Genomic DNA, 230,686 nt, shown 5'->3' on the forward strand with positions numbered 1-230,686 from the left:
TAGGCGCGCCCCCGGACATTCCGCGCCGCTCCGCCCGGGACGTCCCCGATCCGGGCCGATCCGGCCCACCGGCCGGGCCCGCCCGGTGATCGATTGCCGAGGCGGGACGCGCCCGCCGGTGATCGGTCCCCCAGGCCGCGCGGGCCGTCCGGTGATCGATCCCTGGGCCGGGACGGGCCGTCCGTTCACCGGCCGGTGAGGAAGGAGGTGACGGTGGCGCGGGACGCGGGTCGGGGGCGGCGCGGATCACGGCGGTTGCTCGCCGAGTTCGCGCACGACCACGGCCTCGGGTAGCCCGGCCGAGCGGACGCGGCGGGCTCAGCCGAGGACGCGGCGGAGGCGGGTGAGGGCTTCGGGGATGTCCTCGGTGGAGATGGCGCCGTAGCCGAAGACCAGGCCGTTCGGCGGGGGCTCGGTGACGGCGAAGTCGGAGAGGGGGAAGAGGGCGACGCCCTCGGCCTCGGCGGCCCGGACGGTCTGGAGGTCGGAGGGGCCGGACAGCGTCGCGCTCAGGTGAAGGCCCGCGGCGGACGGGACGAGACTGAGGCGATCGGTGAAGCCGGTGCCGAGGGATTCGGCGATGAGTTCGTGGCGCTCCTGGTAGACGCGGCGGGAGCGGCGGACGTGACGGGCGAGCAGGCCCTCGTCGATGAAGCGCGCCAGGGCGGCCTGGACGGGCGGGTCGCCGTGCCAGGACGTGACGTAGCGGGCCATCCGGAACGCCTCGTGCAGAGCGGGCGGCGCGACCAGGAAGCCGAGGCGCAGCACCGGCCGCATGAGCTTGGAGAACGTGCCGAGGTAGAGGACGCGGCCGTCCTCGTCCAGGGACTGCAGCGGCTCGATCGGCCGGCCGCCGTAGCGGTACTCGGTGTCGTAGTCGTCCTCGATGACGACGACGTCGCGGCGGCGGGCCCAGTCGAGCAGCGCCCGGCGGCGGGGCAGCGACATCGGCATGCCCAGCGGGAACTGGTGGGACGGGGTGAGGTAGACGGCGCGGGCGTCGTCCGGGAGAGCGTCGACGCGCAGGCCCTCGGCGTCCACCGGGACGCCGGTCACGCGCAGGCCCTGGGAGCGGAACAGCAGGTGCGCGGGCGGGTAGCCGGGGTCCTCGACGGCGACGCGCGCGCCGGGTTCGAGCAGGACGCGTCCGACCAGGTCAAGCGCCTGCTGGATGCCGGAGGTGACGATCACGTCGGACGCGCTCGCCCGGACCGACCGCGACACCCCGGCGTGCCGGGCGATGGCCTCGCGCAGGACGGGCAGCCCGGCGGGGTCGCCGACGTCGTGGGTCCCGGGGCGCAGCTCGGCCGCCATCAGCCGCCGCCACGCCTCGTACGGGAACAGGCGCGTGTCCGGGAGGCCCGCGCGCAGGTCGTACGGGACGTCCCGATACCCGTCGGGCCAGGCGCGCAGGCCCGTCCAGGCGGGACGCGGGCGGAGCGGCGACGCGGCGGGAGCGTGCCGCCGGGACGGCGAGGGGGCGGCCGACTCGCGGACGAACGTGCCCGCGCCGACGCGCGCGGTCAGGTACCCCTCGGCGGCGAGGCGGTCGTAGACGACCGAGACCGTGCCGCGCGACACCGAGAGGCGGCGGGCCAGCTCGCGGGTGGCCGGGAGGGCCTCGCCCGCGCGGAGGCGGCCGTCCAGGACGGCGTCCCTGAGCTGCCGGTACAGGCTCCCGGTGAGGTCGCGGCGGTCGTCCAGGGTGATGTGCGGGTCCACCCCGCGCAGTGTAGATCGGCCTAGTGGGACGGGTCGATATTGGCTCTGTACGTGGTCCATTCCGGGTTCCTAGGGTGGCCCCATGGACGTGCTGAACGAACTGCTCACCTCGGACTTCCGCGACCTGGACCGCCGGGCGCTCGACCTCTTCGCCTCCCTGACCGCCAAGATCGACGCGTCCGACCTGGACCGTCCGACGCCGTGCCCGGACTGGACGCTGCACGGCCTCCTCCGGCACCAGGTCAGCCAGGACGAGGGGTTCGCGGCGGCGGCCCGGGGCGGCGGCGGGGACCTCGCGGTGTGGCGCGGCGGCTCGCTCGGCGACGACCCGCACGCGGCGGTCGTGGCGTCCGGGCGGCTGGTCACCGAGGCGTTCGCCGGGGACGGTGTCCTGGCCGCCGGGTTCGTCCTTCCGGAGGTGCGCGACGGCGGCTCCTTCCCCGGCGCGCTGGCGATCTCCTTCCACGTGGTCGACCTGGTCGTCCACGCCTGGGACGTCGCCGCCACGCTGGGCCTGCCCTGGGAGCCGGACGACGAGCTCGTCGACGCGTCCCTGAAGGTCGCGCGGATCGTGCCGGACGATCCCAAGTCGCGGCTTCCGGGGGCGTCGTTCGCGGCGCCCGTGGCCGCGGGCGGCGACGCCCCCCGCGAGCGGCTCCTCACCCTGCTGGGCCGCGACCCCGCCTGGCGTCCCGCGCGCTGACCTGCAAATCCCGGCTGACCGGACGGATCAGTCGTCGCCGCCGCTGTAGAAGGAGATCTTCCACTGGATCTTCTTCTGCTGGGAGCGCAGCAGGCCGATCTGCTCCTCGACGCGGCGGTCGTGCTCCTGGAGGAGCTCCAGCCGCTCGGCGAAGGTCTCCGCGCCGCCACGGGCGAGTTCGGAGTAGCGGAGCATCTCGGCGATGGGCATGCCGGTCTCGCGCAGGCAGCGCAGCATCCCGAGCCAGTTGAGGTCGTCGTCGGAGAACACGCGCCGCCCCGAGGCGTTGCGCGCGATCCCGTCCAGCAGGCCGATCTTCTCGTAGTACCGGAGGGTGTCGATGCTGAAGCCGCTCTTCTCGGCGGTCTCGGACGGGGAGTAGGAACTCACACGGTCAGGATTCCACCTGGAGTCCGCTCCAGGTCAACCATCACGCTTGACCTGGAGCGCACTCCAGGTCGGAGACTCGGTTCCATGCGCATCGGACTGCAGGTACCCAGCTTCACCTTCCCCGGCGGCCCCGAGCGGATCGCCGGGGAGTTCGGCCGGATGGCCCGCGAGGCCGACCAGGCGGAACTCTCCTCGCTCTGGGTCATGGACCACTTCTTCCAGATCCAGGGGGTCGGCTCCGCCGAGGAACCCATGCTCGAGGGCTACTCGGCGCTCGCGTACGCGGCGGCGCTCACCGAGAACATCACGCTCGGCACGATGGTGACCGGCGTCAGCTACCGGTCCCCTGGCCTGCTGGTCAAGACCGTCACGACGCTGGACGTCCTGTCCGGCGGACGCGCCTGGTTCGGCGTCGGCGCGGCCTGGAACGACGAGGAGTCGCGCGGCCTCGGCCTGCACTTCCCGCCGACCGCCGAGCGGTTCGAGCTGCTGGAGGACACGCTCCGGCTCGCCCACCAGATGTGGAAGGGGGACGAGTCGGCGTTCGAGGGCGCGCGGATCTCGGCGGAGCGTCCGCTGAACTCGCCGCAGTCGGTGCGCCGTCCGCACCCGCCGATCCTGGTCGGCGGCATGGGTGAGAAGAAGACGCTGCGGTTCGTCGCCGAGTACGCGGACGCCTGCAACATCTTCGACGGCGACCAGCTGCCGCACAAGCTCGAGGTGCTGCGCGAGCACTGCGAGCGCGAGGGCCGCGACTACGCCGACATCGAGAAGACGTCCCTGACGTTCCTGCCCGCCGGGGGCTCGGCCGCCCAGGCCGTCGAGACGGCCGGACGGCTCGCCGAGGCCGGGATCGACCAGGTGATCTTCTCCCAGGGCACCGGCCAGGACCTCGCCGGCGTCCTCGGCGAGGCCCGCGCCGAGGTCGAGAAGATCGTCCCGGCGGGCCGCTGACCGGCGGGAAGCCGCCCGGGGCGACGGCTCGGGCGGCTTCCCCCACGCCCTAGGGCGTGTCTCGAAGTCGGCGCCCGTGGCGAGCGGCGTCCGGGTGCGTGCATCGTGGGGGGCGGAGGAGGGAGTCGGCCCGGGTTTGGCCGTCGACCGACGACAACCCCGCGAGGTGCGTGCCTGGACGCCGCGCAGTTGGGCAGGTGACTTCGAGACACGCCATAGGGTCGGGGCATGGGTTCGTTCCTGCGTGAGCCGTTCAGCCGGCCGTACCGCCCGACGTTCCGCCAGACCGGGACCGTCGTCACCGACCACCGTTTCCCCGTCCCGCTCGACCACGACGATCCGGACGGGCCGCGGATCGAGGTGTTCGCCCGGGAGGTCGTCGCGACCGCGCACGCGGGCCGCGACGACCTCCCGTGGCTGCTGTTCCTCCAGGGCGGGCCGGGGTTCGGGTCGCCGCGTCCCTCGGGACGGGAGGGCTGGGTGAACCGGGCGCTGTCGGACTACCGCGTCCTGCTGCTGGACCAGCGCGGCACCGGGCTGTCCACGCCGGTGAGCGCGCGCCGGGTGGCGGAGCTGGGCGGCCCCGCCGAGCAGGCGCGCTACCTGTCCCGGTTCCGCGCCGACTCGATCGTGCTGGACGCCGAGCTGATCCGCCGCGAGCTGCTCGGCGGCACGCCGTGGACGATCCTCGGGCAGAGCTACGGCGGGTTCTGCGTGAACACCTACCTGTCGTTCGCGCCGGAGGGCGTGCAGGAGGCGCTGGTCACGGGCGGCATGCCCGGCCTGACCGCCACCGCCGAGGACGTGTACCGCCGGACGTACCCGCGCGTCGCCGCCAAGAACGCCGCGTTCTACGACCGCTACCCCGACGACATCAAGCTCGTCCGCGACATCGCGCGCCGCCTCGCGGACCACGGCGAGCGGCTGCCGAACGGACGCCCGCTGACCGTCGAGGGCTTCCAGTCGCTCGGCCTGATGCTCGGCACGGGCGACGGCCACGACCGCCTGCACTACCTGCTGGAGCTGGCGTTCGCCGACGGCGGCCCGGAGCTGTCGGAGGTCTTCCTGGAGCAGGTCGGGACGCACCTCAGCCACACCGGGTCGCCGATCCACCTCGTCCTGCACGAGGCGTGCTACGGGCAGGGCGCGAACCCGACCCGCTGGGCGGCGCAGCGCCTGCGCGCCGAGTTCCCCGAGTTCGCCCCGGACCCGGACGGCCGCGACCCGCTGCTGTTCACCGGCGAGATGATCTACCCGTGGATGGTCGCGGACGACCCGTCGGTGGCGCCGCTGCGCGAGGCCGCCGACCTGCTCGCCGAGCACGACGACTGGCCCGCGCTGTACGACCCGGCGCGGCTGCGCGGCAACGACGTCCCGCTCAGCGCCGCCGTCTACCACGACGACATGTACGTGGACTTCGAGCTCTCGATGGAGACCGTCCGGTCCGTGGGCGGCGCACGCGCGTGGGTCACCAACGAGTGGGAGCACGACGGGCTGCGCGTGAGCGACGGCCAGGTCCTCGACCGCCTCATCCGCATGTCCCACGGCGAGGCCTGACCCACCGCGCCCGGGCCCACCGCGCGGCCCCGACCCGCCGCGCGGCCTGGCCCTCTGCGAGGCCTGACAGGGTCAGGGGACGGGGTCCAGGGCGGCCAGCCTGGGGACGGCGGCCAGGAGTTCGCGGGTGTAGGCGTCCTCGGGGTGGTCGTAGACGGTGTCGACGTCGCCGAGTTCGACGACGCGTCCGGCGCGCATGACAGCGACGCGGTCGCAGACGCTCCGGACGACGGCGAGGTCGTGCGAGACGAACAGCAGCGCGAGGCCGCGTTCGGCGCGGAGCTCGGCGAGCAGGGCGAGGATCTGCGCCTGCGTCGAGACGTCCAGGGACGTCACGGGCTCGTCGCAGACCAGCAGGCGCGGGCCGGGCGCGAGCGCGCGGGCGATGCCGACGCGCTGGCGCTGCCCGCCGGAGAACTCGTGCGGGTAGGCGTCGTAGCGGCCGGGGTCGAGGCCGACACGGTCCATCAGGTCGCGCGCGGTGCGCTCGGCGTCCGGCTCGCCGAGGACGCGCAGCGGGTCGGCGATGCTGTCGCCGACCGTGCGGCGCGGGTTGAGCGAGGCCAGCGGGTCCTGGAACACCATCTGGAGGTCGCGGCGCGACGGCCGCAGGTCGCGGGCGGACAGGCGGGTGACGTCGCGTCCGGCGAACTCGATCCGCCCGGAGGACGGCGCGAGCAGCCGCACGACCAGCCGCGCGAGGGTCGTCTTCCCGCTGCCGCTCTCCCCCACGACGCCGAGCGCCTCGCCGGGCGCGATCTCCAGCGACACGCCGTCCACCGCCGGGACGGCCCGCCTCCGCAGCGGCGGTCCCGAGACGAAGTCGCGCCGCAGGTCGGTGACGCGCAGCAAGGGCTCCCGGCCTGGTGTGGCGTCCGCCGGTTCACCGGGCTCAGGGGCGGTCACGCGGAGGCGCGGCGCGTCCAGGCGGGGGACGGCCTGGAGGAGTTCGCGGGTGTAGTCGGCGGACGGGGCCCGCAGGACGCCGTCGACCGGCCCGTGCTCGACCGCGACGCCGTCGCGCATGACCAGGACGTCGTCGGCGGTCTCGGCGATGACGCCGAAGTCGTGGCTGACCAGCAACAACGCCATTCCGGTGTCGGCGCGGAGCTCGTCCAGGAGGGCGAGCAGGCGGGCCTGGACGGTGACGTCGAGGGCGGTGGTCGGCTCGTCCGCGACCAGGACGCGGGGCTCCAGGGCCAGGGCCATCGCGATGAGGGCGCGCTGGATCATGCCGCCGGAGAACTCGTGCGGGTGGGCACGGGCGCGGCGCGGCGCGTCCGGGATGCCGACGCGATCCAGGACCTCGACGGCCTTCGCCGCGGCGGCGCGGCGGGACGCGCCCGTGTGGACGCGGTACACCTCCGCGATCTGGTCGCCGACGCGCAGGTACGGGTCGAGGGACGACAGCGGGTCCTGGAACACCATCGCGATCCGGCCGCCGCGCAGCCGCCGGAGCTCGGCGTCGGACGCGGCGAGCACGTCCGTGCCGTCCACGAGGATCGAGCCGGTGACGTCCGCGCCGACGTGCAGGCGGGCCAGGGCGAGGGCGATGCTGCTCTTGCCCGAGCCGGACTCGCCGACCACGCCGAGCGCGCGGCCGGGCTCCAGGTCGAACGAGACGCCGCCGACGGCCTCGCGGTCGCCGAAGCGGACCCGCAGGTCGCGGACGGAGAGGACGGGGGTCATGCGAGCTTCACTCTCGGGTCGATGGCGGCGTGCAGGAGGTCCGCGACGGCGTTGGCGAGCACGACGGCCGTCCCGGCGAGCAGCGTCACGCCGACGATGACCGGCAGGTCGACGCTGGTGGTGGCCTCGACGGCCAGCTTGCCGATGCCGGGCAGGCCGAACATGCTCTCGGTGAGCATCGCCGACACGATGATCGTGGCCAGCTCGACGGCGGTGATGGTGGCGACGGGGGCGAGCGCGCCGCGCAGCGCGTGCCGCCGGACGACCTGCCGCTCGGACAGCCCGTACGCGCGGAACGTCCGGATGTGGTCCTCGGCGAGCGTCTCCAGGATCCCCGCCCGGGCGACCCGCGCGAACAGGGCCGCCTCGATGAGCGCGAGCGCGCACCACGGCAGCACGAGGTTCCGCGCCCACTCGACGGGGTTCTGCGTGACCGGGACGTAGCTCGGGAACGGCAGTACCTTCAGCCAGGCGCAGAACACCAGCAGCAGGATCAGCCCGATCAGGAACACCGGGGTCGAGAACCCGAGCAGGGTCACGCCGGTGAGCAGGCGTTCCACGACCGTCCCGCGGCGCAGCGCGGACAGCAGGCCCGCGCCGACGCCGAGCACCAGCGCCAGGAGGAGCGCGCCGAGCGTCAGCGACGCCGACACCGGAAGCCGGTCCAGGAGCAGGCTCGTCACGGGCTGGTCGGACTGGAACGAGTAGCCGAGGCAGGGCGCGGCGCAGTGGTTCACGTCCGGCCCGGACGAGTAGTCGCGGCCGATGACCAGGCCCTCCAGGAAGTGCCAGTACTGGAGGTAGACGGCCTGGTCGAGGCCGAGCTTGTGCCGGGTGACCACGAGCTGCTCGGGCCCGCACCGCTTGCCGCACGCCAGGACGGCCGGGTCGCCGGGCATCAGGTAGAACAGCCCGTAGACGATCGCCGACATCGCCAGCAGCACCGCGACCGTCGCGAGGACGCGTCGCGTCAGAAACCAGATCACGCGCCCGTCCTTCCAGGGCCGGAGACGACGGCCCGCCCGTGACCGCGCTCGGACTTCCCGAGCCTGTGAACCCGCACGGACCTCATACGCGGACGCTCCGGGGGTCCAGGGCGCGGCGGACGCCGTCGGCGAACAGGGAGAAGGCCAGCAGGGTGACCAGCAGCAGGCCGCCAGGAATGATCACGTAGGCGGGGTCCGTCTGGAACCAGGTGGTGGAGGTGGAGAGCATCTGGCCCCAGGACGGCGTCGGGGGCCGGACGCCCGCGCCGAGGAACGACAGGCCCGCCTCGTTGACGATGTTGTTGGGCACCTTCAGCGCGGCGAGCACCATGAGCGGGGTGGTCAGGCCGGGCAGGATCTCGCGCAGCGCGATCGGCAGCGGCCCGAGGCCCGCGAGGCGCGCCGCGTCCACGTACTCGCGCGAGCGCAGCGACATGGCCTGGGCGCGCGTGACGCGGGCGACGTTCCCCCAGTTCACGGCCGTGATCGCGAGGGCGACCAGGACGGGCCGGGGCACCGAGTCCGGGACGATCGCCATCAGCGCGAGCGCCAGCAGCAGCGACGGGAACGCGATCGCGATCTCGATGACGCGGCTGAGCACCGCGTCCAGGCGGGGGCCGCCGAGCCCGGCGGCCAGCCCGATCGCGATCCCGATGACCAGCTCCAGGACGGTCGCGGCGAGCGCGACGCCCAGCGAGACCCGCGCGCCGTAGACGACGCGGGCGAACACGTCCCGGCCGGTGCCCGGCTCGACGCCGAGCCAGTGGTCGCCGCTGAGGCCGCCGAACGCGCCGTGCGGGACGCCGCCGCGCGCCGAGTCGAGCAGCTGGCTGTGGAAGGTGGTGGGGTCCTGCCCCTCCAGGGCGGTGAGCAGCGGCGCGGCGAGCGCGGCCAGGGCCAGCAGGCCGACCAGGACGAGCGCGGCGAGGGCGGAGCGGTCGGCGCGCAGCCGCCGCCAGGCCCCGCCACGCCGGGACGGAGCGGTGTCCGTCCCGGCGACGGGCTCGGTGTCGAGCAGGGTCATGGCCGCGCGGTCACTTCACCGAGACGGACGAGACGTCGTACCAGCCGCGCCACTCGTCCACGTAGGCGTTCTTCACGTCCTTGCCGAACAGCGCGACGGTCTTCGGGTGGTACAGCGGGACGACCAGCGCCTGCTTGCCGATCTCGGCGTCGAGCGCGCCCCAGCGCGGCGCGGCCCGCCCGGCGTCGGTGATCGTGTTGATCTGGTCGATCTCCTTGTTCACCGCCGGGTCGTTCAGCTGGGCGAGGTTGAAGTTGCCGCCGCCGGTGAGGATCTGCCGTCCGTCGAACACCGGGACGAGGAACGGGCCTCCGGCGGGCCAGTCCGCGCCCCAGGTCTGGATGCTGAGCGCGGGCTGCGTGGCGGGCTTGCCTGCGACGTTGCGGTAGTCGTCGTCACTGAAGGACTTCGGCTTCGCGGTGATCCCGGCCTGCTTGAGGGCGTCCTGGACGGCGGGCGCGACCTTCGGTCCGATGCCGTCGGTGTCGACGTTCGGGTACGCGAGGTCGACGGTGAGGCCGTTGCCGTATCCGGCCTGGGCGAGCAGTTCCTTGGCCTTGGCCGGGTTCCCGGTCTGACCGGCCGGGAAGTAGTCGTACGGCTGCTGCCCGAACGCTTGGCCGTCCGGCAGGAACGTGGTGGCCGGGGACGCCAGCTCGCTGCCGCCGATCGCGTTGATCACCGACTGCCGGTTGACCGCGTACGCGATGGCCTGCCGCACCCGGATGTCGTTGAACGGCTTCTTGGTGGTGTCGAACGCGAGGTACTTGGTCTCTCCGAACACGCCCCGCGCGACGCGCTTGGCGAGGTTCGGGTCGCCGCCGATGCGGGCGAGCTGCTCCGGGCCGACGGAGGTGTCGGTGGTGATCGCCTTCGCGTCCGCGCCGGACCCGCTGGACAGCCGCTGGTTGATGATCGTGGCGTCCAGGCCGGCGGTGACCTCGATCCGGTCCGGGCAGGCGAGCCGCTGGCCGTCGACGGCCCGGGACCAGGACGGGTTCCGGACGAGCACGAGCCTCTTCCCGATCTCGTACTTCTCGACCTTGTACGGGCCGCTGGAGACGGGCGCGTTCTGGTAGTTGACGCCGGTGTCCTTGGCCTTCGGGACGGGCGCGAACTGGGTCGCCGTCGCGAGGTAGGGGAAGTCGCCGTGCGGCGCGCGGAGCCTGAAGACGATCGTCCTGTCGTCCGGCGTCTCGATCGACTTCAGGTCGGCGCCCTTGTACGGGCCCTTGTAGCCGGTGCCGTCGATGAGCCAGTCGTGCAGGTAGGGCGCGCCGCCGGGCAGGTCCGGCGAGAACGAGCGCTCGATGCCGTACTTGACGTCCTTGGACGTGATGGGGGTGCCGTCCTCGAACTTCAGGCCGTCCCGCAGCGTGTACTTCCAGGTCTTGGCGTTGTCGCTCGGGGTGCCGAGGTCGGTGGCCAGGTCCGGGACGGGCTTGGTGCCGTCCTGTCCGGGGACGCGCTTGCGGGTGGTGAGCGTCCGGTACACCAGCGACGGCAGCGCGCCGCCGCCCGAGGTGTAGAGCGTGGCCGGATCGAACTTGGCGAGCCCGCCCTGGTTCAGCACGGTCAGCGTGCCGCCCTGGCAGGTCTTCGCGTCGAACGCCGCGCCGCCGCCGGAGCCGGAGCCCTCGCCGCAGCCGGCCACGGCGGACGTGGCCGCCAGCAGCGCGGATCCGAGGAGGACGAACGGTCGCAGCCTCATTGGGGGTGCCTCATTTCAACCTGCGCCCTCGGGGGTTCGGGGCGCGCGGCATGACCGTAAACCGCCGGTCAGGAGTTTTGCAACCTTCCCTACCTTTTAAGTGGGATAGCTCTCACGAGAGAACCCCTCCCGGCGTTCCGGAAGGGGTCTGAAGAGGCTGAGAAGGTCTGAAGGGCGTCAGGCGGCGGTGGGGGTGAACACCCACTTGCGGTACGACCAGTACCGGAACCACGAGCCGAGGCCGAGCCCCGCGAGCAGGCTCAGGTTGTAGGCGATGCCGCCGTGCAGGTGCAGCGTGTAGTAGACGAAACCCGTGCACATCACCTGGATCAGCATGCCGATGCCGTTGAGGGTGAGGAAGATGGCGAACTCGCGGCCGGAGCCGTCGCTGTCGCGGTGCCGGAACGTCCAGTAGCGGTTCGCCAGGTAGGACGTCCCCGTGGACACCAGCGTCGGGATGACCACGCTGGTCACCGGGGAGCCGCCGAGCCAGGCCCGCAGCAGGTTCGCGCCGCCGATCGTGATCACCGTGCCGACGAACCCCACGAAGCCGAAACTGAGCAGTTCGCTCAGGAACGGCCGGTAGGGACGAACGGCCAGGGCCACTTTGGTGGGCCTTGACCGCTGCAAGGTGCTCACTTGCCGGAACATTACCCGACAGGCCTGGATAATCGCCGCGAGGCGGATCACAGAAAGGTCAACGATCAGCGGCCCGCGTCGCCCCCGCGAGCAGGACGATCATGCCCGACAGCGCCGCCGGGACGGCCAGCGCCCACGGCAGCCCGACCGCCTGCGCGACGAACCCGATCACCGGAGGCCCGCCCAGCAGGCCGAGATAGCCGACCGCGGTCACCCGGGCGATCCCGTGCGCCGCCGGGATCCCGGGCAGGTTCCCGGACGCGCTGAACGTGACCGGCGCCACCACCGCGACGCCGAGCCCGAACAGGGTGAATCCGGCGACAGCCGCCCACGGCTCGCCGATCGCGAGCCCGCCGCCGAGGCCCGCGCACGCCACCAGCGACCCCGCCCGCAGCACCCGGACGGCCCCGAACCGTCCGACGACGCGGTCGCCCGCCAGCCGTCCGAGGGTCATCGCCACCGCGCATCCCGCGTACCCGAGGCCCGCGAACCCGGCTCCGGCCCCCAGGCTCTCCTTCAGGTAGACCGCGCTCCAGTCGGCCATCGCGCCCTCGCCGACGAACGAGCAGAGCCCGATCACCCCCAGCAGGGCCAGCAGGAACCCGGTCCCTGTCGCCTTTCCGGTGCTCTCACGGCCGCCCCCGTCCGGCACGGCGGCGTTGGCCGGGGCGTCGGCCAGAGGGTCGGAGAGCGCGGTGGCGGGTTCCTCGTCCAGGTGGGGGTCGGAGCGGTCCAGCAGGCCCCGGGCCCCGGTCAGCAGCAGGACGGCGAAGAGGACGCCGAGAACGGTCAGGTGGACGCGGACGGGCACGTGCGCGTGCGCCGCGCCGGAGCCGACGACGGCCGCGACCAGCGTCCCAATGCTGTAGACGCCGTGCAGCCCCGACATGATCGGACGGCCGTAGCCGCGCTCGATCGCGACGCCCTGGGCGTTCATCGCCACGTCCATCAGCCCGAGGGACGCGCCGAGCAGCACCAGGGCGCAGACGAGCGTCGGCAGGTTCACCGAGAGCCCGAGCGCGACCGGGGCGAGCGCCGCCGCCGTCCCGGAGACCAGGACGGTCGCCCGGCTGCCCCGGCGCGCGACCGTCCGGCCCGCGACACGCGTGGCGAGGACGACGCCGATCGGCGATCCGAGCAGCGCCAGCCCGAGCGTCCCGGCGCTCAGCCCGAGGTGCTCCTTGATCTGCGGGATCCGCGCGACCCAGGCCGCCGCGGAGAGCCCGTGCACGAGGAAGGCCACGGTGACCGCCCGCCGGGCGGTGCGCAGATCCGGGAGCACCTGGGGAGCGAGAGCGGTCACCCCCACACCCTATGACCGGAATCACCCGATTTCGATCTTCCGGCGTCCTCAGATCAGCTCGGCCAGGGGCACCTTCGGGTCGGCCAGGCGGGCCCGGCCGGGCGTGCCCCCGCCGCGGATGAGGCGGCGGAGGTCGTCGGTGACGTCCCAGACGTTGACGTTCATCGCCGCGACCACCCGCCCGGCCGACAGCCAGAACGCGATGAACTCCAGGGAGCCGGGCTCGCCCCGGTAGACGACCTCGTCGTAGTCGCCGGGGGACGCCAGGCCCGACATCTCCATGCCCAGCTCGTACTGGTCGGTGAAGAAGTACGGGAGCGCGTCGTGGACGACGTCCCGGCCGAGCATCGCGCGGGCCGCGACCGGGCCGCCGTCCAGGGCGTTCGCCCAGTGCTCCACCCGGACGCGCCGTCCCAGCACCGGGTGGTCGTGGTTGGCCACGTCGCCCGCGGCGAAGATGTCGGGGTCGGACGTGCGGAGACCCGCGTCCACGAGAACGCCGTCGGACACCTCCAGGCCCGCGTCCTCGGCCAGCGCGGTGTTCGGGCGGGCGCCGATGCCCACGACGACGACGTCCGCCGGGATCTCCGCGCCGCCGTCCGAGACGACCGCCGACACCTGGCCCGCGCCCCAGAACCCGGCCATGCCCTGGTCGAAGCGGAGGTTCACGCCGTGCTTGCGGTGCAGGTCGGCGAACACCTCACCGAGCTCGGGACCCAGATGCCGGTACAAGGGGCCGGGGTCGGGTTCGATGATCGTGACGTCGTTGCCATGGGAACGGGCCGCGGCGGCGGTCTCCAGCCCGATCCAGCCCGCGCCCGCCACCACGACGCGCCGTCCGCCCGGAGACAGCGCCTCGCGCAGGACCGCCGCGTCCGCCAAGGTGCGCAGGTAGTGGATGCCCTGGAGCTTCGCGCCCGGGACGTCCAGCCTCCTCGGCGACGATCCCGTGGCCAGAAGCAGGCGGTCGTAGTCGAGCCGCTCCCCCGTCGACAACACGACCCTGTGGGCCTCGCGGTCCAGCGACGTCGCGGACGTCCCGACGCGCAACTCGACCCGGTTCTCCTCGTACCACTCCGCCGGATGGACGTGCGTCGACTCCCGCGAGTCCGAACCCAGCAGGAAGCCCTTCGACAGGGGCGGACGCTCGTACGGCCGCTCGATCTCCTCCCCCACGAGGACGACCCGGCCCTCGAACCCCTCCTGCCGCAACGTCTCCGCCGCCTTGGCGCCGGCCAAGCTCGCTCCGACGATGACGAACGTCTCGGTGGGCTTCTCGGTGGGCATGGCGCCTCCTCAGCGTGGGCTCCCGGACACGGGCTGTCCCTACCTCACTACGCCGACTCCCCGCGGGAGACAAGGGCGCGGTGGCGGGCGACGGCGGAGGTGTCGGTGAGGGACGCGATCTGGTCGACGACCGCGCGCAGCCGCCCGGCGTCGTCGGACGCCGCCTCGAACGCCTCGCGGAAGACCGGGTCCAGGGTGCCCGGGGCCCCGGCGATCATCCGTTCGGCCAGCTCCATGATCAGCTCGCGCTGGCGGGCGCGCTCGGTCTCGTGGCTGATCCAGACGTGGTGCGCGGTGATGCCCTTGAGCACGGCGCACTCCAGCCGCTGCGCGCGCGGGACGAGCAGGTCGGCCGCGTACCGGGTGAGCGGACGGTCCCCGTAGGCCGCGCGCGTCTCCTCCTCCGCCGCGACGCAGAACCGTCCGATCAGGGAGCTGGTCAGGTTCTTCAGCGCGGCGAGCGCGCGAGTGGATCCGTCGTAGCGGTCCGGCCAGTACGGCTCGGCGAGCAGGTCGGTGAAGCGCGCTTCCAGTTCCGCGACGTCCGCGACGACCGGCTGGGCCCTGCGCGCGGGCAGGCCGTCACGGTCGGGCGCGCCCGCGCCGGACGGCTCGGGGCTCGCCGAGCAGTACAGCTTCGCGGCCGTCTCGCACACCAGCCGCCGCTCGGCCGGATCGGCGAGCAGGGCGAAGTCGATGTGCCCCGCGACCAGCGCGTCCTCCAGGTCGTGGACGGAGTAGGCGACGTCGTCGCTCCAGTCCATGACCTGCGCTTCGAAACACGCGCGGCCCTCCGGCGCGTCCTGCCGGACCCACCGCGCGTACGGGACGTCGTCCTCGTAGATGCCGAACTTGCCGTTCACGGCGTCCGCCCTCGTCCACGGGTACTTCGTCGCGGCGTCGAGGGCGGCGCGTGTCAGGTTGAGGCCGACGCTGGTCCCGTCCGGGGCGAAGGACTTCGGCTCGAGCCGGGTCAGGACGCGCAGGCTCTGCGCGTTGCCCTCGAACCCGCCGCAGTCGCGGGCCACGACGTCCAGGGCGACCTCGCCGTTGTGGCCGAACGGCGGGTGGCCGATGTCGTGCGACAGGCACGCGGTCTCGACGAGGTCCGGATCGCAGCCCAGCGACCTGCCGAGCTCCCGTCCGACCTGGGCGCACTCCAGGGAGTGGGTGAGCCGGGTGCGCAGGATCTGCAGGTTCCCGAGCGGCTCGGGTTCGCCCGGCGAGGCGACCTGGGTCTTGGCGGCCAGCCGGCGCAGCGCCGCGCTGTGCAGCACCCGCGCCCGGTCGCGTTCGAAGGCGGTGCGGTCACGGCGCTTGGGCGGCTCGGGGGCCCGGCGCTCGCGGTCAGGATCGGTGTATACGCTCATCTCCTCCCAGCGTACGCACCCGCCCCCCGATGCGGCGGAAGCGACCGCCCACCCCTGACACCCACCCCCCACTTCACCGAGGCACGAACACATGACCACAAGCCTGCCGGGGTCCGGCTCATGACCACCACGCTGCGCGCCGTCCTCGCGCTCACCCTCCTCGCCGGTTTCTACGTGCTGGTCGGGCTCGTCATCGCGGTCGCCGTGGCCGCCGACGTGCTCTTCCTGACGCACCCGTCGCACCTCGCCGCGCTCAAGGGCGTGATCGTGCTGACCGTCGCGGCGCTCGCGCTGCTGCGCGCCCTGTTCGTCGTCGGCCGCAAGAAGGGCGTCGACGACTCCTACGGCCGGATCGTCGGCCCGCAGGACGAACCGGAGCTGTGGCAGGAGGTCACCGCGCTCGCCGGGGCCGTCGGCACCGCCCCGCCGGACGAGATCCGCCTCGTCCCTGACGTGAACGCCGCCGTCATGGAGGAGACGTCCTGGCTCGGCCTGCGCGCCACCAGGCGCCGCATGTTCGTCGGGCTGCCGCTGCTCGGGCTGCTCACCCGGTCGGAGATCCGGTCCGTCCTCGGACACGAGCTCGGCCACTACAGCGGCTCGCACACCCGGCTCGGCCAGCCCACCTACCGCGGACGCGTCGCGCTCATCCGGACGATCGGCGGGCTCGGCAACCACCCCTTCGTCCAGCGGCTGTTCGTCTGGTACGCCAAGCTCTACTTCCGCATCTCCGAGGCGGTGTCGCGCCGCCAGGAGCTCGAGGCGGACGAGTTCGCCGTCCGGATCGCCGGACGGCACGCCGCGTCCGAGGCGCTCACGAAGGTGCACATCGCGGGCGCCGCGTGGCAGGCGTACGGGTCGGAGTACCTGCCGCTGATCGGCGCGGCCAAGGCCCGTCCGACCGAGCTGTACGGGGGCCTGCGCCACCTGGTGAGCGGCCAGCGCGAACGGTTCCTGAACGAGGCGAACAGCGCCGAGACCTCCCCGTACGACTCGCACCCGAGCCTGCCGGACCGGCTCGCCGCGATCGCCCGGCTTCCCGAGAGCCCCGTCCACGTGGACGACCGTCCCGCCGCGACCGTCCTGCGCGACCCGGCCGCCGCCGAGCGCGCCGTCGAGGCCGACATCTGGTCCGACGAGGCCCGCGCCCTGCCCGCCCTCCCCTGGGACGAGCTGGTCGCCCGCGCCATGTACAACGGGGCCAACGCCGAGGCGGTCAGCGACCTGCTGGTGGCGGCGCAGCGGATCGGCGGCGCGCCCGAGCCGACGCTCGGCGGGGCCTTCGCCGCCGTCACCGCCGGGCGGATCCCCGAGCTGGCCGCGGGGCTGCGCGAGCTCGGGTGGCAGGGCAACGGCGACGACCGCGGCCTGGTCGAGAACGTGCTGACCCGCGCCGTGCAGGGAGTCCTGATCGAGACCGGCCGTGCCCGCTGGACGCTGTCCTGGGCGGGCCCGGCCACGCTGCGGGACGCGTCCGGCGCGGAGGTCGTCGTCAAGGACGCCGTCGCGCGCGTCATCGCGGACCCCGCCGCGTCCGGCGAGCTGCGCGCCCTGCTGGAGCACCACGGCGTCCCCGCCGAGCACCGCCCCGCCCTCCTCGCCACGCAGCAGTGAGAAGGGCCGCCGGTCAGCGGTGGCCGGGCGGGGTGGACGGCGTTCCGGTGTTGTCCGGGACGACGCCCTTGATCGTCTCGTCCGGCGTGTGGACGCTCCGTCCGAGCAGCACGTAGGACAGGTACCCGCCGGTCTCGCGGACGATGTAGTGGTACTGGGTGTCGCGGGTCTGGACGCTCGGGCCGCTGCGCGTCGGCGAGCCGGCGGGGCTGATGCCGTTGTCGGACGCCATCCGCTTGGCCCGCAGCACGTGCCACGGGTCGGTGACGATCACGCCGGAGTGCAGGCCGAGGCGGCGGTACTCGGCGCCGACGGCCTTGAAGCTCTGCAGGGTGTCGCGGCCGACCGGGACGGCGATCACCCGGTCGGCGGGCAGGCCGCCCACCCGGACCAGCCACCGGCGGCCGGAGTCGGCCTCGGTGAAGTTGTCCCCGGGGGCCTTGCCGCCGACCGTGACGATGCGCGGCGCGACGCCCTGCTTGTACAGCTCCAGCGCGTGCTGGAGCCGCCACTTCAGGGTCGGCGACGGGACGCCGTTGTACTGCGCCGCGCCCAGCACGATGATCGCGTCCGAGCGGGGCCGCTCGTCCTGCCGGGCCTGGTACCAGACGCGGAGGCCGACGGTGAGCGGGGTCACCACGACGACGCCGACCAGGGTCACGATCACGCCGACCGTGATCACGAACCAGCGAGGGCGGGGCGGGCGGCGTTTCCTCCGGCCGCGTCCGCCGTCGTCCTCACGCTCGCGCGCGGCCCGCTCGTCGGGGGCCGCGGCCTCGGGGTCCGGCTCGTTCTCCGGCACGTGCAGTTCCATCGTCATCGCACCTGACACGCTAGTTAGACGACGCCGGGGACGCGAACGGTTCGCCCGGCCCGCCAGGTAACGAAACCGGACGGACCGGGCGCGATTTCGCCCCGGCGCGACCGCCCCCGAGGCAAGTCCTCACCCGGGCGGCGTCCCGCCCGGGCAAAGGACGCCCGGGGCGGGATCCGCCTGGGCTGGATCCGCCGGGGACGGGGTCAGCGGCTGTCGCTGCCCGCCGACTCGATCGCGGCGCGGCCCGCCTCGAGCCGCGCGACGGGCACGCGGAACGGCGAGCAGGACACGTAGTCCAGCCCCACCTCGTGGCAGAAGTGCACCGAGTCCGGGTCGCCTCCGTGCTCGCCGCAGATGCCGAGCTTCAGGTCCGGACGCGTCGCCCGGCCCTCCTCGACGGCGATCCGGACGAGCCGTCCGACGCCCTCGCGGTCCAGCGTCTCGAAGGGCGACACGCCGAAGATGCCCAGTTCCAGGTACCGCGAGAAGAACGCGGCCTCCACGTCGTCCCGGGAGAAACCCCAGGTCATCTGGGTGAGGTCGTTGGTCCCGAAGGAGAAGAACTCGGCCGCCTCGGCGATCTGCCCGGCGGTGAGCGCGGCCCGCGGGACCTCGATCATGGTGCCGATCAGGGTGTGGACGGCCACGCCGGTCGCCTCCGCGACGCCCCGCAGGACGCCCTCGGCCTCCTGCCGGACGGTCTCCAGCTCCTGCACCGCGCCCACGAGCGGGATCATGATCTCCGGGCGTGGGTCGCCTCCGGCGGCCTTGCGCGCGACGGCGGCCTCGGCGATCGCCTTCACCTGCATGAAGAAAAGTCCCGGAATGACCAAACCCAGGCGCACGCCGCGCAGTCCGAGCATAGGGTTCTGCTCGTGCAGCCGGGTGACGGCCTCCAGCAGGCGCCGGTCCTGCGGATCGGCGTCCGCCCCGGCGAGCGCCACCTTCACCGACAGCTCGGTGAGATCGGGAAGGAACTCGTGCAGCGGGGGGTCGATGAGCCGGATCGTGACCGGCAGCCCGTCCATGGCCTCGAAGATCTCCTCGAAGTCCGCGCGCTGCAGCGGCTCCAGGGCGTCCAGGGCGGCGGCCCGCTCCTCGTCGTCCTCGGCGAGGATCAGCTTCTCGACCAGCTGCCGCCGGTCGCCGAGGAACATGTGCTCGGTGCGGCACAGGCCGATGCCCTGCGCGCCGAACCGGCGGGCGCGGGCGGCGTCCTCGGGGTTGTCGGCGTTCGCGCGGACGCTCATCCGGGCCTTGGCGTCGGCGTGAGCCATGATCCTGTCGACGGCGCCGACCAGCTCGTTGCCGCCGGTCGCCGGCAGCCGCCCCTCGAAGTACTGGACGACCTCGGAGTCCTCGACCGGGACCTCGCCCAGGTAGACCAGGCCGCTCGTGCCGTCGATGGAGATGACGTCGCCCTCGGTGACCACGACGCCGCCGGGCGCGGTGAACTTCCGCGCCTTGACGTCGACGTCGAGTTCCTCGGCGCCGCAGACGCAGGTCTTGCCCATGCCGCGGGCGACGACGGCGGCGTGCGAGGTCTTGCCCCCGCGGGAGGTGAGGACGCCGCGCGCGGCGACCATGCCCGCCAGGTCGTCGGGGTTGGTCTCGCGCCGGACCAGGATGACGTCCTCGCCCCTCTCGGCGGCGGCGACGGCGGCGTCGCTGCTGAACACGGCCTTGCCGACGGCCGCGCCCGGGGAGGCGTTCATGCCCTTGGTGAGCCTCTCGGCGTCCTTGGCCGCGGACGTGTCGAACCGGGGGAACATCAGCTGGGCGAGCTGGTCGCCGGTGATGCGGGACGCGGCCTCGTCGGCGTCGATGAGGCCCTGGTCGAGCAGCTGGCAGGCGATGCGGAACGCCGCGGCGGCGGTCCGCTTGCCTACTCGGGTCTGGAGCATCCACAGCTTGCCGCGCTCGATCGTGAACTCGATGTCGCACATGTCGCGGTAGTGGTTCTCCAGCGTCTCCATGATGTCGAGCAGCTGGTCGTAGGAGCTCTTGTCGATCCGCTCCAGCTCGGTGAGCGGGACCGTGTTGCGGATGCCCGCCACCACGTCCTCGCCCTGCGCGTTCTGCAGGTAGTCGCCGTAGACGCCCTGGTGGCCGGACGCGGGGTCGCGGGTGAAGGCGACGCCGGTGCCGGAGTCCATGCCGAGGTTGCCGAACACCATCGAGCAGATGTTGACGGCCGTGCCGAGGTCGACCGGGATGCGCTCCTGCCGCCGGTACAGGATGGCGCGCGGGGCGTTCCAGGAGTGGAACACCGCGAGCATGGCCTGGCTCATCTGCTCACGCGGGTCGGTCGGGAAGTCGTCCCCGGTCTCGTGCTTGACGATCTCCTTGAACGTGCCGACCAGGGCGCGGAAGTCGTCGGCCGTCAGGTCGGTGTCGTTGCCGACGCCCTTGGCGCGCTTGGCGTCCTCCAGCGCGTCCTCGAACAGCTCGCCGTCGATGTCGAGGACGGTCTTGCCGAACATCTGGATGAGCCGCCGGTAGGAGTCCCAGGCGAACCGCTCGTCGCCCGCCTGCGCGGCCAGGCCCGCGACCGAGTCGTCGTTCAGCCCGATGTTGAGGACGGTCTCCATCATGCCCGGCATGGAGAACTTCGCCCCGGACCGGACGCTGACCAGCAGCGGGTCGTCCGGCTGGCCGAGCTTCTTGCCCATCGCCCGTTCCAGCGCGGCGAGGTGCTCGTCGATCTCGTTCTCGAGCCCCTCGGGGAGGGTGCCGTGCTCGAGGTAGTGCCTGCAGGACTCGGTCGTGATCGTGAAGCCGGGCGGCACGGGCAGCCCGAGATTGGTCATCTCGGCCAGGTTGGCGCCCTTGCCTCCCAGCAGATCCTTGAGGTCCTTGTTGCCCTCAGTGAAGTCGTACACGAACTTCGGCACGGGGAGCTCCTTCTCGCTCCGGTGACACCCAACGCCAGGGTTCGGTCTCCCGCGCCCGTCCCGCCCGCGATGTCAGTAAATGATCGCGTTTGTCCCGGCGCTAGAAGCTTCGCCCTGTTTGCGGGGACTGTACCCGCGGAATCGGCCGCCGCTCGCCGCCCCTCGCCACGACGCGTGTATTCCCAGGTCAGGAGCATTGTAATGGCCTATACCAATAGCGACACGGCAGACCTCCCCGGTGGTAAACGCCACACTCGACCCGCCTTTTCCGGTGGGTACGGCCCCATGGCCGGGCCGATTGGACCATGGCCGGGTCGGCGTGACCCCAAGGCCCGGTCGGCTCGCCCCATGGCGGAGTCGGCCCGGCCCATGGCCGGGTCATTGCCGAGGGGAGGGAATGATGGATCACAGAGGAGGTGAGGCCGTGAGGCCGAAGGTCGCCGGAGGGCGGGCGGGAGAGCCGTTCGCCCCGATCGCCGACTACGGGTTCCTGTCGGACTGCGAGACGACCGCGCTGGTCGCGCCCAGCGGGAACATCGAGTGGATGTGCCTGCCGAAAATGGACTCGCCCAGCGTGTTCGGCTCGATCCTGGACAGGGACGCGGGATATTTCCGGGTCGGCCCGGCGGGCGTCGAGGTGCCCGCCGCCCAGCGCTACATCCCCGGCACGATGGTCATGGAGACCACGTGGTGGGTGCACGGGGGCTGGCTGGTGGTGACCGACGCCCTGCTCATGGGGCCGTGGCACCACGAGGACGAACGGTCCCACACCCACCGCCGGGCCCCCACCGACTACGACGCCGACCACGTCCTGCTCCGCATGGTGCGCTGCGTCAACGGGCAGGCGCAGGTCCGGCTCGACTGCATGCCGGTGTTCGACTACGGCCAGTCCCCCGCCCGCTGGGAGCACTCCGGCGTCGGCTACCACCAGGCCGTCGCGCGCGGGAACGGCGTCGCGCTGCACCTGACCACCGACATGAACGTCGGGTTCGAGGGCTCGCTCGCCACCTCCCGGACGCTGCTCAAGGAGGGCGACGCCCGGTTCGTCGCGCTGTCCTGGAGCGAGCACGGGCCGCCCGCCACCTACGAGGAGGCGCAGGAGCGGCTGGTCTGGACCGTCCACCACTGGCAGCACTGGCTCGACCGGGGCCGCTTCCCCGACCACCCCTGGCGCAGCCACCTTCAGCGCAGCGCGCTGACGCTGAAGGGCCTGACGTTCGCGCCGTCCGGCGCGGTCGCGGCGGCGGCCACCACCTCGCTGCCCGAGACCCCCGGCGGCGAGCGGAACTGGGACTACCGCTACACCTGGATCCGCGACTCCACGATGGCCCTGTGGGCGTTCTACACGCTGGGCTACGACTGGGAGGCCAACGACTTCTTCTACTTCATCACCGACGTCGCCGAGGCCGCCGAGGGCAAGCTCCAAATCATGTACGGCCTGGACGGCCGGGAGGAGCTGCCCGAGGCCACGCTCGACCACCTCAGCGGGTATGACGGCGCGCGTCCCGTGCGCATCGGCAACGAGGCGTACGTCCAGAACCAGCACGACGTGTGGGGCGCGATCATCGGGTCGGTCTACATGTTCGTGCGCAAGCGCGACCGGCTGGACGACCGGCTCTGGAAGATCGTCGTCAAGCAGGTCGAGGACGCCCTGGACAACTGGCGCCAGCCGGACGCCGGGATGTGGGAGGTGCGCGGCGAGCCGCAGCACTTCACCTCGTCCAAGCTGTTCTGCTGGGTCGCGGCCGACCGGGGCGCCCGGCTCGCCCGGATCCGCGGCGACCACGAGCGGGCCCGCCGCTGGCAGGAGGCGGCCGACGAGATGCACGCCGACGTCCTCGCGCACGCGCTGGACGACCGGGGCGTGTTCGTCGCGCACTACGGTGCCACCTCGCTGGACGCCTCGGCGCTGCTGATCCCGCTGCTGGGCTTCCTCCCGCCGGACGACAAGCGGGTGCGCGAGACGGTGCTCGCCATCGCCGACGAGCTGTCCGAGGACGACCTGGTGCTGCGGTACCGGGCGGCCGAGACCGACGACGGCTTCGACTCGGAGGAGGGCACCTTCACGATCTGCTCGTTCTGGCTGGTCAGCGCACTGGTGATGATCGGCGAGGTGGAGCGGGCGAAGGCCCTGTGCGAGAAGCTGCTGAGCTACGCCAGCCCGCTGCAGCTCTACGCCGAGGAGATCGACCCGCACACCGGACGCCACCTGGGCAACTTCCCTCAGGCGTTCACCCACCTGGCCCTGATCAACGCCGTGATGCAGGTGATCCAGGCCGAGCAGCGCGAGAGCGAACCCGGCCTCGCCTGACCGAGGAGTGAGGGCCGGGGCGGACGACCACGTCCGCCCCGGCCCTTCGTTCGTTCTCCCCCGGCCGGGTCAGCCGGTCACGCGGTCGCGCGGGGCGGGCGTGAGGGTCGGGTGGGCCCGCAGGTAGGCGACGAACGCCTCGTGGTCGGGCTTGGCGTTGCGGTAGGGGTCGGTGAAGCCGGTCAGCGCCGGGAAGCCGTCCGCGCCGATCAGCGTGTAGGCGAGCGCCGCCACCCGGTACGTCCGGGCGGGGTCGAGGGGCTTGCCGTCGACGAGGACGTCCTTCACGTCCACCCGCTGCCCCTCGGGACGGCTCGCGTCGTACCGGTACCGGACGTTCCCGGAGACCGCCAGCGGCGCGAACCTCCCCTTCTGCCACTGCTGTTCGAGCGCCTGGTGGATCTTCTCGCCGGTCAGGCCGACCGTGAGGATCGGGTTCCCGTAGCCGTAGGCGCGCCACGCCTCGCCGAAGGTGATCCGGCCGTCGGCGTCCCCGGCGGACGTGCCCTTGGCGAAGGGCAGGTCGGCGGCGAGCGGCGTGCTGCCCTTGGCGGGCTTGGTCGAGACGAGCGCGAGGTCGGCGCGGCCGGGCGCGGTCTTCCCGGCCTCCCAGTACTGGACGTCGGCGGCGAGGTCGCCGAGCGTGCTCTCACCGCTCACGTTCGCGGCGCGGGTGAAGTCGCCGGTCTGGGCGGCGAGCGGCTCGGCGGCACGGCGGTCGCCCCGGGCCGTCCAGTAGTCGGCGATGCGCTGGACCTCGGGGTCGGGCGCGATGTCGCGCGTCACCGGGTGGTTCACCGACGTGGTCGCGGACCGGTCGACCTCGCCGGTGCGCGCGTCCAGCTTCAGGTCGATCTCGCTGATCAGACGCCCGTGGTTCAGGCCCTCGATGACCGGGCGCGGCCGGCCCTCCGGGTCGGGCAGCGAGCAGTTGAAGCCCGCGTGCCAGTGCCCGGTGACGATCGCGTCGATGTCCGGCGACGCCTGCTTCGCGAAGTCGATAACCGGACCGGACGGCTTGTCGCAGGCGTTGAACCCGCCCGCGGCCGTCCCGCCGTCGTGCACGTTCGCCACGATCGCGCGAACACCGCGCTTCCGCAGCTCGGCGGCGTACCGGTTCGCGGTCTCCAGCAGCGGGAGCGAGCGCAGGCCGGGCTGGTAGGACGTGCTGCCGACCGGCGCGTCCGGGACGGTCAGGTTGATGAACCCGACGGGCAGCTTCCTGCCGCCCGCGCCGCGCACCCACTCGATGGTGTACGGCTTCAGGATCGGCTTGCCGGAGCGGGAGTCGACGATGTTGCCGGTGGAGAACGGGAAGTCCGCGCCGTGGAAGCGGCGGCCGGTGGAGTCGGTGAAGCAGGTGTCCACGTCCCGCTGCCCGAACCCGGCGCAGCGGCCCTTCATCATGTGGTCCCTGAGGTAGGACGCCGAGACGTCCAGCTCGTGGTTCCCGGTGGTGGAGAACCGGACGCCCAGCTTGTTCAGCACCTCGACGGTCGGCTCGTCGCCGAACGCGTCCACCTCGAACGGCCAGCCGCTGAAGTTGTCCCCGGCGGAGAACAGGATCGAGTTGCGCTGCCCCGCGCTCAGCCGCTTCAGGTGGGCCGCGTTGTAGGCGGCGCCGCCGACGCTCAGCTTGGTGCCGTCCGGCAGCTGGACCTGCCCGTTCGCGGCGTCGTTGTACGGCTGGAGGTAGCCGTGGAAGTCGGTGATCGACAGCAGCTGCACGTCCACCGGGGCCGTGGCGGGGGCCGCGAGGGCGGGGGCGGTTTGGAACGTTCCCAACGCCGCGGCGGCGGCCAGCGGGACCGCGAGGACGGCCCGAGGCGTCAGGTTCCGCCGCGCGGCGTTCCGTCGTGGGGTGGTCCGCTCTGAGCTGGCCCACTCTGAGGTGGTTTGTTGTGAGGTGGTCCGTCGTGCCGGTCGCATATGCCGTGTCCGTTTCGCCGGGTGCGGGGTGCGGGGGTACGGCACGCAGATGATCATCCGCAGATGACGCGCGCCCCACGCCGGAACCGACGGCGCGTGAACACCGGGCGGGTCACGGAGCGACACACGGCGCACATACCGACAAAAACCATCAGATGCCTACAGGTCCTGACAGGCGCTGACAGATGCCAACAAACACCGCGTAAAGCCCAACCCTTCACCGTAACCCGGTTCGGAACGCGAAAGGCTGTCAGGTTTCGGCCATAACAACCTCGGTCATTCGGCTAGGCGCGCGCCAGAGATGAAGTTACCTTCGCGTTGCCCACCCCGTAACCGGACAAAGGAGCATCCGGTGGCGCATATCAGGACAACCTTCGCCATGGGCGCGGCCGCGGCCGCGCTCGTCGTCGGCTCCGCGACGGCCGCCACGGCGGCCGGAACCGGCATCCACGCGGGCTCGCTCACCGGGCCCCTCTTCTCGGGCAACGTCAAGGCGTCGCTGCTCGGGACCGCGTCCGTCACCACCTCGCTCGGCGGCGGATCCTGCAACCAGTCCACGATGTCCGGCTCGGTGAACTCCGGCGGCAGCGGCTCGATCACCGCCGCGTCGTTCACCAACAACCCCGGTCCCGCCTGCCCGGGCGGCGGCGGCACCGTCGCCGTGACCGCCCAGAACCTCCCGTGGGGCGCGACCGTCGCCTACGACAGCACCCACTCCGGTGGCCGCGACGGCACCCTGACCCTCGCCAGCTTCAAGGTCAAGGCCGTCGCCAGCATCCTCGGCGGGATCACCTGCTACTACGGCGGCACCGTGACCGCCAACGGCTACAACCCCAACAACGCCTCCCGGCCCGACACCACCGTCAACCAGGCCCAGGTCAAGCTGAACAACGTCTCGATCGGCGTCCAGTCCGGCGGCAGCTTCCTCTGCCCGTCCACGGCCACCGTCACCGCCGCGTACCAGCTCCTGGGCGAGAGCTCGCCCGGATCCGGCTCGTACACCACCCAGCTGTGGATCGCGGCCTCCTGACCGTCCGCCTCCCGTCCCGCCACGTCCCGCGGCAGGCGCGCCCACCCCGCCTTGACCCCAGGCGCGCCGGATGAAACGAAGGGGCCGTCTCCCCCAAAGGGAGACGGCCCCTGTCACGTTCGCCCGCGTCGCGCGCGGGGTGCCGGTCGCGGCGTCAGCAGCCGACGAGCTGGGCGGCGAGGAACGACTCGACCTGGCTCAGCGAGATGCGCTCCTGGCTCATCGTGTCCCGCTCCCGGACGGTCACCGCGTCGTCCTCGAGGGTGTCGAAGTCGACGGTGACGCAGAACGGGGTGCCGATCTCGTCCTGGCGGCGGTAGCGGCGGCCGATCGCGCCCGCGTCGTCGAAGTCGACGTTCCAGTTCTTGCGGAGCTGCGCGGCCAGGTCACGGGCCTTCGGCGACAGGTCGGCGTTCCGGGACAGCGGCAGGACGGCCACCTTGACCGGGGCGAGCCGCCGGTCGAGCCGCATGACCGTGCGCTTCTCCAGCTTGCCCTTGGCGTTCGGGGCCTCGTCCTCGGCGTAGGCGTCCATCATGAACGTCAGCGTGCAGCGGTCGACGCCCGCCGCGGGCTCGATCACGTACGGGACGAACCGCTCGCCGGCCTCCTGGTCGAAGAATGACAGGTCCTGGCCGGACGCCTTGGCGTGCGTGGACAGGTCGAAGTCGGTGCGGTTCGCGACGCCCTCGAGCTCGCCCCACTCCTTGCCGGAGAAGCCGAAGCGGTACTCGATGTCGACGGTCCGCTTGGAGTAGTGGGACAGCTTGTCCTGCGGGTGCTCGAAGAGCCGCAGGTTCTCCTTCTTGATGCCGAGGTCGGAGTACCACTGGAACCGCTGGTCGATCCAGTACTGGTGCCACTCCTCGTCGCTGCCCGGCTTGACGAAGAACTCCATCTCCATCTGCTCGAACTCGCGGGTCCGGAAGATGAAGTTGCCCGGGGTGATCTCGTTGCGGAACGACTTGCCGATCTGGCCGATGCCGAACGGGATCTTGCGGCGGGACGACTGCTGGACGTTCAGGTAGTTGATGAAGATGCCCTGCGCGGTCTCGGGGCGCAGGTAGGCCAGGCCCGACTCGTCCTCGATCGCGCCGAGGTAGGTGCGCAGCATGCCGTTGAACATCTTCGGCTCGGTGAACGCGCCCTTGACGCCGCAGTTCGGGCAGGTCACGTCGGCCAGGCCGTTCGGCGGCTCCTGGCCGTGCTTCTCCTCGTACGCCTCGGTCAGGTGGTCGGCGCGGAACCGCTTGTGGCAGGACTGGCACTCGGTCAGCGGGTCGACGAACTCGCGGACGTGGCCGCTGGCCTCCCAGACCTCGCGGGCCAGGATCACCGAGGAGTCGAGGCCGACGACGTCGTCGCGGCCCTGCACGACCGACTTCCACCACTGGCGCTTGACGTTGTTCTTCAGCTCGACGCCGAGAGGGCCGTAGTCCCAGGAGGCGCGCAGTCCGCCGTAGATCTCGCTGGACGGGAACACCAGGCCCCGACGCTTGCTGAGATTGATGATCGTGTCCATCACGTCGGAACGGCGTGCCATGGCTGTTCTCCATCCGGCTGGCGGTCGGCGGGTGAGTTCGTCACGCGCCCTGCCGGTCGGACGGAGGGCGACGCGTATCCCCGTTGATCGTGCTCACATTCGTCATGCCCGGGCAGCCGCGATGTTTCGCGAAGCGGCGCTCCGGGCAGCCCTCCCCAGCTTAGGGCACCCGGAAGGGCCGCTGAACTCGATATCCGGCCACCGGACACCGTGCCTTGGCCGGGCCGAAACCGGGCCACCAGGAGTTGGGCGGATGTCGGTTCGCGTGGACGTCCGCTTTACCGGCGGGGCACGCCGGGGGTTCTTCGATCCCGGTCCCCGCGGGCTGGGAGGATGGCCGGATGATCGCGATCACCCGGTTCCGCGTCCCCGCCGAGCGCGCGGAGGGCTTCGCCGCCGAGATGACGGCCGTCCTGTCCGAGCTGGCCGCCGGGCCGGGGCACCGCGCGGGACGGCTCGCCCGCACCGTGGACGACCCGGAGCTGTGGGCGCTGATCACCGAGTGGGACGGCGCGGGTTTCTACCGCCGCGCCCTCGGCGCCCCCACGATCCGGATGCGTCTCATCCCCCTCGCCGCCATGGCGATCGACGAGCCCGGCGCCTACGAGGAGGTCCTCTAGGACGGGCCTGCGGGACGGGCCTGCACGACGGGCCCGTAGGACGACCCGGGCGCCTGTTGCGTCCGCCACATCCGCGATGACGGTTTTGACAACCGTTTTCATTTTGTCCAGACTTGTGGCGTGCTCACGTTCTCTTCCTCCCGGCGTGCCCGGCGGCGCGCGCTCCCCCTGACCGCCATCGCCCTCGCGGGCGCCCTCGGCCTGTCCGCCTGCGGTTCCGGAGACGGCGGGAGCGGCGGCCGGACGAAGGTCGTCGCGAGCTTCTACCCGATGGCGTGGCTCGCCGAGCGGATCGGCGGCGACACGGTCAAGGTCGAGACGCTGACCAAGCCGGGCGCCGAGCCGCACGACCTGGAGCTCACCCCCCGGCAGATCGCCGACGTGCAGAGTGCCGACCTCACGCTGTACATCAAGGGCGTCCAGCCCGCCGTGGACGACGCGGTCGACAAGCGCGCCAAGCACAAGTCGTTCGACGCCGTGACCGCGGTCAAGACCCTCCCCGCCCACGACCTGGGCGAGGAGGAGGGGCACGACCACGCCGACTACGACCCGCACGTCTGGGTCGACCCCGGACGCATGGCCGCCATCGCCAAGGGCGTCGGCGACCACCTGGCCACCGCCGACCCCGACCACGCGGCCGACTACCGGACCCGCACGGACGCGCTGGTCAAGCAGATCAGCGCCCTGGACACCGCGTTCCAGGACGGCCTGAAGACCTGCAAGCGCAGGACGATCGTGACCTCGCACGCCGCGTTCGGCTACCTGGCCGACCACTACGGCCTCACGCAGGTCCCGATCGCGGGCGTCGACCCGAACGCCGAGCCGTCGCCGAAGCGGCTCGCGCAGCTCACCGACCAGGTCCGGTCCAGCGGGGCTACCACGGTGTTCACCGAGACGCTGGTCAGCCCGAAGGTCGCCGACGCCCTCGCCCGTGAGGCGGGCGGCGTGAAGACGGCCGTCCTCGACCCGGTCGAGGGCGTGAAGCCGGGCTCGTCCGACGACTACCTGTCGATCCTGCGCCACGACCTCGACATCCTCCGTCCCGCCCTGGAGTGCTCGTGACCCCGCCCCCCTTCGCGATGACCGCCGGACGCGTCCGCCTGGACGGCCGGGAGGTGCTCGCGGGCATCGACCTCGTGGTCGCCCCCGGCGACGTCGTGGCCCTCACAGGCCCGAACGGCTCGGGTAAGTCCACGCTGGTCAGGGCCCTGCTCGGGCTGCTGCCACTGAGCGGCGGACGCACCGAGATCTACGGACGCGTCCCGTCCCGGTTCCGTGACTGGGGCCGGATCGGGTACGTCCCACAGCGGCTCCCGATGGGCGGCGGCGTCCCGGCGACCGTCCGGGAGGTCGTCGCGTCCGGACGCACCGCCCGGCAGTCCCGCTGGCGTCCGGCGTCGTCCGCCGACCGGGCCGCGGTCGACCGCGCGCTCGCCGCCGTGGGCCTGACCGACCGCGCCCGCGACTCCGCGCACCTGCTGTCGGGCGGCCAGCAGCAGCGGGTGCTCATCGCCCGCGCGCTGGCGGGCGAACCGGACGTGATCGTCATGGACGAGCCGAACGCCGGGGTGGACGCGGACAACCAGGAGGCGCTGGCCCGCACCCTCGGCATGCTGACCGGCGAGGGCCGCACGGTCGTCCTCGTCCTGCACGAGCTCGGCCCGCTCGAGCCGCTGATCACCCGGACCGTCCGGCTGGAGAACGGCCGGATCGCCGCCGAGACCCGCCTCCGCGCCGCGACGACCGCCCTCGCCACGGGCGGCGCGCGGGCGTCGGAGCAGCTCGCGGAAGGGAGCGCGGCATGACCGACGTCCTGTCCTACGACTTCATGCGGATCGCGCTGGCCATGGCGGTCCTGATCGGGCTGACCGCGCCCGCGATCGGCACCTTCATCGTCCAGCGCAAGCTGTCGCTGCTCGGCGACGGCATCGGGCACATCGCGCTCACCGGCATCGGGCTCGGCCTGCTCACCGGCACGTCCCCGATCCTCGGCGCGCTGGTGGTGACCGTGCTCGGCGCGCTCGCGATCGAGCTGCTCCGGGCGCGCAGCCGCAGCGGCGGGGACGTCGCGCTCGCGCTGCTGTTCTACGGCGGGCTCGCGGGCGGCGCGCTGCTCACCCAGGCGCAGAGCGGCGGCAGCAGCCTGCAGTCCTACCTGTTCGGCTCGATCAGCAGCGTGACGGCGGACGACCTGTACGTGGTCGCCGGGCTCGCGGTCGCGGTGCTCGCCATCGTGGCCGTGTTCGGCCGCGACCTGTTCCTGCTCTGCCAGGACGAGGAGCTCGCGCGCGCGGCCGGGCTGCGGGTCCGGTTCCTGTCGGTGCTGATCGCGGTGACCGCCGCGGTGACCGTGGTGATCGCGATGCGCGCGGTCGGGCTGCTGCTCGTCGGCGCCCTGATGATCATCCCGGTGGCGGCGGCGCAGCAGCTGGCCCGGGGCTTCCGGGCGACGATGCTGGGCGCCATGGTGATCGGTGTACTGTCGGCGGTGTCGGGGCTGTTGGGCTCGTTCCAGTACGATCTTCAGCCGGGCCCGTCGATCGTTCTGTTCGCCCTCGCGGTGTTCCTGGTCGCGGTCGTCGCCGGAGCGGCGCTGCGCCGCCGCAGGGCGGTCGCGACCCGTCCGGTCCCCGGTGGGACGGCCGGGAACGGCCCGGGCACGGCGGCGGGAAGCGCGTCGCACGAGACGGCGGCGCACGAGACGGTGCTGGGCGCGGCTGCCCGCGCCCACGTGGAGCCCGAGGCGGAGGTGCTCGGAGGATGACCAGGAACGGCACGACCTCCCGGCGGAACGCGGTGCGCGAGGCGCTCTCGGGCTGCGAGGGGTTCCGCAGCGCGCAGGACATCTACGCCGACCTGCGCGCGGACGGCTCCAAGATCGGCCTCACCACGGTCTACCGGGCGCTGCAGGCGCTGTGCGACGCCGGTGAGGTGGACGTGCTGCGCACCGACGACGGCGAGGCCGTCTACCGGGCCTGCCGCACCGAGGAGCACCACCACCACCTGGTCTGCCGCGACTGCGGCCGGACGGTCGAGGTGGCCGGCCCCGCCGTCGAGCGCTGGGCCGACGCCGTCGCCGACGAGCACGGCTTCAGCGAGATCACGCACACCGTCGAGATCTTCGGCCGCTGCGCCGATTGCTCCGCAAAGTAGTCCGAAACGGTCGCGACTGACCGAAACGCTCCGGGTAGCGCACAGCGCGTCCGCGGTAACGGGTGACGTGTTGAGAACATTCGTGACAGTTTTTGACACATTTCACCAAGGAAACTGAATACCTCTCATGTCATAAATGTCCCCATAGCCAGGGCGGGCCCGACGGTCGGGCCCTCGGGGGGAGCCAGGGCTCTGCCATGAGAGGCGTTCATGAGAACCTCCCCCCGCCTGGTGGCCGGGGCCGCGCTGCTCGTCGCGCCGGTCGTCGTCGCACTCCCGTCCGCCGCCTCGGCCGCCCCCGCTCCCACCGCTCCCGCCCCCTCGGTCGCCGCGACCCGCGCGCTCGGCGCGGCGGACTCCCACGCGGGCGACCTCAAGGCGTCGGCGGACCAGACGTTCAAGGTCGTCGGCGTGAGCGTGGACCGGGACGGCACGTCCCACACGCGCATGGTCCGCACGGTCCGGAACCTGCCCGTGCTCGGCGGCGACGTGATCGTCCACCAGAGCCCGTCCGGCGCCTACGAGGGGACGAGCCTGACCCTGCGCTCCGCGCCGAACCCGACCGCGCCGAAGGTGTCGGCCGCGAAGGCGAAGAAGGCCGCCGCGGCCAAGCACTACACGCTGCGCGACAACGGGACGCTGGTCGTCGAGGCCCGCACCGCCGACCACCAGCCGCGCCTCGCCTGGCGCTTCAAGACCGAGGGCAGGAAGGCCGACGGCACGCCCAGCCGCGTCTTCACCTCCGTGGACGCGCTGACCGGCGCGGTGCTGTTCCGCGAGGAGACGATCAAGACCGACGCGGGCGACGGCCAGGGCCTGTACTCCGGGACGGTCCCGCTGCAGCTCACCAAGTCCGGGACCTCCTACCAGATGAAGGACCCGACGCGCGGCAACACCCTCACGGGCGACGCGGAGAACAAGACGGACTTCTGCATCCTGACGTTCTGCCTCTTCCGCGCGCCCACGACCCTCTTCACCTCGACCACGACGCACTTCGGCAACGGGACGAACGCCAACCGAGCCTCGGCGGGCGTGGACGCGCAGTACGGCACGGACGAGACCTGGGACTTCTACAAGGACGTCTTCAACCGCACCGGCATCAAGGGCGACGGCAAGGGCTCGTCTAACCGCGTCCACTACGGCAGCAGCTACGCCAACGCGTTCTGGGACGACTCGTGCTTCTGCATGACCTACGGCGACGGTGACGGCGTCCAGCTCGCGCCGCTGACCGCGCTGGACGTCGCGGCGCACGAGATGACCCACGGCGTGACCAGCGCGACCGCGAACCTCACCTACAGCGGGGAGTCCGGCGGGCTGAACGAGGCGACCTCCGACATCATGGCGGCGGCCGTCGAGTTCTACGCCAACAACCCGTCCGAGCAGGCCGACTACCTGGTCGGCGAGAGGGTCGTGCTGCCCGGCTTCGGCAAGCCCGCCCTCCGGTTCATGGACAAGCCCAGCAAGGACGGCAAGTCCCCCGACAACTGGTCGACCACCCTGAAGAACCTGGACGTGCACTACTCGTCCGGCGTCGCCAACCACTTCTACTACCTGCTGTCCGAGGGCAGCGGCCCGAAGACGATCAACGGCGTCTCCTACGACAGCCCGACCGCCAACGGCCAGCCGGTCAGCGGCATCGGCCGGGACGCGGCGACGCGCATCTGGTACCGCGCGCTGACCACGTACATGACGTCCAGCACGGACTACGCGGCCGCGCGGACGGCCACGCTGAACGCCGCCAAGGACCTGTTCGGCGCGGGCAGCGCGCAGTACAACGCGGTCGCCGCCACCTGGACGGCCGTGAACGTCAGCTGATCCCGACCCCGCCCCCGGAGCCCGTCACGCGGCCCCAAGGCGCCGAGGCCCCGTGTCCGCCCCACCGGGACACGGGGCCTCACCCTTTCGCCCGACAAATAACTCCATCCCCCGGGACCCTGACCCGCCCGAACGGCATAGTGGTCAACTGCGTCAAAACAGAACATCAAGACTCCGCTCCCGAAAGGGGGACCTCCAGATGATCCTGATCCGACGCGCCACTCCGCTGTTCGTGACGGCCTGCGCGGCCGTCCTCGCCGCCGCCACCGCCTGCGGCGGCACCGGCTCCGACGCCGGGAGGACCGGCTCCGACTCGTCCCACAAGCCCGGAAAGTCCGCCTCCGGCGGCCCCACAGACGCTCCCACGCACGCGCCCGGCTCGTGCCACGCGACAAGCCTGGACCCCGCCACGACGCGTCCGGACCCGAAGTGCACGCCGGGCGCGACCAACCCGGACGTCACGCAGGCCAACATCCACGAGACGGTCTGCGTCGCGGGCTACACCAGGAAGATCCGCCCGCCGGTCTCCTACACCAACGCGCTCAAGCGGCAGCAGATCATCGAGTACGGCTACAAGGACACCAGCCCGTCCTCCTACGAGGAGGACCACTTCATCCCGCTCTCGATCGGCGGCGCCCCTCGCGACCCGCGCAACCTCTGGCCGGAGCCGGGCGGCAGCCCCAACCCCAAGGACCAGGTCGAGTTCAAGCTCTACAAGGCCCTCTGCGCCGGGCAGATCACCCTCGCCGCCGCGCAGAAGGCGATCGCCACGGACTGGACCACCGCCGGGAACCTCGCCCACTGACCCGCGGATCACCCGATCTGCCGATGAGCGCCGCGCGCGCGGTTGGCAGAATCGGTCCCATGGCTACCACTCGCATCGCCAACGCACACTGGGAAGGGCCGCTGATGGGCGGCCAGGGGACGGTCTCGCTGGACTCGTCCAAGATCGGCACCTACGAGGTCTCCTGGCCGTCCCGGGCCGAGGAGCCGAACGGGCGCACCAGCCCCGAGGAGCTCATCGCGGCCGCGCACTCCACCTGCTACTCGATGGCGCTCTCGCACGGCCTCGCCGGCGCCGGGAACCCGCCGGAGACGGTGGACACCAAGGCCGAGGTCACCTTCCAGCCCGGTGAGGGCATCACCGGGATCCACCTGACCGTCCGGGCGAGCGTGCCCGGCCTGTCGGCCGCCGACTTCGACAAGGCCGCGCAGGACGCCAAGGCCAACTGCCCGGTGAGCAAGGCGCTCACCGGCACGAAGATCACCCTGGACGCGGCGCTCCTCTAGACCGGGCGCGCCCGCTCCCGTTCCCTCCGCGGATGGAGCGGGAGCGGGGCGCTTCCGGCGCAGGTCACGAGCCTGAGCCTGCGCCGTCCCGCGGCCTGCTCGCCGACGTCGAGGACGTCGCGGTGCTGGGTCGCGCGGTTGTCCCAGACCACCACGTCGCCCGGCCGCCACCGCCAGCGGACGGTGTTCTCCAGCGCCGTCACATGGCCCTGGAACAGCCGGATCAGCGCGTCCGCGTCGGCCTCGTCGCTGAGACCCGCCACGCGCCGCGCATACGCGCCGAGCAGCAGCACCCGCTCCCCCGTCTCCGGGTGGACGGTCACCAGCGGGTGCTCCCGCACGCCGTCGGGGCCCGCGTGCTCGATCCACAACCGGTCCGCGACCTCGCGCAACTCGACCGGCAAGCTGTCATAGGCGGTCGCGGTGTTCGCCCACACGGTGTCGCCGCCGAACGGCGGGACGCTCAGCGCGTGCAGCACCGACACGCCCGGCGGACGCATCGTGTCGCTCCCGTCGGTGTGCCAGGCCGTCGCGCAGGCCGCGCCGTCGAGGTGGCCGGAACGCTCCAGGCGGCCGGGACGCTCGACCGGCGGCGCGGGCTCGCCGAAGAGCGCGGCGAGCGCCGTCTGCTCCGCGACGCCGAAACCCTGCTGCCCCCGGACGAACAGCACCTTGTGCCGCAGCAGCGCCCGGCGCAGCAGGGTCGCCGTCCCGTCGTCGAGCCCGTCGCCGAGCCCGCCGTCCAGCCGGACGCCCGTGACCGCCGCGCCGATCCGTCCCGCGACGGGCTCCACGCGGACCGCGAGCCCCTCGGGCGCGCACGGCGGGTCCAGCAGGTACGCCATGCGGACGAAGGTAGGCGGCCCCCGCGCAAAAGTCAATCAATCAGGTAGGGATTATCGACTATAGGAGGCGACCAAGCCGCGACACCGAGGTGACGCGGCCTGGAGCGAGGACGAGCGGTCAGGCGGACGGCGCGACCGGCACCGGGTTCGGCTCGGCGCCGCCGTAGCGGCGGTCGCGGCTGGCGTAGACCTCGCAGGCGTGCCAGAAGTGGCGGCGGTCGAAGTCCGGCCAGAGGGTGTCGAGGAACACCATCTCCGCGTACGCCGACTGCCAGATCAGGAAGTTGGACGTGCGCTGCTCGCCGGACGAGCGCAGGAACAGGTCCACGTCCGGGATGCCGGGCTCGTCGAGGTACTTCGCGAACGTCTTCTCACTGATCTTGTCCGGGTTGACCCTGCCGTCCCGGACGTCGCGGGCGAGCTGCGCGGCGGCGTCCACGATCTCGGCGCGGCCCCCGTAGTTCACGCAGAACTGCAGGGTGAGGACGTCGTTGTCCCGGGTCATGGCCTCGGCGTCCTCCAGCTCCTTGATCACGCTGCGCCAGAGCCTCGGCCTCCGGCCGGCCCAGCGCACCCGGACGCCCATCGAGTTCAGCTGGTCGCGGCGGCGCCGGATCACGTCCCGGTTGAAGCCCATCAGGAAGCGGACCTCGTCCGGCGAGCGGCGCCAGTTCTCGGTGGAGAACGCGTAGGCCGACACGTACGGGACGCCCAGCTCGATCGCGCCCATGATCACGTCGAACAGCGCGTCCTCGCCGCGCTTGTGCCCCTCCGTGCGGGGCAGCCCGCGCTGCTTGGCCCAGCGCCCGTTGCCGTCCATCACGATGGCCACGTGCCGCGGCACCAGCTCGCTCGGGATCGCGGGCGGGCGCGCCCCGGTCGGGTGCGGGTACGGCGGCTCAACGGCGGCCCTGCTCAAACTGTCTCCCTGTCGGTCGTCCCGCCGGGACCGGCGGGGTCGTCGGGCCCGTACCCGTCGACGTCGAAGTCCCCGTCCCCGTAGCCGCCTCCCGCCCCGCCGCCGGACGCGTCCGGCGCGCCGGGCCGGGCCCTCGCGGTCTCCGCCGCGACCTCGCGGTGCTCCCGCGTGCCGGTGTCGCGCTCGACATGGCGGAGCGAGCGGATGCCGTGCTCCAGGTGCCACTGCAGATAGGCGGCCACCAGGCCGCTGCACTCCACCCGGTGCCGCTGCTCGGAGTCGTCGGCATAGTCCCACTCGCCGCGCAGCAACGCCAGCATCAGCGCGAACGTCGGCGGCGCGGGCGTCGCCGTGCCCGGCTGGCGGCAGCGGGCGCACATCGCGCCGCCGCCCGCGATGGAGAAGCCGCGCAGCTGCCCCCGGTCGCCGCAGCGGCTGCACTCGTCCAGCGCCGGGGCCCAGCCCGCGACCGAGAGCGACCGCAGCAGGAACGCGTCCAGCACCAGCCGGGGGTCGTGCGACCCGTCCGCCAGCGTGCGCAGCCCGCCGACCAGCAGCAGGAACTGCCGCAACGCGGGCTCGCGCTCGGCGGCGGTCAGCTTCTCGGCGGTCTCCAGCATGGCCGTCCCGGCGGTGTAGCGCGGGTAGTCGACCACCAGGCGCTCGCCGTACGGGCGCAGCGTCTCGGCCTGGGTGATCAGGTCGAGCGAGCGCCGCTCGTAGAGCTGCAGGTCCACGTGGGTGAACGGCTCCAGCCGCGCGCCGAACCGGGACTTGGTCTTGCGGACCCCCTTGGCCGCCGCGCGGATCCGGCCGGAGCGCCGGGTCAGCACGGTCACGATGCGGTCGGCCTCGCCCAGCTTCTGGGTGCGCAGGACGACGCCCTCGTCGCGGTACAGGGTCACCCGCCCATTGTCGCCCACGTCCGGGCGTGCGCCCGCACGGGAACACCCGATCCGCACACACTCCATACGAACCCGGCACGATCCGGCGCTCCGAGACGAGATCATCACGCTCCGCGACCGCATTCGGCCGCGCGACTGTGGCCGAAGACGTGGCCCAGGTCACCCTCACGGTGGCAGCGTTGTCCCATGAGATGCACCATCGTGCCGCCGCACATCCTCGACCACATGGCCCGCGAGGCCGACGACCCGTCGCTGCGCGAGTCCGCCCGCCGCAGCCTGGTGATCAGCACCGCCCAGCGCACCGAGCGCCGGATCCTGCCCGTCACCGCACCCGCCGCCACCCAGGACTTCACCCCCAACCGGACGATCAAGGACGCCGGGCACACCGAGACGCTGCCCGGCGAGACCGTGCGCGCCGAGGGCGCGCCCCCCACCTCCGACGCCGTCGAGAACCAGGCCTACGACTGGCTCGGCGTCGTGTTCGACTTCTTCGAGGCCGCCTACCAGCGGGACTCCATCGACGGCGCGGGCCTGCCCCTGATCTCGACCGTGCACTACGGGCAGGGCTACGACAACGCCTTCTGGAACGGCGAGCAGATGGTCTACGGGGACGGCGACGGAACGCTGTTCACCGAGTTCACCGGCCCGCTCGACGTCACCGGGCACGAGCTCACCCACGGGATCACCCAGTACACCGCCGCGCTGGAGTACTACGGCCAGTCCGGCGCGCTCAACGAGTCGCTCTCGGACGTGTTCGGCTCGCTGATCAAGCAGTGGCACCTCGGCCAGACCGCCGACCAGGCGGACTGGCTGATCGGCCAGGGCCTGCTCGCGCCCGGCGTCAACGGCGTGGCGCTGCGGTCCATGAAGGCCCCGGGCACCGCCTACGACGACCCCCAGATGGGCAAGGACCCCCAGCCCGCCGACATGGCCCACTATGTCAACACGTACCGTGACAACGGAGGGGTACATATCAACTCGGGAATCCCGAACCGGGCGTTCTACCTGGCCGCCGACGCGATCGGCGGCCACGCCTGGGAGCGGGCCGGGCGGATCTGGTACGGGACGCTGACCGGCGGCAAGGTGCCGTCCACGGCGGACTTCGCCACGTTCGCGGCGGCGACCGTGGACACGGCGAAGGCGCTGTACGGAGCGTCCGCCGCCGAGGTGACCGCGGTGCGGCAGGCGTGGACGGGGGTGGGCGTCCGCGTGTGATCCGCACGGCCCGGGACGAGCGGAGGAGAACGGTGATGAAGGTGACGGTGATCCGGAGCGGGGGGTTCGCCGGGATCGAGCGGCGCGGTCAGGCCGACAGCGCCGACGACCCCCTGCTGGACGGCCTGGTCGGCCGCGTCGACCTGTCCCTGCTCCCCCCGCCCGGACGCATCCCGGACCAGTTCGTCTACGACATCGACATCGACGGGACGACCACGTCCGTCGGCGAGGCGCAGCTCACGGGACCGCTGCGCGAACTCGTCCACCACGTGCTCGACTCCGGCGGCTGACCGCGGGCCGCGCCCGACAACGACGACCACAGCGACGAGGTGGCAGACGACCGGGGCCGGGCCACTCGTGGCGGCCCGGCCCCGGTCACCCTCGTGACCGGGCCACGAAAGGGTTTCCGGGTGCCTCCCCCGCGCGGGAGGCACCCGGAAAGTCTCGTCCGGCCCGGACGGGCCCCCTCGCGGACCACGGCCCGCGAGGGCCCGGAGATCAGGCGCCGCGGGCGACGCGGTTGACGGCCGACAGCATCGCCTTCAGGGACGCGGTGACGATGTTCCCGTCGATCCCGACACCCCACACGGTCTGTCCGTCCACGTCGCACTCCACGTAGGCCGCGGCGCGCGCGTCGCCGCCCGCGCTCATCGCGTGCTCGGCGTAGTCCAGGACGCGGACGTTCACGCCGACGGTCGCCAGGGCGTCCTCGAACGCCGAGACCGGGCCGTTGCCGATGCCCTCGATCTCGCGGATCTCGCCGTGCACCCGGACGTCGCAGGACAGCCGGTCCTTCTCGTCCACGCGGGAGACGGCGCGGTGCGCCAGCAGCCCGACGCGCGGCCCGTTCGCCAGGAACTCGCCCTCGAAGATCTCCCACATGCGCTCGGGCGTGACCTCGCCGCCCTGGTCGTCGGTGTGCTGCTGGACGACCCGGGAGAACTCGATCTGCAGCCGCCGCGGCAGCTCCAGGGAGTGCTCGGTCTTCATCACGTAGGCCACGCCGCCCTTGCCGGACTGGCTGTTGACCCGGATGACCGCCTCGTACGTCCGGCCCACGTCGTGCGGGTCGATCGGCAGGTACGGGACCTCCCAGGTGAACGCCTCCACCGGGGTCCCGGCCGCCGCCGCGTCCCGGCGCAGGTGGTCGAAGCCCTTGTTGATCGCGTCCTGGTGGGAGCCGGAGAACGCGGTGTACACCAGGTCGCCGCCGTACGGGTGCCGCTCGTGGACGGGCAGCTGGTTGCAGTACTCGACGGTGCGCCGGATCTCGTCGATGTCGGAGAAGTCGATCATCGGGTCGACGCCCTGGGTGAACATGTTCAGGCCCAGCGTGACCAGGCAGACGTTGCCGGTGCGCTCGCCGTTGCCGAACAGGCAGCCCTCGATGCGGTCGGCCCCGGCCAGGTAGCCCAGCTCGGCGGCGGCGACGGCGGTGCCCCGGTCGTTGTGCGGGTGCAGGGACAGGATGACCGAGTCGCGGAACGCCAGGTTCCGGTTCATCCACTCGATCTGGTCGGCGTAGACGTTCGGGCTCGCCATCTCGACCGTGGCGGGCAGGTTCACGATGACCTTGCGGTCCGGGGTGGGCCGCCACACCTCGTTGACGGCGTTGCAGACCTCGACCGCGTACTCCAGCTCGGTGCCGGTGAACGACTCCGGCGAGTACTGGAAGTGGATCTCGGTGTCGCCCATCTGCTCGGCGAGCTTCTGACACAGCTTGGCGCCCTCGACCGCGATCGCGGTGATGCCGTCCCTGTCCTGCCCGAACACCACGCGCCGCTGCAGCGTGGACGTCGAGTTGTACAGGTGGACGATCGCCTGCTTCGCGCCCCGGACGGCCTCGAAGGTCTTCTCGATCAGCTCGGGACGGGCCTGGGTCAGCACCTGGATCACGACGTCGTCCGGGATCCGGCCCTCGTCGATGATCTGCCGGACGAAGTCGTAGTCGGTCTGGCTCGCCGCCGGGAACCCGACCTCGATCTCCTTGTAGCCCATCCGGACCAGCAGCTCGAACATCTTGAGCTTGCGGTGGGCGTCCATCGGGTCGATCAGCGCCTGGTTGCCGTCCCGCAGGTCCACGGCGCACCAGCGCGGGGCCTCGGTGATCACCTGGTCGGGCCAGGTCCGGTCGGCCAGCTTCACGGGAGCGAACGGCCTGTAGCGCTGGAAGGGCATTCCGGAGGTGTTCTGCTGCGGATACATCTGGGGTCCTGCTTCCCTCTGCTCAGTCCTTGCGGCCGACGCTCACGTCAGAGTCCCGCAGCGAGGGAGCCGGCCTGTCTACAGGCCCCCGCTGCGGCCGCTAAGGAGAAGCAGCTCCACGAACACGATCGTCAAGCTAACAGATCCCATCCGGAAGTCGGAAACCCGGTCTCGCCATCTGAGACGACCGCGTCTCGCGAGCCGCCTACCAGCGCCTTCAGGAAAGGCGTGTCGGGATGAGCACGGAGAGGCATGTCACACAGCCCTCCAGCGCCTCGAACTCGCCGATGTCCACGACCGTCACCCGGAAGCCGTCGGCGGCGAGCAGGGCGGCGGTGCGCGGCGCGGACGCGGCGAGCAGCAGGTGGTCCGGCCCGAGGACGACCACGTGCGCGCCCGCGGGCTCGGGCGCGACGCGCAGGGCGGGCAGCGCCGAGGTGTCCAGCCAGTCCGGGACGCCGATGAGCGAGCCGTCCGGGAGGGCCGTCATCGCCGACTTCAGGTGCAGCGCGCCCCGCACGTCCACCGGGACGACCCGGCGCCCGCCGAGGAGCCGCGCGAGCTGGCAGATGCCCTCCTCGTTGGTGCGGTCGCCGCGTCCGACGTAGACGGTGTCGCCCGCCTGGAGCACGTCGCCGCCGTCCAGGGTGCCGGGGGCGGTGATCCGCTCCACGGTCAGCCCGAGGTCGCGGACGACACCCTCGGTCCCGGCGACCTCGCCGCGGCGCTCCGGCGCGCCCGGCAGGGTCAGCACCGCCGTCTCCCCGCAGACCACGACCGTGTCCTCGACGAACACCGCGTCGGGGGCGTCGTCCGCCTCCGGGACGGCCCGGACCGCCCATCCGGCCGCCCGCAGCGCGTCGACGTACGCCTCGTGCTGCCGCCGGGCGAGGCCGAGGTCCACGGGCCGCCGCTCGATGTGCGCGACCAGCCCTTCCGCCAGCCGCGGTCCCGGCCGCCGCACCAACGCGAGTCCTGCGTCCGCCATGCTCCCGTCCCTCCTGGGTCCGTCCGAGCCGTTGCGGCCTGTGACAGCGTTCTGGGGCGTGTCTCAAGGTCACCTGCCCTACTACGCGACGCTCGCCACGGGCGCCGACCTTGAGACACGCCCTGGAAAGAGATTAGTGCGCGGCGGCCTCGGTCATCGTGATGACGCCGAGGGCGTGGGCGCGGCTCATGGCGAGGAGCTGGGCGACGCGGTGCAGGGTGCGGCGCTCGGCCTCGTCCAGGGGGCCGTCGGCCAGGCCGATCCGGACGCAGCGGGCCAGGAACCACTCCTTCGCCTCGACGGCGAGGCCGGATCCGGCGCGGGCGACCTCCTCCTCGAGGAACTCCTCACGGAGCTCGAGGTCGGTGTCGATGCACAGGTCGTCGTACCCGAGCTCGCCGTAGCCGGTGACGGCCTCGATGGCGCGTTCCCGGGCGTCCTCGTCCTCGGGGTCGCCGGAGCGCAGGACGAGCCCGGCGGCGGCGCGCATCCCCGCCGGCAGCGCGGCGGCGAGCTGCTGCGCGGTGGGCGCGCGCAGGGCGGAGACAGGGAACCGGGCCCTGCACACCCGGCACTCGACGACCTCGCCGAGGCGGCGCAGCGGGACGGCCGGGAGGAAGAAGAGGGTGATCCACCGGCGGGCGGCCCGGCGGCGGTAGGCGCGGTCGCCGCCACAGCGGGGACAGTGGAAGACCCCCTCACCCGTGGTGCGGAAGAACACCGAAAAGCCGAAAACAAGCAACACCGGTCTCTCCTCCCGAAACGGACGCGTCCAAACTACCGATCCCGGCCGCCTCCCGCGCCCCACGCGATCGAGGTCGCATCGGCCCCTTACGCTTGGCACATGACCGGTGACATGGGACGGCCCCAGTTCCTGCCGCCCGAGGAGCAGCCGCCGGAGCCGGTGCCCGACCCGGGCCCCGAACCCGCCGCCGAGCAGCCCTCCCCGGTGGCCGCCCGGTCGCGCGCCGCGGCGGTCTGGAGCGCGCTGACCGTCCTGTCCTCGCTGGCGCTGCTGATCTCGGCGTTCCTGCCGTGGGCGCGGCTGGAGATGGTCACCGAGCTGCTCGGCGCCTCGATCCGCGACGATCTCGGGCCGGTCGCGGGCATCGAGGCGGACGGCACCGTCGTGGTGGTGCCGGTGCTGGCCCTCTCGGCCGCCGTGGTCGCGCTGTGGGGCGCGGCCGGACGGGACGCCCGGATCGCCGCCCTGGCCGCGCTGCCGGGCTCGCTCGCGCTGGTCGCCTGCGTCCTGTTCGCGCTGCGGCTGCACCGGACGGGCGACCGGTACGGCGAGCAGGGCGCGCTCATCGCCTCGCACACGCACGTCTCGCTCGCCTACGGCTGGTATCTGGCCGTCGGCGCGGCCCTGCTGGTCGTCGGGACCGGCCTGGTCCGCCCGTTCGCGCGGCGGGCGCGGGCCCGGACGGCGGACGGACCGGCGGGCGGGCCGGATCAGGCGGTGGTGGGGCCGGATCAGTCGTAGAAGCCGAGGCGGCGGAGCTGCTTCGGGTCGCGCTGCCAGTCCTTGAGGACCTTGATCCGCAGGTCGAGGTAGACCTTGGTGCCGAGCAGGGCCTCGATCTGCCGTCGGGCCTGCCGCCCGACCTCCTTCAGCCGGGCGCCCTTGTGCCCGATGATGATGCCCTTCTGGCTGTCCCGCTCCACGTACAGGTGGGCGTAGATGTCGGTGAGGTCCTCGCGGCCCGCGCGGGGGGCCATCTCGTCCACGGCGACGGCGATCGAGTGGGGAAGCTCGTCCCGGACGCCCTCCAGCGCCGCCTCGCGGATCAGCTCGGCGACCAGGACCTGCTCGGGCTCGTCGGTCAGGTCGCCCTCGGGGTAGAGCGCGAAGCCCTCCGGCAGGTGCTTGATCAGCAGGTCGCCGACCACGTCCAGCTGGAAGCCGTCCACCGACGAGCAGGGCACGATGTCGGCGAACTCGCCCAGTTCCCCGACGGCGAGGAGCTGCCGGGCGACCTGTTCGGGCGTGGCGCGGTCGGTCTTGGTGACGATCGCCACGACCGGCGTCCGCTTCACGTTGGCGAGCTCGCGCGCGATGTACTTGTCGCCGGGCCCGACGGGCTGGTCGGCCGGGACGCAGAAGCCGATCACGTCCACCTCGGTGAGGGTGGACCGGACGAGGCTGTCCAGCCGCTCCCCGAGCAGCGTGCGGGGCTTGTGGAGGCCGGGCGTGTCGACCACGACGAGCTGGGCGTCCGGGCGGTGCACGATGCCCCGGATCGCCCGCCGGGTGGTCTGCGGGCGGCTGCTGGTGATCGCCACCTTGGTCCCGACCAGCGCGTTCATCAGCGTGGACTTGCCGACGTTGGGCCGTCCGACGAAGCAGGCGAACCCGGACCTGAACGGCTCGGGCTGCGGGGTCTCTGCTGGCGATCCTGGCGATGTCACGTCACCAATTGTCGCCGACGCGACGCAGCGCCTCGTCCACCGGCGTGCCCGGGGGGCCTCAGGCGGCCGGGGATCCGAGGGCGCGGAGGGCGTCGGCGGCGGCGTGGGACCAGTGCTCGACGCCGATCCGCCCGCCGATCTCGATCGCGAACCGGTAGTGCGCGGCGGCCTCGTCCGGACGGCCCAGGAACGCGGCCAGGTCTCCGAGGGTGTGCGCGATCGGCCCCAGCGTGGCGACCGCGCTCGCCCCGCCGGCGATGTGGTCGGCGAACGGGAGCAGGTCGTCCAGGCAGCGTTCGGCCAGGTCACGGTCCCCGAGGGCGATCGCGCGGCGGGAGCGGACGGCCAGGGCCAGCTCGTAGAAGTAGTCCGGGCGGACCGGGCCCGCGCCCTCGACCGCCCGGCGCGCCTCGTCCAGGCGTCCGGCGGCGGCGAGGGCCAGCGCGAGCAGGTCGGCGGTGGCGCTGATGTGTGGCCACTGCTCGGCCATCCACGTCGCCGGTTCGACCATCTCGGCGACGCGCCCGCGCACGAGCCGGAGGCAGAAGATCCCGAAGAACGTCACACCCTGCTCGCTGGACCAGATCCCCGTCCGGGAGATGGCGTCGCCGACCTCCCGGTAGGCGCGTTCGGCGTCGTCGTACTCGGCGGAGAAGGCGTGGCCGAGGGCCCGGTGCCACTCGCTGATCTGCCGCAGCAGGGGCAGGCCGTACTGCTCGGCCAGCCGCTGCCCCTCGGCGCGGTGGCGGGCCGCCTCGTCCACCCGGAGGAACGCCATCTGGACCTGCTGGAGCTGCAGATGGGCGAGGACCTGGTAGGACCCCAGCTCGTGCCGTGTCGCCAGCTCCATCAGCTCGCTCGCGAGCTCGTACCGCGCCTGGCGGTCGGCGGCACTTCGGTAGCTGTTGATGTAGCGGCCGTTCAGCGCGGCGGCGAGGGTCTCCGGACGGTCCAGGCGGCGGGCCAGGGCCAGCGCCTCGTCGGCGGCCCGCCGTCCCTCGTCGCCGGGCTCGCCCTCCTGCTCGATCGCGATGGTGGTGAGCAGCCGGGCGCGCAGCTCGTCGGCGTCGTCCGGCAGGCCCGCGAGGGCCTCGTGCGCCGCGTCCAGCAGCTCGGTGTCGAGGACGCCGTACTCGCGGGCCGTCCACAGCGTCGGGACGTCGAACGCGATGATCGCGCGCGTCAGCAGCTCGGTGTCGCCCAGCGCCCGCGCCTCGGCGACGCAGCGGGCGCGGCGCTCCCGGGACGGCACGACCGCCCCGGCCAGCGCGAACGCGCGGATCGCCCGGATCTCCAGCTCCAGCCGGTCGCGCACCCGTCCCGGGTCCAGGACGGAGGCCGCGCGGGCCCAGAGCTCGGCGGCCGAGGCGTGGGCGAACCGGGCCTCGGCGGCGGACGCGGCGAGCGTCGCGTACCGGACGGCCCGTTCCGGGTCGGTGCCCGCTTCGAGGAAGTGGTGCGCGATCGCGCCGACCTCGCCGGGCGCGTGCCGTTCCATCGCGGCGGCGATCCGGCCGTGCAGGCGGGTCCGGCGGGCCGCCGACAGCTCGGCGGACAGCGTGTCCCGGACGAGCGCGTGCGCGAACCGCATCCGGCCCGGCGCGGGCTCGGTGACCAGCCCGGCGGCGAGGCCCGCCTCCACCGCGTCCAGGACGGCGTCCTCGCCCCCCGCGGACAGCTCGATCAGCACCCGGACGTCGGTCTCCGGCCCGGCCACGGCCGCGTGCCGCAGGACGGCCAGCGCGTCCCCGGGCAGCCCGGCGAAGCGGCGGCGCAGCACGTCCCCGACCCCGGCGGGCACGCCGCGCGCCGCCGCGTCCGGGCCCTCGGCGTCGAGCAGCCGCGCGGTCTCGCGGGCGAAGAAGGGGTTCCCGCCGGTCCGCTCGGCGATCGCGGCCAGCTCGCCCGCGCCGACCTCGGCCGCGCAGGACGCCCTGACCAGCACGGCGACCTCGGCGTCGGCCAGCCCGGCGAGGTCGATCCGGACCGGCTCGTGCCGGGCGAGCCGCGCGAGGGCGCCCGTCATGCCGTCCGCCTCGGCCGGGCGGAACGTTCCCACGATCATCACGGGCAGCTCGGCCAGCCGCTCCGGCAGCCGGGACAGCAGGACGAGCGTCTCCTCGTCGGCCCAGTGCAGGTCGTCCAGGACCAGGAGCAGCGGCCCGGCGCCCGCGAGGCCCGCCAGGTAGTCGCCGACGGCCAGGTGCAGGCGGAACCGCCCGGTCGTGGCGTCGGCGGCCCGGTCGGCGCGCGCGGAGGACGCGTCGTCGAGCAGCGGGGCGAGCCGTCCCACCAGGGCCGCGTCCGGGGGCGTCCCGTCGGCGAGGACGCGCAGGATCTCCGCCCACGACCAGGCCGCCGGTGCTCCGTCGGCCTCCTCGGACCGGCCCCACGCGACCCGCCAGCCGTCCGCCGCCAGCCGCCGCGCGAACCGCTCGACCAGCGCCGTCTTGCCGATCCCCGCCTCGCCTCCGACCAGGACGACCTGGAAACGGCCGTCCTCGGCGCGTCCGGCGGCGTCCGCGAGGCGCTCGGTCTCGGCGTCCCGTCCGACGAAGGTCTCGCCGTCCGGCCGGACGAGCCGCAGCCTCGGACGCGCCGGGATAGGGGCTAAGGCGGCTGGGCGGGGAGTCGGCGGGAGGGGCTCCTGCGCGCGTGGGGGCGCGTCCAGGTGCGCGGCCTGCGCGAGGACGTCGGATTCCAGCGCACGCAGGCCCGGCCCGGGATCCACGCCGAGCTGCTCGGTCAGGACGTCGCGGGCCCGCCGCAGCGCGCCGAGCGCGTCCCCTTGGCGTCCGGTGCGGTAGAGCGCGAGGGCCAGCAACCGCCAGGCGTCCTCGCGCAGCGGGTTGGCGGCGACGTGCGCCTCCAGGTCCGGGACGGCCTCGGCCTCCGCGCCCAGTTCGAGCATCGCCTCGGCACGGCGTTCGGCGGCGAGCCGGTGCAGCTCGTCCAGCCGGGCGGCCTCGGCGGCGGCCCAGGGCAGGTCGGCGAACTCCGCGTACGCGGGGCCGCGCCACAGGTCGAGCGCCTGCTCGGCGAGTTCGCGCACCTCGACCGGCCCGCCCGCCTCACCGGAGCGCTCGACAAGCTCGTCGAACCGCCACGCGTCCACATCGGACGGCTGGAGCCGCAGCACGTATCCGGGCGGAGCCGTCACCAGCACCCGCGCGGGCGTACGAGGCGGACGGTCCGGTTCGAGCGCGCGCCGCAGGTGCGACACGAACGACTGGAGACCGGCGGCGGCCCGGGGCGGCGCGCCGTCCGGCCACAGGTCGTCGACGAGCCGGTCGGCCGGGACGAGCCGTCCGTGGGCGGCGACGAGCCGGGCCAGCACCGACCGCTGGCGGGGTCCGCCGAGCTCGGCCGGCTCCCCGCGCACCACGGCCTCGAAGGCCCCCAGGACTCGCACCGCCACTGCCACGGACAAAAGCCTAATAGCCCGGCACACAGGACGATGATCTCGCCCCGTGCGCCGGGCCTCCCGGCCGGGTCAGGCAGGCACGGGTCGGGCAGGCACGGGTCAGGCGGGCACGGGTGTCCGCTCCTCGTCCTCGGCGACCGAGCCGTGCGGGTCGAACTTCGGCAGGACGCGGTCCAGCGGCTTCGGCAGCCACCAGTTCGCCCGGCCGAGCAGCGCCATCGTGGCCGGAACCAGGACGAGCCGGACGAGCGTCGCGTCCAGCGCCACCGCGACGGCCAGCCCGACGCCCATCTGCTTGATCACCAGGCTCGGGTCGGAGGCGAACCCGGCGAACACCGCCACCATGATCAGCGCGGCGCTGGAGATCACCCGGCCGGTCGCGGCGAGACCGGACCCGACCGAGCCGCGCGCGTCCCCGGTGCGCAGCCAGTCCTCCCTGACCCGGGAGAGCAGGAACACCTCGTAGTCCATCGAGACGCCGAACAGCACCACGAACATCAGCAGCGTGATGAAGCTCGACACCGGCACGCTGTGCGGCAGCCCGAGCAGCGTCGCGCCCCACCCCCACTGGAAGACCGCGACGAGCACGCCGTACGCGGCGCCGATCGACAGCATGTTCATCGCGGCGGCCTTCAGCGGCGCGACCAGCGACCGGAACACCAGCATCAGCATGATGAACGAGGTCGCGACCACCACGCCGATCACGGGCCAGAGCCGCTCGTCCAGGCGCCGGTTCAGGTCCACGTAGATCGCGGTGAGGCCGGTGATCTCCGCGCCGTCCGGGAGGGCGTGCGCGCGCAGCCGGTCCACGACGCCTGGGCCGCGCTTGTCCTGCGGGCCGTACGCGGGCGTCGCGACGAGCACGGCGGCGCTGCCGTCCGGGGACATCTGCGGCGGCGCGACGTTCACGACGCCCTCGGTGCGCGCGATGCGCTCCTGGATCGCGGGCAGCTCCGCGCGGTTCACCTTCCGCAGGTCGACGGCGACGAGCAGCGGACCGTTCGCGCCGGGCCCGTAGCCGTCCGCGAGCAGGTCGTACGCGCGCCGGACGGTGTTGGACGTCGGCTCGCTGCTGGAGTCGCTCGGCCACGTCCGCATGCCGAGGGCGGGCGCGGCGAGGGCGAGCAGGATCACCAGGCTCGCCAGCAGCCACGCCCACGGGTGCCGTCCGACGTGCCCGGCCCAGCGGCGGACCAGCGGCGCGTCGGTGTGCACGACCGCGCCCGCCGCGCGGTCCCGGCGGCGCAGCACGCGGCGGCCGGACAGGCCGAGGACGGCGGGCAGCAGCGTCAGCGCGCTCACCACGGTCGCTGCGACCACCAGGCCGGTCGCGAAGCCCATGGTCATGAACACCGGGGTGCCCGACAGCACCAGTCCGGACAGCGCGAGCAGCACGGTGAACCCGGCGAACAGCACCGACATGCCCGCCGTCGCGGTCGCCCGTCCGGCGGCCTCCGGCACCGGCAGCCCTTGGGCGAGGCCCTCGCGGTGCCGGGTGAGGATGAACAGCGCGTAGTCGATGCCGACGCCGAGCCCGACCATCACCGCGAGGGTCGGCGCGGTCGTCGCGATGTCGGTCGCGGCGGCGAGCAGGGTGATCCCCGAGACCCCGACGCCGAGCCCGGCGAGCGCGATCGCGAGGGGCAGCCCTGCCGCGACGACCGACCCGAACGCCAGGAACAGGATGACCAGGGCCGCGATGATGCCGACGCCCTCACCGACACCGCCCGGCGCGGTCACGTTCTCCGGCAGCTGCCCGCCGAACTCGACCTTGTACCCGGCCGCCTTCAGGTCCGCGGTCGCGCCCTTCAGCAGGTCGAGCGACGGCTTGGGCTTGAGGTCGGTGACCTTCACGTCGTACCGGACGGTCAGCAGCGCGGTCGCGCCGCCCTTCCCCGGCGGCGCCTGATCCACCCCCGCCACGTGCGGCAGTGCCTGCAGTTTCGTCCACGCGACCACGAGCCTGGCCTGATCCACCTGCCCGCCGCGCGGGTTGCGCACGACGACCCGCGCGTCCGCCCCGGACAGCGCCGGGAAGCGCTCGGACAGCAGGTCGGACGCCTTCTGCGCGCCGCTCCCCGAGAGCCGGTAGTTGTCGTGGGTCGCGCCGCCGAACGCGCCCGCCAGTCCGGCGAACGCGCCGACCGCGACCAGCCAGATGATGATCATCCGCCAGGGGCGCAGCGCGGCGGCCCTTCCCAGGCGGTACAGCAGACGGGACATGCTCGGGCTCCCAGAGACGTCGCAACGGAACGCCCCAAGGCTCGCCCGCCCCTCTTGCCACCGACTTGGCGGACGCTTGCGAACGGCCCGTCGGTAGGCTTGCGGACGTGACCGAGCTGAACGCCGAGGACTCCAAGATCATCACGCTGGCCCGTTCCTCCCGGGCCCGCACCGGCGCCGCCGAGGGCGCCGCGGTGCGCGACGAGACCGGCCGCACCTACGCCGCGACCAGCGTCGACCTGCCGTCGCTGAAACTGTCCGCGCTCCAGGTGGCCGTCGCCATGGCCGTGTCCAGCGGCGCGGAGGACCTCGAGGCCGCCGCGCTCGTCACCACCGGCACCGCGTCGGACGCGGACGTCGCCGCCGTCCGGGAACTTGGCGCGAAGGCCCCCGTCCTCGTCGCCGCCCCCGACGGCACCCTCACCACGACCCTCTGACCGGCATCCCGCTGACCGGCGCGGCCCTCCGAGCGGGACCGTCCGTCAGGGGCGGGGCGTCGGCGTCTGCCGGGGCGTCGCGACCGGAGTCGGCGTCAGGACGACCCTCTGGTCCTTCGCGGCCTTCTCGTCCTTCGCGGCCTTCTCGTCGTGGTGCGCCTTCACCAGCCGGTGCAGCACCCGTGCCTCCATGATCCGCAGCTGGCGCTCGCCGCCGCCCGTGAACTCCCCCGGCGCGGCGAGCACCAGCAGGTCGTCGCCCTCCCGCGCGATGACCAGGTCCAGCCCGTACCACCGCTCGCCGTCCGGATGCCCGTACCGGACGGCGAGCACGTCGTCCGGCCCGTCCGGATGCCCCAGGCGCCTGCGCTCGAGGCCCGCCCGGTCGAACCCGCGCCCGTCCCAGCCGGTGTTCCCGGACGCGCCGAAGTCGATCGCCGGGCAGGCCGCGATCGCCTCCCGCGCCGCGTCCACGCGCTTCGCGGCCTTCCCCGGCGGCAGCCGCAGCACGTGCTCCACGAGGCTCGCCGCCGGATCCACCCGGTAGAACGCCACATGCGCCTGCGGGACGTCCCGGTCCAGAGCGGACGACCTGCCGCTCGCGTCGTCCACCGTCCGCAGCAGCCGCGCGCACGCGGGGTCGGACGGCCGCATCCCCCGAAAGACCTCCTGGTCGTCGGCGGGCAGAAAGCCCTTCGGGACGTCCTCCTGGCGCAGCGCAGCCGCCGTCGTCAGCGCCGCCGGGGCCCTCAGGGCCGCCACGTCGGGGATGACCGCCTGCCGCTCCAGGCCGCACCCGGACACCGACACGGCCGCCGCCGACACCGCCGAGACGGCCGCGGCGACCACGACGCGACGGCACAGCGAACACGCCACCGAGCACGTCATGGAATCCCCCCGAACCCCGCCCCGCGCCGCCGACCGCCCGGGACGACGTCACGCGCGGAGATCATGCCCCCGCGCCCTGGAGGTTTAACCCAGGGCGGTCAGGGCCGCTCAGGCGCCGTTCGCACCCTTCGAACCGCTCGCCCCGCTCGCGCCGTTCGATCCGGCCTTCTCGCGGTGGACCAGGACGGTCCCGATGCGGTTCCGGCGCCCCGCCCGCGACTCGGCCTTCAGCCGCAGCCCCGCCACCGTCGCCGTCGCGCCCTCGATCGGGACGCGCCCGAGCGCGAACGCCAGCAGCCCGCCGACCGTGTCCACGTCGTCCACGTCGATCTCGACGTCGAACAGCTCGGCCAGGTCCTCCACGGGCAGGCGCGCCGTGACCCGCGCGGTGTCGTCGTCCAGCCGGTCCACCGGCGGGATCTCCACGTCGTACTCGTCGGTGATCTCCCCGACGATCTCCTCGAGGATGTCCTCGATGGTGACCAGCCCGGCGGTCCCGCCGTACTCGTCGATCACGATCGCGACGTGGATCCGCCGGGCCTGCATCTCACGCAGCAGCTCGTCCACCGGCTTGGAGTCCGGCACGTACGTCGCGGTCCGCATGACCGACTCCACCGACATGCCGCCGCGCGCCGGGTTCTCGTGCGTGGCCCGGACGATGTCCTTCAGGTAGGCGATCCCGACGACGTCGTCCTCGTTCTCCCCCACCACCGGGATCCGCGAGAACCCCGACCGCAGGGCCAGCGACATCGCCTGCCGCAACGACTTGTCGCTCTCGATGAACACCATGTCGGTGCGCGGCACCATGACCTCGCGGACGAGCGTGTCGCCCAGCTCGAACACCGAGTGGATCATCTGCCGCTCGTCCGGCTCGATCAGGCTGCGCTGCTCGGCGAGGTCGACCAGGTCGCGCAGCTCCGCCTCGGTCGCGAACGGACCCTCGCGGAACCCCTTGCCGGGCGTCAGCGCGTTGCCCAGCAGGATCAGCAGCCGCGGCAGCGGCCCGAACACGCGCGCCACCGGCGGGATCACCGTCGCGCCCGCCAGCGCGAACCGTTCCGCGTGCTGGAGGCCGAGGGTGCGCGGGCCGACGCCGACCACCACGAAGCTCACGAGGATCATCGCGACGGCGGCGGTGACGTAGGCCTGCCAGGTCTCGCCCATCCAGGAGACGCACAGGTCCGCCACGATCACGGTCGCGACCAGCTCGCAGCCGATCCGCAGCAGCAGCACCATGTTCACGTACGGCGCCGGATCGGCCACGATCTCGGCCAGCTTCGCCGCGCCCCGGCGGCCCGCCGCGGCCAGCTCGCCGACCCGGTGCCGGGAGATCCGGGCGAGCGCCGCCTCGGCGCCCGCCAGCAGCCCCGCCACGATCACCAGGGCGGCCGCCAGCCCCAGCAGCCACCCCTGCCCTGCCGTCATCGCGAGGAGTTCTTCTCCCGCCAGGACCCGAGCAGCTCGTCCTGGAGCCCGAACATCTCCTTGTGCTCCTCGGGCTCGGCGTGGTCGTACCCGAGCAGGTGCAGGATGCCGTGCGTGGTCAGCAGCTCCAGCTCGGCCTCCGTCGAGTGCCCCGCCTGCTTCGCCTGGCGCTCGGCCACCGTCGGGCAGAGCACCACGTCACCGAGCAGGCCCGGGTCGAGCTCGCCGTCGTCGCCCGCCCCGCCGTCCAGCGAGCCGGGCCGCAGCTCGTCCATCGGGAAGGACAGCACGTCCGTCGGGCCCGGCTCGTCCATCCACTTGACGTGCAGCTCGGTCATCGCCTCCTCGTCGACGAGGAGGACCGACAGCTCCGCCAGCGGATGCACCCGCATCCCGTCCAGCACGTGCCTGGCCAGGTCGGCGATGGCGCGCTCGTCCACGGGCACGCCGGACTCGTTCAGTACCTCGATGCTCACTTCGCCTACCGTCCCCGTTTACGCGGCGCGCCCCCGCGCGCCCCCTGCTTCAGCTCCGCCACCCGCGACTCGTCGAACCGGCTGTAGGCGTCGACGATGTCGGTCACCAGCTTGTGCCGGACGACGTCGTGGCTGTTCAGCCGGCAGAAGTGGATGTCGTCGATGCCCTCCAGGATCGACTGGACGATCCGGAGCCCGCTCTCCTGCCCGTTCGGGAGGTCCACCTGGGTCACGTCACCGGTCACCACGACCTTCGACCCGAACCCGAGGCGGGTGAGGAACATCTTCATCTGCTCGGGGGAGGTGTTCTGCGCCTCGTCCAGGATGATGAACGAGTCGTTGAGCGTGCGCCCGCGCATGTACGCCAGGGGGGCGACCTCGATCGTGCCCGCCGCCATCAGCCGCGGGATCGAGTCGGGGTCGACCATGTCGTGCAGGGCGTCGTACAGCGGACGCAGGTAGGGGTCGATCTTCTCGTAGAGGGTTCCGGGGAGGAAGCCGAGCCGCTCGCCGGCCTCGACGGCCGGGCGGGTGAGGATGATGCGGTTGACCTTCTTGTCCTGCAGCGCCCTGACCGCCTTGGCCATGGCCAGGTAGGTCTTGCCGGTGCCCGCCGGGCCGATGCCGAAGACGACCGTGTGCTTGTCGATCGCGTCGACGTAGCGCTTCTGGTTCAGCGTCTTCGGACGGATCGTGCGGCCCCGGCCGGACAGCACGTCCAGGGTCAGGACCTCGGCGGGACGCTCGGCCGAGCCCGTCCGGAGCATGGCCAGGCTGCGCTCGACGGCGTCGGGGGTGAGCTGCGCGCCTCCGTTGAGAAGGTCGATCAGCTCGGCGAACAGGCGGGAGACCAGTTCGGTCTCGGCGGGGGCGCCGGTGACGGTGATCTCGTTGCCGCGGACGTGGATGTCGCTGCGGAACGCCCTCTCGATCACGTGGAGCAACTCGTCCCGTGAGCCCAGCAGGCTCACCATGGAGTGGTCGTCCGGCACCACGATGCGGATCTGGGAGCGGGCGCCGTTCTGCGCGGCGGTCTCACGCCCCCGGTGTGTTGATTCGACCATCAGCCGGGCCTCGCGGCCTCTCGGACCTGCCTTCTCGTCGCCACGGATATCACGCGGCCGTCGTTGCGGCGGCCACGTCTCCATGGTACCGACCGGCGCACGGCGCGGCCTCTCCATTTGATCCCGGACCGTCCGGCTTCGTCCGGGCCCGCGTCCGGTCGGCCCGCCGAGGAGGTGCCCCGGCTCTATCCGGGAGGCCACTCGAATCCGCGGCCCCCGAGCACGTGGGCGTGGACGTGGAAGACGGTCTGCCCCGCGTGCGGGCCGGTGTTGAACACGACCCGGTAGCCCGTCCCGTCGACCCCGTCCTCGGCGGCGACCTCGGCGGCGAGGGTGACCACGTCGGCGAGCAGGGCCGGGGACGCCGCGGCGAGCTCGGCCGCGGTCGGGTGGTGCTCCTTCGGGATCACCAGGACGTGCGTGGGGGCCTGCGGATTGATGTCCCGGAAGGCCAGCGCCGTGCCGGTCTCCCGGACGACCGTCGCCGGGACCTCCTTGGCGACGATCTTGCAGAACAGGCAGTCGGCCGTGTTCGCGTCCATGCGTCCTCTTCCCGTGTCCGCCGCGTGCGGTCTGTCCCGCGTCTCGGGAGACGGCGTGATCCCCGTCTCAGGAGACCGCGTCCGCATCCTAGCGAGCCGTGATCCGGAGCGTCCGACCCGCGCCGCCGGACGACTTTCCCGGCCCCGACCTGCGGTGCCGACAGAGACCGTGACCAACGCCATCCGCAGCGGGTAAGGTCCTTGATCGACCCTCGGTGGAACCTTCGGTGGAACGGCGCATTCCGGCGTTCCTCTGGATTAGGGTTTCAAGTCAGGCGTTCCCCCCGGCCCGGTGCTCCGAGCCACGCCTGGACCGGTCGGGTGCGCCTGTCACGGCCCGCCCCCGCGACCGCCCGAAACGGGGGGTGGGGGACGGCAAAGGCGGCGGATAGTGACCGAGGCACAGCAGAAGATGCCCTTTCGTAAACCGGACGACGAGGGTGCGCGTCCCACAGACGTGACCGAGACCCTCGTGGCCAGGGGAACGGCGGGGGCAGTCGCCGTCGCCTGGGACGCCGACCAGGCGGTGACCGCGCTCTACAGCGCCAACTACCGCTCCCTGGTGAGGCTCGCCGCCATGCTCGTCCGGGACGCGGGAACGGCCGAGGAGGTCGTCCAGGACGCGTTCGTCGCGATGCACGGCGGCTGGCGCCGGCTCCGCGACCCGGACAAGGCGCTGTCGTACCTGCGGCAGGCGGTGGTCAACCGGTCGCGCTCGGTGCTGCGGCACCGCGCGGTGGTGGAGAAGTACGCCCCCAAGGGGCTGCCCGACGCACCCAGCGCGGAGGCCGGGGCCATCGGCGAGCTGGAGCGCTCGGCGGTGGTGGACGCGCTGCACCGGCTGCCCGCGCGGCAGCGCGAGGCCCTGGTGCTGCGCTACTACGCCGATTTGTCCGAAGCGGAGATCGCCGCGACGATGGGCATCTCGAAGGGTGCCGTGAAGAGTCACACGGCGCGCGGGATGTCCGCGATGCGCAACGTTCTGGAGCAGTTCTCATGACCACGGGCCCCCACGACGAGCACGGCGAGCTCCTGCGCCGTGCCCTGCACGCGGAGGCGGAGCGGGTCACCCCCTCGGCGGACGGGCTGGAGCGCATCCGCGCCCTCGTCGCCGAGCGGGAGCGGCGCCGGTTTCCCGGCCGGGCCGGCTGGGACTGGTTCACCGCCAACTGGACGCGTCCGGTCCTGGCGGTGGGCGCGGCCGTGGCCATCGCGGGCCTCGGGGTCTCGGCGCCCCAGACGTTCGACCTGATCCAGTCGCCCATGGGCAACGACAACCCGTTCTCCAAGGGCCACCACGGCACCCAGGGCGGCACGGGCGCGGGCTCGATCGACTCCTCCACGCCGTCGCAGGGCCCGACCACGCCGGGGCACGACCCGTCCGGGACGACGCGTCCGCCCTCCTCCGAGGGGCCGGTGTCGTCCACGGTGTCGCCGACCTGCCCGCCGACCGCGGGGACGCCTCGTTCGGGCGCGTCCTCCCGCGCGACGGCCCGGAACTCGGAGTTCGGGAAGTCCGCGGTGCCCACCTGCCCGACGCGCACCCCGACGCCGAGCGGCTCGCCCACGCCCACGCCACCGAGCACGCCGACGGCCAACCCGACCGACACCGCTCCCCCGGCGCCCACGACCTCACCCGAGACGAACGTCAGTGAGGCCCCCGCCGCCACCGGCGGCTGAGCGCGAACACGAGTGGCTCAGGAACGGACACGAGTGGCTCACGGGCGGACACCGGCGGCTGAGACGTGAGAACGAAGGGCTGAGCGCGACACCGGCGGCCGACGCGGGCGACCCGGCGGCTACCAGCGGCCGGTGGCGGCCAGCAGGACGGCGGCGGCGGCGACGCCCGCCGTGGACGTGCGCAGGACGGTCGGGCCGAGCAGCGTCGGGCGGCCCCCGGCCGCTCCGAGGCGTTCGACCTCGTCCTCGCTGAGGCCGCCCTCGGGGCCGACCACGATGACGATCTCGCCGCCCGCCGGGGGCGCGAGCGCGGTGAGCGGCTCGGCGGCCTCCTCGTGCAGCAGGACGGCCGCGGACGCGGCGGCGACGCGCTTCTCCACGTCGGCCGTGGACGCCAGCTCCGACACGACCGGGAAGTGGGCGCGGCGGGCCTGCTTGGCGGCCTCCCGCGCGGTGGCGCGCCAGCGGCCGAGGGACTTCTCGCGGCGCTCGGGCCGCCACTGCGTGATGCAGCGCGCGGCGGCCCACGGGACGATCTCGTCCACGCCGACCTCGGTCATGGTCTCGACGGCCAGCTCGCCCCGGTCGCCCTTCGGCAGCGCCTGGACGACCACCAGGCGCGGGCTCGGCGCGGGCACCCGCCGCCGGGACACCACGTCCAGGGTGAGGGACGCCTTGTCGGCGGCGGCCACGACGCACTCGGCGACCAGGCCCGCGCCGTCGGTGAGGTCGACGCGCTCGCCCGCCCGCAGCCGCCGGACGGCCGCCGCGTGCCGCCCCTCGGGGCCGTCCAGCAGGACGCGCTCGCCCGTGAGGCGGCCCGGCTCGGCGAGGAACACCGGCGCGCTCACCGGCCGCCCCCCGCGCTCGCGCAAGGGGCGGACGGCCGCCCGGAGGCCGCCGTCCGCGCCGTTCGCATGACCCTCATCAGTGCTGGTTGAAGACGTCCCGCAGGCGGGAGAAGACGCCGCGCTGCCCCGGCGCGAACTTGCCGGGCGGGCGCTCCTCGTCGCGCAGCTGGGAGAGCTTGCGCAGCAGGGCCTCCTGCTCCTCGTCCAGCTTCGTCGGGGTCTCGACGTTGACGTGGATGTGCAGGTCGCCGCGGCCGGACTCGTTCAGGTGGCGGACGCCGCGGCCGAACAGCCGGATCACCTCGCCGGACTGCGTGCCCGGCTTGATGTCGATCTCCTCCGCGCCGTCCAGCGTCTCGATCGTGACGCTGGTGCCGAGCGCGGCGGCGGTCATCGGGATGCCGACCGTGCAGTGCAGGTCGTCGCCCTCGCGCTCGAAGATCGGGTGCGGCTTCTCGACGATCTCCAGGAACAGGTCGCCGGGCGGGCCGCCGCCGGGGCCGACCTCGCCCTCGCCCGCGAGCTGGATGTGGATGCCGTTCTCCACGCCCGCCGGGATCTTGACCTTGACGGTGCGCCGGGTGCGGACCCGGCCGTCGCCGGAGCACTCCGGGCAGGGGTTGCGGATCACCGAGCCGAAGCCGCCGCACTGCGGGCACGGCCGGGACGTCATGACCTGGCCGAGGAAGGACCGCTGCACCTGCTGCACCTCGCCCCGCCCCTGGCACATGTCGCAGGTCTCGGGGTGGGAGCCGGGCGCGGAGCCCTCGCCGTGGCAGGTGTCGCAGACCACGGCGGTGTCGATGGACAGCTCGCGCGTGGTGCCGAACGCCGTCTCGTTCAGGTCGAGCTCGACCCGGAGCGTGGCGTTGCGGCCGCGCCGGGCCCGCGAACGGGGGCCGCGCGCGGACGCGGTGCCGAAGAAGGCGTCCATGATGTCGCTGAACGGGAAGCCCGCGCCGAAGCCACCGGCCCCCGCGCCCGCGCCGCCGCCCGGGGCGAACGGGTCCGCCCCGAGGTCGTACATCTCGCGCTTCTTGGGGTCGGAGAGCACCTCGTAGGCCTGGGTGATCTCCTTGAACTTCTCCTGCGTCTCCGGATCGGGGTTGACGTCGGGGTGCAGCTCGCGCGCGAGCCTCCGGTACGCCTTCTTGATCTCGTCCGGACCGGCGTCGCGGCGGACGCCGAGGGTCGCGTAGTAGTCGTTGGCCACCTACGACCCCGCCAGGATCTGTCCGACGTAGCGTGCCACTGCCCGTACCGCTCCCATCGTGCCGGGGTAGTCCATCCGTGTAGGCCCGAGTACACCGAGGCGGGCCAGAGTGAGGTCGCCGACGCCGTATCCGGCGGCGACCACGGAGGTCGAACGGAGCCCCTCGTCGGGGTTCTCCATGCCGATCCGAACCGTAACAGTAGAGGAGTCGGCGGACTCCCCGAGCAGCCGCATCAGCACGACCTGCTCCTCCAGCGCCTCCAGGACGTCCCGGAAGGTGCGTGAGAAGTCGACGGACGCGAGGTTGGCGGCGCCGGCGAAGACGACCTTCTCCTCGTGCTTCTCGACCAGGGTCTCCAGGAGGACCGACAGCACCGCCGCGGCGGCGGGACGCTCCTCCGGAGAGACCTTCTCGGGCAGATCGGAGACCGCGCCCGGGACGTCGCCGAAGGCCAGGCCGGACAGGCACGTGTTCAGCAGCGCCCGCAGGTGCGCGACCGACTCCTCCGACAGCTCGTGGAAGGTCTCGATCACCCGCTGCTCGACCCGTCCGGTGTCGGTGATCAGGACGAGCAGCACCCGCCCGGTCGCGACCGGGACGAGCTCCACGTGCCGGACGTAGGAGCGGGTCAGCGACGGGTACTGGACCACGGCGACCTGCCGGGTGAGCTGGGCGAGCAGCCGGACGGTGCGGCCGACCACGTCGTCCAGGTCGTAGGCGCCGGTCAGGAACGTCTCGATGGCCCGCTTCTCCGCCTTGGAGAGGGGCTTGATCGTGGACAGCCGGTCGACGAACAGCCGGTACCCTTTGTCGGTGGGGATGCGCCCGGCGCTCGTGTGCGGCTGCTGGATGTAGCCCTGTTCCTCCAGGACGGCCATGTCGTTGCGTATGGTCGCGGGCGACACACCGAGGTTGTGCCGGTCCACCAAGGCCTTGGAGCCGACCGGCTCGTTGGTGGAGACATAGTCCTCGACTATGGCGCGCAGGACCGCGAGTTTCCGGTCGTCGAGCACGTCGTCACCTCCCCTGCCCCCGTTACTGGCACTCCATACTTCCGAGTGCCAAGTGTACGGCCCTGGGGGGACATCCCGGATCCGCCCGAAGCATGGTTCGGCCTGTGAGCCGTCCTGGCGAGTCGTTATTGTCGTGCCCCGTGCGGAGCAAGGACTACGGTGACGACGTTCTGGCGGGCGACTGGCGGCGGCCCCTGAAGGGCACGATCCCGGATGTCCCGGCCGAAACCGGCCTGGTGGCCGAGGACCCGGCCAGCGGGTTCTGCGGCGCGGTCGTCGGCTGCGACAAGTTCGGCGTGACGCTGGAGGACCGGCACGGCAGGCGAAGGATCTTCCCGCTGGCCAAGGCGGGCTTCCTGATCGACGGGAAGCCGGTGACGCTCGTCCGGCCGGGGCCGTCCGCGCCGTCCGGGCCGCTGCGCTCGGCGTCCGGGTCGGTGGCGGTGCCGGGGGTGCGGGCGCAGGTCGCCAAGGAGTCGCGGATCTACGTCGAGGGCGCCCACGACGCCGAGCTGGTCGAGAAGATCTGGGGCCACGACCTGCGGGTCGAGGGCGTCGTCGTGGAGTTCCTGGAGGGCGTGGACGATCTTCCCGCGATCGTCGAGGAGTTCGGGCCCGAGGAGGGCCGGAGGCTGGGCGTCCTGGTCGACCACCTGGTCGACGGCTCGAAGGAGAGCCGGATCGCCGCGCAGGTCACGTCCCCGTACGTGCTGATCACCGGCCACCCGTTCATCGACATCTGGGAGGCGGTCAAGCCGTCCGCGGTCGGCATCCGCGCCTGGCCCCGCGTCCCGCGCGGCGTCTCCTGGAAGGAGGGCGTCCTGGACGCGCTGGGCTGGCGGATGGAGACCGGCGAGGCGTGGAGGCGCATCCTCGGCCGGGTGAACACCTACGCCGACCTCGAGCCCGAGCTGCTGGGACGGGTCGAGGAGCTCATCGACTTCGTGACCGTCCCGTGACTCTCAGTAACTTTATCCTTACTTTCCGCAGCTATCCCTGATCTGGCGGAATATCGGACAGCGACCGGCCTGTTACCCGTTGCGAGAGACGTGCTCGTGTTCTCACGCCAAAGGGGGGCCGAAATGACCAGCCGCGGCAGAACACCCACGCAGGGCCATGGGCCCATCCTCACCGACCCCGCGCGCGCCCGGGAGGCGCGTGACCACGATCCGCGCGGGCACCGGCGGCGCGGGCGCCGGCCGGGCACGGCGACGCCCGCCGCGCCGACGCCTCCTTGGGCGAGGCCTCCCGAAGCAATGACTCCCGAGGCGACGCCGGACGCACCGGCGCGCGACCCGCGATCGGGCGCGCCGACGGCCGGTGGCTGCATGCCGCCGACGTTCGTCCCCGTCTCCGAATGGGCCCCGGCCGAGCTGGGGATGCCGCTGCCTCCGCCGGTCACCCCGTGGGAACGTGACAAGGCCGGCTGGGCCGAACTGAGCGGCCTGATCGGCATGTCCGCGGCGGCCGTGTTCTCCGCGTTCACGCTGGGCCTGCTGGTCCTGGCCACGTGGATCGCGCCGTTCGTGTTCCTCACGGTCTTCAGGAACCGCTCGCCGTTCGTCCGCTACCACGCGGCGCAGGCCCTGAACGTCCAGCTCACGGGCCTGATCGTCGGCGTGGGCGCGGTGGCGCTTTCGGTCGCCACGCTCGGCCTCGCCGCCGTGCTCGCGGTCCCGATCACGCTGGTCTTCTGGCTCACCCAGTTCGGGTTCGTGATCATCGCGACCTCGCGGGCCGAGGCGGGCGAGTGGTACGCGATCCCGGCGTTCCTGGCCTGGCCGATGGTGCGCTGATCAGGCTGGACCGGACACGGCCGGTGCGCTGACCGGACGGCCGGGTCCGGTCAGGTGAGGTCGCGGACGACGGCGTCCGCGAGGAGACGGCCGCGCAGGGTGAGAACCGCGCGGCCGTCGCTCACCGGCTCGAGCAGGCCGTCCGCGACCAGGTTCCGGACGGCCCGCGCGTCCAGCAGATCGACCGGGCAGCCGTCCGCGAGCCGCAGCTCCAGCATGATCCGCTCGATGTGCCTGTCCTCGTCGGTGAGGAGTTCGCGCGCGTGCGCGGGGGTGATTCCCTCGGCGAGGCGGGACGCGTAGGCGGCCGGGTGCTTGACGTTCCACCAGCGCGTCCCGCCCACGTGGCTGTGCGCGCCGGGGCCGACGCCCCACCAGTCCGCGCCCGTCCAGTACAGGAGGTTGTGGCGGCAGGCGGCGTCGGCGTCGCGGGCCCAGTTGGAGATCTCGTACCAGCGCAGGCCGTTCGCGGACAGCATCTCGTCGGCCATCAGGTAGCGATCGGCCATCGCGTCGTCGTCCGGGGCGGCCAGCTCACCGCGCCTGACCTGCGCGGCGAGGCGCGTGCCGTCCTCGACGATCAGGGCGTAGGCCGAGACGTGATCGGGCTCGCACGCGAGCGCCGCCTCCAGGGACGCCCGCCAGTCGTCGTCGCTCTCCCCCGGCGTCCCGTAGATCAGGTCCAGGTTGACGTGCTCGAACCCGGCGGCGCGCGTCCAGTCGACCACCTGCGGGACGCGGCCGGGCGTGTGCGTGCGGTCTAGCACCTTCAGGACGTGCTCGCGCGCGCTCTGCATGCCGTAGGAGACGCGCGTGAAGCCGACCTCGCGCAGGCGCGCGAGATACGCCTGGTCGACCGACTCGGGGTTGGCCTCGGTCGTGACCTCGGCGCCCGGCGCGAGGCCGAACTCCTTGTCGATCGCGTCCAGGACGCGGCCCAGGTCGTCCGGGGAGAGCAGGGTCGGGGTGCCGCCGCCCACGAAGACCGTCTCGACCGGCAGGTCCACCTCGCCCAGCACCCGGCGGGCCATCCGGACCTCGGCGACCGCGGTCTCCGCGTAGGAGTCGCGGCTCGCGCCGGGGCCGAGCTCGGTGGCCGTGTAGGTGTTGAAGTCGCAGTAGCCGCAGCGGGTCACACAGAACGGCACGTGGACGTAGAAGGCGAACGGGCGCGCACCCAGCCCCGCGAGGGCGCTGCCGGGCAGCGCCCCGTCGGCGGGGACGGGATCTCCGTCGGGAAGGATCGAGGGCACCCTTCAAGTCTGCCCCGCCCGGCCCCCTGCTCTGACCGTCCGCCCCTCCGGACCCCTGCCCGACTCCGGGGGGCGTGGGGCGCCCTCAGAGGGCCGTCAGCGGCCGGAGGAGAGCCCCGCCGAGCGGAGCTTGGCGCGCAGCCACCCCGGGATGTGCTCGTCCGCGCGCGGGAAACGATCAAGATCCTGGCGGTAGGCGGACGGCCCGAGCGGCGGCGTGAAGTCGGGTTCGCCGTCGTAGTCGAACTCGGCGCTGAACCGTCCGGACCGCTCGACCGACAGCCGCGCGGTGAACCAGGCGCCCTTGTCGCGCCGGTACATCGCGCGGCGCAGCTCGTCCATCCGGCCGACGGCCTGGCCCGGCGGCATCGCGGTGCGGGTCCGCCCGCCGGCCTCGACGATCTCGAAGGTGGCGCTGTCGATGCCGACCGTCGCGCGGAACTCCAGCCCGAGCCGCTCCCACTCCTCCGGGGCCGCCGACCGCAGCGCGCGGACGGCGCCGTTCACCGCCTCCCGCTCGCGTGGACTGCGGAGAACGTGCTCGGCGTGGGTCACGGTGGAACCTCCGGACATTACGGGAGCTGCGGGAACGGCGGAGCGAACCGGCGGCCCCGTGGCGTCCCGGGACTGGTGGCCGGGCCGTCCCGACGACGGTACCGACATCGCGGCGCGGGCCACGCTCGGCCCGCCGTGGCGCGTCCAACCCGCTCCGTCCGGCGGCGGGGACACCTCGGACATCCCACCTTGATCATCGCGAAGGCCCTCCCGCCCGGGCCCTTCACCGCCGGGCTCTCCCGGCCGCCGGGGGCGGATAGGGTCGCCGGGTGGGATGGGTACGGGGGCTGGTGCCGGCGCGGGTGACGCTGCGCGGTGACGAGGACGGCTGGGGTTACACGGTCGTCTCCGAGTGCGGACGGTCCGACGACGAGCGGCTGCCCGGGCCCGGCGCGCGCTGGCAGACCGGCGTCCGCAGCGGGGACCGCGAGCCCCGGTGGTGGTCGCGGCACCTGGCCGAGGTCGCCGAGGGCCAGCGCGAGGCGGTCGGCCGGCGGCTCACCGACCGGACCTTCGCCGAACTCGGCGTGGAGACCGAGATCTCCTGGTTCGCGGTGCGCGAGCCGTTCGAGTGGGAGGGCCTGGTCACGCTGCGCGACCCCGACCCGGCGCGGTTCCCCGGCGAGGTCCCGCCGTTCGTGGTCACCTTCCAGCCCGGCCGCGGCGCCCTGCTCCCGGACGACCACCTGCTGTTCTCGACCGAGGCCGACGACGCCTGGACGACCCTCGCCGCCGTCGCCGAGCGCTGCGGCGGCCCCGCGCCGCGCGAGCGTTTCCTGTGCGGCTGGGCCGGGCACCGCGCGATCCGGATCGGCCGCGGCACGCTCGAGGTGTCCACCGACGTCGGCTCGGACGGCGTGGAGCGGCTCGGCCAGGTCTCCCTCTCCCGCCCGCCCGGGTGGGGCGGCAATCCCGAGCTGCGTCCCCGCCTGGACGGCATCGACCTGCTCGACGAGCCCGCCGCCGACGTCACCGGCCTGTTCCGCGAGCTCGGGCACGAGATCGCCGAGCACGGGCCGTCCGTCCTCGTGCCCGCGATGGGCCTCTATCTGAGCCGTCCGCACGGCGCGCCGGAGTCGTTCGCGTTCAGCGGCGCGTCCCTGAGCTTCCCCACTGTCCTCAGGGGCGGACTCCGCTAGCCGGAGGGTGAGGCAAAGGTGTCCGGTTCGCCAGTTCCCCACAAAGCCGACACACACCGGGGATCTTCCTTTCACCGGCCCGCAATCAGCCGCGCCTAGCTTCCGGGCTCATGGACATTCGTCTGCGCCACCTCAGCCTCGGCCTCGCGGCCGGACTCGCCGCCGTCCCCCTCGTCGCCACTCCCCCCGCGTCCGCCGCGTCCGGGCTGGTCGTGGAACGGTCCGGCCCGGCCCGCTCGGTCTCGTTCACCGCCGCCCGCGACGGCGAGGCGGTGATCGGCTTCACCGTCGCGGCGCCCGGCGTGTCCTGGGCGCGCAAGGGCGCGGAGGCCGCGCTGCTCGCGGTCTCGGTGGACGGACGCCACGTCACCGACCTGCTCGTCCCGTCGGCCGACCCGACGCCGCGCACGCTCGGCCTCGGCGGCGTCCGCCACGGACGGCACAAGGTCACCTTCCGCTGGGCCAAGGGCTCCGCGGACGCCGCGAAGCGCGTCGTGCTGTCCAAGCCGAAGGTGCGGCAGCCCAAGGACGACCAGCTCGTCCTGCGGCACGCGCCCGTCGTGGTGGGCCGCACGCTCGACACGGCCGGGAAGCCCGGCGGCGACCCGTACCAGAACGCCTACACCGACGCCCCGCTCATCGCCTGGCACGAGACGCTGCCCGCCGCGACGCCCGGCCACAAGGTCCTCGAGTACTCGGTGATCTGGAGCAACGAGGACGGCGGCACCGACACGCCCGCGCTGATGGCCCGCTGGGGCCGCACCACCGACATCGAGTGGGTGTACCGCGTCGAGGTGGACGCCGCCGGGAACCGCGTCCCGGGCACCGCCGTCTACCAGGCCCCCGAGCACCAGACCCTGAAGTTCACCGGGCGCTACGAGGACGACCACCCGGTCATGCAGACCTGCACGATGAACAACAACATGTGCGACACGGTCACCTCGGACGCCAGGCTCCGGTTCCTGCTGGACACGAGGGCGACGCGTCCGGCCGACCGCGCCCGCGAGTACCTCATGGACCAGAACCCCTGGACGTACCGGATCACCGCGCAGGAGATGGACCGCGAGGGCAAGATCGAGAAGCCTTCGTCCCCGGACACCCAGGCGGTCGGCGACCTGCGCACGTACCTGTACCTGGAGTTCACCAAGACCACGGGCGCGGCCTCGGGCACCGGGTCGGCGCCGGGCGTCAGCCTCGGCGTCCGGCTGAAGAGCGACCCGTCCCGCCTCTACCGCTCGGACCACTCCGTGCCGTCGTGGTCGATCAGCCGGGACGGCTCGCCCGCCACGACCGTCGAACTCCCCGCCGGGACGACGCTCGCCGACGTCGCGTCCGTCGAGGCCGTCCGGCAGCCGACCGGCGCCGGCGACAACGGCGCGTCCGCGACCGTGACCTCGATCCGCCGTGGCTTCTTCCTCGACCAGAACTACCTGCCGCAGCAGAACTCCGGCATCAGCTGGATGGGCTCTGTGACGGTGTCGCCGTCCACCCCGTCGAGTGTCATCTGGCACTCCTGACCCCTCCGGGACGCCCCTGGGCAGCCTGCCCAGGGGCGTCCCGTCATCGGGGGCGCGGACGTGCGGAACCGCCGAGGTCGTGACCGGGTCGAGACGCTGAGGCCCGGAACCTCGGCGCCTTCGGCGGCGTCGTAAGGGTCGTACACTTCTCGCTCACCCTTCGCCGCACCCCGGAGAGGACGCACCGCATGGCCTACGGGCCTCCTCCGCAACAACCCGGCGCCTGGCAGCAGCCGCAGAACCAGCAGTGGCAGCAGGGCGGACGGAACTGGCAGCAGCCGTCCCCGCAGAGCTGGCAGCAACCCCCGGCGGGACAGCCCGCCGCACAGGGCTGGCAGCAGCCGCCCGCCGGAGCCGTCCAGGGCGGCCCGCAGGGCGGCTGGCAGGCCGCGCCGCCCGCCGCGCTTCCCGCCGCGGCGCCCGAGCCCGAGCACTACGGCGAGATCGGCTACGACGAGATGACGTGGGCGCTGATGGCCTACATCGGACAGTTCCTCGTCGCCGTGATCGCGCCGGCCGTCGTCTACCTCGGCAGGGCCCGGCACCCGTTCGTCCGGCGGCACGCCGCGCAGGGCCTCAACATGGGCATCGCGGGCGCCGCGGTGTGGGCCGTCGGCGGCCTGGTCTCCCTGGCCCTCCCGGCGATCCTGTGGCTGCTGGTGCTGTTCTCGGCCGTCATCATGGGCTTCCTGGTCTACGCGGCCCGCGCCGCCAACCGGGGCGAGTTCCGCCGGGTGCCGGCGTTCATCGCCTGGCCGCTGATCAAGTAACCGCCGTTCAGGCCGCCTCCTCCGCGTCCCCGGGCCCGGTGTCCGGGTCCGGGTCCGGATCCCGCTCGGGCCCGGGCAGGACGGTCATCGTCCCGGGCTCACCGGGCTCCTGGTCCAGCCGGACGACGCGTCCCGGGTAGGCGCGCCGGGCGATCTCGACGTCCCGGTCGTCCCACTCCCCGTAGAAGACCGGGCAGCCGTCCCACAGCTCGACCTTCTCCGCGCCGGTCGGCCACCGGTGGCCGAACGCGTCGATGAGGATCGGGTCCTCGCCGTGCGGCAGGTCGGGCCCGACGCGGCGGGCGATGGGGTCGTCGGTCATGGAGGCCGGGTCGGGCACGGCGGGGCTCCTTCGGGGGGCGGTGCGGCGGGGCTGCCGGTCGAAGATCTGGTCGGGGGCCAGCTCGATGTCGAACGGGACGGTCAGCTTGGCGGAGCGTCCCCAGGTGACGAGCGCGCGCTCGGCGTACCGGCCCGTGTCGTCCAGCTCGAAGACCTGGAAACCGGGCTCGTCGCCGCGCAGGTCGACGATCCAGTAGGCGTCGACGCCGGCGCGCTCGAGCAGGGCGCGCCTCGGCCCGAGGTCGGCCGCCCGGGACGCGGCGGAGACGACCTCGACGGCCAGCAGCGGCGCGCCCCGGATGAAGCACCGGTCGTCCCCGGCCTGCTCCTTGCGGAAGACCATGAGGTCGCAGCGCAGCCAGGTGTCGTCGGTCAGGCGGGCGCCGCAACCGGTCAGGGTCTCCTGGCCGCCGTGCTGGGCGAGGCCGACCGGAATGACCAGATCGGACACCAGGACCTGGTGCAGGAGGGTGTGTGTCACGACGGACAGTGTTGCCCTCGCGGCGTGGCGTCACCACCGCTTTGGACAAAGCCGCATGGCCTGCGGGAAAGGTCCACCGGCCCGGGCGGACATGTCCGGTCTGATGGGGAACCGGGCCGGAGCTCGAAGGGCCTCCGACAAGGCGAGAGCGGCCCCGCGTCGAGCAGGGCCGCTCCCTCAAGGTCGGTGCCGGAGGGCTACTTCTTGCCGCCCTTGTCGGCGGACGACGCGGAGTCACCGGTGGACAGCGCGGCGACGAACGCCTCCTGCGGGACGTCCACCCGGCCGATCGTCTTCATCCGCTTCTTGCCCTCCTTCTGCTTCTCCAGCAGCTTGCGCTTACGGGAGATGTCGCCGCCGTAGCACTTGGCGAGGACGTCCTTGCGGATGGCGCGGATGTTCTCGCGCGCGATGATGCGCGCGCCGATCGCGGCCTGGATGGGCACCTCGTACTGCTGCCTCGGGATGAGCTCCTTCAGCTTGGAGGTCATCATCAGGCCGTACTCGCGGGCCTTGTCCTTGTGCACGATCTGGCTGAACGCGTCGACCGACTCGCCCTGCAGCAGGATGTCGACCTTGACCAGGTCGGACTCCTGCTCGCCGGCGGGCTCGTAGTCGAGCGAGGCGTAGCCGCGGGTCCGGGACTTCAGCTGGTCGAAGAAGTCGAAGATGATCTCGGCGAGCGGCAGCGTGTACCGGATCTCGACCCGGTCCTCCGACAGGTAGTCCATGCCGAGCAGCACGCCGCGCCGGGACTGGCACAGCTCCATGATCGCGCCGATGTGGTCGGACGGGGTGAGGATGGTCGCCTTCACCACCGGCTCGTACACCATGCCGATCTTGCCCTCGGGGAACTCGCTCGGGTTGGTGACGACGTGCTCGGTACCGTCCTCCATCACCACCCGGTAGACGACGTTCGGCGCGGTGGAGATCAGCGAGAGGTTGAACTCGCGCTCCAGCCGCTCCCGGACGATCTCCATGTGCAGCAGGCCGAGGAAGCCGCAGCGGAACCCGAACCCGAGCGCCGCCGACGTCTCCGGCTCGTAGATCAGCGCGGCGTCGTTCAGCCGCAGCTTGTCGAGCGCGTCGCGCAGGTCGGGGTACTGGTCGCCGTCCATCGGGTAGAGGCCCGAGAACACCATGGGCTTCGGGTCCTGGTAGCCGCCGAGCGCCTCGGAGGCGGCCCGGGTCGCGCCGGTGACGGTGTCGCCGACCCGCGCCTGCCGGACGTCCTTCACGCCGGTGATCAGGTAGCCGACCTCGCCGACGCCGAGCCCGCCGACCGGCTTCGGCTCGGGCGAGATGACCCCGACCTCGAGCGTCTCGTGCGCCGCGCCGGTCGACATCATCAGCGACTTCTCGCGCCGGGACAGGTGGCCGTCCACGATCCGGACGTAGGTGACCACGCCGCGGTAGGTGTCGTAGACCGAGTCGAAGATCAGCGCGCGGGCCGGGCCGTCCGGGTCGCCGACCGGCGCCGGGACGGTCTCGACCACCCGGTTCAGCAGCTCCTTGACGCCCTCGCCGGTCTTGCCGGACACCTTGAGCACGTCGGACGGGTCGCAGCCGATGATCCCGGCCAGCTCCTCGGCGTACTTCTCCGGCTGCGCGGCGGGCAGGTCGATCTTGTTCAGCACCGGGATGAGGTGCAGGTCGGCGTCCAGCGCCAGGTACAGGTTGGCCAGCGTCTGCGCCTCGATGCCCTGCGCCGCGTCCACCAGCAGGATCGCGCCCTCGCAGGCCGCCAGCGACCGGGACACCTCGTAGGAGAAGTCCACGTGGCCGGGGGTGTCGATCAGGTTCAGGACGTAGTCGGTGCCGTCCTCGCCGCGCCAGGGCAGCCGGACCGCCTGCGACTTGATCGTGATGCCGCGCTCGCGCTCGATGTCCATCCGGTCGAGGTACTGGGCGCGCATCGAGCGTTCGTCGACGACCCCGGTGAGCTGCAGCATCCGGTCGGCCAGGGTCGACTTCCCGTGGTCGATGTGCGCGATGATGCAGAAGTTGCGGATGATCGCGGGGTCGGTCTTGTTGGGCTCAGGCGCAGGCACCGGGATCCGTTCGCAAACTCACTGGTGGACAGGACATGGCAGACTTCCTCTACCGTCCTCCATGGTCCCATGTCCAGGGGGATGCTCGGTGCACCGCCCCGGAGCCCTGGTCCCGCCTCGATTCCGGGCTCCGTCCGGGGCCCTGAAGGCCCGGTGCGACCGCCCCGAAGCCCCCGTTCGACCGGCCGGGTTTTGGGTGGAGGCGGCGGATTGGTAAGCTGTGCGACTGCGTGTGGCGTAGCGTCGTGCCGAGGGGCACCCTCCGCCCCGTTCAACCTTCGTACAATCCCGGGCGCGCGGCCGTCGCACGCCGGGAACCAGGATCGCAACCAAGGCTGAGGCACTACGACGTGGCTAACATCAAGTCCCAGATCAAGCGGAACAAGCAGAACGAGAAGGCTCGCCTGCGGAACAAGGCCGTCAAGTCGGAGCTGAAGACGGCGATCCGCAAGTTCAACGAGGCCGCCGAGGCCGGCAACGCCGAGACCGCGATCGCCGCCCAGCGCGCCGCCGCCCGCAAGCTCGACAAGGCCGTCAGCAAGGGCGTCATCCACAAGAACCAGGCCGCCAACCGCAAGTCGGCCATCGCCAAGCGCGCCGCCGAGCTGGCCAAGTAAGGCCGCCTTCCAGGCTTTCACGACGAGGCCGTCGTCCCTGTGGCTGGGACGACGGCCTCGTCGTTGTGCTCGTGGACGGCCCGCCCTGGCGCGGGCCGCCTTCCAGCGGGCCGCCTTCCAGCGGGCCGCCTTCCAGCGGGCCGCCTTCCAGCGGGCCGCCTTCCAGCGGGCCGCCTTCCAGCGGGCCGCCTTCCAGCGGGCCGCCTTCGAGCGAAGGCCCCGGATAGCGTGGTGGGCATGGACGAACGCCGCCTGGTGAAGATCTCGAAGTATCTCGCCAAGCACCTGCGGCACCGTCCGGAACGGATCGGGTTGACGCTGACCGCGGACGGCTGGGCCGACGTGGACGACCTGCTCGCAGCCGCCCGGCGGCACGGCTTCCCGATCACCCGCGCCGAGCTGGAACACGTCGTCGCGGCCAACGACAAGCGGCGCTACGCCTACGACGGCCGCCGCATCCGCGCCAGCCAGGGGCATTCGGTCCCGGTGGAGCTGGGACTGCCGAGCGTCCCGCCGCCTCCCGTCCTGTTCCACGGGACGGTCCGGGCGGCCCTGGACACGATCATGGCCGAGGGCCTGCTGCCGATGCGGCGGCACGCCGTCCACCTGTCCCCCGACCGCGCCACCGCCGAACGCGTCGGCGGACGCCGCGGCGTCCCGGTCGTCCTGACCGTGGCGGCGGGCGAGATGGCCGCGGACGGCCACGAGTTCCACCTGAGCGAGAACGGCGTCTGGCTCGTCGCCCACGTCCCGCCGCGCTACCTGACGATCTAGGGCAGATCGGCGCGGATCATCGCGACCGCTTCCGGCCAGGTCAGCGGGTTGGGCAGCCGCTCGGGGACGGGTCCGTCCTGCGGTCCGAACAGGTACCGGCGCCGCACGACCCCGTCCAGCGCGCGATGCACGTCGATCCGGTCGTCGATCATGTGGGTGATGCCGAGCCGGGCGCAGTGATCGGCCTTCTGCGCCCGCTTGCGGCAGAACCGGACGTTGCGCCGCGGCAGCCCTGTCCGTCCGGCGACGTCGTGGTGGTCCAGCCACGCGAGGGTCTTCCGCTGGACGCGTTCACCGCACTTGGAGATGATCCACACCCGTCCGCCGAACAGCCCGACCAGCTCTTCGAGGGCCTCGAACGCGCCCCCGGTGGCCGGGGAGGCGAGGGCGTCGCGCATCGTCCCGCCGAGAAAAGCCGTGTCCGCGTTCCCCGGTGACAGTGGGCCGCCCTGAATGACGCGTCCGAAATCGACGCCGAGCCTGGGTTCCATGCGTCCAGCGTCCCGACCGCAGAACTCGAGCAGAACTATCTCTTGAGCGGACATCTATAGTTTGTGCCTATGGAACGGCTGTCGACGGACGCGCTCGCCTCCTTCGCCGTGTTCGCCGCCCACCTCAACTTCACGCGCGCCGCCGAGGACCTGCACATCTCGCAGCCCGCCCTGCACACCAAGATCCGCAAGCTCGCGGACGACCTGGGCCGCCCCCTCTACCTCCGCCGGGGCCGAACCCTCGTCCTCACCCCGGACGGCGAGCGCGTCGCCCGCTTCGCCCGCGAGATGGACGACCGGATGTCCGCCTTCCTGTCCGACCTCAACGGGACGTCCCGGACCCGGGTCCCCGTCCTGGCGGCGGGCGAGGGCGCCTACCTGTACCTGCTCGGCCCCGCCGTCCGCCGCCTCCACGCCGACACCGGCGTCCGCCTCGTCAACGGCGACCGCTCCCGCGTCCTCACCGCCGTCCGGAGCGGCGCCGCGGACGTCGGAGTCGCCGTCCTGGACGTCCTGCCCGACGACCTCGTCGCGACGCCCCTGGCGACGTTCCCGCAGGTCCTCTCGATGCCGGCCGTCCACCCACTGGCGTCACGTCCCTCCGTCACCCTGGCCGACCTCGCCGGAACGTCCCTGATCGTCCCGCCGTCGCACGGCCCCCACCGCGCCTCCCTGGAACGCGCCCTCCGAGCCGCCGACGTCCCCTGGACCGTCGCGGTCGAGGCGTCCGGCTGGCCCCTGATCCTCCACCTCGTCACCCTCGGCGCCGGCCTGGCCGTCGTGAACGGCTGCGTCCCCGCGCCGCCCGGCCTCGTCCACCTCGAGATCACCGACCTCCCACCCGTCCCGTACCACACCGTCCACCATCCCGACCGCACCCCCGACCCCACCGTGACCACCCTGCTGACCGCCCTCCACACCCCCTGAGGCACCTCCCCACCGCCAACAGTCAGCGCCAGAGACCACCCTCGCGGACGGCGGCGAACACCGCGCCGGGGAGCTCTGCGTGCGGGTCGCAGCAGGGTGGCGGGCCGAGAAGACGGGGTCGTCTGGTTGGCCGGTCGGCGTCCCGGCTTCGAGAACAAGGACCACCGCCACGCCGAGGACCGGAACACGCCGAACCGGGGGTGACCGTGTCGTTGGGCCTGCACGCGGAGCTCACTGGCGTGGTGTGAGCCCATCCCGTTCATCTGCATTGCGGGACGTTCAGCGGCATGTTCCGTGCCTGCGCGAACCGTGGCGGTGGGATGGTGTCGGGCCGTTGGGTCGGGGTGGAGGGAGGGGTGTGGCATTGTTGGGGGGTGCCAGTGGACGCCATCACTTTGATCGTCGGAGACGAGGAGCTGCTCGTTGAGCGGGCGGTCGGGGACGTGGTCGCCGGAGCCCGGGCGGAGGACCCGGAGACCGAGGTCATCGACCTCGTGCCCGGGGGGATGGAACCGGGACGGCTGGCGGAGATGACGTCGCCTTCGCTGTTCGGCGGCGGCAAGGTGCTGGTGCTCCGGTCGGCGCAGGATCTGAACAAGGATCTCGCGGCCGAGGTGCTGAGGTATGTGAAGAATCCCGCGCCCGATGTGGCGCTCGTCGCGGTGCACGCGGGCGGGGCCAAGGGGAAGGCACTGGCGGACGGACTCGCCAAGGCCGGGGCCCGGAAGATCGCGTGCCCGAAGATCACCAAGGCGGGCGAGCGGATCGACTTCGTCCGGACCGAGATCCGGCGGCACGGAGGGAAGATCTCCGCCGACGGAGCACGGACGCTGGTGGACGCGGTCGGGAACGACCTGCGGGAGCTCGCGGCCGCATCCAGTCAGCTGGTCGCCGACACCGGCGGGAAGGTCGACGACGCGGCCATCGCGCGGTACTACCGGGGACGGGCCGAGGTCAGCGGGTTCACCGTGGCGGACAAGGCGATCGAGGGGCAGCTCGCGGACGCGCTGGAGCAGCTGCGGTGGGCGCTGGCGACCGGCGTCGCGCCCGTCCTGATCGTGAGCGCCCTGGCCCAGGGTGTGCGCGGGCTGGCGAAGGTCGGCGGCGCCCCACGTGGAGCGCGCGGCGCGTCGCTCGCGAAGGAGCTGGGCATGCCCCCGTGGAAGATCGACCGAGTCCAGCGCCAGCTGCGCGGCTGGTCAGGCAACGGCGTCGCACGCGCCCTCACCGTGGTCGCCGAGGCCGACGCCCAGGTCAAGGGCGGCGCAGCCGACCCCGCATACGCCCTGGAAAAGGCAGTCTCAGACATCGTCGCAGCCCGCTCCCCCCGCTGACACGCGCCAGCCAGACGGTGACGCCGGCTGGCTTGGAAACGCTCACGGTCCTCACGCTGGCGCTGGTGTCGCCTGGAGCCTAGGTGACCGCGCGGCGGGTGGCGGTGAGTGTCAGTGGCGGGCGACTGTGGCTATGCCTGTGTGGGTGCGGACGACGGCTATGTCTCCTTGTCGGTCAGTGCGCAGGACTCGGATGCCCAGATGCTGGAGCAGGCCGACGGTGTGAGGGGACGGGTGCCCGTAGTCGTTGTCCTCGCCCACGGAGACCAGGCCGATCGAGGCGTGGGCGGCGGCCAGGAAGGGGCGGTGCTGACTGCGAGAGCCGTGGTGCGGAACCTTCAGGACCTGGACGTGAGGCACGGCCGAAACCAGGGCCTGCTGAGCCTCGGTTTCGACGTCGCCGGGTAGGAGGGCGCTGAAGCCGGGACGCGTCGCGACCAGGACGATGCTGGCGTTGTTCATGACCGTGCCGTCGTCGTGCGCGGTGAGGTGAGGACCGGACACGGCAGGAGCCAGGACGCTTAGGGCAAGGTCCCCGGTTCGCCAGGTCTCGCCGGGCAGCGCCGGGCGCGTGGGGACGCCGCCCGTGAAGCGGGCCTCGCGACCGAAACCCAGTGGTGTGACCAGCGCCAGTCCGACACGTCTGCCATGTCGGACACCCGGGATGCCGCCGATGTGGTCGGCATGTGGATGCGTCAGGACGAGCAGAGGCACCTCGCGAACGCGCAGGCGACGGAGACAGCCGTCCATGGCGCTCGGTTCCGGCCCGGTATCCACGACCACGGCCCGGCCTGGGCCCGCTGACAAGACAAGCCCATCTCCTTGGCCCACATCACACATGACGAGTTGCCAGCCCGGCGGCGGCCATCCCGGAGCGAGAACGTGCATGCACACCACACCCGCCAGGACCCCCACGATCGCGGCGGCGAACAGGAGACGCAGGCGCCGTGAGCGCAGCATCGCGATGGTGATGGCGCCTGCGATGAGCAGCCCGGCCGCACCCAGCGCGCCACTCGCCCAGGGGAGGGTCGCGTAGGGCAGGGTGGAGGCCGTCCTGGCGACCCAGATGATCCAGCGGACGGGGTACTCCGCCGGCCAGAGGATCAGACCTGCAAGGGCCGGAGAGAACGGTGCCGTCACGGCAGCCGCGGCACCGAGCAACGTCGCCGGTGCGACGGCCGGATCGGCGAGCAGGTTGGCAGCCACCGAGACGACGCCGAGTTCCCCCGACATCATGACCAGGATCGGCGCCACCGCGAGCTCGGCGGCCACTGCCACGGCCAAGGCGTCGGCCACGAGGTTGGGCAGCCGCCGCCGCAGGCGTTCGCGCCAAGCGGGTGCGAGCACGAGAAGCCCCGCCGTCGCCGCGGCTGAAAGTGCGAACCCATAGGACCGGCTCAGCTCCGGATCGACGAGGACGAGCAGGAGCACCGCTCCAGCGAGCGCCGCCACACCCTGACGTGGACGGCCCGTGAACAGGGCCAGGAGACCGACGGTCGCCATCACCGCAGCTCTGAGCACACTCGGGTCCGGACGCGCGATCACGACGAACGCGACGACCGCCAGCCCGGCGATCAGCGGCGCGCCCCGCCTGCCCAACCCGACCATCCGGCAGAGCGCCAGGACCGCCCCGACGACGATCGCCAGGTTCGCCCCGGAGACGACGAGGAGATGGCTCAGTCCGGCGGTGGTGAAGTCGTCGGCGAGCGTCGGGTCGAGGCGCGAAGTGTCGCCGACGACCATGGCGGGCAAGACGCCCCGCGCGTCCGGATGCAGGACGTCCGCCGCCTGCCTCAGCCTCGCGCGAACGGCCCCGGCGACCCGCTGCACCTTCGAGGGTCCGCCGACCACGGACGGCGGGCCACGCACGAGCACCACCGCCGCCAGCAGCTCCGCATGCTTCGGCGGCGCGAGCCGCCCCACACAACGCACCTTCATGCTCGGAACCAGCCCGCTCCACTCCCGGCCGGACGCGAGCAGCAGGACCGGAACCCTCGTCCGCACCCCCTTCCCACGCCCCTCGTAGCGTTCCACCCGCGCACGAACGATCACCAGATCCCGGCCGCCGACCTGCTTGGTCTTCGGATCGTCCGTGATGACCGCCACCACCGTCGCGCCAAGATGGGCCCGCGCCGCCGCGAACACCGGCCCCGACCGCACCGCCGACGTCCGCAGCCCGACCCCAGCCGCAGAAGCCGCCGCACACAACAACACGACTCCCCCGACCACCAACCACCCCTCAACCGCCCAACCACCCCGCCTTTCCAGCCCCCTATCCCCGGCAGCCCAGCCGCCCCTTTCCACCGGCCCTCCAACCCCGCCGACCCAACCACCCCGCTCCTCCAGCCGTCCGGCCTCGGCAGCCCAACCGCCCCGCTCCTCCGCCCCTCCAACCCTGGCAGCCAAGCCGCCCCGCTCCTCCAGCCCTGCAGTCCTGGCGGCCCACGCCGCTCTCCCCAGCCCACGGCCCCTGACCGCCCTGCCCTGGCCCCCCGACCTGCCCGACCTCCCCAGCCCTCCAGCCCAGGCGGCCCACGCCGTCCTCCCCAGCCCACGGCCCCTGACCGCCCTGCCCTGGCCCCCCGACCTGCCCGACCTCCCCAGCCCTCCAGCCCAGGCGGCCCACGCCGTCCTCCCCAGCCCACGGCCCCTGACCGCCCTGCCCTGGCGCCCCGACCTGCCCAACCGCCCCGGCCCCGCCAGCCCGCCCGACCCCATCGGCCCGCTCGAGCCCCGAAGTACGCGTGAACCCACCGCCCTTGAGCCGTCAAACCCACTCGAGTTCTCCCCCCGGCCGCCCATACTCGGAGGCGTGGCCGACCAGGCCGCATTTCGGGGTGAGACGGACGAAGCCCGAGGTCTTCGGTGGCGGACGCGCAGAAGAAGCGCGCACGCTGCGAGCGCGCATGCCCCGGCCAGGAAGTAGCACGTCCGCACGGACTGCCCGAGACAGACAAAGGCACCAGCCCACGCCCCGAAAGCGGGACCGACCAAGCGCAGGTCGTACTCAACTGCCGACAGCTCCTCTTCCCCAGAAGCAGCCTCACGGGCGAACGCAGAATCCGGGATGGGCGCGGACGCCCCCACGCCTGCCGCCCCTCCCACGGGCAGCGACGCCTGTCTGGTCAGCACCGCCGCGTCGGAGACATCACCGGGGACTTCGTCGCCGACGGACGGCAGCGTGCGGGCGAATGCCCGACCTTCCTGGCCGCGCTGCGCGGCGGCGTCCTTGCCACCCGGATCACCGAACTCGTCGAACGGCTCGAACGCAGACACCTCTGCGGACGCGTTCCCACACTCGGGCGCAGACGGGTCCCCACACTCCGGCGCGGTCCTACCTGTCGAAACGAGTTCCTGGGAGGGCGTGAATGTCTGTGCAGGGACTGACCCTCCTCCTGATCCCTGCGTCTGCACAGACGGAGGGCCCGGCGCGGAGCCAGTTGTACGAGCGGATGCGGAGGCCTGCGCGGGAGTCCGGCCATGAAGATTCACCCGTCCTTGCACGGAGGCGGAGCCTTCTGCGGACGCCGATGCCCGTGGGCGCGCGGAAGCTCGTGCAGGTGGCTCACCCCGGTCAGGGCATTCACTTCGATCCTTCATGGTTCGTGTTCCTCGGTGGATAGTTCGTGGTTGTCGGTGGATGAGGCCAGTGGCCCAGCGGTGATGGCGCGCGGCTGTGCCGGGAAACGTCACTCCTGCTCTGTCTCGCTGGCGAGCTGAGCTCATTCATGCGGGTAGGTCAGGCTCGGTTGGATTGAGCCCGGTTCACGACCTCGACTGAACCCGGCCTTGCGCGTATCGCCCCTGACCTGTGCGGGCACCGCACCCGAGCATGCGCACCAAGGCCGATGAGCACAGCTCCCGGTCGTGGCCACCTGCCGCTCTGGGGTGCCAACTGGCCAAGCCAGCTGCGCCCCTATGGCGCAGGAGTCTCCTGTTGTCGCTCTCCTTCCAGGACGTCCTCGGCTACAGCGCCCTGAAGCCGGACTCGGGCAGACGCCCGCAGCGGCGGTGTTCATGCTGACCGCGCGCTGGACCGCGCCCCAGCTGCCGCGCATCGGCGTCCGCGCCCTGCTCGCGGCGGGCAACTTCGTTGTGGGGCCGCAAGCCGCGCTGGAGGTGTGGGTGGGGTCGCCCCCTTCGGCCTCATCAGGCCCGCCGATCCGGTTGAGGTCAGTTGGCCGTGCCTGGCAAGCCACCCTTGTTGCCCTGGACGAGGTCCCCCTGATCAAGACATCCAGCAGTCCCGAAAGAAGTCGCCCGCTCGTCAGCCGTGCAGCGTCCTGCCACCCGTGATGAAGCCATCCCGTCGGTTGGCCGAGGCCCGCGCTGCCGAGCCGCCTCACCGCCGGGATGCCGCACCGCCGGGTCGCCGCACCGCCGGGTCGCCGCACCGCCGGGTCGCCGCGCTGCCGGGTCGCCGCGCTGCCGGGTCGCCGCGCTGCCGGGCTGCGGCACTGCCGCTCTACCGCGCTACCGGACTGCCGGACTCCCGGACTGCCGCGCCGCCGGGCCGCAGCGTGGCCGGACTGCCGGGGCTGCCGGGGCTGCCGGGGCTGCCGGGGCTGCCGGGATGGACTAGTTCTTGTGGCGTTTTTCGGGCGCTTGGTCTGGGCGGGTGCCGGGCGTGGGGTTCTGGGTCAGCCGGGGGTGGTGAGCAGGGGTTTGAGGTCGGTGAGGCGGCGGGCTCCTATGCCGGGGACCTCCTGGAGTTGGTCGACGCTGCGGAACGGGCCGTGTTGGGTGCGGTAGTCGATGATGCGACGAGCCAGGACGGGCCCCACTCCTGGGAGTTGGTCGAGTTGTTCGGCGGTCGCGGTGTTCAGGTCGAGCGGGGCTCCGGGGGACGCGCCGGAAGGAGCGCCCGTGGTGCCGCCGGGCGGGGCCGGGCCCTGGCCGGGCGGGGGCGCGGGTGGGTGGATGCCGACGGCGATCTGCTCACCGTCCATGAGCTTGCGGGCGAGGTTCAGCGCGCCCGTGTCGGCGCCTGGGCGGACGCCTCCGGCTGCGTTGAGGGCGTCCGCCACGCGTGACCCCGCAGCGAGGGTCAGCACGCCCGGGCGACGGACCTTGCCGATCACCTGCACGACGAGTTGTGACCCGCCGCTGGGCCCGGCGGACGCGAGGGCGCTCGTCTCGCTGGCGGTCACCGACAGGGACGGGGACACCGCGGAGGCCGTCACCGGATCGGGGCGTGGACGCGCCATCCAGAGGTAGCCGACAGCGACCAGCACCGCGATGACCCCGACGATCACCAGGGCACGGACACCGCCCATGCCGGGATCCAGCCGGTCACGTTCGAGCAGGCCCCTGGCGCGGGCCAGGAGTCGCGCGGCGGACGGCTCGGATGAAGGGACAGGCCCGTGGCGATCGCGCTGCGGCCCAGCGGCCGTGGACGATGAATCCGTGCCGAACAGGCGCCGCTTCGGGCTCCTCGGTGCGGTGTCCGGAGGCGGGTCGACGTCCAGAGGGCGTTCTGGGCGGGGTGCCGGTCTCATCTCGTGCGTCTGCCGCGGTTCAGCCTCTGGACGAGGCCAGTCCTCGAAGCCGGCACGCGCCTGCATGGTCGGATGTGGCCCCTCGTCGGCATGGGTTGCTTGGGCGGCGAAGCGGGTTCGCTCGCCAGAACGCGCCTCCGTGGCGGAACGCGCTCGATCGTCGACATGGGGCCGTGCCGCAGTGGACGGCGGCCTGCTTCCAGGACGCGAAGTCGCCGCAGGAACAGCGCTCGCGTCGGATAGCGAGGTGGCCTCCGGCCTTCTCGGGCCGCTCGGAGGCTCGGCGTCCGGCGTGGGAAAGCCGGGACGGGTGGGGGCTGAGCGAAAGTGGGCGGCTGGAGGGGCCGTCGTGCTGAGAATGTCCATGCATAGGACGCTAGAAGACCCGGAGCACCGACCGAAAGTGCGGCGGCGAACTGTGGATAACCCTCGTTCTCGCAGGTGGGAGAGGTGATTTCGGGCAGCGAAATCAAGATCCTCAGCAACTGTCGGCGATGATCTGTAGATTTCCCGCCATGGTGCGGACTGCAGGACTTGTCGCGGTCGTTCTCGTCGGTCTCATGTCGGCGGATTCCGGACGAGCGCCGGTGATCAACGAAGAATCCCCTGCCTGGCGTGCGGGTTTCGCCGCCGGGGCCAGCGAGGCAGCCACCACTCCGCCCCAGCCGACCGGAAAGATCGTCTTTGCCGCCTACGCGTTTTCCAGGTCGATGAGCCCCTATGCGCGCTGCGCCGCATTGTTCGAGGTCAAGCACGTTCGGACAGGCGAAATCCCGGTATGGCCAATGCCTGCCGACATCCGGCTCGGCACCAGAGCGGGCCTCGAGTACAAGGCTGGATGGGTCGAGCGCTGCCGACGAACCCGGGCCGGGTAGCTCCGGCCTCAGGGAAGCGGCGCGACCACCACGCCCAGCATCCCGGGTCCCACGTGCGCGCCGATGACCGGGCCGACTTCGCCGACGTGGATGTCCGTGGCGTTCGGGACGCGCTTGCGAAGGTCGGCGGCGAGGGCCTCGGCCCGGTCGGACGCGTCGAGGTGCTGGACCCCCAGGTCCACGGGACGGCTGGCGGCTTCGGCCACGGCGAGGTCCGCCAGCCGGGCCAGCGCCCTGGACGTCGTGCGCACCTTCTCCAGCGGCCTGACGCGCCCGGCCGAGACGTCCAGGAGCGGCTTCACCAGGAGCGCGGAATCCAGCAGGTTCGCGGCGGCGCCGAGGCGTCCTCCACGCCGCAGATGCTCGAGGTTGTCGACGTAGAAGAGCGACCGCGTCAACGCGGCACGGCGTTCGGCGGCCGCCACGACGTCGGTGGGCGTGCCGCCGTCCAGCGCCCTCGAGGCGGCGGACAGGACCACGAAACCCAGCCCCATCCCGATGGTGCCCGAGTCGACCACGTGGACGGGCACGGGCGATTCCGCGGCGGCGAGGCGCGCGGCCTCGACCGTTCCCGACATCGAGGCCGACAGGTGCACCGAGACCACGGCGGACGCGCCGGCCTCCGCGGCGGACGCGTACGCCGCGGCGAAGCGTTCCGGGGACGGCCGGGACGTCGTGACCGGGTGCCGTTCGCGCAGCGCACGCGCGGTCTCGGCCGCCGTGGTCGCGTCCTCGTCGCGGACGTCGCCGCCGACCGCGAGCTGCAGCGGGACGACCGTGATCGTGTGCCGGTCGGCGAGGCCAGGGGGAAGGTAGGACGAGGAGTCCGTGACGACCGCTACCGCGCTGCCCATGAGGGTGAGGCTACTCCCGGACGGCCAGACATGGGTGACCGAGTTGTATCAATCTGTGACGGCTCCGTTAACCCGTGAGTGACCACCGCACGAAGCGGACATCCCGCGCACGGATCACGTTCGGGCCGGTCGAAGGGCGGAGCGTCGTCCCGGAGTCGGCCCGGGACGACGTCAGGGCTGGACGGGAACGCCGCCGCGCCAGACGCGGAGCGCGCGGAGGCCGAAGGCCCAGGCGAACGCGCCCTCGTGGTCGGCGTCCCAGAGGACGAGATCGGCGAGCATGCCGGGGGCGAGGGAACCGCGGTCGCCGACGCGCAGGGCGGCTGCCCCGCCGAGCGTGGCGGCGCGGAGGGCCTCGGTGACCGACAGGCCGTACATGGCGACGGCGAGGCCGATGACCAGCGGCATGGACGTGATGCCGCACTGCCCGGGGTTGTGGTCGGTGCCGAGTGCGACGGTGACGCCGCGGTCGAGCATCGCGCGCACCGGCGCGGCCGGACGGGACGAGTTCAGCGCGCTTCCGGGGCAGACGGTGGCGGTGACGCCCGCGTGCGCGAGGGCCTTCACGTCGTCGTCGTTGGCCTGGGTGAGCAGGTCCGCGGACGCGCAGCCGACCTCGGCGGCGACCTGGGCCGCTCCGACGCGTTCGTTGGCGCAGGCGTGCATGCGCGCCTTCAGCCCGTTGCGCTTGCCGGTCAGCAGCAGGATGCGCGCCTCTTCGGCGGTGAAGTGCCCCTCGTCGCAGTACACGTCGATGGAGTCGGCGCCGGCGACGGCGGCGTCTCCGGCCCACTGCCGGACGGCCTCGATGTAGTCGCGGCGGCGTCCGAAGTACTCGGGCGGCAGGATGTGCGCGGCGAGGAAGGTCGCGTGGATGCGCGGCATGGACGGCTCGGACTCCAGCGACCGCAGCATCCGGATGTCGGCGAGCTCGCCGTCGCGCGTGAGGTGGTAGCCGGTCTTGGCCTCGACGGTCGTGGTGCCCGCGAGGATCCACTGCCGCAGCCGTTCGCGGACGCCGTTGCACAGCGTCCAGGGGTCGGTTCCGCGGGTCACGGTGACGGTGGAGTTGACGCCGCCGCCGGCCGCCGCGATGGCCGAGTGGGACGAGCCGCTGGTGCGCATCGCCAGTTCGGCCCAGCGGTTGCCCGCGTAGACCGGGTGCGCGTGGGCGTCGATGAGGCCGGGGGTGACCAGGCCGCCGCCGAGGTTCTCCACGTGGTCGACGTCGACGATGTCGTCGATGATGCCGGGCACGCTCTGCGGCAGGTCCGAGGCGGGCCCCGCCCACACGATGCGGTCGTCGTGGATCAGGACGGCGGCGTTGCTGCAGACGTCGGTGCCCGTCCAGAGACGTCCGATGTTGGTGAGCAGCCTGACCGTCACGGGGTCACCGCCCGAAGGGGGTGGGAACGCCGCGCGGCGTGGGGTATGACGCCATGGACTGGGCCACCTGCTCTCGATACGGAACGCCGACTGGGTGCCGGCGGTTCACCACTGGGGGAATGGGTGATCGAATGATCACCTTGAGCAACGAGACCGGAGATATCGGTTTCGTCACGGTAGTGCACTGAAGGCCCGGCGGACAACCTTCGCCCGGCCAACGCCGCGCGCCGCCGGAAAGTTCCCCGGCGGCGAAGGCGGTGATGGGCGTCGGACCAGGCACAACATGACCGACAAGCGACCATAACCCGCCCACCGTCCAATAAACCGCCAAATACCGGCACGCACCGCATCGACGCCATCACCCCACCCTTAGTCCTATGACCGTACGGATTCCGGCAGACCCGTCAAGCGGAATGGAGAACCTGTCACCTGACGGCGATGACCTGCACGTCCGGAAACGATCAGAGAACGGGTGCGGCCGCAACACCGTGCGGCCACACCCGTTCTCTTCGTGTCTGCGCTCCCCGCAGCTTTCCCTGAAGTCATGTCGGGTCGCAATTACGCGCGCCCGCGCGTCGTCACGCGTCCCCCGGACCAGCCGGAGGGCCATCACGACGTCCAGGAAACGTTCAGCTACGCGGGGCAACGTTCAGGAAACTGAGCGGAACCTGGTGGCAACCTGATCGCGTTCAGGACGTCCCGAGCCCTCGGGAGACCCAGCGCATCGAGCCTGGAGCGCGCTCAAGACATCGCCGGGCCTGAGCGCACCTCAGCGCGTCAGGCCCGGCCAAGCGGGCTCAGGGCGCGTCAAGGCCCCGACCCGGCTCAGTGCGTAGGGCCAGAGGGCCGCTCAGGAGCTCGCGGGGACCGGATCCTCGTAGCGGGCGAGTTCGCCCGCCAGGTCCTCCGGAACGCGGGCCAGCATGACCGTGCCCGCGGCCTCGTGCTCCTGCTTGAGGACCTCTCCGCGCTCGTGGATCGCGGTCACCAGGTCGCCCCGCTCGTACGGGAGCAGGACGCGGACCTCGTGCGCGAGCATGGGGAGGGCGGTCTCGATGGCGGCCCGCAGGTCGTCGATGCCCTGGCCGGTGCGGGCCGAGACGACGACGCTGTGCGGCTCGCGCCGGCGCAGCCGGGCGATGGCGAGCGGGTCGGCCGCGTCCGCCTTGTTGATCACGATGAGCTCGGGCAGTTTGTCGGCGCCGATCTCGCGGAAGACCTCGCGGACGGAGTCGATCTGCCGCTCGGGGTCCGGGTCGGAGCCGTCCACGACGTGCACGACCAGGTGCGCGTCGCTGACCTCCTCCAGGGTGGACCGGAACGCCTCGACGAGCTGGTGCGGCAGGTGCCGGACGAACCCGACAGTGTCGGCGAGCGTGTAGGCCCGTCCGGACGGGGTCGTGGAGCGCCGGACGGTCGGGTCGAGGGTGGCGAACAGCGCGTCCTCCACCAGCACGCCCGCGCCGGTGAGCCGGTTGAGCAGGGACGACTTGCCCGCGTTGGTGTAGCCGGCGATGGCGACGGCGGGCACCATGTTGCGGCGGCGCTCGCCGCGCTTGGTGTCGCGGGCCTTGCCCATCTCGGCGATCTGGCGGCGCAGCTTGGCCATCCGGGTGCGGATCCGCCGCCGGTCCAGCTCGATCTTGGTCTCGCCGGGGCCTCGGCCGCCGATGCCGACGCCGCCCGCGGCGCGCCCGCCGACCTGGCGGGACAGGTTGCCGCCCCAGCCGCGCAGGCGCGGCAGCAGGTAGTTCAGCTGGGCGAGCTCGACCTGGGCCTTGCCCTCGCGGCTCTTGGCGTGCTGGGCGAAGATGTCGAGGATCAGCGCGGTCCGGTCGATGACCTTGACCTGGACGATCTCCTCCAGGTGGCGCAGCTGGCTCGGCGCGAGCTCCCCGTCGCAGATCACGGTGTCGGCGCCGGTGGAGATCACGACGTCGCGCAGCTCCTCGGCCTTGCCGGAGCCGATGTAGGTCGCCGCGTCCGGCCGGGACCGGCGCTGGGTGAGGCCCTCCAGGACCTGCGATCCGGCGGTCTCGGCGAGGAGCGCCAGCTCGCGGAGCGAGTTCTCGGCCTCCTCGGCGGTGCCCTCGGTCCAGACCCCGACGAGCACGACCCGCTCCAGCCGGAGCTGCCGGTACTCGACCTCGGTGACGTCTTCGAGTTCGGTGGACAGTCCCGTGACGCGGCGCAGCGCGCGACGCTCCTCGAGGTCGAGCTCACCGGTCATGGGCTCGTCCCCGTCGAAGTCGTCGAGGCCGCCGAAGTCGTCCAGGACGTCGTCGGTGCGGTGTTCTGAGAAACGTTGAGTCATATGCCCTCTGTCAAACGCCGTGGAGGCCCGGTCGATTCCCCACGACGGCTCGTACCCGCGCTGCACCGCGACATCCCCGCGATGGCCGTCCGTTCTGGACGGCCCCCGGGTCGCCCGCGATCGTCCCGGACGGTTTCCCTGAGATCGTCCCACGCACGCCTGGGCAGGTCACCCGATTATCCGGGCCTCGCGGAGGGGAGTTTCTCAGGGACGGCCCGCTTTGACCCGGATCCGTACCGGCGAGTAGCGTTCTCCACAGAACAGAACCGGAATTTCGGCATACGAAATTCCATGCGGAACAACGCTGCACAGCCGCGCGGCGCGGCACGACGGACGCAGCACAACGACGGAAGGGCGGGCACATGACCGACGGTGTCGAGGTCCGGGGACCTCTTGGCGAGCGCTACGACGAGATCCTCACCCCCGAGGCTCTCGGCCTGCTCGCCACGCTCCAGCGGGAGTTCGGCGCGCGCCGCAAGGAGCTGCTGAAGGCCCGCGAGGAGCGCCAGGAGCGGCTGTCCGCGGGCGGCACGCTGGACTTCCTGCCGGAGACGGCCGAGGTCCGCACCGACGAGTCCTGGCGGGTCGCCGAGCCCGCGCCGGGGCTGCGGGACCGCCGGGTCGAGATCACCGGCCCGACCGACCGGAAGATGACGATCAACGCCCTGAACTCGGGCGCGAAGGTGTGGCTGGCCGACTTCGAGGACGCCAACACGCCGCTGTGGACGAACATGATCGAGGGCCAGCTGAGCCTGCGGGACGCCCTGGACCGCACGATCGACTTCACCGACGCCAAGAGCGGCAAGTCCTACAGCCTCAAGGACGACGAGGAGCTCGCCACCATCGTCGTGCGCCCGCGCGGGTGGCACATGGAGGAGAAGCACCTGCTGGTGGACGGCGAGCCGATGTCGGGCTCCCTGTTCGACTTCGGCCTGTACCTCTTCCACTGCGCGCGCCGCCAGCTGGCCAAGGGCAAAGGCCCGTACTTCTACCTGCCGAAGATGGAGTCGCACCTGGAGGCCCGCCTCTGGAACGACGCCTTCAACCTGGCGCAGGACATCCTGGAGATCCCGCGCGGCACGATCCGCGCAACCGTCCTGATCGAGACGATCCCGGCCGCGTTCGAGATGGAGGAGATCCTCTACGAGCTGCGCGACCACTCCGCGGGGCTGAACGCGGGCCGCTGGGACTACCTGTTCAGCGTGATCAAGAAGTTCCGGGACCGGGGCGCCGACTACGTCCTGCCGGAGCGGAACGCGATCACGATGACCGCGCCCTTCATGCGCGCGTACACCGAGCTGCTCGTCCGCACCTGCCACAAGCGCGGCGCCCACGCGATCGGCGGCATGGCGGCGTTCATCCCGTCCCGCAAGGACGCCGAGGTCAACAAGGTCGCACTGGAGAAGGTCCGGGCGGACAAGACGCGCGAGTCGGGCGCCGGATTCGACGGTTCCTGGGTCGCGCACCCGGACCTGGTCCCGGTCTGCCGCGAGGTGTTCGACGGCGTCCTCGGCGACAAGCCGAACCAGCGTGACCGGCTCCGCGAGGACGTCAAGGTCTCGGCCGCCGACCTGCTGAACTTCAAGGCGACGCCGGGCGACATCACCGAGGCGGGCCTGCGCAACAACATCGACGTGGCGCTGCGCTACCTCGCGACCTGGCTGAACGGCTCGGGCGCGGTCGCGATCCACAACCTGATGGAGGACGCGGCGACCGCCGAGATCTCCCGGTCGCAGGTCTGGCAGTGGATCCGCAACGGCGTGACCCTCAAGGAGGGCCAGACCGTCACCCGCGAGCTGGTCGAGCGCCTGCTGGACGAGGAACTGGCCGGCATCCGCGCCGAGCTGGGCGACGCCTTCAACGAGCCGCGTTACAACGAGGCCGTGGCGCTGTTCAAGGAGGTCACCCTCGCGGACGAGTACTCCGAGTTCCTGACCACCCCGGCGTACATCCGCTTCCCGTAAGGGAAGTACTCCCGCAAGACCGTGGGCGCGGTGCCCTGGCTCGTCGTGAACGGCCAGGGCCGCCGCGCCCCTCGCCCTAGGGAGACGGCATGGCAGACACTCTGCGGGCCCTGGCCGAGCGTTGCATCCGCGTGCTCGGCCCCGAGTCGGTCATCACCGATCCCGTGCGGTTGCGCACGTACGACTGCGACGGGCTGACGTCCCACCGTGCCTCTCCCGGGCTGGTCGTCCTGCCTGAGACGGCCGAGCAGATAGCCGCCATCGTGCGCGCGTGCATAGAAGCAGGCGTCCCCTATGTAGCCCGGGGTTCGGGGACGGGCCTGTCCGGTGGGGCGCTCCCCCGGACGGACGGCGTTCTCATCGTGACGGCGAGAATGCGCCGCATCCTCGATATCGACGTGGCGAACCAGCGCGCGGTGGTTGAGCCAGGCGTGATCAATCTGGACGTGACGCGGGCCGCGCGCCCGCACGGGTACTACTTCGCGCCCGACCCGTCCAGCCAGCAGGTCTGCTCGGTCGGCGGGAACGTGGCGGAGAACTCGGGCGGGGCGCACTGCCTGAAGTACGGGTTCACCGCGCATCACATCCTGGCCAGCGAGATCGTCACTCCGGACGGCGAGGTCGTGGAGCTGTCCCGGGACGATCCGGGCTTCGACCTGCTGGGCGTGTTCGTCGGCTCGGAGGGCACGCTCGGCATCACCACCAAGGTCACCGTGCGGCTGACCCGGCTGCCGCAGACCGTCCAGACGCTGCTGGCCGCGTTCGACACGATCGAGCAGGGCGGCGAGGCGGTGTCGGCGATCATCGCGGCCGGGGTGGTGCCGGCGGCGATCGAGATGATGGACGCGCTGTCCATCAAGGCTGCGGAGGCGGCCGTGGCCTGCGGGTATCCGGAGGGCGCGGGCGCGGTGCTGGTGGTCGAGCTGGACGGTCCGGAGGCGACCGTCGCGCACCAGTTCGCCGAGGTCGGGCGGTTGTGCCGGGAGGCGGGCGCGTTCGAGATCCGGGTCGCGGCCGACGACACCGAGCGCGCGCTGATCTGGAAGGGCCGCAAGTCCGCGTTCGCCGCGATGGGCCGGATCAGCCCCGCCTACATCGTCCAGGACGGTGTGATCCCGCGGACGGCGCTCGGCGAGGTGCTGGGACGCATCGACGCGCTGAGCCGGGAGTCCGGCGTGCGCGTCGCGAACGTCTTCCACGCCGGGGACGGCAATCTGCATCCGCTCGTGCTTTTCGACGACGCCGTACCGGGCGCGCAGGAGCGGGCCGAGAAGGTCTCCGGGGCGATCCTCGATCTCTGTATCGAGCAAGGGGGCTCCATCACGGGCGAGCACGGCGTGGGTGTGGACAAGGCCCGTTACATGCTACGCATGTTCAGCGACGACGACCTCGACACGATGCAGATGGTCCGGTGCGGATTCGACCCGGCGGGGCTTTGCAACCCGGGCAAGGTGTTCCCGACGCCGCGTCTGTGCGGGGAGGTTCCGGGCGTCCGGAAAGGCCCGCATCCGCTGGTCGCCGAAGGAAAGGCGGACCTGTTCTGATGTCCGTTCTGGATGCGTTCGCCAAGGTCTGCGCTGACGTCCGTCCTGGTGGGGACACCGACCGGGTCGACGGTCTGGTTCCCCGGGTCGTCGCCGCGCCCGCGAGCCTGGACGAGGCTTCGGCGGTGATGCGGACGGCCGCCGAGCACGGTCTGGCCGTCGTCCCGTCCGGTGCCGGGACCAAACTCGACCACGGCCGTCCGGTCGAGCGGTGCGAGGTGCTCGTCACCAGCCGCAACCTCGACCGGATCATCAAGCACTCCCCTGGCGACCTGACGCTGCACGTCGAGGCCGGGTTGACGTTCGAGGCGCTGCACGCGGCCGAGGCCGACGGGTGGGGGCAGCACCTCGCGCTCGCTCCGCCCATGGACGGGACGATCGGCGGCGCGATCGCCACGGATTTCGCGGGTCCCGGCCGCCTGCTGCACGGGTCCGCGCGCGACCTGCTGATCGGGATCACGGTCGTCCGGGCGGACGGCACGGTCACGCGCTCCGGCGGCAAGGTCGTCAAGAACGTGGCCGGATACGACCTCGGCAAGCTCTACACGGGCTCCCTCGGCACGCTCGGCCTCATCGTGGACGCGACGTTCCGCATGCACCCGGCCGCGCGCGTCGTGCGCGTGGCGGCCACGGTGAAGGACCCGGGACGGGCCGTCCAGGCGGTGTTGCACTCCCAGGTCGTCCCGCGCGCGCTCGAGATCGACCGTCCGGCCGGGTCGGACGAGACGACGGTCGTGGTGGAGGCCGAGACCGAGACCCCGGACGAGACGTCCGCGCGCCTGCGCGACCTGCTCGGCGGTGCGCCCGTTACCACCCCGGACTGGTGGAACAGGCTTCCAGAGGGCGAAGTCCTGGCGGAGATCCGGAGCCTTCCTGCGCGGCTGCCAGAGGTCATGGACGCCGCCAAGGGCCTACCCCTGCGCGGCTCTGCCGGTGCCGGACGCCTCTACACGGCCCCCGACGACCTGGAAGCCCTGCGCGAAGCGCTGAAACCGACCGGGGCGCGGGTCGTCCTCATGCGCGCGGGACGGTCCGTCAGGGAGGCCGTGGACGTATGGGGGCCGATGCCCGCGCTCCCCCTCATGCGACGAGTGAAGGACCAGTTCGACCCCGATCACCGGCTCTCGCCCGGTCGATTCGCCGAAGGAGTGTGACCCGTGACCCGGCCGGACGACATGCCGAATCTGCTGAACGACTGTGTCCACTGCGGCTTCTGCCTGCCGACCTGCCCGACCTACGTGCTGTGGGGCGAGGAGATGGACTCGCCGCGCGGACGCATCCACCTCATGGAGCAGCACGAGGAGGGCGCGCCGCTGGACGACGTCATGGTGCAGCATTTCGACGCGTGCCTGGGGTGCATGGCGTGCGTGACGGCGTGCCCGTCGGGTGTCCAGTACGACCGGCTCATCGAGGTCACCCGGGCCCGGGTCGAGGCCGAGCATCCGCGTTCGCGGGGCGAGCGAGCGGTCCGTGAGGCGATTTTCCGGCTGTTCCCGTACCCGAATCGGCTGCGAGCGCTCCGAGGGCCGCTACGGGCCTATCAGCGCTCCGGACTACCCTCCCTGGTCAGGCGCAGCGGCATCCTTGAGCGCTTGTCCCCGACCCTCGCCGCGATGGAGCGTCTCGCGCCGCCGTCGGAGAGGGCTCCCCGGCTGCCCGAACGGGTGTCCGCGCGCGGCGGACGCCGGGCGACGGTCGGGATGCTCACCGGATGCGTCCAGCGCGAGTTCTTCCCCGGTGTGAACGCCGCGACCGCGCGCGTGCTGGCCCTGGAGGGCTGCGACGTGCTGATCCCGCGCCACCAGGGCTGCTGCGGAGCGTTGTCGCTGCACTCCGGGCGGGACGATGAGGCCCGCGCGTTCGCGCGCAAGACGGTCGAGACGTTCGAAGGCGTGGACGTCATCGTGGTCAACTCAGCGGGCTGCGGTTCGGCGATGAAGGAGTACGAGACCCTCCTCGCGGACGACGCCGCCTGGTCGGCTCGTGCACGCGCGCTCTCCGAGAAGACCCGTGACCTGGCCGAATTCCTGGTCGAGCTGGGACCGCGCGCGGAGCGGCATCCCCTGCCGGTGACGGTGGCCTACCACGACGCCTGCCACCTCGCGCACGCGCAGGGAGTCAGGACACAGCCGCGCATGCTGCTGGCGGGCATCCCTGAGCTGACCGTGAAGGAAATAGCGGATCCGGAGATCTGCTGTGGCTCGGCGGGCACCTACAACCTGCTCCAGCCGGACGCGGCGGCCGAACTGGGCGACCGCAAGGCGACCAACGTGGCCGCGACCGGCGCCGAACTCCTCGTCGCCGCGAACCCCGGGTGCTCGCTCCAGATCGCCCAGGCCCTGGAACGGCAGGGCGCGTCCCTTCCGGTCGCGCACACCGCCCAGGTGCTGGACGCGTCGCTCCGCGGGCACCCCGCCGCGACACTGCTCACCCGCTGAGCCGGGGCCGTGGGCGCCCACCGAGCCCATGGGTGCTCACTTGGTGACAATCCCTCGCCGGCGCCACCGGAAAATACATCGTTCCACGTCAGAGCCCTGACCGGGCAGTCACCCGCAGCGGCTCGTCGGGTATCGTGACCCCCCAAAACCAGGACAGATCCCCCGAGGTTGGCAGATGTCCAACAGCTACCGATCCCACCGGCGCCGCAAGAAGGCCACCACCGGCAAGCTCGGGCTCGCGGGCGCGCTCACCGGCGCCCTCGGCATCGGCACGGTCGCGGCCGTGATCTTCGTGGTGCGCCCGGACACCTCCAACCCGCCCTCGATGGCCGGGACGGGCCGCGACACCTCGCAGAGCGGGCCGGTTCCCAGCGGCGTCGCGTCCAGTGGCCCCGCCCCCGCGTCCGCGCCCAAGGTAGGGCGTGAGCTCAGCTTCACCACGCCCGAGGGCTACGGCTACACCCTTGCCGCCATCCGCACGGGCACCGACAAGCGGCCCCTGTCGACCAGCCAACCGCCCAAGGACGGCGAGACGTACGCCTACGCGGACTACGTCCTGACCAACGACCAGCGCCGTCCCATACCGCTGGACTTCCCGGCCGACCTGTTCGTGCCGCGCGACTCGGTCCCCTCGTCCGCGCGCGAACGGTGCATGCCCCAGCCTGGCGTGCCCGAGGACATGTGCACCCTGCCGAACCACAGCGAGGTCACTGCCCGCATCGGCGACGCAAAGACGCCCTTCACCCAGGACGGCGACACCGTCCTGCCCGCAGGCGGCTCCTACATCGTGCGGGTCGCATCCGACCTATCCGTAAGCGCCAACGTCGCGTCCCGCGATCTGCGTCTCTACGTGTGGGACGTCCGATTCACCAGTGACCGCAAGGGCGTGCAGATCCCACTCCCCTAGCTCCTGCTGCTGAACCCGATGTTCTCGAAGGCGGGCTCCCAGAATCCGCACGCGCCCAGGTTGGCGAGCCCGGCCCTCACGGCGACGACCTGCGGACGCTGGTAGAGCGGCAAGACCGTCGCCTCCTGCCAGACCAGCCTGTCCGCCGCATTGATCAGCCTGCGCGCACGAGCCGTGTCCACCTCGGCTATGGCCCGGTCCATGGCCGAGTCGATCTCGGCCGATCCCACGCGCGCGTAGTTCTGCTGAATGTGCTCGCCCTGCGGACGAGCGAAGACCGACCGCAGCGGAGACAGCGGGAACGCCGTGCCCAGCCACGAGAACGGCACGATGTCGAAGTTCCCTGGCGTCACGTACTGGTCGAACAGGTCGTCTGTGGGGACGGGCACGATGTTCACACGCACGCCCACGCGCGCGAGGAGCGCGCGGGTCAACTCACCCTCGCGCCGACTGGCAGCCACCCCGGACGGCACAACAAAGCGCAACGCGAGCGTCCGGCCGTCCTTCATCCGGTACGCGCCGTGCCGGACCCAGCCCGCCTCGTCCAGGAGCCTCCCGGCGCGGTCCGGGTTGTAGCGGCCGAGTTCTCCCGAGTCATCCCGGTAACCGGCCTGCGTGTTGACGTAGAAGTGGTTCCCCAGCGGACGCGGCGGACGGCCCAGCCCAGCAAGGTCGGACCGGACGATCACGTCGCGGTCCACGGCCATGAACAGCGCGCGCCGCACCCGCACGTCGGACAGCACCGGCGACGCCGCGTTGAACGTCAGGTGCCGCCAGTCGGGCCCGCCCGCCCGGCGGATCCGCGCGCCCCGGACCTCGGCGGCGCGGCGCAGCCCGGCCGGGTCGGTGCCCACGTCCATGAGGTCCACCTCGCCGTTGGCGAACGCGCCGGGCATCGCGCCCGGGTCCAGCGCGCGGAAGACGATCCCGTCCAGTTTGGCGGGCCGTCCCCACCAGCCCGGATCCCGGACGAGCTCGACGGTCTTCGCGGTCTCGTCGATCCGGCGGACCCGGAACGGCCCGGCCGTCACCGGCACCCGGTTCACCCAGCCGTCGTTGAAGACGTGCGGGTTCCTGCTGGTGGCGGCCGGGTAGAGCGGGCTGAACAGGCTGCGCCAGTCGGCGTAGGGACGGTCGAAGGCGACCTTGACCTCCCGGTCGTCCGTACCTCGCTGGACCTTGGCGATCTCCTGGTAGCCGGTGACGGTCGCGACCTGGAAACGCGGGTCGCGTCCCGAGAGCGCCCGCGCCTGCGCGGCGAAGTCGGCGTATCCGATGGGTTTGCCGTTCGACCAGTGCGCGCGCGGGTTGATCCGGTAGGTGACGACCTGGCGCGGCTTCGTCGCCGTAACACGCGCCGACCGCAGGAACTCGGGCACGGGATGCGGGACGGCCTTCTCGTTCGCGCGCATGAGGAACGGCAAGATGCCCTGCAGGACGAGAGCCACCGTGCCCTTGCCGCCGTTCACGTGGTGAAAGTTGAACTGCGCGGGGAACTCGGGCAGCGGCCAACGCAACGTCCCACCGAAGCGGATGCGGTCGCGCGGCTGAGGGTTCACGTCGTAGGCGGGCGGCTGCCCGTCCCTTGTCGAGGCCATCGAGGACGAGAAGCCGGGTGCGCTGCACCCTGCCGCCGCACAGGCCGAGGCGACGACGAGCGCGGTCCACGGACGCACGATCATGCGCTGACGCCCAGCGCGTAATGGCAGGCGACCATCCGGTCCGGCTCCCCGGCGACGGCGCGGAACTCCGGATCCTCCTGGTCACAGAGCGTCCGCGACTCTTCGGACAGCACCAGGTAGCGAGGGCAGCGCTGCCGGAAGCGGCATCCGTTCTCCAGGCGCGGCGCGTCCGGCGGGACGTCCGGCAGCCGGACACGTCCGCGCTTGCGTTCCAGTACCGGGTCAGGAATCGGGACGGCGTCCAGGAGCGCGCACGTGTACGGATGCGCAGGCGCCTCGTAGACGTGCTCAACGTCGCCGATCTCCACAATGCGTCCCCGGTGCATGACGGCTATCCGGTCGGCGACGCGTCGCACAACCGCCAGGTCGTGCGCGACGAACAGGTACGCCAGCCCTAGCCGAGCCCTCAACTCCTCGAGCAGATCGATGATTCCGGCTTGGACGGACACGTCCAGTGAGGCGACGGGCTCGTCCAGCAGGATCAGGCTCGGCTCCAACGCGAGCGCACGAGCGATCGCCACGCGCTGCCTCTGGCCTCCTGAAAGACCGTGCGGATGACGGCCGGCGTGCGATGGCTCTAGGCCGACCAGCTTGAGCAGCTCCTGGACGCGATCGGGAATGTGCTCGGTGGGAAATCCATGGGTGCGGAGCGGTTCGGCGAGGATCGCCGAGACCCGCATCCTGGGATCGAGCGAGCTGAACGGATCCTGGAAAACGACCTGGACGTTGCGGCGCAGGGCCTTACGCCCTGCACCGTTGAGGTCGGCGGTGTCCTCACCGAGCACCTCGATCCGGCCGCCGTGCCGGGGGCGCGTCATGGCGAGGATCTCCATCAGGACGGTCGTCTTACCGCACCCCGACTCCCCGACCAGGCCAAGCGTCTCGCCTGCGCGAATGTCGAAGGTGACACCGTCCACCGCGCGCAGCGAGCCCGTGCCGCGTCCGAGAGGACTCCTGTGCTCGACGTGGAAGCGGTGGAGGTCCTTCACGTCTAGAACCGCCTCGCGGCTCGTACGTGCGCGCGTAGCGACGTCTGGGCCGTCCGGGGTGAACAGATCAGGGGCGGCGGTCAGCGGGAACACGGCATCGGAATCGCGCGTCGCAGGGGTGTTGACGCAGGCGGCGGCGTGTCCCGGACGGCCCACAGGCAGCAGCTGGGGCTCCTCGTCCTTGCAGGCCGTGCTGGCGATGGGACAGCGCGGTGTGAACGGGCAGCCGGGCGGAAGCGCGTTGAGCGGCGGTGGCGCGCCGTCGATCGGGACCGGACGGCCGCTCGTGCCGTCCAGCCGGGGCAGCGAACGCAGCAGCCCGATCGTGTACGGCATCCGGGGCCGCCGGTAGATGTCCTCGACCGGGCCGCTCTCCACCGCCCGTCCCGCGTACATCACCAGCACCCGGTCGGCGAACCCGGCGACCATGCCGAGGTCGTGGGTGATCATCAGGATCGCCGCGCCGGCCGCCTCTCCCGCCGTCCGCAGCACGTCCAGCACCTGCGCCTGGAGCGTCACGTCCAGCGCGGTCGTGGGCTCGTCGGCGACGATCGCGAGCGGATCGTTGGCGACCGCCATCGCGATCATGACCCGCTGACGCATGCCGCCGGAGAACTCGTGCGGGTGCGCGCGGGCGCGGCGCGCGGCGTCCGGGATGCCGACCAGGTCCAGCAGTTCCACCGCGCGCGCACGAGCGGCGGCCCGGGTCGCCCCCGAATGGATGCGGATCGCCTCGGCGATCTGGTCCCCTACCGCGTGCACTGGCGTGAGCGAGGAAAGTGGGTCCTGGAACACCATGGCCAGGTCCTTGCCACGGATTCGGGACATCTCGCCGTCCGAAAGGTCGAGCAGTTCGCGCCCGCGCAACCGCACCGACCCCGTGACCTTCGTCCGCTCCGGCAGCAACCCGAGGACGGCCAGCGCGACCGCCGTCTTGCCCGAGCCCGACTCGCCGACCACGCCGAGCACCTGGCCGCGCCCGACCGAGAGGCTCACCCCGCGGACGGCCCGGACGTCCGGCCGGTAGGTGACGCTGAGGTCCCGGACCTCCAGCACGTTCATCCCGATCCCATGCGGGTTCATCCGGCGCTCCCCTCCACTGCGGGCCGCCCGGCGCCGGCCCGCGTGCCGTCCGCCGCGTCCGGACGGCCGGACGGTCCGGGCGGCCCGGACGCCGACGGCTCGGGCGCGGCGGACACCGGGCTGAGCTGAGGGTCGAGCACGTCGCGCAGTCCGTCCGCGAGCAGGTTCACCGCCAGCACGATCAGCACCAGCAGCCCGGCGGCGAACCCGAAGAGCCACGGGAAGACCGTCGCGGAGCCGCGGCTCTCCGCGATCACCGTGCCGAGCGAGGTGTCCGGCGGGCGCACCCCGAATCCGAAGTAGGACAGCCCGGACTCGGCGAGGATCGCGACGCTCACGTTCACCGCCGCGTCCACCAGCAGCAGCGACGCCAGGTGCGGCAGGACGTGCCGGACGATCGTGCGGCACGCGCCGACGCCCAGGAACCGCGCCGCGAGGACCCACTCGCGCTCGCGCAGCGACACGGTCATGCCCCGCACCATCCGCGCCGTCACCATCCACAGGAACGCGGCGAGCAGCGCCACCAGCGCCTGCCAGCTGCCGCCCAACGCGGGCGACAGGACCGCCACGACCAGGAAGGACGGCAGGACGAGCAGCAGGTCCACGCCCCACATCAGCGCCCGGTCCGCCCAGCCGCCGAGATACCCGGCGACGGTCCCGACGACCGCGGCGAGGCCGGTCGACAGCACGGCGACCGACAGGCCGATGATGAGCGACTTCTGCATCCCGCGCAGGGTCAGCGCGAACACGTCTCGGCCGCTCTGCGTCGTGCCGAACCAGTGCTGCGCGGTCGGCGGGCTCAGGAACGCCGTGAAGTCGATGTCGTCCCAGCCCCACGGCGACACCAGGGGCCCCCCGAACGCGAGCAGGAACAGCAGAAGGAGCAGAACCGCCCCTGTGATCGCCCGTCCCCGTCCAGGACGCCCTCGCATCGCGCCCGTCACCTCATCCTCGTGCGCACGCGCGGGTCGAGGATCCCGTACAGCACGTCCGAGCACACCCCGGCGAGCAGGACGGTCACGGCGGCGAAGCAGGCCGTCGCGGCGACGACGTTGACGTCCCCGCGCGAGATCGAGTCCACGAGCCACTCGCCCATCCCGTGCCAGCCGAAGATCTTCTCGGTGAACATCGAGCCGAGCAGCAACATCCCGAACGTGTAGGAGAAGTACGTGGTCATCGGGATCAACGCGGTGCGCAGCCCGTGCCGCAGCAGCGCGGCCCGGCGGGTCAGGCCCTTCGCGCGCGCGGTCCGGACGAAGTCGGCGCCCAGCACGTCCAGCATCAGCCCGCGCTGGTAGCGCGCGTACAGGGCGGCCTGCCCGAACGCGATCGTGAGCGTCGGCAGCAGCAGGTGGCGCACCCGGTCGGCGAACGCGTCAAGGCCGCCGAACGTGCCGTCCCCCGCGCCCGGGGTGGACTCCCCGACCCACGCGAACAGCCGCGCGCCGGTCATCGCGTTCACCCTCTCGGCCGTGTACTGGAGCAGGACGGCCAGGACGAACACCGGCACCGACAGCAGCAGGTACGAACCGAAGGTGGCGGCCCGGTCGGGGAACCGGTCGCGGCGCATCGCCCCGAACGCTCCGAGCAGCACGCCGAGCACCCCGCCCAGCACCGCGCCGCCGAGCAGCAGCCGGAGGCTCACCCACGCGCGCCGCCACATCTCCCCGTTGACGGACTGGCCCTCCCACGTGTGCCCGAAGTCGCCGTGGAGGACGCCGTCCGCCCAGGTCAGGTAGCGACGCGGGAGCGGCGTGCGGTCGTTGAGGTTCAGCCGGGTCAGCTCGGTTTCCACGACCGACGCGGACGGACGGGGGCTGCGGTCCATGAGGTTCGCGCGCGGATTCAGCGCGCAGGCAGCGAGGACATAGGCGAGGCTCGCGGCCAGGACCACGAGAACCGCGTAGTTGGCCAGACGCCGTAGCAGAAAGCCCGCCATCCTCTCCTCTCCACACGCTAGGTGGTCACGGAATGCTACTTATTGCTCACGTCCTGCGCAGGGATTCCACGAAGAATTCGGCCCCCCGCTAACGCGCGCGCACGAGCCACCCCCCGCGCATGTGCGCGGGGCTGCATGGGGAAGGCGCACGGGGCCCTGTTGGGCATCGTGCGCCTTCGGGGGGTCGTCCGCCTGGCGGGTCAGGCGAGGGCGGGCTTGGGCTCGCGAGTGGGGGTGGGGACCGCGCGGCCGCGGTTGCGGAGGCCGCCGAGGGCCAGCAGGAGCAGGCCGCCGAGGGCCCAGGAGGCCAGCACCGCGAGCGAGGCCGTGATCCGCGCGCCGTCGAAGAAGGCCGTCGCGCGGATCAGCGTGGCGGCGGCGCCGGGCGGGAGGTACTGGCCGATCTCGCCCCACGGACGGGGCAGCATCTCGGGGGCGGAGGTCGCGGCCGAGAGCGGGTTGCCGATCAGCAGCAGGGTCAGTCCGCCGAGCCCGAGCCCGGGACGGCCGAGGACCGCGGCCAGGCCGGCGACCGTGGCGGCGCACGCCAGGATCGACAGGCCCGTCACACCGGCGATCTCCAGGTATGAGCCGGGCAGCAGGGAGAGCCCGTATCGGGCGAGCCACGCGGTCCCGAGCCCACCGGCGATCGCGAACAGCAGCACCCCGGCGAACCGCCACCGGACGGACCGGACGACCAGGGTGAGCAGGACGGCCCCGGCGATCGAGGACATGACCAGCGGCAGGACCATCGCGCCGAACCCGGCGCCGCGCGGGTCGTCGGACGCGGCGGGCACCACGTCCTGGACGGCGGGCGCCGCGTGACCCGCGTCGGCGGCGCGGCCGGGCGCGGGGAGCAGCGCGGCCATCTGGCCGAGCTGCTGCGCGACCATCGGCGACGCGGCGGACGCCACCAGCACGCGGGGGCCGGCCGGCGTGACCACGATCGCGCCGTAGGCGTCCCGGCCGGTGAGGGCCCGGCGGGCGGACGCCTCGTCCGGGCGGATCTTCAGGTCGAACATGCCGGGCCGCTCGTGGCCGAGCGTCGCGGCGACCCTGTCCGCGCCGGGCCCGGCGACGACGATCGGCACCTCGCGCGGCGCGACCTTCGCGGACGGCCAGGCGAAGGCCGTGATCATCACCAGCTGGAGCAGCGCCGCGCCGAGCGCGATCGCCAGGGCACGGCGGGCGGCGCCCGTGGAGCGTGCGGTGCTCGCGGAGTGCGCCGGGCCCGAGGGGGGAGTTGTCGTCATGACCGCCTCCAAGAAAAGCGGACGTTCGTTCTCTTTAGGTTCCCCGTTACCGTCCCACCGCCCCGTCGACTTGTCAAGAACGAACGTTCGTTTTAGTTTGGGGGCATGCCCCGAGTCAGCGAAGAGCACCTGGAACGCCGCCGCCGCCAGATCATCGACGCGGCCCGCGCCTGCTTCATCCGCAACGGCCTGTACGAGACGTCGATGCAGGACATCTTCGCCGAGGCGAACCTGTCGGCCGGGGCCGTCTACCGGTACTTCAAGAGCAAGAGCGAGATCGTGGACGAGATCGTCGCGGAGGGCGGCGGCGAACTGCAGAAGGTGCTGTCCGCCCTGGTGGACACCGATCCGCTGCCCGACCCCGACCGGCTCTGCCTGGCGATGTGCGAGCGGATCATCGAGCTCGCGCGCGGCAACGGGCCCGCCCGGCTCGCCATCCAGGCGTGGGCGATGGCCGCCCACGACGGGCGGATCGGCGCCAAGGTGCGGCAGACCATGCTGACCTCGCGCGACCACTGGGTGACCTACGTCCGGCGGCTCGCCGAGGCCGGGCGGCTGCCCGCCGACATCGACGCCGACGCGGCCGGCCGGGTGCTGTTCGGCCTGTTCCCGGGATTCATCCTGCAGCACCTGCTGCTCGGCGACGCGACGCCCGAGGAGTTCGCGGCGGGCGTCCGGTCACTGTTCCCCGTCACCGCCTTCACCGGCGCCCCCACCACGGCCGCGGTGACCGCCGCGACCGCCTGAGCAACCCCGTGATCAGCGGCCCAGGGGACGCCGACCCGCCCCCTGCTCTCGCCCGCGCGCGACAAAAGCGCTAGAAAACTCCTCACACGCCCAACCTCGTCCATCACCGGACGAGGTGGGATGGCATGGCCATCACCTCAGCGTTTTAACATTTCATTACCTGGGGCGTGGGAGAGGCAGTGGCAGGGTGAGGATCGGCCGGAGCACCGGAGTGGCGGCGCCGATGGCGGGCGCGGCGGTGGCCGTGCTGCTCGTCGTGACCTCCCTCGTGCTCGGCTTCTGGCTGCCGGACGACCGGCGGATGGTGTGGTGGCACCCGGAGGTGTTCGTCGCGCTGTCCTGGACGCCGGTCGGGGCGCTGCTCACCGGGCACCGCGCCGGACGGCGGGTCGGGCTCCTGATGCTCGGGGCCGGCGTCAGCGCGGCGGTCTACGTCCTGTCGCTGAACCTCGCGCCGTTCGCCCAGCTGCACCACTGGTCCGGAGCCTGGCTGCCGGTCTGGCTGAGCCACTGGCTGTGGGCGGTCGACACCTACGCGCTCACCCTCGGCCTGCCCCTGCTGTTCCCGGACGGACGGCTCGTGTCCACGAGGTTCCGCGCGATCCTGGTGCTGGCCTGCCTGATTCCGGTCGTCGTGGCCGTCCACCTGACGATCGACCCGGACGCGCGCCGGTTCCACGGCGGCGTCTCGGTCTACCCGCTGCAGTCGATCCCGCCCGTGATCGCCATGCTGATCGTGACGACCCTGGCCCTGTCGCTCATGTCGCTGGCGGTCCGGTTCCGGCGGGCCGCGCCGGACGTGCGGCGGCAGATCGCCTGGGTCGTCTACCCCGGCATCGTCGCCGAGGCGATCATCTTCCTCGGCGAGAGCGCCCGCATCGGGGACGTCATCCGGGACGCCGCGATCGTGACCATCCCGGTCTCCGTCGCCATCGCGATCACCCGGTACCGGCTGTACGACATCGACGTCGTGATCAACCGGACCCTGGTGTACGCGGGACTGGTCGGCGTGATCACCGGCGTGTACTTCACGCTCGTCGGCACGGTCAGCCTGTTCATGTCCGGCCGCGGCGGGATGGCGGGCCTGGCGGGCGCGGTCGCGGCGGGCGTGGTGTTCGAGCCCACCCGGCGGAGGCTGCAGCGCGGCGTGGACCGGATGCTGCACCGCGAACGCGACCCCTACCGGCTCGCCGACCGGCTGCAACGGCGGCTGCAGACCGCGTCGGACCCGTCGGCGGCGCTCGCGACGGCCGCCTCGGTCGTCCGGGAGGCGCTGCACGCGTCCGGCGTCGCGATCGAGGTGCTGGACCGGGACGGCAACCTCGCGGCGCTGGTCGAGGACGGCCCCCCGGCCGAGCGCTCGCAGCGGGTCCCGCTGGTCTGGCACGGCGAGCCGGTCGGCCGGATGATCTTCAGTGGTGTCCGCGCCCCGGACGCCCGGCTCGCCGGGATCCTCGCCCGTAACCTCGCCGAGCTCGCCAACGCCGCCCGGCTCGCGATGGACGTCCAGCGCTCGCGCGAGCGGATTCTGCGCACGCGCGAGGAGGAGCGGCGGCGGCTCCGCCGCGACCTGCACGACGGGCTCGGCCCGACCCTGGCCAGCCTCGCCATGACCGTGGACGCCGCACGGATCACGATGCGCAGCGACCCGGAGGCCGCCGACGGGATGCTGGAGCGGCTGCGCAGCACGATGGGCCGGACGATCGGCGAACTGCGGGACCTGGTCTACGGGCTGCGTCCTCCCGCGCTGGACGATCTCGGCCTCGCCGGGGCGATCAGGGCGCTCGGCGGCGTGGTCGGCAGCGGCGGGCACGGCCCCCGGGTGGACGTGGAGGTCGAGGGCGACCTCGCCGCGCTTCCGGCGGCGGCCGAGGTCGCGGCGTACCGGATCGTCCAGGAGGCGCTGACCAACGTGTACCGGCACGCGCGCGCCGGGCACGCGCTCGTCCGGCTGGACCTGAGCGGCGATCTGGACGTGACCGTCCGGGACGACGGGGTGGGGCTGCCGAAGGACGTCCGGGCCGGGGTCGGGCTGTCGTCGATGCGGGAACGGGCCGCCGAGCTGGGCGGATCCTGCACGGTCAGCCGCCGTCCGGAGGGCGGGACGCTCGTCCGGGCCCGGCTGCCCTTGTCCGGCGCGCCGCCGGGTCCCTCCCCCGGTGGCCCACCGCCCGAGGCGGACGGCCTCCCGGGGCCTCATGAGAACGGACGGCTCGCCCCAGGCGGCGTCACGCGGGCCCACGCACCCGCCGAGCGCCGCTGATCAGGACTGCCGGAAGACATGATGAGGGCCGGTGACCGCCCCCCGCCAAGAAGGTCGCCACCGGCCCTCGAACACCGCTGCGGTTCCGAGGCTCCCATCCCGGCCCGCGCGGCCTGCACCTTGAGGTGTGCTCGCCACCCGAGGTGTGCACCCAGAAAGTAGGCGACGGAGAGGCCCTGACGTCAGGGACGGGAGTCCCGAGTCACCCGGGACGAAAAATAGTCACATTTGACTACAGCCAACCGGGCCGAATCTCCCCCTCGGCCACCAGGACGGCCGGACCGGCGAGAAAGCTGGTCCCGGCCTCCAGGGACACCGTAACCCGGCCGCCGGGGACGTCCACGGTCCACTCCCCGACGGGCAGGTCCGAGGGGTCGGAGGGGGCGGATCCGCCGAGCGCTGCGGCCACGGCGACGGCCACCGTGCCGGTGCCGCACGAGCGGGTCTCACCCGAACCGCGTTCGTAGACTCGCATCTCGACGTGACGTTCGCCCAAAAGTCGGAAGAATTCGACATTCACGCCCTCGGGGAACACGGCCGGGTCGAAGCCGGGCGCGTGGCACAGGTCGAGCTCCGCGAGCGGACGGTCCACCGGGCAGGCCAGGTGCGGGTTGCCCATGGACACCCGGACGCCGCGGAACGTCTCGCCCGCCAGGGTCGCCTCGGCCTCGCCGAGGTAGGCAGGCCGGTTCATCTCGACCCGGACGTCCCCGGACGTCCCGACCGTGACCCGGCGCAGCCCGGCGCGGGTCGCGATGTCCCACTCGCCCGGTTCGGCGAGCCCGGAGTCCACGAGGTGGCGCGCGAACACCCGGACGCCGTTCCCGCACATCTCGGCGATGCTGCCGTCGGCGTTGCGGTAGTCCATGAACCACTCGGCGGGCAGGCCCTCGACGGCGGGCTCCCCGGCGACCTTGGTACGGACGACCCGCAGGACCCCGTCCGCGCCGATCCCCGCGTGCCGGTCGCACAGGCGGGCGGCCGCCTCGGCGGTCAGGTCAAGAGCCCCGTCCGGGTCGGGAAGGATGACGAAGTCGTTCTCGGTGCCGTGGCCCTTGATGAAACGCATGCATTCGATCGTATTACCCCGCCGGAGCGGTCCCTCAGAGCTGCCCGAGCGCGCGTTCCACGAGGTCGGGGGCGTCGTAGGGCAGCCAGACGACGCGCGGGTCGCGGCGGAACCAGGACTCCTGGCGGCGCGCGAACCGGCGGGTCGCCCGGATCGTCTCCTCCCTGGCCTCCTCCTCGGTCCACTCCCCGGCCAGGAACCGCAGGACCTGGGCGTATCCGAGGGCGCGGCCGGCGGTCAGGCCGTCCCGCAGGCCCTGCTTCTCCAGGGCGCGGACCTCGTCCACGAGCCCCGCCTCCCACATGCGCGCGACGCGCAGCGCGATCCGCTCGTCCAGCTCGGGACGCGGGACCTCGATGCCGATCTGCACGACCGAGCGGTACCGGTAGCGGTGCTCGGGCAGGGTCGCGGTGAAGGCCCGTCCGGTGATCTCGATGACCTCCAGGGCCCGGACGATCCGCCGTCCGTTACTGGGCAGGATCGCGTCCGCCGCCTTGGGGTCGAGCTCGCGCAGGCGCGCGTGGAGCGCCCCGGAACCGACCTCGGCCAGCTCGTCCTCCAAGCGGGCCCGGACGGACGGGTCGGTGCCGGGGAACTCCATCTCGTCCAGCGCCGCGCGCACGTACAGGCCGGACCCGCCGACCAGCACCGGCACCCGCCCGCGCCCGCGCACCTCCGCGAACACCTCGTCGCTGAGCCGCTGGAACTCGGCGACGCTCGCGGTGACCGTGACGTCCCAGATGTCGAGCAGGTGGTGGGGGACGCCGCGCATCTCGTCCGCCGACAGCTTCGCGGTGCCGACGTCCATGCCCCGGTAGAACTGCATGGAGTCGGCGTTCACCGCCTCGCCGGGCAGCCGCAGCGCCAGTTCGACGGCCAGATCGGACTTCCCGGCGGCGGTCGGGCCGACCACGGCGATCACGTCAGGAGAGCTCACGGGCTTAATTCTGGCAACCCCCTGGGTATGGATCGGACTGTGCGGGTACCACGGGCCGCCGCCCACCGCGTGGCGGCCGCGACGCCCGGCGACCTCGGGGAGGGTTCACATGTCGTTCGTCGACAAGCTGAAGGAATGGCTCGGCCAGAACACCGACAAGGCCAGGGGCGGCGTGGAGAAGGCCGGGGACATGATCGACAAGAAGACCGGCGGCAAGCACGCCGACAAGGTCGACAAGGCCCAGGACAAGGCGGGCCAGTACATCGACAAGCAGGGGCAGCAGGGGCAGGGACCGCCCCAGGGCGGCGCGCAGGGCGGCCAGGGCGGTCAGGGCGACCAATCCGGGTCCTGAGGCGCCCGCAGCTCCTCGATGCGGCCCAGGAACGTCTCAGGGCGTCCCGGTGAGCCTGGGACGCCCCTGACGCATGTCTCGGACGAGGAGCGCGCCTACGGGCAGGTGGAGCAGCCCGTGGACGCCTGGGCCGGAGCCGCGGGCCGCCCGATGGACGGCATGCCCAGCGTGACGCCCTTGGCGCCCTCGGGCCGGGCCTGACGGGCCTCCCAGGCGTCGCCCGCGCGCGTGCGGCGCACGGAGAACGACCTGTCGGCCACCAGGTGGTGCGGCGCGGCGTAGGTGACCTCGACGGTCACCATGTCCCCCGGCCGGACGGCCTCGTCCGGCACGGCGAAGTGGACGAGCCGGTTGTCGGCGGCGCGGCCGGACAGCCGCCGGGTCGCGTCGTCCTTGCGGCCCTCGCCCTCGGCGACCAGGACCTCCAGGGTGCGGCCGAGCTGCTTCTTGTTCTCCGCCCAGGAGATCTCCTCCTGGAGCGCGACCAGCCGCTCGTACCGCTCCTGGACGACCTCCTTGGGGATCTGGCCGTCCATGGTCGCGGCCGGGGTGCCGGGCCGCTTGGAGTACTGGAAGGTGAACGCCGAGGCGAACCGGGCCTCGCGGACGACGTGCAGGGTCTGCTCGAAGTCCTCCTCGGTCTCGCCGGGGAAGCCCACGATGATGTCGGTGGTGATCGCCGCCTCCGGCATCGCCGCCCGGACCTTCTCGATGATCCCGAGGAAGCGCTCCTGCCGGTAGGACCGGCGCATCGCCTTCAGCACGGCGTCCGAGCCGGACTGGAGCGGCATGTGCAGGGACGGCACGACGTTCGGCGTCTCGGCCATGGCCGCGATCACGTCGTCGGTGAAGTCCTTCGGGTGGGGGGAGGTGAAGCGGACGCGCTCCAGGCCCTCGATCCCCCCGCACGCGCGCAGGAGGCCCGCGAAGGCGCTCTGCCCGCCCTCGGTCATCGCCTTGACCTCGTCCGGGGCGGACCCGAGCGAGCCGAACCCCGAGCCGTAGGCGTTGACGTTCTGCCCGAGGAGGGTGACCTCGGTGACGCCCTCGGCGACCAGCGCCTCGATCTCGGCGAGGATCTCGCCGGGACGCCGGTCCTTCTCCTTGCCGCGCAGGGAGGGGACGATGCAGAAGGTGCAGGTGTTGTTGCACCCGACCGAGATCGACACCCACGCCGCGTAGGGGGACTCGCGCCGGGTCGGCAGGGTCGAGGGGAAGGTCACCAGGGACTCCTCGATCTCGACCTGCGCCTCCTCCTGGACCCGGGACCGCTCGAGCAGCACCGGCAGGGCGCCCAGGTTGTGGGTGCCGAACACCACGTCCACCCAGGGGGCGCGCTTGACGATGGTGTCCCGGTCCTTCTGGGCGAGGCAACCGCCGACCGCGATCTGCATGCCCGGATGGGCGTCCTTGACCGGGCGCAGGTGGCCGAGGTTGCCGTACAGGCGGTTGTCGGCGTTCTCCCGGACGGCACAGGTGTTGAACACCACGACGTCGGGCTCCGAGCCGTCCGCGCGGACGTATCCGGCGTCCTCCAGGAGACCGGACAGGCGCTCGGAGTCGTGGACGTTCATCTGGCACCCATAGGTACGGATCTCGTACGTACGGGGACCGCTCTCAATAGGCGCACTCATGACGGTCCAAGGGTAATAGGCCGCGCGGGGCGCCCGGCGCGTCCCGACTCGATCACCATCCGGTTACCGGCCGGTCACATTACTGCCGACACACCAGGCCCCACCAGCCTCGACGAACAGCCTGAGAACCCGTCATCCACGCGGTTACGTGGGCATTCGTGACCGGATCGGTACCGCCCGCGTGCTTCCCCGTCGATAAGCATCACGTAAAGTCCGGGCTCATGGTGGACATCGGCAAGGGAGCTGGTGACAAGGGGACCTCTGACAACCCGCCCCTCGTCGTGCTCGAGAACGTCAACAAGCACTTCGGTGAACTGCACGTCCTGAAGGACATCAATCTCACCATCGACCAGGGTGAGGTCGTCGTCATCATCGGCCCGTCCGGAGGCGGGAAATCGACCCTCTGCCGGTCGATCAACCGGCTCGAGCCGATCGACGGCGGGACGATCCTCATCGACGGGAAGAAGCTCCCGGAGGAGGGCCGCGACCTCGCGCGGCTGCGCGCCGACGTCGGCATGGTCTTCCAGTCCTTCAACCTCTTCGCCCACAAGACGATCCTGGAGAACGTCACGCTCGGGCCGATGAAGGTCCGCAAGGTGGGCAAGGCCGAGGCCGAGAAGCACGCGATGGAGCTGCTGGAGCGGGTCGGCATCGGCACCCAGGCCGGCAAGTACCCGGCGCAGCTGTCCGGCGGTCAGCAGCAGCGCGCGGCGATCGCCCGCGCCCTGGCGATGAAGCCGAAGGTGATGCTGTTCGACGAGCCGACCTCCGCGCTGGACCCCGAGATGGTCAAGGAGGTCCTGGACGTCATGACCGACCTCGCGCACGAGGGCATGACCATGATCGTGGTGACCCACGAGATGGGCTTCGCCCGCCGCGCCGCGCAGAAGGTCGTGTTCATGGCCGAGGGGCAGATCGTCGAGGAGAGCACCCCCGACGAGTTCTTCACCAACGCGCGCACCGACCGCGCCAGGGACTTCCTGTCCAAGATCCTCACGCACTGAGTCCGCACGTGCCGAGGATCAGCACGCACTGACGCACCGATCCGCTCCCGCCGGTCCGCTCCGCGCGACCGGCCACAAGCACACACCGACACGACGTAGCAAGATCCGCGTACAAGATCCGCGTACCGGAACGACGCGCCGCCGGCGCTTCCCCTTGGGCTTATCCAAAGGCACAGGCGGGGACGCATCGAAAAAGAGGCGCGACAGAGTATGAGTTGCGGGCCTTCCGCACCGGGCAACGCATGAAAGAAGAGGGACGACAAATGCGAGCACGTCAGATCGTGGCCGCCCTGGCCGCCGCCTCCCTGGCTCTCACCATGAGCGCCTGCGGCAGCGACTCCTCCAAGAAGAAGGCCGAGTCGACGAGCGTCGCGGACAAGGCCAAGAACGACAAGAAGCTGGTCATCGGCGTCAAGTACGACCAGCCCTCGCTCGGCCTGAAGAAGCCGGACGGCTCCATCGACGGCTTCGACGTCTCGGTCGCCAAGTACATCGCGCAGCAGCTCGGTGTGCCGGAGAGCGGGATCACCTTCAAGGAGGCCCGGTCGGAGAACCGCGAGACCTTCCTGCAGACCGGTCAGGTGGACCTGGTCGTCGCGACCTACTCCATCACCGACTCCCGCAAGCCCAAGGTGACCTTCGGCGGCCCCTACTACGTGGCCCACCAGGACACCATGGTCAAGGCCGACAACACCAGCATCAAGAAGGCCGCCGACCTCAAGGGCAAGAAGATCTGCAAGGCGGCGGGCTCCAACTCCTGGAAGCGCGTCGTGCAGGGCCCGCCGGACGGCAAGCTGAACATCCAGGCCACCACCGTGGACGCCACGGGCTACGCCGACTGCGTCGCCAAGCTGGCCGCGGGCGCGGTGGACGCGGTCTCCACCGACGACCTGATCCTGGCCGGGTTCGCCGCCCAGCAGCCGGGCAAGTTCAAGGTGATCAACGACCCCTTCACCGACGAGAAGTACGGCGTCGGCGTCAAGAAGGGCGACACCAAGGGCTGCGAGGCGGTCAACGCCGCCATCACCAAGATGTACTCCGACGGCACCGCCAAGACGCTGCTGGAGAAGTACTTCAACGGCACCGGCCTGAAGCCGACCACGACCGTTCCGCAGTTCGAGGGCTGCGCCTGACCGTCTGACGCCGCCGGCCGCGCCGCGCCCCCTGCCGAGGGGGCGTCGGCGCGGCCTCCTACAGGTGGGAATCCATGGGCCAACTCTTCGACTTCACCGAGGTCTTCAACAACCTCGACAAGATCGCCATCAGCTTCTGGGCGACGATCCGGCTGGCCGCCGTGACGGCGGTCCTGTCCATGATCCTCGGCACGGTGTGGGCGAGCTTCCGGGTGTCCCCGACACCGGTGCTGCGGGGCGTCGGCACCTTCGTGGTGAACCTGCTGCGCAACACCCCCCTCACCCTGCTCGCGGCGTTCTGCATCTCCGCGCTGAGCGACATCCTGAAGTTCCACTTCTCCGAGACGCCGTCCGTCAACGGCTACTGGTGGGCGGTGACCGCGCTGTCGGTCTACACCTCGGCGTTCGTCGCCGAGGCGCTGCGGGCCGGCATCAACACCGTCCCGCTCGGCCAGGCCGAGGCGGCGCGCTCGATCGGGCTGACCTTCACCCAGTCGCTGCGCATGATCATCCTCCCGCAGGCGTTCCGGTCGGTGATCGGGCCGCTCGGCAGCGTGCTGATCGCCATGATCAAGAACACCACGATCGTGGGCGCGGTCGCCTACGGCGTCGAGGCCGCCTCGGAGATGAAGGCGCTGTTCTTCGACCTGGGCGCGACGCTGCCGATGTTCATCGGCTTCGCCGTCGGCTACCTGGTCCTGACCCTCCCGGCCGGATTCTTCTTCGGCTGGCTGTCCAAGCGAATGGCGGTGGCGCGATGAGCCGCGACGAGGCGACCGTCCTGTTCGACGCGCCCGGGCCGCGCGCCCGGCGGCGCAACCTGACCCTGACCCTGGTCTCCGCGCTGGTGATCCTCGGGCTCATCGCGTGGATCATCTACGACCTTGCCGACAAGGGGCAGTTCGCCGGCGAGCTGTGGAAGCCGTTCACCCAGTGGGACGTCTGGCGCACCTACTTCATCCAGGGCACGATCAACACGCTGAAGGCGGCGGCGGTCGGCGCCGTCCTCGCGCTGCTGTTCGGCGCGGTGTTCGGCCTGGCGCGGCTGTCGGACCACTGGTGGATCCGCGTCCCGGCGGGGGCGGTCGTGGAGTTCTTCCGCGCCATGCCGCTGCTGATCCTGATCTTCCTGGCGTTCTTCGTGCCGGCCACGGTCAGCCCGATCATCGCCGACGGCCCGCTCGGCAACTTCCAGCGCGTCATGGTCGAGAACGTCTTCTCGATCTTCGGCGTGACGATCAACAACGGCACGGTGACCGTCCCCGCGTTCGCCGCCGTGGTCTTCGGCCTCACCCTGTACAACGGCTCGGTGCTCGCCGAGGTCGTCCGGGCGGGCGTGCAGTCGATCCCGCGCGGGCAGGGCGAGGCGGCGTTCGCGCTCGGCATGCGGAAGAACGCCGTGATGCGGCTGGTGCTGCTGCCGCAGGCCGTCACCGCGATGCTCCCCGCGATCGTCAGCCAGCTGGTGGTCCTGCTGAAGGACACCTCGCTCGGCTACATCATCGGCTACGAGGACCTCACGTCCTACGGGTTCAAGATCGAGCCGGCGAACTTCCACAACCTGCTGCAGGCCGCGGTCGTCTGCGCGGCCATCTACATCACGATCAACCTCATCGTGAGCCGGATCGCGACGTGGCTGGAGGCGCGCAGCCGCCGCAGCCGCAAGTCGATCACGACGATGAGCGCCGGGGCCAGCCTCCCGGCCGCGGGCATGGCCTCCAGCGGCGCGGACGCCGCCTGACGGTCGTCCGGCCCTGCCTTCGAGGGGCGTCTCCGGGGAATCCGGGGGCGCCCTTCCGGGTTTTCTGGACGTGACGTACGACGTGGACGGGATCCCGGTGGAGGCGAAGGCCGTCGATGTGGCGGTCGTGGGGGCCGGGCAGGCGGGGCTTTCGGCCGGGTACCAGCTACGGCGGGACGGCCTGGACTTCGTGATGTTCGATCATGCGCCGCGTCCGGGCGGGGCCTGGCAGTACCGGTGGCCGACGCTGACGCTGGGGAAGGCGCACCGGATCGCCGATCTTCCGGGGATGCCGCTGGGGACGCCCGATCCGGCACGTCCGGCGTCGGAGGTCGTTTCGGAGTACTTCGCGCGGTATGAGCGGGAGTTCGGGCTCGATGTGCGCCGTCCCGTGGACGTGTCGTCCGTGCGGGACCTGCCGGACGGGCGGTTGCTGCTCTCGACGTCCGAGGGCGACCATGCGGCCCGTTTCCTGATTAATGCGTCCGGGACCTGGGAGAAGCCGTTCTGGCCGCGCTATGCCGGAATGGAGGCTTTCCGGGGGCGTCATCTGCACACGCACGACTACCGCGGGCCGGACGAGTTCGCCGGGAAGCGGGTCGTGGTCGTCGGCGGCGGGGCCTCGGGCGTCCAGGCGCTGATGGAGATCGCCGAGGTGGCCGCCGGGACGCGCTGGGTGACCCGGCGTCCTCCCGAGTGGGTCGAGGGGCCGTTCGACGAGGAGCTGGGACGCGCGGCCGTCGCGAAGGTGGACGAAAGGGTCCGGCGCGGGCTGCCGCCCGCCAGCGTCGTCTCGGTCACCGGGCTGATGCTGACGGACGAGGTGAGGGCGGCGCGGGCCTCCGGGGTGCTGCACCGGCTGCCGATGTTCGAGCGGATCACCCCGGACGGCGTGGTGTGGCCGGACGGCTCGTCCTACGACGCGGACGTCGTCCTGTGGGCGACGGGCTTCCGGGCGTCGCTGGCGCACCTCACGCCGCTGGGCCTGCGCGGGCCGGGCGGCGGCATCGTGATGGACGGCACGCGGGTCGCCTCCGATCCGCGCGTCCACCTGCTGGGGTACGGGCCGTCCGCGAGTACGATCGGGGCGAACCGGGCGGGCCGGAGCGCCGCGCGGGCCGTCCGCCGCGCCCTCCGGGGACCGGGGCAGCCTCCGGGAGATATCGGACGGACCGCACCAAATCCTCCCGGTGAACGTCCGGAACCTCCGCGTGACGACCGGCATGCGGAGATCGCCCCAGCTGCCTGACTTCTCCCCGCTGAGCGGCTCGTATCTTTCCGGCGGCAACTGCCCCGTCATGGCCCCAACCGATCCTCCGATGCGGGACGATTCGCATATGACCGCTCGTGCGACCCTCCCCTACGGCTCCTGGCCGTCACCCATCTCCGCCGCCGACGTCGCCCGCGCGCGGCTGCGGATCGGCTTCCCCACCGTGGCGGGCGACGACGTGTGGTGGCAGGAGACCCGGCCGGAGGAGGGTGGCCGGACGACGGTCGTCCACCTGGCCGAGGGTCGCCGCACCGAGCTGCTCCAGTCCCCCTACGACGCCCGTACGCGTGTGCACGAGTACGGCGGGCGGTCATATCTGCCGGTACCGTCCGGCGAGGGCCACGCGATCGTGTTCTCCAACTACGAGGACCAGCGGCTCTACCGTCTCGACCCGGGCGAGCCGAAGCCCTATGCGCTGACACCGGAACCGGCCGAGCCGGGAGGGCTGCGCTACGCCGACTACGTGCTCTCCCCCGACGGCTCGCAGGTGTGGTGCGTCTGCGAGGGGCACACCCCGGACGGCATCCGGCGCGCGATCGTCGGCATCCCGCTCGACGCGTCCGCCGCCGAGGACGCCTCGGCGATCCAGGAGCTGGTCAGCGGCGCCGACTTCTACGCCTCCCCCACGCCGTCCCCGAGCGGCGGTCACCTGGCGTGGGTGCAGTGGAACCACCCCCGGATGCCCTGGGACGGCACCGAACTGCGCGTCGCGGCCGTCGAGGGTGGTCGGACGGTCGCGCCGCGGACGGTCAAGGGCGGTCTCACCGAGTCCGCGCTCGCGCCGCTCTGGCGCGACGACGAGACCCTGTACGTGATCTCCGACTGGCCGGGCTGGTGGAACATCTACCAGGTCGGGCTGCACGGCGAGTCGGCGCAGGCGCTCTACCCGGCCGAGGAGGAGTTCGCCGGGCCACTGTGGACGCTCGGCGGCAAGCCCTACGCGATCCTCGAGGACGGGCGGCTGGCCGTCCTGCACGGCGAGGGCGACCTGCGGCTCGGCGTGTACGACCCGGAGACCCTGGAGCTCACCGACCTGGACCTGCCGTACGCGGACTGGCGTCCGGCGCTGTCGGTGTCCGGGTCGACGGTGCTGGGCATCGCGGGCGCGCCCGAGGTGCCGACCTCGGTCGTCCGGGTGGACATGAGGACCGGCCGGGCCGAGAGCCTGCGGCGCGAGCTGGCCGAGCCGCCGAACGCCGCCTACCTGTCGATGCCGCGCGCCGAGCGCCTGGAGGGGCCGTTCGGGCGTCCGGTGCACGCGCTGGTCTACCCGCCGTCCAACCCGGACGCCGAGGGCCCCGCGGACGAGAAGCCGCCGTACGTGGTGTTCGTGCACGGCGGGCCGACCGGACGCGCGTCCAGCACGCTCGACCTGGAGCACGCCTACTTCACCAGCCGCGGCATCGGCGTGGTCGAGGTCAACTACGGCGGTTCGGCGGGATACGGGCGCGCGTACCGCGAGCGGCTGCGGCGCCAGTGGGGCGTCGTGGACGTCGAGGACGCCGTCGCCGCCGCGCGGGCCCTGGTCGACCTCGGTGTCGCGGACGCGAAGCGGCTGGCGATCCGGGGCGGCAGCGCGGGGGGCTGGACGACCCTCGCCGCCGTCACGACCACCGACCTGTTCGCCGCCGGGACGTCCTACTTCGGCATCAGCGACCTGGCGTCGTTCGCCGCCGCCACGCACGACTTCGAGTCCCACTACCTGTTCGGGCTGATCGGCCCGCTGCCCGGCTTCGAGCGCGCGTACGAGGAGCGCTCCCCGCTCGGGCACGCGAGCCAGGCGTCCTGCCCGGTGCTGCTGCTCCAGGGCCTGGACGACCCGATCGTCCCGGCCGACCAGTCCGAGCGGTTCGCCGAGGCGCTCGCGGAGCGGGAGGTGCCGCACGCGTACCTGACGTTCGAGGGCGAGTCCCACGGATTCCGGCGGGCTGAAACGGTCATCACCTGCCTGGAGTCGGAACTCTCCTTCTACGGCCGGACGCTCGGATTCGAGCCGGTCGGGATCACGCCCATCGAGCTGTCCTGACGGGAAGGCGAAACTGCGGCGTGCCGGGGCACGCCGCAGTTCTCGTTTCTTGTCGGAGTTTCCGGTCAGGAGATTCCGGCTCGGGAGCCGAAACTCAGGCGCGGCTGTCGGCGGACTTCCGCAGGTTGTAGACGTCCCCGTCGAAGTACGGCGAGTAGGAACGCCAGGAGACGCTGCCGCCCTCCTGATATCCGCCGATGACACCGTTGATGTAACCGGTGTGCGACCTGGTGTTGTACCAAAGCAGCCACGGGCTGCCGCTGGTGCCGCCGTAGAAGCCGCTGCAGTCCATGCGGAGCTGGTACTTGAACGCCTTGACCGTCTTGGTCTTGCAGAAGATCGGACGGTTGCTCCGGCTCGGGTAGCCGGCGACGTTCACCCACTTGCCCGAGCCCTGGTTGATGGCGAGCTTGTTGTAGCCCACCACCTGCTCGATCTTCCGGCCGCCGCGCGTGTTGACCGCGATGAAGCCGTAGTCGAGGTCGGGGTCGCTCTTGGACGCCCAGCGCCTGTCCACCAGCAGCATCTTGGCCGACCAGACCCCGTAGGGACGCTTGCCGTTGTCGAACTTCGGCACGAACGCCACGTTGTGCGCGTAGCCTCCGCCGCGTCCGCCGTGAATGCAGTGCGCCGCCGTCAGCAGCAGGCTCTTGGAGTAGCTGTGGACGACGCTGGCCGTGCAGTAGTGGTTGCCGCTGCCGTTGTTGAAGAACACCGCGCCGAGCGTCGGGATCCCGCCGAACGCGACGGACTTCGGGACGCTCTGCGCCGTCACGCTCCGCTCGCCCATCTGGGGGGACGCCGGGGGGCTCGCCGAGGGCCCCGACGTGGGGGCCGCCGCCTTCGGGCCGCCGACCGGCGTCGCCGAGGCGAGCCGCTGCGGAGTCCAGTACTTCTCGGCGTCCTGCGCCTCCGCCGAGCTGATCTGCTGGCTCGTGGAGGTGTCCACCACCGTGTGCGTCCTGGCGTGGCCCTGGCTGACCAGCACCCCGCCGGTGGCGACCGCCGCGACCCCGGTGACCGCCACGACCGCATAGGTGACCCGCATCCGACCCTTTCGCATTCGCCCGAAACTACCGACTCTTCCGTCACGCCACAACGAGAATGATCAGTCTGGCCAGGAAATCCGACCGGCCGTCGCAGCCTTCACGGTCGGTCCGGATGACCGAAACCCTTCCAGCATGGCCGAGCGCCGTGCCGGGCGTGGCACGGGGCCCCGGTCCGGACGTTCTCGGACGTCCGGACCGGGCCCCGCCGCGCGGTCGTGCCGCCCGCCCGGTCGTGGGTGGTCAGCGGGCGAACTCGGTGGCCCTGGACTCGCGGACGACCGTCACCCGGATCTGGCCCGGGTAGGTCAGCTCGTCCTCGACCTGCTTGGCGATGTCGCGCGCGATCACCTGCGCCTGGATGTCGTCCACCGAGTCCGGACGCACCATCACGCGGATCTCGCGGCCCGCCTGCATGGCGAACACCTTGTCCACGCCCTCGTGCTTCTCCCGGGCGATCTCCTCGAGGCGCTCCAGCCGCTTGACGTAGGCCTCCAGCGACTCGCGGCGCGCTCCCGGACGGCCGCCGCTGATCGCGTCCGCCGCCTGGGTGATGACGGCCTCGACCGTCCGCACCTCGACCTCGTTGTGGTGCGCCTCGATGGCGTGGACGACGTCCTCGTGCTCGCCGTAGCGGCGGGCGATCTCCGCGCCGATCAGCGCGTGGCTGCCCTCCACCTCGTGCGTGAGCGCCTTGCCGATGTCGTGCAGCAGCGTCCCGCGCTTCACCACGTCCGCCGGGAGCCGCAGCTCGTGCGCCATGATCCCGGCGAGGTGCGCCGACTCCACCAGGTGCTTCAGCACGTTCTGCCCGTAGGACGTCCGGTACCGCAGTTGCCCGAGCAGCGCGATCAGCTCCGGGTGCATCTCGGTGATGCCGAGCTCGACCAGCGCGTCCTCGCCGGACCGCACGCACAGCTGCTCGACGTCGGACCGGCTGCGCTCGTAGACCTCCTCGATGCGGGACGGGTGGATGCGGCCGTCCAGCACCAGCTTCTCCAGCGTCAGCCGCGCCACCTCGCGGCGGACCGGGTCGAAGCAGCTCAGCAGCACCGCCTCGGGCGTGTCGTCGATGATCAGGTTGACGCCGGTGGTGGACTCGAAGGCGCGGATGTTGCGGCCCTCGCGGCCGATGATCCGGCCCTTCATCTCGTCCCCGGGCAGGTGCAGGACGCTGACCACCGACTCGGCGGTCTGCTCGCTGGCGACCCGCTGGATGGCCAGCGTGACGATCTTGCGGGCGCGCTTGTCGCCCTCCGCCCGGGCCGCGTTCTCGATCTCGCGGGTGAGCGGCACGGCCTCCCGCTTGGCCTGGTTCTCGATCGCGGCGACCAGCTCGGACTTGGCCTGCTCGGCGGTGAGCCCGGCGGTCCGCTCCAGGACCGCCCGGCGCTCGTCGTCCAGCTTCGAGAGCTCCTGCCTGCGGGCCTCCAGGGACTTCTTGGTCTCGTTCAGGCGGGCGGACCACTCCTCCAGGCGCCGCACCTCGCCGTCGAGCCGCTGCTCGCGCTCGGCGAGCCGGGCCTCGCGGCGCTCCAGGTCCTCGCGGAAGGTCCGCAGGTCCTCGCGCAGCTCCCTGGCCTCGTCCTCGAGCTCGGCGCGCGCCGACGTCGTCTGCCTCTCGGCCTGCGACTCGGCCTTCGCGACGATGCCGCGCGCCTCGTCCCGGGCCGTCCGGCGGATCTCCTCCGCGCCCTCGCGGGCCGTCCGGCGGATCTCGTCGGCCTCCTCGCGGGCCGTCCGGCGGATCTCCTCCGCGCCGTCCCGGGCGCGCTCGGCCTCCTCCGGGTCCGGGCCGGGCGGGACGCCGGGCCGCCGCACCACCATGACCACGAGGACGACCAGGGCCACCACCGCGATCAGGGCCACCAGGAGCGCCGCAACGGTCAGTGCCGTCCCGCCCATCAGCGCCTCCTCTTAGGGGAGGCCGGACGGACCGTCGGGGCGGCGGTGTGTCGTCCGGTGCTCATCGCCGCACCCCGCGTCCCGCGTTACCGGCTCCCCTCAGCCCGGTGACTCCGCCGCCCGCGTCCGCTGGACGGCCGCGTCCACGTCCTCGCGCAGGCCCTTGTCCCCGATCGGGGACGCGTGGCGAACGCATGACTATCGACAAACTCACGGCACGCATGGTGATCACCGCTATCTGTTCGTGAAATACCGGCACCCCGGCGCGGACCCGCGTCGGGCGGGACGGCCTGGGCCGTCCTGGCGCGGGTGGCGTCGGGGTGCGCGAGGGGAGACGGGGCCGGACGGTCGTCCGTGCGGTCCCGGTGACAAGGAGTGGCCCGGTCGTCCGGGCGAGAGGGCGTCCGGCCGGTGGGGTGAGGCGGCGCCTGCCGACTGGGGAGACGCGGCGCCTGCCGGCTGACGGGACAGGGCGCTCGCCGGCCGGGCGGACGGGTGGCCGTCCGGTGCGGGGGCGTCCAGCCGCGGGGGTGGGCGGACAGGTGTTCGGCGTGACCACTGGCGGGTGGAGTCACGAGGCCGATCCTTCCTCGCCCGCGGGCCCCTGACGGGGTTCTGGAGCCCTGCCTCGCGAGGACCTACCCGCACCCGAGCGAACCGTCGGGTACACGACATCGCCCGGCCGCCGTCGTGACGGCACCGGGCCGGCCGATCCGCTCCGGACCGGTTCCGGTCGCTGCCCCTCCCGCCTCTCGCCTCTCGCCTGCTAGAACACGCTCAGTCGTATGGCAATCCGCTGGTGCGCGGAGTAACTCCTCACTGCCGTAACGGTAAGCGGCATCCAGGTGATGAGCAAGCAAAGCCAGGGCATTCCGGACAGTCATCGGAGGTGTTTCGCCGCCGTCCACCCCGCTCACCTGCCGCGACGCTGACCGGTGGTCAAGCCCTCCGGCAACGCCCCGGCGTGTCGTCCCACCGGGCCCTGAGGCGGCCCCCCGCGCGCCGGACGGTCAGTGGCTGAGGCCGCGCTCGCCCATGTCGATGTCCCAGGCGTCGGCGATGACGATGTCGATCTCGGCGCCCTCGAACGCGCTCGAGCCGTACCTGCGGTAGGCGTCCTCGAGGGACTCGGCCTCGACGTTGTCGTAGTAGGTCCGGCCGTCGGCCGTCCGCGTCCGCTTGGAGTAGATCTTCAGCTCCGGCGTCTCATCACCCATCGCCTCAAACTAGCGCGAATCTCCGCCGTCCAGGAGGAGGCGGAGGGAACGGACGAAACGCTCGCGGTCGGCGTCTCCGAGCGGGGCCAGGAAGGCGTCCTCCATGCTCCGGCGCGCGTCCTCCGCGCGGCGGAGCACGTCCTCGCCGTCCCCGGTCAGCGCCACGACGTTCTTGCGGCGGTCCTGCTCGCTGCGGCGGCGCTCGACGAGGCCGCGGCGTTCGAGCCGGTCGACGAGCCCGACCATGGTGGTCCGGTCGACGCCCAGCCTGCCCGCGCCCTCGAGCTGCGAGATCGGCCGGCTCTCCCCCAGGACGGCGAGGACGGCAAGCTCCCGTCCGGTGATCCCGAACGGCTCCAGCGCGCGGGCGGACTCCTCGGTCAGCCGCGCCTGGACGTGTTTCAGCAGGTAGCCCAGGCGATCGGTGAGGATGTCCGCGCCCGCCAGCGATCCCGGTTCCGCCATGCCCGAGAATCTACCGTCCCCGAAATCGTCAGGACCACTGATGATCAGCTACTCTGACGCCTCGTCCGTCACCGAGATTCGGAGCGACCCATGAGCGAGATCAGGTTCGGCCTCAAGACCAGTCCGGCCCGAGTCGGCTACGACGACATCCTGCGGGTCTGGGAGGAGGCCGACGAGATCCCCGAGATCGACGACTGCTGGCTCTGGGACCACCTGCTCCCCCTCGTGGGCCCGCAGGACGCCGCCGCCTTCGAGGGCTGGACGCTGCTCGCCGCCCTCGCCGCCCGCACCGAGCGCGTCGGTCTCGGCATGCTCGTCACCAACAACCGGATGCGCCGCCCGGCCGTCCTCGGCAAGATCGCCACGACCGTGGACGTCATCTCGGGCGGACGGCTCGTCATGGGCCTCGGCGTCGGCGGCACCCACCAGCCCGCGGGCGCGGGCGGCATCCCTGGCCCCAACCCCGCGCTCGCCGAGCACGCCGCCTACGGCATGCCGCTGGTCAGCCCCGGCGAGGGCGTCTCCCGGCTCGCCGAGACCATCGACATCCTCACCCGCATGTGGACCGAGGACGTCTTCGACTTCGACGGCCCGCACACCGTCCTGCGCGGCACCCGCAACAACCCGCGCCCCGTCCGCCCGTCCGGGCCGCCCCTCCTGATCGGCGGCTGGGGCGACCGCGTCCTCGGCCTCGTCGCCGCCCACGCCGACATCTGGAACGTCCCGGGCCCACCCCACAACCCGGTCTCCTACCTCGCCGAACGCGCCCGCGTCCTCGACGCCCACTGCGCGGCCATCGGCCGCGACCCCGCCGAGATCACCCGCTCGACCCAGATCCTCGTCTCCCACGACGACCTCCCCACCGCCCGGGCCACCGTCCGCGACCTGGTGAGCATCGGCGTCACCCACATCGTCCTCGGCCTACGCACCCCCTACCCCGAGCACGCCGCCCGGCTCCTCACCGAGGAGATCATCACCCCCACCCTGAACACCCTCTGACCACACGCCCCCAACAGCACACGCTCCCCCAGCGTCACCCGAAAGCCACCACCCCAAAGCCGCTTCCCGCAGCCAGAACCGAAAGCACCCCGGCCAGCACCGCGAGATCGGCTTGCAGCGCCGCCTGCCAGCGGCGCGGCGAAATGGCACACCAGCGTGACAGCGCGACTCAACAACGCCGCACGGCCGCCAGAGCAGTGCACCCTGGTGAAGACGCGGCAGCGCACTTCGGCACTGCAGCGCAATGCGGCACGGCGCAGCACAGCGTGGGCGGCGCAGCACGGCACGGCACGGCGCGGGGCGGCGCGGCACGGCGCGGCACGGCGCGGCGCGGCACGGCACGGCACGGCACGGCACGGCGCGGCACGGCGCGGCACGGGGCGGGGCGGGGCGGGGCGGCACGGCGCGGGGCGGCACGGCACGGCACGGCACGGCACGGCACGGCGCGGCACGGCGCGGCACGGGGCGGGGCGGGGCGGGGCGGCACGGCGCGGGGCGGCACGGCACGGCGCGGCACGGCGCGGGGCGGCACGGCGCGGGCGGCGCGGGGCGGCACGGCGGGGCGGTGGTGGGATGGCAGCGCGGGTGGAGGGGCGGGGCGCGGCAGTGCGGGGTGACGGAGCGGCACCGGGCAGCAGCGCGGCGCGGGCCGGACGGGTGGGTGGGGCGGGGTTAGTCGAGGTCCCAGTGGTCGGGGAGGTCTTCGGTGTTGTCGCCTTCGGTGTCGAGGGCTTCCTTCACCACGCGGTAGGCCATGCCGGGCGGGTAGCCCTTGCGGGCGAGCATCCCTACGAGGCGGCGGACGCGCTTGGTGCGCTCGACGCCGCGTGTCGCGGAGAGTTTGCGCATGACGAGCTCGTAGGCGCGGCGTTCCTCCTGCTCGGAGTCCAGCGCCTCCACGGCCTCGCTGACGATCTCGTTGTCGACGCCGCGCCGCCGTAGCTCGGCCGCCAGCGCCCGCCGCCCCAGGCCCCGTCCGGCATGCCGCGACTGGACCCACATCTGCGCGAACGCCTCGTCATCGATCAGGCCCACGTCGGTGAACCGCCCGAGCACCTGCTCCGCGACCTCGTCAGGAATGTCCTTGCGCCGCAACGCGTCCGCCAGCTGGGCGCGGGTGCGCGGCGACCCCGTCAGCAGCCTCAGGCAGATCTCGCGGGCCTTCGCCTCCGGATCTCCGGCGCTCTGCTCTCGGGTGCCGCCGTCGTCATCTCGCGGCCTCGCTTCGGATTCCCCGCTCCAGCCTTCGGAGCTTTCGCCACCTGGCTCTTGACCTGGCCCATCATCGCCCCGGGATCGCCGCCGTGACGCCTTACCGCCCCGACGACGCCCCTCCGACACGTCCTTTTCACCCCAGGACGTCCCGGAGCCGCCGAACGGCTTCTCAACTCTCCGCTTTCCCGAGTCGCGCCGACCTCGACCGCGCCGTCCGCTCGGCGATGCCCCCGTGTCGGCGGAACTCCCCGTTTCGGACGTGCCGTCCGTGGAACCGTCTCGGCCCCGTGTGATCTGTGGCGCGGCCTTCTTCTCCTGCGCGGACGTGCTCCTTGAGGAGATGTCCCGCGCGAGCGCGTCCCGAGCGGCGTCCTGCGTGAGGGGACGATGGACAGAGCCGTCCTCGACGGGCGCATCCGTGGTGGGGGTGCTCTCCGCTGGAGTGTTCTGGCCGGGCGGGTCATCTAGAGAGGCGCTTGGCGTATTGGACGACGGGGGGCGGCCCTTGGGGGATGAACCGTCCGGCTCGTTCTCGGTCGCCGAGGCCTTCGGGTCGGGATCGGTGGGCGAGCTGGATTCTGGCTGGTCTGGGCCTTCCGATTCCGTCGTCTGGGATGCCTCGGCCCTCGCGGTAGGGGAGGTGTCCGACCAGGACGGGGCTCTGGTCGGAGCCTTCGGAACGGGCTCGTCCCAGCTGCGGGTCTGGTGCGATGCGGCAGATGGCGTGGAGGGCTTGGCCGGGGACGTGGAGTCGGCGGTCTCACTCCATGGGTTGGTGGACGAGCCCGCCCACGGGGGCTTCGCCGGTGCGCTCGGCTGATTCCAGGGCAGCGTGCTGGGGTCCACCTGGGGTGTGGGGACGTTCCACGGGAGGGGGGCCGCTCCCCCGGTTTCCGGTTCTGGGTCGTCGGCCGCCGTGTTCGGCTCGTCGGCGGCGTCGGCGTCCGTGCCGGTGGGGTCGGTAACCGTCCAGGGGGTGGCCGACGACGTGGGCCAGGGCGGGGTGCCGTCCGAGGGTGGGGTGGTCATGCGAGGCACCCGGGGACGGCGGCGCCGATGGGGAAGGACCGCGCACCGGTGAGCCGGTGACGGTGGAGGCGCCGCCGCCCTGCATACGAGATCATCGCTCAGTCTTCGTCAGGAGTCACCCGATTCGACGGATTCGCCGTCAGGAATCTCCGGCCTTGGCCTTGGCCGACTTGCGCGCGGCCGGGGCGGCGGCCGCCGCGGTCGCGGGCTTGGCCGACGCGGCGGCCTTGGCCGGGGCCTCGGCGGACTTGGCCGTGGTCTCGGCGGCCTCCTTGTCGACGCGCGGGCCGACGCCGAGCTTCTCCTTGATCTTCTTCTCGATCTCGTTGGCCGTGTCGGGGTTGTTCTTGAGGTAGTTGCGGGCGTTCTCCTTGCCCTGCCCGAGCTGGTCGCCCTCGTAGGTGTACCAGGCGCCGGACTTGCGGACGAAGCCGTGCTCGACGCCGAGGTCGATCAGGCCGCCCTCGCGGGAGATGCCCTGGCCGAAGAGCAGGTCGAAGTCGGCGACCCGGAAGGGCGGGGCCATCTTGTTCTTGACGACCTTGACCCGGACGCGGCTGCCGACGGCCTCGGTGCCGTCCTTCAGGGTCTCGATGCGGCGCACGTCGAGCCGGACCGAGGAGTAGAACTTCAGCGCGCGGCCACCGGTGGTGGTCTCCGGCGAGCCGAACATGACGCCGATCTTCTCGCGCAGCTGGTTGATGAAGATCGCGGTGGTGCGGGTCTGGTTCAGCGCACCGGTGATCTTGCGGAGCGCCTGCGACATCAGCCGGGCCTGGAGGCCCACGTGGCTGTCGCCCATCTCACCCTCGATCTCGGCGCGCGGGACGAGCGCGGCGACCGAGTCGACGACCACGATGTCGACCGCGCCGGAGCGGACCAGCATGTCGGTGATCTCGAGCGCCTGCTCGCCCGTGTCGGGCTGGGACACCAGCAGGGCGTCGATGTCGACGCCGAGCTTGGCCGCGTACTCGGGGTCGAGCGCGTGCTCGGCGTCCACGAACGCGGCGATGCCGCCGTTCCTCTGGACGCTGGCCACCGCGTGCAGCGCGACGGTCGTCTTGCCCGAGCCCTCGGGGCCGTAGACCTCGACGACGCGGCCGCGCGGCAGGCCGCCGATGCCGAGCGCGATGTCGAGCGAGATCGCCCCGGTCGGGATGACCTCGACGGGCGCGCGCGCCTCGTCGCCCATCCGCATGATCGAGCCCTTGCCGAACTGTCGCTCGATCTGGGCGAGCGCGGTCTCGAGAGCCTTCTCCCGGTCGTTCGCTGCCATGTCTGCCCCTTGTCTGGTTTCGGTCGCCGGGTCTGCCGGCTCTCGGCTTCTCGATGTCGAGGGCGACGTTACGAGGTGCCTCCGACAGTTTTCGAGCCCTCACCGGAACTGTGGATAACGTCGCTCGCCGGGCACAGCCTACCGAACATCCGTTCGATCATGGACGGGCGTCCCGATTCGCCCCGGATTATCCGTGCGCCGAACGCCCTCGACACCGTACGCTGGCGGCCTCGGAGGGTTCCCATCATGACGCTGACCGTCCTCTTCTGCGTCGATCCGCTCCACCCCCGGCGCGTTGACCCCCACTTCACCCGCGAGGCCGCGGCCGTGCGCGACCACTACGGCGAGATCGGCCTCATCGACCACGACGCACTGCGGCGCGGCGACGCCGACACGGCCGTCCGCGGCGTCCCACGCGATCTCGGGCCCACCTGGTACCGCGGCTGGATGCTCACCGGCGCCGAGTACACCACCCTGGCCGCCGCGCTGAAACAACGCGGCACGATCCTGCTCACCCACCCGGACGACTACAGGCGCGCGCACGAGCTGCCGGGCTGGCACGACACGTTCGCGGGGCTGACCCCGAACAGCGTGTGGCAGGAACTCTCCCCAGGTGACGACCCCGGCGATCTGGCCGAGTTGGTACGTCCCCTGCGTGGCGGGCCCGGCGTCGTGAAGGACTACGTCAAGTCCCGCAAGCACGAGTGGGACGAGGCGTGTTTCGTCCCCGACGTCCATGACCTCGCGCGCCTGCGCTCCGTCGCGGCCAAGATGATCGCCCTGCAGGAGGAGTACCTGGCAGGGGGCTTGGTCGTGCGCGAGTACGAGCAGCTCGACGGGGACGGCGAGGCGCGCGTGTGGTGGGTGGACGGGGAGCCGGCGCTCGTGGGCCCGCATCCCGACACCCCCGAAACCGAGCCCGAACCGGACCTTTCCGGAGTCGCCCCGGCCGTCCGGGCGCTGGGCTGCAGGTTCATCACCACCGACCTCGCGCGCCGCGCGGACGGCGCCTGGCGCGTGGTGGAGGTCGGCGACGGACAGGTGAGCGATCTTCCGGCGACGGTCGATCCGATGGATCTGTACGCTCACCTGCCGGTTCCTGATTGACGGTGAGGAAACCGTATTCGATACGGTTTCGTCTCAGATACGACCATAACGTCGCCCGGTAAGGACGTGTCCCCGTTGCCCCCTCAGGAACCTGCACGCCGTCTCAGCTCGCGCGCCGTGAAGATCGGCATGGTGGGCGTGCTCTCCATCGCTGTCACCTCAGCCTGCGGCACCAAGTCCACGACGGCCTGGTGCGTCGACCGGATGGCCCCGCCCACGGGCAAGACCAAGGGCGGTTACAAGGTCGTCCCGGACGCCTACTGCGATACGCGCGAGATCGAGAACGGAACCGTCGGCTATGGCCGGTACTTCTGGTACTACGGCGGCAGGCGCGACGGTAGCGGGTACGTGCGAGGCGGCAGCTACTCCGCCCCGAACAGCCACAGGATCAAGTCCAACAGCGGCCATTCGCTGATCCGGGGCGGTTTCGGTGGCCACGGCCGGAGCGGCGGCTGACATGCGGCGCGAGTACAGCGACCCGCGGCCGGACTGGGCCGCGCGCGTCGAGGCGCAGGGTCTGGCGTACCACCGGACGGCGCATCCCGAATACCTGAAGCGGCCCTACTGGGACGAGTCCGTGCACTACGTCTTCGAGATGGACGAGGTGCTGGCCCTGGAGGAGACCGTCGAGGAGCTGCACCGCATGTGCCTCCAGGCGGTGGAGCACGTGGTCACCACGGGCCGTTACAACGTGCTGGGCATCCCCGACTGGGTGGCGCCCCTCATCGAGGCGTCCTGGCGGCGCCGCGACCCGCACCTGTACGGGCGGTTCGACCTGAGCTACGACGGCAAGGGCCCGGCCAAGCTGCTGGAGTACAACGCCGACACCCCGACCTCCCTGGTGGAGAGCTCGATCGTCCAGTGGTACTGGCTGCGGGACGTCTACCCGGACGACGACCAGTGGAACTCGATCCACGAGCGGCTGGTGGCGCGCTGGAAGGAGATCGCGGGGACCGTCCCGGGCGGGCGCGCGCACTTCGCGTGGACGAACGAGGACGAGACCGGTGAGGAGGTCATGACGATCGCCTACATGCAGGAGACCGCCGAGGAGGCGGGCCTGCCGGGCGAGGCGATCGCCATGGAGGACATCGGCTGGGACACCGTGCGCGCGCGGTTCGTGGACATGAGCGAACGCGAGATCACCACGGCCTGCAAGCTCTACCCCTGGGAGTGGATCGTCGCCGAGCCGTTCGGCCGGAACCTCGCTCACGCGCCCACGCGGTGGATCGAGCCGATCTGGAAGATGATCCTCTCCAACAAGGCGCTCCTGGTGCTGCTCTGGGAACTGTTCCCCGGCCACCCGAACCTGCTGCCCACGTACCTGAACACCCCTGGAAACCTCACGTCCTACGTGCAGAAGCCATTGCTCGGACGCGAGGGCGCGAGCATGCGCATCGTCACCCCGGACGGCCCTGAGGTCAGCACCGAGGGCGAGTACGGGCGCGAGGGTTTCGTGTTCCAGGAGTTCTGCCCGCTGCCCGACTTCGACGGGGAGCACCCCGTCCTCGGCGCGTGGGTCGTGGAGGACGAGTCCGCCGGGCTCGGCATCCGCGAGACCTCGGGTCTCATCACCGACGACACGTCTTCGTTCGTCCCGCACCGCATCCAGCTGTAACCCCCAAGGAGAACCATGACCCCGCTCGCCGCCGCCTCCGGCGACGACAGCCTCGGCCATGTCCTGCTGCACGGCTCCGGAGCCCTGCTCGCGTACGCGGCCGTGGGCCTCGTGCTGTTCGTCGCCGGCTTCTACATGACCGACCTGGCGACGCCCGGACGCCTGATCCACGTGATCCGCCGGGACCGCAACCCCAACGCCACGCTGCTGGCCTGCGCCTCCACGGTCGGCGTCGGCCTGATCGTGGCCGTGTCGATCTTCGCGGCGGGCGGCGACCTGCTCGAGGGCCTGACCCGGACGCTGGTGTTCGGCCTGGTCGGGATCATCGCGCAGACCGCCGCGACGATGGCCTTCAACCGGCTCGTCGGGATCAACGTCCGGGAGCTCGCGGACGGCCCGGAGGACAAGCTCGAGCCCGCCGCGATCCTGCTGGCCGTGGCGAACCTGATGATCGGGTTCGTGACCGCCGTCGCCGTGTACTGACCGCGTGCTGATCATCCCGACGGGAGTGCCTCCTTGGAGGCACTCCCGTTGTCGTGGGCGCACGAGGGGCGCCTGACGGGAGGCGCGAGAAGCTTCTAGCGGAGGGTCGAGGGGACGTCGAAGGTGGCGACGACCGCCTGCCAGACCCTTTTGACCGGTTCGCCGTCAGCCAGAGCCTGGTCGATCGTGCGCCCGCCGAGCTCGGCCAGGACGTAGTCCTTGGCGACGCTCTCGGCGTAGCCCTCCCCGAACTGCTCGGTCATCCGCTGCCAGAACACTGTGAGACGCACGCCGACACGCTATCCGACGGACTCGTCCGCCTCGTCCGGGACGTCCGGGGGCCTTTCCTGGACGTGTTGCCTGTGCAGGCTGGTCAGGAACCGTTCGACGCCTTCGACCACACGGGCCGTCCTGTAGGACGGAACACGTCGAAGGCATGTTGCCCGCCTTGCATCTCGGCGTACAGGACGGGCGCGTCCGAAGCGTCCCGCAGCCTGTCCACGAAGCGGCGGGCCTCCAGGACGGGGATCAGCGAGTCGTGGCTGCCGTGAATGACCAGGAGCGGGGGCGCGTCCGCGCGGAGGTAGGTCACCGGGGACGCCTTGGCGAAAGCCTCACGGTCCTTGGCGAACGGCCGTTTCAGCACCCGTTCCTGTAGCAGGGCGGTCTTCCCGAAGGGAACCGGCCAGGGCCCGGGTTCCACGAAGTCGTATACGCCGTTGAAGGGCACGGCCGCCTGGACGGCGGTGTCAACGCTCTCGAAGCCCGGCTGGAATTCGGGGACGTTCGCCGTGAGCGCGACCATCGCCGCCAGGTGTCCGCCTGCCGAACCTCCCGTCACGCACAGGAAGTCCGGATCGGCCCCGTACTCCTCGGCGCGCGCCGCGGGTCCAGTTCCACGGGAAGTCCGCTGTCGCGCAACGTGACAATCGTCCTGCGCGACGCCGCGATGGTGGCGGCCGTGCCGACGATCCCGGCCAGGCCCTGCGCCGCCCCGAACCAGCCCGGCAGGCCGCCGAGGCCACCGGCGGCGGCCGTCCAGCCACCGCGAGCAGGACGTACGGCATCGGGGCTCCCGGGGTCGCGCCTGCCCTCCAGGGTCCCCGAGCAATCGATTGCTCACAACGTGACGCGGACCACCCTCGCACGGTTTTGTCGGACCCGCGAGGCAGGATGGGACGCATGACCGGACTGCCGCACGACAGCACCGCTGACGTGCTCGAACGCTTCTCCCCGGCGACCCGCGCGTGGTTCGCCGGGGCGTTCGCCGCGCCCACCGCCGCGCAGGCGGGCGCGTGGCGGTCCATCGCGGCGGGCGACCCGACGCTCGTGGTCGCGCCCACGGGCTCCGGCAAGACCCTCGCGGCGTTCCTGTGGTCCCTCGACCGGCTGGCCTCCGCCCCCCTCCCGGACGACCCGAAGCACCGCTGCCGGGTGCTGTACGTGTCGCCGCTGAAGGCACTGGCCGTCGACGTCGAGCGCAACCTGCGCGCGCCCCTGACGGGCATCCGCCAGGCAGCGCGGCGCCTCGGCCTCCCCGAGCCGGACGTGCGGGTCGGCATCCGGTCCGGCGACACCCCCGCGGACGAGCGGCGGCGCCTGGCCACCAAGCCCCCGGACATCCTCATCACCACGCCCGAGTCGCTGTTCCTGCTGCTCACCTCGCAGGCGCGCGAGGCGCTGCGCGGTGTCGAGACCGTCATCGTCGACGAGGTGCACGCGGTGGCGGGCACCAAGCGCGGCGCGCACCTGGCCCTCTCCCTCGAACGGCTCGACGCGCTGCTCGAACGGCCCGCGCAGCGGATCGGGCTGTCGGCGACGGTCCGTCCGGCGGCCGAGGTCGCGGCGTTCCTGGGCGGCGCCCGGCCGGCGGCCGTCGTGCAGCCGCCGTCGGAGAAGGTCTTCGACCTCGACGTGGTCGTCCCGGTGGAGGATCTGGGAGAGATCGCCCAGTTCGTGGACGGTTCCGGCGACACCGACCCGCGCCAGCGCAGCATCTGGCCCCACGTCGAGGACCGGCTGCTCGACCTCATCGAGGCGCACCGCTCCACACTGGTCTTCGCCAACTCCCGGCGGCTCGCCGAACGCCTCTGCGGCCGTCTCAACGAACTCGCCTTCGAACGCGCCATGCGCGCGGAGGAGCAGGCGGAACAGGGCGAGGGTGACGGGCTCCGCCGGATCAGTCCGGACGACATCGAACGCGCCCTCAACCTCGGTCAGCCCGCCGGGCCCGCGCCCACGCGTGAGGAGAGCGGGTTCGCGCGGGCCGGTGGGGGGACGCCCGCGCAGATGATGGCGCAGGCCGGGGCGGCCAAGGGCGTCCCGGCCGAGATCGCGCGGGCGCACCACGGGTCGGTGTCCAAGGAGGAGCGGGCCGGCATCGAGAACGCGCTGAAGGAGGGCCGGCTGCCCGCCGTGGTCGCCACGTCCAGCCTGGAGCTGGGCATCGACATGGGCGCGGTCGACCTGGTCGTCCAGGTGGAGTCGCCGCCGTCGGTGGCCAGCGGCCTGCAGCGCGTCGGGCGCGCGGGGCACCAGGTCGGCGCGGTGTCCAAGGGCGTGATCTTCCCCAAGTACCGCGGCGACCTCGTGCAGACGGCCGTGGTGGCCGAGCGGATGCGCGGCGGTGAGATCGAGGAGCTGCGCTACCCGCGCAACCCCCTCGACGTGCTCGCGCAGCAGATCGTGGCCATGGTCGCCATGGACGAGTGGACCGTGGACGACCTGGATTCCCTGGTCAAGCGGGCCGCGCCCTACGGCACGCTCCCCCGGTCGGCGCTGGAGGCGACGCTCGACATGCTCGCCGGGCGCTACCCGAGCGACGAGTTCGGCGAGCTGCGTCCCCGCCTGGTGTGGGACCGGGTGACCGGCGTCCTGCGCGAGCGTCCGGGCGCCCAGCGGCTGGCCGTGACCAGCGGCGGCACCATCCCGGACCGTGGCCTGTTCGGCGTGTTCCTCGTGGGCGAGAAGGCGTCCCGTGTGGGCGAGCTGGACGAGGAGATGGTCTACGAGTCCCGGGTCGGCGACGTGTTCGTCCTGGGCGCGAGCTCCTGGCGCATCGAGGACATCACGCCCGACCGCGTGCTCGTCTCCCCCGCGCCCGGGCAGCCGGGCAAGCTGCCGTTCTGGCACGGCGACTCGCCGGGCCGCCCGGCCGAGCTGGGCAAGGCGCTGGGCGCGTTCACCCGCGAGCTGGCGGCACTGCCGGAGCAGCGGGCCCGTGCGCGCGTGAACGACGCCGGCCTGGATCGGTGGGCCAGCGAGAATCTGGTGTCCTACCTGGGCGAACAGCGTGAGGCGACCCGGCACGTCCCGGACGACCGGACGGTCGTGGTCGAGCGGTTCCGCGACGAGCTGGGCGACTGGCGCATGGTCGTCCACTCCCCGCTGGGCGCCCGCGTCCACGCACCCTGGGCACTCGCCATAGCGGGGCGGCTACGCGAACGCTACGGCGTGGACGCGCAGGCCATGCACGCCGACGACGGCATCGTCATCCGCATTCCGGACATGGACGATCCGCCGAGCATGGATCTGTGCGCCTTCGACGCCGACGAGATCGAGCGCATCGTCGTCGACGAACTCGGCGGTTCGGCGCTGTTCGCGGCGCGTTTCCGCGAGTGCGCCGCCCGGTCCCTGCTGCTGCCGCGACGCCGTCCCGACAAGCGCATGCCGCTGTGGCAGCAGCGGCAGCGGGCCGCGCAACTGCTGAGCGTGGCCAGCAAGTACCCGTCGTTCCCGATCGTCCTCGAGACGATGCGCGAGTGCCTCCAGGACGTCTTCGACGTCCCGGGGCTCGTCCAGCTCATGCGCGACCTGTCCGGACGCAAGATCCGCATGGTCGAGGTCGAGACGAACGAACCGTCCCCCTACGCGCGCTCCCTGCTGTTCCACTATGTGGGCGCGTTCATGTACGAGGGCGATTCGCCGCTGGCGGAGCGTCGCGCCCAGGCGCTCGCGCTCGACACGGCGCTGCTGTCGGAGCTGCTCGGCCAGGCCGACCTGCGCGAACTGCTCGATCCCGAGGTCGTCGCCGACACCGAACGCGAACTCCAGCGGCTCGCGCCGGAACGCCGTGCGCATGACCTGGAGGGCGTCGCCGACCTGCTGCGCACGCTCGGGCCGCTCACGACGCCGGAGATCGGGCTGCGCCTCACGGGCCCGCACGACGCCGCGCCGTACGCCACCCGGCTCGAGGAGGAGCGGCGGGTCATCCGCGTCCGCGTCGCGGGAGAGGAGCGGTGGGCCGCGATCGAGGACGCGGGCCGTCTCCGTGACGCACTGGGCGTGCCGCTTCCCGTGGGCGTTCCCGAGGCGTTCCTCGAACCGGTGGACGATCCGCTCGGCGACCTGGTGTCCCGGTACGCGCGCACGCACGGGCCGTTCCGCGCCGACGCCGTGGCGGAGCGGTTCGGGCTCGGCGCGGCCGTGGCGACCGAGGCCCTGCGCAGGCTCGCCGCCGACGGACGCGTGGTCGAGGGCGAGTTCCTGCCGGTCGAGGCCGTGTCCGGGCCGCTGACGTCCGAGTGGTGCGACAGCGGCGTGTTGCGGACGCTGCGCCGCCGGTCCCTCGCGCGCCTGCGCGCCGAGGTCGAGCCGTCCCCGCCCGAGGCGCTCGGCCGTTTCCTGCCTGCCTGGCACGGCATCACGGGCGGCTCGCGCCTGCGCGGGGTCGACGCGCTGGTGCAGGCGATCGAGCAGCTCCAGGGGTCGGCCGTCCCCGCTTCGGCGCTGGAGTCGCTGATCCTCCCGTCCCGCGTGCCCGGTTACTCGCCCGCGATGCTGGACGAGCTGACGTCCTCCGGCGAGATCGTCTGGGCAGGTCAGGGAAGCCTTCCGGGCGGGGACGGCTGGGTCTCGCTCTACCTCGCCGACACCGCGCCGCTGCTCATGCCCGAGCCCGCCGAGATCACCGTCACGCCCGTCCACCAGGCGGTGCTCGACCTGCTGGACGGCGGTGGCGCGCTGTTCTTCCGCATGCTGTCCGACCGGGTGAACCAGCAGCTCAGCGTCAACGACCCCGACCTGGTCACCGCCCTCTGGGACCTGGTCTGGGCGGGCCTGCTCACCAACGACACCCTCGCCCCGCTGCGCGCCACGCTCGGTTCGGGCCGTCCCACGCACCGCGCCCGCGCGACCCGCCGGGGCCGCCCGGTCCTGCCGTCCCGCACGGGCCCGCCCACCGTCGCCGGGCGCTGGTGGCCGCTTCCGGAGCGCGAGACCGCACCCACCCTGCGTTCCCACGCCCTCGCCGAATCCCTGCTCGACCGCTACGGCATCGTCATCCGCGGCGCGGTCGCCGCCGAACGCACGCCGGGCGGCTTCTCGGCCGTCTACCCCGTGTTGCGCGCGTTCGAGGAGTCCGGCCGCTGCCGCCGCGGCTACTTCGTGGAGGGCCTGGGCGCCGCCCAGTTCGCCCTGCCCGGCGCCGTCGACCGCCTGCGCGCTCTTCGCCCTTCCCCGCCGCCCGCCCCCGAGCCTCCCGCGTCCCTCTGGGAGTCCCCTGGTGAGGACACTTCCGCCGCGCGATGGGATTCACCCGGGACTGACACGTCCTTCGAACGCTGGAAGTCACCCGCGGACAGCCCGTCGAGCGAGCGCTGGGAGCCGTCCGCCGACGACACGTCGCACGAGCATCGGGAAGCGTCCGCACGAGAGGGTTCTCCTGACAGGTGGGACGAGCCGGGCGATTCTCCCGCATACCGCGAAGCGGCCGGCCGGAGCGGTCTTTCGGGCACGCGGCATGGGCGACCCGCTTCGCTGGGCGGCTCGGTCGCGCCGATGGCGGCCTCGCGCGGGCACGACACGGGCGAGCGTGCGCTCGTCCTCGCGGCGACGGACCCGGCGAACGTCTACGGAGCGGCGCTCCCCTGGCCCGACCGTCCGGACGAGGTGGCGAGCGGGCACAAGCCCGGCAGGAAGGCGGGCGCGCTGGTCGTCCTGATCGGGGGCCGCCTCGTCCTGTACGTCGAGCGCGGCGGCAAGACGCTCCTGACCTGGGACGACGACCCGAACGTCCTGCAACCGGCCGTGGACGCGCTCGCCCTGGCCGTCCGGGAGGGCGCGCTCGGCAAGCTGACCGTCGAACGCGCCGACGGCGAGTCCATCAACGACTCCCCCCTCGCCGCCGCACTCGAGGCCGCGGGCTTCCACCCGACCCCAAGAGGCCTCCGCCTCCGCACCTGACCACACACCCACGCCTGCCCACGACGCCCGACCATGTCCGGCCAGGTGCGCGCCAAGCGCGCCCCGCCACACCCACCCCGCACCTCCGCGACGTCCAACGTGGTGACGGCACCGGCACACCGCACCACGCATGACCTGCACCTCTCTGCGAAGTCCGACCAGGCAGCGGCCCGACGGACCACGCCTTACGCGGCCCGCGCTGACTCGACGACGTCCGATCAGGCTGCGAGCCGGGCTCATCGCAGCTCAGGCGTGCCACTCCTCTCGCGGTATCCAGCCAGGTGGACGGAACCGGCACACGCGCCCCGCACCACCCGCGTCTTTCCGCGACGTTCGGCCCGGCGGGCTACGCCTCAGACGCGGGGCGGTGGGGCTCATGCGGCTGGGGTGCTTTGTGGTGGGGGGTCAGGTGGCGGATTGTGCGCCAGGTAGGCCAGAGGAGGCCTGCTGCGAGGCAGGCGGCGGCGGTCGGGGCGAGGAAGGCGAAGCGCAGGCCGATCGAGGCGCGGACGTCCACGTTCGGCGCTCCGTCCAGGCGCAGGACGGCGACGGACCACGCACCGTGGGTCTTGTTCCAGGTCAGGGTGCGTGGGCCCACGCCAGAGGACGAGGCGACCCAGAAGGTGCGGCGGGTGGGGTCCGGGACGTGCGAAGCGCCGGGGACGTGACGGAAGTGTGCCTGGAAGGGCTTCAGGTCGGCCGAGACGAAGTCGTCGTAGGCGGAGCCGCGGAGGAACGACTCGACCTCGTCCTTGGGTCCGATGCCCACGAAGACCGGGACGTTGGGGTCGACGGGATCGACCTTGATGCGCACGCGCGCCACCTCACCGATGTCCGGGTTCGGGTCGGCGGCGTGTGCGGACGACGAGCCGACGTCGATCTCGTCCGTCTTGAGCGCCACGGCGGAGGTGGTGAACCGGTGTCGGCCGGTGGAGAAGTAGCCGTCCGTGTCCGCCTGGATCGCGGCGACGACCCCGGCGGCCACCCCCGCGAGGAGCAGCAGGGACGAGACCGTCCAGGCCAGCACGCGAGCCGTCACCCGGGCGACGGGTCCGAATTTATTTAGCATGACCGTGCGACGAACGGGATCCGGCTCCCGGCCTCAAAAGATCAAGGCCGGATCCGGCCACGTCAGGGGGAACTCACATGTCCCGCACACCGTCCGCGCGACAACCCAGGCCCGCACGGTTGGTCGCGAAGCGATGCCGCACTCGCACGAGTCACCGGGCCGCGTCCGAGCCGCCAGGCGAGGACGCGGCCCGGAGGCTCAGTTCAACACAGCCAGGGGCTCCATCAGACACGCCGTCCCTTGAAGAGGGAGATGACGCCGCGGAGGGTGCGTTCGTCCAGGGAACCGAAGGGGTTGTCGTGGACGAGGTAGGTCCAGGTGGCGGAGGGGCGCTGGAGGCCCGCGCCGGCCAGGTCCAGGGTGCCGTCCTCGGAGGTCTTGAGGTTCTCGAAGGCGGCGACGGCGGCGGCGCGGGCGTCCGGGAGGAGGCGCCTGCCCGCGGGGACGGCCTCGCTGTTGAACTCGATGAGCGGGTCGAGGCCGCGGGCGAGGGAGCGCAGGTGGATGCCCTCGCGGACGTCGGTGAGGAAGGCGAGGTGGTCCGACCAGCGGCGGTCCAGGTGGAACAGGAGGAGCTGCCGGGCGGCCCGGGCGACGTCGTCGGCCCCGGCGACCTCGACCAGTTCGGCGTGCCTCGCGGGCGTCTTCTCAGCCATGAGCCGGTCGGCGGCGTCACCCCGCAGGACGGCGTCGCGTTCGGCGAGCATCTCGGCGCGCTGGAGGCCGATGAGATGGTTGTAGCGCCAGGTGTTGCGGTGGAGTTCCAGGTCGACGCCCTCGGCGACGCGCTGGGCGTGGCCGACGATCCAGTGCGCGGGCTTCGCGTCGATCAGGCCGTCGTCGCCGGACGCGCCCTTGTACTCCTCGTCGGGGGCGTACCGGGTGACCAGGTCGTCCTGGAGGCTGGTGAAGAACACCGACGCGCCCGGGTCGCCCTGGCGTCCGGAGCGTCCGCGGAGCTGGTCGTCCAGGCGGCTGCTGTGGTAGCGGCCGGTGCCGATGACCAGCAGGCCGCCCGCCTCGACGACCTCGTCGTGGGTCCCGGCGGCGGGGTCGTCCAGCGGGGCGGTGCCGGGGGTCTTCTCGGCCGGGGGGCCGCCGAGCCGGATGTCGGTGCCGCGCCCGGCGATCTGGGTGGACACCGTGATCGCGCCCGGCGCGCCCGCCCGCGCGATGATCGCGGCCTCCTCGGCGTCGTTCTTGGCGTTCAGCACCACGGGCTCGAACCCGGCGCGGACCAGGCGGCGCGCCAGCCGCTCGGACTCGGCGACGTCGCCGGTGCCGACCAGGACGGGCCGCCCGTCGCCGTGCGCGGCGGCGATCTCCTCGACGACCGCGACCTCCTTGTCGGCGGACGTGGCGTACAGCCGGTCGGGACGGTCGTCGCGGACGCACGGCTTGTTCGGCGGGACGACCGTGACGTCCAGGTCGTAGAACTCGCGCAGCTGCCCGGCGACGGCCATGGCGGTGCCGGTCATGCCGCACCGCACCGGGTACCGGCCGATGAGTTCCTGGACGGTGACCGAGTCGAGGATCTCGCCGCTCGGCGAGGCGTCCAGGGCCTCCTTGGCCTCGACGGCCGCCTGCAGGCCGTCCGGCCAGCGCTGGAGCAGCGCGACCCGGCCGCGCGACTCGCTGATCAGCTTCACCGCGCCGTCCCGGACGATGTAGTCGACATCGCGCTGGAGCAGGACCTCGGCGTGCAGGGCGACGTTCACGGCGGTGAGGACGGCCAGGTTGTCGGCCGCGTACAGGTCGATGCCGCCGAGCGACCGCTCGACCTCGCGCGCGCCCGCGGAGGTCAGCTGGACGTTGCGGGCCTCGACGTCGGTGCCGTAGTCGCGTCCGGGACGCAGCCGCCGCACCAGGTCGGCGTAGGACGGGTCGGCCCCGGCGGTGTCGACGGCCCCCGCGAGGACGAGCGGCACCATGGCCTCGTCCACCAGCACCGAGTCGGCCTCGTCGATCAGCGCGACCTCGGGCTCGGGCAGCACCCGGTCGTCCACCGAGGTCGCCAGCCGGTCGCGCAGCAGGTCGAAGCCGATCTCGCTGACCGGCGCGTAGGTGACGTCGGCGGCGTAGGCGGCGCGGCGCTCGTCCGGCGTGGACGTCTGCCCGACCCACCCCACGGACACGCCGAGCAGGTCGTACAGCGGGCCCATCCACTCGGCGTCGCGGCGGGCGAGGTAGTCGTTCACCGACATCACGTGGACGCGCCGTCCACGCAGCGCGTATCCGGCGGCGGCGATCGCCCCGGCCAGCGTCTTGCCCTCGCCCGTGGCCATCTCGGCGACCTGGCCGCGCAGCAGCGCCAGCGTCCCGACCAGCTGCACGTCGTACGGACGCTCCCCCAGCGTCCGCCGCGCGGCCTCCCGGCCCAGCGCGCACACCTCCGCGAGGTCGACGTCCGCAGCGCCCTTCTTGGCAGGCGCGTCCGGCTTGGCAGGCGCGTCCGGCTTGGCAGGCGCGTCCGGCTTGGCAGGCGCGTCCGGCTTGGAGTCTCCGTCCGGGCGGCGTCCGGTGGCAGCGGGAAGGCGGAGGGCGTTCGCGGCGGCGGTCAGCTCGGCGTCGCTCAGCGCGCGCACGCGCGGCTCGCGCTCCCCGGCCTCCCCGACCACGTCGCGCAGCGGTGCGAGGTCGGCGCTGCCGGGCTTCTGCACCAGCCTTCTCAACCGGTCCCGCAGCGCCATGGCATCCCCCCGAAGTCGGTCACGTGGCTCCATCGGTCCCGTCCTCGGGACCGTTCCCCACCATCATGATCCACCCTGGTCCTCCGCTGAAGGTCTGACCGGCGTTTCATACCGTGGGTGGATCCCCTTCGGCCGTTCAGGTGACAGCATTGCCGTACATGGGGTTGCGGTGACTCTGGGGATGCGGGGTCGCCGCGGAACGGGGGTCAGCATGACACCGACGGCACGGTATGCCGCGGCGCAACGGCGCAGGCGGCAGGTCATCAACCAGGTCATCATCGACCGTGCCCTGCGCGATCCGCGCCGGCACGAGGTGCCCGAACCACAGCCCGCGAGCAAATAGGAGCCCTCCTCCCACGCAGGCGCCGCCGCACCCCTCCGCGGCGGCGCCTGCCTTTTGCCCGCTCAGGCGGGGAGAACGGCGGAGGCTCAGGTGGAGAAGACCTCGTCGCGGGCCTTCTCCAGGGCGGCGTGGAGGGCGCCCCGCAGGACGGGGTTGCCGTCGATCTCGGTGACGGTCACGGCGGGACGGGTCGGGCTCAGGCGGCCGACGGCGCGCTCGATGCGTTCGGCCAGGGGACGCCCGCCGGCGCGTCCGAGTTCGCCCGAGAGCACCACCAGGCCGGGGTCGAGGACGATGTTGACCGAGGTCACGCCGTAGGAGATGCGGACGGCCAGCTCGTCCAGGAAGTCGCCGCCGCGGGCCTCGTCGGCGGCGGCCACGCGGACGCACTCGACGGCGGTGGGCTCGGTGATGCCGTGCCGGTGGGCCAGGGCTCGGACGGCGTCCGCGCCGACCAGTGAGCCGTAGCCGCCGGCGAGGGCCGGGATGCCCCAGGACGTCGACTCGGTGACGCCCTCCTCGCCGTCCATGGGGGCGCGCCGGGCGGTGCCGAGGGGCAGCGGCGCGCCGGGGACGGGCAGGTAGCCGATCTCGCCCGCGCCGCCGAACCGGCCGCGGATCAGGCGTCCGCCGAGCATGACCGACAGGCCGATGCCGCGGTCGAGCCACATGAGGGCGAAGTCCTCGTGGTCGCGGGCGCCGCCGTAGGCGCGCTCGGCGAGGGCGGCGAGGTTCACGTCGTTCTCGATGACGACCGGACGGCGCAGGTCGTGGCGCAGGGCCGACAGGACGCCCTCGTGCCAGTGCGGCAGGTCGAAGGCGAACTGGACGTCGCCGGTCTCGGGGTCGACGACGCCCGGCGTCCCGATGACGAGGACGGTCAGCTTCCTCAGCGCGACCCGGGCCGAGCGGGCGGCCTTCACCACGGCGTTGTGGACGGACTTGACCGGATCGCCCCCGTTGTTCGGGTCGACGGTAACCTGGGCGGCGACACTCCCGGTGATGTCGGCGACGCCCGCAGTGACCCCCTCCGGACCGACCGACAGTCCCGCGACGTAGGCGGCCCCGGGCACGACCGAGTAGAGGGCGGCGTTCGGCCCGCGTCCGCCCGCCTGCTCCCCCACGACCTCGACGAGCCCACGCTCCTCCAGCCGGGCCAGCAGCTGGGAGGCGGTGACCTTGGACAACCCGGTGTGCGCGCCGATCTGGGCGCGGGTCAGCGGACCGCGCGCGACCAGCAGGTCCAGGGCGGCCCGGTCGTTCAGCTCGCGCAGCAGGCGCGGCGTCCCGGGGCGGCTCTCCATGCTCGTGTCGTCCCCTCGAAGTCTCAATCCGCTAACGGGCGGTTTTGTTTAGGAAAGTTTCTTGTTAGTTTACGCGCAAGCGTCCCACCGCCCCAGGCGAACGGAGCAGGACGCGAGCGTTTCACCGACTCGCGAGCACCCCCCGCGGCCGGTGCGCGGAACACCGGGCATGGCTGGACCTTAAACGGTCCGGCACCGGTTTCCCGCATCGCGCCGTGAAGTCCCGCCCGCGAGGGGCGGCCGGAAGAAGGAGAACCCCTTGAAGATCGCGAAAATCACGGCCGTCGGCGCGGCCCTGGCGATCGGCCTCACCGCGTGTGGCGGCGGCGACAAGAAGGACAAGGACTCGGGAGCCGAGCCCGCGAAGCTGACCGCCTGGTTCATGGGCGCGGCCAACAAGGAGGAGGACGGCGTCCTCGCGCAGGCCAAGGCCGACTTCCAGCAGAAGCACCCGAAGACCCAGGTCGAGGTCGTCTACGTCCCGTGGCCGGACGCGACCAAGAAGCTCCAGGACGCGCTGAACACCGGCCAGGGCCCGGACGTCGTCGAGATCGGCAACGACCAGGCCGTGACCTGGGCCGGGCAGAGCGCCCTCGCCGACATCACCGGGAACGTGAACGGCTGGACGGAGGGCAAGGACCTGGTCAAGGGCTCCCTGGACCTCGGCCAGCTGGACGGCAAGACCTACGCCGTGCCGTGGTACGCCGGTGTCCGGGTCGTCTGGTACCGCAAGGACCTGTTCCAGAAGGACGGCGTCCAGATCCCCAAGACCTGGGACGAGCTGAAGGCCGCCGCCAAGACCATCCAGGACAAGGAGGGCGGCAAGGTCGACGGCATCGCCGCCCCGTCCGACTTCACCAACGGGTTCGCCAGCTTCCTGTTCGGCGCGGGCGGCGACATCGCCGCCCAGGAGAACGGCAAGTGGGCCGGCAAGCTCGACACCCCCGAGGCCAGGAAGGCCGTCGAGTTCTACACCGGCCTGGTCAAGGACGGCGTCGCCCCCAAGAAGTACATCGGGGTGAACGAGCTGGCCGGTCCGCAGAAGGACTTCGCCAACGGCAAGCTCGGCATGTACATCGACGGCGCCTGGACGCTGCCGCAGATCGAGAAGATCAGCGCCAAGTACACCAAGGAGATGGGCGCGTTCACCATCCCGACGCCGACCGGCCAGGTCGGCCCGGCGTTCTCGGGCGGCTCGCACCTGGCGGTCTGGCGTGACTCCAAGGCCAAGGGCGTCGCGTTCGACTACCTGTCCTCGGTGGCGAGCAAGAAGAACGCCAAGGCGTTCGCCGACCAGCTGAAGTTCTTCCCGCAGTTCACCGACCTGCTGAAGGACGACTCCTACGCCAAGGACCCGATCCAGGGCCCGGCCTCGCAGCAGATGGCCAACGTCAAGGGCGCGCCGAAGACCCCGAACTGGACCGAGGCGGACCAGAACAAGAAGATCATCCCCACCCTCCTCAAGGAGGTCATGAACGGGGGCTCGATCGACTCGGCGATCGCCAAGGCCAACAAGGCCATGACCGACACCCTCAACCAGAGCTGACCCGTCAGCCCGGCGGGCCGGGACCGCTGCCCGGTCCGCCGCCGACGTCCCGGCCGGCGACGCGTCCGCACACGCGTCGCCGGCCGGGACCTCCACCGTTCCGCGGGCCCGGATCGACCGTCCCGCCCACGACGTCGGCGGGGACCCCGGTTCCCGCCCGCGGACGGTACTCCCCGCCCGCAGGCGGACGGTACCCCCGCCCGCAGAGTCCCCGAGGGATAGGCCAGCCTCCATGGCGAACACCGCCGACACGGCGAACCCCGCCTCCATGGCGAACACAGGGGCCCCGCGCGCTCCCGGCCGGGCCGAGCGCCCCGGCGGGCCCGGCGGCCCGCGCCCGGCGCGCCGCACCGTCCGGTTCCGTCCGGGCCCGTACCTGCTGATCGCGCCGACCGTCGCGACCATCGCGGTGCTCATCCTCTACCCGATCGGCCAGCTCGTCTGGATGTCGTTCCACAAGATCGGCACCCGCGAGGTCCGCGGCCTCGAACCCGCCGAGAACGTCGGGTTCAAGAACTTCAGCACGGTCCTCGAAGACGACTTCTTCTGGAAGGTCCTCCTCAACACCGTGCTCTCGGCCGCCGCGATGGTCGTCCTCACGATGATCGTCGGCACCCTGGTCGGGCTGCTGCTGAACCGGCTCGGCAGGAAGATGTCGCTGCTGGTGTCGTCCGGCGCGCTGCTCGCGTGGGCGACCCCGGCGATCTCGTCCGCGATCGTCTACAAGTGGCTGTTCACGCCCGGCGGCGGCCTGGTCCCGTGGCTGCTGGACCTGCTGCCGAACTGGCTCGTCGGCGGCGGCTGGGACGACTACAACTGGTTCTCCGAGCCGCTGACCACCTACGTCGTGCTGGTCCTCTGCGTCGTCTGGCAGTCGTTCCCGTTCATCGCGGTGTCGGTCCTCGCCGGGCTGAAGAGCGTGCCCAGCGAGCTGTACGAGGCGGCGCGGGTGGACGGCTCGTCGGCGTGGACGACGTTCTGGCAGATCACCTTCCCGCTGCTGAAGCCGGTGTTCCTGGTGCTCACCGTCCTGTCGATCATCTGGGACTTCAAGGTGTTCACCCAGCTGTGGTTCCTGTCCGGCGGCACCGCCAACCGGGACTCGTTCAACCTCGCCATGTACGCCTACTCCGAGGCCGTGGCGTTCCCGGCCAAGTACGGGCTGGGGGGCGCGATCGCGCTGGTCCTCACCGCCATCCTGCTGGTGTTCACCGGCTTCTACGTGCGGGTCATGGTCAAGCAGGGGGAGGTCGCGTGAGCACATCGCGCACGGGCGGGCGCGGCACGCGCGTCGCCCTGAACACCGCGGGGATCCTGGTCTTCCTGTTCGCCGTCTTCCCCGTCTTCTGGATGGTGTCGTCGGCGTTCAAGACCGACGAGGACATCAACTCCGAGACGCCGCTGCCGGTGCCGGTGCACTGGACGCTGCGCCACTTCAAGGCCGTGATCAACGGCCAGGGCCTGGACTACGGCCTGTTCCACTTCTTCCTGAACAGCCTGATCGTCGCGGTCGTCACGGTCGCGGTGGGAAGCGTGGTCTCGGTCCTGGCCGCCTACGCGGTCGCCCGCACCCGGTTCCGGGGCCGGGTCGCGTTCCTGCTGATGTTGATCATCGTGCAGATGGTGCCGCTGGAGGCGCTGATGCTGCCGCTGATGCTGAACGCGCAGCGGCTGCACCTGCTGAACAGCCTGGGCGGCGTGATCATCGTGTACGTCGGGTCGACGCTGGCGTTCTCGGTGCTGATGCTGCGCGGGTTCGTCGCGGCCGTCCCGAAGGACCTGGAGGACGCCGCGTCCATCGACGGCGCGTCCAGGGCCACGACGTTCTGGCGGATCACCTTCCCGCTGGTCGCGCCGGGCCTGGTCGCGACCAGCATCTTCTCCTTCGTGAACGCGTGGAACGAGTTCGTCATCGCGTTCGCGTTCCTGAAGGACCAGGACAAGTACATGCTGCCGCTGACGCTGTCCTACAGCTTCGGCCGGACGCAGGTGGAGTGGGGCTCGATCATGGCGTCCTCCACCCTGTTCACCATCCCGGTGATGGTCTTCTTCCTGATCGTGCAACGCCGGATGGTGTCCGGCCTGGTAGCGGGGGCAGTCAAGGGATGAGCCAGCGAATCGGAAACGACGAGGTCGGACGGCTCGCGCGGAGCGCCCTGCTGCCGTCCTTCGACGGCCCGGCGGCGCCCCGCTGGGTCCTGGACGAGCTGGAGCGCGGCCTCGGCGGCGTGACCCTGTTCGCGCTGAACGGGAACGTCCCGGACACCGGGCGGCTGGCGGCGCTGACCGCCCGGATGCGCACCGCCGGGACGCCCCTGGTGACCATCGACGAGGAGGGCGGCGACGTCACCCGCCTCGGCGGGCACAAGGAGGCCAGCCCGTACCCGGGCAACGCGGCGCTCGGCGCGGTGGACGACGTGGCGCTGACCCGCCGCGTCTACCGGTCGCTCGGCGCGGAGCTCGGCGCGGTCGGGGTCAACCTGAACTTCGCGCCGTCGGTGGACGTCAACACCGCCGCCGACAACCCGGTGATCGGCACCCGCTCGTTCGGGCCCGACCCGGAGCTGGTGGCGCGGCACGCGGCGGCGGCCGTCGCGGGCACCCAGGAGGCGGGGGTCGCGGCCTGCGCCAAGCACTTCCCCGGTCACGGGGCCACCGTGGAGGACTCGCACCTGGGCGTGCCCGTCGTCGACGCCGACCTGGAGCTGCTCGACCGGCGCGAGCTGGTGCCGTTCCGGGCGGCCATCGAGGCCGGGGCCCGGGCGGTGATGACGGCGCACCTCGACCTGCCGAAGATCACCGCCGGGGTCCCGGCCACCCTCTCGCACGCCGTGATCACCGGTCTGCTCCGCGAGCACCTGGGGTACCGGGGCGTGATCGTGACCGACGCGCTGGACATGAAGGGCGCGAGCGGCGCGATCGGCATCCCGGAGGCGGCCGTGCGGGCCCTGCTCGCGGGCGCCGACCTGCTCTGCCTCGGTCCGCGCGAGCACCACGGGTCGCTGCTGGCGGTGCTGGCCGCGATCGAGGGCGCGGTCGCGTCCGGGCGGCTGCCGATCGAGCGGCTGGCGGACGCCGCCGCGCGCACCGGCGCGCTGAAGGACTGGCTGGAGGGGAGCGCCGCCGTCCCGGTGGACCGGGCCGCCGGCCTGGACGCGGCGCGCCGGGCCGTGCGGATCACCGGCGACCTGCCCGCCTTCCCCGTCGCGCCGCTGGTGGTGGAGCTGGCCTCGGACGGCAACATCGCGGTCGGCCCGACGCCGTGGGGCCTGTCCCCGTGGGCCGCCGACGCCGTCCGGGCGGAGGGCACGCCGGACGAGGCGGGCGACGTGCTGGAACGTGCCACCGGACGCGGCCTGGTCGTGGTCCTGCGGGACGCGCACCGGCACGCCGGGCAGCGGGCGCTGGCCTCCGCGCTGCTGGCGGCCCGTCCGGACGCGGTGCTGGTGGACATGGGCCTGCCGGTCTGGCGGCCGGAGGGCGCGGTCCACGTCGCGACCTACGGCGCGGCGCAGGCCAACGCCCGCGCGGCGGCCGAGGTCCTCGGCCTCGCGAACCGGGACCTCGCGGAGTCCGAGGTCTGACGTCCTGAGGTCCCTCGCTCCGCGGGCCTCGCACGCTGAAAGGGATCCGCGGACCGAGCGGGGTGGGGTGGGAGGGGCGGACGGCCGCGATCCGGCGTCCGCCCCTTTCCCGTCCGCCGACGTCCCCTGCATCTCCCGGGATGCGGACCGTTCCCGGGGCTGATGGGGGGCTAAAGCCCAACCAGTCCGATCGGCAAGGGATAATACGTTCATGCGATTGTCCGCCCGGGTCGACTACGCGTTGCGAGCCGCCGCGGAGCTGGCGGTGGCCGGGAATCACCCCGTCACCGCGGTCCAGCTCGCGGAGGCGCAGCAGATCCCTCCCAAGTTCCTCGAGAACATCCTCGGCCAGTTGCGCCGGTCGGGTCTGGTGCGCAGCCAGCGCGGGCCGGAGGGCGGCTACTGGCTGGCGCGACCGGCCGACAAGATCGCCCTGGCCGACCTGATCCGCGCGATCGACGGGCCCCTGCTCGGCGTCCGGGGCGAGCGCCCCGAGCACGTCGGCTACGAGGGCCCGGCGGCGTCGCTCCAGGAGGTCTGGATCGCGCTGCGGGCCAGCGAGCGCGCCATCCTGGAGCAGGTGACGCTGGCGCACATCGCGTCCGGCGACCTGCCCGAGCAGGTCCGCAAGCTCACCGAGGATCCGGCCGCCTGGGAGAGCCCCTCCCTGATCTAGGCCATGCCCGAGGGCGACACGATCTTCCTGGCCGCCCGGCGACTGCGCGACGCGCTCGCCGGGCGGCCTCTCACGCTCTCGGACTTCCGCGTCCCCCGCTACGCCACGCTCGACCTGCGCGGACGCGCCGTCGACGACGTGGTCCCCCGGGGCAAGCACCTGCTGGCGAGGATCGAGGGCGGGCTGACCGTCCACACGCACCTGAAGATGGACGGCGAGTGGCGGATCCGCCCGGCCGGGGCCCCGCCGCGCGACCACCGGGTGCGGCTGGTGCTGGCGAACGCCGAGTGGATGGCGGCGGGCTACTCGCTCGGCACGGTCGAGGTCCTGCCCACGGGCGAGGAGGACCGCGCGGTCGGCGGCCTCGGCCCCGACCTCCTGGCTCCGGACTGGGACGCCGCCGAGGCCGTCCGGCGCCTCACCCGCGATCCCGGCCGCGCCGTCGGCGAGGCCCTTCTCGACCAGACCCTGCTCGCCGGGATCGGCAACGTCTACAAGTCCGAGATCCTGTTCCTGCGCGGTGTGCACCCGTGGACGCCGGTCGGGGCCGTCCGCGACCCGGACGGGATGGTCGACCTGGCCCGGCGCCTGCTCGACGCCAACAAACTGCGGCACGGCCACGTCACGACCGGCGACCTGCGGCCCGGACGGCGCAACTGGGTGTACGGCCGGGCGGGGCGTCCCTGCCTGCGCTGCGGCACCCGGATCCGGCGGGCCGACCAGGGCCGCGCGGACCAGGGACGCGGGGACCAGGGACGCGGGGACCAGGGTCCGGCCTCCGGCGAGCGGGTCACTTTCTGGTGCCCCCGCTGCCAGCCCGAGCCCCGATCCGCCCGCGCCTAGACCGTCGCGGCGGCCCGCTCGCCTGGAACCGCGGGGCTCTCGGCGCGGGCCAGCAGAGCGGTCCCGGCGACCATGGCCACCGCGCCGAGGACGACGATGAGCGCCGCGATCAGCAGCGTGGACGACAGGCCGAGCACGCCGGTCACCGCGCCGAAGGCGAACGGGGCGATCGCCGCGCCGGTGAACAGCCCGAGCTGGACCTGACCGCCCGCGCGGGCCCCGTCACCGGGCAGCACCCGCAGCACGGCCGCGAACAGCAGGCCCGTCCAGCCCCAGCCGCCCGCGACGGTCAGCACCGCCCCGGCGACGAAGCAGACGGGGTTCCCGGCGGCGGTGACCAGCAGGCCGATCCCGCCCGCGAGCATCATGCCCGCGACGACCGCGGGGTTGCGGCGCGGCGCCCGGTCGGCGGCCGTGCCCGCGACGAGCCGGACGGCGACGGCGAGCAGCCCCGCGACCGACTGCATGATCCCGGCGAGACCGGTGGACAGGCCCGACTGCGTCCCGATCTGGATGAAGTACGAGGCCATGGCGTTGGAGCCGATCGTGGCGAGCGCCGCGGCGACCGTCCACAACACGAGCACCGCGCCGATCCCCCGCACCGGCGCGACGGCGGGCTTCTCGGCGGACGTGCCCGGACGGGACGCGGCTCCGGCGGCCGGGACGCGTGCCAGCGGTGTCACGACGAGGCCCAGCACCGGGCAGACCAGCGCGGCCCAGAGGGCGGCGCGCCAGCCGTGCGGCCCGGCGACCAGGCCCGCGAGCAGGCCGGGCAGCAGGGGGCTCACCCCGAGCGCCGCGCTGACCAGCCCGGACGCCAGGGACAGCCGGTGCGCCGGGACGCGGCCCGCGATGAACCGGCCCGCGACCGGCTGGGTGAGCGCGTTGCCCGCGCCCGCGAGGGCCAGCGCCGCGCCGAGCACGGCCGCGTTCGGGGCCAGCGCCGCCAGGACGAGCCCGGCCGCGGCCAGGACGTTGACCAGGGCGAGCACGACCGGCACCGCCAGCTTCGCGGCGGCCCGGCGGGCGAGCGGCGCGCCGAGCGCGCTCACCGCGAAGAAGCCGCTCAGGACGAGGCCGAACACGGTCCTGGAGACCGGCAGCCCCTCTTCGACGGGGGTGGCGAGCGCCGCGACGCCGAAGACCGGCGTCATCGCGGCGACGATGCTGAGGACGACGGCCGCCAAGCCCTTCCAGGTGTTCATACCGGGATGATCCGCCCGGCCGACGCCCCGCCGCCAAGATCCTTGGTGATGCCGGATCGGCATGACCATGGGGGCATGACCGCTCGAACCGGCATTACCGTTCCGGGCATGGACGTTTCGACGCGCTCGCTACGGTACTTCGTCGCCGTGGCGGAGGAGCTGCACTTCACCCGCGCGGCGGAGCGGCTGTACGTGGCGCAGCCCGCGCTGTCCAAGGCCGTCCGGCGGCTGGAGGAGGAGCTGGGCGCGGCGTTGTTCGTCCGCACCCGGCACTCGGTGGCGCTGACCGACGCGGGCCGCTCGCTGCTGCCCGTCGCCCGCACCGCCGTCGAGGCCCTGGACGACTGGGAGCGGCAGGCCCGCGCCGACCGGGACGCCGCCGCCCGGATGCTGCAGATCGGCTACCACTCGGCGGTCTCCCCCGCGCTGCTGCGCGACGTCACCGAGCGGTTCGCCGCGCTTCGCCCGGACCTGCGGGTCGAACTGCGGCTGAACGACTGGAGCGATCCGGCGGGCACGGTCCTGTCCGGACGCGACCGCGCGGCGCTGCTGCGCCTGCCGGTCCCGGGCGCGAACCTGCTGGACCACGAGGTCATCGTCCGCGAAGGACGCTGCGTCGCGCTGCCGGAGGGGCACCGGCTGGCCGAGCGCGCGTCCGTGCGCCTGGCCGACCTGCGGGACGAGACGTTCGTGGCGCTGCCCGCGTCGTCCGGGCCTCTGCGTGAGCACTGGCTCGCCGTGGACGGTCTCGGCACGCTGCCGAAGGTCGGCGTCGAGGTGCACAACTCCGAGGACTACTTCCTCGCCATCCAGTCCGGCCGTGGCATCGCGATGGTCGCGGAGATGTCGTCGCGCGTGTACCGGCGTCCGGGCGTGGTCTACCGGCCCATCGAGGACGCGCCGGTGAGCGAACTCGCCGTCGTCTGGCCGCGCGGCGACACCGACCCGGTGCTGCGCGACTTCGTCCGCGCCTGCCTGGAGGCGTCCGAGAACCACTGACCACCACGAGCCACCGAGCCCCGCGAGTTACCGGGTTCCCGAGGTCCGGGCGGCGAGCCGGGCCTCGATGCCGTCCAGGATGACGGCGAGGCCCTGGTGGAAGCTCTCGTCCACGAGCATCTCCAGGTAGGGCCCGTCGTGCTCGGGCGGCGGGACGTCGCGGGACTCCAGCCAGGCCATGTCCGGGACGGCGTCGAGGTGGTCGGGCGCGACCTCCGCCAGCGCGGCGGCGCGGGCGTTCCACCACTCCTCGTCCGAGACGCCGGTCGTGCGGGCCGCCTGGCGCGCCTCGTTCACGGCCCTGACCGCGCCGTCCACGTACCGGACGAGGACGGGCATGGTCGCGCGCGCCTCGTCCGGCCGCAGTCCCGCCCGGCGCAGGACCCCGGCCAGCGCGTTGTAGGCGAGGTACTCGTTGGGCCCGAGGACGGGACGCGCCTCCGACACCTGCGACACCCACGGATGCCGCAGCTGGAACTCGCGCGTGACCTCGGCCCAGGCGACCAGCGCGTCGCGCCACCGGTCCTGCGGGAAGGAGGCGGGCAGCTCGCCGAGCACCTTGTCGTACATCAGGTCGACCAGCTCGGCCTTGCCCTGGACGTAGGTGTAGAGCGCCATGGCGGTGCGCCCGAGCCGCTCCCCCACCAGCCGCATGGACAGCGCCGCCGTGCCGACCTCGTCGGCGACCTCGATCGCCGCGTCGACCACGGCGTCCACGGACAGTCCGGGCTTGGGACCGGGCATGCCCGCCCTCGACGCCGGGGACCGCGCGGCCTCCCGCCAGAGCAGCTCCATCGAGCGGCGCGGGTCGCCCTGTCCCACGAAGACGGCCATGTCTGGACTCCTTATGGCATAAGCTGATCAACCAGATCTCTTTATGCTCTAAAGATATCAACGGAGGGACGCGCATGACCCGGCACACCGCCGACAGCCACGACGTCATCGAGGTCCGCGGGGCGCGCGAGAACAACCTCGCGGACGTGTCGCTCGACCTGCCCAAGCGCCGTCTCACGGTGTTCACCGGGGTCTCGGGCTCGGGCAAGTCCTCGCTGGTCTTCGGCACGATCGCGGCCGAGTCGCAGCGGCTGATCAACGAGACCTACACCGCGTTCGTCCAGTCGTTCATGCCCAACATCCCCCGCCCGGACGTGGACGGCCTGCGCAACCTGTCCGCCGCGATCGTCGTCGACCAGGAGCGGATGGGCGCGAACGCGCGCTCCACGGTCGGCACCGCCACCGACGCGTCCGCCATGCTCAGGATCGTGTTCAGCCGTCTCGGCGAACCCCACGTGGGGACGTCCAGCGCGTTCAGCTTCAACACCGCCGACGGCATGTGCCCGCGCTGCGAGGGCCTCGGCAAGGTGTCCGACATCGACGTCGACCAGCTCGTCGACCGGGACAGGTCGCTCAACGAGGGCGCGATCACCGTCCCGAACTTCGCCGTCGACTCCTGGTACTGGAAGAACTTCGCCGAATCCGGCTTCGTCGATCCGGACGTCAAGCTGCGCGACTACACCGCCCAGCAGTGGGACGACTTCCTCCACAAGCCCGCCACGAAGATCAAGCTCAACGGGATGAACACCAACTACGAGGGCCTGGTGGTCAAGGTCCGGCGGCTCTTCCTCTCCAAGGACAAGGAGGCGGCGCAGCCGCACATCCGCGCGTTCGTGGAGCGGGCCGTCACGTTCACGGCCTGCCAGGACTGCGGCGGCGCGCGCCTGAACGCGGCGGCGCTCTCGTCCAGGATCGGCGGGATGAACATCGCGGACTGCTCGGCGCTGCAGATCAGCGACCTGGCCGCGTTCGTCCGCAAGCTGGACGAGCCGTCCGTCGCGCCGCTGCTCGCCTCGCTGCGCGAGACGCTGGAGTCGCTGGTCGAGGTCGGGCTCGGCTACCTCAGCCTGGACCGCGAGTCCGGCAGCCTGTCCGGCGGCGAGGCCCAGCGCGTCAAGATGGTCCGCCACCTCGGTTCGAGCCTCACCGACGTCACCTACGTGTTCGACGAGCCGACCGTCGGCCTGCACCCACACGACATCCGCCGCATGAACGACCTGCTCCTGCGCCTGCGCGACAAGGGCAACACCGTCCTGGTCGTCGAGCACAAGCCCGAGACCATCGAGATCGCCGACCACGTCGTCGACCTCGGCCCCGGCGCGGGCACCGGCGGCGGCACCGTCTGCTTCACCGGCGACCTCGCGGGGCTCCGCGCGTCCGGCACGCTCACCGGACGCCACCTGGACCACCGCGCCCGGCTCCGCGAAACCGTCCGCACGCCGACCGGCCACGCGTCCATCACCGGCGCGACCCGCCACAACCTCAAGAACGTCGGCGTGGATGTCCCGCTGGGCGTCCTCACCGTGGTCACGGGCGTGGCCGGATCCGGGAAGAGCTCCCTCATCCACGGCTACCTGGCCGGACGCGACGGCGTCGTCTCCGTCGACCAGTCGCCTATCCGCGGCTCGCGGCGCTCCAACCCCGCGACCTACACCGGGTTGCTCGACCCGATCCGGACGGCGTTCGCCAAGGCCAACGGCGTGAAGCCCGCCCTGTTCTCGGCGAACTCCGAAGGCGCCTGCCCCAACTGCAAGGGCCTCGGACTCGTCTACACCGACCTCGCGATGATGGCCGGAGTCGCCACGGTCTGCGAAGAATGCGAGGGTCGCCGTTTCACTCCCGAAGTGCTCGAATACACCCTCGACGGCCGGAACATCAGCGAGGTCCTCGCCATGTCCGTGGACGAGGCGCGCGGCTTCTTCAGCCGGGGCCAGGCCCGGACGATCCTCGGACGGCTCGGCGACGTCGGCCTCGGCTACCTCGGGCTCGGCCAGCCGCTCACCACGCTCTCCGGAGGTGAGCGGCAGCGGCTCAAGCTCGCGATCCACATGGCGGAGAAGGCCGCGACCTACATCCTGGACGAGCCGACCACCGGCCTCCACCTCGCCGACGTCGACCAGCTGCTCGCCCTCCTGGACCGGCTCGTCGACGCCGGGAACTCGGTCGTCGTCATCGAGCACCACCAGGCCGTGATGGCCCACGCCGACTGGATCATCGACCTCGGCCCCGGCGCGGGATCGGACGGCGGCGAGGTCGTCTTCACCGGCACGCCCGCCGGCCTCGTCGCGCACGGCACCACGCTCACCGCCGTCCACCTGCGGGAATACGTCGCTTGATCCCCACACCGTGATGTGAGCACAGTGGAGGCATGAGCGGCACCGACGACCCGGGCGTGACCGGCAGGATCGACCGGCTGGCGGACGAGCTGACCGCGCTCGGCGGGCTCGCCGACCCGCGCTGGCGGGCGGCGCTGCACGCCGTGCCCCGGCACCGGTTCGTCCCCCGGGCCGCCTGGGCGGTGCCGGACCGCCCCGGCGGGACGGGCTTCCCGATCGACCTCGAGACCGACCCCGCCGCCTGGTGGGACGCCGTCTACGCCGACACCGCGATCGCGACGCAGGTCGCCGAGGGCGCGGGCGACCCCGCCCAGCCCGCCGGGCCGTGGACGTCGTCCTGCTCGGCGCCCGGCGTCGTGGTCACGTTCCTGGAGGCGCTGCGCCCGCTGGACCACCACCGGGTGCTGGAGATCGGCACCGGCTCCGGCTGGACGGCGGGCCTGCTCACCTCGCGCCTCGGTCCGGGCCTGGTGACGTCCGTCGAGATCGACGAGGCCCTGGCCGCCCGCGCCGCCGCCAACCTCGCCTCGCTCGACCTCTCACCCCACCTGGTCGTCGGGGACGGCGCCGCGGGCGACCCGTCCGGCGCGCCCTACGACCGCGTCCACGTCACCTGCGGCGTCGACCAGGTGCCGTCCGCGTGGGCCGCGCAGACCCGTCCCGGCGGCGTGATCGTGCTCCCCTGGTCCCCGGGCTGGGGCATCGGGCACCTCGCCGTCCTGACGGTCACCACCGACGGCGCCGCCCTCGGACGGCTCTCCGGCCCGGCCGGGTTCATGATGCTGCGCTCCCAGCGCCGCCCGGGCGGGCCGCCCGCGGCGTCCGCGACCGGCGCGAAGGCCGCCGTGGCCGCCACCCGGACCGACCCGCGCGGCCTGCTCGGCGCGTCCCCCGGCGCGGAGGTCGCGATCGCCGCGCTCGTCCCCGGCGTCCGCGCGTACGCCGAGATGGCCGTGGACGGCTCGTGCCGCTTCTGGGCCATCGAGAGCCGCGCCGACGACCCCGCCTGGGCGTCCGTGGACTTCCTGCCGGGCCGCGACGACTACCCCGTCCACCAGTACGGCGATCGCCGCCTATGGGACGAGGTCGAAACCGCCTACCAGCACTGGATCGCCTGGGGCCGTCCCGACCGCGACCGCTTCGGCCTCACCGCCGCGCCGTCCGGCCAGCAGGTCTGGCTGGACCGTCCCGACCAACCCCTGCCCCTCTGACCGTCCCCGCGCGCACGCGGTAGTGATACCGCCCGGCCACCTCGAACCCCTCAGCCGCATACAGCGCCTGAGCGGCCAGGTTCTTCTCCGTCACGCACAGGTAAGCGCGGCTGGCCCCGCCCGCAGCGCCCTTGTGCAGCAGAGCGCGCAACACCTGACGCGCCACTCCCCGCCGACGCGCCTCAGGACGGACGGCCATGCAGTAGATCCCGTACCAGTCCCCTTGCGGCACGCCGCGTCCGACACCCGCGCCGAACGTCGCGTAGTCGGCGCGGACCCCGGTGATGATCGTCCGCGCCGCCGGGCCCTGGTCGGCGTAGCGGCCGTCCACCGACCACCAGGTGTCCACCCACGCGCCGGACGGCTCGTCCGCGATCTCGACGCCCTCGGCGGGCGCGGCCCCAGGCAGCCCGCGGGACATCAGCAAGGTCGGATCGACCAGCTCGTAGCCCCGCCGCTCGAGCAGGGCGTCCAGCTCCGGGTCGTCCGACAGGGAGAAGACCGACGGCAGCCCTCGGTCCGCGTAGAACCTCTCAGCGGCGTCGACGGCCGCGTCCGGATCGTCCACCGGGACGGCAGGCCAGACCGAATTGGCCCGTTTCGTCACGCCACCGGCACTCCGGAAGACCCACCCCTCGTGTCCGACGCACTCGGCGGCGGGCCACGCCTCATGAACAAGCAGGTCAAACCGGATCATCGCGCGATCCTAGCCCCCCGGACGGCACCGAACCCCACCCCGGACATCCGGGATGGGGTTCGGTTCGACGCTTCTTCAGGATTGCGCGTGCGTCAGGACTGCGCCTGGAACATCCAGTGCTGCTTCTCCAGCTCGGCGGTGATGCCGATGAGGAGGTCCTGGGTGACCGGGTCGGGCTCGTCGGTCGCCGCGATGCGCTCGCGGAACCGGCCGATGATCTCGAACAGGGTGTCGGTCACGGCGGCGACGACCTTGTCGTCGGCCAGATAACCGGGCTCGAGCTGCTGGATCTCGGTCCGCTGGGCGACGGTTCCGGACCGGCCGTCCGGGTTCACGCCGATCGCGACCGCCCGCTCGGCGACGTCGTCCTGCGCCTGACGGGCCAGGTCGACGATCTCGTCCAGGTGCTCGTGGACCACCTTGAAGCGCGGGCCGACCAGGTTCCAGTGCGCCTGCTTGGCGTACAGGGAGAGGTCGACGAGGTCGATCAGCGCGCCCTGCAGGGCCGTGCCGGTCACCTTCTGAGCCGCCTCGGAAAGGGGGCTCTTCACCGCAGCCATTCTGAGCTCCTTCCGCGTCGTACGTCCGTTGATCGTTACAACACGGAAACCTGCCCCGAAATGCCACGCCTACCAGTGAGCCACCGCACACCTCTGGCAAAGAACGCTCTGGGCACGGGTGATCGCGGCGGGGCGACCGCGGGGGCGGTCGCCGTTCCGGACCACCGTCAGGCGGCCACCATGTCGGCCCGGAACTCGCCCGCGATCTCCTCCGGCGAATCCGGCACCGTGTCGGTGCTGATCCGCTCGTGCTCCGGCGGTGGGCCGGCCATCACCGGCTCGTGCTGGAGTTCGGCCAGCGCCAGCTGGTCGGCGACCTCACGCAGAACGTGGCTGAGCGGCACCCCGAGGGCCTTGCAGATCGAGGACAGCAGCTCGGAGGACGCCTCCTTCTGCCCACGCTCCACCTCGGACAGGTAGCCCAGCGACACCCGGGCCGCCGCCGACACCTCGCGGAGGGTGCGCCCCTGGCGCAGCCGCAGCGCCCGCAGGACGTCACCGAGCAGGCTGCGAAGCAGGACCATCGTCTCGCTCCCTCCCTCAGTTCGGACCATCTGCCGGTTCCACCGTACCCGCCCGGAGCGCGGCCGTGGCAGACCGTCGATTTCGTGTTCGCTCGGAACGTAACGCTGTAATCAGCCCGACTCTTCCCGATCATTCCGAGCGTCCCCGGCCGCGGGCTCCGCGTCAAGTCCGAGCAGGACGCGACGCAGCAGGTCAAGGGCGTGGACCACCGTCATCCGGCGCAGCGCGGCCCGGCTCTCGTCGCCCGGGCCGGGCACGGGGAGTCGCGGCCTGGTGACACAGAAGGCTTTTCCGGGTCCGGCCACCGAGACATAGACCGTGCCAACCGGACGGCCATCCTGAGGTTCCGGTCCGGCCACACCGGTCACCGCGACGCCGTAGGTGGCCCCCAGCCGATCACGGACGCCCTCGGCCATCTGCCGGGCCACGTCCGGATGGACGGCCCCCTCCGACTCCAGCAGCGACTCGTCCACGCCGAGCAGCCGGTGCTTCAGCCCGGTCGCGTAGGAGACCACGCCGCCCGCATAGGTCGCGGACGATCCGGGCATCCTGGTCAGCTCCGCGCCGATCAGCCCGCCCGTCAGCGACTCGGCCGTCGCGACCGTCGCGCCGCGCTCGGCCAGCAGCCGGTGGACGACCCGGTCGAGCGTCTCGCCGTCGGCGCCGTAGACCGCGTCGCCGAGCAGCTCGCGCACGCGCGCCTCGGCCTCGTCCAGCAGCTCCGACGGCTTCTCTCCCGCCGCCGTGACCCGCACCCGGACCTCCGACGGGTCGGGCAGGTACGCGAGCGTCACGCCCGGCATGGCCTCGACCGGGGCGAGCCGCGCGGCGACGACCGACTCCCACAGCCCCGCCGTGCGCAGCGTGCGGCGCGCGACCGCGGGCAGGCCCGCGCGCTCGGCCAGCTCCGGCAGGACCACCTCGTCCATGATCGTGTGCATCTCGAACGGCACGCCGGGCAGCGCGTACACCGGGCCGCCGGGCAGCTCGACCCGCAGGCCCGGCGCGCTTCCCGCCGAGTTCGCCAGCGTGCGGGCGCCCTCGGGGACGTCCGCCATGCGCAGCGCCATCGGCTGCAGCTCGCGCCCGGCCGCCGCCACCCGCTCGCGGAGCCTCCGCTCCAGCTCCGGATCGCGGACGATCGCCACCCCCGCGGCCTGGGCCAGCGCGTCACGCGTCAGATCGTCGGACGTCGGGCCGAGGCCGCCGGTGGTGATCACCGCGTCCGCGCGCCCCAGACCCTCCTCGACAGCCTGGACGATCTCCTCCAGCCCGTCGCCCACCACGACGCTGCGCGTGACGTCCACGCCGCGCTCGGCGAGCCTCCGGCCCAGCCAGGCGGCGTTGCCGTTGATCGTGTCGCCGAGCAGCAGCTCGTCCCCGACCGTCACCAGTTCCACTCGCAGCACGGCCCGTCCCCTTCCGTCCGCAAGCAACCTACCGCCCGGCCCGGACAGTCTGGGAACGGTCCCGCGGGCCCCCGCCACACGCCCCTCAGGACGTCCGGAGGCAGCCCTGGGGCGCCTCAGCGGCCGAGGGCCGACCTCCGCAGCCGCCACGCCTGGAACAGGTAGTCCACGCCGGTCACGACCGTGACGATCAGCGCGGCGGCCATCGCGGCCCACGCGACGGGCTGGACGAACCCCGGCAGCGGCAGGATGTACAGGCCGATCGCGAGGATCTGCAGGGTGGTCTTGAGCTTCCCGCCCTTGCTGGCCGGGATCACCCCGTACCGGATCACCACGAACCGCAGCAGCGTGATCCCGATCTCGCGGACCAGGATCGCGATCGTGACCCACCACCACAGCTGCCCGAGCACCGACAGGGCGATCAGCGCGGCGCCGGTCAGCGCCTTGTCCGCGATCGGATCGGCGATCTTGCCGAAGTCGGTGACCAGGTTCCGCTTCCGGGCCAGGTCGCCGTCGATCTTGTCGGTGACCGACGCGACCGCGAACACCGCGAACGCGGCGAGCCGCCAGGCCGTGGTGTCCTTCAGCAGCAGCCACACGAACAGCGGCACCAGCAGGATGCGCACCATCGTGAGCAGGTTCGCGATGTTGTACAGGCTCGCGGGCGGCGGCGGGGGCGGCGGCGGTTCGGCCACCGGCCCCGGCGCGCCGGAGGTCATGAGAGGTCCGCCACGAGATCCACGCCGTCGCTGTCCACCACGGTCGCGGTGACGAACTCGCCGATCGTCAGCCCCTCGCCCCGGACGAGCACCATGCCGTCCACCTCGGGCGCCTGGTGCTCGGCGCGGCCCTCGTAGCCGTCCTCGGTCCTCTCCTCGACCAGCACGGAGATCTCGGTGCCGATCCGGTCCTCGGCGCGCTGGGCGGTCAGCTCCTCGGCCAGCGCGGAGACCTCCTCCACCCGGCGGGCGACCTCGGCCGGGTCGACCTTGCCGTCGAAGGTGGCGGCCTCGGTGCCGTCCTCGTCGGAGTAGCCGAACACGCCGATGGCGTCAAGCCGGGCGTCGGTGAGGAAGGCCATGAGCTCTTCCAGGTCGTCCTCGGTCTCGCCGGGGAACCCGACGATGAAGTTGGACCGCACGCCCGCCTCGGGCGCCATCTCGCGCACACGCGTGAGCAGGTCGAGGAAACGCTCACGGTCGCCGAACCGGCGCATCGAGCGCAGCACGGACCCGGAGGCGTGCTGGAACGACAGGTCGAAGTACCGCGCGACGCCCGGTGTCTGGCACAGCACCTCCAGCAGGCCCGGACGGAGCTCGGCGGGCTGCAGGTAGGACGCGCGCACCCGCTCGATGCCGTCCACGGCCGCCAGCTGCGGCAGCAGCTTCTCCAGCGCGCGCAGGTCGCCCAGGTCCTTGCCGAAGGACGTGGAGTTCTCCGAGACCAGGACCAGCTCGCGGACGTCGTGCCCGGCCAGCCAGCGGGCCTCCTCCAGCACCTCGGCCGGGTTCCGGGACACGTAGGCGCCGCGGAAGGCCGGGATCGCGCAGAACGTGCAGCGGCGGTCGCAGCCGGACGCCAGCTTCAGCGGCGCGACCGGCCCCCCGCCGAGGCGGCGGCGCAGCACGCGCGGCCCGGACGCCGGGGCCAGGCCGTCCGGAAGGTCGGCCGGGGCGTCCTGGCCGGGCTTCGCGTCGTGGTCATGCCCGCCGTGCGCGTGACCGCCGTGCCCGGGGATCGCCACGGACCCGGCGGATCCGGACCGCTCCACGGGCGAGATCGGCAGCAGCGTGCGGCGGTCGCGGGGCTTGTGGGCCTCGTGGCGGCGCCCGGCCATCACGTCGTCCAGCCGGTCGCCGATGCCCGCGTAGTCGTCGAAGCTCAGCACCGCGTCGGTCTCGGGCAGCGCCTCGGCCAGCTCCGCGCCGTACCGCTCGGCCATGCACCCGGCCGCGACGACCTTGGCGCCGGAGTCCTTGGCGGCGAGCAGTGTGTCGATGGAGTCCTTCTTGGCCGCGTCAATGAACCCGCAGGTGTTCACCACGACCACGTCGGCGTCCTCGGCGCTGTCGGAGAGGTCCCAGCCCGCTCCCTCGATGCGGGCGGCGAGCTCTTCGGAGTCGACCTCGTTCCGGGCGCAGCCGAGCGTGACGAGCGAGACCTTGCGGCTAGTGGACATGTATCCAAAGGTAATGGGCTCCGGGCCCTCGCCGGACCACGGGGATCCCCGGTTCGGCCCGGTCCGCCCCGGGATGTTCCGGTCCGGCGTCAGGCGGCTGCCGAGCGTGGCGAACACCACTCCGCCCGGCCTTCTGAGGGCCTCCGGCGACCGCCCGTCAGGTGGGCTGGTCGTCCCCCGGCTTCGGGTCGGACGGGGTGAACTTCAGCTCCATCACGTTCCCGTCGGTTCCGGGCGAGCCGATGTCGTGGCCGTTCACCGTCAGCCGGACGCCGCCGCCGTTCCCGATCACGATGCTGATCACCTTGCGGGCCGACCAGTGCCGGTCGGCGCCCGCCGACAGGGTGCCGGTGAACAGCGACCGGCCCTTGTCGCCCCGGACGTCCACCCAGGTCGCCCGGCGTGCCGTCAGCTTGATCTGGACGCCCTTGTGCGGTTTCCCGATCGACGGGGGCGCCGCCGTGGTCGGGTCCGGCGCGGGCGTGGTCGGGGCCGGCGTGGTCGGCTTCGGCGCGACCGGCGTGCCCGCGACCTGCTGGGCGTCGTGGCGCTCGCCTCCGCCGCGGTGCAGCACCTGGAAGATCCCGTACCCGACGACCAGGACCAGCGCGAGCGCCATCGCGGCCGTCCAGTTCGGGGACCGCCGCCCGCGCAGCGCGACCTGCTGGTCGGGCTCGAAGACCGTGATCGCGGACGCCGGCTGCGGGGCCCCGCCGTGCGCCTCGTCGAACTCCTGGACGAGCGGCTCCGGATCGACGCCGACGACCCGCGCGATGCTCCGGATGTGCCCGCGCGCGTAGAAGTTGCCGCCGCACGGGGAGAAGTCGTCGCGTTCGATCGCGCTGACGACCGACTCGCGGATCCGGGTGCGCAGACTCACCTGCGTCACGGTCAGCCCGGCCCGCTCGCGCTGCCTCGCCAAGGTCTCACCGATGCTCACGCGAGCCTCCCTCAGACCGCACCATCAGGCGACCGACCCCCCGTGCCGGAGATTCCAGTCTAGGAACCGCCATGCCCGTGGAGCGATAGTCAACACTTGGGAAACGAGGCAAGATTTCGCATCAATCCGTCCATGCTCCGGCCATCGGCCGCCGCCGTCCACGGCCCCTCTACCCGCGCGCAAGTGGATCATGCGCCCGGAACGAATCGGACAAGTAACGCGATCACAGCGATCGCGGACACCGCGTGGGCCGTCGCGGGCCGAGGGCCCCCACGGCTCAGGCACCGCCCCGGACGTCGGCGAGGACACCGGCCAGCTCGTCCGGCTTCACCAGAACGTCGCGCGCCTTGGACCCCTCGCTCGGTCCCACGATGCTGCGGCTCTCCATCAGGTCCATCAGGCGGCCCGCCTTGGCGAACCCGACCCGCAGCTTGCGCTGGAGCATGGACGTCGACCCGAACTGCGTGGTCACGACGAGCTCGACGGCCTGGACGAGCAGGTCCATGTCGTCGCCGATCTCCTCGTCGATCTCCTTCTTCGGGCCCGCCGCGGCGGCGACGTCCTCGCGGTACACCGCCTCCATCTGGGCCTTGCAGTGCTCGACGACCGCGTGGATCTCCTTCTCGGCGACGTACGCGTTCTGCAGCCGCATCGGCTTGCTCGCGCCCATCGGCAGGAACAGCGCGTCGCCCTGGCCGACCAGCTTCTCCGCGCCGGGCTGGTCGAGGATGACCCGGCTGTCGGCGAGCGAGGACGTCGCGAACGCCAGCCGGGACGGCACGTTGGCCTTGATCAGGCCGGTCACCACGTCCACCGAGGGCCGCTGCGTCGCCAGCACCAGGTGGATCCCGGCGGCACGGGCCAACTGGGTGATCCGGACGACCGAGTCCTCGACGTCGCGGGGGGCGACCATCATCAGGTCGGCCAGCTCGTCGACGATCACCAGCATGTACGGGTAGGGCGTGTAGACCCGCTCGCTGCCGGGCGGCGCGGTGAGCTTGCCCGCGCGGACCGCCTTGTTGAAGTCGTCCACGTGCCGGAACCCGGAGGCGGCGAGGTCGTCGTAGCGGCGGTCCATCTCGCCGACCACCCAGTCCAGGGCCTCGGCGGCCTTCTTGGGGTTGGTGATGATCGGCGTGATCAGGTGCGGGATGCCCTGGTACATGGTCAGCTCGACCCGCTTGGGGTCGACCAGGATCATCCGGACCTCGTCCGGCGTGGCCCGCATCATGACCGAGGTGATCAGGCCGTTGATGCAGGTCGACTTGCCCGCGCCGGTCGCGCCCGCGATGAGGATGTGCGGCATCTTCGCCAGGTTCGCCACCACCGTGCGGCCCTCGACGTCCTTGCCGAGGCCGACGACCATCGGGTGGTGCTCGTTGGTCGCGGCGGGCGAGCGCAGCACGTCGCCGAGGCTGACGATGTCCTTGTCCACGTTCGGGATCTCGACCCCGATCGCCGACTTGCCGGGGATCGGGGAGATGATCCGGACATCGGCGGACTTGACCGCGTAGGCGATGTTCTTGGTCAGCGCGGTGATCTTCTCGACCTTCACCGCCGGGCCGAGCTCGATCTCGTACCGGGTGATCGTCGGGCCCCGGGTGAACCCGGTGACCTGCGCGTCGATGTTGAACTGCTCGAGCACCTCGGTGAGCGAGGCGACCACGGTGTCGTTGGCCTTGGTGCGCGGCTTGGCGACGCTGCCAGGCCGGAGCGTCGCCGGGTCGGGCAGCTCGTAGATCTCACCGGACGACGACAGCGGCAGTTGCTCGGTGCGGGACGGCGCGGGCGTCGGATCCGGGACGTCGCGATCGTCCGGGGGCGTGTCGGACCGGTACTCGGCGGGGACGTCGTCCTCGGGGAGCGGCGGAGGCGGGACGTCGCCGTCGGCGGGCGCTTCGGCGCCGAGCGGATCCGGGCCGAACAGGTCGTCGGCGAGGTCGCCGCTCTTGCGGGCCTTCTCCTTCTTGGCGGGCGCGTCGTCCAGGACGGGCGTGTCGTAGGGCCGGGAGTGCTCCCCGACCTCGAGCCCGTCCTCCTCCTCGTCCTTCTTCTTGCGGCGGCGCTTGGGCTTGGCGTCCTCGTCGGCGGTCTCGTCCGGACGCTCCGGACGGCCCTGCAGCGTCGCGATCGCCCACAGCTCGGCCAGCCGGTCCGGGACGCGGGCGATCGGCGTCGCGGTCACCACCAGGAGCCCGAACGCCGAGAGGAGCAGCAGCAGCGGAACGGCCACCCACGCCGACAGCGTCGCCCGCAGCGGCGCGGCGACCAGCCAGCCGACCACGCCGCCCGCGCCGCGCACCCCGGCCATGTCGTTCGCGGGGGCGGGGTGGCCGGACGCGATGTGGACGATGCCGAGCACGCCGACGCCGAGCGCCGTCATGCCGATGACGACGCGTCCGGTGTCCTCGTTGTGCTCGGGGTGGCGCAGCGTCCGCCAGGCGAGGACGGCGAGCACCACGGGCAGCGCCATGGCGAGCACGCCGAGCGCGCCGCGCACCACCCGCTCGATCGCCACCGTGACGACGCCCTCGGGCGTCCACCACAGCACCGAGGCCAGCACGATCGCGGCGCCGAGCAGCGCGAGCCCGAGCCCGTCGCGGCGGTGCTCCTCGTTCAAGTCACGCGCTCCGTTCCCATAGGCGCGGAAGACCGACCCGACCGCCACGGCGGCCAGATGGTAGAGCTTGAACAGGAGCTTGAACAGTCCGAGCACGAGCTGGGGGATCGGATCCGGCTGGCTGGGCTGCTGTTTGCGCGACTGACCACGCCCCTTGCCGCCCTGACCGGACTTGCGCGCCGCGGGCGCCCTGCCACCGGAACCCTTGCCGCCGGACCCCTTGCCGGTGGAAGGCCTGCCGCCCTGCGACCTGGCGCCGGACGACCGTCCCGACCCGCCCGCGGATCCGCCGCCGCCCCCGGAACGCGAGGACGACGACGCGGTCTTCGCTCCCCCGGACGGACGTGTGGCCATGGTGCAGAGATTAACCAAGTCCGACCGGCGTTCCCAGGATCGCACCGGCGTGTCAGTGCGACCCACGCAAACCCGATATGTCCCAGCGGACGGGAGCGCCCCGGGAGGAGGCGGATACGCGACGGCCCCGGACGGGCGGTGCCCGTCCGGGGCCGTCGGCGGCCTCGCCGGGTCGTCAGACCTCGACGACGACCGGGATGATCATCGGGCGGCGGCGGTAGTTGTCGCTCACCCACTTGCCGACGGTGCGGCGGATGATCTGGTTGATCTGGTGGTGGTCGTTGACGCCGTTGGAGGCGGCGTCGCGCAGGGCGTCCTCGAGGCGATCGATGATCACGTCGAAGTCGGTGTAGACGATGCCCGCGCCGCGCGCGTGGATCTCCGGCCCCGCGACCAGCTTGCCGGTGCTGGAGTCGATCCCGACGACGATGGAGACGAACCCCTCCTCGCCGAGGATCCGCCGGTCCTTCAGCGAGGTCTCGGTGACCTCGCCGACCGACAGGCCGTCCACGTAGACGTACCCGGCCGGGACCGCGCCGACGATCTTGGCGAGGCCGTCCACCAGGTCGACCACCACGCCGTCCTCGGCGATGACGATGTTCTCGTCCGGGACGCCGGTCTGCGCGGCGAGCTTGGCGTGCGCCCGCAGGTGCCGCCACTCGCCGTGGATCGGCATGAAGTTGCCCGGCTTGGTCATGTTGAGGACGTACAGCAGCTCGCCCGCCGAGGCGTGCCCCGACACGTGCACCAGGGCGTTGCCCTTGTGCACGACGCGGGCGCCCCACCGGGTCAGCCCGTTGATGACCCGGTTGACCGAGGTCTCGTTGCCCGGGATCAGGGACGAGGCGAGCATGACGGTGTCGCGCTCGGTGATCCGGATCTGCTGGTGGTCGCGCGCGGCCATCCGGGACAGCGCCGACATCGGCTCGCCCTGCGACCCGGTGCAGATCAGCACCAGCTCGTCCGGCGGGACGGTGTCGAGGTCCCTGACGTCCACCATGATCTCGTCGGGGACGTCCAGGTAGCCGAGCTCGCGCGCGACGCCCATGTTGCGGACCATGGACCGGCCGACGAAGCAGACCTTGCGGCCGTTGGCGACGGCCGCGTCCAGGACCTGCTGGACGCGGTGCACGTGCGAGGCGAAGCAGGCGACGATGAGCCGCTCCTCCGCGGTGCGGAACACCTCGTCCACGACCGGGCCGATGGCCCGCTCGCTGGTGACGAAGCCGGGCACCTCGGCGTTGGTCGAGTCGGACATCAGCAGGTCGATGCCCTCGGCGCCGAGCCGGGCGAACCCGGGCAGGTCGGTCAGCCGTCCGTCCAACGGGAGCTGGTCCATCTTGAAGTCGCCGGTCGCCAGGACGAGCCCGGCGGGCGTCCGGACGGCGAGGGCGAGGGCGTCGGGGATGGAGTGGTTGACGGCGAGGAACTCGACGTCGAACGGCCCGTACCCGTGCCGGTCGCCCTCCCTGACCTCCCGGAGCACCGGCCTGATCTTGTGTTCCTGCAGCTTGGCGGCCAGCAGCGCGAGGGTCAGCCGGGAGCCGACCAGCGGGATGTCCGGCCGCTCGCGCAGCAGGTACGGGACGGCCCCGATGTGGTCCTCGTGGCCGTGCGTGAGGATGACCGCCTCGATGTCGTCCAGGCGGTCGCGGATGTAGTCGAAGTCGGGCAGGATCAGGTCGATCCCGGGCTGCTCCGTCTCCGGGAACAGCACGCCGCAGTCGACGACGAGCAGCCGTCCGGCGTGCTCGAACACCGTCATGTTGCGGCCGATCTCCCCCAGGCCGCCCAGCGCGACGATGCGCAGTCCTCCCGCCGCCAGCGGCGGCGGGCTCGACAGTTCAGGGTGAGGATGGCTCACCTAGCGACCTCCGGCACGTGCACTCCCCCAATCGTGAGGTCCTCTGCGAGGCGCGCTGCGAATTCGGAATCGGCCTCGGCCAACGGGGGTCGCAGCGCGCCACCCCCGGGCAGGCCCAACAGCTGCAGGGCGGCCTTGACGGCGATCGCGCCCTGGGTGCGGGTCATGATGGCGGTGACCACGGGCAGCAGGCGCCGGTGGATCTCCAGCGCGCGTCCGTGGTCTCCGGCCCGGTACGCGTCGATCATCTCATGCAGGTCGGCGCCGACGACATGTCCGACCACGCTGACGAACCCGGCGGCGCCCATGGCGAGCCAGGCGAGGTTCAGCGCGTCGTCGCCGGAGTAGAACACCAGGTCGGTGTTCGCCATGACCGCCGAGCCCGCGAACAGGTCGCCCTTGGCGTCCTTCACCGCGACGATCCGCGGGTGGTCCGCGAGCCGGATCAGCGTGTCGGTCGCGATCGGCACCCCGGCGCGGCCGGGGATGTCGTACAGCATCACGGGCAGGCCGGACGCGTCGGCGACCGCCCGGAAGTGCGCCAGCAGGCCGTCTTGAGGCGGCTTGTTGTAGTACGGGGTGACCACGAGCAGCGCGTCCGCGCCGGCGGCCTCGGCCTGCCGGGCCAGGCGGCGGCTGTGCTCGGTGTCGTTGGTGCCGGCACCCGCGACGACGGTGGCGCGGTCGCCCACGGCCTCGACCACGGTGCGCACCAGGCGCTCTTTCTCGGCGTCGCTGGTGGTGGGGGACTCTCCGGTGGTCCCGTTGACGACCAGGCCGTCATGGCGCTGCCGGTCGACCAGGTGGGTCGCCAGGCGGGCGGCGCCGTCGTAGTCGACTCCGCCGTCCGGCAGGAACGGCGTGACCATCGCGGTCAGCATCCGCCCGAACGGCGCGTCACTCGTTGTGCTGGGTGCCATGCACCGAACGGTACCGTTCCGGCCAGGCGACTCGGACCCTCAGGTGCCCCTCACGACAGGAGAAGCCGCCCGCCACACGCTCGGGGGTACGCGTGGTGGGCGGCCTCTCCTCTCCACATCGCGGCACGCAAATGCCGCGTTACGGGGTCAGTCCGACCAAACGCGTCCTCGTCCGGCGAGTTCGCGCGCACCGAGTTCCCGCAGTCGATGACGGAGCTCCTCGACGCTCGCCGCCCGGACGAGGTCGTTGCCGCGGACGGCCCACCACCGGCCGGATCCACCCCGGCCGAAGTGCCACCCGTCGAACTCGGAGGTCAGCTGGACCAGCCGGTCGCCGTCGCGCGGGGTGTGCTTGTCACTCATCGGCGTCCCCACTTTCCGTCACCATCCGCCAGTAGGGCGATACGCACGATGACTACCCCTGGGACGCCGCCCTATCCAGGGGTTCTCACCTGCGGGAACCGGCGTTTGGGAACGTGGTCGCCGGGGTGGCTCAAGCGTCTACTTTCCCTTTCCCCGGCGTAAGCCAGCTCTCCCTGTAACGCGCCCACTCGTCGGGGCTCGTCGTCCAGTCCGCGTAGACGCCGACCCCGAACGGACGGCGCGGGGCCCGGGGCAGGTCGTCCACCCCGCGCCGGACGCCGCGCAGCGCGACCTCGAGGTTCTCCGCCCAGTCCGTCACCGGCCGGTACGTCGGGACGCCCATGAACACCGTCGTCCGGTCGCCGATCAGGCGCAGGACCCGCTCGGTGTGGCGCGCGAAGTGCCAGCCGGCGAGGGCCTGGGTGGGCATCTCGGTGTCGTAGGTCATGATCGCGACCTGGTCGGCCAGGTCGGCGACGTCCCGCAGGAACCTCTCGGTCGGACGCGGAGGGTAGTGGGCGGTGCCGGTACGAGGGGCCAGCGCCTTGAACACCGGCTGGAGGCCGTCCGCAAGCGGCGGCTGTTCGAGGGCCGTCGAGACGAGCCGTCCACGGGCGTGGGTCAGGTCGCGCGTGCGCGCGAGGAGCCGCAGGAAGGCGGTGTCGTCCGGGTAGATCGGCTCGAAGTCGTAGTGGATCCCCGCGAATCCGAGGTCGAGGAGCGCGGCGTCGGTCTGGAGGATCCGCTCCTGCACGCGCGCGTCGCCGATCTCGATGACGCCGTGCCCCTCGACCATCCGGATCTGCCCGAGGTACGCCTGCGCCCGGACGTCCGGCGCGTACTTCTTCAGCGCCTTGAGCAGGGCGGGAGCGTTCATGTACTTCTCCGGCGGGATCGTCCCGTCGGCCTCGAAGGGGCCCGCGTGGAAGTACACGTCGGTGATCCGGTTCTCGCGCAACAGCTGCGCGAACGCCTGGTACTCGGTGTCGGTGTGCGTCTCGCCGACCCACTGGTGCCGGGCCCACAGGGCGTTCGTCCCGGTTCCGGGCGCTTCGGGCTCGTCCTGCCACCAGGCCCAGGCCCCCGCCCCGGCCAGCAGGACCAGCCCGAGGGCATAGGCCGCACACCACCCCGTCCACCGCAAGATCCGCCGCATTCCGCCCATCATTCCCGATGGGTGGACGACACGCCGCGCCGCTCCCGCCAAGATCCAGTGACCGGGTGCACACTTCTGGTAGGCGATCGACTCCGAGAAGGAGGCGCAGGCCATGTCCACACGACCGAAACGTCGGAGTCGCGCCCGAGCGCCCCGCCCCCTGCTCACCACCAGAACCCTGCTCATCCTGGCCCTGGCGGCGGGCGCGGCGGGCATCGCCGCGGCCTTCCCCGACACCGCGGTCCCGCTGACCCTGGCCGCCACGGTCGTCGCGCTGCTCGCCCAGATCGTCCGCGACTAACCGGAGCGTGTGCGACTAACCGGAACGTCCCAGGTCGTGGACCGGCAGGGGCCGCTGTCCGACGCGCGCGCGCTGGGTCAGGGCCACGCAGACCAGGACCACGACGGCGGTCAGGCCGGTCATGGCATCCACGGACTCGCTCAGCAGCAGGGCCGACCAGACCAGGTTCATGACCGGCTGGGCGAGCTGCACCTGGCTGGCGCGGGCGATCCCGGCGCGTCCGAGGCCCGCATACCAGGCGAAGAAGCCCAGGTAGGCGGAGAACAACGAGACGTAGGCGAACCCACCGACCGAATCGCCCGTCCAACGCGGCTCGGTGGTCGCGAGGAGCCAGGCAGTCACAGGAACGGAGACGGGCGCGGCGAGGACGAGGCCCCAGGAGATCACGCGCCAGCCCGGCATCTCGCGGGCGAGGCGTCCACCCTCGCAGTAGCCGATCGCGGCGGCGAGGAGCGCTCCGAACAGCAGGAGGTCGGCGGCGGTGACGTGACCTCCCGCCCGGCCGAGCGCGAAAGCGGTGATGGCCACAAGGCCGGTAGCACTCGCCGCCCAGAACGCCGGGGAGGGCCGCTCCCCCGCGCGCACGACGGCGGCGACGGCGGTCGCGGCCGGCAGCAACCCGATCACCACGGCCGCGTGCGCCGATGACGATCCGTGGTCGAGCGCCAGAGTGCTCAGCATCGGAAACCCGAACACGACCCCTCCGGCGACCGCGATCAGCGCGGGAACCTGCCGTGCCGTCGGCAACCATCGCTGTGGCGTGTCGCCCTTGCCCGCCTTCCAGCGGACGAAGAGGAGGGCAAGGGCGGCGAGGACGGCGGCCACTCCGGAACGTCCGATGCCGATGAGGTACGGGTCGAGCCCCCGGAGCGCGAAGGCCGTGCTGGGGAGGGTTCCCGAAAAGGTCAGAACGCCGAGGGCGGCGAGGCCGAGCCCGCCGACCGCTACCGGCCTGTCATGAGTAGCGCTATCCTTGTTCTTCATGTACCAGGATAGCAGTGCGCTTTCTCTCGCCGATCGACTGCGGTCGGAGGTGAGCGCGCTGCGCCCCGGGCAGCGCCTTCCGTCGAGCCGGAAACTGGTGGAGCGCTATCGGGTCAGTCCGGTCACGGTGACGCGGGCGCTCTCGCTCCTGACCGCGGAAGGACTGGTCGTCACGCGTCCGGGCAGCGGCGCGTACGTGGCCGAACGGCCGGTTCCCGCGTCCGGTCCCGCCGACTACGGCTGGCAGGCGGTGGCGCTCGGGGATCGCTCGGTGGACCCGTCCGGGATGACCTGGCTGCTGACTCCGCCCCCCGAGGGCGCGGTAGCGCTCAGCGGCGGATATCTGCATCCGACGCTGCAACCGCTACGCGCGCTGTCCCTCGCCGCCGCCCGTGCGGCGCGGCGTCCGGACGCCTGGGAGGTCCCGCCGCTCGGCGGCGTCCCGGAGTTGCGCGCCTGGTTCGCGCGGACGATCGGCGGCTCGGTCGCGCCGTCCGACGTGCTGGTCAGCAGCGGCGGCCAGCAGTCCCTCACCACCGTGCTGCGGGCGATCGCGCCGCCCGGATCGCCGCTCCTGGTCGAGTCGCCGACGTACCTGGGCGTGCTGGCCGTCGCGCGCGCCAGCGGCCTGCACCCGGTGCCCGTCCCGGCGGACGAGCACGGACTGCGGCCCGACCTGCTGGCCGAGGCGTTCGAACTGACCGGGGCGCGCGTCCTGTACTTCCAGCCCGCCTACCAGAACCCGACGGGCGCGACGCTGGCGGCAGAGCGGCGCGCCGAGGTCCTGGCGGTGGCACGCGCGGCGGGCGCGTTCATCGTCGAGGACGACTACGCCAGCCACCTGGGGTTCGGGACGCCCGCCCCGGCCCCGCTGGTGTCGGCGGACCCGGACGGACGCGTCGTGCACATCGCGTCGATGACCAAGGCCACCGCGCCGAGCCTGCGCGTCGCGGCGGTGGTCGCGCGCGGGCCGGTCGCCGAGCGCATCCGGTCCACGCAGCTCGTCGCGGAGTTCTTCCCGGCGCGTCCGCTCCAGGAGACGCTGCTGGAGCTCGTCACCTCGCCCGGCTGGCCGCGCCACCTGCGGGCCGTCCGCGCCGCCCTGCGCTCCCGCCGGGACGCGCTCACCGCCGCGCTCGCGCGCGATCTCCCCGGCCTGAGCCACTCCCGGCCGGACGGCGGCATGCACCTGTGGGCCCGCCTCCCGGACGGCACCGACGACGAGGCCCTGGCCCGCGACGCCCTCCGCGCGGGCGTCCTGGTCAACGCCGGACGTCCCTTCTTCCCCGCCGAGCCCTCGGCTCCGTTCCTCCGCCTGAGCTACGGAGGGGCCGCGTCCGAGGCCGAGCTGTCCGAGGGGGTCCGCCGCCTGGCGACCGTCCTCCACATTTGACACCAGTGAGAGGCGGATGCCGGTGTCACCAGGCGTCGCAACCGGTGATCCCGGGACGGCGGTGTCGGCGCTGATATCCTGCCGGGGGAGGGCAGGAGACACGATGACCGACACTTCCCGCGACGCGGCCGCGCTCCTGCGGGACTTCGTGAACACCCTGGACGTCGAGACCGGCGTCGACGAGATCGAGACGCCCGGACGGCTCGCCGCCTGGCTGCGCGACAACGGCCTCGTGGCGTCCGGGTCGGCCGGGACCGCCACCGGCGACGACCTCGGCCTCGCCCGTGACCTGCGCGAAGGGCTGCGCGCGGCGATGCACGACCACCACGGGCCGTCCGACCCGTCCGGGCCGCGGTTCCCGCCGGGGCTCGAGGGCGCGCTCACCGCGCTCCCGCTGCGGATCACTCTGACCGGGGGGCCACCCAGGCTCGTCCCGCTCGGCTCGGCGGACGTCCGCGAGGGGCTGGCGCGGGTCGCCGCGGCGACCATGGACGCCGTCGCGGACGGCACCTGGGCCCGCCTCAAGGTCTGCCAGGAGAGCACCTGCCGCTGGGCCTTCCTCGACACGTCCAAGAACCGCTCGCGGGCCTGGTGCTCGATGCGGGTCTGCGGCAACCGGACCAAGACCCGCGCCTACCGGGCCCGCCTCCGCGCGCCCGAGCCGGCCGACCGCGCAAATGATCAACCGGCCGGGGAGCACTAGGCTGCTCGGCGGAGGTGGCGGATGGCTGACGTCGGAGTACGTCCGGCACGGCGCTCGGACGCCGGGGCCGTGGCCGACATCCAGGTGCGGGCCTGGCGGCAGGGGTACGCGGAGCTGCTGCCCGCGCGCGTCCTGGAGCAGGTGACGAGCCCGGAGGCGCTGGACGCCTGGCGGGAGAGCTGGACGCAGGCGGTGGTCTCGCCGCCGAGCCCCCGGCACCGGCTGCTGGTCGCGGTCGCGTCCGACCTGGTCGTCGGGTTCGCGGCGCACGGCCCTGCCGAGGACGGCGACCTCGACGCCGCGACGACCGCCGAGCTGCTGACCCTGCTGGTCGATCCCGTCCACGCGCGGGAGGGGCACGGCAGCCGGCTGCTCGCCGCGACCGTCGACCTGCTCCGCGAGGACGGCGTCCGGACCCTGGTGTCCTGGGCGTTCGAGGGGGACGAGGTGCTCCGGCGGTTCCTGGGCTCGGCGGGCTGGGCCCCGGACGGGACGGCCCGGGACCTCGACATGGGCGAGCCGGTCCGCCAGATCCGGCTGCACACCGACATCACGCCCGCGGAGGACGAGGCGTCCACGAGCCGGGGCGGGTGAAGGGCATCCCGGCGGCGGGCATATTTTTGGACCCGTGCCCCGACTCGCCTCCATGACGCCGCCGCTCGCCCCGGCCGCGGACGCCGGAACCGCGCGCCGAGCGCTGTTCGCCGCGGTCGTCATCAGCCTCGGCGTCTCGCTGATCGTGGTGGACGCCACGATCGTCGGCGTGCTGCTCCCGCAGCTGGTCGACGACCTGGGGCTGAGCACCGCGAGCGCGGAGTGGGTGACCTCGGTCTACGCCCTGGTGTTCGCGGCGCTGCTGATCCCGTTCGGGCGCGCGGGGGACCTGTTCGGACGCCGCCGGATGATCGTCCTCGGGGTGGCGGTGTTCACCGTCGCGAGCGTCCTCGCGGCGCTGTCGTCCGACTCGACGACCCTGATCGGCGCGCGGGCGCTGCAGGGGGTCGGGGCGTCCATGGTGATGCCCGCCACACTCTCGACGCTGAACGCGATGTTCACCGGCAAGCAGCGCGCGCACGCCTTCGGGATCTGGGGCGCGACGATCGCCGGGATGTCGGCGCTCGGCCCGCTGGTCGGCGGCGCGCTCGCATCCGGCGGGACGTGGCGCTGGGCGTTCGGCGTGAACCTGTTCTTCGGGGCCGTGCTGATCTGGGGCGTCCTGAAGGTCGTCCCGGAGACCCGCGCGGACGGCGCGGGCGGGCGGCTCGGCGTCGACTGGCCCGGCGCGGTGCTGTCGGCGCTCGCGTTCGGCCTGCTGGTCTGCGGCATCATCGAGGGCCCCACGTTCGGCTGGTGGAACGCCACCCGGAACGTCGCGGTCGGCGGGCTCTCGCCGATCCCCCTCATGATCGTCGCCGGGCTGGCGCTGCTGGCCGTCCTGACCGTTGTCGAGCGCGCCCGCGCCGCCGCCGGACGGCCCGTCATGCTCGACCTGACGCTGTTCTCCATCCCGAACTTCCGGAACGGCAACCTGTCCTCGGCGCTGATCAACGTCGGTGAGCTGGGCCTGCTGTTCGTCCTGCCGCTGTTCCTGCTCGGCGTGCACGGCAGCGCGCCGCTGGAGATCAGCGTCGCGATCCTGCCGCTGGCCGCCGGGGCGTTCGGCTCCGGGGCGGTCGCGCACGTGCTCGCCAACCGGTACGGGCCGCACCGGGTCGTCCAGGGCGGTATGGCGCTGGAGGTCCTCGCCGTCCTCGCGCTCGCGGCCGTCCTGTCCCCCACGACCGGCGGCTTCGGGCTCGCGCCGTGGATGCTGCTGTACGGGCTCGGGCTCGGGCTGACCTCGGCGCAGCTCACCAACGTCTCGCTCGCCGACGTCCCGCCGGACCGCGCCGGGCAGGCGTCCGGCACCCAGTCGACGGCCCGGCAGATCGGCGCGGCGCTCGGCGTCGCGGTGATCGGGACGGTGTTCGCGACGACGCTTGGGCACGCGATGTCCGGACGCCTCGACCGCGACGGCCTGCCCGCCGGGCAGCGTGACGCGATCACCCACGACCTGCGGCACAGCGCCGGAACCTACGCCCGCGACCTGCACCGGACGTCCGGCATGGGCGAGGTGGCGCGGGCCGCCGACGCGAGCCTCGCCGACGCGTCCCGGGCGGGCGCCCTGGCCACCGCGATCATCCTCGCCGGAGGGCTGCTGCTCTCCCTGCGCCTGCGCCCGGCGGGCACGTCCCGCGCCTCACGGGACGACGAACCCGCAGCTCAGACGCTCACGGCCGAACGTGTCGGGACGGCGGCACCCGAGCAGTGATCACGATCGGCGAGAATCGACTTCCGTCCCCGTCCCCTTGCACCCTCGAGAACTAGGCGTATCACTGTGGCCACGCTCCCCCAATGGGTCGCCGGCTCCCGGCCCCGCACCCTTCCCACCTCGCTCGTGCCCGTCGTCGTCGGAACCGGCGTGGCGATCGGTGCGGGGCACGCCGTCTGGTGGCGCGCCCTGCTGGCCGCCGTCGTCGCGCTCGTGCTGCAGATCGGGGTGAACTACTCCAACGACTACAGCGACGGCGTGCGCGGCACCGACGAGGTCCGGGTCGGGCCGCTGCGCCTGGTCGGCTCGAAGGTCGCCAAGCCGAAGCAGGTGCTCGCGGCGGCGCTCGGCAGCTTCGCGGTCGCGGCCGTCGCGGGCCTGGTGCTCGCCGCCGTGACGTCCTGGTGGCTGCTGCTGGTCGGCGCGTTCGCGATCCTCGCCGCCTGGTTCTACACCGGCGGCAAGAACCCCTACGGGTACCGGGCCCTCGGCGAGATCTCGGTGTTCGTGTTCTTCGGGCTGGTCGCGGTCGTCGGCACCGTGTACGTCCAGACCGAGACGCTGCCGTGGGAGGCGTGGGCGGCCGCGGTCCCGATCGGGCTGCTGGCGTGCGCGCTGCTGGTCGTCAACAACCTGCGGGACCTGCCGAACGACAAGGAGTCCGGCAAGCGGACCCTCGCCGTCGTCCTCGGCGGCCCCTGGACGCGCATCCTGTACGCGGCGTGCTGCGCGGTGCCGTTCATGATCGTCCTCGCCCTCGCGGCCCCGCACCCGTGGGTGCTGATCGCGCTGCTCGCCGCGCCGTTCTCGCTGCCGCCCACGCAGAAGGTCATCCAGGGCGCCAAGGGCAAGGACCTCATCCCGGTGCTCGGGATGACCGCCCGCCTCCAGATCGTCTACGGCGTCCTGCTGGCGGTCGGGCTCGCGCTCTGACCGGCGTTCTCCGCACCGCCCTCCGTCCCGGGGGCCCGCTCGGCGGCGCGTTCCGCGATGAGGGACGCGCCGGCCAGGGCGATCACCAGGCCGCCGAGCATGCCCGCCAGGGCGTCCAGGTTCATCAGGGTGGTCGTGTCCGGGTCCGCGGCCACCAGGCAGGTGAACAGGCCGTAGGAGAAGCCCGCGGCGCCGCCGACCCAGGTCGCGATCATGGGGACGAGCAGCCGCCCGCTCCGCCGCTGGACGAGCGCCAGCGCCCCGGCCGCCCCGGCGAGCGCGAGCGAGGCGTCCACGAACTGGATCACCTGCTGCGTGGCGCTGAGGTCGGTCTTCCGGCCGCCGTCGCCGCCGAACGCCCAGTAGAGGTCCACGATCACGACGAAGGCCATCGGGACCGCCGCGGCCCAGGCGAGGAAGCGCCGCATGACGTCGGTCGGCCCCGCCGGGACGTCCCGCGCGAGGAGGGCGAACGCCTCGGGCCACCGCGCCTTGGCGTAGAAGGCGAACGCGACGGTCAGCCCCGCGGCCTGCGTGATGAAACCGCCGTACACCACGACGAACACCCACGGATCGAGCGCGGACGCCCCCGCCGACGACGTCGGTGAGCCCTCGCCCATCGCGAACTGCACGATCGTGCCCAGCGGGATGCCCAGCGCGAGCGGTGCCAGCAGCCCCGTCCCGACCCAGATCGGGACCACGACCAGCCAGGACGGCAGCCGCCGCCCCCAGCCGTAGGTGAACGCGAGCTCGATCAGGATGGTCGTGGCGTCCAGCGCGAAGGTGATCACGTTCGCGACCTCGACCTTGGTCGAGTGCATCATCCCGGTGTCGTTGACGCCGAGGTTCCCGCCGAACAGCCAGGTCAGCTTCAGCGCGATGTACGGGACGCACGCCGCGCACGTCAGGTACGCGATGGCGAGGCGCAGCGCGCCGGGTGACCCGTGCCGTCCGCGCGGGGCGGACGGCACGGGCTGAGCGATGATCGTCATGCCTCCGAGCATCGCGACGGCCGTCCCGCCGCACCTCCCGCCCGGAGGGGAACCGTTTCCCCCGGACGGGGGAAACGGTCACTCGAGACGGCCCGGCGGGCCGCTCAGGCATGTCAGGAGGCGGAACCGAGGTCCCAGTCGATCTCGGGCTCGCCCGCGTCCGCCAGGGCCTTGTTGACGGCGCTGAACGGCTTGGTGCCCCAGAACTTCTTGGCGCTGAGCGGGCTCGGGTGCGCCGACTCGATCACGACGTGCTGGTCGCCGGTGATGAGGCGGGCCTTCTTGCGCGCGTACGCGCCCCACAGCACGAACACGACCCGCTCGGACTTCTCGTTCAGCGCGCGGATGGCCGCGTCGGTGAACTCCTCCCAGCCCTTGTTCGCGTGCGACCCGGCGTCCCCGGCGCGGACGGTCAGCACCGCGTTGAGGAGGAGGACGCCCTGGTCGGCCCACGGCGTCAGGTCGCCCTGCTTGTTGACCGGGACGTCGAGGTCGCTCGCGAGCTCCTTGTAGATGTTGCGCAGCGACGGCGGCAGCTTCACGCCCGGCTTCACGCTGAACGACAGGCCGTGCGCCTGGCCGGGGCCGTGGTACGGGTCCTGCCCGAGGATCAGCACGCGCGCCCGGTCGTACGGGCAGTGCCGGAAGGCGTTGAACAGGTCCTCCCGCGGCGGGTAGACCGTCTGCTCCTCGTACTCCCCGGCCACGAACGCGCCGAGCGCGGCGGTCCTTGCCGGGTCGAGCAGCGGATCGAGGCGCTCCTGCCAGTCGGCGGGCAGCTGCTCCATCAGGTCGAACGTCATCGGGGGACTCTCCAGCCGGGGTTTCGCGAGGATCACTGGGCAGAACCCTAGTCCGGGGCACTGACACGCCCGGCACGAATCACCGGACCGAATCACCGGAGCGAATCACCCGGACGAGCCGGGACCGACCCTAGGATGACGGCATATGCCCGACTCCCCCCGATGGCGGAGGCTCCTCGCCGGTCCGTCCCTGATCGCCGTGCTCGGCGCGCTCCTCGCGGGGTGCGGCGGCTCGTCCGGGCCGGTGACGCTGACCGTCCTGGCCGCGTCCTCGCTGAGCGACGTCATGGACGAGCTGGGCGGCACCTACCACCAGGAGCATCCGTCCGTGCGGTTCCGGACGGTGTACGGCGGCTCCCAGGAGATGACCGCGAGGGTCGGGGACCACCAGCCCGCCGACGTCCTGGTCACCGCGGACGAGACGTCCCTCAAAGAGGTCTCGCGACGGCTCGCGGGCCGCCCGCGGATCGTCGCGGGGAACTCGCTGGCCATCGCCGTCCGGCCCGGGAACCCCAAGAAGCTGCGCTCGCCGTTCGACCTGGTCAGGCCCGGTCTCCGGGTGGTCACGGGCGGGCCGATCGTCCCGGTCGGACGGTACGCGCAGCAGATGTTCGCCCATGCCGGGCTGACCGTCCGGACGTCGTCGCAGGAGATCAGTTCCCGGGCCGTCCTGGACCGGGTCCGGTCCGGCCAGGCGGACGCGGGCGTGGTGTATGTCACCGACCTCCGTTCCGCGGGCGTGGCGGCCGGAAGCGTGCCGATTCCGACGGCGATGAACGTCAGGGCGTCCTATCCGGCGGCGGTGGTGCGCGGAGGACACGCGAAGCAGTCGGAGGCGTTCGTCACATGGCTGACATCCGCGACCGCTCGTTCGTTGTTCCAGAAGTACGGGTTCGCCGCTCCGGCGGCGGGCGGCTGACACCCCGGCGACCGGCCGGGGGCGCCCGTACGCGGGCGCGCGCCGAGCCCGTCGCACCGGCCCGCGGCCCGGGTTTTCCAGGCCGCTGACCAGGGAAGATCTTGTTCCGCCCCCGGGTTCCGGGCGCGCTGAGGGATGCAGGGGAGCGAAGGTGCCGTCGAATCCAGGGGAGACGCCGCCGGGCCGTCCGGAACGGGCTCGTCCCGACAACGGACGCCCCGACAACGGCCGACCCGACCACGGGCGGCCCGGCACGAGGCAGCCCGAGCGGAGGCAGTCGGTACCGCCCCGCGACAAGCCCGACCAGCCCTGGCGGGCCGAGGGCGTGAAGCACCGGCCCGCCGAGAAGAAGAACAACAACGGCAACGGGGACGACAAGGGCGGCGGGGGCGGCTTCCGGCCGGGCCGCAACACGATCATCTTCTGGCTGCTGCTCCTGCTGGTGTTCGCGCTGAGCTACACGTCCATGCACATCGCGGGCCAGAAGGAACGCGCCGACATCCCCTACACCGCGTTCACCCAGCAGGTCTCCGCGGGCAACGTCAAGGACGTCTACACCAAGGGCTTCGAGATCCAGGGCAAGCTGAAGCAGGCCCGGCAGATCCCCGGCCAGGACGACAAGGGCAAGACCTACACCGACTTCAAGACGCTCCGTCCCGAGTTCGCCAACGACAACATCTTCGGCGAGATGGTGAGCAAGGGCGTGGTCGTCGAGGCCAAGCCCGTCACCGAGAGCCGCGGGCTCCTGGCGAACCTGCTGCTGTCGCTGCTGCCCACGCTGCTGTTCGTCGGCCTGTGGATCGGCGCGATGATCTGGATCCAGCGGCGCATGACCGGCGGCGGACGCGGCGGCGGCATGCTCGGCGGCTTCGGCCGCTCCCCCAAGCCCGTGACCCCGGACGAGAAGCGCGCCACGTTCGCCGACGTCGCCGGGATCGACGAGGTCGAGGCCGAGCTCGAGGAGATCGTCGACTTCCTCAGGGACCCCGACAAGTACCGCCGGATGGGCGCCCGCGCCCCGCGCGGCGTCCTGCTGACCGGCGCGCCCGGCACCGGGAAGACGCTGCTCGCGCGCGCCGTCGCGGGCGAGGCCGACGTGCCGTTCTACTCGGCGGCGGCGTCGGAGTTCATCGAGATGGTCGTCGGCGTCGGCGCGGCCCGGGTGCGCGAGCTGTTCACCGAGGCCCGCAAGACCGCGCCGTCCATCATCTTCATCGACGAGATCGACACGATCGGCCGCACCCGCAGCTCCAGCGCCAGCATGGGCGGGCACGACGAGCGCGAGCAGACCCTCAACCAGATCCTCACCGAGATGGACGGGTTCTCCGGCTCCGAGGGCGTCGTGGTGATCGCCGCGACCAACCGCCCGGACATCCTGGACGCGGCGCTGCTGCGCCCCGGCCGGTTCGACCGGCAGATCACCGTGTCCCCGCCCGACCTGGACGGCCGGGTCGCGATCCTCAAGGTACACATCCGGGACGTCCCGATCGCGCCCGAGGTCGACCTCACCGACCTCGCCAAGATGACGCCCGGCATGACCGGCGCGGAGCTGGCGAACCTGGTGAACGAGGCGGCCCTCATGGCGGTCAAGCGCGGCCACACCGCCACCGACAACACCGACTTCCACACCGCGCTGGAGAAGATCCAGCTCGGCACCCGCCGCTCGCTGGTGATGCCCGAGGAGGAGCGCCGCCGCACGTCCTTCCACGAGTCCGGCCACGCGCTGCTCGGCATGCTCTACCCTGGCGCCGACCCCGTCCGGAAGATCACGATCGTCCCGCACGGCCGCGCCCTCGGCGTCACCGTCTCCACCCCGGAGAGCGACCGCTACGCCTACGACGAGAGGTACCTGCGCGGCCGGATCATCGGCGCGCTCGGCGGCATGGCGGCCGAGGAGCTGGTGTTCGGCGTGATCACCACAGGGGCCGAGAGCGACCTGCAGCAGGTCACCCAGATCGCCCGGGGCATGGTCGGCCGCTGGGGCATGTCGAACCGCATCGGCCCGCTCTCGGTCCTCCCGCCGGACGGCGGCGACCCCATGAGCCAGTACGCCTCCCAGGGCACCCTCGACGCCGTCGACGAGGAGGCCCGCCGCATCGTCGACGAGTGCTACCAGGAGGCCCTGCGCACCCTGAGCGACAACCGCGACAAGCTGGACGCCCTCGCGACGACGCTGCTGCAGGCCGAGACGCTCGACGAGGCGGGCGCCTACGCCGCCGCGGGCATCCCCCGCGCCTCCACCCGGCCCGCCCTCACGCGCTCCGGCACGCCCGAGGGCGGCGCCGAGGGCACCACGACCGGCTGATCCCGGCCCCCGGCACGGCTCGGCACGGCTCGCCGCGCCGGGCTAGCGCGCGGAGCGGGGGACGCCGACCGGATTGGGGAACGGGAGGTCGCCCGAGTCCGCCACGGCCCGAGCGATGGGCTCCAGGGCCTTCGCCAGGCGCTCCGGGTCGTCCAGGGCCCGGAGCGGACGGGACGCCAGCGCGTCGGTGCGGGCCTCGATATGCGCCTTGAGGCGGCGGCCCTCCTCACTCGCCCCGCCGCCCGCGTCGAGCAGGCCCCGTCCGGCGAGCCGCCGGACGGCCGCGGCCCACTCGTCCTGCGACCAGGCCCGGCTCTCCCTGAGCCACTCCCCCGGCGAGTCCGCGCTGGTCGCGGTGGCGAGGACGTTGGCCTCACAGCCGTCCAGGCCCTCCGTGGTCAGCAGCGCCACATGCCCGTCGCCGCGTTCCTCGCGCAGCGACGTGGCGCCCTGCCAGAGCGCGGCGACGGGGTCGTCCGGCCACTCCAGCGCCTGGTTCGCGGCGAACAGCGGCCGACCCGCCCCGTCCGCCGCCCGGACGACCCGCTCGACCAGCGGAAGGGCGACCTCGGCCGCCTCGTCCACCTCGGGGAGGATGCGCCGGAGCGCCGCGGCGGCGGCCTCGGCCCGCGCGACCACGATCTTCTCCGGCGCCGCGAACGACCAGGCGTCCGGGACGGCCCGCCGCACGCGATCGGGGTGGAACCCGTGGAACACGGCCGCCACCACGCCCGGCGACACCGCGCCCATCGGCGCGGCCCGGCTCCCGAAGTACCCCATCCAGTAGCCGCGCAGGCCGAGACGCCGGTTCGCCTCGACGCACTCCGCCGAGAAGTAGGTGACGGCGTGCACGGGCTCGAAGAGCGTCCACAGACGCCGCGTCACAGAATCGTCCACCCGAACATTCTGGACGATCAGGTCAGAGCGCAGAAGGCAGGAGCCCGTCCCGGATGATCTCGAGGGCGTCCGCGTCGCTCCGAAGCGCGCCGAGGACGACCTCCGGAGGCGCCGCGAAGACCGTCGGGTAGTCGAGCTCGCCCGCGGACGGGTCCGCGACGTACGCCAGGCGGTCCTCCGACGCCGAGAAGGCCAGATCGACCCCGCGCGAGTCGAGACGCACCCAGCAGTCGTCGGCGAGCACGGCGGTCAGCCCATGCAGGAAGAACCGGTCGCCGTCGCGAAGCCGCTGGTAGCACAGCCCCGCCTGGATCCCGCCGGCGCGCAGCAGCGCGGTCAGGGCGTGGGCCTGCGCGTGGCAGAAGCCCGTCCCCTGCTCCAGGACGTCCGAGGCCCGCCAGGTCACACGCGGATCCGGGACGTCCCCCGGATGGCTCACGTTGTCGCGGACGTACTCGAACGCCAGCCGTGCGTAGGTGAGGTCGTCGCCCGTCCTCAGCTCGGAGGCGATCGACCGGACGAGCGGGTGCTCGACGTCGACCGCCTCGTCCGCGCCGAGGTACGCCCAGGGTTCGGCGTCGAAGACCGGGGAGAACCTCACAGGCCGAGCAGGGACTCGATGCCGACGGTCAGCCGGTCCGGCAGCCCGGCGGCCCGGCGGACGCCCAGCAGGACGCCCGGCATGAACGACTCGCGGTTCATCGAGTCGTGCCGGATCGTGAAGGTCTCGCCGTGCCCGCCGAGCAGCACCTCCTGGTGCGCGATCAGGCCGGACAGCCGGACGGCGTGCACCCGGACGCCGTCGACGTCCGCGCCGCGCGCGCCCGGGATCTCCTGGCTGGTCGCGTCCGGCGAGGGGGCCGCCCCGGCCTCGGCGCGGGCGGCGGCGACCAGCTCGGCGGTGCGGCGCGCGGTGCCGGACGGCGCGTCCGCCTTGTTCGGGTGGTGCAGCTCGACGATCTCGACCGACTCGAAGAACGGCGCGGCCTTGGTCGCGAAGTGCATCATCAGCACCGCGCCGATGCCGAAGTTCGGCGCGATGAGGACCTGCCCGCCGGGCGTCGCCGCCTGCCAGGACCGGACGGTGTCCAGCCGCGCGGCGTCGAACCCGGTCGTGCCGACCACGGCGTGGATGCCGTGCCCGACCAGAAAGCGCAGGTTGTCCATGACCACGTCGGGGTGGGTGAAGTCGACGACGGCCTCGGCGCCCGCCTTGGCGAGCTCGTCGAGCGCGTCGCCCTGGTCGAGCGCCGCGACCAGTTCCAGGTCGTCCGCGCCCTCCACGGCCCGGCACACCTCGCTGCCCATCCGGCCGCGCGCGCCGAGCACCCCAACCCTGATCACGATGTTCCTCCAGGTCTGCGTAGGTCCGCCCGAGCCTATCGCGGGGCCCGACCGCCCCCGGCGGCCCGGCCGGTCACGCCCGTCGGCGACCCGTCACGCCCCTCGACGCCCGGTCGCTCCCGTCAGCCGTCAGTCACGTCCGTCCGCGGTCAGTCGCCCCCGTCCGTCGGCGGTCAGTCGCGCCCGTTGGCGACGAACAGGTTGAGCAGCCAGCTCACGATCCCGACGATGATCGCGCCCCAGAAGGCCGACCAGAAGCCGTCCACGTGGAACGGCAGGCTCAGCTGCTTGGCCAGCCAGCTCGTCAGCATGAACAGCAGCGCGTTCACGACCAGCGCGAACAGCCCGAGGGTCAGCACGTAGAACGCGCAGCCGAGCACCTGGATGACCGGCTTGACGAACGCGTTCACCAGGCCGAAGATCACCGCGACCCCGAGCAGGGTGAAGCCCTGCTTGGTGCTGTTCGCGGTGGTCACCTCGATCCCGTGCACCAACGCGGTCGCGACCCACAGCGCGACCGCGCAGATCACGGTCCTGAGCAGAAATCTCATGCCCGGTCCCTACCCGATCATGAACGCCGGGTAACGGACCGTGACCGCCGTGTGACGGCGGCGGCTCAGAGCGAGAAGTCGGCGTCCTCGAACGGCCCGATGACGGTGAGCGCCTGCGGACGTCCGAGCACCTCCGCGGCGATCTCGCGGACGTCGTCCTGCGTGACCGCCTGGATCCGGGCGAGCACCTCGTCCACCGGCAGCAGCGACTCGTACACCAGCTCGCTCTTGCCGATGCGGGACATCCGGGACCCGGTGTCCTCCAGGCCGAGCACCATGCCGCCACGCAGCTGGCCCTTGCCCCGCTCCAGCTCCTCGTCGGTGAGCCCGCCGGAGAGCACGCGGTCGATCTCCTCGCGGCAGATCGCCAGCACCTCCTCGGCCTTGCCGGGCTGGCAGCCCGCGTACACGCCGAAGATCCCGCTGTCGGCGTACTGCGAGGTGAAGCTGTACACCGAGTACGCCAGGCCGCGCTTCTCGCGGATCTCCTGGAACAGCCGGGACGACATCCCGCCGCCGAGCGCCGCGTTCAGCACGCCCAGCGCGAACCGGCGGTCGTCGGTGCGGCGGACGCCCTCGCAGCCGAGCACGATGTGCGCCTGCTCGGTGTCCTTGTCCAGCACCCGGACCGTCGGGTCGACCGGAATGTCCGGGCCTCCGACGCGCGGCGCGGACGGCGACGGCGCGCCCACGTCGGTCAGGTACGGCGCCCACGCCGTCTCGACCAGCCGGACGACCTCGTCGTGGTCGATGTTGCCCGCGACCGACACCACCAGGTCGGACGGCTTGTAGTGGTCGCGGTAGTAGCCGTGGATCCGGTCCCGCGACAGCGCGTTGATCGACTCCTCGGTGCCGAGGATCGGACGGCCCAGCGGGACGTCGCCGTACAGCGCGAGCGAGAACTCGTCGTGGATCAGGTCGCCCGGGTCGTCGTCGCGCATGTGGATCTCTTCGAGGATCACCCCGCGCTCGGCCTCGACGTCCTCGGGCCGGTTCACCGACGCGGCGACCATGTCGGACACCACGTCCACCGCCAGCGGCAGGTCGCTGTCCAGCACCCGCGCGTAGTAGCAGGTGTACTCCTTGGCCGTGAAGGCGTTGAGGTCGCCGCCGACCGCCTCCACCGCCGCCGAGATCTCCAGCGCCGAGCGCCGGTCCGTGCCCTTGAACAGCACGTGCTCCAGGTAGTGGCTGGCGCCCGCGTCGGCGACCTCCTCGTCCCGCGAGCCGACCGCGGCCCAGATGCCGAACGCCGCCGAGCGGACCGTCGGCAGCGTCTCGGTGATGACCCGGAGCCCGCCGGGGAGCACGGTCCGCCGGACGGCGCCCTCCCCCTCGGACACGGAGTCGGGCTGGCCGCTCCGGGGACTGCGGCCGGGCTGGTGCGGGCTGGTCACGGGGTGGATCTCCAGGGGTTGGACGGACCGACGGCCCGTCCCGTCAGCTGACGGGACGGGCCGATCGGAACGGCGGATGTGTGATCAGGAGTTGCGGGCGTCGTCACCGGACGGGCGACGGGTGCGGCGGCGGCGCGGGGCGCGCTTCTCGCCGTCCTCCTCGTCGGCCGGGCGGTCGGCGGGCTCGGCGTCCCGCTCCTGGTGCGCCTCGCCCGCGGCCTCCTTGCCGGCGGCCTCCCGCTCGACGACCTCGACCGGGACCAGCGACAGCTTGCCGCGCTGGTCGATCTCGGTGACCTCGACCTGGATCTTCTCGCCGACCGAGATGACGTCCTCGACGTTCTCGATCCGCTGGCCGCCGTGCAGCTTGCGGATCTGCGAGACGTGCAGCAGGCCGTCCTTGCCGGGCAGCAGCGACACGAACGCGCCGAACGTCGTGGTCTTCACGACCGTGCCGAGGAACCGCTCGCCGACCTCCGGCATGTGCGGGTTGGCGATCGCGTTGATCGCCTGCCGCGCCGCCTCGGCGGACGGGCCGTCGGTCGCGCCGACGTAGATGGTGCCGTCGTCCTCGATCGTGATGTCCGCGCCGGTGTCGTCCTGGATCGAGTTGATCATCTTGCCCTTCGGGCCGATGACCTCGCCGATCTTGTCGACCGGGACCTTGATCGTGATGATCCGCGGGGCGAACGGGGACATCTCGGACGGACCCTCGATGGCCTCGGACATGACGTCCAGGATCGCCAGCCGCGCGCCCTTGGCCTGCTTCAGCGCCGCGGCCAGGACCGAGGCGGGGATGCCGTCCAGCTTGGTGTCGAGCTGGAGCGCGGTGATGACGTCGCGGGTGCCGGCGACCTTGAAGTCCATGTCGCCGAACGCGTCCTCGGCGCCGAGGATGTCGGTCAGGGTGACGTACTCGCCGCCCTCGTGGATCAGGCCCATCGCGATGCCCGCGACCATCTGCTTCAGCGGGACGCCCGCGTCCAGCAGCGACATCGTGGACGCGCAGACCGAGCCCATCGAGGTGGAGCCGTTGGAGCCGAGCGCCTCCGACACCTGCCGGATCGCGTACGGGAACTCCTCGCGCGTCGGCAGCACCGGGAGCAGGGCGCGCTCGGCGAGGGCGCCGTGCCCGATCTCGCGCCGCTTCGGCGAGCCCACCCGGCCGGTCTCACCGGTGGAGTAGGGCGGGAAGTTGTAGTTGTGCATGTAGCGCTTGGTGCGCTCGGGGTTCAGCGTGTCGATCATCTGCTCCATGCGGAGCATGTTCAGCGTGGTGACGCCCATGATCTGGGTCTCTCCGCGCTCGAACAGCGCCGAGCCGTGCACCCGCGGGATCACGTGCGCCTCGGCCGACAGCTGCCGGATGTCCTTCACGCCACGGCCGTCGATGCGCAGGCCGTCGGCGATGATCCGCTCGCGGACGAGCTTCTTGGTGACGGCGCGGAAGGCGGCGCCGATCTCCTTCTCGCGGCCCTCGAAGTCGGCGCCGAGCTTCTCGACGGCGCCGGCCTTGATCTCGTCCAGCCGGGACTCGCGGGTCTGCTTGTCGGCGATCGTCAGCGCCTCGGCCAGTTCCTGGCCGACGGCGGCGTTGACGGCCTCGAACACGTCGTCCTGGTAGTCCAGGAAGATCGGGTACTCGGCGGTCGGCTTGGCGGCGGTCGCGGCCAGGGCGCTCTGCGCCTCGCACAGGACCTTGATGAACGGCTTGGCGGCCTCGAGGCCCTGCGCCACCGTCTCCTCGGTCGGGGCGGTCGCGCCCTCGCCGACCAGCTTCAGCGTGCCGACGGTGGACTCGGCCTCGACCATCATGATCGCGACGTCGCCGTCCTCCAGCAGCCGGCCCGCGACGACCATGTCGAAGGTCGCGCGCTCGAGCTCGGAGTGGCGCGGGAAGCCGACCCACTGGCCGTCGATCAGCGCGACGCGGACGCCGCCGATCGGGCCGGAGAAGGGCAGCCCGGCGAGCTGGGTGGACAGGGACGCGGCGTTGATCGCGACGACGTCGTACAGGTCGTCGGGGTTCAGCGCGAGGATCGTCCCGACGACCTGGATCTCGTTGCGCAGGCCCTTCTTGAAGGACGGGCGCAGCGGGCGGTCGATCAGGCGGCAGGTGAGGATCGCGTCCTCGGACGGCCGGCCCTCACGGCGGAAGAACGAGCCGGGGATGCGCCCGGCGGCGTACATCCGCTCCTCGATGTCCACGGTGAGCGGGAAGAAGTCCAGGTTCTCCTTGGGCTTCTTCGACGCGGTGGTGGCCGACAGGACCATGGTCTCGTCGTCCAGGTAGGCGACGGCGCTGCCGGCCGCCTGGCGGGCCAGCCGGCCCGTCTCGAAGCGGATGGTCCGCTTGCCGAACGCGCCGTTGTCGATCACGGCCTCGGCACTGGTCGCGCCCTCGATGCGCGGAGCTTCGGTCACGGGAAACCTCCTGTTTCCGGTTGACGTCGCCTCGCGGTCGTTTCCCGTTGTGCTGACAGGCGGTGCCGGTCTTCGATCGAAGCGTCCGGATCGGGGCCGCGTTCCGGCGGCGATCCGGAGGCCACTACCGAGGACCGGCCGCAGCAGCGGTGTCCGCGAGGCTTCCTTCGGTGGCCGGCCCTCAGGCCGGCCGTTCCGGCCGGTCGGACGACCGGCCGGGGGTGCCCCCGGGAACTGTCATGCCCAGGAACCGGGGGTCGTATGGGGGTCGTTCTATGCGAGGAGGGAGCGGCCCGGTCGGGCCACTCCCCCTCTGACACCGCTAGCGGCGAAGGCCGAGACGCTCGATCAGCGAGCGGTAGCGGGTGATGTCCTTGTTCTGCAGGTACTTCAGCAGACGGCGGCGGCGGCCGACCAGGAGCAGCAGACCACGGCGGCTGTGGTGGTCGTGCTTGTGCTCCTTGAGGTGCTCGGTCAGGTCGTTGATCCGCTTGGTCAGCAGCGCGACCTGGACCTCCGGGGAACCGGTGTCACCCTCAGTGGTCGCGTACTCGGAAATGATCTTGTTCTTGGTGGCGGTGTCGAGCGACACGTGGCTCCTTCTGTGTTCTCGTCATCCGCAGGCCCCGGCCGCCCGGGGTCCGCATGATGCGTCAGGGATGCGTGTGCGGGCCGCACTGAGGGTGCAGCCCGCCGCACCGGGACCTCGTCCCGGCGACTATCCACCGTACCACGCCCCGTCGCCGGGGCTGTCACGGAGCAGCGGCGCACGGTGATCATCGCCTCCCGGGGCCCGCCCGAACGCGGATTCCGGCGTCAGGGCCGTCCGGGAGGCACGGATTCCGCCGTCCTGGGCTCAAACCCCGGAGCTTCGCCGTCCGGGCGATCGGTCCGGCCGACCGCCGCGCCCACAGGCGTGGCCGTTGGGGCGTCGCCCGACTGTTCCATCGCTCGTTTGGTCTCCGGCCGTCCGGGGACGGTCAGGAGTCGGCGGCGGTGAGGTCGCGGGCGCGGGAGACGTCGCGGTGCATCTCCTCGATCAGGGCCTCGACGGAGTCGAACTTCAGGGTGTCGCGGATGCGGGCCAGGAAGTCGACGGCCATGTGCTCGCCGTAGAGGTCCAGGTCGTCGCGGTCGAGGGCGTACGCCTCGACCGTGCGCTCGGCGCCCTCGAAGGTCGGGTTGGTGCCGATGGAGATCGCGGCGGGCCAGCGGAAGCCCGGGAAGCGGCCGGTGTCGGCGACCAGCCAGCCCGCGTACACGCCGTCCTTGGGGATGGCCGAGTGCGCCGGGGTCTCCAGGTTGGCGGTCGGGAAGCCGAGCGCGCGGCCGCGCTGGTGGCCTCGCACGACGACGCCCTCCACGCGGTGCGGGCGGCCGAGCGCCCGGGCGGCGGCCTCGACGTCCCCGGCGTCCAGTTCGGCGCGGACGAGCGTGGAGGTGATGGTGTCGGCGCCTGCGCCCGAATCGGCCACCAGCGGTATCCCTTCAGCGGTGAAGTCGTATTTGTCGCCCAGTTCGGTGAGCAGCCCGAGATCGCCGCGGGCGCGGTGGCCGAAGCGGAAGTCCGCCCCGACGACCACGTGCTCCGCGTGCAGGGCGTCCACCAGGACCCGGCGGACGAACTCGTCGGCGGGCTCCTGGGACTGCTCGGGGGTGAACGGGATCACCAGGACCGCGTCCGCGCCGAGCCCCTCCAGGAGGTCGACGCGGCGTTCGGTGGTGGTCAGCAGCGGTGGGTGGCCCCCCGGCCCGACGATCCCGTCCGGATGCGGGTCGAAGGTGACCACGACCGAGCGCACGCCCCGCTCGCGGGCGCGCTCGACGGCGGCGCGGACGATCCGCGCGTGCCCCCGGTGCACCCCGTCGAACACGCCGATGGTCACCACCGACCGTCCCCCGTCGGCGGGGACCTCGTCGAGGCCGTGCCAGCGCCGCACCATGCACTCCCTGCGTCGGACCCTGCGGCCGGTCACGCCCGCCGCTTCCCGTCTCCCGCCCAAGGGTGCCATGCGCGGCGGGGTGCGCGGTCCGGCGGGGCCGGGCGGATGAACGGTCGGCGGCACGTGATCACGCCGGGTAACGTCTGCGGGGTGAGCGTCCAGAGCCGAAGCGGCACGCGGAACGCCCGGAGCGGGGGCGTCCCGCTGTCCGGCACGCGTCCGCGCGGGCCCGTGATCGCGCTGTTCGGGCTGGTGCTGGCCGCGCTGCTGGCGGGCCATCGGGCCGTTCCCGGGGCCGCCGGGACGCTCCTCGACACCGCCCTCCCCTGGATCGGCCTGCCGGTGCCGCTGCTCATCGCGTTCGCCGTGTACCGGAAGGCGTGGACGGGCCTGGCCCTCGCGCTCGTCCCGGCCGTGGTGTGGGCGGTCCTGTTCGGCGGGGCCTTCCTGCCCGGTGCGTCCGCCGCCCGGCACGACCTGCGCGTCGTCAGCCAGAACCTGTACGCCGGCAACAAGGATCCGCGGGCGACCGTCGAGCGGCTGATCGCGACGCGGGCGGACCTGATCGCGATCCAGGAGTTCCGGGACGGCGCGTTCACCCGGCGTCTCGACGCGCTGTACCCGTTCAGCGCCCGGCGCGGGACGGTCGCCCTGTGGGGCAAGTTCCCGCTGCGGGAGAGCAAGGTCGTCGATCTCGGCCTGGGGTGGCCTCGGGCGCTCCGGGTGCGGGCGGAGAGCCCGCGCGGGGAGGTCGCGGTCTATGTGGCGCACGCCGGATCGGCGCGTCCGGGGGCGACGCGCAAGCGCGACGTGAGTGTGAACCGGCTCTCCGACACGATCCGGGCGGACGGGTCGAAACGGGTCGTCCTGCTGGGTGATCTCAACACGGCGACGACCGACCGCGAGCTCGGCAGGCTGGTGCCGATGCTGCGCGAGGCGCAGCTCACGGCCGGGAAGGGGCTCGGCTTCACCTGGCCCTCGTCCTTCCCGGTCACGCGTCCCGATCACGTGCTGTACCGGGGCGTGAAGGCCGAGGCGGCGACGACCCTGCGCACGCCCGGCAGCGACCACCGCGCCGTTCAGGCGGACTTCAGCGTCGATTCCTGAACGGGCATGGGACGATGACTCCAGCCATGTCCGATTCCGCCCTGCCTGACCGGCTTCTCTCCCGCTCCGCCCGCGCGGTGGTCTTCGCGACGGTCTGCCTGACGCTGACCGCCGCCGGACACGCGTTCTCGGCGGGCGAGGCCGTGCCGGCGACCGGGATCGGCCTCGGATTCGCGCTCGTCGCCGGGATCGCCGCGCTGCTCGCGGGGACGGAACGGTCCTATCCGACGATCTTCGGCGGGCTGCTGGGGGCGCAGTTCGGGCTGCACGTCCTGTTCGTCCAGGTATCGGATGGGACCGTCCATCACGGCCTGCCGCACGCCGCGCACGCCCACGGCGGCGCGGTCATGACGCTCGCCCACACGCTGGCCGCGCTGGTCACGGCCTGGTGGCTGCGGCGCGGCGAGGCCGCCGCGTGGTCGCTGGCCCGCCGGATCGCCGCCGCCGCGGCCCCGCCACGGCCGGCGCTGCCGGACGTTCCTGTGCCCCTACGGACGATCGTCCGTCCGGCGGCCCGGATCCTGCCCTCGCGAACGGCTCCGCTCCGGCACTCGGTCTCGCGGCGCGGCCCGCCGCGAGCGCTCTCCCCCGCCTGATCATTTCCTTCGTTTCACCAGTTCACGTGGAGAGTTCTCGCATGCGCGCAATCATCGCGCTCGGGCTGGCCGGGGTCCTGCTGGGCGCGGCCGCCTGTTCCGGCACCGGCGGATCGCAGGCCCCCGCGGCGGCCGAGCGGCCCCTGTCCAAGGGCCCGTACAAGTCCACCCCGCTGCCCGCGTCCTACAAGATCCCGGACGTCCGGCTGACCGACCAGAACGGCCGTCCCTACGACCTCGCCGCGCAGGCCCGGGGCAAGGTCACGATGCTGTTCTTCGGCTACACCCACTGCCCCGACATCTGCCCCACCACCATGGCGGACGCGGCCGGGGCCATGAGCCTGCTGTCCCCCGCCGAGAAGGCCCGCACCCGCGTGCTGTTCGTCACCGCCGACCCGGCGCGGGACAAGCCGGGCACGCTCAAGGACTTCCTCGGCAGGTTCGATCCGTCGTTCGTCGGCCTCACCGGGCCCTACGCGGAGATCAAGAAGGCCGCCGCGGACGCCAGGACCTCGATCAGCCCGCCGCCCGCGAACGCCAAGGGCAACTACGTCGTCTCGCACGGCAGCAACGTCATGGTCTACGGCCCGGACGGCTCGGGCGCGCTCATGTTCCCGTACCAGTTCGGCAGCGCGGACATGGCGCACGACCTGAAGGCGCTGCTGTCCGCGTCCGCGGCGTCCTCGGCGGCGCCGTCCGCCGGGACGTCCGAGTCGATCAAGGTCTCCGGCGCCCAGGTCCGGGTGCCGTCCTCGCCGGACGTCACCGCCGGGTACATGACGATCACCAACACCGGCGAGCCCGACACCCTCACCGGTGTGGACTCCCCCACCGCCGCGACCGTCGAGATGCACCGGATGTCGATGAACGGCGCCAACGGCATGAAGATGGAGCAGGTCAAGGCCGTCCCGGTCGGCAAGGGGACGGTCGAGTTCGCCAAGGGCAGCCTGCACCTGATGCTCATGAAGCCCCGCGACCTCAAGATCGGCCAGGACGTCCCGCTGACCCTGCACTTCGCCAGGGCGGGCGACGTCGCCGTGACGGCGAAGGTCGTCGCGGTGAACGGCTAGGACGGCCGGACCCGAACGCGGGCTAGGACGCGAAGACGGCGAGGGGCTTGGCCGCGTGGCCCTGCTCCTCGACCAGCGCCAGAAGGGTCCCGTCGGGCGCGAAGACGCCGACGGGGCCCGGCCCGAGGCCGGCGGCGGGCAGCTTGCCGCCGTGCGTCACCTTGCGGGCGTCGTCGGCCGACACGTCCCGGCGCGGGAACGCGGCGGCGACCGCGTCGCCGATCGGCAGGATCTCCACGTTCTCGGCGAGCTGGTCGATCGTGCGGGCCATGCTCAGGTCGTACGGGCCGACGCGGGTGCGCCGCAGGAAGGTCAGGTGGCCGCCGCAGCCGAGCCCGGCGCCGAGGTCGCGGGCCAGCGCCCGGATGTAGGTGCCGGACGAGCAGGTCACCGACGCGTCCACGTCGACGAAGTCGCCCTCGCGGCGGATGCCGGTCACCTCGAAGGCGTGCACCGTCACCGGACGCGCCTTGAGCTCGACCTCCTCGCCCTTGCGGGCCATCTTGTAGGCCCGCTCCCCGTTCACCTTGATCGCGCTGACCTGCGGCGGAACCTGGCTGATCGGCCCGGTCAGCGCCGCGATCCCCTCGATGACCATGGCGTCGGTGACGTGCCCGGTGGACGCGGACGCGGTGATCTCGCCCTCCGCGTCGTCGGTGTTGGTGGTCTGGCCGAGCCGGATCGTCGCGTCGTACTGCTTCTCGGTCAGCGCGAGATGGCCGAGCAGCCGGGTCGCCTTCTCCACCCCGACGACCAGCACGCCGGTCGCCATCGGGTCGAGCGTGCCCGCGTGCCCGACGCGGCGCGTCCTGGCGAGCCGCCGCATCTTGCCGACGACGTCGTGCGACGTCCAGTCGGCGGGCTTGTCGACGATGACGAGTCCAGAGGTGGTCACGCGATGCGCTCCGAGTCGGTGGTGAAACGGGATTCGGTCTCCTCGGCCGCACACAGGGCGTCGCGCAGCCGGTCGATGATCTCGGCGGGCTCGCCCGCCGCGTTGAACGCCGCGGCGGTGCGGTGCCCGCCCCCGCCGAGCAGCGCGCAGGCCCGGCCCACGTCCACCTCGCCCTTGGAGCGGGTGGAGACGTACCAGTCGCCCGCGTCGGTCTGCTTGCAGACCACCGCGACCTCGGCCTCCTCCGTCCGGCGGAGCTGGTCGATGACGCCCTCGAGCTGCTCGTAGGTGACGCCGCAGAAGGACCGGTCACCGGCCTGGACGGTCGTCCAGACCAGGCCCCGGCCTCCCGCGGCGGAACGCTCCAGCCGGGCCCGGCCGAGCGCGCCCGACAGGACCTGCAGGTAGCCGAACGGAGCGCGGTCCCACAGCTCGCGGCTGACCTTCTCCGGCCGCACGCCCGCCTCCAGCAGGCGGCGCGCCAGATCATGGACCTGCGGGGTCGTGCAGGGGTACTTGAAGGATCCGGTGTCGCTGGCGAGGCCCGCGTACAGGCCCTGCGCGACGTCCGGGGTGAGCGGGACGCCGAGCCGCCGGATCAGCTCGTCCGCGAGGACGGCGGTGGCGGCGGCCTCGGCGTCGGCCAGCATCACGGTCTCGCCGTCGCGCCCGTCCGCGAAGGACCGGCCGGACGCGTGGTGGTCCAGGACGATCAGCGCGTCGGCGCGGGCCGCGGTCGCGGCGAGCGAACCGAGCCGGTCCGGGCCCGCCGCGTCCAGCGTGATCATCAGTGCCGGGCGGGACGGCAGCTCGCCCGGCCCGGTCAGCAGCTCCATGCCGGGCAGGAAGCGCAGGCTCGCCGGGACCGTGAACGGCTCGCCGAACGAGGCCGCCACGGACCTGCCGAGCCCCCGCAGCACCTGTGCGACCGCGAGCATCGACCCCAGGGCGTCGCCGTCGGGGCCGATGTGACACGCGAGCACGACCTCGTCGGCCGCGTCGATCAGCTCGAGGGCCCGGTCCCAGTCGAGTCCGGCCCCGGTGTTCACGAGGAGGCTCGGGCGACGCCGTCGTCGCCGGTGTCGTCGTCCTCGTCCGCGTCCTCCTTGTAGGGGTTCGCGTCACCGGCGTGCGTCGCGCCCGCGGCCGCGGCGGCGACCTCGGCGTCCGACCTGCGCGCCTTGGCGAGCAGGTCGTCGATGTGCGCGACGTTCTCCATGAGGGAGTCGAGCGTGAACGTCAGGCTCGGGGTGTGCCGCACCCCGGTCTGCCGTCCGACCTCGGACCGGATGATCCCCTTCGCGCTCTCCAGCGCGGCGGCGGTCCCGGCCCGCTCCTCCTCCGTGCCGTACACCGTGTAGAACACGGTCGCGTCACGCAGGTCGTTGGTGATCCGGGTGTCGGTCACGGTCACGAAGCCGAGCCGCGGATCCTTGATCCGGCGCTCCAGCATCTCGGCCACGATCTGCTGGATGCGGTCGGCGAGCTTACGCGCCCGGGCTGCGTCCACCATGATCGCACTCCCTTTCCACGGCGCCCCGGAAGGGCGCCTAGTCCTCGTCGTTGAAGAGCCGCCGCCTGACCGACAGCAGCTCGATCTCGGGGCGCCCGGCCACCAGCCGTTCGCACTGGTCCAGCACGTGGGCGCAGTTGTCGGCGGCCCCGGACACCACCGCCACGCCGATCTCCGCCCGGCGGTACAGGTCGTTGTCGCCGGTCTCGGCGACCGCCACCCCGGGGAAGTGCTTGCGCACCTCCGCGACGATCGGACGTACCACCGCCCGTTTCTGCTTCAGCGACCGCACGTCCCCGAGCAGCAGATCGAGCGTCAAAGCGCCTACGTACAGGATGACCACCCCGGTTTCCCTAGCTTGAACGACGGTGGCCACATCGGCTGTTCCCGTGATCGCCTCCCGCGAACACCGGAACTCCGGAAGATGACCACCCACATGGAGAGCGCCAGGCTAGTTGATCAGCCTGACGCTCTCACCTGCTTTTTCGCACGTCGTCCCGCCCTGAGGGGCAGGGTCGGGCGCCCCCTCGCGGGGGGGCGCCCTTGAGCCCTACGGCATCAGTCGCGCGGCTTCTCGCGCATCTCGAAGCACTCGACGGTGTCTCCGAGCTTGATGTCGTTGTAGCCGACGCCGATACCGCACTCGAAGCCCTCGCGGACCTCGGTGGCGTCGTCCTTGAAGCGGCGCAGCGACGACACCGTGAGGTTGTCGGCGACCACGACGCCGTCGCGGACGAGGCGCGCCTTGGCGTTGCGCTGGATGACGCCCGAGGTGACCATCGAACCACCGATGTTCCCGATCCGCGGAACCTTGAAGATCTCGCGGATCTCGGCGGTGCCGAGCTGGTGCTCCTCGAACTCCGGCTTGAGCATGCCCTTGAGGGCCGCCTCGACTTCCTCGATCGCCTGGTAGATGACCGAGTAGTACCGGATGTCCACGCCCTCGCGGTCGGCCAGCTCCTGCGCGTTCCGCTCGGGACGCACGTTGAAGCCGATGATGACCGCGCCGTCCGAGGCGAGCGACAGGTTGACGTCGTCCTGGGTGATGGCGCCGACGCCGCGGCGGATGACCCGGAGGGACACCTCGTCGCCGACGTCGATCTTGAGGAGCGAGTCCTCCAGGGCCTCCACCGAACCGGACACGTCGCCCTTGAGGATGAGCAGCAGCTCTTCCCGCTCGCCACGCTCCAGGTCCTTGAACAGTTCCTCGAGGGAGCTGCTCTTGCGGGAGCGCAGGAGCTCGGCGTTGCGCTTGCGCGCGGTGCGCTTGTCGGCGATCTGCCGGGCGACCCGCTCGTCCTCGACGACCAGGAAGTTGTCACCCGCGCCGGGCACGGCGTTGAGGCCGAGCACCAGCACCGGACGGGACGGCAGCGCCTCTTCGACGTTGTTGCCGTTCTCGTCCAGCATCGCCCGGACGCGGCCGTGGGCCACACCACAGACGATCGAGTCGCCGACCCGCAGCGTGCCGCGCTGGACCAGCACCGTCGCCACCGAACCGCGGCCCTTGTCCAGGTGGGCCTCGATGGCCGTTCCCTGGGCGGGCATGTCCGGGTTGGCGGTGAGCTCCAGCTCGGCGTCCGCCGTCAGCACGACCGCCTCGAGCAGACCCTCGATGTTCGTGCCCTGCTTGGCGGACACGTCCACGAACTGGGTCTGGCCACCGAACTCCTCGGCCACCAGGCCGTACTCGGTGAGCTGCGCCCGGACCTTGGTCGGGTCCGCGCCCTCGACGTCGATCTTGTTGACCGCGACCACGATCGGGACCCCCGCCGCGGTGGCGTGGTCGATCGCCTCGGTGGTCTGCGGCTTGACGCCGTCGTCCGCGGCGACCACCAGCACCACCAGGTCGGTGGTGTCGGCGCCACGGGCACGCATGGCGGTGAACGCCTCGTGACCCGGGGTGTCGATGAAGGTGATCTTGCGCTCCTGGCCGTCGACCTGGGTCTGGACCTGGTAGGCACCGATGTGCTGGGTGATGCCGCCGGCCTCGCCCGCCTGGACGTCGGCGTGCCGGATGGCGTCCAGCAGCTTGGTCTTACCGTGGTCGACGTGACCCATGACGGTCACGACCGGCGGACGCGGCTGCAGGTTCTCCTCGCCGCCCTCGTCCTCGCCGAACTCGATGTCGAACGACTCCAGCAGCGCGCGGTCCTCGTCCTCGGGGGACACGACCTGCACGTCGAAGTCGAGCTCGACACCGAGAAGCTGCAGGTCGTCGGGGTCGACGGACTGCGTGGCGGTCACCATCTTGCCGAGGTGCATCATGATCTGCACCAGCGACGCCGGGTTCGCGCCGATCTTCTCGGCGAAGTCGGTCAGCGAGGCGCCCTGCGGCAGCCGGATGGTCTTGCCGTGGCCGCGCGGGGCCAGCACGCCACCGGTCGTCGGGGCCTGCATGGCCTCGAACTCCTGGCGACGCGCCCGCTTCGACTTGCGACCGCGGGCCGGGCGTCCGCCCGGACGGCCGAACGCGCCCTGCGTGCCGCCGCGACCGCGACCGCCGCCACCCGGACGGGGGCCGAAGCCGCCGCCACCGGGACGACCCGGAGCGCCACCGCCGCCACCGCCGCCGGCGCGGGGGCCGAAGCCACCGCCGCCGCCCGGACGACCGCCGCCACCGGGACGACCGCCACCGCCGCCGGGACGGCCACCGCCGCCACCGGGACGACCGCCGCCACCGCCGGGTCCGCCGCGACCGGGAGCACCGGCCGGACGGGAGGAGGGCATGTTCATCGGGCTCGGACGCGGACCACCGGCCGGACGCGGGGGCATCCCCGTCGGGCTGGGCCGCGGACCGCCGGCGCCGGGAGCGCCGCCCGGACGGGCGCCGCCGCCGGGACGCGGGCCACCGGGACGGTCACCGCCGCGCGGGCGGTCGCCGTCCGGACGCGGGCCGGGACGCGGACCGGGCTTGGGCGCCTGGCCCATGCCGGAGTTGGTCGAGCTGAACGGGTTGTTGCCCGGACGCGGAGCGCCGGGACGGCCACCGCCGCCGGCACGCGGACCCGGACGCGGACCCGGCTTCGGACCGGCGCCGCCCTGCGGACGCGCACCCGGACGCGCGCCACCGCGCTCGCCACGGTCACCGCGCTCGGGACGCTCGCCGCGCTCAGGACGCTGCTCGCCGCGCTCGGGACGCTGCTCGCCACGGACCTGCTCGGGACGCTGCTCACCGCGGACCTGGTCGCCGCCGCTCGCCGCGGGGGCGGCGGGCCTCGGCGCGGGCGCGGGAGCGGGGGTGCCGCCACCGGGCATGCCCGGAGCGGGCGGAACCGGACCCGGACGCGGACCCGGCTTGGGTGCGCCGCCGCCCTGCTGGGCGCCCGTCGGGCGCGGAGCAGGAGCCGGACGCGGGCCGGGACGCGGTCCCGGCGCGGGACGGGCCTCACCCGTCGGGGCAGGTGCGCCCGCGCCGTTGCCCGAGGGGCCCGGCTTGGGCGGAGTCGGCCGGGGAGCCTGCTTCTTCCCGGCCTTGGGGCCGGACTTGCCGGACCCCTGGTTGAAAGCTTCTGTGAGCCTGCGGACGACCGGCGCCTCGATCGTGGAGGACGCCGAACGTACGAACTCGCCCATCTCCTGGAGCTTGGCCATGACGACCTTGCTCTCAACACCGAACTCCTTGGCGAGTTCGTAAACCCGGACCTTCGCCACTGCACTCCCTACTCGGTCCGGGGGTGCGGCCTCCGGACCGTCGTTACCTTGCCGTACTCATCGCGGCGTGCTCATCGAGCGCTCATAGCAATCTCGACCTGCTTCCGACTAGACGTCGCCAACCGTTCGGCCATCCTGCTGCTGCGCGGCGTGAGCCGCAAGTGCGGATTCCAGCCCGCTGTGATCGAGCGGCCCCTGGACGCGAAAGGCCCGGGGGAACGCCCGACGCTTGACGGCGAGCTGGAGGCACTTCGGATCGGGGTGCAGGTGAGCGCCCCGGCCCGGAAGCCGCCCCTGCGGATCGAGGACGATGACATCGTCCCGGACCACCAGGCGCAACAGGTCGGATTTGGCCGTGCGTGCCCGGCAGCCCACGCACGTTCGTACGGGGACCGCACGGTCACCACCCATCAGTCTACCGTGCCGAGGCGTCGGCCGGACCTGCGGCCGGGGCCGCGGACGAAGAAGATCCGGTTTCGCCGGTCTCGTCGCCCCGCCGAGGGGTCTCCTCGGGGCGGTTCCGGGGCCCGCCGGCCGCACCGGCGTCACCGCCCTCGGGGCGTCCCGAGGGCTGCCCCGCCTGGCTCGCGGCCCCGCCCGCCGACTCGGTGTCGGAGCGGATGTCGATCTTCCAGCCGGTCAGCCGCGCGGCGAGCCGGGCGTTCTGCCCCTCCTTGCCGATGGCCAGGGAGAGCTGGTAGTCCGGCACCACGACGCGGGCGGTGCGGGCGGCCTCGTCCACCACGGTCACACTGTTGACGCGGGCGGGCGAGAGGGCGTTGCCCACGAACTCGGCCGGGTCGTCCGACCAGTCCACGATGTCGATCTTCTCGCCGTGCAGCTCGGCCATCACGTTGCGGACCCGGCTGCCCAGCGGGCCGATGCAGGCGCCCTTGGCGTTCACGCCGGGCTTGCGCGAGCGCACCGCGATCTTGGTGCGGTGGCCGGCCTCGCGGGCGATCGCGGCGATCTCGACGGTGCCGTCGGCGATCTCCGGGACCTCCAGCGCGAACAGCTTCTTCACCAGGTTCGGGTGGGTGCGCGACAGCTGCACCGACGGGCCGCGGTGGCCCTTGCGGACCTGCACCACGTAGGCGCGCAGCCGCTCGCCGTGCTCGTACCGCTCGCCCGGGACCTGCTCCTGCGGCTGCAGGATCGCCTCGAGCTTGCCGAGGTCGACCAGCACGTTCCGCGGGTCCTTGCCCTGCTGGATGATCCCGGAGACGATGTCGCCCTCGCGCTCGGCGAACTCGCCGAGGGTCAGCTCGTCCTCGGCGTCGCGCAGCTTCTGCAGGATGACCTGCTTGGCCGTCGTCGCCGCGATACGTGAGAAGTCGTCCGGGGTGTCGTCGTATTCCCGGACGGTCGCGCCCTCGTCGTCGGTCTCGGTCGCCCACACGGTGACGTGCCCGGTCGCGCGGTCGAGCTGCACGCGCGCGCGGGTGGCCGCGCCCTCACCACGGTGGTAGGCGATCAGAAGCGCGTCTTCGATGGCCTTGACGGCGACGTCCAGCGAGATGTCCTTCTCGCTCTCCAGCAGCCGCAGGGCGTTCATGTCGATGTCCACGAGGCTCCCCCCTCTATTCCGGCTCGGCCGGAGAACGTGTTTCCTCGGCCTCGCCCGCGAGGTCGTCCACGGGCTCCCCGTCGCCGTGCTCGTCCGCATCGGCGTCGATCTCGGCGTCCATGTCGATGTCCAGGTCGGCGTCCGCGTCGTCCGCGTCGCCGCCGGAACCCTTGCCCGGGGCGGGGTCCGCGTCGGAGCGGAACTCGACCTGGACGCGGCCGGGGCCGAGGTCGGCGAGCGCGAACTCGCGCCGCACCGGCTTGACCGGACGGCCCTTGGCGCCCTTCTTCCCCTTGGCGGGGACGACGTCGATGACGACGGCGTCGTCGTCCGCGGAGACCACGCGGCCCTCGATCCGGCCGTTCTCGTCACCCTCCAGCGGCACCTCGACCAGCCGCCCGGCCGCGCGCCGCCAGTGCCGGGCCTCGGTGAGCGGGCGGTCGACGCCCGGCGAGGTGACCTCCAGCACGTACGGGGCGGTGCCCATCACGTCGGAGGCGTCCATCAGCTCCGAGGCCGCCTGGCTGAGGTCGGCGACGTCGTCGAGGCTGACCCCGCCGTCGCCGTCCACGACGATCTTCACGAGCCGGCGGCGTCCGGCGGGACGCACCTCGACCGCCTCCAGGTCGAACCCGGCGTCCGCCACCGCGGGCGTGAGCAGCCGGGTCAGCTCGGCGGCCGTCTCGTCGCGGGGCCGTCTGGCCCCGGCCTGCGCGGACTGCGCCCCGGTCGGGGCGGCCGCGTCGGCACGGCCCCGGTGAGCGCTGCCGCCACGGGACTCGACGCTCATGGGACCTCCTCCTGTTGTGCGGTTTCCACCGTGTGTCCGGTGACCCCTCAAGACTATCGACAGCCGGACACCTCAGCGGCCTTTCGGACAGCTCACCGGCGTGCCGCCGGGCCGCCGCGTCCGCCGGGATGTGGGATGCTTGGGCACTCCGTCCACCATCGTGATCCGCTGAGGAGACGCGCGTGCCCGAGGCCGGGGCCGGGAAGGGCCTGTCCACGCGTCCGGCGGGATGGCCGGCGGCATCGGCCGCAGGCCCGCCCGCGGCACCCCCTGGGGGATCGAAACCCGCCTCGCCCACGGCGATCCAGGCTGTCTGGCCCGCGCCGCTGTCGCGCCGGTCGCTGCTGGGAGGATCGGCCGTCCTGGCCCTGCCCGCACTGCCGTTGCTCGGCGGCTGCAAGGCGGTCGAGCCCGCGAAGGCCGACACGTCCGCGCTGCCCGTCCTGGTGGCGGCGATCACCGCCGAACAGGACCTGGTGGCCCGGTACGAGGCGGCGCGTTCGGCGCACGCCGACCTGGCCTGGCTGCTCGATCCGGTCCTCGCCCACCATCGCTCGCATCTGGACGTGCTGCGCCGCCACTACGTCCCGGGGTCGGGACGGCGGGCGGGCGAGGGCGGCAGAATCCCCGCGTCCGCGCAGGTCACAGCACCTGAAGGCGGTCCGGGCGCGGTGCTGGCGGACCTGCGGCGGGCCGAGACGGGGGCGGCGGCGCGGCTGACGGCGGCCGTCGCGAAGGCGGACGCCGGGCTGGCGCAGGTGCTGGCGAGCATCGGCGCGTGTGAGGCCGGGCACGCCGAGGCGCTGGGGAGGGCGACGTGAGCGAGGTGACGTCGGTCTCGGCGCTCCAGGAGGCGCTGAAGGCCGAGCACGCCGCCGTGTACGGGTACGGGGTGCTCGGGGCCAGGCTGCGCGGGGCCGCGCAGGGCACCGCCCGCACGATCTGGGACGACCACCGGGCGCAGCGCGACGACCTGATCTCGCGGCTGGCGGCCCGGGGCGTCCGGGCCGTGGCCGCCTCCCCCGTCTACAGGCTGCCGGTCCGTCCGGTGTCGGGGCGGACGGCCGCGCAGCTCGCGGCGGCGCTGGAGCGGGCCGTCGTGACGGCGTACGCGGGGCTCGCGGGGGCACCGGATCCGGCGCTGCGGACGATCGCGGCGCGGGAGATGCAGCAGGCCATGGCGCGTTCGGTGCGCTGGCAGGCGATGTCGGGGGCAGGGCGGGTGACCGGGCCGTCCAGCGCGTTCCCGGGGCTGCCGTCCGCGTCGCTGGGTCCCGCTCCGGAGCCGGGAGGCTCCCGCGACTGATCGTCTGGACCGTCCTACTCTGGGAACTGCGGGGCTCTAGTCCTCGTTAGTCCGTTTCGCAGGGGTCCTGGGGCCATCGGGGGAAGGAATCCAGACCATCATGTCCGTGATGCATGAGAAGTCCGTGTCCGCGGGGTCGCCGGGGGCGGCGTCCTCGTCCGCGACGTCCTCGCTCGACGAGCTGAAGGCGGCCTACCAGGCGCAGCTGGCGCACCTGGCGGCCGAGCGCGACGAGGCCAGGCGCCAGGCGCGCCGGGCCAAGGCCGAGGCGGACGTGGCGCGCGCGAACCTGGCCAGCCTCCAGGCGCGCGTCGACCGGCTGCTCGGGTCCGTCCGGGATCAGCTCGGCCTCCCGCTCGCGACCGACGCCGACCTGGCCCAGAAGGGCACGGGCAAGGCGGCGGACGCGTCGGCGGAGGCGGACGCGGAGCCCTCGGCCAAGGCCGAGAAGCCGAAGAGAGCCGGTCAGGCCGACTGAGTCGCGTGAGTGACAAGGACGGGGCTTCGGGGTCGGGGCCCCGTCCTTCTCATGATCGGCGGACCGCGGTCAGGCGGACCAGCGGTCGATGTGCGGGAGCAGGTCGGCCAGGCCGCCGTGCAGGACGGCGTCGGGCTCGGTCTCCCAGGTCGGGACGGTGCTGTTCGGCATGAGGGCCGCGCGCATCCCGGCCGACTTGGCCCCGTGGACGTCGTCGAACGGACGGTCGCCGACGAAGACGCAGGCGGACGGGTCGTCCACGTCGACGGCGGCCATCGCGGCGCGGAACGCCTCGGCGTGCGGCTTGGTCCACGGGATCTCGCTGGAGTAGACCGCGCCGTCGAGGAGGCCGAGCACGTCGTCGCGGGCGAAGATCCGCTCGTGCCAGTCGCGCGTCCACATGGTGTTGGACAGGACGCCGACCTTCACGCCGCGCGCCCGCAGCTCGCGCAGCAGGCCGGGGGCGGCGGGGTCGATGAGGGTGTGCGGCGACCACAGCTCGTAGACGGCGGTGAGCAGCGCCTCGCCGGGCTCGACGCCCGCGAGCGCGAACACCTCGTCCAGGGTGGCGCTGCGATGCTCGTCCCTGCCGCGCCGCCACAGCTCGTCCTCGGCGGCGTGCAGGCGGGCGGCCGCGTCCGCGACCAGGTCGGGGTCCAGGCCGGTGGCGCAGACGTCCCGCCACATGCGGGCGATGTCGATGTCGTGCCAGGGGGTCAGCGTGCCGCCCCAGTCGAAGATCACGGCCTTGACGCTCATGCCCGGAATCGTAGCCACGGACGGGGACGTCCGGCGCGGGCCTCGGGCACGGGCCGGGGGCGTCCCGTCCGGCGGGACGCCCCCGGAAGTGGGTGGATCAGCGGTCGCCCGCGGGCTGCAGGCTCTTGCGGTAGACCCAGTAGACCATCCGCTTCCCGGCGTGCTCGGTGACGCCCCAGACGCGGTCGCCGCCCGAGTAGGGGTCGAAGGCGAAGGACTCGCCGCCGATCACCCCGGTGAGCGTGTACGGGTTGCGTCCGGCGCGGTCACTGATGATCCTGCCGGGCCTGGTCGCCCCGCCGCCGCTGACCGAGTAGTAGATCGTCGTGCCCTGCCCGGCCCTGTAGAAGGCCGCGACGCCCTGGATGTTCGGCGTGACCGTCCCGTAGACGGCCTTGGACGTGACGACGCCGCCGCTCGCGGCCAGCGTGCCGTTCGAGGCGAGCGGCCAGCGGACCATGCGGGCGGGACGGGTCGAGCTGAGCCCGCCGGACAGCTTGTACTCGGCGGTGACCAGGCTCGGCGTCGGGAAGGTCGGGTCGTAGGTGACGGTGCTGAAGCAGAGCTGCTTGTTCAGCGCCTGCGGCTTGACGGTCCAGGCCGGGCAGCTGCCGTAGGCGGTCCGGTCGAACTGGTAGCGGCCGACCTCGAACAGGACGTAGTGCTCGCCGTGGGCGTGGAACTTCCCGTCCGAGCCGACGCCCAGGCCGCTGCCCGGCGTCACCTTGTAGGTGCGGCGCAAGTCGTAGACCCGCAGGCCGGCGGCGGTGTCGGCGAGGTAGGCGTAGTTCCCGACGATCGACACGCCGCCGGCGTGCTGCGGGGCCTCGGCGACGCCCTGGGCGCTCATGCCGCCTCCCGCGCCGCCGAGCCCGACGCTCACGTCCCTGGCCACGACCTTGCCGGACGCGTCGCGGGTCGGGACGGCCAGCTGGACGGAGTGGTAGCCGCCCGTCTTGTTCACCTCGGGACGCCTGCCGACCGACAGCCGCGCCATGTCGGTGACGGGGTTGGCCGCCTTCGGGTCCTTGACGTGGTACCAGCTGAGCGCGAGGCCGTCGAACTGGGTCGTCCGGCTGGTGGCGACGCCCTGCGGGATCCAGTTCGGGCTGCCCTCGTCGTTCTTGCCGGAGCGGAAGTCCGGGCACCAGGCGCCGACCTTGACCCTGGCGTCCAGCGCGGAGACGGCGGTCCTCGCGGCGCAGCCGCTCTTCCAGGTCAGGCGGCGCAGGTCGGTGGCGTCGGCGGCGACGTCCCGGAAGGACACGGCCTTCATCGCGGTGCGCTTGTCGGCGACCACGCGGTCGAGCGCGGTCATCGCCGCTGGATCTGTGGGTTTCCATCTCAGTTTGAACGAGACGCCGGACAGCGTGGTCGTCTGGCCCGGCGTCGTGGAGATCGCCGCGCGTGGGGCCGCCGCGACCGTGTTCTCGGACTCGTGCGCGGCGCCGATCCCCGTGGCGACCAGGCCGGTGGCGATCGCGCCGGAGGCGACGCCGAGCACGATCGAGACGCGCCTCGAGGGCAGGCGGAGGCTGGGCATGCTGGGGGGCATGGTGGGTCCTTCCGGGAGGTTGGCCCTATGACGGACCGAATATCGACAAAAGCGTAAAGACTCCGGCAATTACGTGCAGGCCGGACACTCCCGGGCGCACCCCACCGTGATGGGACTCACTTTGCGATTTCGTGACCAGTGACGGGGAACACTCTTACTGATCGCGAGGTTGCTCCAGCTGAGCGAGTTTGCGAGGTGGCCGTGACATGACAGCTTCCGTCGTGGCACCCGCCTCCCCCGAGGACGGCCCACCGCCCTCCAGCCCCGACCCCGCCGGTTCGGGCGCTGTGGAACTGACGGACGGGCCGGATCTGCCTCTCGGGCCGTCACGCGACACCCTGTCGCGGCGGGCACGGCGGATCGGCGCCCTGGTGCAGTGGGGACTCGTCCTCGCCGCGCTCGGCTCGCTGATCCTCTTCAGCGACGAGCTCCCGGACTTCGGCGCGATGTGGAGGGCGACGCTCGACGCCGACCGGCTGTGGCTGGTGGTCGTGGTGCTGGCCGAGGCGCTGTCGATGGGCGCGTTCGCCCGGCTCCAGCGGCGGCTGCTGCGGATCGGCGGGCACCGGATGCCGGTGCGCCGCGCGTTCGCGATCACCTACGCGGGCAACGCGCTGTCCACCACGCTCCCGGCCGGTCCGGCGGTGAGCGTCGTCTTCACCTTCCAGCAGTTCCGGCGGTCCGGCGCGTCCGCGCGGGTGGCCACGGCGGTGATCGTGGTCGGCGGCGTGATCACGACGGGCACGTACACGCTGATCGGGCTGCTGGCGCTGCTCACCGACCCGTTCGCGCGCGGGCCCGCGCTGACCGCGCTGTCCTATCCGGCCGCCGCCGCGGCGGTGGTCGCTCCCGCGCTGCTGTGGCGTCCGCTGCGGACGCGGCTGGCCGTCCCGTTCCGGTGGGCGCACCGCCGCCTGACCGCGCACCCGAAGATCGCGCCCTGGGTCGACAAGCTGCTGGACGCGGCGTTCCTGCTGCGTCCGAACGCGCGCGACGTGGGCGTCCTCGCGGTGTTCGCGGTCATGAACTGGGTCTGCGACATCCTCGCGCTGTTCGCGGCGGCCCGCGCGGTCGGCCTCGACCTCGACCCGACCGGTGTGACGCTCGCCTACTTCGCCGCGCAGGCGGCGGGCAGCCTGCTCCCGCTGCTGCCCGGCGGCATCGGCGCGATCGAGTCGAGCATGGCGGCCTCGCTGGTCGCGCTGGGCGCGGCCGTCGCCCCGGCGGCGGCTGCCGTGGGCCTCTACCGGCTCGTCTCCTATTGGGGCGTCGTGGGAGTGGGCTGGGTCGCCTGGCTGGCGCTCCAGGAGCGTGCCGGGGCTCGTGCGCGCGCGATCCTCGGCCGCGCCGGACGCGTCGCCGTGGAGGCGTGCGCGACCTTCACGACCCTCTCCCCGTACGCGCCCGTCCTGATCTCGCGCCCCGCCGAGCAACCCCGTAGCTGACGCGTCCTCCGCGTGACGCGCTTCCGGGCAGTGCCTTGACTAGCGTCCCAAGCGAGCGCTTGGTTATCTTGGTCTCTGACAGCACAGCGGAAGCTCGGAGGCTCCATGACGTCGCTACGGGTCAGCCTTGGCTACGAACTTGAGGTGCGCGGGCGCTCCCGCGAGGTGGAGCGGCAGGCGTTCCACAACGTCATGGAGCAGGTGGTGCTGGCCGACCAGCTCGGCTACGACACCGCCTGGTTCGTCGAGCACCACTTCACCCGGGGCTTCTCCCACTCGTCCGCGCCGGATCTGGTGCTGGCCGGGATCTCGCAGCGGACCGAGCGGATCCACCTCGGGCTCGGCGTGGTGCTGCTGCCGTTCCAGTCGCCCATCCGCACCGCCGAGCGGGTCGCCACGCTGGACGTGATCTCGAACGGACGCGTCGAGTTCGGCACCGGGCGCGGCGCGTCCCCGCTGGAGTACCAGGCGTTCCAGCGGCCGTTCGAGCAGTCGCGCAAGCTGTGGGAGGAGCATCTGGAGGCCGTCCTGGCGATCTGGGAGGCCGACGGGCGTCCGGTGAGCCGCAGCGGGGAGTTCTTCGAGGTCCCGGATGTGGGGGTTTATCCGCGTCCGGTGCAGGAGCCGCATCCGCCGGTCTGGGTCGCCTCCACTTCCGTGGACGGATATCTCGCCGCCGCCAAGCAGGGCTACAACCTGCTCGGCATGACGATGCTCAAGGGCCTGGACGATGTCGCCGAGGACATCGCCAAGTACAAGCAGTGCCTCGCCGACAACGGCTTCGACCCTGACTCGCGCCGGATCGCGCTGATGATCCCCTGGTACGTCGCGCCGACCCAGCAGGAGGCCGTGGACACCGCCGCCGACGCCGTCCTCTGGTACCTGCGGCGGCAGATCAACCTGGTCGCGCCGCCCGGCTACACCGACGCCCGGCACGCCACGCACCGCGTCCTCGGCCAGCAGGCCGTCGGGATGCCGCCGGACGAGGCGATGGCGGTGCTGCGCGAGCAGACCATGGTCGTCATCGACGACGTGGAGGGCTCGCGGAAGGCCGTCGAGGCGCTCGAGGCGGCCGGCGCCACCGACCTGATCCTGCAGGCGCAGGTCGGCGGGCTCGCGCACGAGCACGTCTGCAACTCGATGAAGCTCTTCATGCAGGAGGTCGCGCAGTGAGCCGCTGGCTGACCAGGCATGGGTTCCCGTCCGGGACGGGCGCGCGGGGGCCGCTGGCGGTCTCCTCCGAGGGCGACCTCGTCGTCCCGCTGCCGGACGACGCGGTCGAGATCGCCGCCGAGACGTTGCGCGCGGCGGGGGTCGGGCCGTCCGACCGGGTGGTGGTCGCGCTGAACGACGACGGCGAGCCGAGCGGATCGCTGATCGCGCGGGCCGCCGCGTCGGTCGCGCAGGCGACGGCGTCGGTGGGCGCGCGCGGGCGGATGCGGCTGCACTCGGCGCTGGAGGCCGTGGGGGCGACGACGCTCATCATCACGCCGACGGGCGCCATGGACCTGCTCGCGCGGCTGCACCTGGAGTTCCTGCTCGATCCGCTGGACCTGGAGCTGGAGCGCGTCCTGGTGGTGGGTGAGATCCCTTCGGCCAACGCGGCGGCACAGCTCGCCGCCGAGTTCGAGGCGGAGGTGCGGGAGCTTTATGCCGATCCGTTCCTTGGGGTTCCGGTCGCCTGGAAGCGGCCCTCTGATGCGGTGCTGACCGTGGTTCGGGATGGGCTGCTTGGGCTCGCGCCTGTTGAGAAGGATGTCCTTTTGGAGGCTCCCTTTGATGCGGGGGTCGCCGAGCTGGTCGTGTTCGCGGGGGATGAGGTGCGGCGGACCGGGCACGCGGTACGGCTGTCGGGTGGGGAGGACGGCGTGCCCGCGCCGACGCACACGCTCGGCGAACACGTGCTGGTCAGGGGGCGCTGGATCTCCGTCCCGAAGCTGGAGGCGGCGCTGGCGAAGATCGACGGCGTGGCGCACTGGGACCTGCGGATCGCCCGCGAGGGCACCCTCGACGCCGCCGCGCTGCACGTCTGGTTCAACCGCGACACGCTCGTGCGGAACCCGATGTGGAAGGGCCGCATCGCGCAGGCCCTGTACGCGCTGACCCCGGTGTCGATCGAGGTCGTGGTGGCGGACGAGGTCGTCGAGGCGCGGCGTCCGGGAACCGTCACCGACACCCGCGGCCACCACCTCGGCCGCGACCGCTCCGCGCTGGGGGTGTGATGAATCTTGAGCCGGTCCCCGCGTGGGGGACGATCCCGCGCATGCTCCGTTCGCAGGCCGCCGCGCATCCGGACGTCCTGGCCGTCGTCGCCGGGGACGTTCGTCTTTCCCTTGCCGCGTTGGCCTCGCGGGCGACGGAGGTGGCGCGTGCTCTGATCGCGCTGGGCGTCGGGCCGGGCGACCGGGTGGCGGTCTGGGGGCCGAACGATCCGGACTGGGTCGTCGCCGCTTATGGCATCTGGGACGTCGGCGCGATCATCGCCCCTGTCTCGACGCGCTTCAGGGGGCTGGAGGCGGCCGGGCTGCTGCGGAAGGTCGGCGCGTCCGTGCTGCTCGCGGCCGAGGGGTTCATGGGGACGTCCTACCTGGACATGATCGCCGATGCCGACCTGCCTGAGCTGCGGCATCGGGTCGTCCTGGGGGCGGGACCGGCTCCTTCTGGTGCGATGAGCTGGGAAGACTTCTTGGTTGGAGGGGAGAAGACGTCCACTGCGGAGGCCGAGGAGCGGGCGTCGGCCGTCGGCCTGGACGACATCGCCTCGATCATGGCGACGTCCGGGACGACCGGCGCGCCCAAGGGCGTCATGCTGCACCACTCGCAGCTGCTGCGCGGCTACTGGGACTGGGCGGAGATCGTCACCCTGCGCGAGGGCGACCGCTACCCGGTCATCGCGCCGTTCTCGCACGGCTTCGGCATCAACGCCGGGCTGCTCGCGTGCGTCCTGCGCCGCGCGACGATGATGCCGATCGCGTTGTTCGACCCGGCCGGGCTGCTCGACCTGATCGAGGAGAACCGGGTCAGCGTCCTGGCGGGCGCGCCGCCGATGTTCTTCAAGATCCTGGACGAGCTGGACGGCCGCGACGTGTCGTCCTTGCGGGTGCTGATCTGCGGCGCTGCCGCTGTCCCTCCTGAACTGATCCGCCGTCTGGTGGACCGCGTCGGGATCGAGCGCATGATCAACGCTTATGGGCTGATGGAGGGCACGGTCGTCTCGATGACCCGTCCGGAGGACCCGGTCGAGGTGGTCGCCGGTTCCACGGGCCGCGCGGTGCCGGGTGTCTCGGTGCGCGTGGTGGACGACGACGGCGGCGACCTCGCGCCTGGGGAGCCGGGCGAGATCCTGGTCGGCGGGTACGGCGTCATGCGCGGCTACTGGAACGACCCCGAACGCACGGCCGAGGCCGTGGACGCGGAGGGCTGGCTGCACACGGGCGACATCGGCGTCGTGGACGACGCGGGCAACGTCTCGATCGTGGACCGCAAGAAGGAGATGTTCATCGTCTCCGGCTTCAACGCCTACCCGGCCGAGATCGAGGGCCTGCTGCTGGCCTGCCCAGACGTTGCCCAGGTGGCGGTGATCGGCGTCCCGGACGACGGGCAGGGCGAGGTGGGCTGGGCCTACGTCGTCCCGCCGCCGGGGCGGGACGCCGACCCGGACACCCTCCCAGACGCCGTCATCGCCTGGGCGCGGGAGAATATGTCGAACTACAAGGTCCCGCGCCGCGTGATCCCGGTGGACTCCCTCCCTGTGAACGCCAACGGCAAGATCGACAAGCCTGCTCTGCATGAGCGCGCCGCCTCCGAGCGCGCGGGGGCGGGGTGAGTCCGGCTCAGCCTTGGGGACGGGGTCCGACGGTGGTGGGGCAGGTCTGCCGGTAGGGGACGTCCGGGACCAGGCGTTTCCATTCGACTGGGGTCAGGCCGCCTGCTGCGCGTTGGCAGACGGTGGTCTGGGCGCTTGCGAGGTCGATCCGTTGGCGTTGCAGTGGGGCCCGTTCGTTGGCGATGTACAGGGTGTTGCCGTCCGCGCTGAAGGCCAGCGCCATGGGGGTGTCGCCGGAGACCGGGAGCGGGGAGCCGACCGGACTGTGCGAGCGGGTGTCCCAGAGGCGCACGACGCCCGTCGCGGTGGCGACGGCGAGAATTCGGCCGTTCGGGGTGAAGGCCAGGCCCGTGACGCCACCGGGCTCGGGCTCGGCCCCGGCGAGCTCGCCCAGCCGCCGGTTGACGTCGCCGTTCCACAGGCCGACCCGCCCGGCCCGGTCGCCGACGGCGAGCTGCCCACCGTCCGGGCTGAAGACCATGGCCAGGGCTTCGCCCGGCCGGTCCGCCGCGGGTAGGACCCGCCCTGAGGGAAGTTCGTACGCGCGGGACTGGTCGGTGACGAGCAGGCTGCCGTCTGGGCGCAGGGCCATGGCGTTCGGCGTGCTTCCGTCTCCGCTTTCGGAGACGGGCATGGTCGCGACGGTGGCTTGACGGCGCGGATCCCAGAGCCGCAGGGCAACGGGCTCGTCTCCCTTGGGGGCCTCCGCGAAGAGCAGCGACCTGTCCCTCGGGCCGAAGGCGGCCCCTGCCGTGAACTTGTCACTCTGGCCGGTCACCGGCGTAGCGACTTGTCGGCGCATGTCCCAGATGACCAATCGGTTCTGCCCAGTTCTGGAATCGAGCCCGCTGCTGCCGAAGAGAAGTGAGTTCCCGGAGCTGTCAAAAGTGAGTATCGGTTGGCACTGTGGACCGGACCATGGTCCGGTGGAGTTGATCGGGCACGCGACCGGCGACGGCTTGCCAACGGTTCGTTCGGAGTCCGGCCGAATCAGGCTGATCTGGAGTGTGCGGTTGTCCGCGCCCGGGTGCATGCTGGCAAGCGCCGTTCCGTTGCGCGCGAAGGTGGTCGTTACGGCGGGGACGGCCTGCCATCGGGCGTCGGGATTCCGCAACTCGAGGGTGTAGACCGTCCGTTCCCTGTCCGGGGGACCACCGATGTACCGGATGCGACCGGCGCGGGGATCGACCCGGAGATCGGTGGCACGCTGACCTGTGAGCGCGTGCCTGAAAACGGGCCCGTCGAGCCGGTCAAGGCGCCACAGCAGGATCTCCGACCCGTCGGTCGCGACCAGTTGCGTGCCGTCTTGGCTGAAGGCCACCTCTTTCAGGGCGTTGTGTTTGACACCGATGGTCTGCCGTCCGGACGCGAGATCCCAGACGCGCACGCCGTCGTCGTCGACGAAGACGAGTCCCTTGCTGTCAGGGGTGAACAGGACGTGCTCCCTCAGGCACTCGTATTTTGCTCGCGGAGCCCAGGGCGTGGGCAGACGACGTCCGCTCCGGACATCCCAGACCCGGATCCGCTCGCCCGAGACGCACACCGCGAGGCGTTCACCGTCGGGACTGAGCGTCGCGTCCGGAAAGTTGGTCTCGGTCAGCTGGCCATCGCGTCTGTCGCGGAGGAACCGCCGGACGAGCGAATACCCCTTGTTGGCATCGCTGGACAGATCGGTGAGTTTGTCACGCTCGCGCGGAAAGGCGAGTTCGAGCAGCTTCCTGCTGTCGGACGCGTCCCACAGGCGAACCACGTTGGCTTTGTCGGTCCTGGAATACCCGATCACCCGGTCGCCACCCGGCCCCATCTCCGCACCCGCGTCGGCAGAGATCCTTGACGCCCCCCGGCCGGTGGCCAGGTCACGCGGAACGAACAGAACCCCAGTCCAGTCTCGGGCGAACACCGGGACGACCGGGGCGTCCGAGCGCAGGGTCCCCGCCTGTTCGGCGTCCTTCCCCAGGCCGGGCCATTGGGCGACGCGCCGACCGGTGTCGAGGTCCCAGCGGGTCGTCTGGTCGGCGCCGATGCTGGTCAGGGTTCGGCCGTCGGTACTGAGTCTGCGGATGACCGCGGGGCCGCTGGTGGGGTCGGTGAAGGCGGCCTGTTCGGGCTGCCAGGCGGCGGTCAGGACTGCTGAGCGGGTCTCGGGGAGGTCGGCGATGCGGGCGGCGGCCAGGGACAGGCGCATCGCCGTGGTGGGGTCGGAGGAGCGCAGGCTCTCGGCGACGTCGGCGGCGCGGCGGGCGGTGGCCTCGGTGCGCCGCCGGTCGCCGATCCGGTTCTGCTGCCAGGCGACCAGCGAGGCCAGCATGGCGACGGCCAGCAGTGCCGACAGGACGACGGTCCGCGTGCGACGGCGACGCCGGGTGCGCTCGCGCGCCGCGACGGACCGGTCCAGGAACGTCCGCTCGAGTGTGGTCAGGCCGTCGCGGTCGCCGGGGAAGCAGCGTTCGGCGAGGGCCAGGTTCGCGCCCCGGTAGAGCGCGCCGGAGTCGCGGCCGAGGGCCTCCCAGCCGTCGGCCGCCTCGGTCACCCGCTGCTGGACGCGGATCCGGTCCCGGTCCTGGTCAATCCACTCGCTCAGCCGGGGCCAGGCCGTCAGGAGCGCCTCGTGGGCCAGGTCGGCCGTGCCCTCGTCGATGGTGACCAGCCGGGCGGCGACGAGCCGTTCGAGTACGGCGGCGGCCTCGTCCCCCTCGCCCACGTCGAGTTCGGCGACGGCCGTGGGACGGCGCGTGTCCTGCGTCCCCAGGCCGGGGGCGACCAGCCGCAGCAGCAGGAGCCGGGCCACCTCCCGCTGCCGGACGGTCAGCTCCTCGTGGAGTTCCTCGGCGGTACGGGCGATCGAGCCCCGGATCCCGCCCGCCGCCTCGTAGGCGGCCTCGGTCAGCGTCCGGCCGCGCCGCCGCAGCCAGGTCTCCAGCAGGGCGTGGGACATCAGCGGCAGGCCGCCTGGCTCCCGCGCGACCTCGTCGACGATCCGGGCGGTCAGGGACCGTTCCACCACCAGTCCGACGACGGCGGCGGGCTTGACGACGGCTTCGCGCAGCTCGTCCGGTCCCATCGGTGTCACCAGCACCGTGCCGTCCTCGACGGCCTCGGCGAGGGCGAGGTGCTGGGCGCAGTGCCCGAGGAAGTCCGCGCGCACGGCGAGGACGGGGCGCGCGCCGTCGTCCTCATGGGCGAACTCCAGGAGGAGGTCGATGAAGCGCGCCTGCTCGTCCGGATCCTCGCGCAGGGTGAAGACCTCTTCGAACTGGTCCACGATGAGGACGCTGTGCGCGTCCTGCGGCTCGATGCGGGTGCACAGGTGTCCGCGTCCCGGCGTAACGATCCGCACGGCGGAGCCCGCGTCCTCCAGGACCGGCGCCAGCCCGGCCCGGAGCAGTGAGGACTTCCCGCTCCCGGACGGCCCGACCACGAGGCTGACGCTCCGGCTCGCGACCAGGGCGGCGAGGCGTTCCACGATCCGGTCGCGGCCGAAGAAGCGGTCGCGGTCGGCGGGCTCGAAGCGCGCCAGGCCCGGGTAGGGGCAGGTGAGGCCGTCGTCACGGGGCCGCCCCGCGACCTCCTCCGCGACCTCCTCCCAGCGCACCGCCCACAGGTCGGGGTCGCCGCCGCACGCGGTGGCGTAGGCCACGGCCACCTCGCGGGATGGGAGCCGCCGTCCCGCCGCCGCGTCGGCGAGTGTCGCGGTGGAGTAGTGGGCCTGGGCCGCCATCGCCCTGTAGGTGATCCCGCCCGCCTCGTCCCTCAGTTTGCGGAGTTCGAGGGCGAACCGTGCGACGGGTCCGTCCGTCGGATCCAGCGGTTTCTCGCGACGCCCCAAGACCCGTCCCCTCGTTCGCTTCCCCGGTTCGTGCCGCGCGGCCACACCCCGGCCACGCGCCCACAGCTTGATCAAGATAGGGCGAGGCGTCCATCCGGGAAAACGCCTACTTCTCCGTCACGAACGGGTCCACCCGGCTTTGTCTGGAGTGACGGAAGGGGCTGGTCAGACAATCCGGTGCCTGACAGAACTGGAGAAGCCGCAGCTCGGAGGGGAAGCCGAGCGGAGCGGCGACCACGTTCGCCAGCCACAGGCGGTTCACGAGTCGCCCGACGAAAGGAACACCGGACACCCATGAAGCAGATCCGCGTCACCCGTGGGGCTTCCGTCCTCGCCGCGCTGAGCCTCGGCCTGGCCTCGCTCGGCTCAGTGGCCACCGCGCCGGCCGCGTCCGCCTCGCCGTCGGACTGCGCCTCGTGGCCGCGTCCGGCCTCCCTGCCCAAGGGCACCGTCGTCAGGGAGCAGTGGCTCTCCGGGCCGGGCGGCAAGTCCGTCAAGCTGGTGGTCGGCAACATCAACGGCCGCCAGGCGGGCTGGGCGGTCATCGGCGGCGTCACCACCAAGCGGGACCTGTTCTGGTTCGACGTCTCGACCACCGGCGGCAACGGGAACATGCAGTGCGGGCCGTTCTACAGCAGCAACGCCAACGAGCCCTGGTGGACGCCCGCGCATTACGCCAGCTCCGACCCGAACCTCAGGTTCCGCGCCTGTGCCCTGGCCGCGGACACCAGCAAGGCCCTCTGCACCGACTGGTGGTAGGCGCCTGACGAGTGCGGCTCTTCTCCAGTGCGGATCCGCGGGGGCCGGACGAGCTGGAGGAGCCGCGCTCAGCGGTGGTCGCGGAGGGGACGCCAGTTGACGAGGGTCGCGTCGTGGTCGGTGAAGACGGCCTCGACGGCAAGACCGTCGTGGACCTCGGCCGGTTCGGCCAGGTTGCCGTACATGAGGAGGTCGTCGCCCTCGTCCAGGCGGACGGCGAGGATGGTGATCGGCTCGGTCATGGACGGGGCGAAGCGCTGGTGGTTGACGATCCAGGAGTAGACGTGGCCTCGGCCTGAGACGGGGGTCCAGGCCGAGGCGCGGGAGCGGCAGACGTTGCAGATCGCACGGGCCGGGAAGCGGAGTCGGCCGCAGTCGGCGCACTGCTGGACGGTCAGTTCGTGGCGGCGGACGGCGTCCCACCAGGGGCGGGAGTCGCGGTCGGGCTCGGGGCGGACGATCACTGGTCGCTCCGGAGGACGAGGGCCGAGGTTCCGGCGAGGACGTAGCCGGGTTGGGCGGTCGAGAGGGCGACCCGGGCGTTCGGGACCTGGCGGTCGCCCGCGTCTCCGCGGAGCTGGGAGACGGCTTCGGCGATGTGGTTGATGCCGTGGACGTAGCCCTCGGAGAGGAAGCCTCCGTGGGTGTTGACCGGCGGGCCCTCGCCGGATTCAACGTACGGGCCGCCTTCACCCTTGGGGCAGAAGCCGTAGTCCTCCAGTTGGACGAGCACCGAGTAGGTGAAGCAGTCGTAGAGCTCGGCGACGTCGATGTCGGACGGGGTGATGTCGGCCATCTCGTAGAGGCGGGGGGCCAGGCGGGCGGCTTCGGTGACCGTCCAGTCGGTGCCGGACGGGGTGGACCCCGCGCCGGAGAACATGCTGTCGCCGCCTCCCCAGGCCGCTCCGGAGATGAGGACGGGTTCGCGGCGGAGGTCTCGTGCGCGTGCGCGGGAGGTGACGACCACGGCGCAGGCTCCGTCGGTCTCCAGGCAGCAGTCGAGGAGGCGGAGGGGTTCGGCTATCCAGCGGGACGCGAGGTAGTCGTCCAGGGTGATCGGGGCGCGTTTCAGGGCGCGGGGGTTCTTCGCGGCGTTCTCGCGTTGGCGGACGGCGATCCGGCCCAGCTGTTCGTGGGTCGTTCCGTAGCGGCTCATGTGCGCGCGGGTGTACATCGCGAACTGCTGCGGTGGGGCGAAGTAGCCGTAGGGCGCCTGGTACTGGACGTCGAAGATGGGCGCCGGGGCTCGTCCCGTGCCGCCCATGCGGAACTCCGAGCGGGCGTTGATGGCGCGGTAGCAGACGACGGTCTCGGCCACGCCGGACGCGACGGCCATGGCGGCCTGGGCGATGACGGCGTGGGAGACGCTGCCGCCGCCGAACTGGTCGAGGTACCAGGTGACCTCGGGGACGCCGAGGGCCGGGGCGACGACCCACGGGGGCGTGCTGTCGCCGACGCGGTGGGTGGCGATGCCGTCCACGTCGTCCACGGTGAGGCCGGCGTCGGCGAGGGCGGCGGTGATCGCGTCCACGGCGAGGGTGAGCGTGGAGACGCCGGAGTCCTTGCTGAACGGGGTGTAGCCGACCCCGGCGATCGCGGTCCGGTCGCGGAATCCCGGCACGGGCGTCCTCCCTGGAGTGCAGGCAAGCAAGCGCTTGTGTGACTTTACCATCCGGTGCGCTTGATCTTTCTGCCCGGAGAGGTCCGGATACGGGAAGAAGGCCGGGAGGGGGCGCGCTTGACAGTATCGAGAAGGCCCGCCTATCGTCCAAGCAAGCGCTTGGCTAAGAGAAGGGAACGGTGTGATGGCCGAACACGCCACCGCGCTCCCCGGGACCGGGTCGGCCGAGCGACGCCACGGACCGGGAGCGGAACACCGTATGCACGGATCCCCGAACGGGCACTCGGCCAGCGGTTCGGCGCCGGGCGCCGGCGGGGCGGGCGCCGCCCGGCCGGGCGGCGCGGTCACCGACATCGACAGCGCCCGGTTCAGGTCCGTTCTCGGCCGGTTCGCGACCGGCGTCGTCGCGATCACCGGCATCGACGCGTCCGCCGGCCGTCCGACCGGCCTGGCCGCCAACTCCTTCACCTCGGTCTCGCTCGACCCGCCGCTCGTGGCGTTCTGCGTCGCGCACACCAGCACGACCTGGCCGCGGCTGCGGGACGCCGGGAGGCTGTGCATCAACATCCTCAGCGAGCCGCAGCTCGAGGTCTGCAAGCGGCTGGCGCTCAAGGGCGGCGACAAGTTCGCCGACATCACCTGGACCGGATCCCCCGGCGGCGGCCCGGTCATCGAGGGCGCGCTCGCCTGGATCGAGGTGTCGGTCGAGAACGAGCACGTCGCGGGCGACCACGTCATCGTCGTCGCGCGCGTCCACCACCTGGACAAGCACCACGAGGGCGAGCCGCTGCTGTTCTACAAGGGCGCGTACGGCAGCTTCGCCTGACGCGCGGTCACCCAGCGCGCGGGCGGTCGGTGGCGTGTCAGGAGCCGACCGGTTCCCCTTCGGGGTCGCGCAGGCGCGCGAGGACGTGCAGCGGGTCGTCCAGGACGTCCGCGAAGGCGAACTCGGCGGCGCCGACGAGCGTCGTGTCGTCGCCGAGCTGGGCCGTCCGCAGCCGGACGCGTTCGCGCGGCGCGGCCATGCCCTCCGTCGCCAGGACGCTGCGGACCTGCGCCGCCGACCCGAGGTAGACGTCCCGGAGCGTCCCGCCGAAGACGACCAGGCCCGGGTTGAAGATGTTGACCAGGTTCGCGACGCCGTGGCCGAGCCACGTCCCGACCTGGTGCAGCGCGTCGCGCGCGACGACGTCGCCGCGGTCGGCGGCGTCCACGATGGCGCGGACGGCCTCGCGGCTGGTCATCCCGGTCAGGTCGGCGCGGCCCGCGAGCGTCAGCAGGGTCCGCTCCCCCACCTCCGACTCCAGGCAGCCGCGCGCGCCGCACGAGCACGTCCGGCCGCCCGGGTTGACGCCCATGTGGCCGATCTCGCCGCCGTAGCCGTCCTGGCCGCCGAGCAGCCGGCCGCCGACGATGATGCCGCCGCCGACGCCGACGTCCCCGTGCAGGTAGACCATGTCGTCATAGCCGACGCCCGCGCCGCGCTCGTGCTCGGCGATCGCGCCGAGGTTGGCGTCGTTGGCGACCGCGACCGGGACGCCGAGCGCGAGCCGCCGGGACAGCATCTCGCCGAGCCGCACGTCCCCGACCCGCAGGTTCGGGCCGAACCGGATGACGTCGTCGCCGCGCCGGACGATGCCGGGGAACGCCAGGGCCGCGCCGACGCACACCGCGTCCCGCCCGGCCTTGCGGACGAGCGAGCGGGCCATCCCGGCGAGCGTCGCGACCAGTTCGGCGGGTTCGACGGGGCCGCGGCCCTCGTGCGGGGACTCGCGCCGGTCGAGGACGACGCCGCCGAGCCCGACGCGCGCGACGGCGATCCGGTCCACGCCGACGTCGAACGCCAGGACGTACACGCGCGTGGACTCGGGCCGGACGACCAGCGACGGGCGTCCGGCGCGGCGTCCGGGGCTGCGCGGCAGCTCCTCCCGGACGAGCCCGGCCGCGGTGAGGTCCGCGGTCAGCGCCATGATCGTGCTGCGGTTCAGGCCGAGGGACTCGGCGAGCGTCGCCCGCGACGCCGGGCCGCGGACGTGGACGTACCGCAGCAGCGTGCCGAGGTTGTGCCGCCGGATGTCCTCCTGTGACGGTCCCGCCTTCATCCGCGGATCCCCAGCGACTCGCTGCGGCCGGCGGTGATCAGCTCGACGACCTGCGCGTGCGTGACGTCGGCGGTGCGGACCTGCGCGACCGTCCGGCCCAGGTAGAGCGCGGCGACCCGGTCCGACACGGCGAACACGTCGTTCATGTTGTGCGAGATCAGCACGACCGCCAGGCCCTGGTCGGCGAGCCGCCGGACGATCTCCAGCACCTGCTGGGTCTGCGCGACGCCGAGCGCGGCGGACGGCTCGTCCAGCACGACCACGCGCGAGTCCCACAGCACCGCGCGGGCTATCGCGACGGTCTGCCGCTGCCCGCCGGACAGTTCCGACACCTTCCGCCGGACGGACCCGATCGTCCGCACCGACAGCTCGGCGAGCGTCCTGCGCGCGAGCTCCTCCATCGCCGTCTCGTCCAGGACGATGCCCCGGCGGCGCTCGCGGCCGAGGAACATGTTCTGCACGATGTCCAGGTTGTCGGCGAGCGCGAGGTCCTGGTGGACGACCTCGATCCCGAGCCCGGCGGCCTCGCGGGGGCTGGACGGACGCACGGGGCGGCCGTCGAAGAGGTAGTCGCCGCCGTCGAGGGAGTGGATGCCGCCGATGCACTTCACCAGCGTCGTCTTGCCCGCGCCGTTGTCGCCGACGAGCGCGGTCACCTCACCCGCGTACGCGGTGAAGTCGACCTGCTGGAGGACTCGGACCGGCCCGAAACTCTTGTCGATGCCGCGCAGGTCCAACACAGGTGTCTGTGACATTCCGGGGGGCTCCAACCAAGCCGCGCCGCCCGCGCGCGTGGAGCGGTCGTGGGCGCTGAGCGTAGCAGCCGCGCCCACCGGCCCCACAACCGCGCCGGGGCCGTCCGGCGGGCCTGTTCCGGCCGCGTCGACGGGCACCCAGACCGGCGGCCGGGCGGGCGAGGAGGCCGCCGGGACGGGCGCGCCCCGGGGCCCCGCGTCGGCGGGGTCCCCGGGGCGCGTCCGGAAGCGCACCTGACGGCCTATCGTCCCGTGGCCGACCGGCGCCGGCGCGACAGCGCGTCGATGCCCGCCGCCACCAGCAGGACGCCGCCGGTGATGAGGAAGTTGGCGTAGGCGTCCATGCCGAGCAGGCCGAGGCCGTTGTCGATGGTCGCGATGACCAGGCCGCCGAGGATCGCGTCCCGGGCCCGGCCGCGTCCGCCGAACAGGCTCGTCCCGCCGATGACGGCCGCGCCGACCGCGTACAGCAGGGTGTTGCCCGCGCCCGAGTCCGTCGCGACCGAGTTCAGCCGGGACGCCGCGACGATGCCGGACACCGCGGCCAGCCCGGACGCGATCATGAAGACCGACATCCGGATCCGGGTGACGTTGATGCCCGCGCGGCGGGCCGCCTCGGCGCTGCCGCCGACCGCGTACAGGTGCCGTCCGTAGGCGGTGCGGTCCAGCACGAACGTCGCGATGATGAGCAGGACGGCGACCAGCGGCACGCCCCACGGGATGCCCGCGAGGGTGACCAGCGGGCTCGGCGCGCGGTCCAGGCTGAGCACGAACGTGCCGATCAGCAGGATCGCGCCGACGACCACCACGCGCCCGGCGACCAGCTGCACGGGCTTGCCGTGCAGGCCGCGGCGGCGCTGCCGGTTCCAGCGCAGCAGCTGGCTGGCGGCGTAGCCGAGCGCGACCAGGACGGCCAGCGTCCAGCCGAGCCAGAGCGGCATGTTCTTGTTCGCGAGCGCGACGATGACGTCGTCCCGGACCGGGACGGTGCCGCCCTTGCCGATCAGCTTCAGGGTGATGCCCTGCAGGCCGAGGAACAACGCGAGCGTCACCACGAACGACGGGATCCGGATGACCGAGACCAGCCATCCGATCGCGGTGCCGATGACGACGCCGGTCGCGATCGCCGCGATGACCGCGACGTACCAGGGCTGGCCGGACTCGACGATGAGCTTGGCCATGACCGCGCCGCACACGCCGCTCGCCACGCCCGCCGACAGGTCGATCTCGCCCAGCAGCAGGACGAACACCAGGCCCATCGCGAGGATGGTCACCGGCAGCGCCTGGGTGAACAGGTTCGCGACGTTGCCCGTGGACAGGAAGGTGTCCGGGCGCAGCCCGGTGAACAGCACGAACAGGAACGCCAGCGCGAGGATCGCGGGGATCGCGCCCAGCTCGCCCGCGCGCACCCGCGCCCAGTAGTCGGAGACCGCGGAGCGCACGTCGAGCTGCCGGCGGTCGGCGGCGAAGTCAGCGTCCGCCAGCCTGGGGATGTCGGTGGACATCGCTTCCCCTATCAGATGGTCTCGGCCGCTGTCGCGGGATGGAGCCCGAGGTCGCCGGAGCGGCCCGAGGTGATCAGTTCCACGACCTGGCCGTGGGTGACGTCGGTGCGCTTGACCTCCGCCGCGACCCGGCCGAGGTACAGGGTGGTGATGCGGTCGGCGACCTCGAACACGTCGTTCATGTTGTGCGAGATCAGCACGACCGCGTGGCCGGTGTCGGCGAGCCTGCGGACCAGGTCGAGCACCTGCCGGGTCTGCGCGACGCCGAGCGCGGCGGTCGGCTCGTCCAGCACGACCACCTTGGAGTCCCACAGCGCGGCCTTGGCGATGGCGACGGTCTGCCGCTGCCCGCCGGACAGGCTCGACACCTGCTGCCGGACGGACTTGACGGTGCGGACCGAGAGGCGCGCGAGGGTCTCGCGGGCCTTCTGCTCCATCGCGTCCTCGTCGAGGACGATGCCCTTGCGCTGCTCGCGGCCGAGGAACATGTTCTGCACGATGTCGAGATTGTCAGCGAGCGCGAGATCCTGGTAGACGATCTCGATACCGAGATCGGCCGCGTCGCGCGGCCCGGAGACCTTCACCTCGCGGCCCTCGAACTCAAGGACGCCGGAGTCGATCGGGTGGATCCCGGCGATGCACTTGATGAGGGTGGACTTGCCGGCGCCGTTGTCGCCGACCAGGGCCATCACCTCGCCCTGGCGGAGCGTGAAGTCCACGTCGTGCAGGACGTGCACCGGGCCGAAGCTCTTGTTGACGCCGACCAGGCGCAGGACGGGGTCGCCGTTTTCTGCCACGTCATTCCCTTCGGGTTCGCCGTGCGCTCCGGCGCGCACCCGGCCCGGGTGGTTCCGCCGGAGGGGCGGTTCCGCGGGCCGGGCGCGTGCCGGTACTGCTCAGCGGTCGGTCGTCACTGGATGCCGGCGGCCGTGCACTTGGCCGCGTAGGCGCCCTTGCACAGCTCGTCCTTCTTGACGAAGCCGTCGGTCACGACCTGCTTGACGTTGTCCTTGGAGACGCCGATCGGGTTCAGCAGCACCGACGGGACGTCCCGCTTGCCCTGGGAGTCGTTCGTGGTGCCGTTGGTCTCGCCCTTCTGGCCCTTCATGACGTCGATGGCGAGCTTGGCGACCGCGTCGGCCTCCTGCTTCACCGGCTTGTAGACCGTCATGCACTGCGTGCCGTCCAGGATGTTCTGGAGGCCCTGCACCGACGCGTCCTGGCCGGTCACCGGGACCTTGCCGGCCTGCGAGTTCTTCTTCAGGATCGAGATGGCGGCGTTGCCGAGGCCGTCGTTGGCGGCGAGCACGCCGTCGATCTTGCCGCTCTGCTGGGTCAGCATCTGCTCGAAGATCGTGGCGGCCTTCTGGTTGTCCCAGTCGGGGACGGCCTGCTCGGCGACCTTCTTGTAGGTCCCGACCTTGTCCAGGACGCTGTGCGCGCCCTGCGCGAACAGGGTCGCGTTGTTGTCGGTCGGCGCGCCGTTCAGGTAGGCGATGTTGGCCTGCTTGTCCCCCAGGCACTTCTGCAGGCCCTTGCCGAGCTCCTCGCCGACCTTCACGTTGTCGAAGGAGACGTAGTAGTCGGACACGCCGCCGAGGGTCAGCCGGTCGTAGTCGATGGTCTTGACGCCCTGCTGCTGCGCCTTGCGCTGCACGGCGGCGGCGGAGTTGGAGTCCAGGCCGTCCACGATCAGGACGGTCACGCCACCGGTGATCATCTGGTCGGCGATGGTCTGGAACCGCTGGGTGGAGCCCTCGGCGTTCTGGATGTCGTACTTGACGCCGGCGGCCTTGAACGACTGCTCCAGGAACGGGCGGTCGAAGCTCTCGTACCGGACCGAGGACTTGGTGTCGGGCAGGATCACGCCGATCTTGCCCTTGGCCGCGGCGGCGTCGCCGCCGCCGGACGCGCCGTCCTTCTTGTCGTCCCCGCAGGCGGTGAGGGTGAGGGCCGCCGCGGCGGTGAACGCCGCGAGGCCGATGATCCCCTTGCGCATGTGCCCGGGTCCTTTCTGGGGGCGGCCGCGTCGGCGCGGCCGGTCTTCGGGGGTGGGATGCGCGCGGACGGTTGTCCGGGGCTCCCCCCCGCCGTCGCGCGAAATGTTGTGTCCCGCAACTTATGTCGGGTTCGACAGTGATGCCACCCCTGGGGCCGGATGAATTTGTTGTGAGCAGTAACAATCCAGTAACGCCAGCTCAACGCGGATGAAACGTCCCCGACCAGGACGGACTCCGCGACCCCCGCCACCCCACCAAGATCACGAAAAAGTTCGCCGCCCCAACATAAGCACCACCGAACCACCAAAGGCCGCGCACAGGCGGAGGCACGGGAGGTCTCGCGGAAGGCCCACGACCCGCGCGTGCGCGCGTCGAGCGCGGCCCGTCTGCGTGCGCGGGTCAGGCGCGCGTGGGGCCAGTCACGCGCGGGGTTAGGCGGGCGCGGGGTCAGGCATGCGCGGGGTCAGGCATGCGCGGGGGGGCAGGCGGGCGCGGGGACAGGCGGGCGCGGGGTCAGGTCTGGGTGGCGAGGACGCGTTGGACGAGGTCGGCGGCGGCCACGACCGAACCGGCCGGGGCGAGGCGCTCTCCCCAGGACCACCGGTACCACCAGCCGTCCGCGTCCTGCTCGGCCAGGATGTTCTCCGTCAGGACGGGCGCGTCCGGGTTCGTCACGTGCAGGCAGGGCGCCTGCCCGCGCGGCACGATGAGCCGCACCCGCAGCCCCCGCCCGAGCAGTTCGTCGCCGAGCTCTTCCAGATGCTCGATCCGCGTCTTGACCGGCGTGGCCGCTCCCGCGTCGTCAGGCGTCACCGTCGCCTCCCCGTGGATCGCGTGACCGGGCGAGCGCCAGACTGGCACGCCGCCGACCGGGGCGCACGCACCCGGGGCCGTGACGCGCCCGTGTTCGACCACGCGGCATGTCGTGGCCCGCGAGCGCGAACCGATGTGCCCGATCATGTGTCTGATAATCGGGATATCGTGCGCGTGGCAGATGCGAGGAAGGCGGGAAACCGGGATGAGTGGGGCTAATCCGGACTGGCGGGCGCAGCTGACGAGGCCGGACTACCCCCTCCCTCAACGGCCGGAGGACGCTCCGTTCGAGTCCGCGCCCCCACCGGGGTCGGAGGAGACGGCCGTGTCCGCGTCCGGGCCCGGTCCGGTGAGGCCGCCGAAGCCCGCGTCGTCGGGCACGTCCGCGTACTGGCACCGGCTGCACTACCCGGTCGGCGTCTTCCTGATCGCGTACGGCCTGGCGAGCACGGCCGCGGCGGCGTTGTCCTGGAGCGACCGGCGCGACCAGGTCGCGTCCTACCTGGACTCCGGCGTCGCGGGCACCGCCCTCATCGGGGTGAAGGGCCTGGAGCTGCTGCTCGTCGTGCTCACCGTCGCGGGGCTGCTGCGACGCCGGGACGTGTGGTTCCTGCCACCGCTCGCGAGCTGGATGGCGGGCTTCGGCGTCCTGTCCGTCCTGGACGTCCTGCAAGGCAAGTGGGGCGGCCTCGCCGAGCACGTCGCCTACCTGCTCATGTTCGGCGTCCTGCTGTTCGTCTCCTACGGGCTGGGCGTCAAGGCCCGTCTCGGCAGCAGGTCGAGCGGCCCTGGCGACGGCGGCGGCCTCACGCGCACCCAGGAACTCGCGCTGGCGGCGCTCAACCGGATTCCGCGCCCCGCGCCTCCGTCGCGTCCCTGACCGCCCCAAGAACCTCGCCGTGCACCGAGTGCCTTGACGGCACCCGGTGCACGGCGTTTTCGGCACCGCTCGGGCGGGGTGGGGTCAGGGCCGGACGATGATCTTGGCGTGGCGTTCGGGGTTGGCGAGGTCCTGGAAGGCCTGGGAGAGGCCGGAGAGGCCGACCTCGCCGGTGATGATGGAGGCCGCGTCGATGCGTCCGGCGGCGATGTCGTGGAGGGTGGCACGGTACTCGTCGGGCATCGCGCCGAAGGTTCCGCGGACGGTGATCTCCTTGGACGCCGCGACCCCGGGCTCGACGGTGTCGGGTTGCATGCAGACGCCGACGAGCATGACCGTGGCGCCGGCGGGGGCGCCGTCGATGACCTGCTGGAGGACGCCCGGGACGCCGACGCACTCGAAGACGACGGCGCCGGGCGCGGTGGTGCCGAAGATCTCGGCGGCGATGCGGTCGACGGTGGTGACCGGGACGCCGAGCTCGGCCCAGCGGGTGTGCGGGGACGCGACGGCGGGGTCGACGACCTCGTCCGCGCCCAGGGTCTCGGCGAGGGCGCGGCGGCGCGGGGAGAAGTCCACGGCGATCACCGGGCCGTGGCCGCGCGCCTTGAGCTGGGCGACGACGCCGAGGCCGATCGGGCCGAGGCCGAGCACGACGGCGACGTCGCCCTGCTCGATGCCGCTGCGCCGGACGGCGCGGGCCCCGACCGAGAACGGCTCGGTGATCGCGGCGACCCTCGGGTCCAGGCCGTCCGGCACGGGCATCGCCAGGCCCTCGTTGAGGATCATGTACTCGCCGTACCCGCCCGGGAACATGGGCGCGTAGCCGACGATGCCCGCGCCCTGCGGGCCGAGGGCGATGGGCGGGCCGCAGACGACCGTCCCGACGGGCAGGGTCCCCTCGGTGCCGGGGCCGTGGGCCACGATCTCGGCGGCGAACTCGTGCCCGAAGACCAGGCCCTCGCGCGGGTCGTGGGGGGTGCCGCCGGAGCGGCGGGTGGTCTCCATGAAGCCCTCGGGGTCGGCGAGGGCGTGCAGGTCGGAGCCGCAGATGCCGCAGGCGAGCGTCCGCACCAGGAGCTGCCCGTCGAGGGGGACCGGGTCCGGGACGTCGGTGACGGTGAGGGTGTTGTCCTTGGTCGTCAACGCGGCGCGCATCGGTTCCTCCCAGCGTTCGGTGGCGGAATGTCGCTCACCGAACCGAACCACGTTCGCGCCCGCCGCGGTAGCCCTGCGGCGGGGCGGATCTTGGCAGAAGTTGCCATTGGTGCCTTACGGGACATATGTCACGTTCCGAAGGCATGAGAGCCTCACGCCTGGCGGTGTCGCTCGTCGCGGCCGCGTCGCTCGCGACGCCGACCGCCGTCGCGACGTCCGCCTCCGCCGCACCGCCCTCGTCCCCCTCCTGCGACCCCACCCGCACGACGCCCGCGTACCGGGGGAAGGTCCCGTCCCCGAAGCAGGTCCTCGGCGTCGAGCTGGGCGACCGCGAGGTGACCGCCGCCGAGTCGGACCGTTACCTGGACGCCGTCGCCGCGTCCAGCGAACGCGTCGTCTCCGGGACGCTCGCCACGACCGCCCAAGGGCGTCCTCTGAAGTACGCCATCGTCGGACGTCCCGAACTGCTCACCCGTGCCGGTCTCGCGCGCGTGCGCGAGGACGCGGCAAAGCTGCGCGACCCGAAAACGCCCGCGAAGCTCGCCGAGCAGATCGCCAAGCGCGGCGTCCCGATCCTGTGGGTGAGCGGGAACGTGCACGGCAACGAGCCCAGCGGCACCGACGCGGCGCTGAAGGTGCTGCGCGACCTCGGCGACCGCACCGACTGCGCCGCGCGGACGATCCTCGACAACGCGCTCGTGATCGTCCTGCCCACGCAGAACCCCGACGGCCGGACGCTGAACACCCGCCAGAACGCCTACGGCTTCGACATGAACCGCGACTGGTTCGCGCGCACGCAGCCCGAGGTCGACGGCAAGCTCACGATGCTGAACCAGTACCCGCCCGCGCTGTACATCGACGCGCACGAGATGGGCGGGACCTCGTTCTTCTTCCCGCCGAACGCCGACCCGATCTACCACGAGACGCCGGAGCAGGCGATCGGCTGGATCAACGACATCTACGGCGCGGCAATGGCGGCCGAGTTCACCCGGCAGGGCATCGACTACTTCAACCGCGACACCTACGACCTCTTCTACCAGGGGTACGGCGACACGGTCCCGATCTCCGGCTTCCTCGCCGCCGGGATGACCTACGAGAAGGGCGACGAGAGCCCCTATCCGGAGCGGGTCAAGGAGCACTACCTGACCCAGTGGGTGTCGCTGTCGCAGGCCGCGCTGAACCGGCACCGCATCCTGACCGAGTGGCACCAGATGGCCGTGGACGCCTACCAGCAGGGCGTCGCCGGGAAGCTGGAGCCGAACCAGATCTACAACCCGCCGAACCAGATCGACCGGCAGGTCCCGGACCGGCTCGTCCGGACGTACTTCCTGCGGGCGGACGATCCGGCGAAGGGGCCCGAGGTCCGCACGATCGTGCGGCGGCTGCAGCGGATGGGCGTGCGGGTGGACCGGCTCGTCCGGCCTTTGACGGTGCCCGATTTCAAGCCCTACGGACGCGCCGAGACGCGAACGACGCTGCCCGCCGGGACGTACTCGATCAGCATGGCGCAGGGGCAGAAGCACTGGATCCAGGCCATGCTGAACGAGGACTCCTACACCCCGTTCCCGTACTTCTACGACGTGACGGCGTGGTCGATGCCGCTGCTGCAGAACGTCGCGGGCGGCTCGTCCGGGGCGCTGCTCCGTCCGGCCACGGAGCCGGTGCCGCCGCTGCCCTCGGAGACGCCGGGGCACGCCGGGAACGCGCCGAAGATCGGGATTTTGCAGCTGTCGGCGACGTCGTCCGGCGCGCGGCAGTCCACGGGCTGGCTGCGGTCCCGGCTCGACCGCGAGTGGAAGCTGCCGTACACGCTGCTCAGCCCGGCCGACGTGGCGTCCGGGAAGCTCGCGGGCGTGCGGGTCCTGGTCGTCCCGAACGGCCCGGCCGAGGCCGCGGACAAGGCGCTGGGCGACGCCGGGCGGACCGCCCTGACGACGTTCGTCCAGGACGGCGGCCGGTACGTCGGCTGGCAGGGCGGCGCGCAGCTCGCCGCGCGCCTGGGCATCACGACCGACACCTTCGCCGACCCGACGTCGGACGTCCCGGGCTCGCTGTTCCGGGTGAGGGTGGACGGCCGCAGCCCGCTCGCGCGCGGGGTCGGAGACACGGCCTGGCAGTTCTACTCGTACGACCCGGTGATCCGGCAGAGCGACCCGGCGAAGGTCGCGGTCGGCTACCCCGACGCGTCCTCAGCGGACTGGTTCGTCTCGGGCTATGAACAGGGCTCGGCCGAACTCGGCGGGACCGCCGCCGTAACGGACGAGCCTGTAGGCAAGGGCCGAACGGTCCTGTTCGGCGGCGAACCCAACTTCCGCGCCTTCAGCGATGGCACGGCGAAGCTGCTGTACAACGCGTTGCTCGGACCGGACCCGAAGGCTGGGGTGTCCGGTTTGGCCACGGCTCGTCCGCGCGCGGTGGCGAACACCCCGCTCCAGGTCGAATCCCCGATCCGGGTGTCGGTCAAGGTGGGCGACGCTGACCGGACGGTCGCGATCCTGCGTTCGGTGGGTGCGCACTATGTGGAGCGGCGGTCGGGCGACGTCGTCCACTACGTGATCGACAACCCCGGCGGCCTTCCGGCCGACCACCATCCGTTCGCTGGACGCCTGCCGTCCCTCATCCGGCAGGCGGGCATCACCCCGGTGGCGGTCGTCCTTCCCTGACGCGCACGCGCCCGGGGGCGACCGTCGTCGCGGCCGTCCCCAGGGCGTGGGCCGTCAGTCGGCGATCCAGGCGATGGCGGTCATGGTGCCGGGCGGGACCTCGGTGAAACCGCCGTCGCGGACGGCCACGGTGGCACGGTCCACGCACTCGTTCCAGAGGACGTCCCGTGCCAGATGCACGCGCAGGCCGTTCTCCAGCCAGCGCTCACGGGCGCGCGCGTCCGCCTGCCGGAACAGCAGGTGGGCGGCGTGCCCGCACTGGGCCGCCGCTTTGCCGGTGGTCATCGTGAAGCCCGGGTTCAGCGCGACCTCGGCGTGCGGGCCGTCCGGCGGCGGGAGGGGCTTCTCGGCGAACGGCAGATCCAGCCCGGCCACCTGGAGTTTGGTGATCTGCGGCGGGACCTCGTCCATCGGGCCGGGCGGGAACGCCCGCACCTCCGCGCCATAAGCCTCGGCCGTGACGCCCGGCAGCTCCTGAACCTCAGGCCAGCGCACCCCGCGCGCACGCCGGGCCACCTTGCGGATGCGCCGCGACTCCCAGCCGTGAACGGCCGCGTGCCACTCGCCCTCGGGCTCCTGCGCGCGCGGATCGGCGAGCAGGCGCACCACAGCGGTCGCGGCAGCCGCGCAGACGGCGTCATGGGTCGGTGGATCGGCCTTCTCCACGCGGACCACCAGTTGCATCGCCCAGGGCGGATCGTCAAGCGGGTCGTAGTCGGGTCGCACGCCTGGAGTATTCCAGTTCCAATCTCCTGCCCCTGACGCGACTTCACCTCCACGCATCGGGGTACGGCACACATATCGCTTCGGCGTCGCAGGGGACGCGGCGCGCGGGAGCGGCCGGAGAGGGAGCCGAGCGGCGCGAGGCGGGTCGGAGGTCGCCGTGGCCAGTGGAACCTGGAACGAGTCCATTCCGGGGATCGGGACGTTCTTCGTGGGGATCGACATCGCGCCCGGCCGCTACCGGTGCGACGACGGCAAGGGCGGCTGGTGGGTCCGCTTCACCGGGCCGGGCGGCGGCGACCCCGTGGGTTCGTGGCCGCTTCCCGCCGGTCCGACCGAGATCGAGATCCCCGCGACCGACTTCGCCTTCGAGACCCATGTGCGCACGTACTGGCGGCGCGTCGCGGACGCGGCGTCCGGGTCGTCCTCGGGGGCCGCCGAGCTCCGTCCGGTGACCGACCCGACGCTGCGCGCCGACCTCGACCCGCTCGTCCGGCGGCGTCGCCCGCTCGTGGTCCTCGCGCCGTTCTCGGTGCTGGGCGCCGGGTTCGCCGGTCTGCCGGTGTTCGGGTCGGTGTGGCTCCTGGGCATGACGATGCTCGCCGCGCTGGTCGCGATCGGCGCGCCGACGGTCTTCCTCGACCTGACGCGCGCGCACGAGCTGGAAAAGCGTCGCGACCGCTACGTCGTCCCGGACGACCTGGACGCTGAGGCCCGCACCCTGCTCGCACGCGCGCAGACGGCGGTGGACACCGTCCGCGAGAGCGAGGTCAACCAGGAGGGCCTGCTCGAAAGCGCCGAGAACGCGGTGATCCTGCCGCGCGAGGAGTGGGAGATCGCGCACGCCCTGGCCCGCCAGTCGCGCCTGCGCGAGGACGGGACGGATCCGGGCGACGAGCTCCCCGAGGTGGAGGCGGCGCTGCGTCCGCTGCGCGAGAAGCTGGACCGCTCGGTGACCGCCGTGACCCGCCGCATCGAGGCGCTGGAGCGGTACGCCGAACACGTCCGCGCCGCCGACGAGGCCCTCCTCGCCCAACGCCGCGTGGACGACATCACCGGGCGCGCGCACGAGTACGACGAACTGGTCGCCGACACCGTCCGGGACGACATGGCGCTCCCCGAGATCGAGCGCCTGACCGAGCGCAGCGACGACCTCCTGACCGTCCTCCGCGCGCGCCTGAAGGACTCCGCCCCGGACGACTGACCGTCCGTCCCGCAGGGCCGCCGTTCCGGTGGACGGACGCGCCCTTGCGGGGTGTCGGCGGCGGCGGTCCCAGGTGTGGGCGATCATGCCCCGGAGATCCGGCACGCTGGTTTGGGACAGGCCGTCCGGGGAGGGCCGCGGTTCCCGTGATCAAGGGCGTGGTGGGCCTCGCCACCTGCGCGGAGGGGACGAAACAAGCGCTAGATCCGCACCTCCGCGAGGGGTCCGCGGCGGATTTGAGCAAGCGGTTGGGCGGACGCGGCATAATAGGAGCGTGACGACCACGAGCACTAATTCCGGACGACCGAAATCAGGCAGCGGGGAGCCCGCCGCCCGACGGCGCGGCAGGGGCTCGTCGGCAGCCGCGTCGGAGCGCCGCGAGCACCTGGTGAGGCTCGCCGCCGAGCTGTTCGCCGAGAAGGGCTTCCAGGCCACGACGGTCCGCAACATCGCCGACGAGGCGGGCATCCTGTCCGGCAGTCTCTACCACCACTTCGACTCCAAGGAGTCGATCGTGGACGAGATCCTGTCCGGGTTCTTCGAAGAGATCATGACCCGGTACCGCGAGGTCATCGACCGCGGCGAGGACCCGCGGACCACCATCGCGGGCCTGGTCCGCATCGCGTTCGGCACCCTGGAGCCGCACCGCGCCGCGATCACGGTCATGCAGAACGACTGGAACTACCTCAAGGGGATGGAGCGGTTCGCCTACCTCACCAAGTCCGAGGACGAGGTGGAGAAGATGTGGGTGGACACCATCAAGGCCGGTCAGGAGGAGGAGCTGTTCCGCTCCGACGTCGACCCCAAGCTGACCTACCGGATGATCCGCGACACCGTCTGGGTCGCGGTCCGCTGGTTCAAGCCGGGCGGACGCCTCGACGCGCAGGGCCTCGCCGACCACTACCTGAAGGTCATGTTCGACGGGATCAACACGCACTGACGGCCCGTTCCCCACGAGCCCGCTCCTGACGCCGTCGCGCCGGGGCGGGCTTTCGTTCCCGCTGAGTTCTCCCCCGGCCGTCAGTCGATGTCGAGGCTGTAGCGGCCGGTGGCGCATGCCTTGACCCGCCAGGCGCCCGGGACGCGGCGTCCGGAGACGCCTTCGACGTTCTTCCCGCGCGAGACGAGGACCGGGCGGGCCGCAAGGCCGGGAAGCCAGATGTCCAGGGTGCAGTCGCCGCCGGAGGCCGTGCCCTCCAGGTGGATCCCTCCCGTGCTCGTGTGGGTGAGCTTCGTCAGGCGTCCCGGGGCTGCGCGGGGGTAGGCGCGGGACAGGGTCGCGACGGTGACGGCGTCGCGAGGCAGGTCCTTGCCGGTGGCGCAGTCCACCTTGTTGAGGGCGTTGCCGACGGGTTCGGGGCCGTTCTGGGGGTCGCCGCACGCCTGTTTCCACACCCAGAACGCGCCGCCGACGCGGTGACGGTCCTCCTGGGCGGCGTAGCGGCGAACCTTGTCATGGATGGTCCGCTCCGATCCCCAGTAGCCCCATTCGCCGCTCCAGACCGGGACGTCCCGGGCGATGCGGGACGCGAGGGTGAAGCCGTGCTCGACCGTCGTGATGGGCGGCAGGCCCAGCGACGCGTCCATGGTGATCGACTCGGCGTAGAGGTGCGGGGCGAACACCAGGTCAGGGTCGTCCTCGTAGGAGCCGCGCGGCATCGGGTCGAAGCCGGTGCCCGACCAGAAGATGCTCGGCTCGGCGAAGAACAGGTGCGGGCGGGCCTCGGCGGAACGGATCCGCTTGAGGACGCGGTCGTAGAAGCGGCCGAGCAGCAGGGTCGAGGTGACCGGGGCCTGCTCGCCGAAGCCCGGCTCGTTGAGCGGGTCGAACCCGGCGATGGACGGGTCGTCGCCGTAGCGGGCGGCGAGCATGCCCCAGGCGTCCACGAGGCGGCTCTGGACGCCGTCGCGGTCGTAGTAGAAGTTCGTGAACGCGCGGTCGCCCGCCGGGGAGATGTCGCGGCCGGTGAACTGGCAGCGGGGCGCGCCGTCCGCGCGGGTCGCCCAGGCCGGCGCTCCGTCGTAGCCGTCCATGCGCGAGGTCCCGGCGGGGCAGGACGTGCCGCGCGGGGTCGGCTCGTTGCTCCACCCGTCCTGGTGCATGTCGAGGACGGTGTACATGCCGTTCGCGCGCGCCCAGGCGACGGCCTGGTCGATCCGTCCCAGGTAGGACGGGTCGTACCGGCCGGGCGACGGCTCGATCGCCGACCAGGACACGCCGAGCCGGACGACGTCGAACCCGAGCTCCGCCATCTGCCGGAAGTCGTCCTCGCCGAGCGGACGCGTCACCGGGAAGCCGGGGCGTCCCGCGTAGAAGTCGACGAGCTGGTTGACGTTGACGCCGCGGAGCAGCACCTGACGTCCCGCCGCGTCCACGATCCTCGGGTGGTCGCCCCGGACGGCGCGCAGGGGCGACAGCCCGTCTCCCGCATTGCCGGACGACATGGCGGACGCTCCGGAATTCCGGCTTCCCGATGTCACGACGACGGCCGCCACGGCGACGACGCCCGTGAGCGCGACGGCGAGCGTGCCCGGCAACGCGCGTCCGACCCGGACGGCACGTGGGACGGGGACGCTGAGGGCCAGGCCGGCCGTCCAGCCGAGCATCAGGCCGAGGGAGACGCCCTCGCAGACCCGGACGTACAGGGAGACCGGGATCTGGAGCAGGCTTCCGAAGCCGTCCTCGAAGACGAGCGCGACGGCCTGCACGGCGCCGAGGGCCGCGCCCGCCCACAGGGCCGCGATCCAGCCGCCCAGGAAGGTCGCGGCGACGCCGTGGGAGCGGCGGGCGGACGTCCGCAGCGTCCGCGCGAGCGCGAGGAACAGGACGCCCAGTCCGGCGGCGAAGGCGGGCGGGGCCGCGTCCGGCGACAGCGACGGCACCCATCCCGGCAGGTCGCGCGACCAGTGGGAGGAGATCCATGGCCCGCTGACGGCCGCCAGGAGCGTCACCGTCCCCGCGACCTTCCAGACGTTCCGGGTTCCGGGGTCGGCTTCCCCGGGCTCCTCGGGACCCTGCGGCGGGCGGCCGAGGAGTTGCGCCGTCAAGGCTGGGAGCAGGGCGTAGAGCGCGGCCTTCGGGACGGTGTAGGACGTCGACCAGGCGAGGTCGGCGGGGCCGAACATCGGGAACGTCGCCACGGCGACCGTCGCGAACTTGGCCGCCAGGACGACGAGGACGGTCCCGGACCAGACCGTGGCGAAGCGCCTGCGCGGGAGGCGGCCGAACACGTGGGTGACCCAGGCCGTCCCCGCGAGAGCGAGCGGCAGGTACACCGCCAGGGGCGCGAGCTGCCAGCGCGTCCGGGGCGCCAGATCGCCGGGGAGGCCGTAGAGCGCGAAGAACCCGACGGGGTCGAGGAGCGCGCTGAGGACCGCCGCCACCGCGAGGACCCCGGTGGTCAGGAAAGGAAGCCGACGCGACGCCAACACGCCCCCTGGATGTGCGCTGCGCCCTCGTGACGCAGGACACGGAAAATACATGAGAGTTGCTCATGTTTGCTAGAGGTGTTCGCGTCCTGCCGCAACCGCCGCGCCGGGGCCGTCCGGAGCCATACCCTCAAGGGGCCCCGGTGCTTTTCGTCACACCTTGCCAAGTTAGGGTCACAACCGAAGCAACGGGGTTGTTGAGGACGATGAGACATTCGGGGGGGAGGGCGGCATGACGGGACCACCGGGGAACAGAGCCGGGCGGGAGGAACCGCCCCCCGCCGAGCTGCGCGAGGCGATGGCACGGGGACTGCAGGAGCAGTTCCCGGGCGTCCGGGTCTGGTACGGCCAGGCGACCGGGTCCTGGTGGGCGATGGTGCCCCTGCGCTCCGGGCCGCGCCTGGTCGAGGCCGACACCTTCCAGCAGCTGCGGGACGCCATCATGAGCGCCCGGTCAAGGGGCTGAAAGACACCACACGGACGGGCCTGTGCGCCGCGCAGACCCGACGCCGTGGAGAACAACGGGACGCGCGCCCGCGAGAGACCGCGGGCGCGCGTCGTCGTTTCCGTGCCACCTGTCATGAGTGCGTCGGCACCGGGGCGCGGTCGGGCTCCGGGCGGCGGCGGAGGAACCTCGGGACCCACCAGTTGGCCTCGCCGCACAGTTCCATCAGCGCCGGGACGAGCAGCATCCGGACGACCGTGGCGTCGATGAGGATCGCGACGCCCATGCCGAGGCCGACCTGCTTGACCGCGACGTCCGCGCCGAGCAGGACCGACAGGAAGACCATCACCATGATGGCTGCGGCGGCGGTGATGACCCGGGCGGTCCCGGCGAGGCCGCCGGCGACGGCCTGCCGGGTGGGCATGCCGAGCTCGTGGTTCTCGCGGACCCGGGAGACCAGGAAGACCTCGTAGTCCATGGACAGCCCGAACAGGATCGGGAACATGATCATCGGGACCCAGGTGGCGACCGGCATCGCCCCGGGGAACCCGAGCACCTCGCCCGCCCAGCCCCACTGGACGACGGCGGTGAGCACGCCGTAGGCGGCGGCGATCGACAACAGGTTCATCAGCGCGGCCTGCGCGGCGATGACGATCGAGCGGACGAGCGCGACGAGCAGCAGCAGCGACAGTCCGACGACGACCGCGACCAGCCAGGGCAGGCGCTTCTGGACGTTGTCGGCGAAGTCGATCGACGCCGCGTTCGGACCGCCGACGTACACCTTCCCGGCCAGCGCGGTCCCGCGCGTGGCGCCCGGCACGACCGTGTCGCGCAGGTGGTGGACGAGCTTCTGCGTCGCCTCGTCCTGGGCGCCGTTGTGCGGGTAGGCGATGGTCACCGAGGCGGTGCCGTCGGCGCTGGGACGCGGCGGCTGGACGCTCTCGACGCCCGGCGTGCTCCGGACGGCGTTCGCGACCCGGGACGCGTCGCCGCCCTCGGCGACGATCACGAGCGGGGCCTCGACGCCCGGGCCGAAGCCGCGCGCCACGATCTCGTGCGCCCCGTACGCGGAGTTGGCGTGCGGCTGCGTGGACGAGTCGGGCAGGCTGAGCCGCATCGACAGGGCCGGGACGGCGAGCGTGAGGAGCAGCCCGGTGGCGATCAGCGCGGCCGGGAGGGGACGCCGCTGCACGACGCCCGCCCAGCGCTCGGCGAGGGGGCGTCCGGCGCGGCGGCCGAGGCCAGGGACGCGCAGCCGGTCGATGTGGCGGCCGGTGAAGCCGAGCAGCGCGGGCAGCAGGGTGACGGCGGTGAACATCGTCATCAGGACCGTCGTGGACGCGGCGACCGCGACCCCGGCGAGCAGCTTGTCGCCCATGACGAACAGTCCGAGCATCGCCACGACGACGGTCGACCCGGCGAACAGCACGGCGCGTCCGGCGGTGGACAGGGCGGTGACGGTCGCGGCCTCGGGGTCCTCGCCGTCGTGCAGGGCCTCGCGGTAGCGGGTGACGATGAACAGCGCGTAGTCGATGCCGACGCCGAGGCCGATGAGGGCGGCGACGATCGGGCTGAACGAGGGCGCGGGCAGCAGGTGGCCGATCAGCCCGATGAGCGCGAGCGCGGTGCCGATGCCGAACAGCGCGGTCACGATCGGCAGGCCCATGGCCAGGACGGATCCGAACGCGATCAGCAGGATGACCACGGCGGCGAGCACGCCGATGCCCTCCGACGGCCCGCCGCCGGGCGTCTCGGCGGCGGCGATCGAGCTGCCGCCGAGTTCGAGCCGGACGCCGTCCCTGGTGCCCCGGACGTCGGAGATCAGCTTGGTGACCTCGGCCGCGGGCATGTCGTTGGCCGTGAGGTTCAGCTGCGCGGTGGCGAACGCGATCCGCCCGTCGGACGAGATCCGGCCGGGTCCCTGGTAGGGCGACAGGACGCCGGTGACGTGCGGGGTCCGGGCGAGCCGCTGGAGCGCGGGCTCCACGCGGGCCCTGACGGCCGGGTCGCGGACGTCCCGGTCGGCCCGGATCGCGAGCGTGATGCTGTCGCCCTTGGCCTGCGGGAAGCGCGAGTCGAGGATCTTCTGCGCCTTCGCCGAGCCGGAGTCGCCGCCGCCGAAGGTGTTGGACGCCTTGGCCGCCATGGAGAACCCGAGCGCCATGACGGCGATCGCGCCGAGCACCCAGAGCACGACGGCGAGCCTGCGCCGCCGGTAACAGAGGCGGGCGAGGCGGGCGACCGCGCCGTCCGGGGAGATGGTCTTCGTGGTCATGGCGGGAGGTTCCCGCCGGGACCCGGTCCGGCGCGTCGGACGTGCGGAGACACTTGGCGGCGCGGCTACTCCCCCTGGAGTACTCCCCCGGGAGTCGGCGGCGGCCCGGCGGGGGTCGCGGGGAGGAGGGCCACGACCCGGAATCCGCCGTCCGGCTCAGGGGCGGCGGTCAGGGTTCCGCCCACGGCCTCGGCGCGTTCGCGCATGCCGGTGAGGCCGTGGCCGCCCCCGGAGACGTCGGCGTCCGGCCCCTGAGTCCCGCCGGGGCCGTCGTCGGCGATCTCCACCCGGACGTTCCGTCCGGTGTGGTCGATGGTGATCCGCGCGGTCGCCGCGTCACCCGCGTGGCGCAGGACGTTGGTGAGCGACTCCTGGAGGATGCGGTAGGCGGCCTCGTCGGTCGCCGCGTCCAGCGGGACGGCCGTCCCGGACACCTCGACGACGACCGGCAGGCCCGCCGAGCGCACGGCGTCCACGAGGTTCGGCAGGCGGCCGAGGCCGGGGGCGCGCGGGCCGGTCCCGTCCCCGCGGAGAAGGCCGAGCGTGGCGCGGAGCTGCGCGAGCGACTCCTTGCTGCTCGCGCGGATCGCGGCGACGGCCTCGCGGACCGGGTCGTCCGGCGGACGGTCCGCCAGCCTGCGCAGCGCCGCGCCCGACTGGACGGTGATCGTCGCCATCCCGTGCGCGACGGTGTCGTGCAGGTCGCGGGCGATCCGGACGCGTTCCTCGGCGGCGCGCCGGGCGGCCTCGCGCTCCTTCTCCTCGCCCGCCATCCGGAGGCGTTCGCGGGTCCCTGCGGCGAGCGCGCGGCGGCTGCGGATCACCTCGGCGAGCAGGATCACGGCCGTGACCATCAGCCACTGCTGGAGGAACTCGGCGAGCGCGCTCGCGGGCGGCTCGCCCTTGCGGAGGACCGCGAGGAAACCGAAGCCGAAGAAGAACGCGGTGATCCCGATCGACCAGCGCAGGTATCCGGC

At 72.4% G+C, this 230,686-nt stretch carries 191 protein-coding genes and 2 pseudogenes (1 of these 193 cut by a window edge); 84 read left to right on the forward strand and 109 right to left on the reverse strand.

Translation table 11 applies throughout. The features are described from left to right. Nucleotides 1-318: 318 nt before the first annotated feature. Nucleotides 319-1,722 carry a MocR-like pyridoxine biosynthesis transcription factor PdxR gene (gene pdxR, locus P696_RS0107720; protein ID WP_026411880.1) on the reverse strand — a complete coding sequence of 468 codons (1,404 nt, stop codon included), beginning with the start codon at nucleotides 1,720-1,722 and terminating at the stop codon, nucleotides 319-321. 82 nt (nucleotides 1,723-1,804) lie between these two features. On the opposite strand from pdxR, the gene P696_RS0107725 reads away from it, so the two are divergent. Next, nucleotides 1,805-2,425: a TIGR03086 family metal-binding protein gene (locus P696_RS0107725; RefSeq protein WP_026411881.1), complete on the forward strand. Its 621-nt coding sequence runs from the start codon at nucleotides 1,805-1,807 to the stop codon at nucleotides 2,423-2,425. A 27-nt stretch (nucleotides 2,426-2,452) separates the two neighbouring features. On the opposite strand, the gene P696_RS0107730 is transcribed toward P696_RS0107725, so the two are convergent. Further along, on the reverse strand, nucleotides 2,453-2,815 hold the full coding sequence (locus P696_RS0107730) for a MerR family transcriptional regulator (RefSeq protein WP_026411882.1): 363 nt from the start codon (nucleotides 2,813-2,815) through the stop codon (nucleotides 2,453-2,455). Between the two features lie 84 nt (nucleotides 2,816-2,899). Between P696_RS0107730 and P696_RS0107735 the strand changes: the two genes are divergently transcribed. Together P696_RS0107735 and P696_RS0107740 are read left to right on the forward strand one after the other, a co-directional pair. After that, complete coding sequence (locus tag P696_RS0107735; RefSeq protein WP_026411883.1) at nucleotides 2,900-3,769, forward strand: TIGR03560 family F420-dependent LLM class oxidoreductase; 870 nt, start codon at nucleotides 2,900-2,902, stop codon at nucleotides 3,767-3,769. A 228-nt stretch (nucleotides 3,770-3,997) separates the two neighbouring features. Further along, nucleotides 3,998-5,326: an alpha/beta fold hydrolase gene (locus tag P696_RS0107740; RefSeq protein WP_051467032.1), complete on the forward strand. Its 1,329-nt coding sequence runs from the start codon at nucleotides 3,998-4,000 to the stop codon at nucleotides 5,324-5,326. 72 nt (nucleotides 5,327-5,398) lie between these two features. On the opposite strand, the gene P696_RS0107745 is transcribed toward P696_RS0107740, so the two are convergent. The 8 genes from P696_RS0107745 to P696_RS0107780 form a co-directional block, all read right to left on the reverse strand. Continuing rightward, a complete protein-coding gene (locus P696_RS0107745) occupies nucleotides 5,399-7,015 on the reverse strand; it encodes a dipeptide ABC transporter ATP-binding protein (protein ID WP_026411885.1) in 1,617 nt (538 codons plus the stop codon). Beyond that, a complete protein-coding gene (locus P696_RS0107750; RefSeq protein ID WP_026411886.1) occupies nucleotides 7,012-8,001 on the reverse strand; it encodes an ABC transporter permease in 990 nt (329 codons plus the stop codon). Before P696_RS0107750 ends, P696_RS0107745 begins: the two co-directional genes overlap by 4 nt. Before the next feature lie 82 nt (nucleotides 8,002-8,083). After that, nucleotides 8,084-9,025 (reverse strand): ABC transporter permease, encoded by a 942-nt coding sequence (locus tag P696_RS0107755; protein ID WP_026411887.1) that lies wholly within the window; start codon nucleotides 9,023-9,025, stop codon nucleotides 8,084-8,086. A 10-nt stretch (nucleotides 9,026-9,035) separates the two neighbouring features. Beyond that, nucleotides 9,036-10,736: an ABC transporter substrate-binding protein gene (locus P696_RS0107760; RefSeq protein ID WP_034483420.1), complete on the reverse strand. Its 1,701-nt coding sequence runs from the start codon at nucleotides 10,734-10,736 to the stop codon at nucleotides 9,036-9,038. Between the two features lie 177 nt (nucleotides 10,737-10,913). Further along, nucleotides 10,914-11,375, reverse strand: coding sequence for a GtrA family protein (locus P696_RS0107765; protein WP_026411889.1), 462 nt, complete (start codon nucleotides 11,373-11,375; stop codon nucleotides 10,914-10,916). Between the two features lie 58 nt (nucleotides 11,376-11,433). Next, nucleotides 11,434-12,678 carry an MFS transporter gene (locus P696_RS0107770; protein WP_245627552.1) on the reverse strand — a complete coding sequence of 415 codons (1,245 nt, stop codon included), beginning with the start codon at nucleotides 12,676-12,678 and terminating at the stop codon, nucleotides 11,434-11,436. Between the two features lie 48 nt (nucleotides 12,679-12,726). Next, on the reverse strand, nucleotides 12,727-13,965 hold the full coding sequence (locus P696_RS0107775; protein WP_026411891.1) for an NAD(P)/FAD-dependent oxidoreductase: 1,239 nt from the start codon (nucleotides 13,963-13,965) through the stop codon (nucleotides 12,727-12,729). 47 nt (nucleotides 13,966-14,012) lie between these two features. Beyond that, the gene (locus P696_RS0107780) at nucleotides 14,013-15,335 is read right to left on the reverse strand and encodes a deoxyguanosinetriphosphate triphosphohydrolase (RefSeq protein ID WP_026411892.1); all 1,323 of its coding nucleotides are present in this window, start codon (nucleotides 15,333-15,335) and stop codon (nucleotides 14,013-14,015) included. A gap of 120 nt (nucleotides 15,336-15,455) precedes the next feature. Here P696_RS0107780 and P696_RS43980 point away from each other — a divergent pair, with 120 nt between their 5' ends. Then, the gene (locus P696_RS43980; RefSeq protein WP_051467033.1) at nucleotides 15,456-16,949 is read left to right on the forward strand and encodes a M48 family metallopeptidase; all 1,494 of its coding nucleotides are present in this window, start codon (nucleotides 15,456-15,458) and stop codon (nucleotides 16,947-16,949) included. A gap of 13 nt (nucleotides 16,950-16,962) precedes the next feature. Here the strand turns inward: P696_RS43980 and P696_RS43985 are convergent, their stop codons facing one another. Together P696_RS43985 and ppdK are read right to left on the reverse strand one after the other, a co-directional pair. Then, nucleotides 16,963-17,769 carry a YdcF family protein gene (locus P696_RS43985; RefSeq protein ID WP_051467034.1) on the reverse strand — a complete coding sequence of 269 codons (807 nt, stop codon included), beginning with the start codon at nucleotides 17,767-17,769 and terminating at the stop codon, nucleotides 16,963-16,965. 200 nt (nucleotides 17,770-17,969) lie between these two features. After that, entirely contained in the window at nucleotides 17,970-20,660 is a 2,691-nt protein-coding gene (gene ppdK, locus P696_RS0107795; protein WP_026411893.1) for a pyruvate, phosphate dikinase, read from the reverse strand. A 424-nt stretch (nucleotides 20,661-21,084) separates the two neighbouring features. Between ppdK and P696_RS0107800 the strand changes: the two genes are divergently transcribed. After that, the gene (locus P696_RS0107800) at nucleotides 21,085-22,971 is read left to right on the forward strand and encodes a glycoside hydrolase family 15 protein (protein WP_026411894.1); all 1,887 of its coding nucleotides are present in this window, start codon (nucleotides 21,085-21,087) and stop codon (nucleotides 22,969-22,971) included. A gap of 69 nt (nucleotides 22,972-23,040) precedes the next feature. On the opposite strand, the gene P696_RS0107805 is transcribed toward P696_RS0107800, so the two are convergent. After that, entirely contained in the window at nucleotides 23,041-24,756 is a 1,716-nt protein-coding gene (locus tag P696_RS0107805) for a bifunctional metallophosphatase/5'-nucleotidase (protein WP_211245654.1), read from the reverse strand. 496 nt (nucleotides 24,757-25,252) lie between these two features. Between P696_RS0107805 and P696_RS0107810 the strand changes: the two genes are divergently transcribed. Beyond that, on the forward strand, nucleotides 25,253-25,930 hold the full coding sequence (locus P696_RS0107810) for a hypothetical protein (protein ID WP_157429554.1): 678 nt from the start codon (nucleotides 25,253-25,255) through the stop codon (nucleotides 25,928-25,930). Between the two features lie 154 nt (nucleotides 25,931-26,084). Here the strand turns inward: P696_RS0107810 and P696_RS0107815 are convergent, their stop codons facing one another. Beyond that, nucleotides 26,085-27,473: a glycine--tRNA ligase gene (locus tag P696_RS0107815; RefSeq protein WP_211245655.1), complete on the reverse strand. Its 1,389-nt coding sequence runs from the start codon at nucleotides 27,471-27,473 to the stop codon at nucleotides 26,085-26,087. A gap of 341 nt (nucleotides 27,474-27,814) precedes the next feature. Here P696_RS0107815 and P696_RS0107820 point away from each other — a divergent pair, with 341 nt between their 5' ends. The 8 genes from P696_RS0107820 (at nucleotide 27,815) to P696_RS0107855 (ending at nucleotide 34,351) form a co-directional block, all read left to right on the forward strand. Beyond that, nucleotides 27,815-28,093 carry an antibiotic biosynthesis monooxygenase family protein gene (locus tag P696_RS0107820; protein ID WP_026411898.1) on the forward strand — a complete coding sequence of 93 codons (279 nt, stop codon included), beginning with the start codon at nucleotides 27,815-27,817 and terminating at the stop codon, nucleotides 28,091-28,093. 120 nt (nucleotides 28,094-28,213) lie between these two features. Continuing rightward, the gene (locus tag P696_RS0107825) at nucleotides 28,214-29,155 is read left to right on the forward strand and encodes a metal ABC transporter substrate-binding protein (RefSeq protein ID WP_034483423.1); all 942 of its coding nucleotides are present in this window, start codon (nucleotides 28,214-28,216) and stop codon (nucleotides 29,153-29,155) included. Nucleotides 29,156-29,172: 17 nt separating this feature from the next. Beyond that, nucleotides 29,173-29,898, forward strand: coding sequence for a metal ABC transporter ATP-binding protein (locus P696_RS43990; RefSeq protein ID WP_084337092.1), 726 nt, complete (start codon nucleotides 29,173-29,175; stop codon nucleotides 29,896-29,898). Next, nucleotides 29,895-30,857 (forward strand): metal ABC transporter permease, encoded by a 963-nt coding sequence (locus P696_RS43995; RefSeq protein WP_084336952.1) that lies wholly within the window; start codon nucleotides 29,895-29,897, stop codon nucleotides 30,855-30,857. The genes P696_RS43990 and P696_RS43995 overlap by 4 nt, the downstream gene beginning before the upstream one ends. Continuing rightward, entirely contained in the window at nucleotides 30,854-31,246 is a 393-nt protein-coding gene (locus P696_RS0107840) for a Fur family transcriptional regulator (RefSeq protein WP_026411900.1), read from the forward strand. The genes P696_RS43995 and P696_RS0107840 overlap by 4 nt, the downstream gene beginning before the upstream one ends. A 210-nt stretch (nucleotides 31,247-31,456) precedes the next feature. Beyond that, entirely contained in the window at nucleotides 31,457-33,061 is a 1,605-nt protein-coding gene (locus P696_RS0107845; RefSeq protein WP_026411901.1) for a M4 family metallopeptidase, read from the forward strand. Nucleotides 33,062-33,260: 199 nt separating this feature from the next. Beyond that, nucleotides 33,261-33,866 carry a hypothetical protein gene (locus P696_RS52140; RefSeq protein ID WP_064743923.1) on the forward strand — a complete coding sequence of 202 codons (606 nt, stop codon included), beginning with the start codon at nucleotides 33,261-33,263 and terminating at the stop codon, nucleotides 33,864-33,866. A 59-nt stretch (nucleotides 33,867-33,925) separates the two neighbouring features. Further along, a complete protein-coding gene (locus tag P696_RS0107855; protein WP_026411902.1) occupies nucleotides 33,926-34,351 on the forward strand; it encodes an OsmC family protein in 426 nt (141 codons plus the stop codon). Here P696_RS0107855 and P696_RS44005 read toward each other — a convergent pair. The 3 genes and pseudogenes from P696_RS44005 to recO form a co-directional block, all read right to left on the reverse strand. Continuing rightward, nucleotides 34,348-35,196 (reverse strand): TauD/TfdA dioxygenase family protein, encoded by an 849-nt coding sequence (locus P696_RS44005; protein ID WP_064743926.1) that lies wholly within the window; start codon nucleotides 35,194-35,196, stop codon nucleotides 34,348-34,350. The two genes, P696_RS0107855 and P696_RS44005, sit on opposite strands and share 4 nt — an antisense overlap. Nucleotides 35,197-35,314: 118 nt before the next feature. Then, the gene (locus P696_RS0107865) at nucleotides 35,315-36,115 is read right to left on the reverse strand and encodes an isoprenyl transferase (RefSeq protein ID WP_026411903.1); all 801 of its coding nucleotides are present in this window, start codon (nucleotides 36,113-36,115) and stop codon (nucleotides 35,315-35,317) included. A 179-nt stretch (nucleotides 36,116-36,294) separates the two neighbouring features. Further along, a pseudogene (gene recO, locus P696_RS44010) lies at nucleotides 36,295-37,020 on the reverse strand (DNA repair protein RecO); the annotation flags it as partial. Between the two features lie 186 nt (nucleotides 37,021-37,206). On the opposite strand from recO, the gene P696_RS0107875 reads away from it, so the two are divergent. Together P696_RS0107875 and P696_RS0107880 are read left to right on the forward strand one after the other, a co-directional pair. Then, a complete protein-coding gene (locus P696_RS0107875; RefSeq protein ID WP_026411904.1) occupies nucleotides 37,207-38,235 on the forward strand; it encodes a M4 family metallopeptidase in 1,029 nt (342 codons plus the stop codon). 35 nt (nucleotides 38,236-38,270) lie between these two features. Next, a complete protein-coding gene (locus P696_RS0107880; protein WP_026411905.1) occupies nucleotides 38,271-38,525 on the forward strand; it encodes a protealysin inhibitor emfourin in 255 nt (84 codons plus the stop codon). A gap of 208 nt (nucleotides 38,526-38,733) precedes the next feature. Here the strand turns inward: P696_RS0107880 and leuA are convergent, their stop codons facing one another. The 3 genes from leuA to P696_RS52145 form a co-directional block, all read right to left on the reverse strand. Continuing rightward, nucleotides 38,734-40,440, reverse strand: a complete 1,707-nt coding sequence (leuA, locus tag P696_RS0107885) for a 2-isopropylmalate synthase (protein WP_026411906.1) — start codon at nucleotides 40,438-40,440, stop codon at nucleotides 38,734-38,736. A 217-nt stretch (nucleotides 40,441-40,657) separates the two neighbouring features. Beyond that, nucleotides 40,658-41,428, reverse strand: a complete 771-nt coding sequence (gene ddaH, locus P696_RS0107890) for a dimethylargininase (protein ID WP_026411907.1) — start codon at nucleotides 41,426-41,428, stop codon at nucleotides 40,658-40,660. 133 nt (nucleotides 41,429-41,561) lie between these two features. Continuing rightward, nucleotides 41,562-42,173: a zinc ribbon domain-containing protein gene (locus P696_RS52145; RefSeq protein ID WP_157429555.1), complete on the reverse strand. Its 612-nt coding sequence runs from the start codon at nucleotides 42,171-42,173 to the stop codon at nucleotides 41,562-41,564. Nucleotides 42,174-42,272: 99 nt separating this feature from the next. On the opposite strand from P696_RS52145, the gene P696_RS0107900 reads away from it, so the two are divergent. Beyond that, complete coding sequence (locus P696_RS0107900) at nucleotides 42,273-42,914, forward strand: hypothetical protein (protein WP_026411909.1); 642 nt, start codon at nucleotides 42,273-42,275, stop codon at nucleotides 42,912-42,914. Here P696_RS0107900 and era read toward each other — a convergent pair. The 3 genes from era to P696_RS0107915 all read right to left on the reverse strand — a co-directional run bounded on the left by era (nucleotide 42,905) and on the right by P696_RS0107915 (nucleotide 49,487). Then, the gene (era, locus tag P696_RS0107905) at nucleotides 42,905-43,840 is read right to left on the reverse strand and encodes a GTPase Era (protein WP_026411910.1); all 936 of its coding nucleotides are present in this window, start codon (nucleotides 43,838-43,840) and stop codon (nucleotides 42,905-42,907) included. The two genes, P696_RS0107900 and era, sit on opposite strands and share 10 nt — an antisense overlap. Before the next feature lie 58 nt (nucleotides 43,841-43,898). Further along, the gene (locus tag P696_RS0107910; RefSeq protein WP_170026343.1) at nucleotides 43,899-47,264 is read right to left on the reverse strand and encodes an ATP-binding protein; all 3,366 of its coding nucleotides are present in this window, start codon (nucleotides 47,262-47,264) and stop codon (nucleotides 43,899-43,901) included. Between the two features lie 99 nt (nucleotides 47,265-47,363). Next, complete coding sequence (locus P696_RS0107915; RefSeq protein WP_026411912.1) at nucleotides 47,364-49,487, reverse strand: MMPL family transporter; 2,124 nt, start codon at nucleotides 49,485-49,487, stop codon at nucleotides 47,364-47,366. A gap of 107 nt (nucleotides 49,488-49,594) precedes the next feature. On the opposite strand from P696_RS0107915, the gene P696_RS0107920 reads away from it, so the two are divergent. Further along, nucleotides 49,595-49,924, forward strand: a complete 330-nt coding sequence (locus tag P696_RS0107920) for a cytidine/deoxycytidylate deaminase family protein (RefSeq protein ID WP_026411913.1) — start codon at nucleotides 49,595-49,597, stop codon at nucleotides 49,922-49,924. A 45-nt stretch (nucleotides 49,925-49,969) separates the two neighbouring features. On the opposite strand, the gene P696_RS0107925 is transcribed toward P696_RS0107920, so the two are convergent. The 5 genes from P696_RS0107925 to P696_RS0107945 all read right to left on the reverse strand — a co-directional run bounded on the left by P696_RS0107925 (nucleotide 49,970) and on the right by P696_RS0107945 (nucleotide 54,319). Beyond that, entirely contained in the window at nucleotides 49,970-50,812 is an 843-nt protein-coding gene (locus tag P696_RS0107925; protein WP_157429556.1) for a hypothetical protein, read from the reverse strand. 108 nt (nucleotides 50,813-50,920) lie between these two features. Beyond that, nucleotides 50,921-52,237, reverse strand: coding sequence for a hemolysin family protein (locus P696_RS0107930; protein WP_034483426.1), 1,317 nt, complete (start codon nucleotides 52,235-52,237; stop codon nucleotides 50,921-50,923). After that, nucleotides 52,234-52,713 (reverse strand): rRNA maturation RNase YbeY, encoded by a 480-nt coding sequence (gene ybeY / locus P696_RS0107935; protein ID WP_026411916.1) that lies wholly within the window; start codon nucleotides 52,711-52,713, stop codon nucleotides 52,234-52,236. Before ybeY ends, P696_RS0107930 begins: the two co-directional genes overlap by 4 nt. 5 nt (nucleotides 52,714-52,718) lie before the next feature. Beyond that, nucleotides 52,719-53,777, reverse strand: a complete 1,059-nt coding sequence (locus tag P696_RS0107940; RefSeq protein WP_026411917.1) for a PhoH family protein — start codon at nucleotides 53,775-53,777, stop codon at nucleotides 52,719-52,721. Nucleotides 53,778-53,962: 185 nt separating this feature from the next. Next, on the reverse strand, nucleotides 53,963-54,319 hold the full coding sequence (locus P696_RS0107945; protein WP_026411918.1) for a histidine triad nucleotide-binding protein: 357 nt from the start codon (nucleotides 54,317-54,319) through the stop codon (nucleotides 53,963-53,965). Between the two features lie 412 nt (nucleotides 54,320-54,731). On the opposite strand from P696_RS0107945, the gene P696_RS0107950 reads away from it, so the two are divergent. Beyond that, complete coding sequence (locus tag P696_RS0107950) at nucleotides 54,732-55,319, forward strand: SigE family RNA polymerase sigma factor (protein ID WP_051467166.1); 588 nt, start codon at nucleotides 54,732-54,734, stop codon at nucleotides 55,317-55,319. After that, complete coding sequence (locus P696_RS52150) at nucleotides 55,316-55,999, forward strand: hypothetical protein (RefSeq protein WP_051467036.1); 684 nt, start codon at nucleotides 55,316-55,318, stop codon at nucleotides 55,997-55,999. The genes P696_RS0107950 and P696_RS52150 overlap by 4 nt, the downstream gene beginning before the upstream one ends. 119 nt (nucleotides 56,000-56,118) lie before the next feature. Here P696_RS52150 and P696_RS0107960 read toward each other — a convergent pair whose 3' ends face one another. The 3 genes from P696_RS0107960 to hrcA all read right to left on the reverse strand — a co-directional run bounded on the left by P696_RS0107960 (nucleotide 56,119) and on the right by hrcA (nucleotide 59,077). Further along, nucleotides 56,119-56,850, reverse strand: a complete 732-nt coding sequence (locus P696_RS0107960; protein ID WP_026411920.1) for a 16S rRNA (uracil(1498)-N(3))-methyltransferase — start codon at nucleotides 56,848-56,850, stop codon at nucleotides 56,119-56,121. 76 nt (nucleotides 56,851-56,926) lie between these two features. Beyond that, on the reverse strand, nucleotides 56,927-58,063 hold the full coding sequence (dnaJ, locus tag P696_RS0107965) for a molecular chaperone DnaJ (RefSeq protein ID WP_026411921.1): 1,137 nt from the start codon (nucleotides 58,061-58,063) through the stop codon (nucleotides 56,927-56,929). Continuing rightward, complete coding sequence (gene hrcA, locus P696_RS0107970; RefSeq protein ID WP_026411922.1) at nucleotides 58,064-59,077, reverse strand: heat-inducible transcriptional repressor HrcA; 1,014 nt, start codon at nucleotides 59,075-59,077, stop codon at nucleotides 58,064-58,066. Between the two features lie 140 nt (nucleotides 59,078-59,217). Between hrcA and P696_RS0107975 the strand changes: the two genes are divergently transcribed. Together P696_RS0107975 and P696_RS44025 are read left to right on the forward strand one after the other, a co-directional pair. After that, nucleotides 59,218-60,036 (forward strand): DUF3097 domain-containing protein, encoded by an 819-nt coding sequence (locus tag P696_RS0107975; RefSeq protein WP_026411923.1) that lies wholly within the window; start codon nucleotides 59,218-59,220, stop codon nucleotides 60,034-60,036. A 369-nt stretch (nucleotides 60,037-60,405) separates the two neighbouring features. Beyond that, nucleotides 60,406-60,873 carry a DUF4870 domain-containing protein gene (locus tag P696_RS44025; RefSeq protein WP_034483429.1) on the forward strand — a complete coding sequence of 156 codons (468 nt, stop codon included), beginning with the start codon at nucleotides 60,406-60,408 and terminating at the stop codon, nucleotides 60,871-60,873. Between the two features lie 50 nt (nucleotides 60,874-60,923). On the opposite strand, the gene hemW is transcribed toward P696_RS44025, so the two are convergent. Together hemW and P696_RS44030 are read right to left on the reverse strand one after the other, a co-directional pair. Next, entirely contained in the window at nucleotides 60,924-62,126 is a 1,203-nt protein-coding gene (gene hemW, locus P696_RS0107985; RefSeq protein WP_026411924.1) for a radical SAM family heme chaperone HemW, read from the reverse strand. 96 nt (nucleotides 62,127-62,222) lie between these two features. Next, nucleotides 62,223-62,681, reverse strand: a complete 459-nt coding sequence (locus tag P696_RS44030; protein WP_034483432.1) for an antitoxin YezG family protein — start codon at nucleotides 62,679-62,681, stop codon at nucleotides 62,223-62,225. A 269-nt stretch (nucleotides 62,682-62,950) separates the two neighbouring features. Between P696_RS44030 and P696_RS44035 the strand changes: the two genes are divergently transcribed. The 3 genes from P696_RS44035 (at nucleotide 62,951) to P696_RS0108005 (ending at nucleotide 66,107) form a co-directional block, all read left to right on the forward strand. Beyond that, a complete protein-coding gene (locus P696_RS44035; protein ID WP_051467037.1) occupies nucleotides 62,951-63,820 on the forward strand; it encodes a hypothetical protein in 870 nt (289 codons plus the stop codon). Nucleotides 63,821-63,930: 110 nt separating this feature from the next. Continuing rightward, complete coding sequence (locus P696_RS0108000) at nucleotides 63,931-65,337, forward strand: hypothetical protein (RefSeq protein WP_026411925.1); 1,407 nt, start codon at nucleotides 63,931-63,933, stop codon at nucleotides 65,335-65,337. Between the two features lie 188 nt (nucleotides 65,338-65,525). Next, entirely contained in the window at nucleotides 65,526-66,107 is a 582-nt protein-coding gene (locus P696_RS0108005; RefSeq protein WP_026411926.1) for a DUF4870 domain-containing protein, read from the forward strand. Nucleotides 66,108-66,114: 7 nt separating this feature from the next. Here P696_RS0108005 and P696_RS52155 read toward each other — a convergent pair whose 3' ends face one another. Next, nucleotides 66,115-66,930, reverse strand: a complete 816-nt coding sequence (locus P696_RS52155) for a Uma2 family endonuclease (protein ID WP_051467038.1) — start codon at nucleotides 66,928-66,930, stop codon at nucleotides 66,115-66,117. A 197-nt stretch (nucleotides 66,931-67,127) separates the two neighbouring features. Beyond that, entirely contained in the window at nucleotides 67,128-68,981 is a 1,854-nt protein-coding gene (lepA, locus tag P696_RS0108015; protein WP_026411927.1) for a translation elongation factor 4, read from the reverse strand. Nucleotides 68,982-69,331: 350 nt separating this feature from the next. Here lepA and rpsT point away from each other — a divergent pair, with 350 nt between their 5' ends. Both rpsT and P696_RS0108025 read left to right on the forward strand, forming a co-directional pair. Then, entirely contained in the window at nucleotides 69,332-69,598 is a 267-nt protein-coding gene (rpsT, locus tag P696_RS0108020; protein WP_026411928.1) for a 30S ribosomal protein S20, read from the forward strand. 237 nt (nucleotides 69,599-69,835) lie between these two features. After that, complete coding sequence (locus P696_RS0108025; protein WP_026411929.1) at nucleotides 69,836-70,372, forward strand: RNA 2'-phosphotransferase; 537 nt, start codon at nucleotides 69,836-69,838, stop codon at nucleotides 70,370-70,372. On the opposite strand, the gene P696_RS0108030 is transcribed toward P696_RS0108025, so the two are convergent. Then, nucleotides 70,369-70,863, reverse strand: a complete 495-nt coding sequence (locus P696_RS0108030; RefSeq protein WP_026411930.1) for a hypothetical protein — start codon at nucleotides 70,861-70,863, stop codon at nucleotides 70,369-70,371. The two genes, P696_RS0108025 and P696_RS0108030, sit on opposite strands and share 4 nt — an antisense overlap. Nucleotides 70,864-70,932: 69 nt before the next feature. On the opposite strand from P696_RS0108030, the gene P696_RS0108035 reads away from it, so the two are divergent. Both P696_RS0108035 and holA read left to right on the forward strand, forming a co-directional pair. Then, nucleotides 70,933-71,790: a LysR family transcriptional regulator gene (locus P696_RS0108035; RefSeq protein WP_034483437.1), complete on the forward strand. Its 858-nt coding sequence runs from the start codon at nucleotides 70,933-70,935 to the stop codon at nucleotides 71,788-71,790. Nucleotides 71,791-72,164: 374 nt separating this feature from the next. Beyond that, a complete protein-coding gene (holA, locus tag P696_RS0108040) occupies nucleotides 72,165-73,124 on the forward strand; it encodes a DNA polymerase III subunit delta (RefSeq protein WP_026411932.1) in 960 nt (319 codons plus the stop codon). 111 nt (nucleotides 73,125-73,235) lie between these two features. Here the strand turns inward: holA and P696_RS0108045 are convergent, their stop codons facing one another. Both P696_RS0108045 and P696_RS0108055 read right to left on the reverse strand, forming a co-directional pair. Continuing rightward, nucleotides 73,236-75,284, reverse strand: coding sequence for a DNA internalization-related competence protein ComEC/Rec2 (locus P696_RS0108045; protein WP_281174920.1), 2,049 nt, complete (start codon nucleotides 75,282-75,284; stop codon nucleotides 73,236-73,238). 2,480 nt (nucleotides 75,285-77,764) lie between these two features. Continuing rightward, nucleotides 77,765-78,400, reverse strand: coding sequence for a ComEA family DNA-binding protein (locus P696_RS0108055; protein ID WP_034483441.1), 636 nt, complete (start codon nucleotides 78,398-78,400; stop codon nucleotides 77,765-77,767). Nucleotides 78,401-79,137: 737 nt separating this feature from the next. Between P696_RS0108055 and P696_RS55705 the strand changes: the two genes are divergently transcribed. Then, the gene (locus P696_RS55705) at nucleotides 79,138-79,497 is read left to right on the forward strand and encodes a hypothetical protein (protein ID WP_157429557.1); all 360 of its coding nucleotides are present in this window, start codon (nucleotides 79,138-79,140) and stop codon (nucleotides 79,495-79,497) included. 8 nt (nucleotides 79,498-79,505) lie between these two features. Here P696_RS55705 and P696_RS0108060 read toward each other — a convergent pair whose 3' ends face one another. From P696_RS0108060 to hflX, 3 genes are all read right to left on the reverse strand, one after another. Continuing rightward, a complete protein-coding gene (locus tag P696_RS0108060) occupies nucleotides 79,506-80,351 on the reverse strand; it encodes a DegV family protein (protein ID WP_026411936.1) in 846 nt (281 codons plus the stop codon). 171 nt (nucleotides 80,352-80,522) lie between these two features. Next, the gene (hutI, locus tag P696_RS0108065) at nucleotides 80,523-81,737 is read right to left on the reverse strand and encodes an imidazolonepropionase (RefSeq protein ID WP_026411937.1); all 1,215 of its coding nucleotides are present in this window, start codon (nucleotides 81,735-81,737) and stop codon (nucleotides 80,523-80,525) included. Nucleotides 81,738-82,587: 850 nt separating this feature from the next. Next, nucleotides 82,588-84,051: a GTPase HflX gene (gene hflX / locus P696_RS0108070; protein ID WP_026411938.1), complete on the reverse strand. Its 1,464-nt coding sequence runs from the start codon at nucleotides 84,049-84,051 to the stop codon at nucleotides 82,588-82,590. Between the two features lie 362 nt (nucleotides 84,052-84,413). Here hflX and aceB point away from each other — a divergent pair, with 362 nt between their 5' ends. From aceB to P696_RS0108095, 5 genes are all read left to right on the forward strand, one after another. Next, complete coding sequence (gene aceB / locus P696_RS0108075) at nucleotides 84,414-86,015, forward strand: malate synthase A (protein ID WP_026411939.1); 1,602 nt, start codon at nucleotides 84,414-84,416, stop codon at nucleotides 86,013-86,015. A gap of 89 nt (nucleotides 86,016-86,104) precedes the next feature. Then, a complete protein-coding gene (locus tag P696_RS0108080) occupies nucleotides 86,105-87,559 on the forward strand; it encodes an FAD-linked oxidase C-terminal domain-containing protein (RefSeq protein WP_026411940.1) in 1,455 nt (484 codons plus the stop codon). Then, nucleotides 87,559-88,713: an FAD-binding oxidoreductase gene (locus P696_RS0108085; RefSeq protein ID WP_026411941.1), complete on the forward strand. Its 1,155-nt coding sequence runs from the start codon at nucleotides 87,559-87,561 to the stop codon at nucleotides 88,711-88,713. Before P696_RS0108080 ends, P696_RS0108085 begins: the two co-directional genes overlap by 1 nt. A gap of 21 nt (nucleotides 88,714-88,734) precedes the next feature. After that, nucleotides 88,735-89,997, forward strand: coding sequence for a heterodisulfide reductase-related iron-sulfur binding cluster (locus tag P696_RS0108090; protein ID WP_051467168.1), 1,263 nt, complete (start codon nucleotides 88,735-88,737; stop codon nucleotides 89,995-89,997). A gap of 175 nt (nucleotides 89,998-90,172) precedes the next feature. After that, nucleotides 90,173-90,904, forward strand: a complete 732-nt coding sequence (locus tag P696_RS0108095) for a hypothetical protein (protein ID WP_026411943.1) — start codon at nucleotides 90,173-90,175, stop codon at nucleotides 90,902-90,904. Here the strand turns inward: P696_RS0108095 and P696_RS0108100 are convergent. The 5 genes from P696_RS0108100 to P696_RS55710 all read right to left on the reverse strand — a co-directional run bounded on the left by P696_RS0108100 (nucleotide 90,901) and on the right by P696_RS55710 (nucleotide 97,850). Further along, on the reverse strand, nucleotides 90,901-92,586 hold the full coding sequence (locus P696_RS0108100; protein WP_026411944.1) for an ABC transporter family substrate-binding protein: 1,686 nt from the start codon (nucleotides 92,584-92,586) through the stop codon (nucleotides 90,901-90,903). The two genes, P696_RS0108095 and P696_RS0108100, sit on opposite strands and share 4 nt — an antisense overlap. Then, a complete protein-coding gene (locus tag P696_RS44050) occupies nucleotides 92,583-94,658 on the reverse strand; it encodes a dipeptide ABC transporter ATP-binding protein (protein ID WP_245627553.1) in 2,076 nt (691 codons plus the stop codon). The genes P696_RS0108100 and P696_RS44050 overlap by 4 nt, the downstream gene beginning before the upstream one ends. Continuing rightward, nucleotides 94,655-95,590 (reverse strand): ABC transporter permease, encoded by a 936-nt coding sequence (locus P696_RS44055; protein WP_084337096.1) that lies wholly within the window; start codon nucleotides 95,588-95,590, stop codon nucleotides 94,655-94,657. The genes P696_RS44050 and P696_RS44055 overlap by 4 nt, the downstream gene beginning before the upstream one ends. An 8-nt stretch (nucleotides 95,591-95,598) precedes the next feature. Next, nucleotides 95,599-96,597, reverse strand: coding sequence for an ABC transporter permease (locus P696_RS0108115; RefSeq protein ID WP_026411945.1), 999 nt, complete (start codon nucleotides 96,595-96,597; stop codon nucleotides 95,599-95,601). Nucleotides 96,598-96,797: 200 nt separating this feature from the next. Next, a complete protein-coding gene (locus tag P696_RS55710) occupies nucleotides 96,798-97,850 on the reverse strand; it encodes a hypothetical protein (protein ID WP_245627554.1) in 1,053 nt (350 codons plus the stop codon). 105 nt (nucleotides 97,851-97,955) lie between these two features. Here P696_RS55710 and P696_RS0108125 point away from each other — a divergent pair, with 105 nt between their 5' ends. Both P696_RS0108125 and P696_RS44060 read left to right on the forward strand, forming a co-directional pair. Then, entirely contained in the window at nucleotides 97,956-98,597 is a 642-nt protein-coding gene (locus P696_RS0108125) for a TetR/AcrR family transcriptional regulator (protein WP_026411947.1), read from the forward strand. 187 nt (nucleotides 98,598-98,784) lie between these two features. Beyond that, a complete protein-coding gene (locus tag P696_RS44060) occupies nucleotides 98,785-100,860 on the forward strand; it encodes a sensor histidine kinase (RefSeq protein WP_245627555.1) in 2,076 nt (691 codons plus the stop codon). A 232-nt stretch (nucleotides 100,861-101,092) separates the two neighbouring features. On the opposite strand, the gene dapF is transcribed toward P696_RS44060, so the two are convergent. Further along, on the reverse strand, nucleotides 101,093-101,929 hold the full coding sequence (gene dapF / locus P696_RS0108135; protein WP_026411948.1) for a diaminopimelate epimerase: 837 nt from the start codon (nucleotides 101,927-101,929) through the stop codon (nucleotides 101,093-101,095). A gap of 34 nt (nucleotides 101,930-101,963) precedes the next feature. Then, nucleotides 101,964-102,851 carry a tRNA (adenosine(37)-N6)-dimethylallyltransferase MiaA gene (miaA, locus tag P696_RS0108140; RefSeq protein ID WP_026411949.1) on the reverse strand — a complete coding sequence of 296 codons (888 nt, stop codon included), beginning with the start codon at nucleotides 102,849-102,851 and terminating at the stop codon, nucleotides 101,964-101,966. A 124-nt stretch (nucleotides 102,852-102,975) separates the two neighbouring features. Between miaA and P696_RS0108145 the strand changes: the two genes are divergently transcribed. Further along, nucleotides 102,976-103,218 (forward strand): antitoxin, encoded by a 243-nt coding sequence (locus P696_RS0108145; RefSeq protein ID WP_026411950.1) that lies wholly within the window; start codon nucleotides 102,976-102,978, stop codon nucleotides 103,216-103,218. Between the two features lie 95 nt (nucleotides 103,219-103,313). Here P696_RS0108145 and miaB read toward each other — a convergent pair whose 3' ends face one another. Next, complete coding sequence (miaB, locus tag P696_RS0108150) at nucleotides 103,314-104,852, reverse strand: tRNA (N6-isopentenyl adenosine(37)-C2)-methylthiotransferase MiaB (RefSeq protein WP_034483445.1); 1,539 nt, start codon at nucleotides 104,850-104,852, stop codon at nucleotides 103,314-103,316. A gap of 221 nt (nucleotides 104,853-105,073) precedes the next feature. Here miaB and P696_RS0108155 point away from each other — a divergent pair, with 221 nt between their 5' ends. The 6 genes from P696_RS0108155 to P696_RS0108180 all read left to right on the forward strand — a co-directional run bounded on the left by P696_RS0108155 (nucleotide 105,074) and on the right by P696_RS0108180 (nucleotide 112,026). Beyond that, the gene (locus P696_RS0108155; protein WP_170026345.1) at nucleotides 105,074-105,856 is read left to right on the forward strand and encodes an amino acid ABC transporter ATP-binding protein; all 783 of its coding nucleotides are present in this window, start codon (nucleotides 105,074-105,076) and stop codon (nucleotides 105,854-105,856) included. Between the two features lie 263 nt (nucleotides 105,857-106,119). Further along, nucleotides 106,120-106,989 carry a glutamate ABC transporter substrate-binding protein gene (locus P696_RS0108160; RefSeq protein ID WP_026411953.1) on the forward strand — a complete coding sequence of 290 codons (870 nt, stop codon included), beginning with the start codon at nucleotides 106,120-106,122 and terminating at the stop codon, nucleotides 106,987-106,989. 74 nt (nucleotides 106,990-107,063) lie between these two features. Then, nucleotides 107,064-107,750 carry an amino acid ABC transporter permease gene (locus P696_RS0108165; protein ID WP_026411954.1) on the forward strand — a complete coding sequence of 229 codons (687 nt, stop codon included), beginning with the start codon at nucleotides 107,064-107,066 and terminating at the stop codon, nucleotides 107,748-107,750. Continuing rightward, nucleotides 107,747-108,730, forward strand: coding sequence for an amino acid ABC transporter permease (locus tag P696_RS44065; protein WP_034483448.1), 984 nt, complete (start codon nucleotides 107,747-107,749; stop codon nucleotides 108,728-108,730). The genes P696_RS0108165 and P696_RS44065 overlap by 4 nt, the downstream gene beginning before the upstream one ends. A 70-nt stretch (nucleotides 108,731-108,800) precedes the next feature. Further along, complete coding sequence (locus P696_RS44070; protein ID WP_245627557.1) at nucleotides 108,801-109,979, forward strand: NAD(P)-binding domain-containing protein; 1,179 nt, start codon at nucleotides 108,801-108,803, stop codon at nucleotides 109,977-109,979. A gap of 88 nt (nucleotides 109,980-110,067) precedes the next feature. Then, nucleotides 110,068-112,026, forward strand: coding sequence for a S9 family peptidase (locus tag P696_RS0108180; protein ID WP_026411955.1), 1,959 nt, complete (start codon nucleotides 110,068-110,070; stop codon nucleotides 112,024-112,026). A gap of 94 nt (nucleotides 112,027-112,120) precedes the next feature. Here P696_RS0108180 and P696_RS44075 read toward each other — a convergent pair whose 3' ends face one another. The 4 genes from P696_RS44075 to P696_RS0108200 form a co-directional block, all read right to left on the reverse strand. Continuing rightward, nucleotides 112,121-113,089: a trypsin-like peptidase domain-containing protein gene (locus tag P696_RS44075; RefSeq protein ID WP_157429558.1), complete on the reverse strand. Its 969-nt coding sequence runs from the start codon at nucleotides 113,087-113,089 to the stop codon at nucleotides 112,121-112,123. A gap of 226 nt (nucleotides 113,090-113,315) precedes the next feature. Beyond that, entirely contained in the window at nucleotides 113,316-114,977 is a 1,662-nt protein-coding gene (gene rny, locus P696_RS0108190) for a ribonuclease Y (protein WP_026411956.1), read from the reverse strand. A gap of 1,010 nt (nucleotides 114,978-115,987) precedes the next feature. Then, nucleotides 115,988-116,194, reverse strand: coding sequence for a hypothetical protein (locus P696_RS0108195; protein WP_026411957.1), 207 nt, complete (start codon nucleotides 116,192-116,194; stop codon nucleotides 115,988-115,990). A 9-nt stretch (nucleotides 116,195-116,203) separates the two neighbouring features. Beyond that, nucleotides 116,204-116,659 (reverse strand): MarR family winged helix-turn-helix transcriptional regulator, encoded by a 456-nt coding sequence (locus P696_RS0108200; protein WP_034483450.1) that lies wholly within the window; start codon nucleotides 116,657-116,659, stop codon nucleotides 116,204-116,206. Between the two features lie 90 nt (nucleotides 116,660-116,749). Here P696_RS0108200 and P696_RS0108205 point away from each other — a divergent pair, with 90 nt between their 5' ends. Next, complete coding sequence (locus P696_RS0108205; protein WP_026411959.1) at nucleotides 116,750-117,658, forward strand: LLM class flavin-dependent oxidoreductase; 909 nt, start codon at nucleotides 116,750-116,752, stop codon at nucleotides 117,656-117,658. Nucleotides 117,659-118,330: 672 nt separating this feature from the next. On the opposite strand, the gene recX is transcribed toward P696_RS0108205, so the two are convergent. Both recX and recA read right to left on the reverse strand, forming a co-directional pair. Continuing rightward, on the reverse strand, nucleotides 118,331-119,902 hold the full coding sequence (recX, locus tag P696_RS59025; RefSeq protein ID WP_211245656.1) for a recombination regulator RecX: 1,572 nt from the start codon (nucleotides 119,900-119,902) through the stop codon (nucleotides 118,331-118,333). A gap of 139 nt (nucleotides 119,903-120,041) precedes the next feature. Further along, nucleotides 120,042-121,178 carry a recombinase RecA gene (gene recA, locus P696_RS0108220; protein ID WP_026411962.1) on the reverse strand — a complete coding sequence of 379 codons (1,137 nt, stop codon included), beginning with the start codon at nucleotides 121,176-121,178 and terminating at the stop codon, nucleotides 120,042-120,044. A gap of 246 nt (nucleotides 121,179-121,424) precedes the next feature. Here recA and P696_RS0108225 point away from each other — a divergent pair, with 246 nt between their 5' ends. The 4 genes from P696_RS0108225 to P696_RS0108240 all read left to right on the forward strand — a co-directional run bounded on the left by P696_RS0108225 (nucleotide 121,425) and on the right by P696_RS0108240 (nucleotide 124,383). Then, entirely contained in the window at nucleotides 121,425-122,285 is an 861-nt protein-coding gene (locus tag P696_RS0108225; RefSeq protein ID WP_026411963.1) for an ATP-grasp domain-containing protein, read from the forward strand. A gap of 117 nt (nucleotides 122,286-122,402) precedes the next feature. Next, complete coding sequence (locus P696_RS0108230; protein ID WP_245627559.1) at nucleotides 122,403-122,741, forward strand: hypothetical protein; 339 nt, start codon at nucleotides 122,403-122,405, stop codon at nucleotides 122,739-122,741. Nucleotide 122,742: 1 nt separating this feature from the next. After that, on the forward strand, nucleotides 122,743-123,900 hold the full coding sequence (locus tag P696_RS0108235) for a glutathionylspermidine synthase family protein (protein WP_026411965.1): 1,158 nt from the start codon (nucleotides 122,743-122,745) through the stop codon (nucleotides 123,898-123,900). A gap of 15 nt (nucleotides 123,901-123,915) precedes the next feature. Further along, on the forward strand, nucleotides 123,916-124,383 hold the full coding sequence (locus tag P696_RS0108240; RefSeq protein WP_026411966.1) for a DUF350 domain-containing protein: 468 nt from the start codon (nucleotides 123,916-123,918) through the stop codon (nucleotides 124,381-124,383). Nucleotides 124,384-124,478: 95 nt separating this feature from the next. Here P696_RS0108240 and P696_RS0108245 read toward each other — a convergent pair whose 3' ends face one another. Continuing rightward, nucleotides 124,479-124,673, reverse strand: a complete 195-nt coding sequence (locus P696_RS0108245; protein WP_026411967.1) for a DUF3046 domain-containing protein — start codon at nucleotides 124,671-124,673, stop codon at nucleotides 124,479-124,481. Nucleotides 124,674-124,756: 83 nt separating this feature from the next. Further along, nucleotides 124,757-125,506, reverse strand: a complete 750-nt coding sequence (locus tag P696_RS59220; RefSeq protein ID WP_084336972.1) for a prolyl oligopeptidase family serine peptidase — start codon at nucleotides 125,504-125,506, stop codon at nucleotides 124,757-124,759. A gap of 59 nt (nucleotides 125,507-125,565) precedes the next feature. Between P696_RS59220 and P696_RS0108255 the strand changes: the two genes are divergently transcribed. Continuing rightward, nucleotides 125,566-130,566 (forward strand): ATP-dependent helicase, encoded by a 5,001-nt coding sequence (locus tag P696_RS0108255; protein ID WP_051467040.1) that lies wholly within the window; start codon nucleotides 125,566-125,568, stop codon nucleotides 130,564-130,566. A gap of 346 nt (nucleotides 130,567-130,912) precedes the next feature. On the opposite strand, the gene P696_RS0108260 is transcribed toward P696_RS0108255, so the two are convergent. From P696_RS0108260 to P696_RS0108270, 3 genes are all read right to left on the reverse strand, one after another. Beyond that, nucleotides 130,913-131,605 carry a hypothetical protein gene (locus tag P696_RS0108260; protein WP_157429559.1) on the reverse strand — a complete coding sequence of 231 codons (693 nt, stop codon included), beginning with the start codon at nucleotides 131,603-131,605 and terminating at the stop codon, nucleotides 130,913-130,915. A 254-nt stretch (nucleotides 131,606-131,859) separates the two neighbouring features. Continuing rightward, nucleotides 131,860-134,325, reverse strand: a complete 2,466-nt coding sequence (gene secA2 / locus P696_RS0108265; RefSeq protein WP_064743930.1) for an accessory Sec system translocase SecA2 — start codon at nucleotides 134,323-134,325, stop codon at nucleotides 131,860-131,862. Between the two features lie 429 nt (nucleotides 134,326-134,754). After that, the gene (locus tag P696_RS0108270; RefSeq protein ID WP_026411972.1) at nucleotides 134,755-135,972 is read right to left on the reverse strand and encodes an ROK family transcriptional regulator; all 1,218 of its coding nucleotides are present in this window, start codon (nucleotides 135,970-135,972) and stop codon (nucleotides 134,755-134,757) included. Nucleotides 135,973-136,231: 259 nt separating this feature from the next. On the opposite strand from P696_RS0108270, the gene P696_RS0108275 reads away from it, so the two are divergent. The 6 genes from P696_RS0108275 (at nucleotide 136,232) to P696_RS0108300 (ending at nucleotide 142,621) form a co-directional block, all read left to right on the forward strand. Then, nucleotides 136,232-137,518 (forward strand): extracellular solute-binding protein, encoded by a 1,287-nt coding sequence (locus P696_RS0108275; RefSeq protein WP_026411973.1) that lies wholly within the window; start codon nucleotides 136,232-136,234, stop codon nucleotides 137,516-137,518. Between the two features lie 232 nt (nucleotides 137,519-137,750). After that, complete coding sequence (locus P696_RS0108280; protein ID WP_245627561.1) at nucleotides 137,751-138,776, forward strand: carbohydrate ABC transporter permease; 1,026 nt, start codon at nucleotides 137,751-137,753, stop codon at nucleotides 138,774-138,776. Continuing rightward, entirely contained in the window at nucleotides 138,773-139,627 is an 855-nt protein-coding gene (locus P696_RS0108285) for a carbohydrate ABC transporter permease (RefSeq protein ID WP_026411975.1), read from the forward strand. The genes P696_RS0108280 and P696_RS0108285 overlap by 4 nt, the downstream gene beginning before the upstream one ends. Then, entirely contained in the window at nucleotides 139,624-141,102 is a 1,479-nt protein-coding gene (locus P696_RS0108290) for a glycoside hydrolase family 3 protein (RefSeq protein ID WP_026411976.1), read from the forward strand. Before P696_RS0108285 ends, P696_RS0108290 begins: the two co-directional genes overlap by 4 nt. 211 nt (nucleotides 141,103-141,313) lie before the next feature. Then, the gene (locus P696_RS0108295; RefSeq protein ID WP_026411977.1) at nucleotides 141,314-141,778 is read left to right on the forward strand and encodes an RrF2 family transcriptional regulator; all 465 of its coding nucleotides are present in this window, start codon (nucleotides 141,314-141,316) and stop codon (nucleotides 141,776-141,778) included. Nucleotides 141,779-141,781: 3 nt separating this feature from the next. Next, a complete protein-coding gene (locus P696_RS0108300) occupies nucleotides 141,782-142,621 on the forward strand; it encodes an Fpg/Nei family DNA glycosylase (RefSeq protein WP_026411978.1) in 840 nt (279 codons plus the stop codon). Here P696_RS0108300 and P696_RS0108305 read toward each other — a convergent pair. Next, nucleotides 142,618-143,826: an MFS transporter gene (locus P696_RS0108305; RefSeq protein WP_026411979.1), complete on the reverse strand. Its 1,209-nt coding sequence runs from the start codon at nucleotides 143,824-143,826 to the stop codon at nucleotides 142,618-142,620. The two genes, P696_RS0108300 and P696_RS0108305, sit on opposite strands and share 4 nt — an antisense overlap. A 108-nt stretch (nucleotides 143,827-143,934) precedes the next feature. On the opposite strand from P696_RS0108305, the gene P696_RS55715 reads away from it, so the two are divergent. Then, on the forward strand, nucleotides 143,935-144,825 hold the full coding sequence (locus P696_RS55715; RefSeq protein WP_026411980.1) for a LysR family transcriptional regulator: 891 nt from the start codon (nucleotides 143,935-143,937) through the stop codon (nucleotides 144,823-144,825). Between the two features lie 27 nt (nucleotides 144,826-144,852). Here P696_RS55715 and P696_RS0108315 read toward each other — a convergent pair whose 3' ends face one another. Beyond that, the gene (locus P696_RS0108315) at nucleotides 144,853-145,659 is read right to left on the reverse strand and encodes a TetR/AcrR family transcriptional regulator C-terminal domain-containing protein (protein WP_026411981.1); all 807 of its coding nucleotides are present in this window, start codon (nucleotides 145,657-145,659) and stop codon (nucleotides 144,853-144,855) included. Nucleotides 145,660-145,733: 74 nt separating this feature from the next. On the opposite strand from P696_RS0108315, the gene P696_RS0108320 reads away from it, so the two are divergent. Continuing rightward, nucleotides 145,734-147,995 (forward strand): ATP-binding cassette domain-containing protein, encoded by a 2,262-nt coding sequence (locus P696_RS0108320; protein WP_026411982.1) that lies wholly within the window; start codon nucleotides 145,734-145,736, stop codon nucleotides 147,993-147,995. A 32-nt stretch (nucleotides 147,996-148,027) separates the two neighbouring features. Continuing rightward, nucleotides 148,028-149,206 (forward strand): methyltransferase domain-containing protein, encoded by a 1,179-nt coding sequence (locus P696_RS0108325; RefSeq protein ID WP_034483458.1) that lies wholly within the window; start codon nucleotides 148,028-148,030, stop codon nucleotides 149,204-149,206. Here the strand turns inward: P696_RS0108325 and P696_RS44085 are convergent. The 12 genes from P696_RS44085 to P696_RS0108385 form a co-directional block, all read right to left on the reverse strand. After that, nucleotides 149,142-149,903, reverse strand: a complete 762-nt coding sequence (locus tag P696_RS44085) for a GNAT family N-acetyltransferase (RefSeq protein ID WP_064743932.1) — start codon at nucleotides 149,901-149,903, stop codon at nucleotides 149,142-149,144. The genes P696_RS0108325 and P696_RS44085 overlap by 65 nt on opposite strands. Nucleotides 149,904-149,995: 92 nt before the next feature. After that, nucleotides 149,996-150,463, reverse strand: a complete 468-nt coding sequence (locus tag P696_RS0108335) for a Dps family protein (RefSeq protein WP_026411984.1) — start codon at nucleotides 150,461-150,463, stop codon at nucleotides 149,996-149,998. Between the two features lie 167 nt (nucleotides 150,464-150,630). After that, a complete protein-coding gene (locus tag P696_RS0108340; protein WP_034483461.1) occupies nucleotides 150,631-150,987 on the reverse strand; it encodes a helix-turn-helix domain-containing protein in 357 nt (118 codons plus the stop codon). A gap of 111 nt (nucleotides 150,988-151,098) precedes the next feature. Next, entirely contained in the window at nucleotides 151,099-152,397 is a 1,299-nt protein-coding gene (locus P696_RS0108345; RefSeq protein WP_245627562.1) for a CinA family nicotinamide mononucleotide deamidase-related protein, read from the reverse strand. A gap of 116 nt (nucleotides 152,398-152,513) precedes the next feature. After that, a complete protein-coding gene (gene pgsA / locus P696_RS0108350; protein ID WP_026411987.1) occupies nucleotides 152,514-153,116 on the reverse strand; it encodes a CDP-diacylglycerol--glycerol-3-phosphate 3-phosphatidyltransferase in 603 nt (200 codons plus the stop codon). Beyond that, nucleotides 153,113-154,576: a 30S ribosomal protein S12 methylthiotransferase RimO gene (gene rimO / locus P696_RS0108355; protein ID WP_026411988.1), complete on the reverse strand. Its 1,464-nt coding sequence runs from the start codon at nucleotides 154,574-154,576 to the stop codon at nucleotides 153,113-153,115. The genes pgsA and rimO overlap by 4 nt, the downstream gene beginning before the upstream one ends. A gap of 157 nt (nucleotides 154,577-154,733) precedes the next feature. Beyond that, a complete protein-coding gene (locus P696_RS0108360; RefSeq protein WP_026411989.1) occupies nucleotides 154,734-155,516 on the reverse strand; it encodes a helix-turn-helix domain-containing protein in 783 nt (260 codons plus the stop codon). Between the two features lie 277 nt (nucleotides 155,517-155,793). Then, entirely contained in the window at nucleotides 155,794-158,490 is a 2,697-nt protein-coding gene (locus tag P696_RS0108365; protein WP_026411990.1) for a DNA translocase FtsK, read from the reverse strand. 175 nt (nucleotides 158,491-158,665) lie between these two features. Then, complete coding sequence (locus tag P696_RS0108370) at nucleotides 158,666-160,354, reverse strand: ribonuclease J (protein WP_026411991.1); 1,689 nt, start codon at nucleotides 160,352-160,354, stop codon at nucleotides 158,666-158,668. Continuing rightward, nucleotides 160,351-161,274: a 4-hydroxy-tetrahydrodipicolinate synthase gene (gene dapA, locus P696_RS0108375; RefSeq protein ID WP_084336978.1), complete on the reverse strand. Its 924-nt coding sequence runs from the start codon at nucleotides 161,272-161,274 to the stop codon at nucleotides 160,351-160,353. The genes P696_RS0108370 and dapA overlap by 4 nt, the downstream gene beginning before the upstream one ends. Nucleotides 161,275-161,421: 147 nt before the next feature. Continuing rightward, nucleotides 161,422-161,637, reverse strand: coding sequence for a hypothetical protein (locus tag P696_RS0108380; protein WP_026411993.1), 216 nt, complete (start codon nucleotides 161,635-161,637; stop codon nucleotides 161,422-161,424). Between the two features lie 130 nt (nucleotides 161,638-161,767). Next, the gene (locus tag P696_RS0108385; protein ID WP_245627563.1) at nucleotides 161,768-162,793 is read right to left on the reverse strand and encodes a glycoside hydrolase family 18 protein; all 1,026 of its coding nucleotides are present in this window, start codon (nucleotides 162,791-162,793) and stop codon (nucleotides 161,768-161,770) included. Between the two features lie 112 nt (nucleotides 162,794-162,905). Here P696_RS0108385 and P696_RS0108390 point away from each other — a divergent pair, with 112 nt between their 5' ends. Then, complete coding sequence (locus P696_RS0108390; protein WP_026411995.1) at nucleotides 162,906-163,094, forward strand: hypothetical protein; 189 nt, start codon at nucleotides 162,906-162,908, stop codon at nucleotides 163,092-163,094. Between the two features lie 15 nt (nucleotides 163,095-163,109). Here the strand turns inward: P696_RS0108390 and P696_RS0108395 are convergent, their stop codons facing one another. After that, entirely contained in the window at nucleotides 163,110-164,078 is a 969-nt protein-coding gene (locus P696_RS0108395) for a DMT family transporter (RefSeq protein WP_084336980.1), read from the reverse strand. Here P696_RS0108395 and P696_RS0108400 point away from each other — a divergent pair. The 5 genes from P696_RS0108400 to P696_RS0108420 all read left to right on the forward strand — a co-directional run bounded on the left by P696_RS0108400 (nucleotide 164,077) and on the right by P696_RS0108420 (nucleotide 169,418). Then, nucleotides 164,077-165,471, forward strand: coding sequence for an aminotransferase-like domain-containing protein (locus P696_RS0108400; RefSeq protein WP_026411997.1), 1,395 nt, complete (start codon nucleotides 164,077-164,079; stop codon nucleotides 165,469-165,471). The two genes, P696_RS0108395 and P696_RS0108400, sit on opposite strands and share 2 nt — an antisense overlap. Nucleotides 165,472-165,574: 103 nt before the next feature. Next, nucleotides 165,575-166,174: a CGNR zinc finger domain-containing protein gene (locus tag P696_RS44090; protein WP_051467042.1), complete on the forward strand. Its 600-nt coding sequence runs from the start codon at nucleotides 165,575-165,577 to the stop codon at nucleotides 166,172-166,174. Nucleotides 166,175-166,195: 21 nt separating this feature from the next. Continuing rightward, nucleotides 166,196-166,768, forward strand: coding sequence for a GNAT family N-acetyltransferase (locus tag P696_RS44095; protein WP_034483469.1), 573 nt, complete (start codon nucleotides 166,196-166,198; stop codon nucleotides 166,766-166,768). 34 nt (nucleotides 166,769-166,802) lie between these two features. After that, nucleotides 166,803-168,485 carry an MFS transporter gene (locus P696_RS44100; RefSeq protein WP_245627564.1) on the forward strand — a complete coding sequence of 561 codons (1,683 nt, stop codon included), beginning with the start codon at nucleotides 166,803-166,805 and terminating at the stop codon, nucleotides 168,483-168,485. Nucleotides 168,486-168,551: 66 nt separating this feature from the next. Next, nucleotides 168,552-169,418, forward strand: a complete 867-nt coding sequence (locus P696_RS0108420; protein WP_026411998.1) for a 1,4-dihydroxy-2-naphthoate polyprenyltransferase — start codon at nucleotides 168,552-168,554, stop codon at nucleotides 169,416-169,418. On the opposite strand, the gene P696_RS0108425 is transcribed toward P696_RS0108420, so the two are convergent. After that, a complete protein-coding gene (locus tag P696_RS0108425; RefSeq protein WP_157429561.1) occupies nucleotides 169,382-170,410 on the reverse strand; it encodes a hypothetical protein in 1,029 nt (342 codons plus the stop codon). The two genes, P696_RS0108420 and P696_RS0108425, sit on opposite strands and share 37 nt — an antisense overlap. Before the next feature lie 113 nt (nucleotides 170,411-170,523). Then, nucleotides 170,524-171,213 carry a uracil-DNA glycosylase gene (locus P696_RS0108430; protein ID WP_026412000.1) on the reverse strand — a complete coding sequence of 230 codons (690 nt, stop codon included), beginning with the start codon at nucleotides 171,211-171,213 and terminating at the stop codon, nucleotides 170,524-170,526. 145 nt (nucleotides 171,214-171,358) lie between these two features. Here P696_RS0108430 and modA point away from each other — a divergent pair, with 145 nt between their 5' ends. Continuing rightward, nucleotides 171,359-172,132: a molybdate ABC transporter substrate-binding protein gene (gene modA / locus P696_RS0108435; protein WP_026412001.1), complete on the forward strand. Its 774-nt coding sequence runs from the start codon at nucleotides 171,359-171,361 to the stop codon at nucleotides 172,130-172,132. A gap of 151 nt (nucleotides 172,133-172,283) precedes the next feature. Beyond that, entirely contained in the window at nucleotides 172,284-174,437 is a 2,154-nt protein-coding gene (gene ftsH / locus P696_RS44105; protein ID WP_084336982.1) for an ATP-dependent zinc metalloprotease FtsH, read from the forward strand. A 42-nt stretch (nucleotides 174,438-174,479) separates the two neighbouring features. On the opposite strand, the gene P696_RS0108445 is transcribed toward ftsH, so the two are convergent. The 8 genes from P696_RS0108445 to P696_RS0108480 all read right to left on the reverse strand — a co-directional run bounded on the left by P696_RS0108445 (nucleotide 174,480) and on the right by P696_RS0108480 (nucleotide 182,990). Beyond that, a complete protein-coding gene (locus P696_RS0108445) occupies nucleotides 174,480-175,334 on the reverse strand; it encodes an SCO6745 family protein (RefSeq protein ID WP_026412002.1) in 855 nt (284 codons plus the stop codon). Nucleotides 175,335-175,356: 22 nt separating this feature from the next. Then, a complete protein-coding gene (locus P696_RS0108450) occupies nucleotides 175,357-175,935 on the reverse strand; it encodes a transglutaminase-like domain-containing protein (protein WP_026412003.1) in 579 nt (192 codons plus the stop codon). Next, complete coding sequence (dapB, locus tag P696_RS0108455) at nucleotides 175,932-176,678, reverse strand: 4-hydroxy-tetrahydrodipicolinate reductase (protein ID WP_084336984.1); 747 nt, start codon at nucleotides 176,676-176,678, stop codon at nucleotides 175,932-175,934. The genes P696_RS0108450 and dapB overlap by 4 nt, the downstream gene beginning before the upstream one ends. A gap of 173 nt (nucleotides 176,679-176,851) precedes the next feature. Continuing rightward, on the reverse strand, nucleotides 176,852-177,229 hold the full coding sequence (locus P696_RS0108460; RefSeq protein WP_026412005.1) for a phage holin family protein: 378 nt from the start codon (nucleotides 177,227-177,229) through the stop codon (nucleotides 176,852-176,854). A gap of 65 nt (nucleotides 177,230-177,294) precedes the next feature. After that, complete coding sequence (locus tag P696_RS0108465) at nucleotides 177,295-178,572, reverse strand: M16 family metallopeptidase (RefSeq protein ID WP_026412006.1); 1,278 nt, start codon at nucleotides 178,570-178,572, stop codon at nucleotides 177,295-177,297. Between the two features lie 138 nt (nucleotides 178,573-178,710). Continuing rightward, nucleotides 178,711-181,032 carry a polyribonucleotide nucleotidyltransferase gene (locus P696_RS0108470; protein ID WP_026412007.1) on the reverse strand — a complete coding sequence of 774 codons (2,322 nt, stop codon included), beginning with the start codon at nucleotides 181,030-181,032 and terminating at the stop codon, nucleotides 178,711-178,713. Nucleotides 181,033-181,372: 340 nt separating this feature from the next. Continuing rightward, on the reverse strand, nucleotides 181,373-181,642 hold the full coding sequence (rpsO, locus tag P696_RS0108475) for a 30S ribosomal protein S15 (RefSeq protein ID WP_026412008.1): 270 nt from the start codon (nucleotides 181,640-181,642) through the stop codon (nucleotides 181,373-181,375). A 388-nt stretch (nucleotides 181,643-182,030) separates the two neighbouring features. Beyond that, nucleotides 182,031-182,990 (reverse strand): bifunctional riboflavin kinase/FAD synthetase, encoded by a 960-nt coding sequence (locus P696_RS0108480; protein ID WP_026412009.1) that lies wholly within the window; start codon nucleotides 182,988-182,990, stop codon nucleotides 182,031-182,033. Between the two features lie 153 nt (nucleotides 182,991-183,143). Here P696_RS0108480 and P696_RS0108485 point away from each other — a divergent pair, with 153 nt between their 5' ends. Genes P696_RS0108485 through P696_RS52160 form a run of 3 tightly spaced genes read left to right on the forward strand, consistent with a single transcriptional unit; the run spans nucleotide 183,144 to nucleotide 185,766 of the window. After that, the gene (locus P696_RS0108485; protein WP_211245657.1) at nucleotides 183,144-184,100 is read left to right on the forward strand and encodes an endonuclease/exonuclease/phosphatase family protein; all 957 of its coding nucleotides are present in this window, start codon (nucleotides 183,144-183,146) and stop codon (nucleotides 184,098-184,100) included. A gap of 26 nt (nucleotides 184,101-184,126) precedes the next feature. Next, nucleotides 184,127-184,696, forward strand: a complete 570-nt coding sequence (locus P696_RS44110; RefSeq protein WP_051467044.1) for a hypothetical protein — start codon at nucleotides 184,127-184,129, stop codon at nucleotides 184,694-184,696. A gap of 41 nt (nucleotides 184,697-184,737) precedes the next feature. Beyond that, nucleotides 184,738-185,766 carry an SCO family protein gene (locus P696_RS52160; RefSeq protein WP_051467046.1) on the forward strand — a complete coding sequence of 343 codons (1,029 nt, stop codon included), beginning with the start codon at nucleotides 184,738-184,740 and terminating at the stop codon, nucleotides 185,764-185,766. 22 nt (nucleotides 185,767-185,788) lie between these two features. On the opposite strand, the gene truB is transcribed toward P696_RS52160, so the two are convergent. The 8 genes and pseudogenes from truB to rimP form a co-directional block, all read right to left on the reverse strand. Further along, nucleotides 185,789-186,661, reverse strand: coding sequence for a tRNA pseudouridine(55) synthase TruB (gene truB / locus P696_RS0108500; protein WP_026412011.1), 873 nt, complete (start codon nucleotides 186,659-186,661; stop codon nucleotides 185,789-185,791). Next, nucleotides 186,658-187,710, reverse strand: a complete 1,053-nt coding sequence (locus tag P696_RS44120; RefSeq protein WP_034483473.1) for a DHH family phosphoesterase — start codon at nucleotides 187,708-187,710, stop codon at nucleotides 186,658-186,660. The genes truB and P696_RS44120 overlap by 4 nt, the downstream gene beginning before the upstream one ends. Then, entirely contained in the window at nucleotides 187,707-188,174 is a 468-nt protein-coding gene (gene rbfA / locus P696_RS0108510) for a 30S ribosome-binding factor RbfA (RefSeq protein WP_026412012.1), read from the reverse strand. The genes P696_RS44120 and rbfA overlap by 4 nt, the downstream gene beginning before the upstream one ends. 37 nt (nucleotides 188,175-188,211) lie before the next feature. Beyond that, entirely contained in the window at nucleotides 188,212-188,508 is a 297-nt protein-coding gene (locus P696_RS0108515; protein WP_026412013.1) for a DUF503 domain-containing protein, read from the reverse strand. A 224-nt stretch (nucleotides 188,509-188,732) separates the two neighbouring features. After that, nucleotides 188,733-191,828: a translation initiation factor IF-2 gene (gene infB, locus P696_RS0108520; protein WP_026412014.1), complete on the reverse strand. Its 3,096-nt coding sequence runs from the start codon at nucleotides 191,826-191,828 to the stop codon at nucleotides 188,733-188,735. 108 nt (nucleotides 191,829-191,936) lie between these two features. Next, complete coding sequence (locus P696_RS44125; protein WP_084336990.1) at nucleotides 191,937-192,239, reverse strand: YlxR family protein; 303 nt, start codon at nucleotides 192,237-192,239, stop codon at nucleotides 191,937-191,939. Between the two features lie 4 nt (nucleotides 192,240-192,243). Then, nucleotides 192,244-193,383 carry a transcription termination factor NusA gene (gene nusA / locus P696_RS0108530; RefSeq protein ID WP_084337108.1) on the reverse strand — a complete coding sequence of 380 codons (1,140 nt, stop codon included), beginning with the start codon at nucleotides 193,381-193,383 and terminating at the stop codon, nucleotides 192,244-192,246. Nucleotides 193,384-193,585: 202 nt separating this feature from the next. Beyond that, nucleotides 193,586-194,185, reverse strand: a pseudogene (gene rimP / locus P696_RS57945) (ribosome maturation factor RimP); the annotation flags it as partial. 182 nt (nucleotides 194,186-194,367) lie between these two features. Here rimP and P696_RS0108545 point away from each other — a divergent pair. From P696_RS0108545 to P696_RS0108555, 3 genes are all read left to right on the forward strand, one after another. Further along, a complete protein-coding gene (locus P696_RS0108545; RefSeq protein ID WP_245627565.1) occupies nucleotides 194,368-195,006 on the forward strand; it encodes a hypothetical protein in 639 nt (212 codons plus the stop codon). Then, nucleotides 195,003-195,491, forward strand: coding sequence for a ferritin-like domain-containing protein (locus P696_RS44135; RefSeq protein WP_034483479.1), 489 nt, complete (start codon nucleotides 195,003-195,005; stop codon nucleotides 195,489-195,491). Before P696_RS0108545 ends, P696_RS44135 begins: the two co-directional genes overlap by 4 nt. Before the next feature lie 109 nt (nucleotides 195,492-195,600). Further along, nucleotides 195,601-195,969, forward strand: coding sequence for a hypothetical protein (locus P696_RS0108555; RefSeq protein WP_157429562.1), 369 nt, complete (start codon nucleotides 195,601-195,603; stop codon nucleotides 195,967-195,969). A gap of 69 nt (nucleotides 195,970-196,038) precedes the next feature. Here P696_RS0108555 and P696_RS0108560 read toward each other — a convergent pair whose 3' ends face one another. Beyond that, nucleotides 196,039-196,728: an HAD family hydrolase gene (locus P696_RS0108560; protein ID WP_026412017.1), complete on the reverse strand. Its 690-nt coding sequence runs from the start codon at nucleotides 196,726-196,728 to the stop codon at nucleotides 196,039-196,041. A gap of 97 nt (nucleotides 196,729-196,825) precedes the next feature. Further along, a complete protein-coding gene (locus P696_RS0108565; protein WP_157429563.1) occupies nucleotides 196,826-198,283 on the reverse strand; it encodes a hypothetical protein in 1,458 nt (485 codons plus the stop codon). 206 nt (nucleotides 198,284-198,489) lie between these two features. On the opposite strand from P696_RS0108565, the gene P696_RS0108570 reads away from it, so the two are divergent. The 4 genes from P696_RS0108570 (at nucleotide 198,490) to P696_RS0108585 (ending at nucleotide 203,554) form a co-directional block, all read left to right on the forward strand. Then, on the forward strand, nucleotides 198,490-199,728 hold the full coding sequence (locus P696_RS0108570) for a lysylphosphatidylglycerol synthase transmembrane domain-containing protein (protein ID WP_084336994.1): 1,239 nt from the start codon (nucleotides 198,490-198,492) through the stop codon (nucleotides 199,726-199,728). A gap of 105 nt (nucleotides 199,729-199,833) precedes the next feature. After that, nucleotides 199,834-200,901 carry an LLM class flavin-dependent oxidoreductase gene (locus tag P696_RS0108575; RefSeq protein WP_026412020.1) on the forward strand — a complete coding sequence of 356 codons (1,068 nt, stop codon included), beginning with the start codon at nucleotides 199,834-199,836 and terminating at the stop codon, nucleotides 200,899-200,901. Next, nucleotides 200,898-201,950: a hypothetical protein gene (locus P696_RS0108580; protein WP_026412021.1), complete on the forward strand. Its 1,053-nt coding sequence runs from the start codon at nucleotides 200,898-200,900 to the stop codon at nucleotides 201,948-201,950. Before P696_RS0108575 ends, P696_RS0108580 begins: the two co-directional genes overlap by 4 nt. Before the next feature lie 41 nt (nucleotides 201,951-201,991). Then, complete coding sequence (locus P696_RS0108585; protein WP_245627566.1) at nucleotides 201,992-203,554, forward strand: AMP-binding protein; 1,563 nt, start codon at nucleotides 201,992-201,994, stop codon at nucleotides 203,552-203,554. A 7-nt stretch (nucleotides 203,555-203,561) separates the two neighbouring features. On the opposite strand, the gene P696_RS58695 is transcribed toward P696_RS0108585, so the two are convergent. Further along, on the reverse strand, nucleotides 203,562-207,380 hold the full coding sequence (locus P696_RS58695; RefSeq protein WP_034483483.1) for an nSTAND1 domain-containing NTPase: 3,819 nt from the start codon (nucleotides 207,378-207,380) through the stop codon (nucleotides 203,562-203,564). 294 nt (nucleotides 207,381-207,674) lie between these two features. On the opposite strand from P696_RS58695, the gene P696_RS0108595 reads away from it, so the two are divergent. After that, entirely contained in the window at nucleotides 207,675-208,139 is a 465-nt protein-coding gene (locus P696_RS0108595) for a hypothetical protein (RefSeq protein WP_026412024.1), read from the forward strand. 68 nt (nucleotides 208,140-208,207) lie between these two features. Here the strand turns inward: P696_RS0108595 and P696_RS0108600 are convergent, their stop codons facing one another. Then, nucleotides 208,208-208,603, reverse strand: coding sequence for a Zn-ribbon domain-containing OB-fold protein (locus P696_RS0108600; protein WP_026412025.1), 396 nt, complete (start codon nucleotides 208,601-208,603; stop codon nucleotides 208,208-208,210). Next, on the reverse strand, nucleotides 208,600-209,760 hold the full coding sequence (locus tag P696_RS55720) for a thiolase C-terminal domain-containing protein (protein WP_026412026.1): 1,161 nt from the start codon (nucleotides 209,758-209,760) through the stop codon (nucleotides 208,600-208,602). Before P696_RS55720 ends, P696_RS0108600 begins: the two co-directional genes overlap by 4 nt. A 259-nt stretch (nucleotides 209,761-210,019) precedes the next feature. Here P696_RS55720 and P696_RS0108610 point away from each other — a divergent pair, with 259 nt between their 5' ends. After that, nucleotides 210,020-210,586 carry a flavin reductase family protein gene (locus P696_RS0108610; protein ID WP_026412027.1) on the forward strand — a complete coding sequence of 189 codons (567 nt, stop codon included), beginning with the start codon at nucleotides 210,020-210,022 and terminating at the stop codon, nucleotides 210,584-210,586. Nucleotides 210,587-210,623: 37 nt separating this feature from the next. Here the strand turns inward: P696_RS0108610 and P696_RS0108615 are convergent, their stop codons facing one another. From P696_RS0108615 to P696_RS0108640, 6 genes are all read right to left on the reverse strand, one after another. Continuing rightward, entirely contained in the window at nucleotides 210,624-211,862 is a 1,239-nt protein-coding gene (locus P696_RS0108615; RefSeq protein WP_026412028.1) for an ROK family transcriptional regulator, read from the reverse strand. Next, nucleotides 211,859-212,617, reverse strand: coding sequence for an ATP-binding cassette domain-containing protein (locus P696_RS0108620; RefSeq protein WP_026412029.1), 759 nt, complete (start codon nucleotides 212,615-212,617; stop codon nucleotides 211,859-211,861). Before P696_RS0108620 ends, P696_RS0108615 begins: the two co-directional genes overlap by 4 nt. 242 nt (nucleotides 212,618-212,859) lie before the next feature. Then, entirely contained in the window at nucleotides 212,860-214,122 is a 1,263-nt protein-coding gene (locus tag P696_RS0108625; RefSeq protein WP_034483486.1) for a sugar ABC transporter permease, read from the reverse strand. Between the two features lie 11 nt (nucleotides 214,123-214,133). Next, nucleotides 214,134-214,919, reverse strand: a complete 786-nt coding sequence (locus P696_RS0108630) for an ATP-binding cassette domain-containing protein (protein ID WP_026412031.1) — start codon at nucleotides 214,917-214,919, stop codon at nucleotides 214,134-214,136. 113 nt (nucleotides 214,920-215,032) lie between these two features. Beyond that, nucleotides 215,033-216,121 carry a sugar ABC transporter substrate-binding protein gene (locus P696_RS0108635; protein ID WP_026412032.1) on the reverse strand — a complete coding sequence of 363 codons (1,089 nt, stop codon included), beginning with the start codon at nucleotides 216,119-216,121 and terminating at the stop codon, nucleotides 215,033-215,035. A gap of 514 nt (nucleotides 216,122-216,635) precedes the next feature. Continuing rightward, nucleotides 216,636-216,935: a hypothetical protein gene (locus tag P696_RS0108640; RefSeq protein WP_026412033.1), complete on the reverse strand. Its 300-nt coding sequence runs from the start codon at nucleotides 216,933-216,935 to the stop codon at nucleotides 216,636-216,638. Nucleotides 216,936-217,260: 325 nt separating this feature from the next. Here P696_RS0108640 and P696_RS0108645 point away from each other — a divergent pair, with 325 nt between their 5' ends. Beyond that, nucleotides 217,261-217,815, forward strand: a complete 555-nt coding sequence (locus P696_RS0108645; protein WP_026412034.1) for a hypothetical protein — start codon at nucleotides 217,261-217,263, stop codon at nucleotides 217,813-217,815. An 84-nt stretch (nucleotides 217,816-217,899) separates the two neighbouring features. Here the strand turns inward: P696_RS0108645 and P696_RS0108650 are convergent, their stop codons facing one another. Beyond that, nucleotides 217,900-218,970: a zinc-binding dehydrogenase gene (locus tag P696_RS0108650; protein ID WP_026412035.1), complete on the reverse strand. Its 1,071-nt coding sequence runs from the start codon at nucleotides 218,968-218,970 to the stop codon at nucleotides 217,900-217,902. Between the two features lie 143 nt (nucleotides 218,971-219,113). Between P696_RS0108650 and P696_RS0108655 the strand changes: the two genes are divergently transcribed. After that, complete coding sequence (locus tag P696_RS0108655; RefSeq protein ID WP_026412036.1) at nucleotides 219,114-221,633, forward strand: M14 family zinc carboxypeptidase; 2,520 nt, start codon at nucleotides 219,114-219,116, stop codon at nucleotides 221,631-221,633. A gap of 54 nt (nucleotides 221,634-221,687) precedes the next feature. Here P696_RS0108655 and P696_RS0108660 read toward each other — a convergent pair whose 3' ends face one another. Then, nucleotides 221,688-222,359: an aminoacyl-tRNA hydrolase gene (locus P696_RS0108660; RefSeq protein ID WP_026412037.1), complete on the reverse strand. Its 672-nt coding sequence runs from the start codon at nucleotides 222,357-222,359 to the stop codon at nucleotides 221,688-221,690. Nucleotides 222,360-222,516: 157 nt separating this feature from the next. Between P696_RS0108660 and P696_RS0108665 the strand changes: the two genes are divergently transcribed. Continuing rightward, nucleotides 222,517-223,560 (forward strand): Rv1352/Rv1906c domain-containing protein, encoded by a 1,044-nt coding sequence (locus P696_RS0108665; protein ID WP_026412038.1) that lies wholly within the window; start codon nucleotides 222,517-222,519, stop codon nucleotides 223,558-223,560. Between the two features lie 274 nt (nucleotides 223,561-223,834). Next, nucleotides 223,835-224,500, forward strand: a complete 666-nt coding sequence (locus P696_RS0108670; protein ID WP_026412039.1) for a TetR/AcrR family transcriptional regulator — start codon at nucleotides 223,835-223,837, stop codon at nucleotides 224,498-224,500. Between the two features lie 80 nt (nucleotides 224,501-224,580). On the opposite strand, the gene P696_RS52165 is transcribed toward P696_RS0108670, so the two are convergent. Further along, nucleotides 224,581-226,992 (reverse strand): glycoside hydrolase family 5 protein, encoded by a 2,412-nt coding sequence (locus P696_RS52165; RefSeq protein WP_170026347.1) that lies wholly within the window; start codon nucleotides 226,990-226,992, stop codon nucleotides 224,581-224,583. 229 nt (nucleotides 226,993-227,221) lie between these two features. Between P696_RS52165 and P696_RS0108680 the strand changes: the two genes are divergently transcribed. Continuing rightward, nucleotides 227,222-227,455 (forward strand): hypothetical protein, encoded by a 234-nt coding sequence (locus P696_RS0108680; RefSeq protein ID WP_026412040.1) that lies wholly within the window; start codon nucleotides 227,222-227,224, stop codon nucleotides 227,453-227,455. Nucleotides 227,456-227,567: 112 nt separating this feature from the next. Here the strand turns inward: P696_RS0108680 and P696_RS44145 are convergent, their stop codons facing one another. Together P696_RS44145 and P696_RS44150 are read right to left on the reverse strand one after the other, a co-directional pair. Continuing rightward, complete coding sequence (locus tag P696_RS44145) at nucleotides 227,568-229,709, reverse strand: MMPL family transporter (RefSeq protein WP_034483489.1); 2,142 nt, start codon at nucleotides 229,707-229,709, stop codon at nucleotides 227,568-227,570. A 65-nt stretch (nucleotides 229,710-229,774) separates the two neighbouring features. Further along, nucleotides 229,775-230,686 carry the 3' portion of a sensor histidine kinase gene (locus P696_RS44150; RefSeq protein ID WP_064743934.1) on the reverse strand. It continues 300 nt past the right edge of the window, so the window shows 912 of its 1,212 coding nt (coding positions 301-1,212); its start codon lies off the right edge, out of view; the stop codon is at nucleotides 229,775-229,777.

It is taken from the genome of Actinomadura oligospora ATCC 43269, assembly GCF_000518265.1.
Taxonomy (GTDB): domain Bacteria; phylum Actinomycetota; class Actinomycetes; order Streptosporangiales; family Streptosporangiaceae; genus Spirillospora; species Spirillospora oligospora.

Coding starts and splice junctions, on each gene's coding strand:
- rny (WP_026411956.1), bottom strand. CDS start 114,977: ATGGGCGGGACGGCACTGACCGTTGCGGCGCTCCTGGTGGCCCTGATC.
- P696_RS0108090 (WP_051467168.1), top strand. CDS start 88,735: ATGCCGAATCTGCTGAACGACTGTGTCCACTGCGGCTTCTGCCTGCCG.
- P696_RS44075 (WP_157429558.1), bottom strand. CDS start 113,089: ATGCGAAAGGGTCGGATGCGGGTCACCTATGCGGTCGTGGCGGTCACC.
- P696_RS0108205 (WP_026411959.1), top strand. CDS start 116,750: ATGAGCGAGATCAGGTTCGGCCTCAAGACCAGTCCGGCCCGAGTCGGC.
- P696_RS0107915 (WP_026411912.1), bottom strand. CDS start 49,487: ATGTCCCGTCTGCTGTACCGCCTGGGAAGGGCCGCCGCGCTGCGCCCC.
- P696_RS0108625 (WP_034483486.1), bottom strand. CDS start 214,122: ATGTCCACCGACATCCCCAGGCTGGCGGACGCTGACTTCGCCGCCGAC.
- P696_RS0107760 (WP_034483420.1), bottom strand. CDS start 10,736: ATGAGGCTGCGACCGTTCGTCCTCCTCGGATCCGCGCTGCTGGCGGCC.
- P696_RS44085 (WP_064743932.1), bottom strand. CDS start 149,903: ATGATCCGGTTTGACCTGCTTGTTCATGAGGCGTGGCCCGCCGCCGAG.
- P696_RS55715 (WP_026411980.1), top strand. CDS start 143,935: ATGGACGTTTCGACGCGCTCGCTACGGTACTTCGTCGCCGTGGCGGAG.
- P696_RS0108255 (WP_051467040.1), top strand. CDS start 125,566: ATGACCGGACTGCCGCACGACAGCACCGCTGACGTGCTCGAACGCTTC.
- P696_RS43990 (WP_084337092.1), top strand. CDS start 29,173: ATGACCGCCGGACGCGTCCGCCTGGACGGCCGGGAGGTGCTCGCGGGC.
- P696_RS0107840 (WP_026411900.1), top strand. CDS start 30,854: ATGACCAGGAACGGCACGACCTCCCGGCGGAACGCGGTGCGCGAGGCG.
- P696_RS0107880 (WP_026411905.1), top strand. CDS start 38,271: ATGAAGGTGACGGTGATCCGGAGCGGGGGGTTCGCCGGGATCGAGCGG.
- P696_RS0108570 (WP_084336994.1), top strand. CDS start 198,490: ATGACAGCTTCCGTCGTGGCACCCGCCTCCCCCGAGGACGGCCCACCG.
- P696_RS0108620 (WP_026412029.1), bottom strand. CDS start 212,617: ATGTCACAGACACCTGTGTTGGACCTGCGCGGCATCGACAAGAGTTTC.
- P696_RS0108280 (WP_245627561.1), top strand. CDS start 137,751: ATGGCGAACACCGCCGACACGGCGAACCCCGCCTCCATGGCGAACACA.
- P696_RS0108300 (WP_026411978.1), top strand. CDS start 141,782: ATGCCCGAGGGCGACACGATCTTCCTGGCCGCCCGGCGACTGCGCGAC.
- P696_RS0107900 (WP_026411909.1), top strand. CDS start 42,273: ATGACCGGTGACATGGGACGGCCCCAGTTCCTGCCGCCCGAGGAGCAG.
- P696_RS0108635 (WP_026412032.1), bottom strand. CDS start 216,121: ATGCGCAAGGGGATCATCGGCCTCGCGGCGTTCACCGCCGCGGCGGCC.
- P696_RS0108315 (WP_026411981.1), bottom strand. CDS start 145,659: ATGGCCGTCTTCGTGGGACAGGGCGACCCGCGCCGCTCGATGGAGCTG.
- P696_RS0108395 (WP_084336980.1), bottom strand. CDS start 164,078: ATGAAGAACAAGGATAGCGCTACTCATGACAGGCCGGTAGCGGTCGGC.
- P696_RS0108240 (WP_026411966.1), top strand. CDS start 123,916: ATGACCCCGCTCGCCGCCGCCTCCGGCGACGACAGCCTCGGCCATGTC.
- P696_RS44055 (WP_084337096.1), bottom strand. CDS start 95,590: ATGCGAGGGCGTCCTGGACGGGGACGGGCGATCACAGGGGCGGTTCTG.
- P696_RS0108115 (WP_026411945.1), bottom strand. CDS start 96,597: ATGGCGGGCTTTCTGCTACGGCGTCTGGCCAACTACGCGGTTCTCGTG.
- P696_RS0108180 (WP_026411955.1), top strand. CDS start 110,068: ATGACCGCTCGTGCGACCCTCCCCTACGGCTCCTGGCCGTCACCCATC.
- P696_RS0107925 (WP_157429556.1), bottom strand. CDS start 50,812: ATGACGTGCTCGGTGGCGTGTTCGCTGTGCCGTCGCGTCGTGGTCGCC.
- P696_RS44125 (WP_084336990.1), bottom strand. CDS start 192,239: ATGGGTGGTGACCGTGCGGTCCCCGTACGAACGTGCGTGGGCTGCCGG.
- P696_RS0107775 (WP_026411891.1), bottom strand. CDS start 13,965: ATGCCCACCGAGAAGCCCACCGAGACGTTCGTCATCGTCGGAGCGAGC.
- modA (WP_026412001.1), top strand. CDS start 171,359: ATGCCCGACTCCCCCCGATGGCGGAGGCTCCTCGCCGGTCCGTCCCTG.
- P696_RS0107820 (WP_026411898.1), top strand. CDS start 27,815: ATGATCGCGATCACCCGGTTCCGCGTCCCCGCCGAGCGCGCGGAGGGC.
- pgsA (WP_026411987.1), bottom strand. CDS start 153,116: ATGACCTCCGGCGCGCCGGGGCCGGTGGCCGAACCGCCGCCGCCCCCG.
- P696_RS0108030 (WP_026411930.1), bottom strand. CDS start 70,863: ATGGAACCCAGGCTCGGCGTCGATTTCGGACGCGTCATTCAGGGCGGC.
- P696_RS0108195 (WP_026411957.1), bottom strand. CDS start 116,194: ATGGGTGATGAGACGCCGGAGCTGAAGATCTACTCCAAGCGGACGCGG.
- P696_RS44110 (WP_051467044.1), top strand. CDS start 184,127: ATGTCCGATTCCGCCCTGCCTGACCGGCTTCTCTCCCGCTCCGCCCGC.
- secA2 (WP_064743930.1), bottom strand. CDS start 134,325: ATGGCGCTGCGGGACCGGTTGAGAAGGCTGGTGCAGAAGCCCGGCAGC.
- P696_RS44005 (WP_064743926.1), bottom strand. CDS start 35,196: ATGGCGTACCTGCTGGACCCGCCGTGCGCGCCCGAGGGGCTCGCGGTC.
- aceB (WP_026411939.1), top strand. CDS start 84,414: ATGACCGACGGTGTCGAGGTCCGGGGACCTCTTGGCGAGCGCTACGAC.
- P696_RS0108225 (WP_026411963.1), top strand. CDS start 121,425: ATGACGCTGACCGTCCTCTTCTGCGTCGATCCGCTCCACCCCCGGCGC.
- P696_RS44145 (WP_034483489.1), bottom strand. CDS start 229,709: ATGACCACGAAGACCATCTCCCCGGACGGCGCGGTCGCCCGCCTCGCC.
- P696_RS0107725 (WP_026411881.1), top strand. CDS start 1,805: ATGGACGTGCTGAACGAACTGCTCACCTCGGACTTCCGCGACCTGGAC.
- P696_RS0108095 (WP_026411943.1), top strand. CDS start 90,173: ATGTCCAACAGCTACCGATCCCACCGGCGCCGCAAGAAGGCCACCACC.
- P696_RS0107875 (WP_026411904.1), top strand. CDS start 37,207: ATGAGATGCACCATCGTGCCGCCGCACATCCTCGACCACATGGCCCGC.
- P696_RS52140 (WP_064743923.1), top strand. CDS start 33,261: ATGATCCTGATCCGACGCGCCACTCCGCTGTTCGTGACGGCCTGCGCG.
- P696_RS0108320 (WP_026411982.1), top strand. CDS start 145,734: ATGACCCGGCACACCGCCGACAGCCACGACGTCATCGAGGTCCGCGGG.
- P696_RS0108200 (WP_034483450.1), bottom strand. CDS start 116,659: ATGGCGGAACCGGGATCGCTGGCGGGCGCGGACATCCTCACCGATCGC.
- P696_RS44065 (WP_034483448.1), top strand. CDS start 107,747: ATGAGCCGCGACGAGGCGACCGTCCTGTTCGACGCGCCCGGGCCGCGC.
- P696_RS0108340 (WP_034483461.1), bottom strand. CDS start 150,987: ATGGTCCTGCTTCGCAGCCTGCTCGGTGACGTCCTGCGGGCGCTGCGG.
- P696_RS0108400 (WP_026411997.1), top strand. CDS start 164,077: ATGTACCAGGATAGCAGTGCGCTTTCTCTCGCCGATCGACTGCGGTCG.
- P696_RS0108615 (WP_026412028.1), bottom strand. CDS start 211,862: ATGAAGGCGGGACCGTCACAGGAGGACATCCGGCGGCACAACCTCGGC.
- P696_RS0108430 (WP_026412000.1), bottom strand. CDS start 171,213: ATGACGTTCGACCTGATGGAGCAGCTGCCCGCCGACTGGCAGGAGCGC.
- P696_RS0108575 (WP_026412020.1), top strand. CDS start 199,834: ATGACGTCGCTACGGGTCAGCCTTGGCTACGAACTTGAGGTGCGCGGG.
- P696_RS0108325 (WP_034483458.1), top strand. CDS start 148,028: ATGAGCGGCACCGACGACCCGGGCGTGACCGGCAGGATCGACCGGCTG.
- P696_RS0108335 (WP_026411984.1), bottom strand. CDS start 150,463: ATGGCTGCGGTGAAGAGCCCCCTTTCCGAGGCGGCTCAGAAGGTGACC.
- P696_RS0108595 (WP_026412024.1), top strand. CDS start 207,675: ATGAAGCAGATCCGCGTCACCCGTGGGGCTTCCGTCCTCGCCGCGCTG.
- P696_RS0107745 (WP_026411885.1), bottom strand. CDS start 7,015: ATGACCCCCGTCCTCTCCGTCCGCGACCTGCGGGTCCGCTTCGGCGAC.
- P696_RS0107735 (WP_026411883.1), top strand. CDS start 2,900: ATGCGCATCGGACTGCAGGTACCCAGCTTCACCTTCCCCGGCGGCCCC.
- P696_RS44025 (WP_034483429.1), top strand. CDS start 60,406: ATGCCGCCGACGTTCGTCCCCGTCTCCGAATGGGCCCCGGCCGAGCTG.
- P696_RS0108305 (WP_026411979.1), bottom strand. CDS start 143,826: ATGAACACCTGGAAGGGCTTGGCGGCCGTCGTCCTCAGCATCGTCGCC.
- recX (WP_211245656.1), bottom strand. CDS start 119,902: ATGACCACCCCACCCTCGGACGGCACCCCGCCCTGGCCCACGTCGTCG.
- P696_RS0107815 (WP_211245655.1), bottom strand. CDS start 27,473: ATGGCACGCCGTTCCGACGTGATGGACACGATCATCAATCTCAGCAAG.
- P696_RS0108610 (WP_026412027.1), top strand. CDS start 210,020: ATGCACGGATCCCCGAACGGGCACTCGGCCAGCGGTTCGGCGCCGGGC.
- P696_RS44095 (WP_034483469.1), top strand. CDS start 166,196: ATGGCTGACGTCGGAGTACGTCCGGCACGGCGCTCGGACGCCGGGGCC.
- P696_RS0108100 (WP_026411944.1), bottom strand. CDS start 92,586: ATGATCGTGCGTCCGTGGACCGCGCTCGTCGTCGCCTCGGCCTGTGCG.
- P696_RS55710 (WP_245627554.1), bottom strand. CDS start 97,850: ATGACGACAACTCCCCCCTCGGGCCCGGCGCACTCCGCGAGCACCGCA.
- P696_RS52150 (WP_051467036.1), top strand. CDS start 55,316: ATGACCACGGGCCCCCACGACGAGCACGGCGAGCTCCTGCGCCGTGCC.
- P696_RS0108060 (WP_026411936.1), bottom strand. CDS start 80,351: ATGGGCAGCGCGGTAGCGGTCGTCACGGACTCCTCGTCCTACCTTCCC.
- P696_RS0108165 (WP_026411954.1), top strand. CDS start 107,064: ATGGGCCAACTCTTCGACTTCACCGAGGTCTTCAACAACCTCGACAAG.
- P696_RS0108680 (WP_026412040.1), top strand. CDS start 227,222: ATGACGGGACCACCGGGGAACAGAGCCGGGCGGGAGGAACCGCCCCCC.
- P696_RS0108425 (WP_157429561.1), bottom strand. CDS start 170,410: ATGACGATCATCGCTCAGCCCGTGCCGTCCGCCCCGCGCGGACGGCAC.
- P696_RS0108585 (WP_245627566.1), top strand. CDS start 201,992: ATGCTCCGTTCGCAGGCCGCCGCGCATCCGGACGTCCTGGCCGTCGTC.
- miaB (WP_034483445.1), bottom strand. CDS start 104,852: ATGAGTGCGCCTATTGAGAGCGGTCCCCGTACGTACGAGATCCGTACC.
- P696_RS43995 (WP_084336952.1), top strand. CDS start 29,895: ATGACCGACGTCCTGTCCTACGACTTCATGCGGATCGCGCTGGCCATG.
- P696_RS0108025 (WP_026411929.1), top strand. CDS start 69,836: ATGGACGAACGCCGCCTGGTGAAGATCTCGAAGTATCTCGCCAAGCAC.
- dapF (WP_026411948.1), bottom strand. CDS start 101,929: ATGCGTTTCATCAAGGGCCACGGCACCGAGAACGACTTCGTCATCCTT.
- P696_RS0107930 (WP_034483426.1), bottom strand. CDS start 52,237: ATGACGGCAGGGCAGGGGTGGCTGCTGGGGCTGGCGGCCGCCCTGGTG.
- P696_RS0108460 (WP_026412005.1), bottom strand. CDS start 177,229: ATGAGATTTCTGCTCAGGACCGTGATCTGCGCGGTCGCGCTGTGGGTC.
- leuA (WP_026411906.1), bottom strand. CDS start 40,440: ATGTATCCGCAGCAGAACACCTCCGGAATGCCCTTCCAGCGCTACAGG.
- P696_RS0107940 (WP_026411917.1), bottom strand. CDS start 53,777: ATGGTCGAATCAACACACCGGGGGCGTGAGACCGCCGCGCAGAACGGC.
- P696_RS0108650 (WP_026412035.1), bottom strand. CDS start 218,970: ATGCGCGCCGCGTTGACGACCAAGGACAACACCCTCACCGTCACCGAC.
- P696_RS0108655 (WP_026412036.1), top strand. CDS start 219,114: ATGAGAGCCTCACGCCTGGCGGTGTCGCTCGTCGCGGCCGCGTCGCTC.
- rimO (WP_026411988.1), bottom strand. CDS start 154,576: ATGTCCACTAGCCGCAAGGTCTCGCTCGTCACGCTCGGCTGCGCCCGG.
- P696_RS0108565 (WP_157429563.1), bottom strand. CDS start 198,283: ATGCCCCCCAGCATGCCCAGCCTCCGCCTGCCCTCGAGGCGCGTCTCG.
- P696_RS0108235 (WP_026411965.1), top strand. CDS start 122,743: ATGCGGCGCGAGTACAGCGACCCGCGGCCGGACTGGGCCGCGCGCGTC.
- P696_RS0108005 (WP_026411926.1), top strand. CDS start 65,526: ATGGCCTACGGGCCTCCTCCGCAACAACCCGGCGCCTGGCAGCAGCCG.
- P696_RS0108290 (WP_026411976.1), top strand. CDS start 139,624: ATGAGCCAGCGAATCGGAAACGACGAGGTCGGACGGCTCGCGCGGAGC.
- P696_RS0108295 (WP_026411977.1), top strand. CDS start 141,314: ATGCGATTGTCCGCCCGGGTCGACTACGCGTTGCGAGCCGCCGCGGAG.
- P696_RS0108125 (WP_026411947.1), top strand. CDS start 97,956: ATGCCCCGAGTCAGCGAAGAGCACCTGGAACGCCGCCGCCGCCAGATC.
- P696_RS52160 (WP_051467046.1), top strand. CDS start 184,738: ATGCGCGCAATCATCGCGCTCGGGCTGGCCGGGGTCCTGCTGGGCGCG.
- rbfA (WP_026412012.1), bottom strand. CDS start 188,174: ATGGTGGACGCAGCCCGGGCGCGTAAGCTCGCCGACCGCATCCAGCAG.
- P696_RS55705 (WP_157429557.1), top strand. CDS start 79,138: ATGGTGCGGACTGCAGGACTTGTCGCGGTCGTTCTCGTCGGTCTCATG.
- hflX (WP_026411938.1), bottom strand. CDS start 84,051: ATGACTCAACGTTTCTCAGAACACCGCACCGACGACGTCCTGGACGAC.
- P696_RS0107755 (WP_026411887.1), bottom strand. CDS start 9,025: ATGACCCTGCTCGACACCGAGCCCGTCGCCGGGACGGACACCGCTCCG.
- P696_RS0108000 (WP_026411925.1), top strand. CDS start 63,931: ATGGACATTCGTCTGCGCCACCTCAGCCTCGGCCTCGCGGCCGGACTC.
- P696_RS0108145 (WP_026411950.1), top strand. CDS start 102,976: ATGTCGTTCGTCGACAAGCTGAAGGAATGGCTCGGCCAGAACACCGAC.
- P696_RS0107950 (WP_051467166.1), top strand. CDS start 54,732: ATGCCCTTTCGTAAACCGGACGACGAGGGTGCGCGTCCCACAGACGTG.
- P696_RS43980 (WP_051467033.1), top strand. CDS start 15,456: ATGACCACCACGCTGCGCGCCGTCCTCGCGCTCACCCTCCTCGCCGGT.
- P696_RS43985 (WP_051467034.1), bottom strand. CDS start 17,769: ATGACGATGGAACTGCACGTGCCGGAGAACGAGCCGGACCCCGAGGCC.
- P696_RS0108555 (WP_157429562.1), top strand. CDS start 195,601: ATGCATGAGAAGTCCGTGTCCGCGGGGTCGCCGGGGGCGGCGTCCTCG.
- P696_RS0107945 (WP_026411918.1), bottom strand. CDS start 54,319: ATGGACGCGAACACGGCCGACTGCCTGTTCTGCAAGATCGTCGCCAAG.
- P696_RS0108055 (WP_034483441.1), bottom strand. CDS start 78,400: ATGGGCGGTGTCCGTGCCCTGGTGATCGTCGGGGTCATCGCGGTGCTG.
- P696_RS44090 (WP_051467042.1), top strand. CDS start 165,575: ATGACCGACACTTCCCGCGACGCGGCCGCGCTCCTGCGGGACTTCGTG.
- recA (WP_026411962.1), bottom strand. CDS start 121,178: ATGGCAGCGAACGACCGGGAGAAGGCTCTCGAGACCGCGCTCGCCCAG.
- P696_RS0107855 (WP_026411902.1), top strand. CDS start 33,926: ATGGCTACCACTCGCATCGCCAACGCACACTGGGAAGGGCCGCTGATG.
- P696_RS0107740 (WP_051467032.1), top strand. CDS start 3,998: ATGGGTTCGTTCCTGCGTGAGCCGTTCAGCCGGCCGTACCGCCCGACG.
- P696_RS0108560 (WP_026412017.1), bottom strand. CDS start 196,728: ATGAGCGTCAAGGCCGTGATCTTCGACTGGGGCGGCACGCTGACCCCC.
- P696_RS0108160 (WP_026411953.1), top strand. CDS start 106,120: ATGCGAGCACGTCAGATCGTGGCCGCCCTGGCCGCCGCCTCCCTGGCT.
- P696_RS0108365 (WP_026411990.1), bottom strand. CDS start 158,490: ATGGCCACACGTCCGTCCGGGGGAGCGAAGACCGCGTCGTCGTCCTCG.
- P696_RS0108080 (WP_026411940.1), top strand. CDS start 86,105: ATGGCAGACACTCTGCGGGCCCTGGCCGAGCGTTGCATCCGCGTGCTC.
- P696_RS44050 (WP_245627553.1), bottom strand. CDS start 94,658: ATGAACCCGCATGGGATCGGGATGAACGTGCTGGAGGTCCGGGACCTC.
- P696_RS0107845 (WP_026411901.1), top strand. CDS start 31,457: ATGAGAACCTCCCCCCGCCTGGTGGCCGGGGCCGCGCTGCTCGTCGCG.
- P696_RS0108380 (WP_026411993.1), bottom strand. CDS start 161,637: ATGAGTGACAAGCACACCCCGCGCGACGGCGACCGGCTGGTCCAGCTG.
- nusA (WP_084337108.1), bottom strand. CDS start 193,383: ATGAACGCCCTGCGGCTGCTGGAGAGCGAGAAGGACATCTCGCTGGAC.
- ddaH (WP_026411907.1), bottom strand. CDS start 41,428: ATGGCGGACGCAGGACTCGCGTTGGTGCGGCGGCCGGGACCGCGGCTG.
- P696_RS0108270 (WP_026411972.1), bottom strand. CDS start 135,972: ATGGAGAGCCGCCCCGGGACGCCGCGCCTGCTGCGCGAGCTGAACGAC.
- P696_RS0108035 (WP_034483437.1), top strand. CDS start 70,933: ATGGAACGGCTGTCGACGGACGCGCTCGCCTCCTTCGCCGTGTTCGCC.
- P696_RS0107780 (WP_026411892.1), bottom strand. CDS start 15,335: ATGAGCGTATACACCGATCCTGACCGCGAGCGCCGGGCCCCCGAGCCG.
- P696_RS0108390 (WP_026411995.1), top strand. CDS start 162,906: ATGTCCACACGACCGAAACGTCGGAGTCGCGCCCGAGCGCCCCGCCCC.
- P696_RS0108085 (WP_026411941.1), top strand. CDS start 87,559: ATGTCCGTTCTGGATGCGTTCGCCAAGGTCTGCGCTGACGTCCGTCCT.
- dapA (WP_084336978.1), bottom strand. CDS start 161,274: ATGGCACCCAGCACAACGAGTGACGCGCCGTTCGGGCGGATGCTGACC.
- P696_RS0108385 (WP_245627563.1), bottom strand. CDS start 162,793: ATGCGGCGGATCTTGCGGTGGACGGGGTGGTGTGCGGCCTATGCCCTC.
- P696_RS0108155 (WP_170026345.1), top strand. CDS start 105,074: ATGGTGGACATCGGCAAGGGAGCTGGTGACAAGGGGACCTCTGACAAC.